We start from the raw sequence: 223,887 nt of genomic DNA, 5'->3' as shown, positions 1-223,887 counted from the left end.
TCAAGGTGCTACAACGATATTCGCTGTCAATTTGAAACGGATATTAAAGCTACTAAATGAAAATGAATAAGGAATAGAGACAGAAATAAGGCGCTCCCTGTTCAAAATCGAACAAGAAGTGCCTTATTTTTATCTGAGAAAGGTTCGCTTTTATGAAAACGTAAGTTTTTCAGTGCCCTCCTTTCTATTGGGTGTGCTTTTTTGTTTTTAAAGGATTTTACTAGAAGTGTGGAGAATAGATGATTAAAGGGGGAGAATGAATGTTTCCTAATTTAGAGACAGAAAGACTTATTTTAAGAGAATTAACGCAGGATGATGCGGAAAGTGTATTTAATTGCTTTTCTCATGAAGAAGTCACTCGCTATTATGGACAAGAGCCATTTATTGATTTACAGCAAGCAGAAAGTTTAGTGAAATTATTTTCAAAGAACTTTGCTGAAAAAAGAGGGATAAGGTGGGGGATTGAAAGAAAGGAAACAAAAGGTATAATCGGGACAATTGGTTATAACGCTTGGTCGCCTACCCATAGACGGGCAGAGATCGGTTATGAAATTCATCCTGATTATTGGAGAAAAGGATATACTCAAGAAGCGGTTACCGAAATTGTGTCGTATGGCTTTGAGCATATGGGTCTTACTCGTATAGGTGCTGTTGTATTTATAGAAAATGAAGCCTCGAATAAGCTGCTAACTAAAGTGGGCTTTCAACAGGAAGGAATTCTTCGAGATTATATGTATCAAAATGGTCAGGCGCATGATACATTTGTCTATTCCATATTAAAAAATAGATAAGTATGTTTTTTCTCGACAGAAAATTCTATTAACCATAGGAAATATAGTTAAGGCATTGTTATATACCTTTTATTGGTTAATAAATGATAACTAAGATATAGTTTTGCATTTGCTTTTTTCGGTTATAGTGCTAGTAAAGGCTAGGATTTTTATTAGTGGTGAAAAAGTAACAGTAAGGGGCTTTGTGAAATGGGAATACAATATAGCACAGCTTATTTTGAAAAGTTAGATTTACTTGAAATTCTATATGCGGGGCAGGCAGCATTAAAAGAAACGCTACCTACGCACAATGCCAGTAAAAATTATTTAGAACGCTTTGAACAAATAGAAGCAGCCATTGCTAAGCTAAATAAGGAAATTCGAATCCTTGAGCTAAACATCATCCAGTCTTTAGATATAGAATAGTTAAAAGTAAAAAAACTCATGCAATAAATAAAATGCGTGAGTTTTTTTGTTGCTTCAAACGATCTTAAACTTCTCCCTCCTTCATAAAGTTAAAACTTTCAAAAATCAGAACGGATACTTTGATAATAAGGATAACTTATGGAAATCGATAATTAACATTGATTTTACTTATATTACGAATGATTGTAAAATAATGTTAGCGAGGAAATCCATATTGATTGGTAAAAAAACAGAAAAGAGTGATGAAGATGGGCATTGATTTTCACAACAAAGACAATCAAACTACTTATACAACTCGACAGGCTGACCACTCGTGGATCGAAGCAATGAAAGAACTTGTCCCTAACATGAATACTTCGAAGGCTGCAGATATTGGTTGTGGCGGAGGCATTTATGCTAAAGCATTAGCAGATATGGATGTACCTGCTGTAATAGGTGTGGATTTTTCACAGGCTATGCTCGTTGGGGCAAAAGAAAATTGTAAAGACTATGATAATATTACTTTCAAGCAAGGAAATGCATTGGCTACAGGTTTAGACAATGACAGCTACCAGTTAATACTAGAAAGAGCTTTAATTCATCATATCCAAGATTTAAAAGCTTGTTTTCAAGAGGCATATAGAATTTTGGTGGATAAAGGGATATACATTATCCAAGACCGGACACCTGAAGATTGTTTATTAAAAGGTGATGACCACCATATTAGAGGCTATTTCTTTGAGCGTTTTCCAAAATTAAGAGAGCAAGAAATAAAACGCAGACATAGAAGTGAGCTAGTAATTGAGATACTTAAGGCAATTGGGTTTAGCGAGGTGCAAGAAGTAAAGCTATGGGAAACAAGAAATGTGTATGAACAAAAAGAGCAATTGTTAAAAGATTTACGGGAAAGAACAGGCAGAAGTATTTTGCACGAGTTAGACAATGAAGAATTAAATGAATTAGTGAATTATATGGATAAGTCGATTTCAACTGAGAGTTTTATAGTTGAAAAGGACAGATGGACCATTTGGAAAGCTGTAAAATAATTTATTTTTTTAAAGTGTGTTGTGAGGAGTTATCCGCTGGTTGAGTGGTTCAATCCGTCAGTAGGGCTCTGCTATCCGTCGATTCGATTAAAAGAAGCTCTCGTTCGCTTTCAACCGAGAGCTTTTAACTATTTATTTCCCTACTAATGCGAGAAGGTATTGATCTCGATCTGCTTCCTCTTGCATTTTATTATCGACTAACATTGCACCGTACCTCACATTTGTCATATCACGATCAACTAAAAATTGAACATTCACTTTTGAGGCTTTATTATTGACTGGACAGTCTCCTTTAAATTCTACAACATCCTGTCCTTTTTGAGTTTCAAAATACACCCAGTATGGATTTTGACAAGCGCTAGCAAATCCCGATTCTATTGTTTTACTACTATTTTCGAAAGAATAGTTTTTTACATATGTAATATAGTCATTATCCGTAATGTCCTTTTGTGGACCGTAAAAATACCAGAACACCCCTAAAATTCCGATTGGCACAATCCACAGTATATTCCTTTTGCTTAATTTCCCCATATTTGATGCCCCCTTTATTAAAATATTTTATCATCTTTATACTTATTTTTGCTAGCTTACTATAATATTTTCTAGTTTATGATGCAATGTTGTAAAAACGGATTTGGTAGAGAAATTGATTTTTTTCAGATTCATCTGCGGTTTATTGAAGAAAGGGGATTTTTTTGTAAATAAAAGAAACTATATGGCTTATGATGACGTCATGTATGAAAGGGTAAGCAAGTATTTAACTGGAAGCAGTGCATATTTGAAAAACGTTAATTTACTGAGAAATTAAAAGCAAGGAGATTTAAAAATGAATTATGGAATATTTCAATGGATTAATGATCTAGCTGGTCGCTATCCTTTGCTGGATAAAGGGATGATTTTCATCACTGATAGCGTTCCTTATATCGTTATCGTATTCATGTTATTTTTATGGTTTACAGCAAACAAAGAAAAAAGGACAGAAAAACAATATACAGCTTTTTACATTGTCTTTACATGTTTACTTGGATTGGGTCTAAACGCACTCATTCACCTATTCTACTATCATGCACGACCATTCATTACATATGATGTTCATCAGTTAGTACCACATGCTGATGATTCTTCGTTTGTAAGTGATCATTCAGTATTAGTATTCGCTCTAGCGTGGACGTTACTTTTACGAAAAGACTCGTGGAAGTATCCGGTATTAGTATGGGCCATCTTAGTAGGTATTTCACGTATCTTCGTCGGCGTACATTATCCAGCCGACGTGATTGGTGGAGCCCTTCTGTCATTTGGGGCAAGTTTAGTCATTATCAAGTTCTCCAAAGTATTGGAGCCGGTCGTACAAGTTCTATTCAATATTTATAACAAACTAACGAAACATATCCCTTTTTTAGCAAAGTTCGGTCATAAAGATCTAAGTCAGGGGAATTAATAAAGTATAGATGAAGAGTCGCATATTAATGCGGCTCTTTATTTTGTCAACAAAAGAATAAAAATAATGTGTATTCAAAAACAACAGTTAATTCACTCAGAGATAGCGTTTTCTCCTTGTAATATTTTGTCGTCACAATAGATCACAAATCAATAAAATCGGATAACTGATATAAGAAACGATCTCTGCTGCTACAGTTTTACATATTTCGATGGCTTGTATTGCTATATAGGTCTTTAGACATTTGACCATTTATGTATTTCCTGTATTATGTAAATATGGTTGAAAATGATAATCATTATCAGTAGTGTCGCGTAGTTATAAATTTACTATCATCCTATAAATTTTTAATGTTCTTTTAATTACTAGGATCATGTATCATTTGTCAGCAACACATTTGTTTCCATTTACTTCTTATTATCAGTCTTGCTAATTAGGAAGACAAATTTTTTTAACAATTGATGAGAACTATTATCATTTACTAGGTGGAAGATTCTGTGAAAGGATGGCTAATTACATGCAACAGATTGCTAAACAGATTGCAGAAAATGCAACGTTTCAGGCGTTTATGAATTGTTATATACGAGAAGTGAAAAGCGGACATTGGATCACAAAGGAGGAGTGGATAACAGAACAGCGACTAACTATCCTGATTACAGAGGGACATATGTTAGAGCTTGAGTTGCCGATACAAAACATCCGTATTGCATTTGGTGTGGAATACAAATCACTTGTTGGAAGACATAAATTTGGTGTTTCGTTGAAGTATTGTACGAATAAAAAACAATGGCTTGTCGAAGATAAATTAACGATACTCATCATGCTCATTCAAGAGCTACATTTAATGACTAAGGCGGATGGATGTCCTGGATTTTCTCCCCATTTTGATGAACTCATTCTGCGCATAATTGAAAGCTATCAAACAATGGCAAATTATATTGAAAACAGTTTGGAAGATAAGAAACAACATGGAGCAAACGTTACATTTATTGAAGCTGAGCAGTCTCTCTTATTTGGACATTGGCTTCATCCGACACCTAAAAGCAGACAAGGTATGGCAAATTGGCAACAAATGAGTTTTGCTCCAGAGCTACAAGGATCTTTCCAACTTCACTATTTTCGTGTGGACCCCAAAATTGTGAAAGAGTCCTCTGTATTAGAAAAAAGTGCGAGTGAACTCATTTATCAGTCTTTAACAAAATCACAACCTGATTTTGTTATGTCAGAGAAAGATTACCTCATTCCGATGCATCCGCTTCAAGCACAGTGGCTTTTACAGCAACAGTATGTAAAACAAGCGCTTGCTAAAGGATTGATAAAATACGAAGGTGCGCTTGGGGCATTGTATACAGCAACCTCTTCGATAAGAACAGTATATAGCCCAAATGAAGAGATGATGTATAAGTTTTCAATTCCTGTAAAAATAACGAATTCATTGAGGGTAAATAGAACGCATGAACTAAAAGCTGGAATAGTTATGGCTCGGTTAATGAATAAGATTAATTTCTCGCAAAATTATCCATATTTCCGGATGATTGATGACCCAGCCTATATGACTGTAGAGTTCCCAAATCAGACGGAATCAGGGTTTGAGGTTATTTTTCGCTCTAACGTATTTCCTAAAGGACATGATGAAGGAATCTGCATGATCGCTACTCTTGTGCAAGAGCCCTTACCAAATGAAAAATCAAAATTGTGTCAGCTCATTATGAAAATCTCACAATCAGAATTCCGCTCTTTAGAGAGTGTAAGTTTAGATTGGTTTAAAGTCTATTGGAAATGTGCAATTGAATCATTATTAAGATTATACGATGAGCATGGGATAGCTCTCGAAGCACACCAGCAAAATAGTCTGTTAAACATTTCTTCAGGTTATCCAACTACTTATTATTATCGTGATAACCAAGGTTATTACTTATCAAAAGCATATAAAGAAGTACTTCTTTCAATAGAGCCTTCTTTACATGAAACAGCTGAGCTATTTTACGAAGATGCCCTTATTCATGATAGATTTACATATTATTTGTTTATGAATCAATTGTTTCCCGTTATTTCCCGTTTTGGAGCAGATCAGCTAATCGATGAAAAAATTCTTTTGAAGTGGTCTACCGATCAACTCTACTTATTAGAAAAAGAATTCACAGGTTTCGGGAAGGCATTCGTTCGTAACATTCTAAAACAAGAAGAGCTTGCGTTTAAAGCAAATCTATTAACAAGGTTTCATGATGTAGATGAACTAGAAGCCGAACTTGAACAAGCGGTATACACGAAAATTCCAAATCCGTTCGTTCTTCAGTATGAGGAGGCAGAGTATGCAGCAGCTACAGCCTTTAGCTTCTAAACAAGGAGAGCTACGTGTAAGGCGGCAACTTGTAGAAGCAATGATTTTTGAAGGACTAATTAAATATGAAGAAACACGTTTAGATAAATGGACTTCAATTTTTACGCTTGTTGGTCAGAAGTGCACCTATCGTTGTGAAGGAAGAAGAATGGCATTTGATCGCATCCGAATACAGGGAGAGAGTATTTTTCTAGTAGGAAAAGATGAAACATTACTAGAAGCAACGCTTGAGGATCTAGTAGATGAATTACTTTCGGCTCGTAAAGATAAAGTACGATTACTGAAAGAACTTCATTTAACGAGTAAGCTATGTGAATGGAATGATCGCCATCTCCAAATGCCGATGTCGAGAAGAAATTCGAGCTATGAAGAATTAGAATCAGAAATCATTGAAGGACATCCATATCATCCTTGTTTTAAATCCAGAACTGGTTTTACGATCAACGACCATAAAGACTATGGCCCTGAGGCAAAGCAATCTTTTTCTCTTGAATGGGTTGCAGTGAGAAGAAGCTACGTCCGAATTTCTGTTCTTGAAGAGGAAGAGAACTTTTGGAAAAGAGAGCTAGGGCATTTGCTGTGGGAAGACCTTCTTGCAACGCTAGCGGTATTCGATGGAACATTTGAAGAATATACGTTTTTACCTGTTCATCCTTGGCAATGGCATAACATGAAGCAAGAACTAGCTAGATTAATGGAGCAAAAAGATCTAATACCTCTAAATGTGCAAGGAGATTACTATAGGACAACCCAATCAGTGCGAACATTATGGAATTTTTCAAATCCAAAAAAGGCGCAATTAAAATGCTCGATGAATATGGTGAATACCTCTTCATTACGAAAGTTACATGCTCATGCTGTTTGTGCCGCTCCTCATATTTCAGCATGGCTTAAACAGGTGATTCAATTAGACGCCTATTTACAAGAGGAAGCGTCTCTTGTTGTGCTGGAAGAATATGCAGGGATTATTTTTGAACCGAATGCAAACAAACATAGTAGCAAACTAGAAGGTCAGCTTGGCTCAATATGGCGAGAAAGTGTGCGCTCGTATATGAAGGATGAAGAGGAAGCGGTACCGTTTACGATACTAATGATGATGGAGATAGATGGGCGTCCATTTATTGATGATTGGCTTTGCCGATATGGAACGGAGGAATGGGTAAAACGCTTGATCGAAGTGAGTGTTATTCCTGTGTGGCACTTGCTTGTCGCCCACGGTATTGCTGTGGAGGCCCATGCGCAAAATATGATTTTATTACATCAAAATGGGTGGCCGACTCGGGTTGTACTGAGGGATTTCCATGACAGTATCGAATATATGGAAGAATTCATTGCAGACAGAAGCCTTGTTCCAGACTTTGAAACGATACACGATCGTTTTAAAGATGCACCTGTCGATCATTATTATTGGATGTCTTCTGTAGAGGCTTTACGAGAGTTAGCTATGGATACACTATTCGTGTTTCATTTAAGTGAACTATCTTATTTGCTAGAAGAGCAGTATGGATTTGCAGAAACACATTTTTGGAGTCAAGTTAAGGACGGAATACAGAAGCATTTTGAACGCTTTCCATCATTATGCTCAAGAAATGAACAGCTTCAACATACTAGCACACAAATTTATGTTGAATCTTTGCTAACAAAGAAACTTCAAAATCAAGAAGAAGGTAATTTTCGACATATCGTCAACAATGCGTTGGCGCAAGCGGATAAAAAGGGGAAATGATGATGTTTTATGTCAATGATCAATTTTATACAGTAGAAGATATCGAGAAGCAATTTGAACTATTTGAAAGCTTACCGCATCTAAGGGAGTGTAACAATCGCAGACTTGCTATTTGTACGGATGACACTTTCCAATATATGGCCCTTTGTTTATACATTCGCGAAAAAGGTGGATCAGTTGTCCCAATCCATCCAGCGACGCCAAAAGAGGGATCTGTACGGCTTGCTTCTTTAGCAGGTAGTCATCTTTTGATGTTCCAATCGATTGATACTTTCATCGAACTATCAAATCATTCCAATAACCAAGAAGGCGTATTAGTTCAAATGAGCTCAGGTACAACAGGAACTCCGAAATGTATTGAACGAACGTGGAGTGCAGTGGAAGAAGAAATTGAAAGTTATGTGGAGACTTTACCTGTCGATTCCTTGACAAATTCTGTTGTCGCTTGTCCAGTTACTCATTCTTATGGATTCATTTGTGGTGTTTTGGCTTGCATAAGAAGGGGAGCAATGCCAGTTATTATTACGAACAGTAATCCTAAATATATTTTGAAAAAGCTAAAAGAATATCCTAAGCACATACTCTATGCGGCTCCAGCGTTACTTTATACATTAAGTCGATTATTACCTATTGATCAACAATTTGATCGTGTGATGACGTCAGGAACTATGATGCCGCATAGCTGGTTGACATCATTAAGAGAGAAATCTCACCAAGTATTACAGCAGTATGGATGCTCTGAATCCGGGTGTGTTGCGATTCATCCTAATGTGAAAGATCCGAAACAAATGGGCTACCCCCTTCCTCATGTGAAGGTGACAGCTGGTGAAAAACAAACACCGAGCGAAATTATCATTGAATTGTCTACACAAACAATTTATACAAAAGATCTTGGCTATATAGAAGATAATGTTCTTTCTTTTCTTGCAAGAATGGATGACACGATTAATGTAGCAGGCTTAAATGTGTATCCGCAAGAAGTTGAAACCGTGTTAATGGATGACCCAAGAATAGTCGAAGCAGTCGTATATAAGAAACAAGACAACTTATCAGGAGAGCGAGTATGCGCACTATACGTGTCTACCGAACCGATAGATAATATGGAGCTTAGAGAATGGTGCCGGAAATATCTCGCTCCACATCAAATTCCGATGGAGTTTGTGTTTGTTCATGAAATTGAAAAGCTACCTAATGGAAAAGTAAGTAGAAAAAAACTTGGAGGCATACCAGTATGACGCGACAACAATTGATCAAGAGCATCTATGATATTTTGGATAATTCGTTAGAGTTGCAGACACTGTCTTCTTTTAATGAAGATGCCCGATTAAATGAGGATTTGTATATGGACTCCATTATGGTCCTTCAACTGATTCTTCATATAGAGTTGGATCTTGGCATTTCCATTCCTGATGAGGTTCTTGTTCCTAAAGATTTCAAAACAGTAGGAACACTAGCAAGCTTTTTAGAAAAACAGCAAAAGGTAGAATAATCGGAGGCTAAAAATGATAAAAGTTCATTGTTTTGTAAGCTGTGTTTGTGAGGTTATTAAGAGATCGGAAGGCGTCGATCATAGGCCTTACTATTTTGGGGTATGGGACGCAGATTTTGATGTGCTCGATAATGGAGTGCTAACATACCACTCTGATCAAATTGATCATCATTTCTTTCAAACATGGTATGAAATGCTCTATGGAATCAAGCTATACAAATGGTATGACGACAAGCAATCAAAACAAGAAAATATAAACAAACTGCTAAAGTTATTAGAGAATAAATCTCCACATCAACATGTGATGGTGATGCTGGATTTATCGATGCTTCCAGAGCGAGAGAATAAATTTCATCAACGTCCATTCCCTCATTATGTGATGCTAGAATCAACAGAAAATGAAGAAGATTGGTTTATGTATGACCCTGATTTTCGCTGGGAAGGGATTTTACCGAAAGAGAGAATTTTAGCTGCAATCCAAGAGCCAACTGTCGGAGGTGGTTATTACTTTAATTCTGAGACGATTATTGCGCCAACTACAGAGATGGTTGAAGCCTATTTTAATACATGTATAAAGCTGCATTGTAATCCGTTGACAGATGCAATTACCGAGATTATTAAAAAGTATATTGCAGGAAAAGAACAAGAAAATATGTCAAAACTTCCGACTGCATTAAAACAATTGCCGGTTATAGCGATCAGAAAATATGCGTATGAACATGCGTTTGCATTTTTTGGGGAAGCGCTTGGCCACGATGAGGAAAGCTTTGACACATGGTGTGATGATATTGAGCGTTTAGTGAATGGCTATACAACGATTCAGTATCGAGTGATGAAACTTGCGATGACGCAAGATTTATTATTAGCTAAAGATATTTTCTTGAAGTTAGAAGAACAAAATCTCCTTGAGTTCAAGATTAAGCAAGGGTTACAAGAATGTTTTCAAGCATGGTTAACATTACAGCACAAGAAAGAGGTCATATTATGAAACTATCTATCTGTACGATTTCGTTTCGACACCATCTACATTCGATTGATCAATTAGCTCACTTTGCAAAAACTCAAGGTTTTCAAGGAATCGAGCTCTGGGGTGCTCATGCAAAGAACTTGGCAGATGAACTTCATTATGGAGCAGATTGGCTAAGCTCCTACGGTTTGGAAACAAGTATGCTTAGTGATTATTTGCCATTAGAAGCACCAATTTCCGAGATGATGGCTGAAACAGAGAAGTTATCATCACTTGCAAAGCGCTGGGGAACGAATAAGATTCGTACATTTGTAGGAAAACATGGCAGTTCAGACACAAGTAAAAAAGAAAGGAAAGAACTTATTTCCAGGCTTAGAATGCTCTGTGATTATCTTGAGTCAAAAGGACAATATTTGCTTGTTGAAACTCATCCGAATACATTGACAGATAATCTACTTTCAACGATGCAGTTACTCGAAGAAACGAATCACTCAAGCCTACGAGTGAACTTTGACGTTTTGCATATATGGGAATCAGGGATAAATCCTATTGTCGCCACAAAGCAACTTCGTCCTTATATCTCACATTTTCACTTTAAAAATATTGCCTCACGTGCACAACTTGATGTTTTTTCTCCAAACAATGTTTATGCTGCAGCAGGGTCTAGAGAAGGGATAGTTCCATTGTTTGAAGGTGCAATTGATTATAAAGAATTTCTAGCAGAAGTACTTTCAATCGTGGAGGTAGAAGCGTCATTGGAATGGTTCGGATCGAATGTGAAGAGCGTATTAGCAAAAGATGTACAGGAGGTTAAGAAGGCGTTGCAGTTGGTACAAGTATAATATGTAAAAGCTAACTATCCGTTTTCGTAAATAGAGAGAGGCAGAGAAATCAGTAAATTTTTAAAGGGAAATCCGAAAAATCAGAAAAAGTGCGGGAAATCAGGAATTGATTTCTCGCACTTTTTAAAGTTTTGACTAGTTTTGTCCATTCCACCTCATCAGCAATAGATACTTTTACTGAAACGCCTTCAGCTTAGTGGACTTAATTATAACCAATTTACTTTACCAAAGCGTACTCATCAAATGACGAATAATTGAAAAACTAAAAATGCAAAAAGTCTTTTTCTGAAAAGTGGGTCAAACTATTGATATATCACCATTTCCAACGTTTATAAATTGGTTATTATTGATAATTTGTCTATTATATGTCAATTTTGTGATTTTGAAGTTTTTTAATTTTATTTATTTTGTGTCTTGCATTGACTCACATCCCTCGAAAAAATAAAATGAGAACATTGGGAAAATTTCCTAATTAAAGGGCGCTTCTGCAAAAGGATTTTCAGGGCTTGAAATAGAAAATGCCCTCTTGTATGATGCATGATTGTCAACTAGAAAATGACTCATCATCACATAAGGAGGACTCCATTAATACGAACCAAAAGATCAATCAAGTATCAGAAAAAACGCACGCCATTGGTTCAATGGGGTATACATTGTGTATCTAAAAACAATAACAAGCTCTGTTATATTTTGTTTATCACTACCTAATAGAAAGATATTGGAGGATTAAAATGAAAATTTTATTTATAACATCCGCACATAACAGCATGAGCCAACGCTTTTACGTTGAATTGACAGATAGAAAATATGAAGTGGATATTCATATCACCACAACAATAGATGCAATGATTCAAGCAATAGAAGTTTCAAAGCCAGATTTGATTATCTGTCCGTTCTTGAAGACCGCCATCCCAGAGGAAATTTGGAAGAAGTATGTATGTATTATTGTACACCCTGGTATTAAAGGGGATAGAGGACCTTCTTCTATTGATTGGGCGATCATGGGACAGGAGAGAGAATGGGGAGTTACACTACTTCAAGCAGAGCAGGAAATGGATGCAGGAGATATTTGGTCTACAAACAATTATTCGATGCGTGAAGTTAGTAAAAGCACGCTATACAGACATGAAGCAACACATGCAGCTGTAAAAGGATTACTTGATTTATTGGAGAAGTTTAAGGCGTATCAAAAGGGAGAGTATTTTCCTGAACCATTAGATTATAATAATTCAAATGTGAAAGGTACACTTTTACCAACAATGAAACAATCTGACCGTAGAATTCATTGGCTTAGTGATAATTCTGAAACTATTGCAAGAAAAATTCGTGCTGCTGATAGTAACCCTGGAGTTCTCGATACTATATTCGGTGGAGAGTACTATTTATTCGGTTGTCATGTAGATGACAGAATAGTTGGGAATAGTGGGGAAATTCTTGGCTATCGTGATGATGCAGTATGTGTAGGAACGATTGATGGGAGTGTTTGGATTAGTCACGTAAAGAAAAAAGGAGGGATAAAATTACCAGCATCCCTTGCTCTATCACATTTATTAAGGAATGTTCCTGAATTACCTATTAATCCTTTTGACGATATTGAAGGGAGAACATACAGAGAAATCTACTATAATGAAAAAAATCAAGTAGGATACTTGCATTTTGATTTTTATAATGGCGCTATGCACACCTCACACTGTAAGAAACTTCAACAAGCCATTATAGAAGCTAAAACAAAAAATAGTAAAGTATTAGTTTTAATGGGTGGGCATGATTTTTGGTCTAATGGTATTCACTTAAATACTATTGAATATGCTGAAAATCAAGGGGATGAATCGTGGGAAAATATTAATGCGATTGATGATATGATTCTTGAAATTCTAAATACACCAGACAAAATTGTTATGACTGCTATGCAAGGAAATGCTGGTGCGGGAGGGGTCATACTAGGTCTTACAGGTGATTTTATTTTTGCAAGAGAAGGTGTTGTTTTAAATCCTCATTATAAAAAAATGGGGAACCTATATGGTTCAGAATATTGGACGTATTTATTACCAAAACGCTTGGGGAAAGAGTTAGCTTTTGAAATTACTGAAACATGTCCTGCCTTAAGTACATTAAAAGCACAAGAAATCGGATTAATTGATGATTATTTTAAAGGTAATGTCCAAGAATTTAATGAAAAAATACAAAAAGTTGCTGAATATTGGGCATCTTCGTCTCTTTATGATGAAATTATTGCAAATAAACAAGCAGAACGAGAAAGAGATGAAAAAGAAAAGCCATTAGCAGAATATCGCCATGAAGAATTAGAACAAATGAAGATTAACTTTTATGGAGAAGATAAAAGTTACCATATTGCACGGAAAAAATTTGTCTATAAATTAGCTTGTGATCAGCCAAGCGTTCTTCTAAATGATAAAATAACGATTTGAAATAATTAGTGCTAATTCCCTTTCATCAGAATGGGGCGGACCAAACGCCCCGTTTTGAATGATGAGATATAATTGATAGAAAATAAAGGGGAAGATACACGATGGGAATTATGGCCAGTTACTTATCATTAAACAATGCTTTAGCGGATGAAATTGCCGACTTAAATAATTTCCATATCGTCAAGCGACTTGAGGAGCTTATGGAAAATCATAGCTGTCCCGTAAATGAAATGGATAAATTATGGGACGGATTGCATTGTTTGCTAACAGGGATCTCTGCCTCACAGCCAATCGAGAACCACCCATTAAGCGAGGCCATTGTCGGCGTTCACGTGCTGGATACTGAAGAATTTGTCAGCGTCATTGGTTCTGAAGAGCTTCCCCGGATTTTAGAAGCTCTTCATTCTATGGATAGGACTGTCTTGCAGCAACAATTCAAGCCAGCAATTTTTAGAGCCAAACAGATTTATCCGGATATTTGGGCGGACGATGAAGCCGTGGAGCTTTTCGCAGAACTTATAGCGGAACTCGATCAATTAATCCATTTTTATGAACAAAGCCTTGCCCGGGGGCATGACATATTAATCAGCATTTATTAAAACCGCATCAATCTTAAACTGTACCCTATCGAGAGATCTACTCGATAGGGTACAGTTGGAGATACGAAAGGGTTTATTATATATCCTACCAAAGCGGTACAAGATAGGGGGAAAATGGAGTTGCTACGCGGTGCTTATGAAGGTAAATTTCAAAAGCAGTATATAAAAAGAAAACCCGAACTATTAGGAAACATTAAATGCATTTCGTCATGTAGTTCGGGTTTTTCAACAGCTAAAAACTTTTTGTCCAGCCTCATTCAAATTTTTATCCTAAATAGCGATGATACAGTGTTTTCGCTTCTGCAATATCTTTTGTTCCGTGGATTAAAACTCGCCCGTCTTTAAAAATAACCAAACGGTGATCATCGACAGTATAAGATAACAGATAAGGGTTGCGCTGAACATTTCCGCCTTGCTGCAAAAAAACTTTTTCCAGTTTGGCTAAATCCTGTTCTTCTTGCGCGGAAGGCCGGATTTGAACAGAATCTCTTCCGCATAGTATAGCTGTTTTTGTTTGATTTTCAAAGGATAGGTAGGGATATGTCCGATTGTTCCCGCATGATGGGCAATCATCTTTTTTCATCTTATCCACTTTTATTGCACTATATTGGTTTTTCCAAAGATCAAAAGATAGTAATTTATTCCGCAATGCTGCTGTATCATCCACTAATATTTTTAAAGCTTCACTTATCTGATGGGCAGTAACCATTTGCACGGTAGGACCGATGATTCCCGCGGTATCGCACGTTAAACCTCCGATAGGAACTGTTTCCAATAAACATGAAAGACAAGGGTTTTTTTCAGGAATGATCGTATATGTAATACCATAGCTCCCCACACATGCGCCATAGATCCAGGGTACTGAGTATTTTTGCGAGACATCATTCATCATCATTCTTGTTTCAAAGTTATCGGTCGCATCAATCATGAGATCGGCCTGTTTTGCCCATTCTTCTAGCTCAAACACTGACGCATCCGCTACTATTGCTTCGACCGTTACAGTTGAATTGATGGCCTCCAGGCGTTTTTTTGCTGCAATCGCTTTAGGCATCCTGTTTTTTGCATCATCTTCAGCGTATAGCTGTTGACGCTGCAGGTTTGACCATTCCACATAATCTCGGTCCACAATCGTCAGTTTACCTATTCCCGCGCGGACTAGTGCTTCGGCATTTGTTGTTCCCAGCGCTCCAGCTCCAACAATCAATGCATGTTTAGCTGAAATTTTTTGCTGTCCGGATTCCCCAATCGGTGCAAATAATTGCTGTCGTGAATAGCGATCATTCATCCAATACTCATCCCTTCCAAAGGACTGCTCGCTGTGGCATAGCGTTTCTTCGGAATTCTACCAGCTTCAAAGCCAAGGCGTCCGGCCTCAATAGCAAGTTTCATAGCTTTTGCCATCTTGATAGGGTCTTTTGCGGCAGATACAGCTGTGTTTAATAAAATTCCATCAGCACCCAGTTCCATTGCCATTGCTGCATCAGCAGGAGAGCCGATACCAGCATCGACAATAACGGGCACCGTTGCTTGTTCAATGATAAAACTCAAGTTAAGCGGGTTAATGATTCCCCGTCCGGAACCAATCGGTGAGGCTCCTGGCATTACGGCATGGCAGCCTAATTCCTGTAGCTTTCTGGCTAAAACAACATCATCTGATGTGTACGGAAGAACAATAAACCCTTCCTTTATTAATTCTTCTGTTGCTTTTAACGTTTCAATAGGGTCAGGAAGCAATGTTTTGTCACATCCAATAACCTCTACTTTAATCATATCGCAAAGGCCGGATGCTTTCGCAAGCTTTGCAATGCGGACGGCCTCGACTGCGTTTTTGGCTCCTGCTGTATTTGGCAATAAAGTATATTTTTTAGTATCAAGCTTTTCTAAAAAATTTGGCTGGTTCGCTTCAAAGATATTCATTCTCCGAACGGCAAATGTCAGGACTTCTGCCTTCGATTCAGCAATAGCCTGCTTTTGGATATCAAAATTAGGGTATTTTCCTGTTCCAAGCAGCAAACGGGATTGAAATGAATAAGGACCTATTTTTAACATAATTATCCGCCTCCAACAAAATGTACAATTTCAATGCGATCCCGGTCAGAGAGCCGGGTTTCCAGATGATCAACTTTGTTTAGAATCTCTCCATTTACCTCAATTACAACTACTTTATCTAGCAGTTTGTAATATTCGAGCAGATCCGAAACGTACACAATTTCCTCTGACAACTTCAAATTTTCTCCATTTAGTATTACTTCCAAGATCTGTCCTCCTAACTAAGCAATATTTGAGATCGATCAATGCGAAACGCAGAAAGAAACTGCTCATCTTCCACTTGACCTGTAAGCAACTGGGCTGTGAGTTTGCCAGTAAGTGGGCTTAATAGAATTCCGTTTCGATAGTGTCCGGTAGCTACAAATAGCCCCTTAATATTAGGATGCTCGCCAATATAGGGAATCCCATCATCTGTCTGCGGCCTTAATCCTGCCCACACCCGTTCCCACGGGGCATCTTTCAGCTGGGGAATCAGCTTAACGGCTTGTTCAATCAAGGTAGAAATTCCTCCAGCCGTTACTTGTTTATCAAACGTATTTTCCACGACTGTGGCCCCAATGTAAATTTCGCCATTCCGCTTAGGAACAAAATAACAGCGTTTATCTGAAAAAATCGACCTGTGAACGATTGGCTTATTCGGCTTTACAGAAAAACATTCTCCTTTCACAGGATAAACGGTCATGTTGATCCCCGTATTTTTCATTAAATCGGCAGCCCAGGCGCCGGTAGCGACAACGACCTGTTCACAATAGACGGCTCCCGCTGATGTGTATACTCCTTTGACAACACCGTTTTCATAGATAAAAGAAAGGACCTCTGTATTTTCGCGGATTGCTGTACCAAAATGCTCTGCTGCTTTTGCGAAGGCAAGTGATAATTTTGCAGGCTGAACATGGCCGTCATTTGGAAGGAACATAGCACCGACAACAGTTGGTGCTAATGCAGGCTCCATTTCTCTTACTTGTGTTGCATCGAGCCATTGGATGCCGGAATCCCAGTTCTGCTGGAACAATACCTGACTTTTTAACTCTGAAGCTAATTCTTCCGTTTCTGCAATTTTTAACATGCCTTTATTCACAAATTCGATATCGATCCCCGTATATTCTAGTAATTCGTTGGTGATGGAGGGGAACATCGCCTGGCTTTTTAATGCCAATTGGAAAAATGGACCGTCGTGTTCAATTTCCGCTTGTGCTGCCAGCATACCTGCTGCTGCACTGGAGGCTTCGCAGGCCAAAGTTCCTTTTTCAAGAATGACGACTTTTTTTCCTAGTTTAGAAAGTTGATAGGCAATGGAAGAGCCATTAATTCCTCCCCCGATAATGGCAACATCAAATGTATTTTTCACTCAACACATCTCCATTTTAACTTCTTTTTGGTAGCCTTTTATTGCAGCTAATGGATCATCGGCGTTTAAAACGCCCGACAGCATAGCAATACCGTCGGCCCCGCTGTTTATCACCTGTTTAGTATTTTCAGGAGCAATACCGCCGATTGCAATAACAGGAATATCTAGTGAACCAGTAAGCTTTTTTAATTCCTCTAAACCCCTTGGTTCCAATCCTGGTTTTGATTGGGTAGAAAAAATATGACCATATATCACATAGTCGGCTCCCAAGCGTTGAACCTTTTTTCCTTCTTCGACCGAGTGAATGGAGCAACCAACCGTCAATTGTGGAAAGTTGGTTTTAATCATAGATGCATCCAAACTATGATAGGCTAGTTGGACTCCTTTGGCACCTGTAATAACGGCAACATCCACCCGGTCATTGATGATTATTTTGGATAACGGAACGCCAACTCGGGAAAGCAGGTTGACTGCTTCATATAATTCTTTTGCCGTCATTTGTTTTTCACGCAAATGGATAGCGTCGGCATATGGATGGATGTCTGCTAAGATTTCACTTAGTTGTTCCATTGGCATTTTTCCATTAGAAATGAGATGAATCGCTTTTGATAATAGGTTAATTGGGGTCACCTCTTTAAGACTTATCCGCCTTCCAAATGTAGGATGCAAAAAAGCCACTTTCTTTTTGGTAAAGAAAGTGGCTGGAGATGAAAAGGTCAAATTTCCGTATACCACTTCCCTACGCTGGTTAACCAAGTCAGGTTCATAGAGTCCCGAAGTCACACTTCAATCTCAGCCTTTACAAAGGCACCCCTAGCGGATAAGTTATTTATTTTATTCGATTTATTTTCAATATTAGCACTATTCATAAAGATGTCAATCATTAAGAACTAAAGTGAATAGATTACTAGGGGTTCCATTTAATGGGAAGTTTAGTCATGTTGAAGTTTTCTTTGATAAATTAGAAAGTATAGATTTCCAACAAGAAACTCGAAATTATTATTTTTTTTTAAAGGATTAGAAAAATTCGAGAAATTTTTGAAATGATATGGTTAGGATCAACTGAATTTTATCCTTCTTATGATGTACCAGAAACTTTGTATAAAGATACAATGTATAATAAATTTTACGAAAGAGAATGGAATGAAATAATACCGGAAAATCGTGAAGAACTTAATTTAATCAACGTTGATGAGTATTCTATGTTAATTGCTCTCATTAAATTAACTGATTCGGATCATCTTGATGTATTCTTCTTTATACTTGAGAAGAATATTGTATTTAGAGGAAATGGATTAGCATTTATCATTTATCGCGAACATAATCTTGATCTATTTGAAAAGATAGCTAATACCGAGAGACTCTCGCTGGATTAGGGTATGTATTAATTCAGATGTCACCATTATTTTTAGAGCTACTTAGAGCGATTGATAAGGTTGTTTAATAGAAAAAGACCACTCCGTGATGGGTGGTCATATTGTTTAAAAGGAGACCGACTTAACCGACTAAAACCGACCGAAGAAAGATTATTAAAGATTTTCTTTTACCTTTAATGATTTTTAAAGATAGTTAGCAAACAGCAAGATACTGATATATAAAGCTTTTGAGAATCAGTGATTTTATAAGAAAGGTCGGGTCATTCAACGATATGTTGAAAGTAGAATTGTTAGTTATTGTGGAAATTTAAAAGTAATCTTACGTTCTTTTTCATCCCAAATAAGGTGGGCATTAAAAGATTTCTCGCCTTTTTGAAATCCTTTTATCAAGTCTGTTTCACCAGCTGCCAAGAGTTTTTTTATATTCGATTGTGAAATAGTTTTTCTTAAAAGTTTCTTTGAAACCGAGAATTTACAATTAGCTGTTTTATAATTTGAACAGCCGTAAAAAGTGCCATGATCTATGATTGACCCTTCGCAAAGGATACATTTCCCAACAACTGTTTTTCTTTTATTATATTTTTTATTATACGGATTATTTGCAGTGATTTTATCGACTGCATTTTGATTAAATGCCCATTCCTTTTCACGCTTGTTAGCATCTGAAATCAATTTGTCAGCAAGCTTTTTTACTTGTTCCATAAATGCTGTAGGAGAAGCGTTGCCTTCACCTATTTCAGATAGTCGTTGCTCCCATTTGGCTGTCATGGAAGGGGACGTTAAGATACTTTCACCTAGTGCCTCAATGAGTAACATTCCTTTAGCCGTTGCGAAGACTTGGTTTTTCTTAACTTCGATATAGTTTCGATCTTTTAATGTACCAATAATTCCAGCGCGTGTAGCTTCAGTACCTAATCCTTCCGTTTTCGATAGGACCTTTTCTAATTCCGCATCTTCTAAATGTTTACCCGCTGTTTTCATTACGGTAATCAAATTTCCTTCAGAAAAACGATTTGGTGGCTGGGTTTCACCTTTTTTTACGTTCGCTTTCGCAACGATACCTTGCTCATTTTCATGTAATAGGGGGAGCAGTTCATCTTTGTCTGTAGGTGAGTTATCTTTAGAATGATAAATAACCTTACGCCAACCTTCTTCCATTAGCACTTTACCCTTAGAGATGAATTCTGCACGTTTATCAACAAGTGAATGAATCGTTGTGTAAGAAAATATGGCATTGTTGTAATGTGCTGCAATGACTTGTCTTGCAATTAAATCATAAATTTTTTCTTCTTCTGTACTTAGCTTTGCTACGTCTGGTATTTGCTCGGTAACAATAATTGCATGATGATCGGTTACTTTTTTTTCATTCACATATCTTTTATTATTCATAATTGAACTTGTCGGTGGCGGAAGAAGACTTTTGTATTTATCAATTTTACTTAAATGCTCTAGTATCTTTGGTAGTGTTTTTGCTTCTTCATTCGTTAAAAATTGTGAATCAGATCTTGGATAGGAAACAACGCCCTTTAAATAAAGTTTTTGCAAAATATCCAGCGTATTTTGTGGTGAGAATTTATAAGCTTTGTTTGCTGTAGCTTGTAATGCAGATAAGTTGAATAACAATGGAGGAGCATATTCCTTTGTTTCTCTTTTAATACTATTAATTTCTACTTTTTTATTGATACAGAAATTAGCAATAGCATTAGCTTGTCGTTCTTCTTGAACTCTTGAATTGTTATCTTTATGCCATTTCGCTTTTAACAATTTTCCATCAAAATTAAACTCTGTTTCCACTTCCCAAAATGGTTCTGATTTAAAATTCGCAATTTCATGCTCTCTCTTTACTATTAGTGCAAGTGTAGGTGTTTGTACACGACCAATTGAAAATACATCTTTCACGCCATTTCTTTTGAGGAGTACCGTGTATAATCTAGATGTATTAATGCCAATTAGCCAGTCTGCACATGAACGACTTAGTGCTTCAAAATAAATGTCGCGTGTCTTCTCTTCTGGTAGTAAATTTGCAAACCCATTTTTTACAGCGTTTTCTGTTAAAGATGATATCCAGAGACGTTTCATCGGTTTATTAACACCGCATACTCTTAAAATGGTACGGATAATCAATTCACCTTCACGTCCAGCATCACCACCAATAATGATTTCTTGAATGTCTGGTCTTTTTACTAAACTTTTAATCACATTAAATTGTTTATACTTTGACTTAGTCACTTTATATTCAAATCGATCTGGAATAATAGGTAAAGTTTCTAATGTCCATTTTTTCCATGTAGGATTATATTCTTCAGGGGCTTTCAGTTCACATAGATGTCCAATCGCCCATGTGATAAGTGCTCCACCTGGAAAGTATGTGTTTGGCTTAACTTCAAAAAAACCAGGTTTTTTTGTAAAAGAAAAGGGGGCAGCTAATTTTGCAGCCTGGTCTGGTTTTTCTGCAATTACTATTTTCATATGCTTTTCTCCTATTAATAATAATTACAACTTTATGTTTAATAATTATAAATGAATTTTAAGTATAACGGTTATATTAATAATTGTGTCCTATCTTTTATTAGGAAATCCAATTAGGTTGACTAATAATCTAGGCTTTTAGACATTTTAATTCAGTCAAAATAACAAACCATGTAACAACACCGCCTAAAGAAAAAACATTATTACGAGTAATGGAGACGTGTGGTAAAGGGATTGTAAATGAAGATAGTAATGAAATCATGGAGGCTATTTTAAGCGGTTATAGCATTGGTACCCCGGCTCTCGGGCAGAGACGATAAAGAAACTTATTACAGTCGGCTATTTAGCTATGGAAAATAAAAATTTAGTGTGTACGGAGCTTGGTAAAAACTTGGTAGAAAATTTTCTTGTAAAAGATTTATTTGATTTAGCGTTAACTGGTAGATTAGAAAAAACATTATCGGAAATTAAAAAGAAAGTTTACGAAGGAACAGTTCCTACATTTAATTGTTATTTTTCCGTCAAATAGTGTACTGTGAGGAATTTGTATAGTAAGTAAGATAAATCACTATCTAAATTTATTTATTTTTCTAATAATAATTAATGTTCAATGGTGCTATTTTACGGCTATTAAACGCTCGTTAATTAATATTTTTACTTTAATGTAATATATAATATAATTGCTATCTGGAAAATATTCTGATATTGTTCCTCTTATAACTTAATAAAATATTATTTTGTTGGTGCGAATGACTTGTTCGTTTGCTTAAAAGGGAAATCGGTGCAAATCCGATGCTGTCCCGCAACTGTAATGGAGAGTCTATACAATATGTCACTGTAGCGAGCTATGGGAAGGCGTATAGATAATGAACCTAAGCCAGGAGACCTGCCAATAAAAGCAACAAACTTACATAGAACCACGAGGATGGTTGTAGTGACTGGGAATCGACGCCTTTTATTTAACTATGACATCCTCTTGTAGATAAGGGGATTTTTTTATGCCCTTTGCTTTAAGAGAGGAGCGCGTTTTGAAGAATCCAACAACAAGAAAAATCAACCTACTTTTAGTCGTATTAACTGGTGTCGTTCTAATATCCATGACATCAGCGATAATGGTAGGCTCTGTGTCTATTACACCTAGTATTGTATGGCGCATTATTTTATCGCACATCCCGTTCAATCCACTTGGCATTACATTGGATTGGAGCCGTTCACAGGAAATCATCATATGGCAAATTCGTACTCCCCGCGTAGTACTTGCCATAATAGTCGGAGCGGGTCTTGCCATTTCGGGTGCTGCTATTCAAGCTTTAGTGCGCAATTCAATCGCGGACCCCTATATTTTGGGGGTATCTTCCGGTGCATCTGTCGGGGCTACATCTGTTATTTTACTTGGCACATTTTCATTTTTAGGTATGTATGCGCTATCATTTGCTGCTTTTATAGGTGCGACAATTGCAGTACTGATTGTGTTTTTCTTAGCACGAGTTGGGGGGCGAATTTCAGTTGTTCGATTATTATTAGCCGGAATTGCCGTGTCACTAGTTTTGTCAGCAATGACGAATTTTATGCTCATGATGACGAAGGAAGAGGGGGGCATAAAGGCAGTGATATATTGGATGATGGGAAGTTTGGCTGGAGCGAAATGGGTGAATATAATGATTCCGTTCGTAGTTTTAACGATCGTCTACATAATTTTACGTCTACATTCACGCCATTTGAATTTACTTTTACTTGGCGAAGAATCTGCTGTTACGCTGGGGGTTAATTTAGAGAAATTTCGATTGCTACTAATTTTAGTAATTTCCCTATTAACAGGTGTCCTTGTTGCTGTAAGTGGTGCAATTGGCTTTATTGGCCTGATTATTCCACATATCGTACGCATGATTGTCGGCTCAAATTATAAGTTTGTACTGCCAGTCAGTGCATTAATTGGTGCGATATTTTTAATATGGGCTGATGCAGTTGCGCGCATTGTGATTGCACCTGAGGAAATGCCGATTGGAATTATTACGGCTTTATGCGGATGCCCATTCTTTATATGGATGTTGCGGAGGCAAATGTATTCTTTCGGGGAGGAGAATTAAATGGTATACGTTGCAAAAAACGTTACTTTTGCCGTGCAGCAGGTGAAAATATTAAACAATGTTTCTGTACATATTCAAGAACGCGAGTTTGTGGGCATAATTGGCCCTAATGGCAGTGGGAAATCGACCCTATTAAAAAATATGTACCGTATGCTACAACCTCAAGAGGGAGAAGTATTTTTATTTAATGAAAATATTTACAAGCAATCTTCAAAGGTGATAGCAAAGCAACTAGCCGTCGTAGGGCAGGAAACACCAGTGCTATTTGAGTTCACTGTTAAGGATCTTGTGGCAATGGGACGTACACCGCATAAAAGGCTTATGGAAGTAGATACAAAAGAAGACCTAGCTATTGTTGAGGAATCGATGCAGCAAGCAGGGGTACTGCATTTAAGTGAACGTACTTTTAGTTCCTTATCTGGTGGTGAGAAAAAACGGGTCGTTGTTGCAAGGGCATTGGCGCAACAGGCTAAGGTCATGGTATTAGATGAGCCAACGAATCATTTAGATATTCAACATCAACTCCAGCTCATGGATTTAATACGGGGCTTGCCGATCACGGTCATTGCAGCCTTACATGATTTAAATATAGCAGCAACTTATTGCGATAAAATTTATGTTTTAAAGGACGGAGAAATTGCGGCATATGGAACTCCGGTTGATGTATTAACACCCTCATTGCTACAAAAGGTGTTTGGTGTACATGCGGAAGTTAGTGTACATCCTGTCACGAAAAAGCCGCATATTTATTATATATCTGAGCAATTTTTATAGTTAGTTAAGGGTTTTACATTTCTTTCTATATAGTATTTAGAAAAAAGGAGAAGTAGACATGAAGACATTAAAAAGCGTATGGCTTGTTCTTGCAATCGCAATGCTAAGTATGTTAACAGCTTGTGTTAACGAGGAAAAACAGGAGTCATCATCGCAAAGCGAACAAGTAGAACCAGCAAAAGCAGGAGCAACGGAAGTAACGATTGACAATAACGATACGACACAAGTCTATTCGGAAGCACCAAAAAAGGCAATTAGCTTAAATCAGCATGTGACAGAGATTATGCTAGCGTTAGGCTTAGAGGATTCAATGGTCGGAACAGCGTATTTAGATGATGCAATTTATCCACCGTTACAAGCAGCATATGAAAAAGTTCCAGTATTAGCTGAGCAATACCCAACAAAGGAACAAGTGATTGATGCAGGAGCAGATTTTTTATATGCAGGCTGGAAAAGCGGGTTTAGTGAGAAGGGTGTCGGAACATCAGAAGAACTAGAAGCACTTGGCATCCACACTTATTTACATACATCTTCAAGCATTAAAAATCCTAAGTTAGAGGATATTTTCGGGGATATCCGCAATATTTCTAAGATATTCCATGTGGAAGACCGTGGAGAAAAATTAATTGAGCAAATGACAAAAGATGTAGAGGACATTCGTACGAAGCTTCCGCAAGAGGAGGGTAATTTACGTATTCTTGTATTTGATAGTGGTGAGAAAGATGTTTTCACTGCTGCACAAAACTTCATGAATGAACTTGTGACAGTAGCAGGTGGAAAAAATATATTCGGCGATGTTGAGTCTGGCTGGACAACCGTTTCAAAAGAAGATGTAGTTGAGCGCAACCCTGAAGTTATCGTTGTAATTGACTATGGTTCAACTACTGCTGAAGAAAAAATTAATTTCCTAAAAAATGATCCGGCACTAAAAGAAACGGAAGCGGTAGTAAACGGACGTTTCGTTATTTTACCACTATCAGCAGCGTCTGAAGGTGTTCGTGCGGCTGAAGCAATTCGAATTTTGGCACAAGGATTTTATCCAGAAAGCTTTCAATAAAGAAGAGGAGCTAGCCATGTGCTAGCTTTTTTCATAGGAGGGTAAAAATGACTATAAATGCTTTTAGCCATAATATTCCTGAAAAAACATTTGCTAAGTTAAACAGAGAGGGTGAATTTACGCGTCTTGCTGTGAGTCCTGGCATTATCAACAAACATTATACACCAGCACAATTTCAAACAATCGCAGAGGTAGTCGGAGTGAGTGGTGCTATTAAATATTCTGCGTCCTACAGTATACTACTATCTGTACCGACAATAGAATTTACGGCGGCCAAAAGGAAGTTGGAAAAGGTGGGCTTATATATTGCAAAGCAAGGTCAGATTGTAGCTATGAAGGCTTGTGATTTTTGTGATGGCGATAAAATGGAGGCAGCACAGATTACAGAGGAGCTGTATCAGCAGCTTGAAGGCTTGGAAGTACCAAGCAGGATTCGCATTAATATGAATGGCTGTGCATCAGCTTGCTATAATGCCGTTTATGATGATATTGGGCTTGTATATCAGAAAGATAGTTTCGATGTGTATTTAGGGGCAGTTCCAATGGGGAAAAATGCACAGGCAGGGGAGCTATTTGTGAAAAAAGTGCCTGTACAGCATATTGAAAGTCTTTTACAGGAAATAATTAGGGTCTATAAAGAACTTGCTCGCCAAACAGAGCCCTTTTATAAATTTTACAAGAGAACAAAAGATGCAGACTATTGGCAAACGATAAAAAATCACCCAGGTAATCAACTACTATGAAAATAGTTCCGCGGATTCTAGTAGGATATGATGAGCTACATACAAACAATTCGTAAGTTGATTGAGAATGGCTAGCCGACGAAACGGTATTGGGGAATGATTAAAAAATGGTCTAAATTCGGTGCTCAATTTAAATGGTTCATCACCAAAAGTGGTGGATGACTTTTGTTAAAACTTCTACTATGTAAATAGTTGATTGGAGTGGAGACTGGGCGACTCCTCGGGGGTCAGCGATAGAGGAACGAAGGCTAAAAGCATCACATCCTGTGATAACGCCTTCGTGACCAACATCGTGTTGGCCCGAGACCCTGCAGCGTAGCGGATGTTTTCTGTGCGAAAGCGTAGCGACAGCAACACCAAAAGCGGCACATCGGACGCCCCCAGGAAGCTCTGCTCTGCGCGAAAGCGAAGCGTCAGCGGCAAAGCGCCCAGTCGGAACGGAAATCAACCACACGTTTTGCTGATGATCCAATTAAATGTGAAAAATTCAAATAAAGAGTATTTTAGCTAGAAGACGGAGTTTACTAATAATAAGGATAAAAATTACGAATTAAACAATATGAAGGTTATTTTAGCCTAATGTGTACTTCTAAAATGAAAGTAGGATAGCGTGTTCGATAGAGAACGTGCTATCCTATTTTTATGCGAAATAGATATTAATAGATAGTAAAGAAAATGACTATGTAAAGTCATTATTGATCGTTAGAAGATAAAACCCATAGCGAGAGGCGTAGCATAGTAGGTAGACGAAGTGACTATAAATTAATAAAAGGAGATATGTGATGACTATTATTAAAGAAATTGGAAGCTTATGTATTACTGATAGCGATGGCCACATTATTAACCATTCAGACTGGGATAAAATCAACCCAATTTTTCATCCTGTGATCTACGATGTGGTTAATACGTATTCCACTCACCTTCAAGATGACTTACATAGTGTATACATAAGAGGATCCATTCCAAAAGGGATAGGTATTGAAGGCGTAGCTGACTTAGACACAATAGCGGTTACAAAGCAAAACCCTAATAAACCACAGTTAAAGCGGTTAAAAGAAGTAGAACAACAATTAAATCAAAAACATACTTGTGTAGATGGTATTGAACTAAGTTTATACTGTGTAGAAGATATTTTAAATGCGTCATCTTTTTCAATCATTAGTTTCATACTCAAAACCCATGGAATATGTGTGTTTGGAGAAAACTTAATACCCCAATTACCAAGATATAGAGCTGACGAAGCTTTAGCAAATGACCACCTTATTCATTTACAAGGTCAAATTAAAAATGCCTGTGATGATCTTCAAGATAATTCTGATATAGAGGATATGAAAGATTGTTGCAAGTGGATTATGAAAATTTTAGTAAGAGCAGGACTTGCGCTTGTCATTACTAAAGCAAACACATATACAAGGGATTTATATCCTGCTTATAAATTGTTTTCGGAATATTTCCCTGAAAAGGAAAACGACATGAAAAAAGCGCTAGAATATGCCATAACACCCATAATAGATGCAAACCTATTGTTATCGTTTTTAAATGAATTTGGAACGTGGATGATTAGTGAAGCTGATAAATGGTTACAATTCTATAATCCCAATAGAGAATTAAACATGAAAATATAATCTAATGAATAACTTACGAAGTTCGAATTCACGTTAGTAGCTACAAATGAAATTAGCTTTGTTGATTCCATATACAGAAAAAGGTAATCACATCTTAGTCATGTTTAAAATGAGATTACCTTTTATTTTTAAGCATTTTAATTTTAGAGCAATCGTATAATGCAAATCATTCGAGATTGATAGTTTTTCTACTTTTGTTGCTCTACAATTGCGCTCAATCAAATATTTTTATTTATTGATTTGTCTTTAAATTCTTTCCGATATATTGGATAATTTTGCGAAGTTCAGTAGATGATGGGCGTCCAAATGGACTTGTTTGTTTTTGTTGATATAGCAGTTGTCCATTTTCATCAACTAAGAAATAAGCTGGTTCTCCATGCGTACCATGATCCTCATATGGAGCATTTTCTCCATGATAAAAAACATCATATGCTTTTACTGTTTTTAACTCTTTATCAGTTAAGACAGTAAAAGTAATGTTATGTTCATCAACCATTTTCTTTAAATTTTCTAACTGGTCCGTTGAGATTGTAATTAGGTGTACATTCTTGCCTTCAAAATAACTTTTGCTTTCTTCAAGCTCTTTTAAGTCATGAAGACAAACAGGGCACCATGATCCTCTGAAAAAGATAATGAGATGCCAACTTTTATGCTGGTCTTGATGAGATACAAAAGAGAATTCTTCGCCATTAACTGCTGGAAGAGTAAAATCGGGGACTTTATCACCCAAATTAAATGTAGACATACTTATCCTCCTAAAAATTGTGAATTCTTATTGAGCTCTGGTAGAGATTTGGAACACATTTATATTCTTTCCTTTTCTAAATTAGATATGTAAAATATAATCCCTAACTAAACTGAAAAAAAACGTTCCTTCCAACGCATTCCAAGCTGTAAATTTTTTTATATTCAGGCTTAGAAGAGTGAAAATGAATATTGTTATTTTGTCATTTCTTAGCATACTTTATTTCAAAGCAAAATCACTTATTTACATAACAAAAAGTGGTTTTACTTTTTTGTTGAACTTTTTGCAGGCCATATGGCAAACTGAATACGAAGATAAATCTGAACATGATCCATCTTTTACCTAAGGGCATAAGCGTCTTACGAATAAAATTATGTATTGAGTTACATACGACATGCCCACCAGTACACTAAATCTAGTTTTTAAATACTAAAGTTTGCACGCTAACATATAGGAGGTAGAAAATTGAGCAAAAAGAGATCAGTTGGGTTAGAGTTACGTACATTGTCGCTCTTAATGAGAAGACAATTGGATCAAACACTAATGGAAAAAGAAAACCTTACTGCCATGCACGGTTGGACGATTAGTTATCTTTACAAAAACCAAGATAAGGATGTCTTTCAAAAAGATTTTGAAAGAGATTTTTCTATTCGTAAATCAACAGCATCTAGAATACTAAAGGCTATGGAAAATAACGGTTTGATTACAAGGCAATCTGTGCCCTACGATTCAAGACTCAAAAAAATTGTCTTAACAGAAGATGCGCTGAAAATACATGACAGTATCATGACTCGTAGAGCGCTTCTTGAACAAAAATTACTAACAGGTATCCCGGAAGAGAAACTTGATGTGTTTTTTGAAGTAATGGATGCTATGAAAGAAAATATAGAATCTTGAAGAAGATGCTATTTTGTTGTTTTATGACTATATAGTTAGCATGCTAACTAAAATGAGGAGGACTGCAAATATGTTGAAAATATTTAAATACTTAAAACCGAAAGAATGGACGCTTATTGTTGCTAGTATTGTGTTCATTGTAGGGCAAGTTTATTTGGATTTGAAATTGCCGGATTATATGGCTAAAATTACGACTCTTGTACAAACAGAGGGCAGTAAAACGAGCGAGATATGGACAGCTGGAGGAAAAATGCTGTTATGTGCCCTTGGCAGTATGATATTGGCAGTCATTGTGGGCTATTTTGCGGCAAAGGTAGCAACGTCGCTGTCAAAGGAATTGCGAAAAGGCGTATTTGATAAAACTTTATCTTTCTCTATGGAAGAGATTAATGGTTTTTCAATCGCAAGTTTAATTACTCGTTCGACTAATGATATAACGCAAATACAGCAAACTGTTGCAATGGGTCTTCAAGTAATGATTAAGGCTCCTATCCTTGCAACATGGGCTATTTTGAAAATTACCGGGAAAAGCTGGGAGTGGTCAGTGGCAACGGGAGTAGCTGTCATTGTTTTACTTATTTTGATAGGCAACCTGATCATTTTTGTGCTACCGAAATTTAAAATCGTTCAAAAAATGACAGATAATCTAAACCGAGTAACAAGGGAAAGTTTGACTGGTATTCGTGTTGTTCATGCTTATAACGCACAACAATATCAGGAAGAGAAATTTGAAAAAGTAAATAAGGATTTAACGGATACAAATCTTTTCGTGAACCGACTTATGGCTCTTATGCAGCCGGGTATGGGTCTGATTATGTCAGGATTAACGCTATCTATCTACTGGATCGGTGCTCATTTGATTAATAATGCAGGGGGTATGGATCGAATCGGTTTGTTCAGTGATATGGTTGTATTTTCTTCCTATGCAATGCAGGTAGTTATGGCATTTATGCTGTTATCAATGACCTTTATTTTGCTACCGAGAGCAGCTGTATCTGCAGTACGTATTAATGAAGTACTCGATACACCTCAAACAATTATGGATGGGAAATTGCAATCGTCGCCTAAGGGTATCGAAGGTGAAATTGAACTGCGTAATGTTAGCTTTAAATATCCTAATGCAGAGGACTATGTTTTAGAAAATATTAGCTTTACAGCACATAAAGGCGAGACTGTCGCTTTAATCGGTTCAACGGGTAGTGGTAAGAGTACGCTGATTAATTTACTCCCAAGATTTTATGATGCTACTGAGGGTGAGGTATTAGTCGACGGCATTAATGTGAAAGAGTATGCACAAGAAACTCTTCATAATAAAATTGGTTACGTTTCTCAAAAAGTCGTTCTATTTTCAGGTACAGTAAAATCTAATGTTGCCTACGGAGGTAACGGTCAGACTCCATCAACAGATGAAGAGATCAAGAAAGCAGTGGAAATTGCTCAAGGGAAAGAATTTGTGGAGAAAATGGATGATGAATATGATGCAGCTATTGCCCAAGGTGGTACAAATCTTTCAGGGGGCCAAAAACAACGTCTTTCTATTGCCAGAGCAGTGAATCGAAATCCAGAAATCTTTATTTTCGATGATTCGTTCTCTGCTTTAGATTATAAAACAGACCGTCAACTTCGTTCTACTTTGAAAAAGGAAACGAAAGGTGTTACCACTTTAATTGTGGCGCAGCGAATTGGTACGATTAAAGATGCTGATAAAATCATTGTTCTTGATGAAGGTAAAATCGTTGGTATGGGGAAACATAGTGAATTATTGGAAACTTGTCAGACTTATCAGGAAATCGCCTATTCGCAGCTATCGAAGGAGGAGTTGGAAAATGAGTAATACACAAACAAATAAGCCCCGAAAAGGTCCCGGTGGTCCAGGTCATATGAAGGCTCCTGGAGAAAAGCCAAAGAATTTTAAAAAGCCTTGGGGAAAGTTGATTGCCTATTGTAAACCTTATTTACCAGCGATTATCTTGGCACTTGTCTTGGCAGTTGTAGGAACCATTTTCACGATCATTGGACCTAATAAGCTTAGTGAGATAACTGATACGATAATGGATGGCATTACTGGTGAGATTGATATTACGGCTATAGGGAATATTGGTTTGTTCCTTGCTATTTTGTATGGATTGAGTTTTATCTTCAATTATATTCAGGCGTTTATTATGGCTACGATTACGCAGAGAGTTTCCAAAAGGTTACGTAAAGATATTTCGAACAAAATCGATAGATTACCGTTGAAATACTTTGATTCTACAACTTATGGTGATGTATTAAGTCGTGTTACGAATGATGTAGATATGATTGGTCAGTCTCTAAATCAAAGTATTGGTTCGCTAGTGACAGCGGTCGTTATGTTCTTCGGATCATTAATTATGATGTTCTCTATTAATGTTACGATGGCACTTTCTGCCATTGGTGCAACTTTCGTTGGATTTGTATTAATGACTTTTATCATTTCCAAATCTCGAAAATACTTCATACGCCAGCAGCAAGATCTTGGTAGAATAAATGGCCATATTGAAGAAATTTACTCAGGGCATGATGTCATGAAGGTGTATAACGGTGAAAAAGTAGCGAAGAAAGAATTTAATGAAATCAATGAAAGTCTTTTTAATAGCGCTTGGCGTGCACAGTTTATGTCGGGCATGATGATGCCTCTCATGATCTTTATCGGAAATTTAGGATATGTTGTTGTTTGTGTAGTAGGGGCTGCACTTACAGTGAAAGGTTCCATTACATTTGGTGTGATCGTTTCGTTTATGGTGTATATCCGCCTATTTACACAGCCATTGTCTCAGTTAGCACAGGCAGCTACAAGCTTGCAGTCAACTGCAGCAGCAAGTGAACGTGTATTTGAGTTCTTAAATGAAGCGGAACTTGAAGACGAAAGTGAGAAAAAAGCCACTTTAGATGCCGAAGATGTTACAGGCAATGTGCAATTTAAAAACGTTAAATTTGGTTATACGAAAGAGAAACTGATTATTAAAGATTTCTCTGCCCAGATAAAAGCAGGTCAAAAAGTTGCCATTGTCGGACCTACTGGGGCTGGGAAAACAACGCTTGTTAATCTTCTCATGCGTTTCTATGAAGTAGATAGCGGGGAAATCATGATTGGAGACGTACCGACTACGTCGATTTCACGTAAAAATGTTCACGACTTATTCTGCATGGTGCTGCAAGATACTTGGTTATTCGAAGGTACCATTAAGGAAAATATCATTTATAACAAAGATCATGTAACCGATGAAGAAGTAGTTGCAGCATGTAAGGCAGTAGGTTTGCACCACTTTATTAGAACGCTGCCAAAAGGTTACGATACAGTTTTAAATGATCATACAAGTTTATCTGTAGGACAGAAACAGCTTATTACGATTGCAAGGGCAATGGTTAAAAAAGCACCTTTGCTTATCTTAGATGAAGCTACTAGCTCCGTTGACACGCGTACGGAAGCACTTATTCAAGAAGCGATGGATAAATTGATGGTAGGAAGAACATCATTTGTCATTGCACATAGACTTTCTACTATTAAAAACGCCGATTTGATCTTAGTGATGAAAGATGGAGATATTATTGAAAGTGGTAATCATGAAGAACTGCTTGCAGAAAAAGGATTCTATGCGGATCTATACAATAGTCAGTTTGAAGATGCTTCGTAAAAATGAATGTATATTTTCGCTTTTGGCTACTAGGGCATTGTAGCTTAAAAAGATGGATTGTTTATAATAAAGATTGATGAAAATCACCTCGTTTTTTAGAGGTGATTTTTTTGTTGGATATTTATGTTAAAATCTATTTAAAGTTTGTGAAGAACTGTAGGTAAACTACTGTGCATGGGGATCAAAACAATAGAAAGTGACCACAAGGGGGAATTTAAAATGAATAATAATTTTATTGAAAACATTCAATCCATTTATTCTGACCTTTCCATTGAAGACTTTTATCCTAATGAAATTGGACAGAATAATGATGTGTTAATTGTAAACAAATCTTTAGTTTTTAGATTTCCAAAATATAAAAATGGCATCATTCAATTAAGGAGAGAGACGGATATTTTGAAATATATTAAAGGGATCGTTTCTACTCCTATTCCGTATCCCATTTATCAGTCTTTAGAAGAGATAGAACCAGGTAAAGTCTTTACTGGCTATAAACTAATAAAGGGTGTTCCTTTGTGGAATGAAAGTTTAACAGGGGTAGAGAGTGTTGAATTGATGAAAGGGTTGGCAAAACAACTTGTTTCTTTTCTTGTAGAACTCCATTCTATTTCAGGAGAAAAAGCAAGTCGAGATTTGAAACTAAAGGTTCGTAATCCTAGTGAAGAGATGTATAACCTGTACGATAAAATTCAAAATACATTATTTCCTTTTATCAGACAAGACGCTCAAAAGGAAATATCACAATCTTTTGAAACGTTCCTAAAAGGGGAAGCATTCTCAAATTTAGATATAACACTTATACACGGAGATTTCGGAGCGTCTAACATCTTGTGGAATCCCGAAACAAGTATGATTTCAGGGATAATAGATTTTGGTGGTTCTGGTATAGGTGATCCAGCGTATGACTTTGCTGGAATACTCTCTAGCTATGGTGAGGAATTTTTTGATATGTGTATTCACCAATATCCTAACGGTATTGAAATAGCTGAGAGAGTTAAATTTTATAAAAGTACATTTGCTCTACAGGAAGCCTTGCACGGGATTGAGAATGATGATAGACAGGCTTTTGAAAGTGGAATAAAAGATTATAGATAGATTACTTGTTCAACGAAAGGGTGCAAGAGTTTATAATTAACCTGCGAAATCAAAGGCAATTTTTTCTTATTAAGCAAACGGAGCAGATTGATGGAAAAATCTGTGTTAATAAATATATAAATGAAAGTGTTGATGTTAAACTGGAATAAACAAAAATTCTGAGGTGATTATATGGGAAAATCTATACATTATACGATAGAACCCCCGAATGACTTTGAGCAATTACTAACCTTATATGAATGTTTAGGATGGAATTCACTTAAATTAACAACTAATGATTTGGAACAAATGTGCAGTCAAAGTTGGTATGCAATTTATGCTTATGATGAAAAACAATTGGTGGGTATGGGACGTGTTATTTCAGATGGTGTAATTACTGGAATAATATGTGGATTATGTGTTCTACCAAGCTATCAGTCTGAGGGAATTGGCAAAGAAATGGTGAATCGAATCATTCAACATTGTGAGCGAAATCGAGTAATTCCTCAATTAATGTGTGTTGAAAGTTTAGAAACCTACTATGAAACTTTTGGGTTTAAGAAGTTTTCCATTGGAATGACAAAAAGTATAAATCGTTAAATCTAATTGGTCACAACTAGAGCAATCGATTTTTCACTAACAGTGCAGGAAAGTGGAAAAAGGAAATTGATGAAAATTGAAGAGTATTACACATAAAAAGAGGTGGAAATTCGTGGAACAACTGCTTCAACATTTACAAAGAGTTGGCGTACATAATCTAAAAAGTGATAGTGTAATTATTTTGAATTTAAAGCAACGTCTTATTTAGGAATGACTGAAGTTGATAATACTCCAATGAGAAATATTATGGTTTCAAACGAATGCATTCAACATGAACATACAGTCATTTCTTTACAATACTCTATTTAGGAATGGGTTTATTAGCAAAGAATATTGTTCTGCACTACGGATGGCTAACGGGTAACCGATTTCTAGCATTGACTGGATCACATATTCATATAAAAGGAGAAAACGATAAGTTGAAACTACTCTGTAAAGCATGTAATTTAGAAATTTCTGAGCCATTATCGGAATTAAAAGACCTGAATTTGCTTAATGAAAACGATGGTCAGGATTATATTCCTAGAGGCTTTTATTTAATTCAAGAGGAAACAGCTTATGAAATATTAACAGGATCTATCATTATCAACATCAAGGATTTAATCAATTCAAACCAGCATTCAGACAGTAGTAGATTAAATGGTTGTTGTGGTCTTGACGGCTGTGATGGAATGAACAGGGTTTGCTTGCATGATCATGAAATAGGTACAGAATACTCTGATTGTTGGCGGTTTCATAAAGTTGTATTAAATCCAGAGCTAGTACAACTTATTTAAGATTTACACTTATACCTTATGCAGGCCTAAGCACAAAACAGATTCCGGACACAATTATACCGAGGCATAATTGCCGAGCGACAAGCTAAAGGTTGTGAAGTTATCATGCTAATGAGCATATACTTTAATAACGAAGATCGAAGGCGCCTGCAATATCTCTGGTGTTCCATTTTTAGTAGATTAAAAGATGGAGGCGAAAAATTGAATGTCCAATGATAACGAAGTTTTAGTAGATAAAGAAAAACGAAATGATTTAAAAGTGAAAGAAGAAAGGAAAGAAGGAGAACCAACTCCAGCCTTTAAAGGGGCTTCATGGGCAGCGTTATTAGTAGGTGTTGCGTCTTATCTTATAGGTTTGTTTAACGCAACTATGCAATTGAACGAAAAAGGATTTTACTTTGCGGTTTTAGTATTCGGACTTTATTCGGCGATATCTTTACAAAAAGCAGTTAGAGATAAAGATGAGGGAATACCAGTTACTAATATTTATTATGGTCTTAGTTGGTTCGCACTTATTGTATCTATAGCATTAATGGCCATCGGTTTATACAATGCAGGAAGTATTATTTTAAGCGAAAAAGGATTTTTTAGTATGGCATTTGTTCTTAGTTTATTTGCAGCTATAACGGTTCAAAAGAATATAAGAGATACACAAAGGGCAAGAGAAAAAGCTTGAGTTAAGTTCAAACCCTACTATGCTGTATGGGATTTCCGTGGCTCTCTGACGGTCTAATAGCGACTAAAATAAACAATTTTAGATCAAGCTGCCAAAGACATAGGCAGCTTTTCTTATTGAAAAGCAGGATTGTTGAAAAAGGCAAGCGAACTTATAAGTTAGTTAACTAAATCGTCTAAAGAGGATTGAGAAATGGAAAAAATAAATGAAATCATGGATTTACTCATGAATAAAGGTTTGATCAAAAATGATTGTTTAGAAGTGAAGAGGTTAAAAAGCGGCACGACGGATGGCATTATCTATACGATCCTATATAAAAATATGCCAACCTTTGTGATAAAGATAGACCATCCTAAAATAATATCTGCCACTGAGGAATTCCTGCTTGCCTATAAAAAGGTAAATTTGTTGCCGGATGTACTTTACACGGATCATAAAAAAGAATTTATTGTGTACGCTTATATACCCGGAGAAACACACTATAATCGAGGATCGAAATTGGAATGGATGAAAATTTTAACGAAAGAGTTATTTAATCATTATGAAAAGGTGGACAATGACATTCCTTGGGGAAGAGTAAATGGGATTCATCGAAGCTCCTGGTCAGACTTTAATCAGAGTAGTTTCGAGTCTTCTAAAATGAATATAGGTAAGCTCTTGCCGAGTGAGGACCATAAAAGAGTAGAGTTATTGGTAAATAAATTAAAAACCTATCATCAAGAGAAGAAGTATTACCTACACGGAGATACTGGTGTTCATAATTTTGTTTATTCTTGTAATCAGTTAAAAGGAGTTATTGACCCATCACCTTTAATCGGTCCCAAAATTTACGATTTTACCTATGCGTTTTGTTCTTCACCAGATAGTCTTGATTTACATACACTTTTATCATCGTTTTCCTTGTGGAACGGCAATACATCCTTGACGAAGGAACGACTGTTGAATGAAGTTGTTTTTCAATTATATACACGTATTGGCGTGTGTATAAAAGTTCATCCTCACGATCTTTATGGTTATTTGGAAGCCTGGGAGGAATGGAGGAAGTATCTTCCTTAGCACTTACAGTGACAAATGCTTGCGAATATGTGGGGGAAATTAAAAAAAGAAAAGCCAACGTTTTGAAGAAACATTATTCAAAACGTTGGCTTTTTATATCCAGTGAAATCAGGAATTGTTTTGATTGTATTGTCCAAATGATTTCTTCTCTTTTAGATAAACAAATGCTATTGTTGTTTGCAAATAAATAAACGGTTTATTAAATAATGAACAAAGAGAGGGTTTGTTTATGGATTTAGCTGATTTGACGATAGTGGAATTATCGAGGGAATATGTAGACACAGGTGATGCATATGAGTGTATATTTTGTAAAGAAATATTTGATCAAAATAGATGATCGTTTTTTTACGGCTAAAAAAGCTATACAACGCCATATCGAGAATGAACACATCTCTGTATTTGAAGCGTTACTTCAATTAAATAAGAAGGATACAGGGCTATCAGAAATCCAAACCGAATTGCTTAAGCTATTTGCAACAGGGGCACCAGATAAGGAAATTGTTATTAGCACTTCTGCAAATAGCATTTCAACAATTCGACAGCATCGATTTAAATTGAAAGAAAAAGAAAAACAAGCAAAAGTTTTTCTGGCAATTATGCAAAGTTTTCCAAGTAAAGAAAAACGAAAAATTATTTTACGGCAATACATTGTAACGAAGTTTGAGGTAGGGCGTAAATATAACGAAAAAGAAATAGTTTCATTTTTAAAGCCTATTCATAGTGATTACGTATCAATAAGAAGATACTTAATTGCATATGGTTTCTTAGATCGAAGTGATGATTGCATAACGTATTGGGTGAAAGAAGTTTAAAATGGATGGGCGTCGATACTTTTTAACGCCTTAATATTTCCATAAATCACATTAGTTGTTACTAATTTTTATTTTAACTATACTTACGTTGTAGTCCTATAGAAAGGGTGATTGGATGAGTAAGAACTTTATTATATTTGGAGCAAGCCAAGGATTAGGTGATGCATTTGTAAAGGGGTTACCAACAAAAGGGGATACAGTATGGGTGGTGTCTCGAACACGACCAAGTAGTTTAGATATAAATGATGGCGTCATTCGTAAATGGCTGACTATTGATTTATCTAGTCAACAACATATTCCTTCTTTAAAAGAAGCTTTACAAGGCGTTGCTATTGATGTATTAATTTACAATGTTGGAGTATGGGAAAAGCGTGGTTTTGAAGATGACTATACGTTTGATAAAGATGAGATTGGGGATATTGCAAACTTAATTAATATTAATTTAACTTCCACAATTACATATATTCAGGCGCTATTACCTAATGTAAGACAGGCGGAAAATGGAAAAATAATTTTAATAGGATCGACAGCAGGTTTAGATCATACGAATAATAGGCAAGTTTCCTTTGTGACATCTAAATTTGGCTTACGAGGCATTACAAATGCTTTACGCGAGCATGTGAGAGAAGATAAGATCGCTGTAACGTGTATTAATCCAGGAGAACTGGCTGCTGAAGTACCTTATGAAGAAGGGGTTGAAAAAGCCATTAAGTTGTATGAAGGTACACGTATTCCTGTACAAGATATTGTAGCCATTGTCCAATGTGTGATTAATTTATCACCAGTTTCATGTGTGAAGGAAATAAATATTCCTGCTATTTCAGATATGAATGTATAATTCAATATAAAAAAAGGCTCACATCTTGAACGATTCTGTTCAACATGTGAGCCGTTATCATTTTATTTTATTATCCCATTTCGATTCATTCGGAGTTCTTCTGTTCTGATTGAGTCCTGAATGATAGGTACGACATTTGATTGTAAATGAGTTGGAGCAAATTTCCTTGCCTACTGCAATAACAGCTTTCTAACTCCTTTGTCTATATTCTAGATGAGCAGAAATGTTTGTACTATAACATTCTAGCGTGTGGTGAATATTCTAATAAAATTAACCCGGTTAGATATCATTTTTTTCGGGAATTAGAACTTCTAATTCAAGAATATTACTATTAGTAAAAATGCCGCTTGACAGCTCCATTACATAGATAGGGGCATTTTTTTTGTCGATAATGGATAATATTTGTTCCTCAAATTCATCATCAGTTTCACCAATAATAAATATAGAAGTATATTTACCTTCATTCATGCTGAAATCAGCTTTATGTTCTGTTTTTATACACATATGATATTCATCTTCTTCAAAAACATAAATAATATCATTATAAAAAAATTGCGTTGATAATTGTAATTTTAAAAAATCCTTGGCTGATAAAGTTTCATTCGTTTTTAAAGTGATTATTTTTTGTAAGTGACTTTCTTTTAAGTATTTTGTTGAATTTACTTTTTTGTTTGTAATATTTACATAATGGTGATCAATTGCCTTTTTAATCTTTTGTAGTTTATTTATTTCGTCTGAAAGTTCTTTTGATTTTTCTCTTAATAAACTCAAATAATCATTTTTTTCATACGAAGTTAAAATGTCTTTAATTTGTGCGATTGAAAGATTTAAGTTTCTCAACATTAATATTTGAGCAAGTTGATAAATTTCCTTAAGAGAATATTTTCGATACCTATTATTATCCGTGAAGGATGGAAATAAGAGCCCTTTTCCTTCGTAATATCGTATTTGATGATGACTAATATCAAAAATTTTAGCCAATTGATTTATTGTAATTGTTTCATCCATAATATCCCTCTTCTCTAGATAAATATAAACTTTAGGGCTAGCCTAATGTCAAACAATAAACCTAGGATAAAACAGTAATCATTGATAATAAGAGGAATGGAAGAATTTGTAGGCATAAATTCCATGTGATAAAGCTAAAGGATTTGCGCTGTGTGGGTTATAGCATCATCCTACTAATGAATAATTGGGCAAATGAAATGAGAGGCGGGCAAAAAAAGTCGGTTTGACATTAGGTCAACCCTATAGTTTATATTGAATGATGTATTAAGCAGCGCATAACATAAGGAGGAACATTTATGACCGAACAGTTACAATCTAAACGGATTGAAGGGTTAGATTTTGCTCGAGCCTTGGCTATGTTTGGGATGCTTATAGTCAACTTTAAAATTATTATGGGAGCAACAGGGAGAGGGTCGGGTTGGCTTGTAGGGTTTACTGGACTTTTCGAAGGAAGAGCGTCTGCCACTTTTGTTATGCTGGCAGGTATCGGGGTTGCCTTAATGACAAGAAACGCTAGAAATGGCAGTGAGCTTTCTTCTATTAAAGAAAATAGGACGAAATTATGGAAACGATCCGCTTTTCTTTTTATTCTAGGTTTACTTTTATATGTTGCAGAATGGACTGGAGATATCCTCCATTATTATGGTATTTATATGCTGATTGCATCCTTTCTTATCGTAGCTTCTATAAAGCGTATGATCATCCTATCTAGTATTATTTTATTCACCTCGCAAGTCTTACAAGTGACAATGAATTATTTTAAAGGATGGAATCCCGATCAACCATTTATGGAGTATCTTGATTTTTGGACAATTGAAGGTTTTCTAAGAAATCTTTTGTACAATGGCTATCATCCGGTATTCCCTTGGAGCTGTTTCTTTTTGCTTGGAATGATTCTTGGCAGACTGAATTTATCGGAGAAAGCTATAAGAAACAAAATGTTGTTTATTTCTATATTTTCTCTCATAACTATAGAGGTACTTTCACAAGTTTTAATGCGCCTATCTCTAACGGTGTTGGATGTGAACAGTGCAGAATACTTGTTTCAAACAGGGCCAATTCCACCAAACATTTTATATATCTTATCAAATTCTGCTTCTACAATAATCGTCATCGTTGCTTCTATTTATATTGTAGAAAAGTTTGCTGGACAATGGTTGATATCACTTATTCAAACAGGACAATTAACATTAACCCACTATGTAAGCCATGTATTCATCGGTGTTGGTATATTGGCATTGTTAAATAGGTTAGAAAACCAAACGTTAGCATTTTCATTAGTATTTACACTATTGTTTTTCGTAGCGAGTATTTTATTTTCTGTTTTATGGCGCAAAAAATTTAAAAGAGGACCGATTGAGTGGGTGATGAGAAAAATGACAAATTAGTAGCGGAAGTGAATTTTTGTTACATATGGGGAGATTCGAAAGCGTTCCCGTAATAAGCAGGTTCTAGCGAGAAATATTCAATCTAATAACCAGTCATCGGATTCAGCGGCATAGCGCTGAATGTTATTCATGAATAAGCCTGCATGATAACCATCACAAACAGCGTGATGCATTTGTAAAGAAACAAGAAGATAAATACCATTTTCCTTATGCACAAATTTACCTGCAGCGATAATCGGTAAAAGGTAATTACCTTCATTAGTAATGTAATGTTAAGGTTAAACCAGTAAATGAACTCCATGGAATCATTGATAGGTGAAAAATATTTTCAGGAACAGGGGATTTCGGCAATAAACTTATATTACCTTTATATTTCTTTAAATCACTGTCGTAATTCTGATAGAACTTTTTAAAATTATCCGATGTTTTTGTCCAAATGCTTGAAAATGTCTCTGATTCCTTATTAAAAATCGTGTAACTTGGATTTAATTTTTCCCAGTAACCTAATTCTCCTTGGATATTAAAACACGTTCTAAAAGCAATATTTGTGTTTTTGAATGCACCGAACTGAATTCAACGATAAGGTGGAAATGATGTAATATCAAGAATTAGTGTTGCACCTATAGTTGCAATTCTAACAGCATTAATCACATTCCCGAAAGTAGTGATTGTAAATTGGTTAAAGACAGATGATGGTAAAGCATAGCTGTGTTTTAAAAAAGAGGAGAAAAGCGCTTTTCGTTTTTCTTCTTTTTTTGTCTGATTAAAATCATTTATACTCAGCTGGGCAACCCCGAAATTATAATTTTTTGAAGTGATCTAAGAGGCTTTCTACTTTAGCCTGCATAATTTGTTTTAATGATACAGGCTTCACTGAAATAACAGTTTGACCGTACCTTATAAAATAGTTAGCGATAAATTCCTCTTCTCCAGGATTATAAATTCCCTTCACGACTGTTTTATTATCAATTTCTAATGACATGGAAGGATAATGTTCTTTATAAAAAATATCCTTTGCTTCTGCTAAAATTTCTACCTCAAAGTCAATACTCTCCTCGGATTGATAAATTTCTAATGAACGATTAATAAGTTCATCTATAGAAAAGCGAGAGTTCATATCCTGTTCTTCAATAAAAGTGATTCTATCACATCTGAAAACTCTATATTTTGTTGTATTGAACTCTATTCCAGTAGCGTACCATTGACCAAACCTAGCGGAAATTTTGAAAAATTGAACATGGTAACTTTTTTGCTCGTTATTTTTCAAATAATGAATCTTACAGCTACTTTCATTAAGAATACTCTTTAAAATTTTATCTAAAAAACGGCTAATATTAGTATGCTGATTTACTTCAAATTGTAGAACTTTTTTCATTTTGTGAATTTGTTGTATTTGATTGTTAGATAGACAGTTTTCGAACTTTTCATTAAGTTTATAAACGCTTAAATGGAATGGGGTTGATTGATAAGATTCTAATGTCAGCATGGCAAAGTACAGAGCATATACTTCATCAATTGTAAAAATAATAGGGGATAACAGTCTATTTTTTAAGATACCATAACGCCCATGCCTACCATGCTCAGAAAAAATAGGCATACCCAATTGTTCTAATGAACTAATATCACGAAGAGCCGTACTTTTGGAAATATTGTATTTAGCCATTAGGTCACTTAAATTAAAGTACTCATGACTGTTCAAGTATCTAATCATGTCATTTAATCTTTCTGATTTTTTCATGTGAATCTCCTAATAATTTTGCCTTGGCGTAATGGCGTCAGGATTTTGAATTGTGCGAGCACAATTCATTCCCTTGAAAATCCTCCGTGACATTCGCCGGAGGCTTTATTTTCATTCAGTAGATGTTTGGACACCTGAAAAACGATTATATCCGCAATCATCGCAAATCTTCAGAGGTAGGAGTCTTTTACTGAATAAAGGTATCATGTTTTGACACCTTTATATCTTAAAATAAGGTCAAGGTAATATCAATTGATAAGATATTTCCTAAAATCAATATTTAGAGGGAGATTGATACTATGAGTACAACACTAGAAGTAGCCGTTTTCTTATCCATGAATGGCAAAGCTAAAGAAGCGGTTGATTTTTACAAAAAACATTTTAATGCGGAGGAATTGTTACTCGTTACCTATGAAGACATGGCAAAACGTGACAGCTCGCTGCAGATTACTGAGGAGAATAAACATTATATTACTCATTCCGTCTTAGCAATCGGGAAAACAAAGATAATGATGGCAGAGAATACAATGGATGTCACAGAAAAATATGTAGTAGGGAACAACACCTCATTGTGTATACAAAGTGCAGACTTAGAAGAAATCGAACATTTTTACAAGAGCTTGACGACAGATGAGAGAGTAAGAATTATTGTTCCGTTATCAAGTCATGTTTTTAGTAAAGCATATGGGATACTTGAGGACCCGTTTGGTATTCAAATACAATTAATGTTTGATGATCGATTACATTAAAAAATGGTGATTTGTAGCTCCTCCTTTTTCAAAGTACGTGCAAAAAGCTAGGATGTTGTCCTAGCTTTTTTAAGCTACATAAAAAAGCCACCAATGATGGTAGCTAATAAATTTATAGATCATATTGACTTGTAAATTTGAAAATCTCATCGACAGCTTTGTGATACCCACCTGATTTTTGGAAGGAGTCTTTAATATTTGCAACAGTAATATGGAAGGAAGGGGTGTTAAACACACGATCTGCAGCTTCATATAGTTGAGTTGCCGTCAAACTTTCCATTTGTAATTGAATACCTGCTCCGATATTGGTTACCTGCTGAGCGATTAAAGGCTGATCCGCACTAAGTGGGATGACGATTAGCGGAACCCCGTTATAGAGAGCTTCATTCGTACTGTTCATGCCGCCATGTGTGATAAATAATTTAGTGTATTTTAGCAATTCGGTTTGTGGAACATAAGGTTTTACAATGAAGTTGTCAGGAATCTCTCCCAATTCATCAAGTTGAGTTTGTCCTCCAATAGACATAACAACGGTATGCTCAGTTTTTCCAAATGCCTTAAAACAAAGTTTATAGAAATCAATAGCTTGATTTAAGACCGTACCGAGTGAAATGTAAATGGGGCTTTTTCCTTCGATTGCAGTAAGGTCAAAATCTTCTTGTGTCGATCGTGAAGAAATGGATGGGCCTACAAATTTATAGGATTGATCAAATGCTTCTCCGTTAAGTTGAAATTCCCTCGTTGTATAAACGATTGTAAGCGGTGCGGGATTACAAAAAACTTCATAAGGTGAATTGATTTCAACGCCATATTTTTCTTTAATTTTTGCTGTTAGTTGTTGAAAATCATCATTTAACTTTTTTAAAACTTCGGTTGGAACATTTTTTGAAAGATGTCCTAATGTTTTATCAAATGATTGTTTAGTTTCAGCAAAAGATGTACATGAATTGATTGCCGGAAGCTTAAGGATTTTGGCAAGTAAATGGCCACAACCAAACATAGAATCGTGGATGATGTAATCAAAATGTTCTCCTTTAATCTGTTCAAGGACGCTAGGTATAACGACATCTGCAGTAAGTAAAAGTCCGTTGACCCTTTCAAGTAAATGATTTCTTCCACCTGAAATAAAGGCTTTGATAAATTTTTGACCATCAAATGTGCGCACAGTCGCTCCCGTCTTCTCAATACGCTCTCGAAAAGCTTCTATTGTAAAGAACACGACCTCTTCTCCACGCGAAATTAACTCCTGCACAACGCCAATAGTTGGATTGATATGTCCTTCTGATCCACCGTTAATAAATAAAACACGTGCCAATTCTACCACTCCTTCGGTAAAGATATTTTTAAGATTTGTTAGAGAATGGATACTGTCACATATCATTGCTTAATTATGTTAAAGCAGAATAAGATCTATTAGCAAGTTTAAGCATTTATCTTTTTAGGTGGAAAGCCTAGAGTGAAAGGCGAAATGGTAAAAGGAGTGAAATAGTCACTTGCTTTTATACCTGTATTCGAATTTTACACTTGGATTAAAGTGTAGTAAAAATCAATTTAATTGAAGATGTTTTGTTAAAGTATCTTTGGTTTTGAAAAATATCGCAAAAAAAGTCAAAAATTATTAATTTTTATTCGTTATGATTATAAGTGAAGAGGAGGTGAAATACCGTTGAAAAATGATTGGCTAATTCAAAAAACAATAAATTGGATTGAATCACATTTACATGAGCAAATTTCCGCCAATGATATTGATGCAGTAAGCGGATTTTCAAGATATCATTTTCACAGAGTTTTTCAAACCTCTGTTGGCATGTCTGTCACGGAATATATTCGAATGAGGCGACTTGCAAATGCTGCAAGTATACTTCTTCATACGAATGAAAGAATTATTGATATCGCGTTCTATTATCAATTTGAGTCACAAGAATCCTTTACACGAGCATTCAAAAAACTATATGGTTTGCCACCAGGGCAATACAGAAAAGTAATGAGAGCTATGAGAAAAAACAAGGAGGAATCAATAATGGAAGAGAAAATTAAAGGCTGGTTTATGAGTGGGAGTCATCCTTATAATTATGAAATAGGAATAGATCAGGAAACTGTACATCAAGGAAAAGCATCGGGATATTTAAAATCAAAAACGGTTCGGGATCCAGATGAATTTGCAACAATGATGCAACAATTTAAGGCAAATGAATTTAGAAATAAAAGAGTTAAACTCTCGGGGTTTATTAAAACTGAAAATGTTAAACAATTTTCAGGACTTTGGATGCGAGTAGATAATGCATCGGAGGATATCCTGCAATTTGATAATATGAGTGATAGACCAATCATTGGTACAAATAGTTGGAATCGATATTCTATAGTTCTTGATGTACCAGAAAATAGTGCAATAATATCGTTCGGTATTTTACTGACAGGAAAAGGGGAAGTTTGGCTGGATGGTCTTAGTTTTGAGGTAGTTGATAACGATATCCCTACAACCCACATTCATTTTGAAAACCATCTTTTAGAGGAACCGACAAATTTATCATTTGAAGAATAAAGTTTTTTAGAAACCTGGAGCTGTTTCGACGGCTCTTATTTTTGTCATTATTAGAAAAAGAATTACTTCAATAAAGCTGTAAATATGGACTAATAAACCTCCATTGCTTGTCAGAGTATCATCTGGCATCTCTAATTCTCGAATGGTATTATATGGTTATGTAATTCAATAAAGATTTTGCATCAAAGGTAGGAGAGGAAAATGTACACAATTGGGCAAGTAGCTAATTTTTTAGGTGTATCTAGAGATACCTTGAAATTTTATGAGGAAAAGGAATTAGTAAAGCCAAAGCAAAATATGGAGAATGGATATAGAATTTATAATCATTTTGATATTTATGATATAACAACAGTTAATTTCTATAGAGAAATTGATATTGAAATTAAAAAAATTCAGGAATTAAGAAAAAGTAAGAGTATTGAGGGGATACAATTATTATTAGAAGAGAAAGAACAAGAGGTTTTACGGGAAATAGAATATAAAAAACTTCTATTAAAAAAGCTTCAAATAGTAAAAGAAGATTGTGAGAATATTAAACAATTTTTAGGACAATACATAGTTAAGGAAATGAAACCTTTAGAAATAAAGGGGGAAATAGAACATTTTACTGCATATGATGAATATGACACTTTAAAAAAGAATGCGGACAGTTTAAAAAAAGCAGTTACGCTCACATCTTTAAGAAGAGTCATCAACTTTAATGAAGAAGGTATTATAGAAGATAAGTTTATCATTGTAAGAAAATTGGAAGACTCGGATGAAAAAATAGACGGTGAAATCCTATCCCATCCAAAATGTATTTATACAATAATTGAAGATGGAAGATGGTCAACTGGCGGAAAAAATATTGATCAACACGTGGAAGCGAGTTTAAGAAAAATAGCAGTAGAAAAAGGGTATGAACTTTTGGGACAAGTTTATATAAACCTATTACTGACCACTTATGAAGATGGACTTGAACGGGTATTTTTAGAGATTTATGTACCTATCAAGTGAAACTTATTATTTCCCTCGCTTTGCTGAAGAGGCATACTTTGTTCAATTTTATTAAGGGAGAGCCCTTTATTTAGGGGTTCTTCCTTTTATTTGAATAAAATACTTGCGAATTTAAAAGTCATAGTGTACTATTTAACTAGTACACTATGACGCGAAGTGTATAGCCTGTTTTAAACCAAATCATTTATTGTAAAATGGTTCGATTATTGCAGACGAGGAAGTAGAGACGATTTCGTGAATGAAAGCGAATTATAAGAAAGGGTGCAATTAATGACAAGATGGATTAAGAAGGAGATAGATATGAAAAGATTTACTTTATTTTTATTCATGGCGTTCACGATTGTATTGATGTGTGCTTGTTCACACGAAACAATGCCTAACGAAGAAAACCATAAAGAAAGTATGGAAAAGCCCGGTAACAATGTACTTATAAAAATTCCTGACGATATTTTTGTTTCTAATAAAAAGAATGAAACGATTAGTGAAGAAGAAATGAAAGCCAGTATAAAAAAGTATATGGATTATAGTCATGTGTTAGACAAAGAAATGCAGATAATTGTTTATAAATATGAGGATGCTTCTAAATCTGATCAGGAAAAATTACATACTTTAGTAGCTGAAGGGGAAAAGAATGATGCGAATTTCAATGATTTTATTAGTAATAATAATATCCCTGATGATTATAAAGAACCTTCAAAGACAATCTATGAATTTGTTTCATCGATCAGAAAAACTTTAATACAATTTGAAGATGAAATTGTTGGGATGGTCGAAAATGGTAACCTTACAGATATATCAGATTTTGCTTCAGAGCATTTTACTAAAGCGAACGGAAGGCAGCAATTAAAAATCGAAAAATTTCTGGACGAGAAAAATATTAAAACTTCATATTTCGATGAATAGAAAGAATATATGTAATTACCCTTCAAGTCTATGAAGGGTTTTTTTTTATTCGCCGAATTTTGAGGCGTTAAGAGTGTTGACCTGTGAGTAACCCCTAGGTTTAAGCTAAAGGTATTCTTAAAACTTTTTACGAAAACTTAGTTTGAAACGGGGAATAGGCATGAATAGAGAAAAGAAACTAAAAAAACCAGTAGCAAGTTTTATTTTACTAACCAATATCATTTTTTTGCCACTTTTTTGTCTTGTAGGAGCCACAAGTGTGTTAGGATTTCCTAAATGGATTTTTGATGTAATGCTCTGTATATCAGCTTGGTCCTCAACCTTTGCTTTTGCCATATTGTTTAAAAAAATCTATCCTGGTCAAAGTTTTATGCAATTTGTTAAAGTTAAATTCAACAATAAGCTTAAGTTTTCGGTAATTCTTTCTGCGATGTTGATTCAAACATTTATATTTTTGATGATTGTATTTCTCGTATCGAAAAACAGTGAAGTAGACTCTGTTTTTACTGTTTCTTCATGGGGAATGCTGATCTATTTCTTTTTTAAAAACCTACTTTCTGGGCCGCTAGGTGAAGAACTAGGGTGGAGAGGATTCGCTCAAATGGAGCTTCAAAAGAAGCATTCGCCATTAAAAGCTTCGATTATCATTGGATTTTGGTGGGGGATGTGGCATCTTCCTATATGGTTTACTACAGGGTATATGGGCATGGATTTACTAAAATATATACTATTCTTTATGATTGCACTCATTTCCACTAAAATCGTCATGACAGCATTCTATAACTTAAATCAGAATTTAATCATTCCAATCATCATCCACCAATTATTTAATTTCTTTATTGGTTTAATAAATGGTAATTTACTGGAATTAATCATGTACAGCGCAATTCTTTATTCAGTAGTAGCGGTTTTACTCATCGTGATCAATCCAAAAAACGTATTGTATGGAAAAGAAGATACAAATATTGTTAATGGAAAGCATTACATGGTTTAGAGATAGAGAATTTAGTAATCGCCACAAATGATCATGAACTTTCGCTTCGACATTGAAGATAGAACGGTCATTACTGAATCCATTCAGAATCTTCATGGTGAGGATGGTTATTAAACTTTGTGCGTCCGAACCGATTTGCAGAGTAGCTTGGTTGTCATTTACATAAAAATGATAGCATTTTTGTTGATGAGGTAGGGCGTACATCACAGGAAAATGTTTATGCAGCGGGGGAGACAGCTAAATTAGGTCAGTCTTCATTAATAATTGCTGCTGCTGAAGGATATACAATGGCAGTTGTTTTTTAGTATAATTTTTAAAATTTTTGCTCAATTGTGGATATTAAAGGTTTTTAATGTGTGGTGAAAGGGAGAGAGTAGGGTCTAATCATAATTATAAGCATATTATAACTTCAAGATTTTTATTTTCACAAGGGAGGAAAAGAATTATGTCGATTGTTCATGTAACAACAAAGAAAGAATTAAGAGAACAATTAAAAACTAAAAAAATTGTGTTATTAAATTTTTGGGCTGAGTGGTGTGGCCCATGTAAAATGCTTGCAGGGGCTCTTAATCAACTCAGTGAAGAATTCAGTGGTAAGATAAAAATTATAAAGGTGAATGTAGAAAAAAGCCCAGATATTGCAGCAGAATATAAGGTAATGGGAATTCCTCATTCTCGTTTGATTATTCACAATAAATCATATGAACCCATCATTGGTTATGTGCCTTTTGAACAACTAAAGCAGATGATTGGTATTTGATGTATGGAATTTTGATTGGAGTATCGGCATAATAGATTTTTCTAGAGTTTATCCGAATTTCGGGATGGTGGAACTTATAACAAAGAAAGGCTGCCAATAAAAACGTTTTGGGATTAGAAACCGATGACGTATCAATATTTGTAGTGAGATGTTAGATTGAAGGTATCTTGAATCTGTTTAATTATTTACCAGTTCATGTTATAATGAATAGCTTAAGGTAATCAAGAAGTTCCTTATAACAGAACGGATGCTTAGAAAGCCTCCGCATGAGATAAAATATAGAGGTGTAAAAGATTGAATAAAAAATGGACGATTGACAAAATTAAAGAATTTATTGAGAATAATTCGGAAAGTAAGTTACTAACGACTGAATATCACGGTTTCTCTCAAAAATTACTATTAAAATGTGCATGTGGTAGCAACTTTGAAAAAACATTTACAAAATTTAAAAATAAAAATCAACGTAAATGTGATGTTTGCCAACCACCAAAAGAGTCACGCTAATTGTATAAATGATACGACATATTAGCTATACGCATTACTACAGATAAAAAAGAGCCCAATGTTACAGCTAAAAAGAATATTAAAAGTGAGTAGGAGAACAACCATGATAGAAATAAAAACATCTCCGTTAAGTGATGGAGAATTCAATAGAGGGGTATTTGCAACATGTGATATCAAAAAAGGAGAGCTTTTACACGAAGCACCTGTTATTTCTTATCCAAACGAACAGCACCAATACATTGAGCAAACTTTACTCGGTGATTATGCTTTTGAATATGGAATCGGTCAAACAGCTATCCTTCTTGGTTATGGAATGTTGTTTAACCATTCTTATGAACCTAATGCAACTTATGAGATTAATTTTAAAAATCGCACATTTGACTTCTTTGCTTACACAGATATAAAAGCTGGAGATGAAATTCTTATCAATTATAATGGCGATGTTGATGATAAAGAGCTACTATGGTTTGATCAAGAATAAAAAGGATTTAAAATAAATCAGGGCGTTAATCCAACAAGGATTGACGCTCTTTTTGTTGAGGTTATTGAATCTATTAACCCATCATGTATGTTTGCTGCTACAGGACATTGTGATTCAAAGGGTGTGCGGGCATTATTGTCCATGGGGTGTCGGAAATTCTATGGGAAAAAGGAGTTGTTCTTAAAAATTTAGTATAATGAGAGAGTAACTAGATAGAGGTTTTATGGGCGATTGGTCCTGTTTTCTTCGAGTCCTTGAAGAGAAAGGAGTTGATGCCAATGTTATCTTAAGTGAAAAGTGTTTAACACGTATAAGGATCTTTGAGACATAATCTAGTAGTAAGAAAATGGTGAATGAGAGTAGGATTTATATCTACCTTTAACCATTTTTATTTTGGAAATTGTTGTTCAACAATCGGGCCATTTAATTGAATAACACCTTTGGTTGCATATGCAGCTCTTTTTTCTAATTGGGTTAACGGGGCAGGTTAGTTGAATAGCGTTGTTTAACTTGTGTTCAAAAATCGGACCAGATTATTTTATCGAGGAATAACACAGTATAATAATTTTAGAAATAACTATTGGAAAATGAAAGCGCAAGAACATTTAGAAGGGAAATAAAAAGATGAATGACAAGATTATTTCAATCATTTCCACATATGAAAAAGATGGCGATTTTATGGGAGGGGTAAGTGAAGATACGATTCGAGAAGCAGCACAAATACTAAACATTACATTCCCGAAGAGTTATCATTGGTTTTTAAAACAGTATGGTAGCGGCGGACTTGATGGAATCGATATACATGGTTGTGAGAAAACTGCCGCGGATTCTTCAGTTGTTTACCACACACAATTGTATAGAGAAAAATATAACCTACCCGTACAATATATTGTTTTAGAAGATATCGATGGCTCTGTGAGATGCTTAGATACCAATCAAATGAACGATGGCGAGTGCCCTGTTGTCTTTTGGAGTCGTTTTTCAGAGGAACTGTATGCCATTACTTATGAAAACTTCAGCGATTATCTATTAGATTCTTTACAAGAATCTGTAGATAATTTGTATGATGAGGATTAATTGATTATAGAATACTAAGAATTGTGATTTAAGTAATGATTATATTTATAAGGTTCATAAAGTTTAATATTATTTTATTGTTTTTTCTCTACGAAAATTTACTAAGCTAACTGGGTGCTTTACTTGAAGATCATTGAGTTGCATATGCAGCTCTTTTTTATTGAACTAACGGTGCAGTTTAGTTGAATAACCATTAAAAAATAAAAACAGTGGGAAGTGTTCGTTTCCCACTGTTTATTACATTATTTAGTTGGTGTTTTTATTTCTTGTTTAGAAAATGTGAGTAATTTAATTTCACTAACAAATGTAGAGGCTAAAAGTAATGCACCACCAAGCATTTGAACCGATGTCATCTGTTCATGCAGTATCATTGCAGAAATCAGTATCGCTACAAAGGGATCTACATAACTTAGCATAGCAATACTTTGTCCTTTTAATTTTTCCATACCAGAGAAGAATAACCAAAATCCAATCCCTGTATTAACGATTCCTAAAATCAATATAAACGGAATGGAGGAACTGGATACTTCAAACAAACCAAAGCCTTCAGTAAGGAAAACGTATGGCATGAGCAGTAAAGCAGTTATTCCTAGCTGAATGATTGTCAGCTCTAACTTTCCCATATCTTTAACAAATTTATTTAATAGCAATAATGCAGCGTAAAACGCAGCTGCGATTAATCCATAGGAAAGTCCAAGAATATCATCTGTATTAGATGCACTTACGCCTTCACCAACAATTAAAACCAAACCAATGATAGCTACACCAATGCATACAATTTTTTTAATAGATAATTGTTCCTTAAGGACAAATGGAGAAAGAATCATCACAAACACAGGTGCAAAATAGTAGCCTAGCGTTGCGTTAGCAATTGTCGTATAGTCGTAGGATTGGTAAAGAAAAACCCAATTCCCACCTAATGCAATACCAGACAAAAACAAAATTAAAGCATTCAACTTCACGGAATTCCATGAAATTTTTTTCTTCATGATCAAGAATATAAATGTTAAAAATAAGCATCCTATGAAACTGCTTAGTAAAGCTCTTTCGCTCGAAGAAAGATCAATATATCGAACAACTAAACCAATTGTACCGAAAATGATCATTGATAATATAAACTGAATTTTAGATTTCATTGTTTACTCCTTCGAATCTACGAAACAGCTTATATTTCGCAGATTCTTAATCTGTTTTTAATATAAGCTTATTCAGCGCTGACTGGGCAGCTGGAGTAAACGGTGGTGGCGGTGATATTGAAAACGGCTTCCAGATGTAGAGATTTGAAATTGATAACGGCATGGTAATTTCCTCCAGTTTCAATATTTTTTTTATTATTCACTTATTATACTAAATAAATGCCGAGAAATATTTCTAAAGTAATTTAAATTGTACTAATTAGGGCAAGAGTTCCAAGTCCTTTTGTTATGCCTTCTGCTCTTGATTCCACGTTCATAAGCTGGAAAAAAGCTCTGAGAACCGACCTGAGAGCAATCTAGGCAACCAAGTGTATGTCTAACTGATATTCGAACTGTCTGAGCGCTGTTCTGAGGTACTTAACAATGCACATTAGCTTAATGATGTGCTACCACAATCTCAACATACCTTGCTTTATAAGCTTACACCTTTCAACTCTAACATTTGGAAATATGGTATGCTATTCCAAACAACTGATTATTAAGTTATTCAACTCCCATGAAAGAACTTAATCATCTTTCATTTTCTGTGGTGTAGCGCTGGTTTTTGCGCTACATGGATGGCTAACGGGGCAGAATAGTTGAATAGATTAAGTGTTTAAATCCTTTACGTAGTCATATATTCAATGTAAAAAAGGAAGTGTCTATAATGAAAAAGGGTAAAATCACTTTAATCGGAACCATTGTAATTTTATTCGTTGTAACCTTTGTACTGAAATTCAACTATATAAATGAAAGTCGAATAAATAAAAACAAATTTATAACTCGATCCATTAGTTATGGGTCGAGTTTTTTATTGTGAATATTTTAATGAATGTCAAAATTAAAAGGATATATAAATAACAATAATAATATAATTAAAAACAATATGTATTTATCGCAAAACGATAAAATTTGTGTTAAATTTATAATGTTATTAAATAAGTGAGGTGCTTAATATGAATGTTAAACGAGGTTCAACAACTTTCTTAAAGGTAATTATTTTTCTGGCTGGAATTGCAGTTCTTGCTTTATGTATATTTTTAGTACCCCATATGGCGAATTTCGCATCAAAATTGTATCCAAATATTTCTCCAATGAAATATCTCATTTTCATCGTGATGTATGGATCGGCTGTGTCTTTTTACTTTGCTCTCTATCAGGCTTTTAATCTTTTACGGTACATTGACGAGAACACAGCGTTCTCGGAATTATCTGTAAAGGCGTTAAAGAACATAAAGTGCTGTGCGATTATAATCAGTGGTTTGTATGTATTAGGTTTGCCACTCTTCCATTTTATAGCAAAGAAAGTTGACCCTCCTATTGGAATAATGGGACTCATCATCATTTTTGCTTCGTTGATTATCGCCGTTTTTGCTGCTATCCTCCAACGGCTTCTACAAGAAGCGATTAATATAAAATCAGAAAATGATTTGACGGTCTGAGGTGGATGGTATGACAATTATTATTAATATTGATGTGATGTTAGCAAAACGAAAAATGAGCGTAACGGAGCTTTCGGAAAGGGTTGGAATTACTATGGCGAATCTTTCTATTCTGAAAAATGGGAAAGCAAAAGCGGTTCGTTTTTCAACATTAGAAGCGATATGTAAGACTTTGGAATGTCAGCCAGGTGATATTTTGGAGTACAAAGGTGACGAAGACACTCAATAAAAACAGACAACAAATTTATTTAACCTCTTTGGGTCTTGCCCTTAAGAGGTTATTTTTGCTTTTCTAAAAAAATATGAAGAAGAACAATAGATTTCTTTTCTAGGAATTAAAAATCAACTAAAAGATATTAGCTTGTGAATAATTACACTTAAACTCCCATGAAAGAACTTAATCATCTTTCATTTTCTGTGGTGTAGCGCTGGTTTTTGCGCTACATGGATGGCTAACGGGGCAGGTTAATTGAATAGCGTTGTTTAACTTGTGTTCAACAATCGGGCCAGATTGTTTTATCGGAATAAAACAGTATAATAATTTTAGAAAAACTATTGAAAAGTGATAGTGCAAGAACATTTAGAAGGGAAATAAAAAGATGAATGACAAGATTATTTCAATCATTTCCACATATGAAAAAGATGGCGATTTTATGGGAGGGGTAAGTGAAGATACGATTCGAGAAGCTGCACAAATACTAAACATTACATTCCCGAAGAGTTATCATTGGTTTTTAAAACAGTATGGTAGCGGCGGACTTGCTGGAATATATACATATGGTTGTAAGGAACCTGCCGCGGATTCTTCCGTTGTTTACCACACGAAATTGTATAGGGAGAAGTATGACCTACCATTACAGTATATTGTTTTAGAAGATATCGATGGTTCTGTGAGATGCTTAGATACCAATCAAATGAAAGATGGCGAGTGCCCTGTTGTCTTTTGGAGTCGTTTTTCAAAGGAACTGTATGCCATTACTTATGAAAACTTCAGCGATTATCTATTAGATTATTTACAAGAATCTGTAGATAATTTTTATGATGAGGATTAATTGATTATAGAATACTAAGGATCGTGATTTAAGTAATGCTATTAAACTAAAGAGTGCTTTACTTGAAGATTATTGAGCTGTTTTAGACAGCTCTTTTTTTCTTATTGTACTAACGGTGCAGTTTAGTTGAATAGTGTTGTTTAACTTGTTGTTCAACAATCGGGCCATATTCTCGTGGAACGTTTTCATTCACTTTAAGGAAACATTTACCACCCATTTTCGTTCTCTATATTGAAATTATGAATAATTGTATTTAATAAAAAAAGGAAAGTTAAGGATTATAGAAAAACACTACGAGGTGAGTATATGAGTGGGGATTATGGTGAAGTTCCAATAAAGTGTACAGGCGTTGCAATTGTTTTATTAAAAAAGATTGAAAACGAGTATAAAGTACTGTTATTGAAAAGGTCTACATCTGTTTTACATAATGTTTGGTGTTATATTGGCGGAGGTATCGAGGAAGGAGAATTGGCTTGGGAATCTGCTGTAAGAGAGGTCAAAGAAGAAACTGGTATTACAAAGGTTTTATTATATACTACTAATAAATTTGATCAAATATATTCACCAAAAGAAAATTATATTTATGTTGCACCTGTATTTGTTGGATATGTTGAAGAACAACAAGAAGTCACATTAAATTACGAACACAGCGAATATAAATGGTTATCGTTTAAAGAGGCAATTGCCATGGTTTCATTACCCGGAAATGATGAAGTCTTAATGTCTATTGAAAAACATTTTGTCATGAGAAATCCTTCTGAATATTTGCGTATTGAAAACTAATGCACATTAGTATTATTACACGACATAAATAAAAATATATGGAGGTATAGTTATGTGGATAATATTAGGGATTATTGCAATAGTAGCAACTCTTATAAATCTTTATATGTATGTAGCAGGAAAGGATTATAAGCTTGCTATGGCGATAGGATTATCATTTACAGCATTAACACTTTGTTCAGTACACAGTCTTATATCTGGGTGGGTAAAAGTGGAAGATTGGGCAGCTTTACTGGATGTAGTACCTGGTATGGAAAAGGTAGTATGGTTTTTGACAATTAATTCCATTTTACTAAATATAACACCTATACTTTTAGAACTAAAAGGTAAGAGATAATTACTTATTGTCACATCATTTATATAATATGCAATTATTGTGTATGTCTGTTTGTATAACTAACGGGGAGCTTTACTTGAAGATCATTTAGTTGCATATGCAGCTCTTTTTTATTGAACTAACGGTGCAGGTTAGTTGAAGAAGGAGGATATTATAATTATTAAAAAGAGGCTTAATGGGAGGCGATATTACACTTGAATAAGACACAAGTAAAGATTTATTTCAGCTTGTTTGGAGATGACTTACCAATAGATGATGTAACAGAAAAGTTAGAAGTTACACCAACCGACACCTATAAAAAAGGCGATTTAATTCCAAACCGTTCGACAGTTATTAGAAAAGAGACAAGTTGGGATTTAGGAACAGGCTACCAATTTTCACTTGATGTAAATGACCAACTAAAACAAATGGTATGCTACAAAATAAGTCATCAATAATTAACGAAATAAAAGAGGCTTATTCCTTGGAGTGTAAATTCTTTATTGTAATTAAAATAGAAAGGGGAAATACCCCTGCTTTATATCTGGATAAAGACATCATAAAATTTGCTTCAAGTATTGAAGCTGAATTTGATGTAGATTTGTACGCTAATCCTTATGATGATTTTGGTGAATAAGAGTATTAACTTTATTGAACTAACGGTGTAGGATAGTGGAATAAGAAGTCCTTGTAGTAGTAAGTGAATGGTACAATAAATATAATTAATTTAAAGGGAGAAATTAAATGATAAAAATCGACGTAGATTTAGTATCAAAGTTAATAAATAGCCAATTTCCAGAGTGGTCTAATTTGGAAATTAAGCCTGTAAAAAAAAGTGGAAATGATAATAAAACCTTTCACTTAGGCAATAGTATGAGCGTTAGATTATCAAGTGATGAAGTTTATGTACCCCAAGTTGAAAAAGAACAGAAATGGTTACCCATTTTAGCCAAGTATCTTTCTACACCAATATCTGAACCATTAGCTAAAGGAGAACCAAGTGGGGATTACCCACATCCTTGGTCAGTCAACAAATGGCTTGATGGAGAGATAGTAACTATCGAAAATATAGATGATCCAAATCAATTTGCGAATGAATTGGGGGGATTTTTAGTTGAATTACAATCTATTGACGCCAGTGAAGGTCCCATAGCTGGGGAACATAATTTTTATAGAGGCGGTGATATTGTTGTATACGATGATGAGTGTAGAGATGCCATTAATAATAATGTAACTACTTTTAATAAACATATATTGGAGGAAATTTGGGAATTAGCATTGACTTCAAAGTGGGCTGGTGAACCAGTTTGGGTCCACGGTGACATAGCCCCAGGAAATATATTAATTAAAAATGGTAAATTACGTGCGGTTATTGATTTTGGGATATTGGGAGTAGGAGACCCTTCTTGCGATGCTGCAATGGCTTGGACATTTTTTGATGATAAAAGCAGAAAGACATTTAAGAATGCATTGAATTTTGATGAGGAAACTTGGAACAGAGCAAGAGGTTGGGCTTTATGGAAGGCTTTAATAACCTACGACTATAATAAACAATCTAACAAAGCAGTCGCAGATGAACAATGTAATATTATAAACGTAATCATTAATGATTACGAAACTGAAAGATAAGGCATTAAAATAGAATTTTTATTGCACTAACGGGGAGCTTTACTTGAAGATCATTGAGTTGCATATGCAGTATGCTTTTACAATAATTAAAGGATTTTCCGGTGTTGGACACTATATTGACAACTTAAACTATTTTTTGTTATGTTTTAAAAAGCAACTATGAATTTAATGAAGTTTCGTATAACTCCAATGATATGGTTTGGAGGTTTCTACCAGGAACCGTAATTCCTGATTACGAAGAAAGTACAAATCTTGTACTCCTTCGTAATCAGGAATTTTTTATTTCTGTATTTAATAAAAAATTGAAATCGAGACAGGGGGTCCAATAATGAAAATAAAAAATATAACCGTATTTTGTGGTTCAAGTGAGGGGAAAAATGCCTTTTATTTAGAAGCAGCTAATGAACTGGGAAGAGATTTAGCTTCACAAGACAGAACATTAATTTACGGAGGCGCTCAAGTAGGTTGTATGGGGGCTATAGCTAATTCAACTTTGGAAAATGGAGGGGATGTAATAGGAGTTATTCCTCAAAAATTAAAAGATATTGAAATTGCACACGAAGGACTTACAGAACTACATGTCGTAGCTACTATGCACGAAAGAAAAGCAAAAATGGCATCTCTATCGGATGGTTTCATTGCTCTTCCTGGAGGTGCAGGAACTTTAGAAGAGTGGTTTGAAGTTTTTACTTGGGCACAACTAAGTTATCATCAAAAACCATGCGGATTATTAAATGTTCATGGATTTTATGATCCGCTATTGTCCATGATAGATCATACAATTCAAGAAGGGTTTATGAAAGAAACATACAGGGATTTGATAATTGTAGATACCGACCCAAAGAAGCTGTTAGAAAAAATGGACGCTTATAAGTACTCTTATCAGGTGAAATGGTAATAAGCCAATTATAAATAGGGTTATCTAATTTTTATTTAACCTTCTTTAATGAAAATCACTCTTTATACTTCTATAATAAAAACATAGAGGAGGAATGAAATTTGAATATTTCAGTTTATTGTGGTGCAAGTCTAGGTAACAAGGATTTATACGAAGAGGCAGCTAGATCACTTGGAAAATGGATTGCCGAAAATGGTCATACTCTAGTATATGGCGGAGGAAAAGCAGGTCTAATGGGTGTGATTGCAGATGAAGTTTTATTACATAACGGTAAAGTAATCGGCATTATTCCAACATTTTTAATGGACCGAGAGCTAAGTCATCCTAATTTAACTCGTTTAGAAGTTGTTCATTCCATGTCTGAACGTAAAAATAAAATGATTGAATTAGGGAACTGCTATATTGCACTACCTGGGGGACCTGGAACTCTAGAAGAAATCTCCGAGGTAATTTCATGGGCAAGAATTGGACAACACCAAAATCCATGTATTTTATTCAATGTAGGTGGCTACTATGATAAATTAAAAGATTTTTATGATGATATGGTAACAAACGGTTTTTTAACTGAAGCAGATAAAAAAGCAATGAAGTTTTCCAACTCATTCATCGAAATCGAACAATATATCGCAAATTATACACCGCCAATGGTACGGACATATTAATTTAGAGATGGTGCAGTCTCATAAGTCGCTTTTTGACTAAAATCATATGAAATGGAAAAGGCAGAAACGCTGTAAAATCAACGTTTTTGCCTTTCGTTGTTTATTCATTTTTGCTTAAAAATTCTCTTTTTGGACAGCCCCTTTTCTAAAATATTATTGCTACTCAACTAAGGAGTATAGTTCGAGGTGGAAAAGAAACCCATTGTCTAATATGTCGTTACATATTTGAGAGGGGTGTGATTCTGATAAAAAAAGTAATGCTAATATTGCTATGTTTATTTTTAACTGGCTGTGCTGGGATGACTGATTATACAATCGATTTAGAAAACGGATATCGAATTGACCGACTATCAGCTCACCAGATCGCAATCTATGGTGATAAGCCTGTACAATCTGATGATGAAACAATTGTAAATTATTTGTATGTTCCAGCTAAAGTGACAGATGTTTGGTGGAACAAAGATTATATAGTTACTAAACAAATAGTATTAGTGGTTGATGAAAACGGTTATGAAAAGCCACCTGAAAAGCTTTCTAATAAAGAAATTTCATATTGGATTATTGATGTAAATAATCATCAAGTTTTTGGTCCATTTGATGAAAAAAAGTTAGAAGCTGAAACAGATAATTTGGGATTAACAGAAAAAATATCCCTAACATCAATTGAAAAATTGAAGTAGATTAATCTTTCGAAGGCGTCGGTCTTAGAAGTTTTAACCCTTTTTTGTTGAACTTATTGTGCTAACGGAGCAGGTTAGTTTAATAAGGTGTTTGTTCTATCATTAAACAATAAAGATAGATGAACAAAGAAAAGAAGTAATACAATTTAATATTAGTTTCGATGATCCGCAGCGTAAGATAAGAAAAAGCCATTCCCTCCACAAGCGGAGAGAATGACTTTCCTTCATAAATCGCAAAACTACTGATTATAGTTTTGCCCAACGTTCCTCTAACCAGTTCATAAATTCTACACCTTTGTCGCCTTCATACGCATCAAAGACATCTAAACGCATTCGTTTTAGTTTATCCGCAAAGTCTGCCACTGTATGGTCCTTCGGCAAGCTCTTTTTCACCCGCAGGAAAATTTTGTCTGTGCCTTTGATAATATCAAAACGTGCAGGTGATGGCTTCTCTACGTCCTCACCAAACGCCGCGAGTGCTTCATAGGCTGCTAATTGCACCTTGTTGACAGTATCATGCTGCATACGATTTTTTAATAAATCTATGATTTTGTCATGTTGATAAGCCGATAACATTTCGACTGCGTCTAAACGCTCTCGCCAGCTAGACGTATAATTGGCCTGTTTTTTTAATGTTTCATACTGCTCAGGTAATGCTGTTTCAAACTGTTTCAAGTAATTGCACCTCTTTTTTTAACTAGAGGAAAAATGAATTCTTCTTCCGCTTCTCTTATTATACGTTGTCTGGGTGAAAATAGCGATGAATCAATATATAGAAAATGGAAACTAACTACATTAAGGTGAACCGTATCATAAGTATGTACTATTCTTTATTAGATTTGCTTTTCTTATTAAACTAACTGGGTGCTGCTTTACTTGAAGATCATTGAGTTACATATGCAGCTCTTTTTTATTGAACTAACGGTGCAGGTTAGTTTAAGAGTGTTGTTTAACTCGTGTTCAATAATCGGGCCAGATTGTGGAATAATATCATTTTATTCAATGTTACAAAACGACATTCTGGGAAGTTAAGTGGGATGGCACTGTCAATATTGGACTTATGAATGATTTATTATGTGTTTTCTTTATGTGAAAATTGGATGAGGGGGGATTTAAGTGATTAACGAACTTTTAATTGATGAAATAAAAGTAGCTCAAAAATATACGAATTTTGTAATATTAATGCCTACATTACCTGAATCATATATCCTTAAAAATATTACGTTAAAAAAAGAAACAAATAAGCAACGTTCTTCAATTCGTTTTGAAATACATAGTAAAGGAAAAGCCCTTCGCATTAAACAATTTTTTTATGATTGGGCGATACCTGTAATTACAGCAGATACGAATTTAATACATCAAGGGAAGTCTTTTGAAATAGAAGGTGTAGTCGGTTTTATTGGTATCGATTACAAAGGTAATCAAGCGGCTTGTTTTTGTAGATGGTTCACTAATATTGAACTCTCTGTAATAGAGGGGACTTTTGATGAAAAAGAAATTTTAATGGTATTAGAAAGTTTAAAAGCAGTTGATAACGATTCAATTCGCATAATAGGTGAACAGTCTTTTACTACCTGTAGTTACACCGCTCGTTATAACAAATCCAAATGGGATACCGATGACGAAGTTTCTCGTGTAGCTTGGTACGAGGCTAACAAGAAAATACGAATTGAAGAAAGCCTAGGAATTAAGACTCCTAAAAATCATAATGAATTTTTTTTAGATTCAATAGGTTATAAAGAATATGAATCTGGTTCAGAGTATCATTTTTTATATCGTTCTCAAGAAGACTTTACAAACGGATTTTGGCTATGGATTGCCCCTAGAGAATTATCAGATTCGCTTCCTCAGTTTACAGGTCATAAAATTGGAACTAGGCAGAGTTGGAATATCAAAAAAGTAAGTGGATCGATTTTACACATCCCAGTTAATGAAATTATTTTGTGTCGACAAAATACCAAATATAAAAGCTGGATGGTACATTGGGAGAAAGATAACTATATTTATCACTTTTATTCTAGAGCTAGTATAAAAAATAATATTCGGGAGTTCCAATTATTTTTTTCGAAATTGTATTCTCAGTAAAGAAAAATTTTCTTAAAATAAATAACGTACCCATTCCGCTACTGAATAAAAACCTGTATATTAGACACTTTAAACTTGCATTTTTTAATCGTTCCTATACTTCAATTACAGGGGCTTTAGTTGAATAAGCTTCACTTTTCTTGTTCAACTCCCATGAAAGAACTTAATCATCTTTCATTTTCTGTGGTGAAGAGATTATTTTCGCGCTTCATGGAGGGCTAACGGGTGCTTTACTTGAAGAACATTAAGCTGTTTTAGACAGTTCTTTTTTCTTATTGTACTAACGGGGCGGTTAGTTGAAGAAGGTTAATTGGAAATCGTCGTCGAATTAATAATGATAAATTCGAAAGTTAAATGAAGGGAATTAAATTTATGAAAAAGCTAAATTGGCAAAGGGAACACCTTTGGGGAGGATGCATTTTGGCTTCAATAGCCCACGCTATTATGGTCGCTCACTATCCCGAATTGTCAAATGAACATTCCTGGGATGACATTAATTACAACGTTCAGGATAGTTCAGGTGCTCGTGGGACAATAACCTTCAATCCCAACTACGTTGTAGGTACCTTCCGAAACGAATTTAGTGAACGAGAGTATATAGATGCTTTGGATTATTTTAACGGTGCTCCCAAGGAAGTAAATCAGTTAGCTGTTAACGAAACCCTTCAATATTTGTTAGATGAACTTAATGGAGATACAGTCCCAGTCATTACTACTGCCTTTTGGGAAGGCGATGTTGGGACATATTCAAACGATAGTTTTGAGGACTTTATTGAAAACGGAGGTTTTCTTATCGAAAGTCAAACTAAAGATATTGAAACAGCAATAAATGAATGGAAAGAATACTACGATATGTCCGATTCTCAAATAAATTTGCTTTACTCCATCTTTGAGAGAAAAATAAGTAACCCTTCTGGTGAAATTATATTGAAGGATAGTGAAATAAAAATGATTCAATCAGACGATGAGGAAGGTCTTAACGAAAGCAGAATATCATTTGCAGAACTTGGCATCAAGTGGGAGATGTAGCACAGCCGTTATTGAACTAACGGTGCAGTTTAGTTCAATAAGAAATTTGATAAATTCCATTGTTTTTATGTCGCATTAGTGAAAAATTGAAGAATCCGCAATAGTGATTATTTAGCTACAGACTAAGATGCAATACAATCTAAGTGATAAGTCAATTTCTATCTAGAGAATTACTTCGATTTCATAAAAAAAGCAGTATTTGTATATGTATAAATGCAGCTATAAGTATGACGAATAGAATAAAACTGTTCAACACTTGGAATTAGAGAAAATTGAAATTGAAGGATAATAGACAATTAGAACATACGGCGCAACACAGATAACAAAAAACTTAGCAGAATAATTAATGAATTTCAGATTAAATGAGCCAATATCTAAGCACATCTCTTAGATATTGGCTCTGCAGAAGTGCACTTGCTATGGTCGGTTCCAAATAAATGTTGTAACAATATACGGCAAAAGTATGGCAATGACAAAAATGGATAAATTTCCAGATAATCCTATTACTTTCAATTTTCCTTTAGAATACAACAAAGCTAAGATAACCCCTATTATAGGTCCTGTAATTAATACGCTTCGCCATACTATACCTGGAACAAGATCGATATTAAAAATGGTTAGTCCATAAAAAAGTAAGTTAAAGATAAAAACATAAATTGATAAATGTTTCATAGCTAGGCTCCTTTTTGATTTCAGACTATTTATAATATACGTACAATAATGTCGTTAAGTTTCGATCTTGAACTTTTTATTTTCTTATTGTTAATACGAACTGTTAGGAATTTGAGATGTATTCCGAAAAAATGTGCAATAGAAGAAAAGGTTCTTCTTCAACTAAAGGGGCAGGTTAGTTCAATAAAGTTCAAAAAAAGTGGGGTTATATGTTAGTATAGTGATGGTATAAGGTTCTCAAATCATACAAAATCAGGGTGGAGATTGAATAGACGAAATGACTTAACTTCTTGTTATGAAACTAAAGGGAAGCTTTTGACAAAAAAACACTCAGATTACTTTTCCTTACGCTTTTCTTCAAAGCCCTCTTCACCTAATGATGTAAGTTTATAATATTTTCTTCTTCCGCCTAGTCCTTGTTCATCACCCCAGTAAGAAGAAATCCATTTGTTATTTTCTAATCTCTTTAATGACAAATAAAGTGTACCTTCTTTTAGTTCAAATTGGTCTTCACTTTTTTCACGAGTCAATTTTGCTATTTCATATCCATACATATCTTTGCTATGTAATAACGAGAGGATTAATGTATCAATATGCCCTTAAAACCTCTTTGTTAATTTCCAATTTTTACACCTCTTTATTTATTTATAATATACATTACCTAATAAAGCAAGGTATTAAATTATTTAAAAATCACCCTTTTTTTGAGGGTGATTTTTATTTGAAATATAAAATATCATTAATCGAAAATCGTTTGTTAAACCAAGTTGTTGAGCTGGAGTTAATTTCTCCTTTCCCTTTGTTTTCATTCCTAAATAAAAAGTTATAGTAGGTGCGAAGAATTGTAACAGCCATTTGAACATACTTCGGATTAAAGTTTGCATATAATTCTTTCCACCATCCCTTGCGGTTACTAGTGGTCTTTCTAGGATGGATAATCCGAATCATTTGCATAAAATTACTTGTCGGTCTATTACTGACTTTTAATAACATATTAGCGACATACTCATCAGAAAGAGAGTTAATATCGGTTGTGCTATCAACCGATAAATATCCTTTGTCCGATAGCGGCAGGGGATGTTCAATCGGGTTCTTTGCCCACATATTGTGTATAAAGGTTGTCCTTGCAATTCATTTTGTTGAACTAAAGGGAGCTTTATTTGAAGAATATTGAGCTGTTTAGACAGCTCTTATTTTTTACTCAACTAACGGAGCAGGTTAGTTTAGCAAAGATATAAAAATTGTATAAAGACCATTGAATTATGTTAAGATTGTATTTTTAAAAGGAGGCAGACAAATGAAACTAAACTTTCCCCATATGAAATTAGACTCTTTACCTAATTTAGATGTACCCATAAAAGAAATAACAAATTTAAACCTTTTTGATAATAAGTTAACAACGATTCCTTCAGAAATTTATAAAATGAACAGATTAAAAGTTTTGAATATATCAGTTAATAAGATTAGTAAAATGCCTGCTGAGATAGAGAATTTAACAGAACTTAGAATGCTGGATGCAGGGCATAATGAAATTGATGTTCTTCCTCCTGAAATTGGCTCCCTTAATAATATGGAGGATTATTTATATCTTCATAATAATAAATTACAATCCATTCCACCTGAAATCTCTAAGCTGGTCAAAGTGAAATATTTAAATCTAAGTGATAATCAATTAATAAAATTACCTGAAGAACTTGGACATTTGACCAATATTATAGAACTCCGTGTAATGAATAATCAATTAAAAAAGTTGCCGTACAGTATTAGTGGATTAAGTAACTTAAAGGAATTGCATTTAAAAAATAATCAAATCACAACTCTTCCAGTAAATTTAGGGGAATTGTCATTATTACGTGTTTTAGATATGGAAGACAATCAATTAAAAGATATTCCTCAATCGCTACATAAATGTTTAAGGTTGAGACGATTAAATTTGAGACATAATCAATTAACCACATTGCCTGAAGAGATTGGACAATTGAAAAATTTATTAGAAATTGATCTAAGAAGTAATCTTCTAACGGACTTACCAAAATCATTGCTGGAAATTGAGGGGTTAGAGCGTCTTGATCTTAGATGGAACCATCAATTAAACATACCAAAGTGGATAAGTGAATTGGAGGAAAAAGGGTGTATTGTTTATTTGTAATTGTGATTAAATGCACTTAAACTCCCATGAAAGAACTTAATCATCTTTCATTTTCTGTGGTGTAGCGCTGGTTTTTGCGCTACATGGATGGCTAACGGGTGCTTTACTTGAAGATCATTGAGTTGCGTATGCAGCTCTTTTTTCTTTATTGAATTAACGGGGCAGTGTAGTTTAAGTACAACCTTTCATAAAGTTACAAAAAAGCCGAACTCCACATTTGGAAATCGGCTTTTTTTCTATATATTAGCTTTTAGTTATAATCGAATTAATGGACTTCTTATGGCTAATTCAAATCTTTTAAATACCAGGCATCCATAGCAGAGTGTTCAGAACCTGGTAGGGGTTCTTGTAAAAGTGTAAATCCAAATTTTTCATATAAAATACATGCAGTTTTTAATTCATGCATTGTTTCTAAATAGCACTTTTCATAATGTTTAGAGGCAAATGACAAAGCTGTTTCCATTAATTTCTTGGAAAGCCCTAAACCTTGTGCTTTTGGACTTAAGTATAGCTTTTGTAATTCGCAAACTTTATCCTGTTCGCTGAACGGTGCTATACCAATTCCACCTACAACTTCCCCATCTAATTCTACTACCCAATAGTTCGCATGTTTTAAATTATTATAATATTGGTAAAGGTCGTTAAGTTGAGGATCAAAATAAGCTGATCCAGGAACCGCTAATCCAAGTGATTTTAATGAATCTTGTATAATTTCTTTTACTTTTGCAGTGTCTTCTTTTTTTATTTCTCGAATAATCATATACGATCTCCTTCAATTAGGTCTTAATAAGGATTGCCACAGGTTTTTGAAAATAGTATCCCTAAAACGTTGACTTTGTCCACATTTTAGGGATATATTTATATTAATATTAAATGTGGACTAAGTCAACTAAAGGAGAAAGTATGGATAAAGAAATTATTTATGATATCAGACAATTCAATCGTTTTTATACAAAGGTACTTGGTTTATTTAATAACCAAATTCTAGATACAGATTATTCATTAACCGAAGCACGAATACTATTTGAAATAAGCGAGAGAACTGAGTGTATTGCAAATAATCTCGTGCAAGAACTTAATATTGATAGAAGCTATTTGAGCAGAATTTTACGTAAATTTGAGAGGGAAGGATTAATAGAGAAAAAAAGCTCACCAATAGACAGTAGAAAAAATCTCCTATTTTTGACGAGAAAAGGGGAAGAACTACTAGATAAAATTAACAATCAGTCAGATGAACAAGTAAATCAATTGTTTAATGGACTAACTATTAGTGAGATCAATGAAATTCGTAATTCAATGATGCTAATAAAAGAAAAATTAGATAATAATAAACTTTGAAGATTATCTTGAAATCGAGTCTTCTGTTAAAGGGCGCGATTGTTAAGAAGCGTCGCTGTTCTTATTAAACTCCCATGAAAGAACTTAATCACCTTTCATTTTCTGTGGTGAAGAGATTATTTTCGCGCTTCATGGAGGGCTAACGGGGTGCTTTTCTTGAAGCTCATTGAGTTGCATAGGCAGCTCTTTTTTTCTTATTGTACTAACGGGGCAGGTTAACGCAAAAAGGTTTAAACTATTATGTTTAAGAAATATATATTATTGGCTTTGATATATTGTGGAGGTGGTCTAATTTGAAATTTTCATATGTAAATATTAAAAGTGGTAATGCAACCTGTGTTTTAGAGATTAACGAGCAAAAATTTGAGTTTTATCCTACTTTTCATTCAGATGCTCTCGGAGACTTTGTTTCATATTTAGCATCTATACATCCATTATGCAAATTAAGTTGGAAAGAGGGTGCTTTTCATAAAATCAATGGAGGTATTGAGTGGCAAACTGGTCCTTATTTATTGCGTTGGGAATTTAAGCGAGATTTTGAAGACCTAGAAATTATCATTACAGAAGTTCAAAATCCTTTTGTAGATAGAAAAATGAATCCTAATTTGCCTAAAACGATATTAAAGACGAAATGCAACTTTGATGAATTTGTACTATGTGTAGTAAAAGAATTGGACCGAATTATTAAACAAAGGGGAATTTTAGGATACCGTCAAGAATGGCAAACTTCCACATTTCCAGTCGATGGATTTCTTGCTTTGAAATATGCTTGTCTTTATAAAAAACCTTTTGAAATTACAAAGAAGGACAGTGGCACATCACTTGATGAGGAACTTAATTTGTTGAATAAAAATATTGATGAAATGTAGAGTTAGAAAAGTTTGTGAAGAATTGTTCTTAAACAAACGGGGGCAAGAGTTTTAGATCAAGCACCGAAGTCAAAGGTGCTTTTCTTATTGAGCTAACTGGCAGGATTGTTGAAGAAAGAATTGAGTATTTATAATAGTGATTTATTGAAGAATAAGGAAGTGGGATAACAATGAAATACATAATAAGATTAGCGAATGAAAACGACTTATCAGGTTTATGTGATATTAGAAATAATAAAGATTTATTCACGAATTATTTAAAGCAATTTGCAAAAAGGGAAGTATATTTGGCAATCGCTGAACAAGACTTACTTATATTGGGTTTTGGAGTTCTTAAATTAAAAGGCACTTTGCTTCCTAAATTAAGTGACCTATATGTAAAAGAGGATTATCGGGGTAATGGTATAGGTTCAGATTTGATTAAGTATAGAGAAAATATTGCAAAGAGTTTAGGTCATTCTGAGATATTTGTGAGTGTTGACCCAATAGAAAATCCCAGAATGATAAAGTTAATTAGCAAACATGGTTACGAACCTAGCTCCGACCCATATTTGAAAAATGCCATATTTTATAATGATGATGGTACGACCTATAATAAAGCCTACACAAGAATTGATTTAAAGAAGTTGTTGAACTAACGAGGCAGTTTACTTGAAAAAGGAAAAAATTACATATATAAATTAAGGCAATACATAGTTATTGGTCATCTCGTATGAGAGAATTGCATAGAACTATATGGGAAATATGGTATAATTGTAACTCGCAAAAATTGACCTGATACTATAAGAAATCACTATATTTCAAGAAGGAGACAATAATATGAGGATACCAGCTACCTAAGAATGTTGCGATTCATAGAGATAGGTTCGATTTTATTCAGCAATATCGTGGCGGTGGGTTTATGCTTATAGCCGGCTCTACATATTGGCTGTTGGCATTTGTTATTAACTTATGTTCTTAATGAAACTATATTGATCAAATTCTACATAAGTGAAGGTTTATTGGTTCCTTTTTTAGGAATCCTATTTTATAAATTGATGACAATGAAAGCAAATCCAAGCCAGTTTTCATCATTGGTCGGATATGCTTCAGGGATCATTGTTTGCTGTTTCCCAGTACTGTTATTGGTTAAATAATTAGCTCCGACAATGATATTGCCAGTCCTTTGTATTATTAACGCCACACATTTACTAATTCTTTGTTGGGTTCATCTAGAGTATCTATATTTCATTATGGTGATGGCAGGTGTGTTCCTCACTATGGCGTTCATTTATCTCATCCCAAGCGAATATACACACTTTATTTGTTTGATATGGGGTTTGATTTCCCTAATATTTGAAGTAATCATTCACATTAATTCAAAAACACCTCTCAAAGGTTATGATTTTCAAATTATAGATGAAAAAGTATCGTCTAATTTTAATGTATAACATCAAATAAAAAGCATTAGGAAAATTGATACCCTATGATTTGATAGGTAAAGTATTCTATGGAATGAAATTGGAACGGTGACGTTTCTCCAACAAGTGAAGACGTTTTTTACGAACGGTGCAGGTTGGTTGAAGAAAGGTCAAATTTATTTTAAGGTTATTTTTGGGAGGAGATAAGCAATGAGGGCACCTTATCAAGTTTTGGTATTTCCTTATATAATCACTGACAATTCTATTGAATATGCAATTTTTAAGAGAAGTGATTATGGATATTGGCAGGGATTAGCTGGTGGTGGAGAAGAGGGTGAGACTCCTATTGAATCTGCTAAACGAGAAGCATTTGAAGAGGCTGGTATTACAAGAGATTATCCATATATTGAATTAGATTCTATGTCTTCACTACCAGTAGAAGATGTAGTTGGGAACTTCCTTTGGGGAGAAGACGTTTATGTATTAAAAGAATTTTCTTTTGGTGTTAAAGTTCCTACAAAAGATATATCTTTATCAAAAGAGCACCTCAACTACAAATGGCTATGTTTTGAAGAGGCAGTAACGCTTTTGAAATGGGATAGCAATAAAACCGCGTTATGGGAATTGAACAAAAGGTTATTAAATCGTATTAACACCAAGCAAAAGTTTGTGAAAGAAAATACTTAAGCTAACGGGTGGTTTAGTCAAGTGGAGCAAAGTCTTTTAAGACATTGCTCCTATTACATTTAAAAGTACTTCTGATAATACCTTTTCATAGGTACCAATTTTTACTCCTTGGCCACCAGCTTCGATACTTGAAATCGTTTTTTGAGTAACTCCCGCTAGTTTTCCTAATTGTTTTTGAGTTGATTTTCGTTGAATTCGTTCTTTAAAAATTTGACGATTGTACTTCATTTAATTGCCAAGTTAGTTTCTAGTTATCGGTTTACTTTAAAATTCACTTCCGGGTATTTGGTCGTCAGCCCTTTAAGGGTGGAACCGTCGTCCTTCTGTTTTACATACTGATCAAAAAATGCCAGACTGAATTCGTTGATAATGCGATGAACTTCCTTTGGATTTTCACCTGGGCTCCGCAATAGAGGGGAGAACAAATGAAAATCAGTGAAGCTTCCATGATCCGTATGGGGAATGACCATTGACATACCACCACCAGCTAACCCACGTTCATTGCGAACCTTGTCTTTATAGGAATCTTCATCAGAATCTTCATCTATTTCTGCACTCATGAGCAGAAATGGTTTTCCAATCCCACCTTCAGGTAAAACTTCCCCATGCAATGTGCCATCCATATCGATGGCGGCTTTGACACGAGAGTCTTCTGCAAGTATTTGTGCTGCGGTAGCCCCACCGTAAGAGTGCCCAAACATCCCAATTCGCGAGGTATCAATCTTTCCTGTAAAGAAGCCGGTCTCATCGTTTTGATTAAGCTTCTCTAACTGGTCAAGTACAAAAGTGACATCGTCTTTCCATAATTTGATGTGGCGATCGCGTTCGTTAAAATCAGTTAAATTGTCGGTTTGTATGTAAGCAGTTCGACCATCTGGAAAAACGGTAGCTGCAGCATCAAATGGATGATCGATACCTAGAACAATATATCCTTGACTAGCCAACTCCTCAACTTCAAACGTGTTTTGATTACGAAAACCAGTATAACCATGAGAGAAAACTAAGATGGGATAGTGATTCTCTGAGTCTGATAGTTGTACATCCTTAAACGAATGCGATTTTACCAAGCCCAGGTGGCTGAATGCAAATGCTGGAATGGACAATGTTTTTTCCAATCCCTTGGAGAGCTCATTTATGTTACGAATATAAGGTTCTCGATCCCCCTTGCTTTTTTCAGCTGCAGGATACCAAATTTGCACCATCAGTTCGCGTCGATCGGATGGATTTTTCGAATATGGTTCATTTCTCTCATGATCAACCCAATGATATAGCTTCGTACCGACCTTATGTGGGCCAGTTGGTTCCTCAAATGAAAATACTGGCATAAGTAAGGGTAGCGCAACTGCTACAGACACATAGGTGCACAACAACAAAGTCTTAACTATGAACATACCCCAGCTTCTAAAGCCCTTTTTCCGCCCAGCTAATAAATAGCATAAAAACAAGATAACTGGGGATACATAAGCCGGAATCATTTGCCATCTAAAACCTTCTGCTAATAGCTGAACTGTAACCATTACAACGGCAACCAAAGTAGCTAATTTAGACCACTTTTTCGTTTCCCTGCCTACTAACAGTATCCAACTCAATAGACTAAAATTTACAACTATCAATACAACTTCCCAGAAATTCATTGGCCTATCTCCTTTGAATGCAATTTTCTTCTAATTAAAGAGGTAGTTTTCAGTCTAAGCAAAAGCAGATGAAACACCCATATAGTTGCACCAATTATGCTTAGTAATCGTTTCATCTGCTCTACTCCCTTTTTTTAAATCAAAAACTTAAAATGCCCAGCTACCTTTACGGAAAATTGGCTCTACAGTTCCATCTGGTAAAATACCGTCGATGTCCATCTCACTGCTGCCAATCATAAAGTCCTCATGTGTTACTGAAATATTGGCACCTAACGCTTCAAGCTGATCGTTTTCTAAATCTCTTCCACCTTCTAAGCAAGTTGGATAAGCTTTACCAATCGCTAAATGGTTCGATGCATTTTCATCAAACAATGTATTAAAATATAAAATCCCCGATGCTGAAATTGGCGATTCATGTGGTACAAGTGCTACCTCACCTAAATAGCACGAGCCTTCATCCACATTCAGAAGCTCCTGTAATAAATCATGTCCTACCTGTGCTTCAGCCTGAACAATTTTTCCTTCTTCGAATGTCAGTTTAAAGCCATCGATAATATTCCCTTGATAAACTAATGGTTTTGTATTGCTTACATAGCCATTTACACCTTGTTTCATCGGTAATGTATATACCTCTTCTGTCGGCATATTCGCCATAAAGATCGTATCATCTGACGTTTTACCACCTCCAGTAATCCATTTATGCTGTGGCGCTAATGCAATTGTTAAATCAGTACCTGGCGCTTTATAGTGAAGCTTCGCATATTTTTTATTGTTCAGTAGGGCCGCACGAGCTTCTAAATTTGTTACATGTTCACGCCAGTTTTTAACAACATTACCTTCACCGATATGAACAGTTTTAAAAATAGCCTCCCATAATGCAGGTACTTGTTCCTCAGCTGCTAAGTTTGGGAACACCTTCGATGCCCACTTTGGTGAGGGAACTGCTACCATCGACCAAGCGATTAAATCCTTCATTACTGCGTTGCGATTGTTTATCAGAGCAGCTCCTGATACCTTTTGATAGGTAGCTAGACGATCGGCTGAAATACCTGTAAATTTATCAGGGTCTCCAGCATCTATCATTAATAGTGCTCCTTTACGTTCAATCAGCTCATCACTCATTTTGACTATCCACTCTGGGAAACGATTAAATTCTTCATCTGAGGCATGCTCAAAGTAAGCACGATCCATCTCATCATCTGATAAGTTAACATGAACACGTCCTGCCCCAGCCTTATAAGCCTCTTTCACAACTAAACGGGCGAAATCCAATGCATCCACTGATGTATTGACTAATAAATATTGCCCTGGTTGAATATTGACACCGACTTTTACCAAAAGTTCTGCATATGCTTGTAATTTTTCTTCAAAAGTCATATTATTTACCTCGCTTCTGTTCATTTTTGATAGACAAACGTATCATTTGATATCAATATAAATCATTTTAAATAAATTATCAAGCCTTTGTTACTCATTTTTTCAAAAGTTTGGTAAAAACTGTGTATATCTAGGTTCTATAGTAAATAAAAAAAATCCATTTTGACAAGAGATTAATCAAAATGGATTCTTTTCTTTTTGAATGAATATTCCTTTTTATAAAAAGTTTGGTCAATTAAATGTGTCTTGTTCAACTAACCGCACAAAGATACAAAAACCCCTTCGAATCAACGAAAGGGGTAAAAATTATAATTATGTACATACACTTGAAGCTCCAATTAAATTTATTCTTCATATAACCATTCGAATTGTACAAAGATCTCGAGTTGGTTTCCAATATCAACATTTACCTTAAACAGAGCCTACACATAAAAAATGATGTCACTTAATGTGGTTATTGGTTTATTACAAAGAAAATAAAAAATTAAAAAACCTGCAAGATTCCATACCTCAAAAAAATGATGTGAAAAATGAAAAAGCCAGCATTATTGCTGGCTTTTGTCTTAGTAGGATAATGATGTGTCATAAAAATAATGAGTCTTGTTCAGCTAACGGGTAGCTTTACTTGAAAATCATTGAGTTGCATATGCAGCTCTTTTTTCTTTATTGAACTAACGATGCAGTTTAGTTGAAGAAAAAAATTATTAGCTTATTCAACAATCGGGCCATATTATTGAATAACATTCTTTTATGAAAGGTTACCAAAGGACGCTATGGGAACTTAAAGAGGCACTAAGCGAATCTTATTCACATAGTGCCTCGTAGCTTTATAGAAAGCTAATTTTTACAGTAAAATTAATTAGTAATAATATTTGTAAAAAATAATATAAAAAGTCACCAAATGACATTTTCAAGTGTGTAGTAAGTGAAGGGACGGTGATTAGCTTTGCAACAATCTATTTGTTCAACTGAAATAGCAATAGATTTAGAACGAATTGTTGATACATATGGCAATATGCTATTTCGGATATGTTTAGTTATTTTATGCAACGAATCCGATGCAGAAGATGCTGTGCAAGATACTTTTATAAAATATTTATCGAAGTCTCCTGCTTTTAACGATTCCGAACACGAAAAAGCTTGGTTGATTACAGTTGCGACAAATCGCTGTAAAAATATGCGAAGGTACAATATTATTCGTAGGCACTTAGATATAAATGATTTGCAGCTATATTGTAAAAATGAAGAAAATTATGGTTTACTTGACACCCTTATGAAATTGCCTCACAAACATAAAATTGTGTTACTACTCCATTATGTAGAAGGCTATAAAGTAGACGAAATAGCAAAAATACTAAACATTACAGCAGCAGCAGTTAAAAAGCGATTACAACGAGGTAGAGAGCTTATTAGCCAAAATTATCGAGAGGAGGACGAATGATGGATTTTCATAAAATAAAAGATGCTGTTAATTCGATGGAGATGTCTAAAGCGATGGAAAATCGATTGAAAATGAATTACCAAGATGCAAAGCGAGAAAAGTCGAGCCAAATCAATTTTCAAAAGTGGGGTTCTGTCGCAAGTGTGTTTGGAATTCTCATGTTTCTTCTTATCGGTTTGCCATTTATTAATAAGTATGGTGATTCTCAAACGGAAAATTTTACAATTACAGTTTATGCAGATGACAGTATAGGTCATGAACTTTTAAAAGCAAAAACTACCATTGATTTATCTACTATAGATCGAGTAGGTGTTTTAAATAGTATAAGTGGGGACGGTAGGAATTTAATTTTTACCGATATTATGCTCAATGTTTCTGGAGAAAATATTGACTTTATTCAATATGAAATAAATGAAGGAATTTTTATAGAAGATGTAACACTTACTAAGGAAGAGGTAAACAACAGGGATAAGCTATTACTAGAAAAAATTAATTATATAACCAATGAACCAAATTCAGAAATATTTCAAGCTATAAAAGAAATAGGCAATACCTTTACAGTCAAATATAATGAGCAGGAACAATTTAAATATTCATTAGCGATACCTCCTTATGATACGATTGAAGGTGACATACAAATTAACGTAACTGTAACTTATACAGATGGCACTTCTGAACAACAAGATATCATTATTAATCAAGAATCGGATTCTATTTCATTAATGCTTAAATGATATATTAATCAATTTTTCGAACCAATCCTCGTTGTTTTTCATGCTTTAAAAATTCAAAAAACGTCCCTAAATGAAAGTTTGGGAACACAGAAAACCAATCTTCAACAAAACCAGCTAATAGTTGTCAATGATTTTCATTAAAAATATCATGTTATACTAAATTTGTGTATACCAAATAACCGTCCAAATACTTGATTTGGAAAGTTCAGGTCTACTTAGTTAAATTGTTAAATCAAGCTAAGTCTTGGAAAGAAGTTTTGCTTTTTAAAAGTGCATAAATCCAATGTAAGAGTTTGTTTGCACAAGCTATTACAGCTACTCTAAATGGTTTTCCTTCTTCCCGTTTTTTATCATAAAACGCCCGTTATTTCTTATTACGAGGAAGGATTTCATCCGTTGTTTTCTGTTTTCGACAGTCACGAATAGCACATTTAACAGCCATATACAAAGCTTGCCGTAGTCTGCTAGAGCCTCTTTTGGTTATTCGGTTGTAAGTACCTTTGAATGTACCAGATTCAAAGACACTTGGATCAAGACCGGCAAATGCGACTAGTTTCTTAGGATGATTAAACCTTTCAATTTCCCCAATTTCAGATACAATCGTGGCAGCGATTTTTTCTCCGATACCGGGAATTGATCGGATAATCTTAGATTCTTCAATACTTTTTGATAAAGCATCTATCTCATTTTCAAGCATGGATAGATGTTTTTTATATTCAAAGAGCATATTAATATACATATCTAAGCTTAGGGCAAGACTAGAATATAAAGCCTTCTGAAAAGGGTTTTGAGCTGCTGCAGTCATTAGCTTTTCAGCCTGTTTGTTTGCCCATTGTAAAGAACAAGAATTACAGAATTCTTTTATTTTAGTTGCTAATACTTCATTATTGGCTTTCAATATATCCTCTGAAGTAGGAAATGCATGTAGTATTTTCAAAGAAACATCCGAATATAAGTCTCCAAAAACATTACTATATTCAGGAAAAACTTGATCTAAAACTGCCAGAAATTGTAGTTTAGTTTGTACAAACATGCCTGTAATATTATCGTGCTGTCTCGTAAGATTACGTAAGTTCGCAAGTTGGATACCACGTTTTTTATAAGGCTCTAAATCCTCCTTATAATACAGCTCGCACAGATGATTAGCATCAATGATATCTGTTTTTACCTTTCGTAAACTAGAACTTTTTGCTTTATAAGAGATGAGTGGGTTTACGATATTTATTAAATAGCCTTTGTCCTCAAAATATTGAACAATAGGTGTGTGATAATGGCCTGTTGATTCCATAACAAGAGGGGGACACCCTCCTGAAATATCTTCTAATTCTTTAATAAAATCTAATAAACTAGCTAACCCATCAAGATCATGTTTTACTTTGAAACTTTTCTTGTAGGGCTTTTTTCTTTCCAAGTAAGCTTGAACCTGACTTTCACCTTTTGCTACATCCAGACCGATGACTGGATTCATTATAATTCCTCCTTCAAAATGATAATTGCCGGTAACCCCTAAATCCTCTTTGTAGTGTCATAGCTTCGCTTGTTATACGAGATCATTGTCCCAACCAGCCTCAAACATGTTTCTACAAGTAGGGGGCGAACTGTTTTGCGGACGGGGTCTTAGCCCCACGGGCGCGAACGTTCTACCTCGGCTACCGTTATCATATATCGATATAAAAAATGGTCAACCAGAAATATTTTCTGGTTGACCTTATAATACGATCGGGCGCGATTGTTGAAGAAGCGTCCTTATTGAACTCCCATGAAAGAACTTAATCATCTTTCATTTTCTGTGGTGTAGCGCTGGTTTTTGCGCTACATGGATGGCTAACGGGGTGCTTTTGTCAAGTGGAGCAAAGTCTTTTAAGACTTTGCTCCTTTTACATTTAAAAGTACTTCTGATAATACTCTTTCCTTAGCCTCCCGCTTAATTGAGCGTAGATCCTAGTTGTTTCGCTTTTCTCATGCCCCATAAGACTTTGTATGACTTCTATGGGAGCGCCATTGTTCAACAAATGAGTTGCATAGCTGTATCTAAGTTGGTGTGGATGAATTTCTTTATTGATTTCAGCACGATTTGATATCCGCTTGATGATGTATCGCATTTGGGCTACACTCATTTTATGTGGCTGTCTTACTGTCACAAAGATGGCAGGATTATTGTCAGTACGGCTTTCAATATATCGTTTAAGCCATATGTCACAACGCGTATTAAAATAAACCTCCCTTTCCTTATCACCTTTTCCTCTAACGATTGCGGATTGATTGGACCAATTAATATGGTTCTTTTCTAACGTAACTATTTCTCCAATTCGGCAACCAGTAGAAAACATGAATTCGAAAATTACTTTTTCCATTACGGAATGACAGGATTCACGGAGGTGTTCAATCTCCCGTTCGGTTAAATACTTGGGTATCCGCTTTCCTACTTTCGGTTCTTTAATTTTGGAGGTTGATTCTTACTCAGGTATCCTTCTTCATGAGACCAACGAAAAAATGATTTCATAAAGCGAATACGGTGTGCAAGACTAGCTGGTTTTAAGTGCTTGCCGGATATAGCAAGATATTCCTTCAGTTGATTGGTGTCAAGCAAGTCCATCTCTATATCCTTAAAATAACCAATTAATAGCAAAGACTGTAACCGGTAGGCCTTCAGCGTTTGTGGCGAAAAGCCCTCTATTCGTTTATCCACTTCAAACAAAGTCCATGCTTTTGACAGTAACAATTCCACTCCCCCTAAAATAGTAATATAAAAGGGATTATTGCCAACTTAATAGAATTCTAGACATAAGGAGTGATTTTTCTAACGGGGCAGGATACTTTAAAAGGTATTCAAGGGTTTTTGGGTAAATTATCAAATAAGGGAGGGGATGTTTTGAATAAATATCTTAAAATCACGCTTGGCATTTTAGGTGTCATATTATTAGGAATTGGAATACTTGTAGTTGTCTTTATATTAGAAATGAAACCTGATAAAGATAAAGAAGAAGAAGTAAGAATTCAAGCTGAACAATATTTAGAAGATAATTTTAATGATAACTTCGAGATATATGACACTCTGTATGATAATATGGGGAACTTTGAATTTGAATATGCGGCTAAGGTCAGGGATAAGAAAACGAATACAGAGTTTTTAGTTTATTTTGATGCTGAAACAAATCAAATGGTGGACACTTACATGGCGGATAAATGGGCAAATGACTTAGAAAGTGAAATACGTCCTTTTATTAAAAAGAATTTTGGAGAAACAACTGATTTCTTCGTTTCCTTTACCAATAATAATATCGGGCAAGAATTAGGTATCGACCCTCTTAATCCTAAAAGTTATAAAGAGTTTGATGTTTCACCGATTATTCGTATTATAGTCACTCGCAAAAAGAGTGAAGATGACGAACAAATCTTAAATGAATTCATAGCTTTTCTAAAAAGCGAAGATAAATTACAACACGGTTCATTTGCTATGAGTTATATCGATGAAAGAGGTGTCATTTTAGATGATGAATGGAATAAAGATTTTTAATTAGATAATTTCTTCAATTAATGGGGTGTTTTATTTGAAGATCATTGAGCTGTTTAGACAGCTCTTTTTTCTTATTGTATTAACGGAGCAGGATAATTGAATAAAGAAGATTGAAAAGAAAGTAATCCACAAAAAAGGGAGGTATAAAAGGTGGACTTATTACTCTGGATAACTGTTGGTTTCATAATAATCGGATTTGTTGTTCTCACTTCTATGAAAAAAGGTATGGAAAGTAAGCTCGCTTTTATAAAAGTAAATATGGAAGACGAGGAAAGTTCAAAAAAGCTAAATCCATAATTTGGTGGATAGTGAGTACCACAGCTTGGGGAATAGTGAGTATAACTCTTATTGTTTGGTGGTTTCATAATCACTTTGGGTAACTGTTGGTTTCAAATGTACTTAAACAAACGGAGTGATATACTTCAAGAAGGGATTCCACAGAGATCCCATCCTTTTCTTTTTCAACTAACAGAGCATTTAGCTAAACAAGTTATAAAATGAAAAGAATAAAATAATTAAAAAAAGCATTCCGGTGAATGCTTTTTCAAAACAGCTTTGTCTGGTAATATGTCTTTCCGATATTGCCGGTATATCAGACACCCATTTTTCTACGTGTATTGCTTGTTTTTTTCGTTTGCTGGCTTTTCATTTTTTTTGTTGAAAGGTCGGCATTCTTTTTTCCTTTATTAGCAGAGGAATGGTTCTTTTTGTTTTCAAGCTGCTGTTTCACTGCCTCTTTCAGGCTGATTTTTTTTGGGGATACTTCAGATTGATTATTCTCGGTCATAGGAAATGCTCCTTTGAATATGATAGTTAGTCCAGTATAATCTATTTTCTATTATTTGTGAAGCTTTCCACTTTAAATTACAACAAGTAAAGACGCTTTTTACTAACGGTGCAGGTTTGTTGAAGCAGGTTTTAGGTTAGCTTTATAGAATTAGATTTAGAAGTATATTTTAAAGGTAGGAACAAAATAAGGAGACCAATTGTTAATCTTAGGTGATAAAGTTGTGGGAATTGAACATATTGGAAGCACTTCTATAAAGGGATTGGAAGCGAAACCAATAATTGATATTATCTTGAGCGTGCAAGATTTAGATGAAGTATCCAACTTTGTTATTCCTCTTAGTGAAATTGAATATGAATATGTTCATAAACCTGAGTTTAAAGATAGAAGATTTTTTAGGAAGGGATTATGGGGACAGGGTACTTGTCATCTGCATATCTGTGAAATTAACAGCAGTGAGTGGATTGAAAAATTATTGTTTCGAGATTATCTTAGGCTACACCCCCATGATGCTTCATTAAAAAAGAACTTGCCTCTACATATAAGTACGATAGAACAACATATACAAAGAAGAAAGAACCGTTGAGGGAATGGATTGTTTTGTAGAATGACTTCAAAAAGGAATTTTCGTATCTAGGTGTTGTGGTAGGTATAACAACAGGGCTATTTTCTGCAACACATTCTATAATATGGCTAAAGCCATGAAATAAAGCCATGAAATAAAGCCACTGGCAATGCTGGTATCTTTTTATTATAGTAATCGCCACTTTGTTAATACTAGAATTTAAATACAGGATATTGCAAAATAACAGAAACAATGGAGGTATGAAAGATGAAGATCCAAAGAATAGATCATGTGGGTGTAATCGTAAATGATCTCTCTGCTGCTAAAGAGTTTTTTCTCGATTTTGGACTTGAGGTGAAAGGGGAATGGGAAATGGAAGGAGAGTTAATGGGATATGCAGTTGGGCTTAATGACGCTAAAGTAGCGTGTGTAGGATTGGGAACGACAGACGGTCAGACATGGATAGAGCTAATCAAATTTTATACACCGTCAGATGAAAAAGATATTCAGCAACCCTTTGCAAATACACTAGGTATCCGACATATTGCATTTACTGTTGAAGATATTGAAGGTGTTGTTGCCAAATTGAAAAAGAAGGGTACGGATATTTTTAGTGAAATACAGCAATATGAAGAAAGTTACAAATTATGCTACGTTCGTGGTCCAGAGGGAATTATTTTGGAGTTGGCTGAGAAAATCAGCGTTGATTAAAAATCATTGAGTATATACGCTGCTCTTTTTCCTTTCTTGAACTACCAATACAATTTGTTCAATAAATGGATTGTTACGTAGGTTTATTATGTAGATGATATGTGTCGATGAAGAAAAGGCGGTAAATTTTAAGTGAAAGAATTTAGAGACTTAATTTCAACAAGAAAACCTGGAGTTGCAGATTTTGATATACAATCAGCAGAAGAAAAATTAGGTGCAGTTTTTCCTGAACAATACAAGGCACTTTTTAGATTAGTTAATAATGCCGAAATCGGCGAATGGACTCTTTTTCCTATCAAAGACCAAAAGAATCCTACAAAAACTTGGGATGATGTCGTAAGGCAAAATCAAAAATGTCTGGTGACCTAATAGCTATTGGTGATGATGGGACAGGGGATAACATATAGCCGAGGAATTGGGCCGATTCCAAGGCAAGTTGTACACTGAACGACCAAAAGTATTGCGAAATTTATCCAATTTAAGCAAGGTTGAGTTTATGAAAAACTACTATCTGCGTTATCGGTCATGGAATGTTTTGTATCATTATATACGCTCCGATGACTGTGAAATTCCGAAGCACCTGTGTAAAATGCTCATAGACTTAGATAACAATGCGGACGAAATATTTAGTCGAATTGAAAAGTTACCAATAGTGCTTTGCCATAGAGATTTTTGGGTGGCAAACGTATTCTATTCGGACAGTAAAATCGTACTTATCGATTGGGATACCGCCGGATGGGGTACATGGGCGAGGATATCGCGAGTTTAATAACTGATGAAGCGGACGGTTGTCATATGCTTGAATACTACCAAAAATGCATTCCGGCATATTACAGGGGTTTTTCGGAATATGCGGATATGTCCCATATATCCGATCATTGTATCTATGAACTAATTCTTGCTATGTTCGGATACAGGCTTGTGGAGTGGTATAAATTCGCTAAGTCGCCCGAAGATAAATCATTACACCTTAATACCTTGCAAAAAATCCATGAGATGAGAAATATGTAGACAAATATAACTATTGTATCATTATATGTAAAAAACTGAATGTATCTGTTTGATGTATCGTTTTAATATATGGAATTTAACAATTTTAAAATAAGAAAATAAATGAAATCAACTAATTATCCATTAATGAATAATTTGAGTTTTGTTTATTATTTCTCCTATCTATTTCTTAGAACTAAAGGTTACAAAACCCTTTAGTAGAATTAACATTGGTGAATATTTTGTGTACCCTATTTTAGGAATTACGGATATGATATTTGGAATGTTTTAGGTTGCGTGTGGAAATAGCTTGTCTTAGGAGAGGAGATAAAAAAATGATTGAATTACGAAAAATAACCAGGGATAACATAGATGAAGTAATAGCACTTGAAGTTGGAGAAAACCAGAAAGACTTTATAGAAACTACTAACCTCAGAAGCTTTGCAGATGCTCATATGTTGAACGCAGACGGGATACCAGCGACTCCTCTTGCCATTTATGTCGATGAAGTTGCGGTTGGATTTTTGATGTATATTTATGATGTGTTGGATCATGAATCATTTGAAAATGAAGTTTTTTACGGGAAGAAGAGCTATTTTATTTGGCATATTATGATTGATAAGAGTCACCAGGGGAAAGGGTATGGCAAACTTGCTTTTGAAAAAATGTTGATGGATATTGAAAATATGCCATATGGGGAAGCTGAATATGTAACCCTCTTTTATCATACAAGTAATGTCAAAGCTAAAACATTATACGCTTCATTTGGTTTTGTAGATACAGGCATCATTCAGGATAATTCGATGTTGGCGATTAAAAAACTAGATGGGAAAATAACAGAATCCTTTGTAGAATAGGATCTCGCGGAAAGAAATGTCGAAGAAAAAAACGATTTTTTTAACTCTGTCTTAGCAAAAATATAATATTTATACCGCAATCGGACGCGATTATTCATGATCTTTTGAGCGATTCATTTTTTATAAAAATCAAACTTGAATCTGCTGAGAAAGCATCCTGATGGCGGAAGGGGATTCCCAGCGTTGGAAACGAAAGAATATGTGGTTCGGTATTATTTTCGGTTTAGAAGGCGTGTTGATAGCCATCGCTGCTGGAATTTATGGATCTACCAATCATTTGGATTTGTTTGTCCCTGTTATGGCTCTTATTGTCGGTGCTCATTTCTTTCCCCTAGCGCACCTTTTCCAGGTAAAGATCTATTATATTACGGGTTCACTTCTTTGTCTGCTTTCGGTAATCGCGCTGTTTACTTTCCCTATAAAAGTTCCCTGGGGTAATTATTAAATTATGGTATGGTGGACATCTGTTGGTTTTGGCTCAGCTCTGATATTGTGGGGGACTGGGGTGGCGGTTTGGATTACTGGACATAGACTACTAAACAGGGCTGTGAATGGATCCGAAGAAGCTTAGGCATTTTTAATAAAACTAACAAACAGAGACCTAGGTAGTTGTCCAGGTCTCTGTTTTATGTAGCAGATTTTTTTAAAAATGATATTCAGCAAATTGCCACTTATGTCGTATCCCAAAAACTAAGTTATTCACATAATAGAATTTGACGTAAAAACGATTGTTTTTTAGCAACGCATCGATCTTTTATAATCAAACCTGCATCTTCTATCATGTCATCAATTGTTTCAATTGTAACGACAATAACCTTATCGGCAATCCGGCGAGCATGTTTTATAATATCAAATTGATCTTCTGGTGATGAATGCGTAAATAAGTTATAAGGTAAATCAATTATGGCGACATCATAGTGTTCCGTTACTTCTGAGATTGGACCTACTGTAACGTTGCCTGTTAACCCAAAATAAGCGATATTTTCGCGGGAACCCTTGCAAACATTGTAATATATATCTCGCCCTTCCATATTAATTCCCATGGAAAGGGCTTCAATTACTACTGTTCCAATACCACAACAAGGGTCGATCGCCCGAATATTTTGAGGCTGGGGAACTGCGATATTCGCAACAGCACGAGCTACTCTTGTACTAAGTGCTGTTGAATAACTGTTTGGTTTGTGTAAATGTTTAAGCCAAATGGATTCACTCTTCATATACTTTCCAAAATGCCATATCCCATCTACTAACATAAGAGCAAATACAATGTCAGGTTGATTTAGGTCTGGTTCTCCGTCAATACATAATCCTATCTCACGTTCGAACAATCGACGCTCTGATTGAGGGATTTTCTTCGTCTCACCTATATCCATACTATTTAAACAAATCACTTTAAAAGTTGCTTCATTTATGTTTATATCCTTCACCATTGTCATGATGTTTTCTACGCTATTATCTTCATATAGCACTTCAAGTCTCTCTTGTATAAAGGGGCTACGGCTTGGATCAATTTTAATATTGCTTATTAAATAGTTTGATTGGGAATCAAGGTTAAAAAATGAACGCATCTCCATTCTGCATAGATCGTACTCGTCAACATGATGGACATATGTGTATATAAATTTATTATTATTTTGCTCGTTGCTCAATTGATTACCATCCTTTTATATTGTTGTTCACTAGATTTTACTAACGTTCATAAAAACAAATGAAGTTACTTATTGTGTAATCGTATCATAGGCGTCTCTTTCAAGCTACTCGATACACAATTATGCCAAGGTTCAGTCGATTAGAGGGAATGGTGGGAATAGTCTGTAAAAAGAGGTGAAATAAAAAACAGGTCAGTTTAGTTATAGGAGGGTGGGTTAAAATGGTTGTAAAAGAAGATATTATACATAGAAAGGGAGCTAGAAAGGCTAGTGAAATCCCTAGTGATGTTTTAATGTTACTGAATCAAGGAAAAATAGAGAGTGTTAATTTAACGGAGTGGCAAGCTGTTCAGCATATTACTTTATTAAAAAATGTTCTACCATCCATTGGGCTAAAAGAAAAGTTAGAATATATACTAACTGAGGTAGAAAAGCAAAAAGTTGAAACGGGAATGAAGACCATACGTTTAATTGGAAGTTTGTTAGATACAGTCTTAATGGATGAGAGTGCAACAAAAAAAGAAGAGCTAATTACAATATGCGCTCATCACGTATCTGATAGTGTCCGATGTTGGGCGGCATTTATGAATAAAAAAAATGATTATTCTTTAGAGGAAAAGCTGTTGTATATCCAACCTTTCGCAGCAGATCATCATTTTGGTGTTCGGGAAATTGCATGGATGTCAATTAGGGAGGATCTTTCGGCAAATATTAAGAAAAGTGTAGATTTGTTAACAGAGTGGGCGAAAAGTGAAGATGAAAACATTCGTAGGTTCAGTTTAGAATCAATCCGTCCTCGCGGAGTATGGACAAAGCATATTGAAATTTTAAAGGAAGAACCGCAAATTGCACTTCCTATTCTAAATTTGCTTAAATCCGATTCAGCTAAGTATGTTCAAGATTCTGTCGGCAACTGGTTAAATGATGCTAGCAAAACTCAAACTGAGTGGGTAAAAAACCTATGTGATGAATGGCAAAAAGAATCTCCAACTAAGGCGACTGAGAGAATCATTAAAAAGGCTCAAAGAACAATTGTAAAAGGTTAGTGGGCTATTCAAAAACTATTATCGAGTTTTTTAAAGTTACTTGCATATTAGAGAATTATATACTGCTTTTAAAGATAAATGGCAAAGAAGTCTATTATAGCATTAAATAATCATCAAGCCGAACAAGCAACAAGTATTAATCTTGTTGCTTGTTCATTTTGTTTTGCTTGATTGCTAAATATAATGTGAAACTAATCGCACTTAACATTATCATAGAAAAAATAAGTGAAAACGTTGCTTTATAGTAAATAGAGGTAATCAATATGACAAGAGAACTCATAATGATGACAACACGTAATAATATATCTTTTTTTGCGCTTGGATTAAAAAAATCTTGAATAATAGCAAATAAATAAGACAAACCGAAAAATATCAAATACTCATAAACAAAAACAGGCTTTACATAATCGGGAATTCCAAAATAAATTATTTCAAATATAAAAATGAGTAACACTATATATTTTGAATATTTGTAAAAAAATTTACCAAAGTACCACCCCTTATCATTAAAATATTAACACATATTGTAAAAAAATAATGAAAGCATTTTAGTTTTCAATCATTAATTGTCTATAGGATAATGATTATGGCAAAATTTTAGAGGGAATACTCCAAGAAGGAAGTGCGAAAAATGAATTTAGAAATGGTAATGCAGGAGCTTGAGGCTCTTGGCAAGGAACGAACTAAAAAAATGTATATGTCCAATGGTGCGCATGAGCCACTTTTTGGTGTGGCAACAGGTGCAATGAAGCCAATAGCTAAGAAAATAAAAATAAATCAACCGTTAGCTGAAGAACTGTATGCTACAGGGAATTACGACGCAATGTACTTTGCAGGCATTATTGCAGATCCAAAGGCGATGTCTATGTCAGATTTTGATCGGTGGATGGATGCGGCATATTTTTATATGCTATCGGATTATGTGGTTGCAGTAACTTTAGCAGAAGCAGATATTGCACAAAAAGTTGCTGACAAATGGATCGCAAGCGGTGAAGAGCTGAGAATGTCAGCGGGCTGGAGTTGTTACTGTTGGCTTTTAGGGAATCGCTTAGACGATGAATTTTCCGAGAGTAAAATTGCCAACATGATTGAAATTGTGAAAAATACGATTCACGAATCGCCAGAACGAACGAAATCTGCTATGAATACTTTTCTATACACTGTTGGGCTTTCATATTTACCGCTCCATGAAAAGGCTGTCGAAATTGCAAAGGAAGTAGGTCCAGTAGAAGTTAGACGGGATAATAAAAAAAGTAGTATCCTACACGCTTATGAAAGTATTCAAAAGGACGTAGATAAAGGAAGACTTGGTTTCAAACGAAAATATGTAAGATGTTAAACAATAGCCGGTCCCAATCAATATTCGAATAAAGGAGATCTATACTTTTTAGAAGGCTTAGAACATCTGTATGTAAATACAGGAAGTTTATATCAAGGGTTTTATTAGAGGGAATAGATTACGAAAATATTAATAAGAATCGCCAGAGAGACGGATGGAACGATCGAAACGACGGAAAGAACGGCCAAAACGACGGATGGAATCTTCGAAATGACTTGACGCCAGTATTTAATGTGTGATAAAAATGATAGTATCAATTCGGAAAATTAATATTTGGGCAATGATAGGATTAAGTAGTGAAAATCTCCCTATTTCAGAGAACTGATGGTTGGTGCGAATCAGTATATAGATTATCATGAATTTCGACCTGGAGCATCTTTCATAAATCACAAATTGTGAGGAAGTGGAAGACGGTAGTGAATACCGTTATCAAATAAAGTGGTGAAGAAATTTTTTCACAACTAGGGTGGTACCGCGATATATATCGTCCCTACGTATTTACGTAGGGACGTTTTTTATTAAGGTCTTCCTCTTGTTGTATTTTCATAACTAGGGTGGTACCGCGATATTTAATCGTCCCTACGTAATTTACGTAGGGACGTTTTTTATTAAGGCTTTACTCTTGTTATATCTTCATAACTAGGGTGGTACCGCGATATTTAATCGTCCCTACGTATTTGCGTAGGGACGTTTTTTGTTAAGGTTTTATTCTTGTTGTATCTTCATAACTAGGGTAGTATCGTGATTTTTTTATTATCCCTACGTTTTCGTTGAGGCGATTTTTATTTGAAAGGACTCACGATAGACCAATATGAATAAGGACCGAATTGTAATAAAAAAGAAATAGAAAAAGAGAGGAGATTAAAAGATGGAATCACAGCAATGGACATCGAAATTAGGTTTCATTTTAGCAGCAGCAGGCTCGGCAATCGGTCTTGGCGCAATTTGGAAGTTCCCGTATATGGCCGGTATTGGAGGTGGCGGTGCGTTCTTCCTTATTTTCATCGGTTTTACTTTATTAATTGGTTTACCATTATTATTGGCGGAATTTGTAGTTGGAAGAAGTACGCAAAAAGAGGCTGTTGATGCATATAGAAATATTGCTCCTAAGACGCTATGGCCGTGGGTCGGTAAATTAGGAATTGTAACATGTTTCATATTGCTTTCATTCTACAGTGTTGTAGGAGGATGGATTTTACTATATTTATGGAATGCAATTACAGGTAGACTATGGGAAGGAAATGGCGCGTACGAAGCCACTTTTAATGAAATCATTTCCAATCCATTTTTAGCGGTTGGGTCACAGCTATTATTTATCCTTATTACTATTTTTATTGTTAGTAAAGGAGTGCAAAATGGTGTTGAAAAAGTAAATAAATATTTCATGCCAGCACTATTTGTTTTATTCTTTGTCTTAATTATTCGTGCTCTTACATTAGATGGAGCTGGAGAAGGGGTTCGCTTCTTCTTACAGCCTGATTTCTCAAATGTAACATCTGAAATTATTTTATATGCGATGGGGCAATCGTTCTTCTCGTTATCTGTCGGTGTTGGAGTAATGGTTACGTATAGCTCATACTTACCGAAAGAAGAAAGTTTACCGCGTTCCGCATTTTCTATCGTCGGTTTAACGCTTGTGATTACATTGCTTGCAGGGCTTGCTATTTTCCCTGTAGTTTTCGCATTTGGAATGGAACCATCACAAGGACCAGGTCTATTATTTATTGTCTTGCCAGCGATTTTCAGTAAAATGGCATTCGGAAAATTTTTCTTCATTATTTTCTTATTACTATTTTTCTTTGCAACTATAACATCAGCCATTTCCATGTTGGAAATTAGCGTGGCCTCTTTAACGACAAAAGGTAAAGGGAAACGTGAAAAAATGGCATTGATGGTCGGATTACTAATCTTTGTTGTAGGGATTCCATCGGCGCTATCATTTGGCGTATTAAGCGATGTGCAATTGTTTGGAAAAACAGTCTTTGATTTAGCAGACTTTGCAGTAAGTAATGTTCTTATGCCACTCGGTGTACTATTAGTGGCGATTTTCGTACCGTTTAAAATGAAGAAAGATGTGTTAATGCAAGAACTAGGTGTAAGTGAAAATAAAGGCTATAAATTATTTGTATTATGGTTATTCTTACTGCGCTATATAGCACCAATTGCAATTATTATCGTATTTTTAAATGTAATTGGATTGATTTAACATACAATACAAAAGGCCCTAGCATAACGTTATGTTAGGGCTTTTCGCTATAAAATGATCTGCTTTGTCATTCGTGTAGTTTTACAAAGTAAACGAAAATACCTCAAAAATATCAATTAAAGTTAATGTTAGCGTTATTTTTTTGTTTCTTCCCTTTCCAAGAAAAAAGTGATCGGGTCCCTCAAAATACTGCTCCGGTTCCTACGAAGTCAGCCCTCCATAGAATAAAAGCTGAAACCAACGCAAATCAAAGGCAATACCAACCTAAAACAGATAAAAAATCAAAAAAAGAATTACTTGACATCATTTGAAATAGCACAAACATCACAAGTTTTTCTGCATATCATAATGGGGAAAGCGTTTTCTTCAATTAATATAGAAGAAAGACACTACAATTTAACTTCTGTCAGTATTCATATGCCACCCTATAGTTTGTAGGAAGAATGTGGTTTAAGTCACTTTTCATCGGGTGTCGCAGAAAGAAGTTAGAGCCTCCGGCGTATTACGGAGTCGGTAAGGTGTTTTTTTTGTGCGTGCACAAACCGATTCCGAACACAATTATCCGAGGCATAGTTGATTCAAGTTTACTGAAAAACACTTGCTAATTTAAGTATGTACAAATGGTTCTTGCATGGTGTACTTTTCGTTATTTGGTTTTATTACGACACTAAGTGAGAGGGGCATGAAACCTTGATTGGCTAATTATCTTGGGATTGTCATGTCCGAAGAGCTTCGGCTTGTAGATGTTGTAATAAAGTCCCACATTCTGCTGTTGAATTGATACATCTTATCTTTATATAAGAAAATACTGCCACATTTATTTTCGAAAAGACGTGATTTGGTTTGTTATGCCAGATCTAACATTGAAAAATTCTGTAAATTTGATGATTTCAGCTAGTTCAGACGAATATTTGTACGATTATAGGAATTTTACGAAAAAAATTTGCAAAATCCTTAACTATTTCCTACGAAATCCGTATAATAAATCAAACAGTGTGAAAATTGTCCATTTTCTTTCGATTAATTGCGTGAATTTTTTAAATTGTATTGACGTGGGGAACGATAATTTGTACACTGTGTACATTCAATTGTTTTTTGGAGGAATACATTTAATTTAAAAAGTTAGGATTTGATGGTTATGATCGTATGTAAATTTGGTGGAACATCTGTAGCAAGCGCAGAGCAAATTCAAAAAGTGGCAAACATTGTAAAATCTAATCCGGCACGTAAAATCGTAGCCGTTTCTGCACCTGGGAAGCGTTCTGGTGACGACATAAAGGTAACTGACTTATTAATTAACCTAGCAATGGCAGCATTAAAAAATGAAGAAATTGAAGAAAAATTGCAAATCGTTGTCAATCGCTTTATGGCGATTGCGGATGGTTTGGAATTAGATCATACAATTTGTGACGTGATCGCTGAAGATTTACGTGAACGTGTACAAGGTGATAAATCGAATGAGGAATTATTTATCGATAGCATCAAAGCGGCGGGGGAAGACAATAACGCGAAGTTAATCGCTGTTTATTTTAATTCAATCGGTATGCCGGCACGCTACGTAAGTCCAAAAGAAGGTTTGATCGTCAATGATTTACCTGAACGAACGTATGCTTTACCAGAGGCTTATGCAAATCTAGCCCCCCTAAAATATACCAAGGAAATTATTGTATTCCCAGGTTTCTTTGGTTACACTAAAGCGGGCATACTGCGTACATTTGACCGTGGTGGCTCAGATATTACAGGCTCTATTTTGGCAGCTGCTGTTGAAGCAGAGCTATATGAAAACTTTACGGATGTGGACTGTGTGTTCTCCGCGAATCCGAAAGTTGTGAATGATCCAGTGGAAATTAAAGAAATTACGTATCGCGAAATGCGCGAATTATCCTATGCAGGCTTTTCTGTTTTCCATGATGAAGCGTTGATGCCTGTTTACAAGATTGGGGTGCCAGTTAACATAAAAAATACAAATAATCCATTAGCCCCGGGTACTCGTATTGTGCCAAGACGCTCTGTAACTGGACGTCCGGTTACAGGTATCTCGGCAGACAGTGGCTTTTCAACTTTATATGTGTCAAAATATTTGATGAATAGGGAAGTAGGCTTTGGCCGTAAGCTTCTACAAATTTTAGAAGATGAAAATATTTCATATGAACACACACCGTCTGGTTTGGACGATATTTCTGTCATTATGCGTTCAAATCAAATTACACTTGAAAATGAAGAAAGAATTCTAGCTCGTGTCAAAAATGAGTTGAATGCAGATGATGTGCAAATGCGTCATGGTTTTTCTATGATTGTTATTGTAGGCGAAGGCATGCGTAATAACACGGGTCTAGCGGCACGTGCTGCAACTGCAATTTCAAAAACAGGTGCAAATATAGAGATGATTAATCAAGGCTCATCTGAAGTTAGTCTAGTATTCGGTGTGCTACAAGAATATGAAAATCAGATTTTACAAGCACTTTATGGGGAATTTTTTGCACATGTGAGAGTATAAGGGAATAAAGTGTAACTTAATCAGTGGGGGTTCTTCAGCCCCACTGTACGGGCAGCTAATGTTCTACCTAACTTTTTGCTTTCGCTAAAATTTTGAATGGGAGTCCTGCACCTGCCGCTGTGCTTTCGGTACAGATCAATTACTGCCCGTAAATGTGGTGTAAACGCTAATCCTTAAACTGGATTAGTGTTTTCTTTTTGACGGGAATACGGTAAAATCAAGGGCGTACATTGATTGGAGGTCTTTCTGTTGAAAAAATTATCGATTGGTATGTTGCTATCAATGATTGGTATACTATTTGTTTGTTTAACGATCATGGATATTTTACCGTCCTCGACAAAAACAATGAAAATTGTTTATATCGGTATTGGCTGGGTGTTTATCATTGCGGGATCAATTATTCGTTTTAAAACTTTAAAACAAAGGCAATAACGGAATATTTCAAAATTGAATTGTGATAAAATGTGGATTTGTGATACAATTTCAAAAAAATAAATAATTCAAGTATTATGAAGTTGTGATGCTGTACGCAAATTCAAAAGGTTTATATTTGGGATAGGTTTTTAATTTAAGACTAAACAGTACAAATTCTTCTTTGTAAGAATTTGTTTTTTTATTTTTTGATATACATTGAATAGGAGGCGAGATAATGCCAGTACTACGTAAGGAAGATATTCATATTTCCGACCATTATGTTGCCATCCAAACAGATTCACCAATGAAGGTCGTATCCTCTGCAGTACATAATCCGGGCTTTGGCTTTTATACACATTTGATGAATCGTTCAGTGCCTTATACGTATGATGAACGCAAACCGCAGTTAGAATTACAACGGTTTTTGCAGTCTGAGGGCTTTCCGATTGACAATACAGTTGCGATGATGACGGCCGTCTATGCCCGATATGCAACAATTCGTGAGTTTACATATGAAGGAATTCAACTTGTCATTATGATTACGGCAGGTCTTGGTAATGCCGTCGATATTACACGTGCCTTTCATCGTCAGGAGCAGTATCATGCTGGGACTATTAATACGTGGGTACTGATAAATGGAAGATTGTCGGATGAAGCTTTATTTCAGGCAATGATTTCTACGACAGAGGCTAAGGTCAAAGCACTTATTGATGAGGGTATAACAGATCCAACAACGGGTACACAAGCTACAGGTACCTCAACGGATAGTTTGTTAATTGCTTCAACAGAAGAAGGCGACTACCATCAATATGCTGGACCGATTACGATGCTAGGAAAAGTCATTGGCCATGGTGTTTATGAAACGATGCGCGAGGCCATTCAAAAATATAAAAAAGACAAAGAGGAGAATCCTTTATGATGGCACTAGTGATTGCCTGTATCATTGGGCTTGTTTTTGATTTAATCTTGGGTGATCCTCCTAAAATGCCTCATCCAGTACGCTGGATTGGGAAGCTCATTCAATCTCAAACAGAATTATGGAATAAAGGAAGAATGAGAAAATTCCGTGGCATGGTCATGTCACTCGCTGTAGTAGGCACAACGATGTTTGTTGTAACGGCCATTATGCTATTAAGCTATCAAGTTAGCCCACTATTTGGCATATTGGTTGAGGGATTATTAATTGGGATTGGACTCGCACAGCGTAGCTTGAAGGAAGCGGCGATGGCAGTCTATGAACCGCTCGTCAAAGGCGATTTTGCTGAAGCTCGTGTAAAGCTTTCTTGGATTGTCGGACGTGACACGGAGAAGTTAGAAGAGGATGAGATTGTACGAGGTGTTGTGGAGACGGTCTCAGAAAATACGAGTGATGGTGTAACCGCACCACTATTTTATGCCTTTTTATTTGGTGCAATAGGGTTATGGGGCTATAAGGCCGTTAATACGTTAGACTCTATGATTGGCTATAAAAACGATAAATATGAAGATTTTGGTATGTTTGCTGCAAAGCTAGACGATGTACTAAATTTTATTCCAAGTCGATTAACAGGTCTACTGATGGTACTAGGTACAAAAAATGAAACGAATGTATCTCTCGGTAAGCGCTTAAAACGTTGGGCAAAGGATGCGAAAAAGCATCCAAGTCCTAATAGTGGTTATTTAGAAGCAGCTACAGCTGTTCAATTAGGGGTACAGCTTGGTGGAAAAAATACATATCAGGGTGTCGTTTCTTATCGAGCGATAATGGGCGAGAAATTAGTTCCATTAACAAAAGAGCATATTGCAACGTCTGTGATTCATATGCGTATCGCGACCTTGCTCTTTACGCTTGTTATGTTAACAGTGGAGGTGTTAATTTTTGCAATTACCTAATCACGGAGCAAATCCGCAAAATGTTTATCATCAGCTAGGACTTAATATGCCCGAAGAGGTGTATGATTTTAGCGAAAATGTTAATTCTGCAGGGCCACCCCTGTTTGTTGAGGCGCGTTGGCGGACATTTTATCCGCTCATTCAACGTTACCCAGATCCGGACGGTGAGCCGTTTTTATCAAAGGTGGCAGCTTTTCATGATGTTCAGAAAGATTCTGTATTACTAGGTAACGGTGCATCCGAGCTTTTTAGTGTTCTAGTTAGACGCTACGCCAATAAGCGTGTTATTATCGTACATCCAACTTTTTCAGAATATGAACGAACATTACGAGCAGTAGGCGCTGAAATTGTGCCTGTCATTGTAGAGGATATTGTCCACTACACATTGCCGATGGAACATCTGAAGCGTGAAATGGCGAACGCAGACGCATTATATATTTGTACACCGAACAATCCGACGGGGGTGCTTCCTAAGAAAGAGGAGCTTCTCGAATTAATCTCTCACGGTACAAAGGTCAATTGTGAGCTGGTCTTTGATGAGGCATTTATTGACTGGGTAGATGAAGCCTGTTCTTTGATCCAATATGTGGCGGAAAATCCTCATTTAATCATCGTTCGTTCGATGACCAAAATGTATGCAATTCCAGGATTACGCCTAGGCTATTTAGTGGCAAGCCCGATAGTTGTTGCTGATCTAAAGTCTATCCTACCGCATTGGAACTTAAATGCTTTTGCCCTTGTTATAGGCACAGGCTGTTTAGATGAACATGAATATTGTGAGCAAGCCATTGCCTATGCTAAAAATCAACGGGAATCGCTACAGAGCTATTTACAAGAACATGGTTGTCAGGTGACGAATAGTGTAACAAATTTTGTATGTTTTACATTACCAAAAAATCAGCAAGCAGATACATTTTTCACATACTGTTTATCAAAGGGCGTCGTCCTGCGCCATACAAAAAACTTTATGGGCTTAAATGGTGAATGGTTCCGAATTGGCATTAAAGATATTGCGGCTATGACGTATTTACAGAATTGTTTGGAGGCGTGGTTAGGTGGTGAAATGAATGCGGTTTTAAGTCGCCTTTCAGCGGATGTCCAATCATCAGTACCTGTCGCTACGCTTTCGAGACATCCACTGAAATAAATAGAGGAATTCAGTCTAAGAACGCCACGTCCTGTGGCAACGACTGAGTGACCAACTTCGTATTGGCCTAAAGCCTCCAGCGGGTGTCACGAAATCGAAAGGAGTGCTTAGGGGATGTTAGCCTAAAATCATCGCATCCATGCGATAACGGCTAACTGACCTGCATCGGCGCTGCTGCCGCTACGCTTTCGCGCAAAAGACATCTGCTGCTGCCGCTACGCTTCCGCGCAAAAGACATCTGCTGCTGCCGCGCAAAAAACATCTGCAGGCCCAAGCACAAAGCCGATTCCCGACACCAATTATGCCGGGTCACAATTGATTGCAAATTAGGGGTGAGAAAGTTGACAACTTTTTATTTAATAAGACATGGCGAAACGATGTGGAATAAAGAGCATCGACTACAGGGATGGTTAGATTCGCCATTATCCGAGGATGGTATTTTACAGGCAGAAAAACTTCGAGATTATATGAAAAAATGCTCTTTTGCAGCGGCATATAGTAGTTCAAGTGGCCGTGCTAAGGAAACGATGCATATTCTTCTAGATAATCGACAGCTTCCAATCTATTATGAGGATAATTTACGGGAAATTTTTTTAGGCGATTGGCAAGGAAAAACTATCGAGGACATTATGACTATACATCGCCTTGATTATGAATTATATACCGATTATCCAGGACAATTCGTCGCAACCCATACGGAAAGCTTTGGTACGGTAACAGAACGAGCCATGTTTACGTTATCGAAAATTGCAGAAAAATATCCCGAGAATAATGTTTTAATTGTGTCCCATGCTGTAACGATTAAATGCATCATTAACGCCATTTTAGGGCGAAGCATCAATCAGCTATGGGCAGAACCATTTATTAATGGTACAAGTGTCACGATTATTGAGAAAGTCGAGCAACAATGGCTCGTGAAAGATATCGGGAACATTCAACATTTACAACAGGAGGCTTAACGAATGCCACTAATTTTCATTACAGGGGGGGTACGTAGTGGTAAATCCCACTTTGCTGAAAAAGCGGCTGTTACTCACTATCAAACAGAGTTTAACCAAGCGCGACGACTTATTTATATTGCTTCTGGAGTAGCGTTGGACCATGAGATGGAGAAGCGCATAGTGCGTCATCAAGCAGATAGACGAGCACAAAATATTGAATGGTTGACGATAGAAGCACCTTATGACATAGCAAAAACATTGCATAAACTGACTGATGGAGATGTTGTGTTATGGGACTGTGTTACGACATGGCTGACAAATGCTTTTTACGAGGGTTTTGATACGGGAACTCCCTGTGTGGAACAACCTTGCTGTTTAGAGCAAAAGCTTGATGTTTTAAAAAAGGCGGTAGAGACGTTACTTGAGAAAAAGGTGACGTTTTTTATCGTCTCAAACGAATTATTCGATGAGCCTCCATATTCTAGCGAGGAAGTAGAATTATACCGACAAACCCTTGGGAGATTACATCAATGGTTCGTTTCTATAGCGGATGAGGCGTATGAAATAAATTATGGTGTCGTAAAGAAATGGAAATCATAAATGACGCTTTGAAAATAAAAAGAAGGAAGGCAAGACGATGAAAAATTTCTGGCATAGCATACAACTTGCGTTTCAATTTTTTACAGTTTTGCCGGTACATAAAGAAATTCCGTTAACAAAGGCAACTATTACCGGGATGTTCGCCTTTTTACCATGGATAGGGGCTCTCATGGGTACTACAGTGGCGGCGGTGATCTATAGTTTAACAGAATGGACGGCAAGCAGTGAGGTTTTGCTTACTTTTGTGATTGTCGGATTATTTGCCTTATTTACGGGTGGTTTGCATTTAGATGGTTTTATTGATATGGGGGATGCTTATTTTTCGTATCGAGATCGTGAAAAGCGGCTAGAAATTTTAGATGATCCACGTGTTGGCGCATTTGGAGTACTATCTGTGCTATTTCTAGTGCTTGGTAAATTTGTGATACTGCATGAGTTATTCGTACAGCATAAATTTGCACTATGGATGCCTGTATTTATTCCGTTATTAACTAGAATAGGCATGAGCTTTTATTTTATGTCGCTCAAATGCTCGAAAGAAAAGGGGCTTGCCTCCTTTTTTAAAACACATATTAAGCCGGGAATACTTATTAGCTTTATGCTTATCACATTAGTTGTGGCGTATAGTAGCTTGTTGTTTGTCATAGGCTTCTCAATTGTTCCACTAGTGTTGATGGCTGTATTAACGATTGCCTTTTTAGTCTTCCGTCAATTTACAGTGCGCAACTTTGGTGGCGTTTCTGGAGATTTACTCGGTGCATCAATTGAAGGAATGGAGGTTGTACTGTGGGTGACGTTGTTATTGTTTACTTGATGAGACATGCCCCAACGATGGAAAATTTGGAGAAGCGATATATCGGCTGGACAGATTCTTCATTAGCTGATGCATCTTTGCTGACTATAGTAGATTCAGATGTCACGAAGGTGTATGGTAGTGATTTGCTGCGCTGTAGGGAAACAGCTGCCCATTATTTTCCGCATGCAACATATGTGTCTGATAAAAGATTTCGTGAGTCGAACTTCGGTGCATTTGAAGGACGAACATATGAGGACTTGAAAACAGATAGTCGCTATTGTGCATGGTTAGATGACCCCGTACAGTCACCGCCGCCAAAGGGGGAAGGTCTTGATGCTTTTTGTGCGCGTGTCATTGAAGGGTTCACTGAGATACCAAAAGGTGAAGATGTTTATCATCTCGTTGTCCATGGTGGAGTTATTCGAGCACTTCTTGTAGAATTTGCACCGACTGAGCAAACTTTTTGGTCGTATCAAACACCGCATGATAAAATGTTTTCTTTAACGTTTACAAGAAAGGCTTGGGAGGAGGGAGCGAGATGCATGTCTTTATCGGAGGCGCCTATAGTGGAAAAACCGACTATGTCATGAAATTGCTTGCAGGTCAAAAAGTTGAGCTAGTAGATGGCAATCTACCTGATGTCAGCCCAGCCTGTGATGTACTAATTATTAAAAACATAGAGAAATGGCTCGTGACACAAGATCTTGAGGATGATGAACCTCTTGTCAAAACTATTTTGAAAAGACTAAAGACTCTTGAAGAAAATTGTGCAGTCTATATAATAGTGACCGATATGGGTCGTGGAGTTGTGCCAATGGAAAAACAGGCACGATTGTTGCGTGATACATGTGGGCGTTTGTACCAGGTATTATTCGCTGAAGCTGAACAAGTCGTACGCATTTGGTACGGTATCGGGGAACAAATCAAATAATATAGTTTTAAAAAAATTTATTAGGCCTTTCATTTGGGGATGAGATTTGCAGGACGTATGCTTTGTAAATAAGTTGATCGGAGTGAGGCTGGGCCTCCAGGAAGCTTTGCTCTGCGCGAAAGTGAAGCGTCAGCGACCAAGCGCCCAACCGGAACAGAAATCAACCCCACGATATGGTAATGAGCCATATTAATGATTTCTAATAAATTGATCCAACAACGGAATTTAAGGATGACATTTTGCTAAACGTATGTCATGCATATAAGTTGATTGGGGTGGAGGATGGGCGACTCCTCGGGGATCAGCGTTACAAATGAGACCCTGCAGCGAAGCGAAACGGCTCATCGAACGCCCCCAGGAAGCTTTGCTCTGCGTGAAAGTGAAGCGTTAGCGACCAAGCGCCCAACCGGAACGGAAATCAACCTACGTTATCATGACGAGCCAAATATAAAAGGAAAGAGGAAATGGGATGGATCGACAAAGATTAATGAAATTGACGCTCACTGCCATGGTAGCGGCAATTTGTGCAGTAGGTGCAGTCATTAAAATACCAACATTTATTTCAACTGCTGCGCTTGACTCTGCACCTGCATTGTTGAGCGTTGTATTTTTATCTCCAGTATTAGCAGGGGTTGCGGGAGTCATTGGGCATTTTATCTCAGCCTTAACTACTGGCTTTCCATATGGGCCACTACATATTATTATCGCAGTAGAAATGTTTATTGTTGTATGGGTCTTTGGGGTAATGCATAAAAAAGGAATGCATTTCTGGAAATGGCCTGTGGCACTTGTTTTCAATGGTGTTGTTGCACCTTTACCATTTTACTTTATCATTAGTCCTGCATTTTACTGGGCGTCACTGACTAGTCTTCCATTGGCAACACTCATAAATCTAGTGATTGTTGCCATTGCGATGCCAATTCTCTCTAAAGTGTTTATGCGTAAGGAAGGTCGAGTACATTGAGAAATGCAATAAAAATAGGTGGGTTGATTGCAACATCTGATAATGCCGCAGCTATTGGTGAAAAACCACAAGATGTTGTGTCTGCTCCAGACAAATTAACGGCATACTTAACGGCGCGTGTTACTTTTATAGAGCAGCTTGCTGCAAATGCTTTACCAAGCCATATTATACTCGCTAATTTTTCAGGGGATGCTGCATGGTCTCGTTACGTTGCAGGCATTCAGCAGGTTTTTGATGAGACGGGTCTTAATTGTCCGCAAATAGACGGTAGTACAGAGTCCAATATGCCGACTCTACAATCAGGTTTGTCTATAACGATGCTAGGTGAGCAGCAAAAACGCACAGCAACTAAGCATGAACAGCTTAGTTGGTACACCTATGGACTACCGCTTGTAGGCAATGAAATCCTTGCACAGCCTGAAGATGTGGCACAGCTCCAACCTATTTTTCAGGCGTGGAAAGAGGGAATAGTGCAGCAAGTATGGCCAGTTGGATCAAAAGGTCTACAAGCCGAATTTACCCGACTTTTTGGCGAGCAACAGGTTAAAAGTTCGTTAGATGTCGAGAAATCGGCTGGTCCATGTGCAGTAGTTTTGCTAGGAATTCAGCCAGAAAAAGAGCAGCTAGCACAAAAAAAATTTCCTAGAAATTTTGAAAAACTACGTAAAACTGCATTGTAATTGGGCTTGTTTCGAGAAAATGTAGCACTTTATAACTTGCAAGGGGCAAAACACCTATTGCAACAATAAACACAATATGTTAGATTTGTTTAGGAGTTAAAACACTATATATAGTATTTTGGACGAGCGGTACCAATATGGTTTAAAAGGGAATTCGGAAAAAGAGTCATCTTAGGCCGAAGCTGTCCCCGCAACTGTAAGTGCTGACAAATGATGAATTGGCCACTGTGAAGAACGGGAAGGCTATCGTTTGGAGGAAGCATGAGCCAGGAGACCTGCCGAGTTGTTCAAGACAGCAACACATTCTTCGGGGATTGAGAAGTGGAGGCGAGAGATTTGTTCACTTCTTTGTGTGCATGTCCTTCATTTCCATTTCCGATTTTACAGCGATCACGTAACCGATAAATGTTGCGTGATCGCTTTTTGTGTTGCTGGAGAAGGAAAGGGAGAGAATGTTACATGACAATTCAAATCGAGCAACAAATTGCTAAGCTCAAGAAAAACTACACAGAGGATGAACTCGAAAGTTTTGTAAGATTATCGGATCGATGGCTACGAAAAAACGACAATGCGACATTTGAAGCATGGGCAGATGCGATGATTTTACAAACGCTTAGCCTCATTGATGAGGAGGAGCCATACTGGACATTTGTCGCAGCTCAAATTTTTTTAGAAAAACTATATGATCAATTTGCAATGCGTCGTGGAGTTTCAGTGAAAGATGTTTATAAAGTTTTCCCAGAACATTTAGCACACTATACAGAAGCTGGATTGTATCATGAAAGTTTAACAACAAAATATAGTGAGCAGGAGCTTCAGGAACTCGCTTCTTATCTAGAATCAAGTCGAGATGAGTTGTTTACGTATATTGGTTTAAAAACATTAATGGACCGCTATGTAGTCCGTGATTACACGAAAATACCAGTGGAATTACCGCAGGAACGATGGATGGTCATTGCGATGACTCTGATGCAGGATGAAACAGAAAATCGTTTAGAAAAAGTCCGTGAATCTTATTGGGCAATGAGTAATTTATATATGACTGTTGCCACACCGACATTATCGAATGCAGGTAAAACACATGGACAGCTATCAAGTTGCTTTATCGATACAGTAGATGATAGTTTACAAAGCATTTATGACACGAATACAGATGTCGCAACATTATCGAAATACGGCGGCGGTATTGGTGTTTATATGGGTAAAATTCGTAGCCGAGGCTCATCTATTAAAGGTTTTAAAGGTGCATCAAGTGGCGTTTTACCATGGATTAAACAGCTTAATAATACGGCGGTTTCAGTCGATCAGCTTGGGCAACGACAAGGAGCTATTGCTGTCTATCTAGATGTTTGGCATAAAGACGTCTTTACGTTTTTAGATTTACGCTTAAACAATGGGGATGAACGTCTGCGTGCCCATGATATTTTCACAGGGCTATGCTTACCGGATATATTTATGGAAACTGTTGAGGCACGTGGGGAGTGGCACTTATTTGACCCACATGAAGTACGAGAGGTTATGGGCTACTCACTAGAGGATTTCTACGATGAGAAAAAGGGTGACGGTTCTTTCCGTACTAAATATGAGGAATGTATCGCGAATCCATTGTTAAGTCGTGAAGTCGTACCAGCTATAGATATTATGAAGCGTATTATGCGCTCACAGCTAGAAACAGGCGTGCCGTTTATGTTCTATCGTGATGAAGTAAATCGTATGAATCCGAATAAGCATGAAGGGATGATTTACAGTTCGAACCTGTGTACAGAAATCTTCCAAAATATGTCGGCTACTGAATTCGAATCTATTACACTAGAAGATGATGTCATCGTAACACGTCGCAAGCCTGGAGATTTCGTTGTATGTAACTTATCATCTATTAATTTAGGTAGAGCAGTACCGGCCGGTGTTCTAGAACGATTAATCCCAGTGCAAGTACGTATGTTAGATAACGTTATTGCGCTAAATACAATTCCAGTAAAACAAGCAGAGCGTACGAACCTACGCTACCGTGGTATTGGGCTTGGCACATTTGGCTGGCACCATTTATTAGCTCTGAAAGAAATTCAATGGGAGTCAGAGGAAGCTGTAGAATTTGCGGACAAGCTATATGAAGAAATTGCGTATTTAACGATTCGTGCTTCTAACGATTTGGCATGTGAAAAAGGAGCTTACCCATTATTTGATGGCTCAGATTGGCATACGGGTGCGTATTTTGACAAACGTGGCTATGACAGCGATAAATGGAACGCTTTACGCGCCGCGGTTGCTGAAAAAGGCATGCGTAACGGCTATGTAATGGCAGTTGCACCGAACTCTTCAACGTCCATTTTAGCGGGCAGTACGGCTACGATTGATCCAATTTTCCAAAAGAGTTATTCAGAGGAGAAGAAGGATTATAAAATTCCAGTAACAGTACCAGATTTATCACCTGTAACGACTTGGTATTATAAATCTGCTTATTTCATCGATCAAAATTGGACAATCAAGCAAAATGCTGCACGAGCACGTCATATCGACCAAGGCATTTCACTTAATTTATATGTTCAAAATACGATTAAGGCGAAAGATTTACTAGCATTGCATATGAATGCTTGGGCGAGCGGTGTAAAAACGACTTATTACGTGCGCTCAACGTCTGTAGAATTGCTAGAATGTGAGTCTTGCGCGAGCTAGGAGGAAGTAACAATGACAACTATTACAAAACGACAAATTATGGACAAGGATGCACCGAACCGTTCAACAGGAATTGTCAACGGGCGCTCTTCTAACATTTTAAACTGGGATGATGTGCGTTTTAGCTGGGCTTATCCTAAGTATAAAAAAATGCTCGGTAACTTCTGGACACCGTTCGAAATTAATATGAGCAATGATGTGAAGCAGTTTCCACAGCTATCAGCAGATGAACAGGAATCCTTTTTAAAAATTATTGGCTTACTAGCACTATTAGACAGTGTGCAAACTGATTTTGCAGGGAAAGTAGCGGATTATTTAACAGATTCAAGCTTAAATGCATTAATGATTATTTTAGCGCAACAAGAGGTTATTCATAATCACTCTTATTCTTATGTGTTATCAAGTATTGTGAACAAAGATGAGCAGGATCGTACGTTTGACTTTTGGCGTACAGAGCCGGTACTAGAGCGACGCAATGACTTCGTAATTAAAGGCTACCAAGCATTTTCCGAGGAACCATCTGTTGAAAATATGCTAGAAGCGATTGTCTATGATGTAATTTTAGAAGGGTTATTCTTCTATTCTGGCTTCGCGTTCTTCTATCATTTAGCACGCAATCAAAAAATGGTGGCCTCGTCAACGATGATCAATTATATTAACCGCGATGAGCAGCTACATGTGGATTTATTTGTGAAGATTTATCAGGAGCTATTAGAGGAATATCCTCAATACGATACACCTGAGAGGGCAGCTCGTGTACAAGAGATCTTCCGTGAAGCTGTTCAACTAGAAGTCGATTGGGCTAATGAAGTAATTGGCGATAAAGTTGATGGTCTAGATGTAGAAGATGTGCATGATTATGTACATTTCTATGCCAATATACGCTGCAATCAGCTTGGCGTGGAGCGCCCATTTGAAGGCTATCGCAAAAATCCTTTGAAATGGGTGAAAGCGTATGAGGATGTTGACTTAGGAAAAACAGATTTCTTCGAGCAGCGTTCTCGCCAGTATGTAAAGGTTAATGTAGAAGATAACGGCTTTGATGATTTGTAATGCTAAGTCCACCTCCATGTTGGAAAAACATGGAGGTGGATTTTTTTGTGAGAAAAGGGGGAGACGCTTACGTAAAAGAAAAAAATTGCTCGGGTCAAATAAACGAGTTCCCTTTAGGGGGACAAAAGTATTGAAAATCGCACAGATAAAAAAGAGCACGAATTGCGCTCTATTTAGCTGTTAATATTTAACTACCGTCATTGAGAAAAAAGCTACATACCCCAAAATTGCTAGGATTTGTAAAATGATCCCTATTATACTACAAATTAAACCTGCAGTTGCTAATCCTCTACCACTTGCATTGGTTGTATTAATTTCTTTTACAGCTTTACTTGAAAATATTATTCCTATAATGCCTAAGATTAAACCAATAAAAGGTATTAGCAATGATAGAATTCCAACCGTTAAAGAAATTACAGAACTATTGTTTGTTTGATTTTTTTCAGACATTCGTGATCCACCCTCTTTTGAGAATTTAACCATTTTTATTTATCGTTAATATTATCGTACCAATCTATTTCGCACTAAAAATCATCATTAAATGTTATCGGTACACCTTTCCCATCCTTTTCGGCGTGAATGTGTAAATGTGGTTCACTTGTATTATTCGAGTTTCCTACTTTTCCGAGTATTTGGCCAGTTGTTACCTACATGGCTTATCACAGTTATTCAAAAAAATTTTCTTCGAAAAATGGTGAAATACCAGCTTCCCTTAAAAAGTATTTGTATTCAGTAGGGGCTTGTAAAAGTAATTTATTGGGAAGTAATACTTCATCTCTCAATCGTTGAACGAGATGAGCATCTAATTCTGGAAACCATTTTTCATACGGTACTTTTCTTTCTTCTTCAATAGAAATAAAAAATTTAATAATATATGTAAACATCACAGGGAAATCTCGTTTTATATGTTGATGATGAGCAACGAAGGCTTCGATGTAATTATTCAATTCATGAAATGGTTCATTTGGATCATATCCACCTAAATATTTTCGGTCATGTTGTGGAATAAAAGTAAAGCCACTGAGAGCATGCCATGCACCGAGCATTACTGTAAAAGCGGCAAGGGCACATCGCCGTGTTTCTAAATCTCGATCATTAAAAAAACGATAATATTCATCATATTCAAAGCCACTACTAGTATAAAAACCGCCAATACCGAAATTTTCAAGACCCTCTGTAATTTTTTCTACGATAGATTTTGTAGAAGGCTCTGTTTGCAATGGTTTTTTTTTCTAGACTGATAATTTCATCGCTACTAGAATCTAATCGATTACCTAAATAAGTAATTGTTCGATAGTACTTTAATATATCTTGATTAGTTGTCGTATAAGCAAGGTTGTTAATTAAGAAACCCATTGCTTCAGCATGCTCTCCTAAGTTATATAATGCCATTGTATAAAATATTTCCATTTGCTCTTTTTTAGGAAATTTACGCATTGCTTCTTGGTATAGTTTTTTAGCTTCTGAAAAGCGTTCGTGCGTTCGATAAATGCTTCCTAATTTGATGAATGCATCCTCTAGTTCGTCATCTGTTAAGCCTAATTCAATCGCTTTTTCATAAAATGGCATTGCCTTTGTTTCTTCAGCCAAAATATCAAAGCTTCGTGCACATTGATAATGGAGGGAAGGATTGAGTGGATCAATTGATAATAATGTCAAAAACATTTCTTTCGATTTTTGTAGTTTTCCTTGTCTTCGTAGTTGTAATGCTTTATGTATAGTGTTTTCCATGATTCATCCTCGTTTCAGCTTTAATTTAAGGGCTCATATCAAAAGTTAGAGATAATTTTATTGCGGTGGGCCACTGGACGCCCTTAGGAAAGCGCTCAGTCGGAACGGAATTCAACCCCAATTATTACTTATAATTATTATAATGGAAAAATGGGAAAATACACCCTTTATTTCTAAATAGAGGGTTATTCGCATGATATTGACCGTGTCTCGAATATTACGAGACACGAAAAATTAATTACCACTTGAGAATGATTTTCAGTTATAATTAAGGTGTTAAAGAGAAGAACGGAGACGAAAGAATGCAGGCAATTAAACAGTTAGGAGGGTTTTTAGGACCCTATAAATTTTTTACCTTGATCGCGCCATTATTAATGGTATTAGAGGTAACGATGGATTTACTACAGCCGACTATTATGCAGCATATGATCGATACAGGTATTGCTAATAGCGACAATCCATATGTGCTGAAAATGTTCATTTGGATGCTAATGAGTGCGGTATTTGGACTTGTTGGAGGGATAGGTTGCTCCTATTATAGTTCAAAGGCAGCGATCCATTTTGCATCGGATGTTCGTCAATCACTGTATGAAAAAATGATGACGTATTCGGCAAAGGAGCGTGACGCTTTTACAACAGGGAAGCTCATTACGATTTTAACGAGTGATGTGGAAAGTGTTCAGCGTGCGTTTATGATGACATTGCGTATTTTTGTACGTGGTCCTCTATTATTTATTGGAGCGGTCATTATTGTTTTTGTGACAGCACGCGAGCTATTTTCTATACTTCTTATTATTGTACCGATATTAATTATTGCGATGTACTTTTTCACAAAGTACTCAGGTGTCCTATACCGAAGAGTGCAGGAAGCGATTGATGGTGTTAATACGAAGCTTCAGGAAAATTTAGCAGGGATTCGTGTTGTGAAGGCGTTCCGTCGTGAAACGCAACAGATTGAACAATTTAGCGGGCTAAATGATACGCTGACGAAGCGCTTTATTTCAGCAGAGCAAATTGTTGGTGTACTTGTGCCGTTTACAATGTTTGTTGTCAATCTAGGCATTGTAGCAGCACTTTGGCTTGGTGCAATTAAAGTAGAAGCTGGTACATTACAGGTTGGGGTCATCCTCGCATTTATTAACTATTTAACGATTATTTTAAATGGTTTGATGACTTCTAGCATGGTGCTAATGCAAATTGCACGAGCTATTCCTTCAGGAGAGCGTATCATGGATGTTATAAATAAAGAAGTAGCAGTAAAGGAAGCAGAAAATCCACTTACCTCGCCAATTCAAGGGGCGATTGACTTTCACAATGTGAGCTATCGTTATTATGAATCGGCGGAGGATGTGCTGAAAAATATTACATTTTCAGTAAAACCGGGGCAAACGGTAGGTCTTATCGGCAAAACAGGTAGTGGAAAATCAACATTAGTGAAACTATTACCACGTTTATTTGACCCGACTGGTGGAGAAATATATTTGGATGGAAAGCCGCTAAATGATTATGCAATATCAACTTTACGTAAACATATCGGCTTTACCTCTCAAAAAGCATTACTGTTCTCAGGTGCAATTGACAATAATATTCGTCTTGGTAAAGCGGATGCAACGTCAGAGGAATTACAGCAAGCTCTTGATGCAGCATGTGCCACTGAATTTGTGGACCGGCTTGATAAAGGAGTAGCATATGAACTTTCACAGGGGGCAACCAATCTCTCTGGCGGTCAAAAGCAGCGATTAGCGTTAACGCGTGCACTCGTAAGACAACCAGCTATTTTAGTGTTGGACGATACAACATCTGCTCTTGATAGCGCCTCTGAAAAACATGTCCAGCAAGCTATTGGCAATCAATATAAAGATACAACGACGTTTATCGTAGCGTCTAAAATTGCTTCTATTCAACAGGCGGACCTAATTCTTGTAGTAGAGGACGGCGAAATTGTAGGTCAAGGGACACATCAACAGTTATTGCAAAATAATAAACCATACCAAGCAATTTACGCTTCACAGCAAAAGGCTGGTGTACAACAATGAGTAAAAGTCAACCAAAGCAAATGAATTTTGGACGTGGACCACGTATGGCTGGTCCAACTGAAAAGGCGAAAAATCAAAAAGCAACGATTAATCATGTATGGCAATATTTGAAGCAACAAAAAATAGGACTTTTTTTCTCTATCTTTTTTGTAGTAGCTTCTACATTTTTAAGTTTAGCAGGGCCGTACTTAATCGGACATATCGTTGATGAATATATTATGAAAAAGGACATTGCTGGTACGATTCGTCTAGGTGTTGTGCTAGCAGTTATCTATACTGCAGCGTCTATTTTTACGTGGCTACAAACATATGTCATGATTCATGTGGCGATGAAAACAATTCGGACATTGCGACTAGAACTATTTAAAAAGCTACAAACATTAACACTGAGATTTTTCGATCAGCGAGCACTCGGTGATTTAATGAGCCGTGTAACAAATGATATCGATAATTTAAATACGGCACTTGCACAAAGTGTGACACAAATCGTATCGTCGGTGCTAACGGTAATTGGTGTTAGTATTGCTATGTTCTCTCTAAGTTGGCAGCTAGCAATCGTAACACTGATTATTATTCCCCTAATTGTTTTTACGACGAAGCAGATTATTAAACGTAGTAGTAAAAACTATGCGGCACGTCAACGTGATTTAGGGAAGCTGAACGGTTATATTGAGGAAATGATTACGGGGGCGGAGGTTGTGACGCTTTTTGGAACAGAACAACAAACGATTGAAACGTTCCATAAACAGAACGAAGATCTCCGTAACTCGGCGCAACGAGCAGAAATTACTTCTGGTTTACTAGGCCCAATTAATAACTTTATGAATAACTTAGGTTTAGCTGTTGTTATTGGCACAGGAGCATTTTTATCGGTAAAGGGTATCGTTTCGGTTGGGGTTATTGCCGCATTTGTCACGTATACACGTCAATTTTTCCGTCCACTGAATCAGCTATCTAACCTTTTGAACACATTCCAGTCAGCGATTGCTGGGGCGGAACGAGTCTTCGGAATTTTAGATGAACCATCGGAAGTAGCTGATAAAAAACATGCCCTTGATTGTCAAAGCTTAAAAGGGGATGTGTCATTTCAACATGTATCCTTCAGCTATGTGCCAGAGAAGCCAGTACTGAAAAATATTAGCTTCCGAGCCAAGGCGGGTGAAACGATTGCACTTGTCGGTCCAACCGGATCAGGGAAAACAACGATTATCAATTTGTTAACTCGTTTTTATGATGTCGATGCAGGGGAAATTTTGATTGATGGTCATAATATCGAGGATTACAAAATGGCAACGATCCGTCAACGAGTGGGTGTTGTCTTGCAGGATACGTATTTATTTTCTGGAACGATTCGTGAAAATATTCGTTTCGGTAAACTTGATGCTACAGATGAAGAGGTGGAAGAAGCGGCGAAAATCGCGAATGCCCATAATTTTATTAAATATTTACCGGCACAATATGATACACCTGTACAAGCAGGTGGGGCAAACTTAAGTCAAGGTCAACGACAATTATTGGCTATTGCCCGGGAAATTTTAGAAAATTCGGATATTTTGATTTTGGATGAAGCTACATCCAGTGTGGATACGCAAACAGAGGTCGATATCCAAAAAGGTCTCCAGCATTTAATGCAGGGACGCACAAGCTTTGTTATTGCGCACCGTCTAAAAACAATCGAAAATGCTGACCAAATTCTTGTTATTCAACAAGGTGAAATTGTTGAGCAGGGCAATCACGAGCAGCTCATGCAAAAACAAGGTATCTATAGTAATCTCCAGCAAAAACTTTTGCTTGAGCAAGTAGAATAACATATAGAAGGCTGTCTATTAAGTGTGTAAAAACTTATTAGACAGTTTTTTTATTTTCTGCCAAAAATTAATTAGATATTTATTTTTATTGTTTATTCTTACAGTATCAACTGAAAGGGGAATTATATGAGAAAAATAGTTAAGAAAATAGCTATCTACTTTATTGCAGTTATACTTATTGGACTAGTGGCGATATTCAGCTATGATCGATATCAGCTTAGTAAGGAATCCAAACTTTTAGATACTAACGGAACACTTGTTGAGGTCGATCATCAAAAAATCAATGTTTACACTGAGGGGGATGGTCAGGATACTTATGTGTTTATGGCAGGCTCAGGAGTTGCGGCACCGATTTATGAAATGAAAGGGCTGTACAGTAAATTTTCTCAAGAACAGAAGATTGCTGTTATTGATAGAGCGGGATATGGGTATAGCGATGTCTCAAGTGACGAACGAGATATTGATACAATTTTAGCACAGACGAGAGAAGCGCTTCTGAAAAGTGGAAATAAGCCTCCTTATATATTAGTACCACATTCCATCTCGGGGGTTGAAGCGATATATTGGGCACAAAAATATCCTGAAGAAATTAAGGGGATTATTGCTCTTGATATAGGTTTGCCAAGTCAATATGCGGAGCATAAAATGGGAGTAATCGATTTATGGACTGTTAAGGGGATGAATTTACTAACGAAATTAGGCGTACATCGATTAACACCTTCGCAAGTGTATAATCCAGAAGTAATGAAGCAACCATTTTTATCGGAGGAAGAAAAAGAAATATATAAGGCACTATCCTATAAACAAGTTTTTAATGATGATATGAAAAATGAGCTACTGCATGTGTACGAAAATAGTTTAAAATCAGAAGCGCTTCCGAAACCAAAAGACACACCGATATTATTAATAGATGCTATTGCTGAACAAAATAAAGATTCAAAATTTACGAAGTACCACAGCCAGAAATATGCGGAATTTGCCGAGCAAATTAACATTTCGGAAGTGAGAGAATTAAGTGGTACTCATAGTATTTATTTATACAAACCTGATGAAATTTATAATCTTGCTATAAAATTTATGAAGAAAAAAGTTGGCAATACAGAAAGGCCGAGGTAATGAAAGGATTTACGATTTTAATAGTAGAAGACGACCAAATGATTGGCGATTTGATGCAAAAAATACTACAACGTGAAGGTTACGACGTTGTATGGAAAACTGATGGACGAGAAATTATGAACCTTATCCATCAAATCGATTTAGTCGTAATGGACATTATGCTTCCAGGGGAAGATGGTTACCAGCTGACAAAGAACATTAAAAGTTTAGGCTTAAATATTCCCATTATTTTTCTTTCAGCTCGTAATGATATAGAGAGCAAGCTTCAAGGGTTAACCGTTGGAGAAGACTATATGACAAAACCATTTGATCCGAGAGAGCTCCTTTTAAGAATGCAGAAAATGCTAGAGCAGCAATATGGAACATTCGCGCAAATTCAGCATCTATTGATTGATTTAGAGCATCGTAAATTATTTAAAAATAATATACATGATGAAATTTCATTAACAGCAATCGAGCGTAAAATTTTCTTTTATTTATTTGACAACAAGAATCGGGTGTTAACGAAGGATCATTTTTTTGACTATTTATGGCCGCTTGAAGATCGAAATCAAAATATAATCAATGTCCATATCAAAAAGATCAGAACGAAAATTCATGATTCATCAGGTACCATCCTACAAAATATTTACGGAGAAGGGTATCGATTAAATACCTACTTAAAGAAATGACATTAAAAACAAAGTATCGATTATTATTATTTACTGCTATAGTCAGTGTTCCAATCGTCTTATTAGGGATTAGTGTGTCGATGTCTATTATTTATGAATTCGCTTTTAAAACTAGAAATAAAGGCACTCCATTCCATGAATCTTTCGCCTATCCAACGATGCTGATTGTGTTCTTCCTATCATTATGTTTGCTAGCATTTTTATTTTCGAAATCGATCAATACATTACTAACGAAAATTAATATGTTAAACAAAACGATCCGTGACTTAGCGAGTAATGAAAGAATCCTAAGTACATTAGAGGTTGGCAGTGAGGATGAAATTGGACAGTTAATTCAGTCAGTTAATATACTAATTGAGCGAACTACTTATCGGGAATTAGAGCTTAAACAACAGCAGGAGCTACAAAAAGAACTATTACAAAAGCTTAGACACGATATTAATACCCCGTTAACAGCTATTCGTTTACAATTATTTTATCTAGAAGATACCTTTAAGGAGCAACCTAAATTGGTGGAATCCTTGAATGAGCAAATACATTATATCGCTAGCTTAACGAATGAATTTAATTTGCAATCCTTAGACACAATGGAGAATTCTTATATCGTGACGGAGGAAGTGCAACTCACGACCTTGTTAGAAACGATGATAAAAAAGTGGAGCTATTTATATAGAATGCATAACATTGAATTAATATATCATCCAGTAGATACCCATTTAACATGGACGAGTAATGAACTATGGCTACAACGAATGTTCGATAATGTGTTCCAAAACACTTTGAAACATTCAAAAGCTACAAAGCTCGAGATAACAATAAAAGATAATAAGATTTTCATGATGGATAACGGTATTGGCTTTGCACAAAATTGTGTAAGTGAAGGTCTTGGTTTGAAGATCATTGATGATATCGCTAGAATGCTTCAAGTAAGCTATTCACTCCATTCAGACGAAGAAGGGACATTATTTTGTTTTTCTATTTCAACCTAAAAACATGGCTTTTTCACTTGCCGCGTTTTTTTTATTACATCGAAAAAAGCTAGGTGTTACTGCACAACAATTGGACAGCTGTTTCGGCAGTCCAATTGTTGTTTTTAAATAAAAAACAGGGAATCGAAACCGTTAAAGAACCATATAAAGCTATAAAAGGAGGAAAGATTATATGAACAAAAATTCCCCTGCAAGTGTAAGTATGGTTTACATGATGACGAATAATGAAGTCATGAATCAAGTCATTGCCTTTTACAGGGACACAAATGGAATGCTCGTCTTTGTGGGTGCCTATCCAACTAATGGTAGAGGTACTGGCATAAGGAAAGTCTCGGCGGCAACCCCAAACAACGGTGTCGATCCCCTTACGTCACAAGGAGCATTAACCTTATCCCGTGATGGTCGTTTTCTTCTTGCAGTGAACGCAGGCAGTCATAGTATTAGCAGTTTTATCATTAGTGACAGCGGTGTGCCCGTTCTCGTGGACGTGAAGCCATCGGGAGGTGCTCAGCCTAATAGTGTAGATGTGTTTGGTAATCTTGTCTATGTTGCTAATGTAGGGAATGCCGCAAACAATTATGCATCGAACATCAAAGGGTTTCGCATAGATGAACACGGGCGCCTTACTCCTATTGCTGACTCCTCACGTTCTCTCAGCACTTTCAATGCCGAGCCCGCTCAGGTTCTTTTCACACATGATGGTAGTAAGCTCCTAGTAACTGAGTATACTTCAAACCGTCTTAGTGTTTTCAACGTAAATCAAAATGGTACGGTTACAGAACCAATCGTTAATGATTCTTATGGTGACGGTCCATTGGGTGCCTATTTTCTATCCTCTGAAATCCTCTTAGTTACTGAAGCAAGTTCAAATGCCCTGTCATCCTATTCAATGAGCAACGACGGGATTCTTCAAGTGATCAGTGGCTCTGTACCAAACGGATATAAAACAGCATGCTGGGTAATCACGACAAGAGATGAACGTTTTGCATTCATAACTAATACTTTAAGTGGCACTATTTCCACTTACCGGATCTATCCCAATGGTGCCCTGTCAGTGGCAGGGCAGATTACTAGTACACCGATAGGAACAACTCCAGGACTGCCAATGGATGTTGGTGTGAGTAAAGATGGACGGCATTTTTACACCCTTAACGGAAATCAGGGAACGGTCTCCGTATTTGCGATTCAAGAGGGTGGAAGTCTAGTTAGATTGCAGGTTGCTGCTTGGACTCAACCCCCTTATTTTGGATCACAAGGATTAGCTGTTCTTTGATTTTGTTGAGAAGTGGGTGATAAAAATAAAAAGTTGGGCGATAAACCTAAAAATTAGAGCGACAAATCTTAGAATTGTTCCGATAAATCCTAAAATTGTTCCGACAATTCATAAAATCATTCCGATAAATTGATTTAGACCCTATTGAACAAACTAGCTTTGCTCAATAGGGTCTTCCAACAACGATTCAATCACATGTTTTAATTGAAAAATACAAGATTGTTGACTCTCGCTCTTCTTGTAAATAAAGACAGTCTCTATCACTTTATTTAACTTCGGCAAATCATAATAGTGAATGTTGGAATAGTTATAAAGGTCAATTAGTTTTGTATTTAACACAGCAATCGTATTGTCTATTTGTAGGAAATCAAGGATACTACTGACCGATTTTATTTCCTTCATCGTAAATGGAACTTGATTCTTTTTTAACCACTGTGCCATCGCCCGTGTATACATACAGCCTCTACTTAACACAAGGAGTGTGACAGACGAACGTTTCTCAAAATCAATAATATGTGAATCGTTCGAAATGACTTCAAATGTTTCTGTTGCAATCATGTCATAATTTACATCAGAGTAGTGTTTAATAGGATTACTCGTCAGTGCACAATCCATTTCAGCATGATGTATTTTTTCATTTAAGGAAGTGCTAGATTCCACAGTGAAATCGATATCTAAAGAAATATTATTTGTCTGCAAGGCATTCATAATGGATGCGCCATAAATTTTAATCGTTGTATGGGAAGTGCCCAGGCTAATTTTGGTCTTCGTTTGCGCTGAACCAATCACTTGTAAAAAGTCATCGTACTCCTGTGTCATAAGTTTTAGAAATTTTAAATATTGTGTTCCTACATTTGTAATCTTCAGCCCCTGCGGTGTACGATTAAACACCTCCTGACCAATTTCCGCCTCCATTTTCTTTACTTTAGAGGTTAAGGCAGATTGCGTATAATTTGTAATTTCAGCGGATTTACTAAGATTTTGCCTCTCTAAAATTTCGATCTTTAATGCTATTTCTTCTATGTTCATGTTGTATGTCACACACCTATAAAATTTTTTGATAGCTACTATCATTTTCCTCCATTTTACGCATTCAATGAGCAAGCGTAAACTCAAATACGTAAAGTCAATGAATCAGTGAAATAGCATTGGAGGGAATTTTATGAATACATATTATAAATGGATCATTGTATTAGTAGCTACACTGTCACAAACTGCGGCAACTTTTGTAACTTATGGCATGGGGCCAATTGCCACATTTTATCAAATTGAATGGGGTTTATCATCGTTTCAAACTGGTTTTATCGTTTCTGCTGTTAATATTGGGCCAATTTTTTCGATGATTTTGTTCGGCTATTTAATGGATAAACGAGGGGAAAAACAAATTATAGGGTGGGGATCTATTTTACTAGGATTTTCAGCGCTACTTCTCATGTTGGTCAATAATTATGCAGTGTTGTTATTTTTATTATTAATTGTAGGCGTATGGTACGGAAGTGCACAAACAGGGGGCAGCACCGCAATTGTGAAATGGTTTCCAGACAAACATCGCGGGCTAGCAATTGGCATTCGACAAACAGGCATCCCAATCGGTGGAGCCTTAGCATCAGCCATTCTCACATATATGTACTATCACCATAGCCTAACATCGGTGCATCTTGTGCAAGGCATAGTAGCTATTGCTGGGGGACTGCTTTTTTTACTGATTTATCAGGAGCCTAAAAATCGAGTAGCAGTAGCTGCAACCTCTGTCACTTTTAAAGAGAAGCTCGAAGCTATTAAAAATAATAAAGATTTATATCCAATCTATATTGTTGGAATTGTGATGATGACCTTACAAATGATACTCGTTGCCCATTTTATGAGTTATTTACATGAAGAAGGAGGTTATTCCTTAACAGCGGCGGGGCAATATTTAAGCCTTGTATTAATCGGTGGAATGATTGGAAGAGTAGCCATTGCGTGGATTAGTGACCAATTTTTTGCGCAGAAGCGGGAATTTTTATTAATGATCGTAATGACTAGTGCAGTTATTCTTATCGTCCTATTGCCGCTTATGCTACATGCGAAATTGTTGATGCTATTAGGTTGTTTCTTATTGGGCTTCGTAGCACTTGGCTGGTATTCATTGTTTATCGCCTGTGTGACAGAGCAATCGAATCCACATTATGTTGGTCTAACTGTGAGTGCAGCCTTGACGTTGAATCAGTTTTTTATTGTGATCGCTCCTTCATTATATGGTTTAATGGTAACGACATTTTCAAGCTATCAAGTAGCGTTGGATATTGTTGCATTAGTTGTCGCTCTTGGTGCAATGAATTTATATAGGACGACCAAAAATATGAAGAGTTCAAAAACGGCCAATCAAATTCAATGAATGACTTAAATTATTCGGTTCACATTCAGTTCACAAATTTGTTGTATTATCCGTTTATAGACAATTAATAAAATCTATAAAAGTTATTTTCATCTGTTTCAAGAAAAATGAAACGATGGAAATAAGCGAAGGAGGAAATACAATGAATAGAACGAAACGCTCGCTAGCGAATAGTGAGTGGGCCATTGAAGCACATGGTCTCATGAAACATTTTGGAGAAAATCGTGCTGTTGATGGTGTCGATCTAAACGTACGTGCTGGCACTATCTATGGTGTACTTGGTCCTAACGGAGCAGGAAAGACTACTACTATCAGAATGCTTGCAACCCTACTACGAGCAGATGCTGGGACGGCACGAATATTCGGTTATGACATAGTGAAAGAGCCTCACATTGTACGTCAATTAATTGGAGTCACTGGTCAGTATGCTTCGGTTGACGAGTCACTTAGTGCAACGGAAAATTTGATTATCTTCTCTCGTTTGTTAGGATTGGGACGTACAGAGGCCCGGAATAAAGCAGCTGAATTACTGGAAGAGTTCGGTTTATCAGAAGCCGCTAAACGTCCATTGAAAAATTTCTCTGGCGGTATGCGCCGTCGCTTGGACTTGGCTGCGAGTTTGATCGCACAGCCACCATTGATTTTCTTAGATGAGCCGACTACAGGCTTAGACCCACGAACACGTAATCAAATGTGGGACACGATCCGTCGATTAGTAGATACAGGATCAACCGTCCTATTAACGACACAGTATTTGCAAGAGGTTGATGAACTGGCAGATCGACTTGCCGTTATTGATCATGGCCGAGTAGTTGCGGAGGGAACAGTCGATGAGCTAAAAGCATCTGTAGGTACATCATCTTTACATTTGAATATTCGAAATCACCAGGAGATCATAGTGGCTCGTGAAACCATTGAACAAATACTTAAAGTAAAAACAACAGTTACACAGGACATTGGGAAGATTACGGCCCCGATGGCAAATGTTGACGCTGTTACTGATTTACTAATCGCACTTCGTCAAAAAGGAATTCAGCTTGACGAGTTTAGTGTACAAAAACCGACCTTAGATGAAGTGTTTTTGACCATTACTGGTGAAAATGTCCCCCAAGAACTCAAGGGCTCTGAGCAAGTAGAGGGGGAAAGAGTATGAAAAGTCAATTGCTAAAGAAGCCGAGCTTCAATCAATCTTTAAGAAATTCGTTAACGATGGCTTATCGAGGCGTATTAAAAATTCGACGTACACCAGAGCAATTATTTGATGTAACGCTTCAACCGATTATTTTCACCCTCATGTTCACCTATATTTTTGGGGGAGCCATTTCGGGTAATGTGCAAAACTATTTGCCAGTCATCATTCCAGGAATTCTCGTGCAAACGGTCATCACTACTTCAATTGTTACAGGAGTCCAATTGCGGGAAGATATGGATAAAGGGGTGTTTGATCGATTTAAATCATTACCGATTGCACGTATTGCTCCACTGGCAGGGGCTCTATTGGCAGATACGATTCGTTATACTATTGCAACTGTGCTTACTTTTACTATGGGATATATCATGGGGTATCGACCAGAAGGGGGATTGGGCCACGTTGTACTTGCGGGGCTTTTAGTTATTGTCTGTGCCTGGGCTATTAGCTGGATCTTTGCCTTCTTTGGTGTCATTGCACGTACAGCTTCGAGTGTACAAGGGATTTCCATGCTAGTACTGTTTCCACTGACATTTCTTTCTAATGCTTTTGTTCCAGCAGAGACTTTGCCAAATTTCCTACAGTGGTTTGTGAAAATTAATCCGATTTCACATCTCGTCACAGCCGTCAGAGAACTTACAAATTCGGGAGCTATAGGTTGGGATTTGTCAGCTTCACTTATTGGGGCTGCAATTGTTGTCATCATTTTTGCGCCACTAACCGTCCGTGCTTATATGCGTAGAACATAAGAAATGTCCTTAAAGAGTGTGTTTTAAACAAGCAATTGTCAAAACACGCTTTTTATGTTGGATTGTTGCGGAAAAGCATAGCAAAACCTAAAAACAAAGAATTAAAGTTGTAACTGTTATTTATTCCTATAATAGGATAAAGTTATAGAAAAAGCGCGATTTCAGCAAACGGAGGAATGCGATGATGGATCAAGAAAAAAGTTCGATTTGGATTGATGCAAGTATTGCAACAGTTTGGCGGGCTGTCACAGAAGAACAGCTGCTGACGCAATGGTATGCCCCTGATTCAACTTGGGAAATCCCCGAATTAGAGGTAGGAGAAGAGATGATATTCTCGATAATGCCGAATGAACAAAATCAGCTTGCGGAAAAATTACCGATGGTGTTAACGATTAAAAATGTAACGCCAAATCGAGAGTTTTCGTTTTACTTAGGTATAGAAGAAACACTGATCGCTATTGTCTTAGAGGAAGAAAAAAATGGCACCACGGTCACTTTTAATACGAAGGGCTACGAGGCTTCTCTCGCTAACTTACAAGCTTTAGTGGAGGGAAATGATAACTTTTAACATGTAAGTTTCATGGAGAAATTTGATTTTTCCATGAAACTTTTTCATTGTTCATCAGTCTAACTGTAAATGTTTTTTTGTAAAAGCAAAGGGGGCGAGCAAATGTTAAAAGAACAAAAGGACGCTCACTTATCTAGAGCCATGACAATGTACGGGGATTATTTATTACGCGTATGCTTTACATATGTTAAAGATTGGACAGTGGCTGAAGATTTGGTACAAGACACATTTGTTAAATACTATGAAAAAATGGAGCAATTTCGTGAAGAAGCTTCCATCAAAACATATTTATATCGAATTGCGATTAACAATTGTCACAGTTATCTTTCAAGCTGGCGTTATAAAAAAATACAAGTCATTGATTATTGGAGCAAATTCAAGAGCCTTTCCAATAATCCTGAAAAAGAAGTATTGATGGAAGAGACGGATGCATTGCTAGTGGCATCGATTGAGAAACTTCCGACGAAATACAAAGATGTACTACTACTATTTCACTTTGCAGATTTTTCCTTAAAGGACGTTGCAGAATTACTAAAGCTACCAGAAAATACGGTCAAAACACGATTAAGGCGAGCGCGTCAAATGGTAGGCATCACGCTATTGGAGGAGGGGTTCGAATATGGATCGGATTCGTAATGCCATCAACGAAATGTATAAGGAAGGTAACTTCTCGCATGAAAATCATGAAAAAACGTTTCAAAAAATCAATCAAAAAACGAAGAGACGAACACCGTTAATGCCAATTATCCTAACAGCAGTCGTATCAGCTTGTCTGATCATTGGCTTAAAGATGATGCTTTTTCAACATGATATCCAATCAACGACGTCGGCAATTATCGATTCAAATCTTTATCCAGAAAAGTCTGGAAAGGTGAAAGACTATAGCGCCTTAACACGACCATGGATGGTAGTAGGATTAGTGAGTTCTGTGTTCTTATTTATTTTTGCGATAGTAGCATTTATGAAAAAATGGTTTTGGCGAGTATTACTATGTATCATCATCATAATTGCCATTTTGGGGAATATGTCTGAACGAATTGGGTACCGCATTTACGTACAGAATGAAGCAGAAATTCGAAATACTGTAAAACTTGGACCTTTTCATCCGGATACTGTTAAAATGAATGATACAATAACGATACAACAGTATAGAATTGGTTATTTTTCGGAGAATCGCTTTCAAGGTATAGCAATTTTCAAGCATGATGGCAAAGGCTATGCATTGGATCATTATATACAGAGCGAAGTAGATACCATGGTTTCTATTTATTTGAAAGACATTCACTATCTTGTTATTCCATTACTTAACCATCATAACATTGAAAAAGTAATAGTAGACACTGGGACCGAGCGAATTGAGAAAGCAGTTGATTCGAATGATGCGCAATTAATGTCAGTGCCTCTAAATTCAGAAATAGCTACTTCTCAATTGGTGATACATGCATTGGATCATGAAGGAAATACTTCTATTCTCTATAATGATTCACGTATTTTCACCTATTAACAGCTACCCTGTATGAATATGATGTTTTCATACGGGGTTTTTGACATATCCATGGAAGGGGAGCTCACTACGTCTTAGGTCTTAGAAGATTTTAAAGCGGAGGGTCGTATTTATAAATGAAAATTCCTATATAATGAATTTATTGGAATATTATATAGCGGGAGGAAATTACATTGAAAAAATTTATGGGACTTGGTTTGGTAATAGGGGCCTCATTAATTGCGCTATCGGGGTGCAACTCAGTCATACCAGGTAAAACCAAAGATGAAACGATCTTAGTAGAAAAGGATAAAGCAGAAAAGTTAGATGTTGAATTACAACTTGGAATTGGAGAAATAACAGTAGAAAAAGGTGCTAAGGATTGGATTGAAGGTACTGCTCAATACAATATTGATAAACTTGCTCCAAAAGTAAAATATGACCTACGTGGCAAGACAGGAAAAATATCGATTGATCATAAAGGCTCAACTAACGTGCGTTTAGGGAAAATAAAAAATATATGGGATATTAAACTAAATGAAGATATTCCAATGGATCTCTCAATCGAAGCGGGAGCGTCGGATGCAGAAATAGATCTACAAGGGTTGCAGCTTGAAAAATTAGATATTAACACGGGTGTTGGCGATCTTAAAGTAAATTTAGGTGGCGATTGGAAAAAAAGCTTCGAAACGAATATTGAAACAGGTGTTGGGAACACTACTGTCACTTTACCGTCAAAGGTTGGGGTAAAGCTTACGACAGAAAAAGGCATCGGCACATCAAGTATTGATGGCCTCATTTCTAAAGGAGAAGGGGTTTATGTAAATGAAGCGTATGACAAAGCAGATGTAAAAATAGAGGTCAATTCAGAAATCGGATTAGGCGACGTTACTTTCAAATTGGATAAATAAGGAAAAGTTTAGTAGGCTACTTTAAGTGAGTAGTCTACTTTTTTTGTAGAAACATAGGTGACGGCTAGATGACAAAAGTAATGGATAGAACGCTAGTGTACGATAGAAGAATCAAAGTCGTGGATAGAAGAGTCAAATACGTGGATAAAAGAATCAAAGTAATGGAAAAAAGAGCCAAAATCAGCGATGTTTCGAGTTCTATCAGCGGTTCTCGCTCTCATATCAGCAATAAAAACAGCAAAATCACTGATAAACCACCTACAATCGCTGATAAAAAGCTTGTTAGCAGCGAAACTCTATGGTTTAGCGGCGTTCTTTGCTTAGTTGGCGGTGCAATTCTAGGGTTTAGTGGCGTTCTTTGCGTGGTTGGCGGCGAAACTCAAAGTTTTAGCGGCGAATTCCAACGTAAGCTGTAAAAATTTAGGGAAATTAAAATCGGGGTTGAAAAACTTTGTATAGAATTTTACACAATATTAAGGACTGACTGATGTTCCGTTTTCTATCAGCGATGTTCCGCGTTCAATCAGCGATTATGGCTCTCTTATCAGCGATGTTCCGCGTTCAATCAGCGATTATGGCTCTTTTATCAGCGATGTTCCGTGTTCTATCAGCGGTTCTCGCTCTCTTGGATAGAAGTTTATAAAAAGAGTTTTTTCAAAGTGAAACCTTTTGATTGGGTTAATTACTCTAAGTATTGAAAGGAGGAAACAGCATGGAACATGACTTATCGATCGTTAAACAGGCTATTACAGGAAATAAGGAATCGTTTGAGCAGCTACTCATTTTAGAGGAAGAAAAATTATTTTATACCGCGCTTTCTTATGTTAGCCAAAAAGAGGATGCATTGGACGCTATTCAAGAAGCAGCATGTAAAGCCTATCTAACCGTGCATCAACTAAAGCATCCGGAATTTTTCTCCACATGGCTGTTTCGGATTTTAATACATGAATGCTATCGTTTGCTTAAAAAAGGGCAGAAAATCATTCCTTATGAAGAAAGTGAATTATTAAGTCGTTTACAGGAGCAAGAAAATGTTATGGCGAATCCAATCGATTTATCGGATGCTATACAGCTTTTGAATCATTCTCAGCAAATGGCCATCATTTTATTTTATTATCATGATTTACCGATTAAAGAAATATCAGAAGTAATGGAAAAGCCAGTTAGCACTATTAAAACGTATTTGCATCGTGGAAAAAAACAACTAAAACGAGAATTAGAAAGGAGTGCAACGTTTAATGAAAAAGCCATTTAATGAAAACCGTACCCTTCCGGAATTCCCAAGGGATGACGTACGAGCAGCGATTGCCAATGGCATAAAACAAGCAGAGGAGCAAAAAAATATGACTCAAACACCTGTACAAATTAAAAGAAAAAGCAAACGAAAACCATTATTATATGTAGCAAGTACGGCAGCCGCATTTAGTATTATGGTAGGTTCTGCCGCGTATGTATCACCAACTTTCGCAAGCACATTATCACAGCTACCAATTGTCGGGTCGGTATTCAGTAACTCAGGTTTACCTGGGCTAAAACAAGCTAGTGAACAAGGATTAACAAGCACTATTGGAGAAAATCATTCAATTAATGGTATTTCTGTAACGATAGACGAAGTTCTTTATGATGAATCTAATATTACGGTAGGATTTACAGTTAATTCTGAAAAGGAATTAAGTAAGGATTACTTTGGGGCAGGACTGGACTTTACTATTAATGGTAAAAACCCTGAAGTGGCATCTGGAAGCTTTAATGAAAAGGTAATAAGCCCAACGGTTCATACAGGTCTTGCAAGATTTGCTGTGATGGGAAAGATGCCGGATTCCTTTGAAATGGGCTTAATGTTAGAAGGGAAAGAAGGGGAGAAATGGGAATTTACAGTTCCTGTTAAAAAGATTACGAATATTATTGATGTACCAGTTAATCATCAGCAGCAAGCAGAGGGCATTCAACTGGATGTGTCCAAAATTTCATTAAGCCCATCAGGTATAGCACTTGACTATAAAGCTACTGAAAAGGGGACAATTGATAATCCACAAGTAGGTGCATCGTTTATAGAATTCCGTATTACCGATCAGAATGGCCAGGAGATTACTTCGCATTCTGGTGGAGGTGAAGGTCATTTCGATAATGGTGTATGGAACTTTAGCAGCATCAAGTCTTTTGACCCGATTTCAAACGATGTTCAAAAATTAACGATTACTCCATATTTAATGCTTCCTTCAGACGGGGGCGGTGTACAAATGGATAAGGATGGCGTAGAAACAAAAATACCATTCGATAAGTCATCACTAAAAGAAGTAAAGTTCCAACCATTCGCAGTAGAAATACCTAAGCCAAATAAATAAACATTCAGGCGTCAAATACAACCTTTGTATTTGGCGCTTATTTTATGTTAGTTTATAGAAAGCAACTGATGAAGGAGCGAACGGATTGAAGATTTATACATACACACAACCAGCGGCCATTGAGTCAACAGAATCAGTAGCCATTTTAAATGAAGCGGGGGAAGTCTCGTCGACTGTTCAACGTGTTTATTCGAATGGACTGAAAAAGGCATTTGACCGCACGATGGACTATCGCTATTTTGTACGTTTTGATGTTAGTGATGTCGCTGGACAGCCTCTTTTCACATGTAAGAAGATGTCGCGTCGTGGTCGAGTGCATTTTATAGGGAAGGATTTCGTCACAGGCAAAGAGTATATGATTGCCTATGATGGCTGGCAAATTATGATCCCTGATTTAATTATCACGGATGGCGACCAACAAATAAAACTGAACAAGGAAATGGAGGACTGGTCTATATTTTCTCTAGAGGATCAACCAATTGCACGCTGGCAGGCTGTCTTTTGCGAGACTCATTTCGAGATTATGCTTCAAATTGAAGATAACAGCCCAATACAGCATGAAGCATTTTTTATTGCGATCGGACAAGCAGTACTGTTTGTAGGAGCGTAAGATGTCGATAAATTTGAAAAAGTGTCTGATAAACTGAAAAATTTGAGCGATAAATGAAAAACAGACCCTCTGCTACATAAGAGGGTCTGCTTTCATTTAAATATCAAGCATTTCATTCGCTAATTTTTTACGACTTATCCAGTAACCTTGTAGTGTAAAGACAGTAAGTGTCGCGACTAAAAAGACGATACTCGTAACACCTAATGTAACGAAGTCATAAGATCCTCCGTCAATCGTAAACATTAATTTTGTAAACAGAAGTCCAAGAAATGTCCCAACAGCCAGTCCATAAAGTACAAAGGATAACACTTGCGTCAAAATCAGCTTGATTATTCCTCGCGGTGAAAGACCTATAAGCCGCTGAATTGCATAATCGGCACGTTTTGAGTAAATGGAGTGAAGCAGTGTTTGTAATACGCCGAGACAAGTAGCAGAAATTAAAATAACAAAGACTCCAACAAAAAGGCTCCAGCGCTGGAAGGTCATTTCATCATTTTGTTTGATAAATGTCTCTTTATCAGTAATTTTTAAAGCTGGCCAACGCTCTTGTAAGTATGAAAGATCAGCTAATGCCTGCTCAGTATCATCTGCTTCCACCATTATGTTTGTAATGATAGTTGGATCAGAAGATACTATAAAAGAAGACCAATCCACAAATAAATCTATATATTTATTATAAGAATCAAGAGCTACATCAATTACTAGCAATTCACCAATTGGCACATTTTGTTGAAGTGTTTCATCAAATGTCCCTGCCATTATACGATCACCAACTGCTAATTGATGTTTTCTAGCAAATCTTTCTGTAATGATCACTCCATCTTTCAAATCTCCTTTAACAGCATCAAGCTTTTTTAATTGGACGTATTTTTCAACATCAACGGCCTCGAAGTTACTACCTTCTTCCCAGCCATTTTCGCCTTCAAGCGCGATCCAAGGTGCTTCACTTCGTGCATAGGCATAGGCCACACTCGGCAATGCCTCAATTTCATTTATTAGATCCGGTGTAATGGTTGGGTCATTTAATTCATTATCAATTTTAATCGATGTTTCATATTGTGAGTTAATATACTCATAGGAGCTTTGCTGAGCAGATTTAAATAAAGAGCTACCAAATATTAAAATGACCATTAACCCGATAATACTAAGTATAATCGGCATATTTCTTCGTACTTGTGGCATAAGCTGCTGACACGCTAAGTATGCTTCTTTGCCGAGCATAGTACGAATAGGCTTTAATGTAATTTTGAATAGTGCTGTAAAGAGGTATGGCATTATATAAAGGAAAATTCCACTAACAAGTAATGTACCAATTAATATCATTAGTGCACCTTTGCCACTATTTTTACCGACTTGATAAGCATTCAAAAACAAGAATAGTGATATGAACGCAACGCCACTCACAACAATCGTTTTCCATTTTGTCCATCGTAAACTTAAATTTTCATTCTCTGTTGCGATTTGTAAAGGTAATAGACTTGAGCTTTTATGAACTTGCCATTGTGTGATTAACTGTAGCAATAAAAAACTTACAATAGCAATCACCAACACAAAGATCATCGGTAAATCAGTTTTTGAATCCGGCATTTTCATCAAGGTAATGAGCTGTGGTAGCCAACTTTTTATTACCAATAAACTGACCGCTGTCCCCAGCAATACGCCGAAGCCAATGATTGTAGATAATTGCAATTGTACAATGCGTCCTACTTGCTTTGTGGAGGCGCCAAGTGCACGAAATACCATAAGCTGTTCTTTAATTTTGTAAAATAATAGCTGGAATGTTGATAGCAGTAAAACACTTGAAATAAGTAGTATAAAGAATGAAAGTACTACCATAAAAATGATTAATGCTTGTAAATTTCTCTTGAATTCATCGTAGTCACTCATAACATCTACACGTAAAGTTTCATCAAGCTGTTTCAATTCCGTACCCACTAAGGTAGCCACATTATCTTCCGTTTTAATGAGTGCAAACATACCAGCTGTTTGTGCATTACTATTATTCATCCAAGTTTTCAACTCATCATTTTGTATAAGGATAAAATTAGGACTATCTGTGCCTTTAAGGGGTGGAAGGATTTCTAGTATCGTAAAGCTACTTATATTTGCTTCAACAGAGTTTCCAACCGTTTTATTGAAAGTAACGTTTAGCGTATCGCCGACCTCTTTGTGAAAAAGACGTGCCACATTTTCAGCAATCACAACTTCGTTCGGACCAAGATCGACATTAAAATGATAGCGGCTTTTCACTAAGTCATCATTTTCCACACCAACTGTATAAAATGATGTATTTTTCTCATTTTCAACATATGTTTGAGCAAGTGACACACTCGAAACTTTTGTAACACCAGTCATTGCTTCGAAACTTTCAATTTGCTGTGAAGTTAACAACCTATTTTGATCGGGGTTATAGCCGACCATTAAATCCATTTCGCCAAATTGTGCTTGTATGTCTTCTTTCATTTGACTATGGGCATTCCATATGTAAACACTCATTGTCATGACAAGGCAAATGGAAATGGTGATAATACTAATACTCGTTAATACATTGGCCCACGCTGCACGAAATAGCTTCAGAGCAATAGTACGCATCGTAAACATTACACATCACCTCTAGTAATAAGCTTGAACTTTGCTAAAATACAATCTAAATCCTCTGCCGTTTGCTTATTTTGATAGGAGTCCACAATGGCACCATCATGGAAGAATAATACGCGATTTGCATAAGTAGCCACATAAGGGTCATGTGTCACGAGTAACATGGTTTGATTCATATTTTTTTGCAAGTCTACTAACAGCTCTAAAATTTCATCGGTCGTATTCACATCCAATGCACCAGTCGGCTCATCTGCCAGTAATATTGGTGGATTTGCAATGATGGCGCGGGCTATAGCAACCCGTTGCTTTTGACCACCAGAAAGCTCATTTGGTCGATGCTTTGCCCAGGCGGCAATATTTAGCTTCTCCATCATTTGCTGAACACGGACTTTGATCTCTTTACTTGGCACATCATTGAGGATAAGGGGGAGCGCAATATTATCTTCAACTGATAAATCCTTTAACAAATGGAATGATTGAAAGATAAAACCGATATTCTCTTTACGAAATTTCGATGCTTTTGGCTCTTGATAAATATCATGCGCTTCCTTTCCAAATAAAAATAACGCTCCTTCAGTCGGTTCATCGATGGCACTAATCATATTGAGCAGTGTACTTTTACCAGAACCGCTCGTCCCCATAATGGCCACCATTTCACCTTCATAAATCGTACAATGGATATTTTTTAATGCATTGACCGTATGATGCTTTTGTTGAAAGATTTTTGACATCCCTTCAATACGTAACACTTCTGTTAAACGTCCTTCGGGGATTGGAATCGCATTAATAACTCCTTTCAACGGATTGAACCCATTCATCAATATATGCCCCCTTTAATTGTTGTCGTAAAGCTTGTAAGCCTCTGCGAATATGAGTTTTTACAGTGCCCTCAGGACATTGTAAAATCACTGCAATATCCTTTACCGAGTAGTCCTGATAAAAACGTAATAGTAAAACCGTTTTGTATTTTTCCTCTAGCTTGCAGAGAGAATGCCATAAATCAAGTTCTTCTTCGATATAGGTAGGTGATGTACTTTTAAGATCCTCTAATGTATGTGGTTCTACAAGCTGTACCGAGTTTTTCTTGGCAAGATAGGTTTTACAGCAATTGATAATAATGCGCGTTAACCAGGTAGAAAAATATTGAGGGTCCTTTAATTGAGGTAAGCCCTCATATGCACGGATAATGGACTGTTGAAAAACTTCTACGGCGTCATTTTCATTTTGGACATAAACATAAGCCATTCGATATAACTTATGTTGCTCCTGCTCAATAAGCTGATAAAAAGCTTGCTCATCTCCGTTTTGTGCTAACTGTACTAGTGATTCTTGCAGTGTAGTAATGAAAAACGCCTCCTTCTGACTATTAGACTTGGCAAACTATCATTTCGATTCAACTTTTTTTATTTTATGGGAATTTGGTGGGTCATTCCCAAAAACAGGAGATTACATTAGTTATAGACTTTACAATGTATATTAGTTGATCTTCGTTCCGACGGATAAACCTTTTATAACGCCTTCGTGACCAACACCGTGTTTGTCCAAGACCCTGGAGCGAAACGGAAGTTTTCTGTGCAAAAGCGAAATGCTAACGTAACAAAGTTTTATCTGTGCGAATGCGCTCAGTAGGAATGCAAATCAACCCTATGTTATGGTGCTGTTCCAATTAAATGGGTAAAGTCCAATTTATGGTGAAAAATTAATTTATTGCTATAATACCATTAATAGAGTGGTGGTTATGGAGGATTATAGAAAGTAAACTAAAATAACCAATAAGTTTGTTTGAAGGAGGATATAAAGATGAAGAAAAAGCCTATTTATGTGGAGGTGGATATACGAACACCCATCAATGAGGCTTGGAAATATACTCAAAACCCTAAGCTGCATGAGCAATGGGATTTACGTTTTACTTCTATTACATATATCGATAAAAAATCTCCTGAAGAACCTCAGCACTTTACCTATGAAACGAAGGTGATGCCGGGCATATCAGTTAGTGGCTGGGGTGAGAGTAAAGGAGAGCATCATAAAAAAGATGGCACGAAAACATCTTCGTTACATTTTGGCACACCCAAAAAAATATCTCCAATTGCACAGGGGAAAGGGTACTGGAAATACATTCCTAACGACAAGGGGCTCACATTTTTAACGCAGTATGATTATGATGTTCGCTACGGGAAACTAGGGAAATTATTTGATGCTGTGTTTCGTCCCGTAATGGGCTGGGCTACAGCTCTTAGTTTCGATGTTTTAAAAAGATGGCTTGAAAAAGGAGAAAATCCTTTTTCTCAGTATCGTCGCTTCTTTTTAACAATGCTTATCAGTGTGCTTTTTTGTTTTGTGTGGTTGTACCACGGTCTTGTACCGAAAATTATCGTACAACATCCTACTGAGGTGATGATGATTGAGGAATTACTAGGCGGGGATTATAGTCAGTTGAATGGATCGGGCGTTGAGCAGAGCGGATCTGCAATCGAGCCGAGCGGAAATGTTGCAGCGAACAAATCTACAACATTGCAAAAACTAGCAGGATCACCTAAGAGTAACACTAGCCAAATCCTAAACTGGATTGGACTTGCAGAGATCATCTTTGCACTTTGTTGGTTATTGCCTCGAGGAAAGCGTTTATTGTTTGGCGTGCAAATATTGCTATTTCCATTTTTAACATTGGGTGCCGTTCTAGCAGATAAAACGATTGCTTCTGCTCCATTTAATCCTGTAACACTTAATGTAGCATTGTGGGTATTGTCCATTATCGGGTTGATTTTAAGTAAAGATATGCCGAGTGCCAAAAGCTGTAAACGAAAGCGAGGAGGAACAGCATGACGATTTATCAAACTTTATTAGGTGAGGACTTTACTCGACTCCATCCAATGCTACAGAAGCGTTATATGTTACCTGTAGATCAGCCTTTTTATGCTACTGGCGTGATGCATAAAATTCAATCTGGTGCAAAGTGGCTGCGTCCTTTTTATGCGATAGCTACCAAAACTAGATTCCTGTTTCCAGAATCAGGTGACGATGTTCCATTCTCAATTTGTAATACTTGTCGAGTATTACCAAATGGGGAACTTGAAGTGTTATGGGAGCGTACTTTCCATTTTTCAAACAGCACTAGACATTTTGATGCGAGAATGACGATTGATCCAATCCGAAAAATAGTGAAAGATTACTTAGGATCACCAGCTCTTTTTTATTCAGATTTGCATTTTGCGGTGACAGGTGAGGGGAAATTGGTCATTCGCTCCGGAGTCCAACGATTTGTAGTTTCCAAAATAGAATGTTCAATACCCAAAATATTAGAGGGGCGTGTTATCGTCGAGGAAGGATTTGATGACAAAAGGAATGTGTTTACGATTCATGTGTCCATTCATAATCCAATAATAGGGAGGCTGATGATGTATGCTGGTGAATTTACGCAACAATCTAAGTAGTCCTGTCCTGCTATTAGGGCTTATGCTGTCGGTCGTTTGTTATTTGTTTAGCCCGCAGCCTGAATATATGTTGCTACTCACAGTTGCACAGCTGATCTTTGTTCCAGCGATGGTGAAAATGGTCATTTCCTTTAACAAAGCCGGCGATGCTATTATTGTCGCGATGATGCTTGCTATTACGTTGTTACATTGGTGGTCTGAAGGTTGGATAGCAATCGTTCTCGTACTTATTTATGTTCTTTATACGGCGTTTATAGCTATACAAGGTGTGAAGCGATTTTTACAGCGAGGCTTTACAAACATGGCGGAGATATCAATTGACGTGGGGCTTATTTATATATTGATCGGTGGACTATGGTTTTTTGCTTTTATCGCAAACATCGATACAGGTTTTTCATCGTTAATAACATGGTTAACAGCCATCCATTTTCATTATTCAGCTTGTTTATTAACTATTTCTATAGGTCTTTTTGGGCGAATACATAAGAGTAGATGGTACAATGCAGTCGTTGTTATATTATTGACAGGTCCACTTCTTGTTGCAATAGGTATAACGTTCTCTACAATAATAGAAATTATTTCAGTGACACTTTATATCGCGGCGATTTACAGTTTATTTTTCCTTGCTTTAAAAACGAAACTTCCTCGTGGACAAGGTTTACTATTACGCATTTCTTATGGGTCACTATGTATCACGATAATATGGTCATTTATGTATGCATTTGGCTATGTAGGGATACCAGAAATGCTAAAATTTCATGGATTTATGAATGGTATTTTCTTCGGTAGTGTAGGGGTACTAGCTTGGGCTATAGCTATTCCCGAAACTAAATTTCAACCATTCCATTTTCCAGTAAGCCAAATTAGGGGGAAATTGCGAGAACGAAAAGACCCGCACCCTGGTTTAGTCGATGCGCTTAGTGACTTTGTGGATACGACAAAGCTGCCACCCATCATTCCACATTTTTATGAAGAAACAAATCAGTATCGTTTAATGGCATCTGTAAGGTGGAAAATCTGGTTTAAACCGTTTGCTTTGATTTATCAAGGCTTAAGTCGCTTCATGCAACAGCTGAATTTACCCTTCTCCAGTAAGCAAATTGAGATGACAGGAAAGGTTGTTAAAGTTGATGAGCTATACGATGGACGTCCATCTTCACGTGCCTGGATTCGTAAAATAGACAAACAAACAACCTTTGTCGCAATCTATTCAAAGCATACAACAGGACAAACCACCTATATGAATATTGCACTTCCACTGCCTTTTTCAACAATGATTGGCGTGTTACATTTATATGATGAGAATGGTGCTTTATATTTAACGAGTAATCTCGATGGGGATGCTGGGATTTATTTAGCCATCAATCATTTTTTATTTCAACTACCTTTACAGGAGCATTTTAAGATAAAGGCAGAAGATGAAACAACACTAACGGCTGTGCACAAAATGCGTATTTTCGGTCTACCTTTTTTAGAAATTAACTATCAAATAACAAGAAAATAGAGTCTTATTGAAGGAATCTGCCTATCTTTACTAGAAGGTCATATAGACACAATAATAAAGGGGTGATTCGTTGCGATTAACGAAAGGGATTTCAGGTTTTGATGCAGACCATCTCATTGAACAGGATATGCGATCTTTCCAGTCGATGGTTTATCATTTAGTTACAAGTGAACAACGAGCAAAAGCTCTACAATTTATTGATCAGCCTCATTTTATTTATATGCAAGCGGTGATTCAACTGGAAGATGAGCGTTTGACGATCATTCATCATAGGCTGACGCCTTATATTGCATTTGCAAAGTTTGATGAAGAGTTAAGCTTTCAATTTTTAACAAAAGCTCAATTGCACAAATATTTTCCGATGCGTAAATGCCTTACTGCCGATACACTAAACACATTGTTGATGGAGGATAAGGAGTTGCACAGTTTATCGGAGGTAGAATGGAAATACATTTCACACTTTGATAGTAAAACAATCGGAGATGTTATGTTTAATTATTGGGATTAATATTTAAATAGAAGGAACAGTCTACTTTTGAGGCTGTTCCTTTTGCGTGTCAAAAGTCCTGTTGTGTAATTTTTTATTTAGTCCATCTGTCCGAAAATTATGGAAATTATTATCTGCTAAAAATTACATGAAAATCAACTAGTTATTTCATTTAATCTAGTTAAAATTCCAAATCAATCCAAACTTGGCTCAAGAGTGTTAAATTACTAATGGTGTGCAAATTATGACAATGCACATTAGATTGCATTTGGAAAGTAAGGAGCATTTGAAATGAATTTTAAGTCAATTAGTAAAAGAATCGTTTTTTCCTTTAGCATTGTAGTAGCAGTAGTGATTTTATACATTGGTTACAATTTTTATGCAGTCAACCAAAGCAACAGCGCAACGGAACAAATTATTGATGAAGAAATGCAATTACTAATTACAGATTATGAGGAAGCTCAGACGATAGGGCTAAGAATTGCAGCAGCTAGAGGTTATGTACTTTCTGGTGATGAAAAGTATAAGAAAATTTTTGAAGATAATGTAAAGCGTGCGGATGAGAATGAGAAACAACGTTTAGTAATATCAGAGACAGGTGATTTCAACAAATTTGCGGAAATGGCTAAAGAATGGAGCAGTTATATTGAAAAAGAAGTATTTACTGTTTATGATCAAGGCCAAATTGAACAAGCGACGAAAAATTTAGCAACTATGAGTAATAAGGCGACGGAAATACGTGAAGGCTTTGAGGGGTTAGCAGAGCATCGTAAGCAATCGATTAATGCGACTGGTGCAGACATTGTCAGTGCAGGGGAGACTAAGCAGCTTACAGGTATAATCGTCGGTATTGTGATTGTTATCGTGTCCATCGTGATTGCATTATTAAGTGCTCGAATCATTTCTAGACCAATCATCGCTGTGACAAATCGTATGCAACGAATTACTGAAGGTGATTTAAGTGAGCCTGCACTTGTGGTGAATTCCAAAGATGAAGTAGGGAGGCTTACAGAAGCAACTAATACGATGTCCAATATTTTGAACCGTTTATTAAAGCAAATTCAAACAGTGTCTAATGATGTAGCTGCGCATAGTGAAGAGCTTATGCAATCAGCGACAGAGGTGAAAACGGCTACGGCACAAATTGTTGACACAGTCACTGAAATCGCGAGTGGTACAGAAGTGCAGGCAAGTAATGCATCAGATGTAGCTACAACAATGACAGAATTCACCTTAAAGATAACAGATGTCAATAATAGCAGTACGGATGTTCAGCAGTATTCCCAAAATGTTATGGCTTTAACGAAAGATGGCCAAGATTTAATGGACGCATCTACTGAGCAAATGACATCCATTCATCATATTGTGAAGGATGCAGTTCATAAGGTGGACGAACTAAGTAGACAAACTCAGGACATTTCAAAAATCGTGGCAGTGATACAGGGTATTGCTGCACAAACGAATTTACTGGCACTTAATGCAGCGATCGAAGCGGCTCGAGCTGGAGAAAATGGTAAAGGATTTGCGGTCGTTGCAGATGAGGTTCGTAAACTTGCTGAACAAGTAGCAGTCTCGGTTGACGATATCACAGGCATCGTACAAAAAATTCAACAAGATTCAAACACGGTGACATCCTCATTGGAAAATGGCTACGAAGAGGTTGAAAAAGGCACAACTCAAATTGCCTCCACAAATGAAACATTCAGCCAGATTGCAGAAGCTGTTTACTCAATGTCAGCAAACATTGACAGCATGACGACAAAGCTAGAAGACGTAGTACAAAGCACTGTCAATATTAATAAATCAGTGGACGAAATTGCCGCTGTCTCGGAGCAATCCGCTGCAGGCATACAGCAAACTTCTGCAACAATCGAACAAGCAGCCAGCTCTATGGATGAAATCAATAATAGATCAGCCAATTTAGCACAAATGGCAGAGAGTTTAAACGACCTTGTTAGGAAATTTAAATTGTAATTATGTCTATTGTAATTCTGGACTTGCATTTATTACGGAATCATAAGTAGCTGCACCGAAAATTTAAAATCAGTTAAACCAGCAATGACGAGAAAATTGTTTAATTGCTGGTTTTTTAGTTTGCTTTAGAAGGATGAAATAGAAAATATATGTATTATCTACCCTCTATAAAAGAATCGATTGTAAATTATTTGTACAAAATTGAATAATAGGAAGTTCAATGGGGATATAAATAAAAGAAAACCGACATAGGAGTGTAGAGATGGCGACACTTGTTGTAAAGAGAAGTATTATGCACCGATACCAAAGTATTGGGCAGGCGATTCAAGAGGCAGAGCCGGGGGATTTGATTGAAATCCGGGATGGAATATATGAAGAAAGCTTCGAAATTTCCAAAAGGCTGACACTTTATGGAGTGGGGAATGTGACCATTAAAGGTGGCGTGTTTATCCGCTATCAGACACTTGTAAATATGCGAAACCTGCGTTTTACTCAAGGGCAGGGTATTTATGTAAAGGGAGATTTACAGCTAGAAAACTGTGTCATTGAGCAACAAATGGTGCAGACACAAGTGACCGTAAGTTTCGGTAGTTTAATGATGAAAAATGTCGATATTTTAGCAAGCCCAATCAATCATTTTGGTTTAAGTATTGATAATGGCTCAAGCGTTATTCTAGTGGATACAACGATCCAGCATCATGTTAAAGCTCAAATTAATGTGCAAAATAGTGAAATCGCATTAACTAATTGTATGCTGTTAGAAGGGCAAACGAATGGCATTTATGCAATGCGTGATGTAAAAATGGAGCTTGTGGATTGTGAAATTCATGGACATAAAAAGGCACAAATTGTAGCAGCCTTCAGTTCAATTTCAATGACCAATACACTTATTCACCAAGGGAAAGATGTAGGGGTGCAAGTTTTTGATAGCTCGAAACTAACGATGGATGGCTGTGAAATCAAGCATCATCAAGACACGCAACTGGTTGTTCATCAAAGTGAATTGATGGTGACAGATTCTATCTTTTCTGATGGAGTAGGAAACGGGCTATATGTTGGTGAGAAATCTAGGGCGATCATGTATGATTGTAAGATCCAGCGTCATGTGAAGTCTCAGTTGTTAATTGAAAATAGTAAAGCGGAGTTTCGTACATGTAGGATAAATAAGGGAAGGGCGACAGGCGTTACGATTGTCAACGAAGCCGATGTATCGATGACAGAGTGTGATCTCCAAGAACACCCACAATTTCACTTTATTATTGACTCAAGCGGGTTAAAGCTCAATCAGTGTAAGATCCAATTTGGGCAGGCAGGTGGTATTTATGGCAATGATCACGCCAAAATTACGCTGCAGAATACAATAATTCAAGAGCTTGAAAGTCATCATATTTATATAAATAATGCTCGACTCTTTACAGATAATTGTACGTTTGACCACATTAGCGGAAATGCGATTACTTGTATTGATGCTATTTTTGAAGTTACGAATAGTGAATTTAGCAACTGTTATGAAGGTAAATATGCAATAGTTTGGTCTGATAAGTCAATCGGGCGTATTGAGCATTGTACGATTGATAAAGCAGATCGCCCATTTTTAGCGATGTCCAATCAATCTTTACTTGAGATGGTGTATACAGATCTAACGGCTGTAAAAATACCGGCTGTTGTACAGGGGAAGAGCCAATTATTTATCGAAGGGTATACTAACAAGACAATATGGAAGACTGATACAACGTCGAGAATAGTTAATTTGCCAGTCAATACTAGTGACAAGACAAAGAATGTTATATTCAATCAAACAAAAATAGCTGGTATCCAAAAATTGGATGAAAAATTACAAATACCAGTTGAAAATTTACAAAAATTTAACATTAATGCCCCGGATAATAATATTAACAAAACAGTGTAAATTAACCGAATACAAAAGAAGGATAAGTAGTTTCGATTATTTTGAAATTACTTTTTTTGTGAGCTAAAAGCAATGTGTAACGACAGATGATGTATAATAAAGATAAAAATGTATTAAAAAAATGAGCATTTTATTTGTTGTCCTTATTCATTCAAACATGCTTTCGTATTTAGACTTATAAGCCGTGCTGTAGAATACTAAAATTCGACAAATGGGATTGATATTTTTATAATAGAATTAATAAATATCAAAAATCGTTACACATCCTTCACTGAAAATTATTATTGAATAATAATGTTTTTTTGTAGAAGTTGGAATTTTATTAAAATAAAGTAAAATTTGGATTAATTAAGTCCATGTGTTATCCTATAATTAGTGAAAATAGGTCATGGAATGGTTGTATTAGTTCGCTGTTTGAGAAAAGTGAATAATGATTATAAAATAATAAATGATTAAATTGGAGGTGAAAAAAGTATGTTTGGGCTTTCGAAAGAAGAAATTATGTTATTGCTTGAGAAGGTAGGATTAGAAGAAAAACAAAAAAAAGCAATTGCGAACATTATGTATCTTAACAATGAGCGAATAGAGCAACAACTTGCATTTATTATTCACCTAGTAATGGACGAGCGCGAAAGAAACATTTCAGCCAATACATATTTAAATTAATAAATAGTACATATAATAGCCAAAATAAAAGGACTTTTAAGGTTTGTGTTCCTGTTATAGATCCTTTATATATCGAACAAATATTAATCACAAGTGTGTAAAAAAGCACTTGTGATTTTTTTCTTTTTTGCAATATTAACTGTCTATATACTCGCAGATAACAAAAATAACGAATAAGGTTATTCCGTAGGGGGATCACCTCATTTTTATAATTCCTTCGTAAAACAAATAATGCGGTTCGCTTCGGTGAAACCTAATTTAAGATGGACTGCTAGACTTTCGAGATTTTGCATTTCACAATCACTAGCGAATTCTAGACATCCTTTATGTTTAGCCCAATGCTCACAACTCTCAATCAGAAGCTTTGCAAAGCCTTTCTGCCGATAGTGTTCTTTTACGAAGAGTCCTTCTAAATAGCCGACTGGGCTTGAGTGGGTACCTTCAACATAATCTGTTCGGAGTTGACATTGTGCAAAACCGACTGCTTTATCATCCACATATGCCAGGAAAATCGTAGCGTTTTCAGCATTTATTAGTTGCGCCATTTCTTCGTTTAATTCATCTAACGTATGATTTGGCCAGAGTTGAAGTGCTAAAAATGATGCTGTTTGAACATCTTCTCTAGTGGCTTGTTTAATCATATTGAGTCTCCTTTGTTTAAAATGGTAAAAATTGAAACTTTTTGCTTTTTAAGAACGTAAAAATATAAAAATACAGGGAGGTAAATATTTTGAAGCACGCGTTAATGGTACTCGATATTCAAAATGATTACCTTAGTAATCAAGCCCGAATGCCTGTGGCAAAGCATCAAATTGAGCCCATTTTAAAAGGCATTAATGACCTGATAAAAAGAGCTGAAAGATCAAATGTCCCTATCCTCTATATTAGGAATGAATTTGAGCGAAAGCAAGTACTTTCCAACCTTTTACGAAAATTCACTGCATTAAAAGGGAGTAAAGGTGCGGAAATGGATAAACGATTATTAAAAGCTGAGGGGGTGTATTTTTCAAAAAATAAAGCGGATGCATTTAGTAATCCTAGCTTAATGAAGTATTTAAACAATAATGGCATCCACGAATTAATAGTAATGGGCGCTTTTATAGAAGGCTGTGTAACTGCAACAGTGGAAGGGGCTCTAGCTAGAAATTTTGCTGTAACTGTTGTGGGGGATGCAGTCGCGGGTGCTACTGATCAAAGTAAGGAAGCAGCCTTAATTAGGTTAGCTACACAAGACATCTTAATCCTTAGCTCGGAACAAATTTTTGAAAGTGAAAATGACAAAGGGGAAATTTGAAATGACACTTTTCCAACGATTAATTGTACAAGCTAACAACCCAAGAGGATTCATAGGCTCAATGATGCTACGAATTTTGAATAAGGGGCATAGTAGTATGAATACTTGGCTAATGAAACAGGAAGCCATAAATGTTGGTGATCTTGTATTAATTGTTGGCTGTGGAGGTGGAAAAACACTTCAATCCTTATCGAATATTAATCCAAGTGGTAAAATCTATAGTATGGATGTGCAAATGGAAAAGTGATCGTGACCAAAGCAAGTGTTTCAAGCATTTCGTACACAGATTAGTTTTTTGATACGATTACAGCGTTCCAAACGCATTATTTTTTGCTACACATAGCAACTGTTGTGAAGGATGTATTTAGAGTATTGAAGGACGATGGGAAGAATCATAATTTCGGAGCTCTATAAAATTAATTATCATATGAAAGCCTATAAAACAAAACCTGAAATCAAGTAGCTGTTTGAAAGTATTGGGTTTTAAACCGTTACTATAAAGGAAAATACACAAAATGGCTGGCTTTGTATAATAGGGATAAATGAATACATAAAATGGAGGATATATAAATGAAAAGATGTGAATGGGTCAAGTTAGATGAACCTTTATATGTTGAGTATCATGACAAAGAATGGGGTATTCCCGTCTATGATGATCAGCATTTATTTGAGATGCTCTGTTTAGAGGGGGCACAAGCTGGACTTAGCTGGTGGACAATTCTACAAAAAAGAGAGGGCTACCGGGCAGCTTTCGATCAATTTGATGCTTCGAAAATCATACGCTATACGGATGACAAGCTACAGGAGCTTCGTCAGGATTCTCGCATCGTACGTAATAAGCTTAAAATTGCTAGTGTTGTGACGAATGCTCAAGCCTTTCTACGGATACAAGAGAAATATGGCTCCTTCTCTAAGTATATTTGGGGATTTGTGGATCATCAGCCGATTAGCAATGAATGGTCGTCCATTGCTGATGTACCTGCTACAACAGAAATTAGTGAACGAATGAGCAAGCAATTAAAAAAAGACGGCTTTAAATTTGTTGGAAGTACGATTTGCTATTCATTTATGCAGGCAACAGGAATGGTTAATGATCATGTCGTAGATTGTATTTGTCGAAGTGAGGGATCAGCTAATGGAAATTGATGATATTAAGGCACAGCTAGTGAGACAGGCAACAATTTTTGAAACAGGTGGGTTTAGACCTACATATGACTTGCTAGAAAGCTGGATTGGCTATGTTGGATGGTCTTTACCTGAGGAACAGAGGCCACAAGGGTTTCAGCCACTAGCGACCTTATTTTTAAAGGACCTTTCTTTTGTGCCTGCGTCCCTAAAGCATATTGAATTGCTAGTATTATTTATCAATGATGAAATATTTGATCACCTCATAGAAGATGATCTTAGCCGTTTTTTTGAAATAAGAGCATATACCTCAATAGAAGGGTTAATCCAGCAAAATTGGCAGCATGACCGTATTCGCGCTTTTCCGCTTATTCCAAAACATATTGATAATGATTATCCAACATGGGATGGAGGTGGGATTCCATCTGATGTGGAGGATGAAATTTTAAGGTTAGAGCACGAGGAGGATTTTGAATACTTCGATGATATTGTAGAGGAAATATACGCTATTCATAAAATAGGTGGCTATCCAGCGTTTTGTCAAAGTGGTCATGATTACGGTGAGGACTTTCCCTTTGTATTACAGATTGCCTCAGACGAGAAGGCACATTTCAATATCGTCGATAATGGAAATTTCTATTTCTTTTTTAATCCAAAACTACATGAATGGCGTGTTCATTGCGATTTTTATTAGCAGTGAAATTTATAAGATAGATGTTACAAACAAACGTCTATTGATGACATGATTAGGAGGAATAATGATGAGGAGGCAAACTTCTGAAATTAGCAAAGTAAAGAAGGTGAGGAAAATGGAAAACAAAACAGTTATTAAGAGCGGAATTAGTTTTGGCTCCGTATTAGCCATTACTATTTCCTGGAGTGTAAATCATTCCATTATATGGGCAATCATCCATGGTTGTTTAAGTTGGTTGTATGTAATTTATTACGCACTAATAAGATAAAAATGTTTTAATGTGAAATCCAATGATAAAAGCGGGATGAATGTGGAACCTGACACTGTGCAATTGTTTAACGATACATTGAATTGTATACATACAATAGAGAATGTGTGCTTTGTTCATAACTTTTGAGCATTTAGCATAAATAACTAAGTGCTCGTTTTTCGATGAAAAGCTCATATTAAGAAAGATTACTAACATCTTTCCATGTATCGTAGAAGAAAGGTTGATAGGATGACACATCAAGTGACCGCCACAAGCAATATTGATTTTAATGCTACAGGTGTTGATGAAATATTACAAAATGTAGCTTTTATATTATCTACTTTCGTAATATCTTGCCCTTTTTACAGAGATTATGGTTTAAGACTAGACACGCTTCCACCTTTCCAGCTTGTCAAAAGACGTAACACCGCACGTCTTTTGGAAAGCATTCAACGTTTCGTGCCACGAGCTATAGTAATAGATGTTGATTATGTTGGGGATGCATATGTAGGAAAATTAGAACCTGTTGTGAAAGTAATCGTAAACGAATAAACGATTAAGGTAAATATTGTCCCCTTGCTAGGCTATCTAAATGTTAGTCTGGCAAATATTATGGGGATTATTAAACAAATATTTCATATTGGGCCAGTGAGACTCATTCATTATTTAATATGATAAGCGTATTCTATTAAAAAGATGAAATGGAGAGAACATATGAGAGGATTAATAAAAGGCCTTTTTATTTTATTTTCCTTGATGTTAGTAACTGCAGCATTGCTAAAATATAATCAACCTTCATATGAAAGACCCATTCAAAAAAATCCCGATACAAATTATAGTGAAGAAATTGGTGAAAAATTACAAAGCACGAATTTTACACAAAAAATTATAGTAGCGTTACGAGCAGCAGGCTATTTTCCAGATAGTACAATCGGCTACTTAATTGAAACTCCGAGCAATCAACTAATAACGATACAATTACATAATTTAGATAAACTCGAAAAGAGTACAGAAAGCGAAATCCAAAATATCGTCAATAGTATCGCGGAAACTAATGATCTTCAGCTATTTATCGTTAATATCAGACTTACTGATGTTCATTAACAACGCTTAAGGATAAGAGACCTCTAAATCGTTACAGAACATTTGTATGCTATAATCAAGAAAAGAGGTGATCATAGTGAGAATTTTAGTTTTAGGTGCCACTGGACGCGTTGGTAGCCATATAGTTTCCCTAGCGTTACGAGATAAACATAGCGTTACAGCTTTAGTTCGTCACCCAAATAAGCTAAAAATAAGTGATGAAAATTTACATATTGTACAAGGAAATGTTTTAGAAAAACAAGATATAGCAAAGGTCATGGCGAATGTAGATATTGTAATTAGTGCATTAAACACTGATGGTACAAATACATTAACTGAAAGTATGCCGCTAATTCTTGATGCAATGGAAAAAGAGCATGTGAAAAGAATGATAACTGTCGGAACAGCTAGTATTCTACAAAGTCGATTGACACCAAGTATTTTACGTTATCAATCGAGCGAATCAAAAAGAAAAACAACCTTTGCGGCAGAGGAGCATCATAAAGCCTATCATTTATTGAAAAACTCTAATACTGATTGGACAATCGTCTGTCCGACATACTTACCGGATGGTGAATATACGGGCACTTATCGTATCGAACGAGACTTTTTACCGGATGGTGGGATAGAAATATCTGTAGCAGATACCGCAGAGTTTGCCTATCTACAAATTCAGAGTAAAGAATATGTGAAATCGCGTGTAGGTATTGCGTATTAGATTTTCAAACAAATACGTAATTAATTATAAGAAGAGACAAAAAGAGACTGAAAAAACATATTTTAAAGGTTGGTAGAACTTTGTTCAGCTTTAGGGGGGCGTTAATCGAAAAGGGTTAACGCTTTTTTGGTTGTTCAGGAAATTAAAAAAATATGCAAGTGTGTAATGTAGGGAAGAAGTAAGAATCAATTAGATTTTGGTTTTGGTGAACAGGTAACCTATATAACAGGACCTGCATTGGAAAGTCTTGAAAAACTAGTACAAAGAAATGAGCGATTCGACTTTTTCTTTATCGATGCTGATAAGGATAATTATGAAAACTATTTAAATTACTGTGTACAGCTAGCAAATCCCGATGCAATCATAGTTACTGACAATGTGCTTGCTGCAGGAAGTGTGGCAGATCCAAATGCCAAACCAAAACGATATACGGAAATAATGAAGAAATTCAATGAAGCAGTAGCGAACCACCCTCAATTAGAGTCGATTATTATTCCAATTGGTGATGGTATGACACTTTCACAAGTGAAGAAATAAGGGTCGTTTTAATACGAGGAGGCACTGACGGTTTGCATGTTAGTGCTTTTTTGCTTAGCCTACAAGTATAAACCAATTAAATATCCACCCGGCAGCCTCCTAAGATTCCTACTATAATTAAGACAAGTCCATGCTTTTACAGATGATCAACATTTTTTAAAACAATGCCCATTTAAACGACAATAATTCCACAAAACATTTGAATAAATGATAAACCTCGCATTAGCCCAACGGAAAGTTTCTACGTCTAAAAAACTGTTTTGCTTAAAATAACCTTAAAAAAATGAATAATATTAATAATTACTTGAATTTTATTTAATTATTATTTAACATTATTAAAAAGGAGGGGTGATATGAACCGTGATGAAGTACCATCTTGGATTTTATCTTTAGATAAAGAATCTGTTGAATTTATAAGAAAATTTATAATAAATTCTGGGTCTTTAAAGAATATATCTAAAATTTATGGTGTCTCATATCCGACTGTAAGGACTAAATTAGATACTTTAATTAAAAAAATTGAACTGAATAGCAATACGGAAGACCTGGAGTTTGTAAATATGATTAAAAATTTGGTTATTGATGAACGGTTGAGTTTAGAGACGGCAAAAATGATTATTGATAAATATAAAAGCGAAAGGAATGATGAATAATGGATCCAAATTATAAATGGTTGATAGCCATTTTAATAGCCATTGTAATAATAGGAGTTCAATCTTTTTTATCTAGAAGAGCCAACGTTTACTTTGGAGCAATTGTACCTATTCTGTATTTAGTTTTTATTTTTGGATGGTGGATAACTAGAACGGGAAATGTCAATACATCTTCACTCATTAAAGTTGCAGTTGCTGGTACTTTGTTTTTATTAGGAACTTGGGCTAAAGGAAGGGAATCTCTAAAAAATAAAAGAAAGAAAGAATTGGATAAAATGAAGTTACATGATATTCATTAATAAATTTTTAGGGAATATTTTGAATCAAACTTTTTTAAAGGTATGCTTTTATTTGAAACAAATGGATAGACAAGCTTTAAAGGTGTGGCTACCAAATATCTTGATAATTAACTAGCTTGGTTCTTTTTTGTCGATCGTCGTAGTAATAAAAACACCAAAGAGAAATGACAGATACCTATGATAGTTTAAGTCTTTCAAAATTCAGTATCTAAATTATCTAATTCAAATCTAAGCACAAATTCAAAATGGCATTATTATTAAAAAGTTTAGGGAACCATTTAGGTATCCCTAAATTTTTTAATATGAAAATCAATATTAAAATTTAACATAGCCTATGAATAAAGTAGCGGGATGGCCTCTGCTAATTACGTTAAGACTAGATGAAGTATTGGATAATGGCGACCTGAACTGTCTGTTGGTTCTTCACTAACAATAGTAAAACCGTTTTTCAAATAAAACATCTTTGCGCTTTCATTGTCTTTGTTGACATCAACAGACCTTATATTAAAATCTCTAATGAGTTGTTGTATTAATTGTTTTCCATAACCTTTTCCAATCTCAGCAGGTTCTAAAAATAGCATTTCTAAGTGCTGATTATTCGTCCCAGAAAAACCTATCAATTCATTTTCCACATACCAAAGTCTCACATCAAGATGTGGGAAATACATAGGAATTTCCTGTTTAATGTCTTCCTTATCTTTTAAACTTAAAAAATCGTGGGTTTTGGTAACGGATCTATCCCAAAGATTTATAATAGTTTCATAGTCATTAGTTGTGGCTTGTCTATTTTTCATAATGTTCTCTCCTTTTTCTCTTCATTATCACGCTCCTTTCTATTTTTTATTGGAAGATTTTAATGATGTAGCACCAATCATAATAAATTTTCATTTTCTATGATCCTCTCGATTTAGGGAATTTGTTCTTCTTATAATTTAGATGTTACAAAATAATAAAAGGGCCACATTAGTGACCCTTAGTATCAAATCAGGAGGTATAAGGCAAAATAAGCTTTACATTATTATATATATGATGTAGAAGAAATTAAGGCTAGTTTTGTGCCTGTGACATAGTTTCATTTTTTATCACAAAATCCTAGCATTAACTAATTTTAGTTCCGTTTGGTACAGGCTGATCAGGAGCTAATAAAATCACATCTCCTTCTACAGGAACGCCGCCAATTACTAAAACTTCAGATTTAAAGCCTGCCACACGACGGGGAGGGAAATTAACGATCGCTACTACTTGCGTATTCATAATTCCTTCTGGCGTATAGCGTTTTGTAATTTGAGCAGAGGATTGCTTAATGCCAAGATCTTCTCCAAAATCAATTTTCATTTTAATAGCAGGAACCCTTGCTTGTGTAAGTTCTTCGGCTTGGATAACAGTACCAATTCTAATATCAAGATTCACAAAATCTTCTATAGTTGCCATGAAAAATACTCCTTACTTTTCAATTTGTATAAAGTCTTGTAAATTCTTTTCGATCAAAGTATTTATTTTTTCTAAAGTAGTTGGATAAATGTTTTCGAATATTGCATATAGCGATTCAAATGATGCATGGAGCTCTTTGTTATGATTTAATTCATCGCGAGTGATTGTAAAATTTTCTAATAAAGTAGGGTGATTATGTTGTTTCAGCTCCCGTTCAATTTTCTCCAGGAGTAAAAGAAAAGATTCATCATCCTCCACCAATAAAATTCGATAAGAGATTTACTAATATGGTTATAATAAACATAAAACATAAATAATGCTCTTTGGCCTTCCGTAAGTTCTTCATAAAAACGTTCTTTTACACCGATATTAGTTTCTTCGGACATTCTTATCTTATAGATTTGAATGAGTGCTTCGAAACACCTTTGACTTAGATTGGAGCTGTTAAACTCGAAATCCTCTTCTTTCACCGTTATTATCAAAATAATCACACTCCTTCCAAATAATATAACATTTTTAGGATTAGAATGTGTAGCGTTATTTACATTCAATTTGGATTGTTATTGGTTTTATATACAATTAAAAGAACAAAAATAAAAGCATTTTTTAGTTTAAACCTCAAATAATAATGATTAGAAATAATTATTTGCAGGAGGTGAAAACTTGAGGAAATACTATCTGCTGATTACATTATGCTTTTTCTGGTTATTTTTATTTTTTGTTAATGAAAAATCTTTTGCAGATAAGGGAAGGAAGTATTATGAAGAGGCAGGACAAATTTTGTGGGATATTAATACGGATGAGAAAGTGATCGCCTTAACCTTTGATGATGGTCCTCATAAAAAGTACACACCTGACATTTTAGATATATTAGACAAGTACAATGCAAAGGCCACATTCTTTATTGTGGGTGAAAATGCAGAAAAAAATCCAGGGCTTGCTTTACGTATACATGAAGAAGGTCACGAACTAGCCATTCACACATATACGCATCCTTTTAGAACGAATGTTTCCAATTTGATGAAAGAAATAAAACAAACACATGCAACAATTTATGGTATTACAGGTTATGTCCCTGTTTTATTTAGACCCGTTGAAGGCCAATACACGGATTCCATGATTGATGCAATATCAAAAGAAGGGTATAAAGTTGTCATGTGGTCATGGCATTTAGATACATTTGATTGGAAAAATCCTGGAGAAAAGAAAATTGTCAATACTGTTTTAAAAGGTGCTAAGCCTGGAAGTGTCGTGTTATTTCATGATGGCGGTGGAAATCGTGAGCAAACTGTGAAAGCATTAGAAAAAATCTTGCCAGAGCTTGAAGAGCAGGGATATAAATTTGTAACGATATCTGAACTACTCGAGATTCAAAAATTAAGTAATAAGGAAGGAAAATAAATATAGGCAGGGCTCATTTTTTTATGTAATCTGGGCCTTGCTTTTTTGTATTTGAACCCTGTGTATTTATATCCGAAGGAATAATGTAAAATAAGGATGTTTATGGTTATTTTAGTCTTTAATTGTGAAAAAGAATGTTTTAGGGATCTACAACAAGGAAAGAGGGTATCAATTATGAATGATTACATTAAAACGATGAGACAAATGATCGGGCAGGAAACTCTATTGACTATTGGCTGTGGAGCAATAATTGAAGATGATAGGGGGCGTATTCTTTTACAAAAAAGGACTGACGGTGATATTTGGGGAATCCCAGGAGGTATCTTGGAAATCGGAGAAACTTTTGAAGAGACTGTTAAAAGGGAAGTTTTTGAAGAAACAAATCTTATCCTGAACAATATTACATTGTTTGGATTATATTCTGGTAAAAATGGTTTTGCAGAGTACTCAAATGGAGATAAAGTTTTTAGTGTTCAAATAATTTTTTACTCAAGCGATTATAAAGGTACTTTACAAATCAATGATGAAAGTAGCGAACTGTACTTTTTATCGAGAGATGAAATACCTTTAAATCTTAATCCTCACCAATCCTCATTTATTAAGGATTGGAGAAATAGTATACCTATACCAGTAATAAAATGAAAAAGGATACATATGTTTTACAGCAATCTAACAGCTTTGTTCCTACTGCAAGCGGAGACTCAGAAAATTATATTGCATAGTTTAATTCTTTTTTTAACTCACATCAATGTATTCCGTCCCGCTTATCACTTTTTTTACCTCCAACTCGAGATTTAGAAAGTTTTATTATGGAAAAAGATATTTGTGGTCGTTAGATAGCATTTTTAAGACAGCTTGGCATGGGGAATCCTTTTAACAGGCATTAGTGCTGGTTCAATTTGTTGGTTCGAGGAAGGAATAACAGATTCATTTGGAGGAGAATTAGAGCCGATAACATCTGAATCTTGAATAAGCTTATTTTTTGAAGTTGTCATTTTAGAAGAAAAACCATCCATACCTATTCTTAGTGTGTATAATATAAAAAAACTAAGAAATGATTACAAAAAAATGAAACAGAAAATGGTAATCAAACGTAAAATAACGTAGGGGGGATATGGGGTGAAATATGTATTAATTGGTGTTTTCTTATCACTTTGCGGTGTTTTGATATCGATGATGTTATGGGGAATGGAAAAAATTTATTTAGTTTCAGGCACGGTTGGCTGTATCTTCATTGTCATTTCAATGATTTTTTCAGGGTCTATGGTTAGTGGGGATCGGATGAGGGCAAATATTGCTACCGAAACAACAGAACATCGTGATGAACGCAATAAAATTACTTTAAATTCCTTATACATTGCCTTACCAAATATTATTGTAGCGGTTTTATTATATTATTTAAGTAAATGATAAATAAAAGGTCACTCGGACAAAAGTGACCTTTTTGTTTTAACTGTAGTATGTTAGGCTGGTTAGTTATCCTTCTATTACTAGGTATTTGAAATTTAGCAACAGAGTTTATGGAAATGATTAATTGTGACAATGATAAATAGCATTAACTTTTTTCGTTATTCATCTGATTAACGAAAGTATTGGGAAAATTAATAGACGAATGTTGCGCCAACAATAATTAAAAGAATGAATAGAACGACTATTAATGCGAATGCTGAACCATGTCCTCTGCCATGGCCATAACCATAGTATCCGCCGCAGCCACCGCCGCCATAGCTACCGCCGCCATAGCCACCGCCGCCGAAGCCACCACCGCCGAAGCCACCACCGCCGAAGCCACCGCCATAGCCTCCGTAACAACAGTTACCATAATTTCCACCGTAATATCCCATGAAATATCCCTCCCTTCTACAATCTATAATATGTCTTGGTGTAGAAAGGAGGGGAGGTATTCATCTTGGTTTTACTCAGTTTGAATTAAAAATCCGAAAAATTAATGATGATGAATTACTGAATTTTAAAATGGGATAGCTATGAATATTGTTCCTCAAAATTTTGGAAATTCTTAGGGAATAAAATATGTAAGCAACATTTTTATAGAATAATAAATTTGAAACTATTACAAATGTCAATCGTATAAATAAGGAAGGCTCTAGGAGGTGATTGTACTATGTCGTTTATTGGATTGGCTATTCTAATTTTTTCAATTGTCTGCTATTTACCTTTCTTTATCTGGCTTTCTGCTAGGTATCTAAATAATGGTGATCAATCAAAAAGAAAAAATAATTATTGGTTATTGTTGATGTTAACTGGATTATTAAATTCTTTGAATACTTTCTTGTTTAAGATTCAAGATACATATTTTTTAGCAGTAACAGTCATTTTCATTTTATTATTTAGCCTTTACATGTTTTCCACTGTTCGTAGAGATAAAAGAAAAGAATCGTTTAGATAAAAGTGGTGGAATAACTAACGAAATGGTTTAGAATGCTACAATGTGTCTAAACATGTTCCCTTGAATATGGGCCTTGTCTAAATATTCAAGGGAATATTTTTATAATTTCTATATGTTTTAAAGTGGATCATCACCAAAACGTGTGGTTGATTTCCGTTCCGACTGGGCGCTTTCCTAGGGGCGTCCGATGAGCCGCTTTTGGTGTTGCTGTCGCTACGCTTTCGCACAGTCAAAACATTTGTAGCTGACGCTTCGCTTTCGCTACAGAAAACATTTGGTGCTGCCGCTACGTTAACACTACGCTTTCGCACAGAAAACATCCGCTGCGCTGCAGGGTCTCGGGCCAACACGATGTTGGTCACGAAGGCGTTATCACAGGATGTGATGTTTTTAGCCTTCGTTCCTCTATTGCTGATCCCCGAGGAGTCGCCCAGTCTCCACTCCAATCAACTATTTACATAGTAGACGTTTTAACAAAAGTCATCCATAACTTTTGGTAATGAACCTTTATAGTGGTTTATTAATTATTTGTTTCCAGACCAAAGTGGCTACTGTTCCTAGACATATACAAACGGCATATATAATAGCACTAATGAGACCCCAAAATTCTAGTCCAAAAGGTAATAGTAAAGTAGTGATACCTACTATGTATGAGAAAACACCAAATAGCTTAGCTAGTTTATCTTTATCACCAATAAAACAATCTTCTTGGTAACCCGCAATAAGCCACAGTTTCTTTTTAATATGGATCAGATAACCCATAAAAATAATAATTAAAGCAAGAACAAAACAAGTAATATATCCAGCAATCATTTTTCGTCACCTCACTTATGTTAGTTCTAATAAATATACGAATATAATAAGAAAAAGGTTTTCCAAATTATTACTTAAAAAGCCACAGAGTTTTTGTTCGAACTTATGTCGGGAAGTACATTGAAGAAAATTCTAACATATAAAATCTAAGATAACTCATCGGATCATGCTTATATATTTATCAGTATAATTATGAAAAAAATTAGGGAATTCACATAACAATAAACGATAAATAAATAAGGGCCACTCGAACCAAAGTGACCCTAAACCACAAACTAGGAGGTGCAAAGCTAAGTTAGCTTTACACTACTATTAATATGACTTAGTAGCTATGTTTGTATAGTGAAATGCCTGAGAATAAAATTAAAAAAATAATAATCTATAGGTGAAGTTTCAAAATTTTGTATCAATCACTTTTTCTACATGATTTAGAGGCTAAATAAGTAATTAGTATAGCTGGTAAAATAAAGTACTATTAGAAGTTTCCGATGTATGAAACTATAGTCAAATGCACCTCATAAATAGGAAGGTTTATTCCTTAACGCTGCTTGTAATATTAAGTGTATTAACTCATGGTCATTAATTAAATAAGGTATTTCTTCCGGCTCAACCCAAATACGCGAAATTGTTTCATGTTCTCGAAGGAATGGTAGGCATTCTTGAATTTCCATGCTATAAAACATTTGATATCCGATTAAAGGGTACTTACTATTAGCATTGAATAAGAGGTTCTCTTCGTGACTGACTTCAATTGCTCCCAAATAGTTGATCGGCCCCTTAACATAACCTTCTTTCAAATGCCTCTCTATGAAATGCTTCTTCAGGTGTTTCTCCTTTTTCAATATGTCCTCCGGGAAAGTTAAATCCTCTCCCGTCTACATGAACTAACAAAACATTCCCTTGATAAAAACAAACACCATGTACACTTGCTATTATGCTGAAATCGTCAATTCTATGATTTTGAAATCATGTCAGTTTTAGATGATGCCCGTTCCAGTTCACATAAATTTGGTTGTTCATATGGTACCTCCCTTATTACGCAATAATATAATCAATATATTTCCATTTTAGTTAATTAAAAGATTAAAGAATTCATTAGTAGTGATGAGAACATTCAATATGTAATGGGGGCTTTTGAATTTATTTCGGACTCCCATATACAAATTAAAGGCCAATCGTTCATGTACAAAAAAGGCGATACTCTGCAATACCAAAGAATTGAAGGTAACGGTATATTGTTATTGGATGGCAATTGGTTAGATATATCTTCTCTTAATGGCACACTTCTTGGGTGTTAAAGAAATGTAAGAACTCCGAATACTTTAAAACCTGTTATCCCATTATGGATAGCAAGTTTTTCAATTTAAATTTGTTCGTTAGATTTTAGTTTATGATTCTTCATACAAGGAATGAAGGGGGATGTATGTTCTGTGTAGAATATAGGTATAAAAGGGGGAGATTAGTTTGATAGATTTTCAATATATTGTGAATAAAGATCGTGATCCATCGAGAAGGGAGTTATGGGGGAACCATAGGATTGGAGTAAAGGGTTTATTTGAAGAAATACATAGTGTAGAAGGGAAAGTAAACAGAATAGGAATTATTGGTGCAGGCAACTGCGATGATTTAGATTTAGAGTACATATCGACAATTTGTAATGAAATTCATCTTTTCGATGTAGATGTGACAAGCATGGAGCAAGCTACTCAGAATCTCTCAAAAGATATTGTAGAGAAACTAAGACTAGTCCAAATCGATATAACTACAATTGATACATTTGTACCGGAGGTGCCTGGTTATTTATATGCGTTATTTGATTACGGGCTTACGATAGAAGCATTAGCTGAAACTAATAGATGGGTTGTAATAGAAGGTACAACATCTATACCAACATTTTATTCGCGGACTGAAGATAAGAGTTCATTTGTGGATTTAATTAAGGTCAATAAGGGGTTTCAAGCGTTTAAAGAACGTACAAAATCAAAAGTACTTGAGATAGGTGGCGCCCCCATTATAAATTTAGCTCAAGGATCTATGGCGTTACTATTAGCCAGTGGAGCAGTTAACGGTACAATTGGTCAAGGAGACACTTTACACGCTGTACAGGGCATGGAAGTTGTTACTAAGGTTGTCTCAGAGGAAGAAACAGAGAATACATTAATTACAAAAACACGTACTAAAAGGGAAGTATCTGTAAAAGTTATTACCCCAAGTGGTATTGTTAAAAAGTTTATGTAATTTAAATAGAGCGTATTTATGTGAGTTATTTAAAAGGATAAAATAAAGTAGGTACTATCTTCAGCTACTTGACATGGAGCCTCTGCGGGCATAAGTTCCAAGCCAAGAAGCCAGCCCAAATTTACTGGCTTGGGACTGCAAAGGCTATCGTGCCCGCCACTCCAAGTAAAGTAGTGATTAAGTATCTCTATATCCAATGCCATATATAGAAAACACCGGTTTAGCAACGTTTATCGTTTGTTGCATTTAATATTGCAATTTAGGTGGATTTTTCGAAATTACAAAGATGAAGTAGATAAGTCATTTACAAATTCCATTAAAGCTCTACTAATATGAGGCTCAAGCTCTATTAATAAGTGATTGGCGCCTGCTACTTCAATATATTCCGCATTAGGTAAATATTTCAAAATGCTTTTACTATAATAATTAGGAAACATAGCATCATATTCTCCATGTATCAAATGTGTTATCTTATTCGATAATATAGATAAGTCTTTTTCAATATTAATATCAAGCAAAGCTTTCATTAGAGAAAGCAAATGCTCTTGACTAAAAAACTCTAAACGCTTCTGTATAGCATTTCCTCTAAAGTGTGACCACTCTTTAGATTTTGGGCCTAATAATAGGCTGCTATTTATATCCCAAAATCTTTCAATTTGACCCTTTTCTACCAACTTAATAAAGTTATTCCACAAACTTTCTAAAGCGTTATCAATATATGTAATAGGTGAGACTAGAATCAACTTATAAACCTTATTTGGATTTTTCATGCTATATTGCATAGCTATAGAAGCTCCTTGGCTATGTCCTACGAGTATAATTTTAGTGAATTTTTCATATTCTAGTAAGTAATTAATTAATTCGTCTAATTGATCAGTATAGGATTCAAACGAGGCCTGCTTCCATAAAGATGCATTATTTCCATGGCCAATACAATCATAAGTGACAAGATTGACGTGACCTTTAAACTTAGTCGAGACATCCTCCCAACAAATACTAGATTCAGAAAAGCCATGCACAAAGAGTATGCAACAATCGCTCCTACCTGTTCGGAAAATATTTGCAGTTGAATACAATTTAGAATATTGAATTTTTGAATACATTCCATAATCCTCCTACTTATCCCTATATTTATTATATAAGATATTAACTTTTATTAACAATAGAATCAACTTTAAACGTGTAATTCATAATTTTTACACGCTTCTTTTAATAGTATTATTTCCTAAAAACATTAGTATATTTATCAAATAATGTAATATTTTCATGGTTAGAACTTACGATTCTAACTATTAAGATTAACTTTTATTCTTAAAGTATGTAGTTTTTTACCAAAAGCACTTAATATAATGGATAATACCCTGCATTAAAATACAATTTATTCAAAATATAAAAATAAAAGTAAATTGAAACTTTATTTGACTTTTACCTAAAAAGTACAGTAGAATAATTTAGTGTAAAAACATGTAAATTTTTCCTTTTAATAAAATTCATTTTATGTATTTGAAAAAGTTTTATTAAAGAGGCCTTCTTACAGGCTTAGTAAACTTTACATATTATTTAGGAGGTCAGTTTATTGTGAAAAGCATAGCTACTATTGAAAGAGAAATTAGTACTGTTGAAAGCGAAAAATCCATGTCATATATAGATATATATGGATCAAGTGTAGATGAATTAGTAAAAGAAGCGATTTCTCATATCTTAAATAATGGTACGGAAATTCGTGTACGTGCTGGTGATGCATTACAAGCTTATGGTGTAAATTATATATTGACTAATCCAAAAGATAGATTACACTCATTACGTGCTGGAGCAAATCGTTATTTATGTAGAGAATTAGTAGCTTATTTTAAAGGTTGTCTAACTGCGGAAGATGGCCTAGGAAAAGCATCTAAGTTTTGGATGACTCTTGTAGATGAAGATGGAAAAATAAACTCTAACTATGGATATTACGTATTTCACGAAGAGGTAGAGGGATTTAGAAATCAATATGAATGGATTATTAAGAGATTGTTAGACAATAAGGATAGCAGACGGGCTATAATTAATATTAATCAGAACTATCACAAATCCGAGACTAAAGATTTTCCATGTACTGTAGCAATTCAATTTTTCATTAAAAATAATTATTTACATTGTGAGGTTATGTCAAGAAGCACGGATGTTGTAACTGGTTTGCCTTATGACATGGGCTTTTTCTCTTTTATTCATGAATTACTATGCCAAGATTTAAGAGAACGAAAGTATGCTGATCTAGAGCTGGGTAATACAGTAATGAAAACCTCATTTACTCAAATTTATGAAAAAACACGCAGTAAAGCATTAGAAGTTATTAATGGAGCAAAAAATGATGTTGATAAAATGCCTGAAATTTCAAATGCTAAAGTTGTTCTAAATGATATTTACAGCGATATTCAAGATTCAGAAACTATAAAATGGATAAATAAAGAGGCGAAATTTGAACAATGAAAATTGTATTGACATCTAAAAACGAAGCTAAAATAAAAGCAGTAACTAATGTTTTTTCACAAGTTTTTAATAATAATATCGAAATTATACCAATTTCAGTAGATTCTGGTATTTCGGAAACTCCAATTAATGATGAGGAAGCTCTACAAGGGTGTAGAACAAGAATAGATAACGTGAAATTAGACGATTTTGACTACATCGTATCGATGGAAGGGTTAATTCAAGAATTTAGTTATGGTTCTTTTGTGTATGGAATCGTTGTTATTTGGGACGCGGCAAATAAACAGGAAGCAATTGGATGTAGTGCCAAAGTTAAAATTCCGGAGAAACTGGCTAAATCTATTAAACCTGAACAGAAATTAAGCGATTTAGTCGAAAAATCTTATTCATCAGAGAAAGTGAAGGAACTCTCATTAATAGGTACAAATGGTGTCATCACCAATAAACTATTTACTAGGGTTGATGAATTTGATGGGGCGCTAAGAAGTGCTTTAGGTTACCTAATTAATAAAGAGAATTACTCCTAACTATTAAAAATAGAATTGCCTAGTCTAATTAATACATTAAACTGCTCAAAACGTGGTTTCTAATATAGCCTATAAGGATCCTTTAAAAAAATACACAATACAAGATATAGTCTGCATTGTATTGTGTATTTTTACTGCTTAAGTATATTTGAGAAGAGTGTGAAAAAATGAAGTATATTATTTTTGATTTAGATGAGACCATCTTCAATCATACAAATGGTGAAAAAAATGGTTTAAAAGATATACATATTAAATATTTTGAAGTATATGGGATTAGCTATGAGAACTTTCATCATAACTTTTCAGAATTCAACAAGCTTTCTTGGGAGAATTTCGAGAATGGAATTCAAAATATAGAGGCCACTTTATCTAATAGATTTAAGTTACTCTGTGAATTTTACGAAATAGAAATTGATTTACTAAACTTACTAAAAGATTATACTGCTTCTTATATTAGAAATTGTATACCATACATCGGAGCTAAAGCATTACTTAATGAATTATTAAATATGGGGTTTGTACTAGGGGTATGCAGCAACGGTCTAGAAAGAATTCAATTTGATAAAATGAAATATCATAACATTGAAAAATATTTTTCATTTTTTCAATTCGGAAGTGAGTTTCCATCCTGTAAACCTAACCAATATTTTTTTACTCACATGTTGAATGATTTAAAAGTAGAACCTCAAGAAATTCTATTAATAGGGGATTCTTTAACAAATGATATCATTCCAGCAGAAAAATCGGGTATGAAAACGCTCCATATTAATGAAGAATATTTAATTGGGGGTGAATTACAATGCACATTAATTTTGAACAAATTAGAGGAAATGATAGTTTTATCCTAAAAAACGCAACGTATTATTCAAGTGATCATCGTTTCTGTAAAGGCGATATTGCTATTTCTAATAACAAAATCAAAGAAATTTTGCCTTCAAATTCATCAAATGGTACTAATGTTGTTGATACTCAGAATTTAGTAATATTTCCAGGTTTAATAAATTCACATTTGCATCCAAGTAAAGAACTCTATGGAGGGTTAGAACCATTTAGCAGTATAAGTGAAATTCTCGATACAGTTCACAAAAATAACCATCTTGAAACGAAAGAATTACAGAGATTATCTTCTTCATATTCAATTTTAAATTCCGTAAATCAAGGTATTACTACTCTGGGTATATTTACAAGTAGAGCAGAAATAGATGCCGAAGAGGCTAAAAAATTCAACATCAGGGCTGTTATTCATTTTGCACAAAATGACCAGTGGGTTGGAAAAGAGTCGAGCCCTACTGCTTCTTCAATTGATAATATTATAAATCGCTATTTAGACTGTGTAGATAACTACGAATCGGATTTAATAAAAGTTCATCCAGCAACAGCATCAGAACTTACTGCAACTTCCGATTTAATGAAAAAACTTCACGCAATGGCAAAGGAGCAAGGGAAAAGATTTGCTATGCATATTAGTGAAGGAAGTAGTCAGGTCGATCAATGTATAAGTTATTATGGAAAGTCCGGAATACAGATATTGGATGAGATGGATTTATTAGATGATTCTACATTATTAGTTCACGCTGCTAGTCTCTCAAACGAAGATACTGCTATCTTATCTAATAAAAATTTGAATTTTATACACTGTCCTGTAAGTAACAGTTTTGTAGGAGCAGGACGTTTTCCATTTAAATCTCTCCTACATAATAATGTCGGATTGGGTACTGATGCTGCAATGGTGAATCCTTTTAATAATCTTCCTTATGAAGCAGCATTTTCACTTTATTTTCATGGCGAATCAAACTTAGACGAGAAAGTCCATCCTAATAATATTATCGAAGCAATTACTACTAAAGGGGCTTTAGCTTTAGGAATAGATAATTTAGGCAGCATAGAAGAAGGTATGATTGCTGATTTGTGTTTCTTTAATCAAGATAATATATTTGTAGATTCTCAAGAACCAAGTTTACTGTTTTTAGACACTTATCTTAAAAATAAACCAGTACACGTTATGGTTAATGGAGAATTTATCATTCTTAATCAAAAGTTTTTAAATTTTGAATTTGAGCAGGTAAGAAAAGAATTTTTTGTAAATAAAAGATTGGAGAGATAACTGGTGAAAAAAGTAGCATTTCTTTTTTCTGGACGTGGAACTTTACTTAAAACTGTAGAGGATTGTTTAGAGAGCTTATCAATTGAGTCTGAGGTTACACTTGTTATTACTAACAATTCTGAGATTGACCCAAAACAGCTTGGTATACAAAAAGAGGCAGATTTTTATTGTTTAGATCATAAAAATTATGCAACTAGAAATGAGCATGAAAAAGAAATAGCTTCGTTGCTTGATAAATACCAGATTGATTTAATTGTACTTGGTGGATATCGCAGAATATTTAGTAGCGATTTTATTGATAGTTATAGTTATAAAACGATTAATACGCACCCTTCACTATTACCTGCATTTGTTGGTGATAAAGCCCAATTGAATGCTATCAAAACAGGGGTAAGAATTACAGGAGCAACAGTACATTTTATCAATAATGAAGTAGATCAGGGGCCTATAATTACACAGGCAGCAGTTCAAGTAAAGCCCTACTATTCAGAGCAAGACTTAAAGGAAGCTATTATTAATGTCGAGAAAAAGGCATTAGCTCGAGCTGTAAAACTATTTATAGAAAATAAACTACAAATAGAAGATAATGTGGTGCATGTACCTGCAGGATACGAAGAAGAATTATTTGTATAAACTCTTAAATGTTAATGCTATAAAAGAAACAACTAAAATACTTTGAATATTTGAGGTGGCTATAAGCTTAACTGAAAAGAAGAATTCTATTTGAATTCTTCTTTTTTATAAACAAGTAGTATTTGGATTTGAATAAAAGTTATCCTTAATTTAAGGAGTGGGAAATAATGACAAAGTATATTTTTGTAACTGGCGGGGTAGTGTCTTCTCTAGGAAAGGGTATTACAGCAGCTTCCTTAGGGCGTTTATTAAAAAATAGAGGTTTAAAAGTGACTATTCAAAAATTTGATCCATATCTTAATATTGATCCTGGAACAATGAGTCCATTTCAACATGGGGAAGTCTTTGTTACAAACGATGGATCGGAAACAGATTTAGATTTAGGACATTATGAACGTTTTATTGATATCGAACTAAATGAATATAGTAATGTGACAACTGGGAAGGTATATTCTAGAGTATTAAAGAATGAACGACGAGGAAAGTACTTAGGAGGAACAGTTCAAGTTATTCCTCATATAACTAATGAAATCAAAAAACATGTATTCTATGCAGGTGAAAAGACTAATGCAGATGTAGTGATTACGGAGATTGGAGGAACGGTGGGAGATATCGAATCTCTTCCTTTTCTTGAAGCAATTCGTCAAATAAAAAGTGATGTAGGGCAAGATAATGTATTCTATATTCATTGTACTCTTATTCTATATTTGAATGCGGCTGGTGAAATAAAAACTAAACCAACTCAGCATAGTGTAAAGGAGTTACGTAGTTTAGGAATCCAACCTAATATTGTTGTGCTTCGTACAGAAATGCCAATATCTCAAGAAATAAAGGATAAAATTTCATTATTTTGTGATATCTCTTCGAATGCAGTGATTGAAGCTTACGATGTTGATACGTTATATGCAGTTCCATTATCATTCCAGGAACAAAATATGGATGAAATTATTTGTAAGCATTTAAAGTTAAATTATCCAAAAGCTGACATGAAAAAATGGGGGGAGTTAGTTAAAAAAATTCGTAGTCTATCCAATGAAGTAGAAATCACTTTGGTCGGAAAATACGTGGAATTAAAAGATGCTTATATATCTATTGTAGAGGCGCTTCGCCATGCAGGATATACATACAATACAGAAATAAAGTTAAATTGGGTTAATGCAGAATACCTAACAATAAATAATGTAGAAGAGCTTATTGGTAAAACAGGGGGAATCCTCGTTCCTGGGGGATTTGGAGAAAGAGGTATTAAGGGTAAAATGGTAGCTATTCAATACGCTCGTGAAAGTAAAATTCCTTTTTTAGGTATTTGTCTGGGAATGCAACTTGCTTCAATTGAATTTGCAAGAAATGTTTTAAATATTAAAGATGCAAATTCTTTTGAGATTGATTCACATACAACAAATGCAATTATTGATGTATTACCAGAGCAAAAGAGTATAGAAGATTTAGGAGGAACTCTCCGTCTAGGGGCACATCCATGTATTATTGAGCCAGAAACCAAAGCTTATATTGCATACAATAAAGCCATTGTTTATGAACGCCATCGTCATCGTTATGAATTTAATAATCAATATCGTCAATTAATGGAGGATGCAGGTATGGTCTTTTCAGGTACAAGTCCAGATGGCCGCTTAGTAGAAATTATTGAATTAAAACAACACCCTTGGTTTGTTGCAACTCAGTTTCATCCTGAATTTACTTCTCGACCTGACAAACCGAATCCTCTATTTGAAAATTTTGTAGGGCAAGCTATTGAATTATCTAAGAAAGGGTATAAAGCACAAGAAACAAGAGAGTATCTTCAGGTATAATTTATGGAAAGTGAATTATAAATATTGGATTTGAGAATATTTTGGACACTAAAAAGTGAAATCTTAATTAAGCTGTATTCCTAATTCGATCTTCAATGGTTTGTGGGGTTTTATTGGCCAAGCTGTTGTGAATTCTTTATCACATTTATAAATGGTAACTTCTGATAAAGCCATATTCGCCGCTTAATTCTGAATTACCCGAGTGATAAAGAGAGTTTGTCTACGCAGCAACAACAGAAGGCACGCCACTTGAACAAATCAAAAGTGAGCTACAAGTGGCATAGGGTACCTGTCATTGGTTTATATATGGTGAAATTTTCATTAAAAAGTACTCATTTAAAGAACATATTTAAATAATAACATCTTAGTAGGGGAGGACAATGCGTGAGAGGGAAAATTATGATGTCACTAATGCTGGTAACATCTTTAGCTGCTATGGAAGGAACCATTGTTAGTACGGCGACACCTAGTATTACCAGTGATTTATCTGGATTTGAAGCAGTGAGTTGGGTATTTTCTATTTACCTTTTAACTGCAGCTGTATCTACTCCTATTTATGGAAAACTAGCAGACTTATTAGGGCGAAAAAGAGTTTTATTATGCGGAGTTATAATATTTTTACTTGGAGCTGTTTTGTGTGGGTTTGCAACCAGTATGTTTCAATTAATTTTATTTCGGGCTGTTCAAGGCTTGGGTGCAGGAGCAGTACTGCCAATTACAATGACCATTATCGGAGATCTATATGTTGAACAACAGGAGAGAGTTAAAGCTCAGGGCTGGATTAGTGCTGTGTTTGGTATTTCAGGTGTTATAGGACCACTTTTTGGTGGTATCCTAGTGGATACTCTTTCTTGGCGCTACATCTTTTTTTTAAACTTGCCATTTGGGTTAATATCTATTTTTATGCTACTCCGTTATTATAAGGAAAATATAAAGAAACAGAAGCATCATATTGATTACATTGGGGCAATTACATTTTCTTGCAGTATAGTTCCTTTATTGTATGCACTATTGACAGGGAGTAATACTCAACACTGGGGAAACCCTTTAATTATAAGTTTATTAGGTATTTCAATTTCATTATTTATTGTTTTTCTTTATATAGAGAAGAATTCTCCTGAACCATTGGTTCCACTAAATCTTTTTTCGCATCGTGATATAAACGTAGTAAATGTTATAACACTTTTTATGGGAACGATGTTAATTAGCATTTTAGTATACTTGCCTATATGGAGCCAAGAAATATTAAATAAAAGTGCTACCACTGCAGGATTTATGCTAATGCCTATGCCTGTAATTTGGGCAGTTGGTTCATTTCTTGCAGGTTATATAGTAAAAAAAATAAAACCGATATATATTGTAATAATAGGAACCATTATTATGTTTCTCGCTGCTTCTTTATTATTTGTTATAAGACCAATGTCTCCAGAATTTTTAATCTATATGGCAATAGGACTAATGGGATTAGGAATGGGACTTATAACTCCTATTATAATAATTATCATTCAAGACCGAGTTTCTAAGAACAAACGAGGAACAGCTGTATCATTAAATACTTTTATTAATACCTTTAGCCAAGCGCTAGGAGCTGCAGTATTTGGCATGATATTTAATGTAAGTACAAATGCTCATAACGATGAAAAAGCAGTTCAAGTATTCAAGTATAAGCAGACTGAAATAAATTCATTGAACACTTTGCAAGATAATTTATTTTCAGGCATACATGCCGTTTTTTCGACTACACTAATTTTAGCTATATTAACATTTTTTATATCTTGGATATTAATTAAGAAGAAACCTCATTATCAAAAAGATGTTAAATTGCAACAATAGCTGTTCCTTAAGAGTACTACTATAAGGCTAATAGGCATGAGAATTTACCGTAACAGTTAGGCTGACGAAAGCCTACCCGATGGGGTGGTGTAAATTGTAGTTAGCTTCCAGGCTACTATGTAAGAGTAGAATGTCCTGTCAATGCGAATATGTGGCTTCCTCAAGAACGTAAGAGGTTAATAGTAATTGGTACTAAAAGACCCTTTACTAACTTAGATTACCCAGATAATAAGCCAATAAGGATGCGGGACATTATTGATAGAGGTACAGAAGTATATACACCAGCATATGTACAAAAACGCTTAGATGGTCACTACAGGGATAAGCCTATTATTACAGATTTAGATGGAATAGCACCTACTTGTGTAGCGCATTATGGGAAAGATCGTTCAACTCGTTTAATTAATGACGGTAAGACAACTCGACCATATTCTGTACGTGAATGGGCAAGGCTTCAAGGCTTTCCAGATTGGTTTATATTTGATGGAACCGATAACGATGCATATAAAATGTTTGGAAATGCTGTGCCTGTAAATATGGGTAGATGGGTCGGGAAACAACTCATAAAGTACTTTGCATGCTATAGAATAAGCGCTAGGGCAGTAGGAATTAATATTGCAAATCAAATACAAGATTGTTCAGTATAAAGAAATTTGGTAAAATAAAAGCAAATACATAATTTACCGGGAAGAACCCGCTTCATAAAACCATTTTGTCATGGTGTTTTAAACATGGCTATTGATGGTATTTGAAGCGGGTTCTTTTTTATTCTTCAAATAAGTAGAAAAATGAAAGGAATGTATAATCAAGAAATAACAAACGTTTTTTGCCAACAAAGAATTAGTGGCGTTTAATCAAGGTAAGTACAAAAACAATTGGAGGAGAATACAAATGAAATACCTACATTAATCATCACTTGCAGTCATTTTATCAGGATGTAATTTGCTTGAATACGAGGTAGTCAATTGGTGTATATTAATTTTTAACTCTGTTTGGACGCAACAGTGTCATAATTCATTAAAAACAATTATTGAAGCGGAATCTAAGCGTTAATGAATTTAGCTTGTAAAACTAAACAAAAATACAAAAAGCGTCACATTTAACTAGGTGTGGCTTTTTCTTATGCATTTACTAGCTATGAATAGAAGAGATGGGGGCAATCTTAATGCCATCTAATTAAGGTGCAGCCAAATTGTCATCAACTTTACGCAATGAAAGAGGTGGTACTATGCAAATAACAGATGGTACATGGATATTTGATTCGGAAACGATCGATGAAGCGGCAAAAAAATTACAACGAGATGAGCAGGAGAGGGAGATGTTAAATGCTTTTGCTCGGTATGCTTACCTTCGTTACAAGCAGATTAGAGATTGTGTAAACCCTCGAAAATGTAAATACATGAGAATTGATCAAGTGCGTGAACAATTAAAATCACCAGCCAAAGTACAAAAAATTAGTAGTTTATTCAATATTTCAGAAGAAGAAGTGCATTACATTGTAGATTTTGTGAAAAAGTATTTGAAGTATGTTAAATAAAACAAAGTCTCTCGGTCAAAAATTTCAACCGGGAGATATTTATTTTACATAGACCATCAGTTCATCATCTAAGCGCCAGAGTAAAATTCCTTATGTAGTTCATTAACTCTGGCGAATTTTTCTGTTGGATCGATGATGAGTGTCATCTGTAAATAATTCTAGAAAATTCATTGCGTGCTTTGCTAAATATCGATCTTTTGACCAAACAATATTCGCTTTTGATTGGATATTGCAATTAGAAAATTTAATAATTCGAATACCATGAATTGGGAATTTATCGAGACTGTTTTTTGGTAAAATGGTTACCCCAAAACCTTCGTTTACAGCACAAGAGTTGCTAAATAATCCAAAAATCGAAGAAGCATACTTCAGTAAACTACAGACGACGCAAAAAAGATAATATGCAAGTATAAGATAGCTTCATGATCCCTTCTTGTTGTTACAAGTGAGGGATTTTAAAAAAGATGTGAGCAACCTATTTAACGCAGGTTACTCACATCTTCCTCTTATTCGATGAAATTTTCATTTTTACGATAAACCATCGCCTCCATTGTTGCGCATAATTCATCGTTGCTCCAAACATGGATCTGATACCAAGCTAAACGGCGTGTTTTTTTAACCTCTTCTGCGATAGCTGTTAGTTGGTGATCTGCCAAACCTGTGCTCATGTAATGTATGGTATTCGTTACACCGACAGCTGTTTTGCCGTTAGAATTACTAGCGGCCGCAAAGGCGTAGTCAGCTAATGGAAAAATAATACCTCCATGTACAGTTCCGTGTGTATTGAGCATATGAAGTGTTGGGGAAAGTGTCACTTTTGCAAAGCCTGCTTTTAATTCTACTAATTCCATCCCTAAATAATTTGCAAATGGTTCCTTTGATAAAGCTTCGAAAATATCATCATAATATTTCTCATGTTGTTGAGCCTCAGTTAATGTCAAAGTGAATCCCCCTTTGTTTATCAACTACCATTTGTGTATATGTAAAATAGACGGAAATCATTCATACAAATTAACAACGATTGAGATTAAAGTGAAATATAAAATCAATTTAACCTAATATTGTGAAAGTAAACGGTATTAACGTAGTTTTATAGAATTATTTTCTGTTTACGATTAATTGGTGTATTTATTTAATTATACCTTATCAATAGTAGGTTTAAAGAGGATATTTGCAAATAGCTTTTTGTGTTTGTGGACAAACAGTATTTAAGCTAAAACATTCTAAAACGGCTAATTAAGCAACTTTAATCAGAAATAATAAAATATATTGACAATTCAGACAAATAAGTTTATCTTAATCTTAGTTACTAAACTAGTACTACCGTAATTAATTTGTTATATAAGGGGAATTGTAATAGCTAAAGGGGGTTAGGAAATGTATCATCCAGAAATAGAAGCAACTTCAAGGGGAGAAATGGCAAAGATTCAGTTGGAGCGCTTAAAAGCAACAGTAGAAAAAGTGTATAACAATACACCTTTCTATAAGGAATTGTTTGATCAGCTTGGCGTTAAACCAGCTGATATTCAAAGCTTAGAAGATATTCGCAAATTGCCATTTACTAAAAAAGTAAATTTACGTGAGCAATATCCATTTAAACTTTTTGCAGTACCGATGGATGATGTAGTTCGCATTCATGGTTCTTCAGGAACTAGTGGAAAACCAACAATTGTTGGTTATACAAAAAATGATATCGATATGTGGTCGGGACTTTTAGCTCGCGCTATTGTTACCGCAGGGGGACGCAAATCAGATATCTTTCATAATGCTTATGGCTATGGTCTATTTACTGGAGGGATGGGTTTACACTACGGAGCCGAAACTTTAGGCGCAGCAGTTGTACCGGTCTCAGGTGGGAATACTGATCGTCAAATTACATTAATTGATGATTTTAAACCAAGAGGCATCGCAGGGACACCTTCTTATATTTTAACGATCGCTGAAAAGATGGAGGAAATGGGAATAGATCCAGCGACGAACGGGATTGAATATGGGATTTTTGGTGCAGAGCCTTGGTCAGAGGAAATGCGCCGTGCCATAGAAGATAAATTAGCAATTCGCGCAATGGATATTTATGGTTTAAGTGAAGTGCTAGGTCCCGGTGTATCAATCGAGTGCTATGAGGCGCAAGATGGTTTACATATAGCTGAAGATCATTTCTTCGTAGAAGTGATTGATCCAGATACATTAGAACCTGTAGCTGATGGAGAAGATGGAGAACTGGTTATTACTAGTTTAACGAAGGAAGCGCTTCCAATTATTCGTTATCGTACGGGTGATATTACTTCGATTACACGTGAAAAATGTAAATGTGGACGTACAACAATGCGGATGTCACGTGTTAAGGGTCGTACAGATGACATGTTAATTATTCGTGGAGTCAATGTTTTTCCATCTGAAATCGAGCGTGAGTTATTGCAAATAGAAGGGTTGGCACCACACTATCAAATCCATTTATTAAAAAAAGGAAATATGGATGCGATCGAACTACATGTTGAGTTAACACCAAAATTATATGAAAAAGTAGGAGGTGACCTCAGTCATCCGCTTATACAATTACTGACAAAGGAGATTAAGCATGATTTAAAAAATGCCTGCTTAATTTCCGTTAGTCTAGTCATTGAAAATAGTGGTGCTATTCCACGCTCTGAAGGAAAGGCAATTCGTGTCATTGATAGAAGAATGGAACAGAAGGAGGTTCTTCAATGATTGATACTGAGCAAATAAAAGATGTGACCATTATAGGTGGAGGGCCTGTTGGTATGTTTGCTGCCTTCTATGGTGGTATGCGAGGCATGAGCGTCAAAATTCTCGAAAGTCTTCCTCAGTTGGGCGGTCAGTTAGCTGCTCTTTATCCAGAGAAATATATTTATGATATAGCGGGTTTTCCAAAAATTCGCGCACAAGATCTTATCAATAATTTAAAAGAACAAATGAAGACTTTCCCGGTGGATGTTTGTACGAATGAATCTGTACAAACTATCGAAAAAGATGAAAACGGTATTTTTAAAATTGTTACTACGAAGAGCGCGCATTATTCTCGCACAATATTGATCACTGCTGGAAACGGTGCGTTTAACGTTCGGAAGCTTGAATTAGATAGGGACGACAAGTTTGCACAATGTAATTTACATTACTTCATTAATGATCTTAATGCTTTTAAAGATCGCAACGTGATGGTGTTTGGTGGTGGCGATTCAGCAGTCGACTGGGCGATGATGCTAGAACCAATTGCTAAAAAGGTTTCTATTGTCCATAGACGGGATAAGTTTCGTGCGCATGAACATAGTGTAGAAAATTTATTGCAATCTACTGTCGAGGTCATTACACCTTTTGTACCCGAAGAACTCGTAGGGGAAGAGCGCATCACACATGTTAAATTAAAGCATGCGAAAGACGAAACCATCCAACCAATCTATGGTGTCGATGATATTATCGTGAACTTTGGCTTTGTTTCGTCGTTAGGGGCCATTAAAGACTGGGGCTTGGAAATTAGGAAAAACGCCATCGTCGTTAATTCACGTATGGAAACTAACATTCCAGGTATTTATGCGGCAGGTGATATTTGCACATATGATGGGAAAGTTAAGCTAATTGTGAGTGGGTTTGGAGAGGCACCTACTGCTATTAGTAACGCAAAAGTATATATTGATCCAACATCTAAAGTGCAACCGTTGCATAGTACGAGTCTAATGGAGGAAAAAAAGAAACAACTTACCTAATGCTGTAGGTTGTGAAAGGAAAGAGTGTATGGCGAAATTCACTAGAGTAGATCAAGATACATGTATTGCTTGTGGCGCATGTGGCGCATCAGCTCCGGATATTTTTGATTATAATGACGAAGGAATCGCCTTTGTTATTTTAGATAATAACAAAGGATGCAAAGAAGTGCCGATAGATTTATATGATGATTTAGAGGATGCAATGGAAGGTTGTCCAACAGAATCAATTAAAGTAGCAAACGATAATAAAGTCTTGTTGGAAGTGTGATTTTTTTTACCCTCTAACATAACATGATAGTGACGGTTATCGTAAAATGGTTATACAAGGAGGTTTTTTACTATGAGTGTCGTTACACAAGTATCGGAACAACAATTACAAGAGCAATTTGAGGAGCGGATTGCTGCAGGTGAAAAGATTGAAGTAGTTGATTGGATGCCGGAAGAGTATCGTTTGGCACTAATCAAATTAATTTCGATGCATGGTATTAGTGAAATTATGGGTGCTCTTCCTGAGAAAGAATGGGTTCCAAAAGCTCCGACATTATACCGAAAGCTAGGGATTATGGCAAAGGTTCAAGATGAGATGGGACATGGTCAATTATTATTACGCGTAGCAGAAGATTTGCTAAAACCATATGGTAAAGATCGCGGCGATATAATGATTGATTTATTCGAAGGGCGTCTTAAGTTCCATAATGTATTCCATATGGAAACAAAATCATGGGCAGATGCGGGTTTAATTGGCTGGCTTGTAGATGGTTCTGCCATTATCTCACAAACAAACATGTTAGGTTCTTCGTATGGTCCTTATGCACGTGCTTTACAACGTATTTGTGCAGAAGAAGTATTCCATGCACAACACGGTGAAGCCATTATTATGGCGTTGGCAGAAGGTACACCTGAACAGCGTGCACTTGTGCAAGATGCGTTAAATCGTTGGTGGGAATCACTATTATTTTTCTTTGGTCCAGCTTCAAAAGATACAACAGGTTCTAGTAAACAAGATTTAACGATAAAATATAAGATTCGTGTCTTAACGAATGAAGAATTACGTCAAAGCTTCTTAACAAAATACGTTCCTCGTATTCAATCAATAGGTTTGACTGTGCCAGACCCAACTTTGCACTTTGATGAAGCGCAAAATAAATGGATTTACCAAGAGCCAAACTGGGAATATTTCAAAAAAATCCAACGCAACGAAGGTCCATGTTCTCAAAAACGCTTAGCACTTCGTCGTTCATCCTATGAAAATAACGCTTGGGTACGTGAAGCATTAACGGCGCTAGTAAATTAACGCTATAGAGAGGGGGATCATCGTGGAAAAACAATCTTTCTATCAAGAATTCGAAGTATTTAGTAAACGAACACCAACATCACATTTCCAGCATCAATTTAGTCTTTTAGCACCGAACGGAGAAATGGCGTTAGTTATGGCACAGGAAAACTTTATGCGTCGTGAGCCTGTGGTAGACATTTGGGTTGTCAATCGTAAACATTTACACGGCTTAACTCAAGATAATAAACAAGCGCTGCAACGACTAGACAATAAAGATTACCGTACAACAAAAGGCTATGGCTATTTAAAGAAAAAATGGCGTCACTATGAACAAGTTATGCTGGACGAAAAAGAAATTCTATCTTGGGGTGGGGGAGGGAAGAAAGATGACTAACGAAGTAAAACCTGAATATAAAAAGGCCGTCCTTGCAGTACTTTATCAATTAGCGGATGATGATTACTTATTTTCGTATCGTGGCTCTGAGTGGCTTGGGTTGGCGCCACATATTGAGGAAGATGTAGCATTCTCATCTATCACACAAGATACAATGGGACACGCTAACTTATATTACACGCTTTTAGCAGAGCTTGGCGAAGGCGCTGCAGATTCATTAGCGCAGCTCCGACCAAAAGAGGAGCGGTTTAACAGTCTTCTTGTAGAACGCCCGAACGGGGAAGGGTACTACAAAGATGCGCCGAATTATGATTGGGGCTACGCTGTAGCACGTAATTTTGTCTATACAACGGTGAAAAAAGCGAAGATTGATGCACTCAAAGCGAGCAGCTATACACCCCTCAAAGAAGTGGCTGTGAAAATTAGTACGGAACTTTATTATCACCAGATGCACTGGACAACGTGGTTTACGCAATTATGTACAGCAACAGAAGAATCACGTTCACGTATGATGAAAGCATTACAAGAGGTAATAAAAGATAGTGGGGATTTATTGTCATTGGGCAGCACAGCCGCGCATATAACTGCATATGAATTGATCGAATCAGAAGCGGTCATAAAAGAACGATGGTTGGCCATTGTAACGCCCACTTTTGAAGCTGTAGAAATCGCAATACCTGTATTACCAGAACCGATTATCAATGGTCGCAACGGACAACATACAGATGATTTAACTTCGGCTATTGAAACAATGTCAGAGGTATATCGATCTGATTTGGTAGCAAGCTGGTAACGATCTATTGCAAAAAAAAGGAGGATCACGATGACAACTACGGGTCTGCACGAAGCGCACATCTATGAAGTACTCGAGGCAGTGAAGGACCCTGAAATAGATACGGTCAGTATTATTGACCTTGGCATGATTGAGCGTGTGCAAGTGAATGATGGTCATATCCGTATTGAAGTGCTCCCAACATTTTCAGGATGTCCTGCATTGACAATTATTCAACAAAATATAAAAAAAACAGTCGAACAATTAGAAGGCGTTCGGGAAGTGAGTGTCGTGTTTATGAATCATCCTACCTGGACTTCTGATCGTGTAACAGAGAAGGGACGTCAAGGACTAAAGAAATTTGGTATTGCGCCACCACCTCGTTTTTTAACAGAAGACGGCTCTTGGCATGTAGATTGCCCGTACTGTGGCTCTACCTATGTCACGCTTGAAAATATTTTTGGCCCAACAGCTTGTCGCAGTATTTTATATTGCAAAAGCTGTAAAAATCCATTTGAAGCAATGAAAATAATTTCTACTTCCATGTAGACAAAGGAGCGTATTTTAAGATGGCAAAATTAATCGCGTTATATAAACATCCTGTTGATAAAGTGGCATTTGATGAGCATTACGAAAAGGTTCATACACCGATTACTGCGAAAATACCAGGTTTACGTGAAATGAAAGTAACAAAATTTAATTCAACGCCGATGGGTACGGAAACACCCTATTACTTAATGTGTGAAATGACATATGATAGCGCAGAAGATTTAAAAAATGGACTACGGTCACCAGAAGGGAAAGCATCTGGCAAAGATTTAATGAGCTTTGCGAGCGATATCGTTACATTAATCATCGGTGAAGATGCATAATGACAGCATTCGAATTTATTGAAGTAACGATTGACAGTGGGATAGGGTTTATTCACTTAAACCGTCCCCGCCAATATAATTCATTAAATCGTGCGATGGTACGAGAAATTGTGCAGGCGATGGAATTGTTCGATCGTGACGAAGGCGTACGGATCATCGTTTTAGCAGGAAATGGAAAAGCTTTTTCATCCGGTGCAGATATTGATGAAATGGCGGCAGACAATACAGTTCGTTTAGAGCTATTAAATCAATTCGCTGATTGGGATCGCTTAGGGCAAATTAAAAAGCCTATTATCGGTAGTGTTAAAGGATTCGTTTTCGGAGGTGGCTTTGAATTAGCCCTTTGTTGTGATGTATTAATCGCCGCAGAGGGCACAGAATTTAGCTTCCCTGAAATAAACCTTGGCGTTATGCCTGGTGCGGGTGGTACACAGCGCTTAACAAAATTAGTAGGGCGAACGAAAGCATTAGAATGGATTTGGAGCGCGGCAAGGATTACTGCTGATGAAGCGCTCACATATGGCATCATCAATAAGGTTGTGCAACCAGAGATATTAATAGAAGAAACACTTAAAACAGCGACGATGCTCGCACAAAAACCTGCCCTCGCTTTACGTCTTATTAAAGAAGCTGTCAACAAAGCTGTGGATTACTCGCTCTACGAAGGGATGCAGTTTGAACGGAAAAATTTCTATTTATTATTCTCTTCAGAAGATCAAAAAGAAGGCATGCAAGCATTTGTTGAAAAACGTCAACCGAACTTTAAGGGGAGATAATTATGTTTGAAACTATACAATACGAACTGAAAGAATCCGTAGCCTATATTTCATTAAATCGTCCCGACACATTAAATGCATTTACTGCACAGATGAATCATGAAATTCGTACTGCCGTCAAACAAGCATCATTAGATGATGAGGTGCGTTGTATTGTACTTCGTGGTGAAGGACGCGCATTTTGTTCAGGTCAAGATCTTTCAGCTATTGGTGAAGATTTGAAGCTTGGTGATATATTAACAGATTACTATGGTCCGATGGTTAAACAGTTACATAGCTGTGAAAAACCAATTATTGCGGCTGTCAACGGTGCAGCTGCAGGTGCTGGCTTTAGTTTAGCGCTTGCTGCCGACTTTCGAGTAATGTCGAAAAAGTCTTTCTTTATGAATGCCTTTATCCATGTAGGGTTAATTCCTGATTCTGGTAATTTATACTACTTAAAACGATTAGTTGGCGATGCTAAAGCACTTGAAATTTCTGTGCTCGGTCAACGTATTAAAGCAGAGGAAGCCAAACAATTAGGTTTAACAACTGCTGTCTATAACGATGAAACATTTGAAGATGACGTTCATTCATTTGCGCAACAGATTGTCCAGTTACCGACAAAAGCAATCGGCCTTATTAAACGTAATATTAAGGCAGCAGAACACTTAAAGTTCGAAGACTTCCTTGTTTACGAAGCACAAAGCCAAAGTATTGCCGGAGCGACAGATGATCATCAAGAAGGTATGAAAGCATTTGCGGAAAAAAGACAGCCTCAATTTAATGGACAATAAAAAGGAGTGAATGATAATGACACAACAAGTACAAGAGAAAGTAATAGGGAAACGCGATTTTTATCATTTAATTATTAACGGTGAAAAGGTAGAGAGCAGTAATGGTGAGACATTCCAAACGATTAATCCTGCGACAGGTGAAGTCGTAGCAACTGTTGCAAAAGCTTCACAGGAAGATGCAGAGCGTGCAGTGCAAGCAGCTCGCCAAGCATTTGATTTCGGAAAGTGGAAGCAATATCCTGTTAATCGTCGTGCACAAGTTCTCCATAAGATTGCTGCTATTATGCGCTCTCGCTTTAATGAAATCGTAGAGCTTGAGATGCTTGATACAGGGAAATCTCTTGGTACTGCGCAAGGCCAAGTAAACCAAGCAATAGAAGATTTCGAATTTTACGCAGGTGCGATTGTAGGTCATCGTGGAGCCGTAAATAATATGCCAGGTCAATTTCATAATTACACAGAAAAAGAGCCTGTAGGAGTATGTGCACAAATTGTTCCTTGGAATTACCCACTTATGATGGCTGCTTGGAAAATTGCCCCAGCCATTGCTGTTGGTTGTTCCGTTATTGTGAAACCAGCTTCTTTAACGCCATTAACAGCGATCGTGTTAGGTGAAATTTGCTTAGAAGCAGGTGTGCCAGCAGGAGTTGTCAATATCATTCCTGGTTCAGGTAAAGATGTAGGGAATTACTTAGTGGAGCATCAGCAAGTCGATAAAGTGGCCTTCACAGGTTCCACACCAGTCGGTAAAGGAATTATGGAAAAAGCTTCTCAAACATTAAAGCGTGTTACATTAGAGCTAGGCGGGAAATCACCAAATCTAGTGTTTGAAGATGCTGATATTGATGCGGCGGTAGATGGTTCACTGTACGGCATTTTCTATAACTCAGGGCAATCTTGCGAGGCACGTTCACGCTTATACGTGCACAAAGACGTTTATGATGAGTTTTTAGAGAAATTTGTTGCTAAAACAAAAGCAATTAAACTAGGTGATCCGTTCGATAAAGGTACTCACATGGGGGCAATTATCGACCAAGATCAATTAAATACGATCGATGGCTATGTGAAATCTGCCGTTGAAGAGGGCGCAACCATTGTAACAGGTGGCAAAGTGGCGGCTGTAGAGGGCTTTGAAAATGGTTTCTGGTATGAACCAACTATTATTACAGACGTAACGCAATCCATGAAAGTTGTGCGTGAAGAAATATTTGGTCCAGTAGTTGTTGTTATGCCATTTAGCGATGAAAAAGAAGCGATTCGATTAGCAAATGATTCAGAGTTTGGTTTAGGCTCAGCAGTTTGGTCTAAAGATGGGGCACGTGCTACTCGTGTTGCGAATCAAATCCAAGCAGGAATCGTAATGGTCAATTGCCCATTCTCCGCAATGCCAGGTACCCCGTTTGGCGGGTATAAACAATCTGGTTTCGGACGTGAGCTATGCATCGAAACATTAGATTTATATACGGAGACGAAAAGTATCATTTCATATTATGGTAGCCGCCCACTAAATCCACTAGGCGTCTAACCACCACCAAAACCATATGCGATGAGATATTTTCACTCGTCGTATGTGGTTTTCACAATAAGGAGGTTGCTTTCATGAAAAAAATTATTGTCATCGGGTCAGGGGTTATGGGGCGCGGCATTGCCTATGTTAGCGCAATCAGTGGCTTTGATACAGCTATTATAGACATTAACGAACAGGCATTACAAAATGCGCAAAATGACATTACATCCATTTTCGAAAAATCTGTTGTACGCGGAAAATTAACAGCGCAACAAGTACAAGAAGCATCATTACGTCTGACTTATGTGACAGATTTAGCTACTGTCGCAAATGAAGCAGACTTAATCATTGAAGCCGTACCAGAAAAAAGGGGCATTAAACGAGCTGTCTTCGAGCAGATGGAACAGTTTGCTTCACCCCACTGTTTATTTGCCACAAATACTTCAACGATGAGTCCAACAGAAATCGCTTCTTATGCAAAACGACCTGAACAAACGATTGCGATGCACTTTTTTAATCCTGTGCATAAAATGGAGCTCGTGGAGATTATTAAAGGTTTAGAAACTAGTGATGAAACAGTCAAAACCATTTGCGATATTGCTGAACAAATGGGCAAACAAACGGTCGTCATCAATGAATTCCCAGGTTTTGTTACAAGCCGTATTAGTGCACTCGTTGGGAATGAAGCATTTTATATGTTACAGGAAGGCTTAGGTAGTCCTGAAGACATCGATAAAGCTATTAAACTGGGCTTAAATTATCCGATGGGACCGTTCGAATTGGTCGATTTAGTCGGTCTTGATGTACGTCTGAATAATTTACGATATTTACATGAAAAGCTCGGTGAAAAATACCGCCCAGCACCACTGCTCGAACAATATGTACAAGCTGGACGTCTAGGCCGAAAGAGTGGGAAAGGGGTATATGACTATAGCGAGCAAAAAGAGGTGGTGAAAAAATGACTGAAGTCGTAATTGTAGATGCTGTTCGTACACCAATTGGTCGTTATAAAGGTGCATTAAAAACTGTTCGGCCGGATGACTTAGCTGCGACTGTCATAAAGGCGCTTATCGAGCGTAACCCAAAAGTGCCAGTCCAACAAATTGAGGATATTATTTTCGGAAATGCCAACCAAGCAGGAGAAGATAATCGAAACGTCGCCCGTATGGCTGCATTACTTGCTGAGCTACCAATAGAGGTCGGGGGAACTACTATTAATCGCCTTTGTGGTTCAGGCATGGATGCTATACATTTTGCAGCTCGAGCTATTAAGAGTGGTGAGGGCGATATTTTTATCGCCGGTGGTACGGAAAGTATGACACGTGCACCGTTTGTCATGGGGAAACCGGAAGTGGATTATCCGAGGGGCGATCAAAAGATGTTTGATACAACGATCGGCTGGCGTTTTACGAACCCAAAATTGCAAAGCATGTATGGAGTGGATACAATGCCCCAAACTGCTGAGAACGTAGCCAAACGTTTTAATATAAGTCGCCAAGAACAAGATGCTTTTGCATTTGAAAGCCAACAACGTGCGAAAAAAGCGCTTGCCACAAAGCGTTTCGCTGAAGAAATCGTGCCTGTGTACGTGAAAGATAGAAAAGGACATGAAATTATCGTGGATACTGATGAACATCCACGCCCCGATACATCCTTAGAAGCACTTGCTAAACTAAGACCTATTTTTGAAAATGGGACTGTGACAGCTGGTAATGCTTCTGGTGTGAATGATGGTGCCTCGGCATTATTATTAATGAGTGCTGAAAAAGCAAAAGAGTTAGGTATAACACCATTAGCACGATATATAACAGGTGCTGTTACAGGCTTAGAGCCTGCTGTTATGGGTTTAGGTCCTATTTATTCTTCAAAAAAAGCATTACAACGTGCAGGCCTAACAACAAATGACATTGGTTTATATGAAATAAATGAAGCGTTTGCTTCTCAAGCAATAGAATCCATTAAGCAGCTTGAACTGAATCCAGCACAAGTTAATGTCAACGGAGGCGCTATTGCATTTGGTCATCCACTAGGTGCAAGCGGTGCCCGAATAGTGACTACATTGCTTTACGAAATGAAAAAACAAAAAGTACAATATGGCCTTGCTTCCATGTGTATTGGTGTCGGGCAAGGAATTGCGACGATTATTGAAAATATTGAATGATATTAAAGTGTCCAATTAAATGAAAGTATGATTTTTTGCGACACGAAGGGGGTGATTTCCGTTCCGGCTGGGCGCTTTGTTGCTGCCGCTACGTTAGCACTACGCTTTCGCACAGAGCAAAGCTTCCTAGGGGCGTCCGATGAGCCGCTTCACTCGCGGTGCTCGCTCCAGGGTCTCATCTGTGACGCTGATCCCCAAGGAGTCGCCCAGCCTCCACTCCAATCACCCATATCACCTAACATGTATTTTCTGGCATGTCATAATATTTAAACGAATATGCAACAACAGGTGTTTTCTGTGCGAAAGCGAAGCGGCAGCAACAAATGTTTTCTGTAGCGAAAGCAAAGCGGCAGCTACAAATCGAGTAGCCCATAGCGGAAATCAGCCTCTTCGAATTAATGGTTAATCAATACACTTTTTAATATTAACATAAAAGTTTTCAACAACATGAAACGGCACAATCGATGTGCCGTTTTTTTTGAAACAATCGAATAGAAAAGGAGAGTTTGCAAATGAAAAGTATTTCATTTAGAATAGAAAATTATATTGCATATGTAACAATTAATCGCCCAGAGGTGTTAAATTGTTTCAATTATGATACTTTATCTCAACTGCAACAAGTAGTAGATGAATTACATATAGATGAGGATGTCCGCGCTGTCATTTTTACAGGTGCTGGCGAAAAGGCATTTAGTGCGGGGGCTGATTTAAAAGAGCGAAAAACATTAACAACGCAAGAAGTACGTCGAAACGTACGAGCAATTCGAGACGTGTTTAATAGTATAGCAAATTTACCACAACCAACTATTGCAGCAGTGAATGGGCATGCATTAGGTGGTGGATTTGAATGGTTATTGGCATGTGATTTTGCGATTGCAGTTAACGAGGCACTACTCGGACTAACTGAAACAAGCTGGGCAATAATTCCTGGTGCAGGTGGTACGCAGCGATTACCACGATTAATCGGTGAAATGAAGGCAAAAGAAATGATTTTAACAGCCACGAAAATTACCGCTACAGAGGCAGAAGCTCTAGGCATCATTTTAAAAGCAGTGCCACAGGAGGCGTTGTTGGACGAATGTGAATCACTCGCAATGCGAATTATGCAAAATGGCCCTGTCGCTGTTCGTCAAGCAAAATATGCTATTACGCAAGGAATGAATACCGATCTACAAACGGGTCTTGCGATCGAATCAAAAGCATATGAGTTAGTCATTCCGACAGAAGATCGTCTCGAAGCTTTACAGGCGTTCAGTGAGAAACGGCAACCTGTATTTCAGGGAAAATGAGTTAGAAAGTAGAGGGAGAGAATGGGTGCAAATACACAGTCTATGATTTTTACGCTCTATGGCGATTATATTATGCGTTACGGTTCAAAAATTTGGATCGGTAGTTTGATTCGTTTATTAAAAGAATTCGGTCACACAGAGCAAAATGTACGCGTATCTGTATCTAGAATGGTTAAACAAGGATGGCTGCAATCAGAAAAACGGGGGAATCGTAGTTTTTATTTTTTAACAAAACGCGGTGAAATACGAATGCAAGAGGCGGCAAATCGTATTTTCAAGTTAAAACCGACTCAGTGGGATGGGAAATGGAGACTATTAATGTACTCTATTCCAGAAGATAAGCGACAAATTCGAGATGAATTACGTAAAGAGCTCTTATGGAGTGGATTTGGGTCCTTTTCGAATGGTTGTTGGATATCCCCGAATAATTTAGAAGAAGAAGTTAAACTCCTCATTCAAAAATATGATATTGCGAATCATGTAGACTTTTTTACAGCTGAATACATTGGCCCTCATGATCATGAAGCACTAATCGAAAAAAGCTGGTCGTTGGCTGAGATTGAGGCGCGTTATGAGCAGTTTATGGATCAATATAGTAAGCAATATATTATTCATCAAAGTGCAATCTCTAGACAAGAAATGTCGGATGCTGAGTGTTTTGTAGAGCGTACAAATCTTGTTCATGAATACCGTAAATTTTTATTTATCGATCCAGGACTGCCACAAGAATTATTACCGCCTATGTGGAGTGGAAATCATGCTGCACTATTATTCCAAGAATATTATAATTTATTGGAAGGCCCATCATGCCGTTTCTTTGAAGAAATATTCCATGCAGATAATTAAGAATGAAAAAAGAGCTTGTCCATATTTATGGATAAGCTTTTTCTATGTTAAAATATAGTTTTTTCAGCAAACGAGGAGTTGATTTTCCGTTCCGGCTGGGCGCTTTGTAGCTGCCGCTTTGCTTTCGCTACAGAAAACATTTGTTGCTGCCGCTTCGCTTTCGCACAGAAAAAACATTTGTAGCTGTCGCTTCGTCACACTGCGCTTTCGCACAGAAAACATTGTTGCTGCCGCTTTGCTTTCGCACGGAGCAAAGCCTCTTAGGGGCGTCTGATGAGCCTCTTCGCCGCAGGGTTTCGGGCCAACACGATGTTGGTCACGAAGGCGTAATCACAGGACGTGATGATTTTAGCCTTCGTTCCCTATTGTTGATCCCCAAGGAGTCGCCAAGCCTTCACTCCAATCAACCACTGATCTTTCGCATGAATCTTCAGGCATGTTCCTCTAATTTATAGTGAAATAAAGAAACTTCGGCAACTCATAGTGTTCACTTTTGAAATAAGCCCATAGTAAAGGGAAAGCCTGGGGCGGAAATCACTCTTATGAAAGCGCGACAATCTTTACAAATATTTTCCCGACTATTTTTTTCAACACTACGAGAACGTATTCATTTAGAGGATCATGATAGAAGATGTTATTTTGGCAGCATATTGTCCATTTTGAGAAACGGTTGCTTCCACATAGCATGTTTTTCGGCCTTGCTTGACAATTGTTGATTCAACCGTAGCCGTTCCGGTGTGAAGTGGTCGTAAAAATGCTGTTTGCAAATTGATCGACGCAAACCCTTGATTACTTTCTAATATTGAAGCCATCGAATAGGCCATCGTAATATCTGCTGCAGAAGTGATAAATCCTCCCATGACGACTTGATGCCCATTTAAAAAGCGTTCATCGATGTTCCAAGTGCAAACGGCTTTACCGGCAATAGCCGTTTTTACATGAATACCTAATGTTTTATCACATGCTGGTGGTTCAATTTCTCCATCAATCACTCGCTTTAAGTCGATCATAGTTGTCATAATTGAACACCCCTAACTGAGTCTTGGAATGTATTCAATAATGTCCGATTTAAACATTGCCGAGCATCATCCATCATAGTCTCGATAAGAGTCATAACGGTCGGTAAGTCTTGAATAATCCCTGCGATTTGACCGCTATTCATAAAACCGCCTTGTTCATTTCCTTCCATAGCACCTTTTATATGATAGGTTTCGGAAGTACGTTCTTGATAGTCAGCAAGTGTTATACCTCTTGCTTCATCAGCGAGAAGCGAAAAGGTGAAAGGGGAACATAACACACGGCGAACTTGTCCAACCGAACGTCCTAGAATGACCGTTTCCACATCAGTTGCATCAATTAGTCTTTGTTTATAAGTCTGATGTACCGGCATTTCCTGTGTAGCAATAAAGCGAGTTCCCATCTGAACACCAGCCGCTCCAAGCATTAACGCAGCTGCTAATCCGCGACCATCACCAACACCACCTGCTGCTACAACAGGTACAGAAACCGCATCGACTACTTGAGGGATTAGCGTAAAGGTTGTCAATTCTAAATCGGAGTTAATTCCAGCAGCTTCATAACCCTCAGCAACAATCACGTCTGCTCCGCCTCGCTCGGCCTTAATAGCATGTTTAACAGAGGCTACAACAGCGATAACTCGAATATGATGTGTATGCAATTTCTCTATATATAAAGTTGGATTACCTGCCGATAAAGAAACGACCGGTACTTTATGTGTAATAGCTAATTGCAATAATTCCTTTGTATAAGGATTAACATTGATTGGCACATTGAGGGCAAATGGTTTTTGCGTTAGTTGCTTCGTTGCAACTATGCGTTCTTCAACTTCGGTCGGTGTCATTGTTCCACAGCCGATTGTCCCTAAGCCACCTGCATTCGATACAGCTGCCACGAGTTTAGGACTACTGATATTACCCATTCCCCCTTGGATAATAGGGTATTTTATTGCTAATACAGAACATAATTGATTCAAATATAGCACCTCCGTTTAAAATATGTTATACTAAATTTTAGCAAAATATTCCGATGATTGAAAGGGTGATTTTTATGGAGATTACATACGCTTTAAAGAAGCCAAATGTTCATGAATCAGTATTTCAGGCGCCAGGCACGTATATTATTGGAGATGTTACGGTTGGTGAACAATCGTCTATTTGGTTTAACGCTGTACTACGCGGAGATGAAGATCGTATTACCATCGGAAAACGTTGTAGTATCCAAGATAATTCAACCATTCATTTATATGAAGGGGCTCCAGTTATTGTAGAAGATGAAGTAACAGTAGGTCATCAAGTTGTTTTACATGGTTGTAAAATTGGTCGCCGCTCGATTGTTGGTATGGGTTCTGTTATTTTAGATCATGCTGAAATTGGGGAAGAATGCATTATTGGGGCAAACACACTTATTACACAAGGCTCAAAAATCCCACCTCGTTCATTAGTCGTTGGTTCACCAGGGAAAGTCGTACGTCAGCTACAAGATAAAGACATCGAGTTAATCCAGTTATCAATCGACACATACGTCCAAAAGGGAAAAGAATTTAAAGAAATAGTAGAAGGTTAATTTGCTTGTCAGGATTGAGCTCAATGTCGTGTCAAACTTAATTAATCCTTTTCATGCTCTTTGTGTTTGTTTGTTGGATATGTTAAAAAAGGATAATATTGTGAAAGTTTTTATTAGGTTATCATTTCTCATCTTTCCACACTATATAGTATTATTATGTTTAGAATTAAGGAGTGTGAGAGTATGAGATTTATTAAATTCCTTCTGATCATTGTAATTTTCATTGGTGTTATTGGTTATGGGGTTTATCATTATGGTATGAAGTATGCATCCGATAAGGTTGTTGATACTATTTCAACAGAATTAGAGCAAAGCGGACAAATGGATGAAATTAAAAATACGATTGAACGTGACCCTCAACTAAAATCATTTATGGAAGAGGCTAAAACTGCAGACAGCAGCAAATTGCCGTTTACAACAAAAGAAGAGGCTACAAAAGTAATTATTCAAAAAGTTGGGATTTCGGAGCTTAATAATATAAGAGTAAAAGTACAAAATGGTTCAATGACGAAAGAACAGGTCATTCAAGAAATGGAAGGTAAATTAACAGATGAAGAAATAACGGCCCTAAAAGTAGTTATTTATAAAGAGTTATATAAATAAAACGTTGAAAAAGACCATAAAAAGGGAAAAACAGGACGTGCTATTGTAGCATGTCCTGTTTTTTTTGCCTTATTAAGCTAAGAAGTTAAAGCCTCTGGCGGATGCCACGTAATGATGCCGAGGAATAATAGACTCTAAATATTTGTCCCTTCTTTTGTGTCAAATCAGATATAAGTTAATGAATGACTCAAAGTACTTATAAAACAAAAGGTGGGACATTATGGCAATATTTAGGGTTCATAACAAGGAGAATTATGTTGTATTAGACAAAGGGTTTCTGAAAGACACTCGCTTCAGCTGAAAAGCAAAAGGTTTGCTTGCTTACATGTTGTCATTGCCAGATGATTGGTCATTTTGTATTTGTGATTTAGCCACTCATAGCAAATGCAGTCGTGAATCTACTGCTAACATTATTAAGGAGTTATCGGCTATGTTCACAAAGTGCAGGGAAGAACAACATGGGGAAATTTAGAAAGGTTGAACTCTCGGTGTTCGAAACGCTACAAGTTGAACCGTTTAATGAAAATCCGGTGACGGAATACCCGTTCACAGAAAAACCACCAATACTATAATTAGAGCCATTCTTCAAAAGAGAACATTCCAAAACCACAAACCGCATTCCAATTTTATGAGCAAAATGGCTTTGGTTGTCTAGCCGCTCATGTCACGTACAAAATCGGTCATTGGAGTAATGAAATGTCAGAAGACCTTGTAATCCGTGCTAGGTAGCAAGCAATAGAGAACAATGTGCTTCGTTGGAATTACGTTGAAAAGATTTTGCAAGTTTGGACTACTAAGAAGTTTACAACAATTGAGGAAGTAGAAGCGGATAAACTTCGATTTGTAGCTCGAAAACAACAACAGCGTACTTATAATCCAATCTACAAGTGCAAAAAGAGGTTGTCCCTAATTGGTTTCATCAACGCAATGGAAATTTCAGTGATTTAGAAGATGGGCAAGTTATTGATTTTGAAGCTGAATGACAAAAAGTAGAAACATTTATGAATCTAATTGAGAGTGCAAGGTGAATAATGCAAGTTGCAACAGTCCTCCTCCAACTTGTGCAGCTAATGCACGGCTGGAGACTTAATTGGACTGAAAGCAACTCTAATAACCTAAACATCAATCGAAGAGTTTCAAGTAAAGAATGACATGAATAATGCGGAAATCCCCATAACTATCAAAAAATCCAAAATCAACCAAAATAACAATTGAAATTTTTGAACGGTCATGCTAATTTTAAAATATGAATATAAATAATAATACGAACAATCAAAAAAAACTTACTTTTATTGAAGCTGCTAGGCAAACGCAAATTGTGGAATGCGCAATCGAAACAATTGCCAGTTTAGGATTTGCACAAGCATCCTTAGCGCAAATTGCCAAACGTGCAGGCATCAGTACGGGAGTAATATCCTACCATTTCAAAAACAAAGAAACGTTGATTCGGCATGTCATTGAAAAGGTCTATACTTCTGGCGATTCTTATATGCGACCGCTTATACAATCTGCCACTAGCGCAAGGGATATGCTAAGCGTATACCTTGAAAGCAACATTGCCTTTATGTCTACACATAAGACATATATGTTAGCTCTATTAGAAATTTGGTCTGGAATTCGTCTTAAGGAAGGAAAGGAGTCGTTTGTTTTTAATCTTCAGGAGGCTGCTATTTACGATTTAGAGCAAATTTTGCAATATGGACAAAAGAACGGAGAATTTCGAACATTTTCTTCCAGAGTAATGGCTATAACAATTAGGCAGGCGATTGATGCAGTGCCGCCGCAAATTATGATGAATCCCGAACTGGATCTTGATGCTTATGCACAAGAATTAATCACTTTATTTAAATTGGCAACCGATAAGAGCGAAACTTTGTGAGCACAATCAGAAGGTAATTTAAGGAGGGAAATGTTATGACAGACGGGGATTCGGCCCTTCAACTGCACGGACTGAGCAAACAATTTGGAGAGAACACTGTTGTTAATAGTGTCAACCTGACTGTGCCTAGCGGTTCATTTTTCGGTTTGGTAGGTCCGAACGGTGCAGGAAAAACGACTCTATTATCTATGGCAGTAGGATTGCTACGCCCAGACAGTGGAGCGTCTAGAATATTTGGTGTTGATGTTTGGTCAAATCCTTTACATGCAAAGACGTTAATCGGAGTTCTGCCAGATGGCATGTCATTGCCAGAAAGGTTAACCGGGCGTGAACTTTTGACTTATATGGGATTATTGCGGGGACTTGATGCAAAGACTGTTGCCCAGCGTACAGAAGAATTGCTTGATATTTTGGAATTCCGTGATGATGAGCGTACGCTTGTTATAAACTATTCCACTGGAATGAGAAAGAAGATTGGTCTTGCCACGGCCCTTCTACATTCTCCAAAGCTTCTTGTGCTTGACGAGCCGTTCGAGGCGGTTGATCCCATCTCTGCGTCAACAATTAGAACGATCTTGCAGAGTTTTGTTGCCACTGGCGGTTCTGTCATCTTATCTAGCCATGTCATGGCGTTAGTTGAGCAGTTGTGTGATCATGTTGCTGTTATTGCGAAGGGGAAAGTGGCTGCTACAGGTCCGTTGGATCTTGTGCGTAATGGTGAAAGTCTGGAAGAGGCTTTCGTTCAGTTAGTTGGGAAGCGCCCTGAAGAAGGAAAGAGATTATCATGGTTAATGTAATGATTCGAATGAAAATTTCCTTGCTTCGCCACTCGATGAGCGGGGGACGAGCGACTCTCATGATGAGCGGCGGGGTTATCGGTCTATTGCTGGCAGTTAGTACGATTCTGCTTAGTGTACTATATAATCATGAAGCATCAGCAGATCTTATTTGTATCGCTTTTGGCTTTTGGATGATTGGTTGGATCATAGGGCCTATGTTAGTTGGCGGAGAAGGGGTATTAAAAACGGAATACTTCACCTTGCTGCCTATCGCCCAACGAAGATTGGCTTTAGGGTTGCTCGGTACCTCTTTCATCGGTATTGGACCAATCGTTAGCTTAGTCGCTTGTTTCTCTCTCATCATTTATGCAGCAAGACTTGGATTTTGGTCTGTTATCGTTGCCATACCTGCGATGTTGTTGCAACTTGTAATTTTCATGCTGTTGTCCAAAGTGGTGATGGGGGCGATTGGGGAGGCATCGAAATCTCGATTAGGTTTGGAATTCGGGGCATTGATCATAGGAGCCGTTATAGCTTTTCTTAACGTCGGTTGGTATTTACTTCCCTCGGTTAGCGTGTTCGTAGAGGAACCGTCCCTAGCAATTTCCTTAGCGGCTCGAATATTGCCATCAGGTTGGGCTATGGTAGCGATTGAAGCTGTAAATCGATCCCATTATTTTTTAGCTGTAGGTGTTCTCTGTGGTTTGGCTTTATTGTGTGGATTACTATTGATTACATGGGCAAGACTGCTATCAGGAAGCACAAAAAATGAGGCTCGTATAAATCGTTATAGCAGAAATAAATCATTGTTCCTTACTTGGGCCAACATTCTAACGCCAAAAACTTCAAAAATCGGGGTGGTCGTTCTTAAGGAACTGAAAACTTGGATGCGTGATCCGCAGCGAGGGCGATTGTTGCGGATGGGGCTGTGGACGGGATTATTCTATGGCTTATTTGTATCGTTGAGCGGTGTTACTTTATTAATGCCCTGGGTCGGCATAGTCCTTGTGATGTTCACTTGCATGTTCTCGAACAATCTTTATGGGTTTGATGGCAGTGCTCTTTGGATGACTATTACTACACCGGGTGCAGAACGGAACGATGTGCGGGGCAGGCAAATTGCATGGATAATGGTTGTAGCACCCGTATCGATCGTAATATCTCTCCTATTCCTTTATTTCAGTAAGTTGGACTGGGCATGGGCATGGGTTTTGGCTTTGCTTCCATTACTATTGGGTGGAGGGGCGGGACTAATGTTGTTCCTCTCAGTTTACAAGCTCGTACCTGTGACGGACCCTCATCGGCGTGGACGCGGTACAATTGTCTCTGGTGATGACATGAACGCAGGGAAATTATTTATAACCAATTTATTGTTGTTGATATTGCTGTTTTTTGCTTCGATACCTACATTAGTCAGTTTGACCTTAGGGACGTTGTTACATCAAAACTTGCTAAGATGGATCGGTGTACCTGTGGGATTGTGTACCGGCTTACTCATCGCTTGGTATTTTGGGCGCTTGGCATATCGTCGTTTGGAAGCTCTTGGTCCAGATATACTCTCTATCATGCAGAGTGGTGGAATAGCTCAAGCCGTGGATAACAAAGTAGCTCAAACAAGCGACACATTTTCTAATCTATCTGCAGGAAAGTCCATTTTGGTAGGTCTACTCGTTATGATGGGGATTATCTTCACATTACCACAGGGGATTGTGCCCATTGTTCTAAAGCTTTTAGGCGTAAAGGTACGAAGTTGGTTTATTGCTCTATATCTTCCAGACAACGTCCAATTACTTATATGCATTTTCTTTGTTCTAGCTGGTGTAAGTGCTTTGATTATAACTAGAATAATAATTCGTAAACATAAGAATATGCAGAGGTAAAATACAATGATTATTGATGTATTGGTAAATCCCATTGCGCTTTTACAGTAATGCCGTATTTCATTAGAGTAAAGGGGGATTCGTTTTTTGGGGGAGATTACGTAGCATACTTTGTTCGTCTGTTGTTGGCAGGACACTTTTCATTCTTATAAAGAGAGATGAGCTGGGCAAGTTATTGATTTTAAAGCAGAACGGCAAAAAATCTTGGATATTGACAGAGATTACTGAAGGTGAGAGGTGAATGATTACCCAAGTTCATAGTAGTTTTGAATATGACAATTTTGTCAGCTAACTGTCATATTCCGAAATTTAAGGTAGTGGAGATTTTATCTATACTCTTATGTAACGAGACTATTTCGTTATAAAAGAGGAGGCATAAGAAATGAAGATTATGAAATTTTTAGCAATTACTATTTTATTCACTACTTTCTTAGTTGGTTGTGGTGACAAAGGTGCTATGATAGAAAAAGACTACTATGTTCAAATTAACGAGGAATTACAAACTCCAAATAGCAATGGTCATTTCGTATACGCACTAGAGGGCTATGATAAGGATGGAAATGAAAAGGTTGTAAGTTTTTTTGCAGAAAAACCTTTTAAAAAAGGAACGATTGTCCGTGTCCCTAGAAGCTTAGAAGGATATACTGGTGACCCAAAAGTAATAAATGTGGATGACTTACCGGAAAATGTTAAGGGGAAATTTAATCAGAGCTAGTTCCAAATCAAATCGCTATAAATAAATAGGCGCGATTTATTACTTTAAGCTGACTTCGAAAGATTGTTGCTGTGAAAACTAAAAGGCAGATTTAATCTACAAAACGTGTAGAATAAATTCTGCCTTTCTGTTTTGTTATTTCGTGAATTAGAAAAAATTTCTAAAGTCACCCATTTCTTTAAGTATAGTTCTTCACAATGTTATATAGAGATTCGTTGGGATATATCAGTATAGAAACGGGATAATTCGCCAAGTCTTGGACTGATATTGTTTATATTGTTCACCAAATAGTGTAACAAGAATTCTCTCTTCAATTTTTATACGATACGAATACGCGAGGAAAAATAAAATGATATTTATGATAAAGGCAATGAACGAAGATGAAGAAATAGCGAATCCTAAAAAGGTCAAAAAAGACCCTAAATAATAGGGTGGCGAATATATTTATATAGACCGTCTTGAATTAACTTATGTTCCCCCTGCATTCCGACATTCCTACTGTAAAATCTCCCTAAGATTTTCATTGAAGAATATCTGATCCATACACCAATTAGCCCGACAATAACACCAAAAAACAGCAATGAATTAATCTTATTTATTGTAAAGAAATAAATAATCTCCGGAATGGTTACCATCAAGGCTAAAACAACTCCGATAAAAAAACTAGAACCACGATTTCGTTTTTCTTCTTTAACAGGTGAACTTCTATAAAATTCTAATAATAAGTAAAGAAAAATTGGTAAATATGCTATGAAAAACATAATCATTTTCCTTTCAATAAAAGTATCTTATGATTCACTCATTCATTTTTATCAATTAGGTCGCGCAATTTGGAGATCCCTTCAGCGATAACTAATTGCTTTTCCTTGTCGATGCCTTGATTTTTGCAAGTAATGGCTCATATAAATGCTTATTCAACTAATCTGCTCCGCTAATTGGATAGCAACAATCTTTACGAAAATAGCCTAAAAATAAGAAATTGGGCTTTTAGTAGGAAATTAGCGATCGATTGATAAATCCAATCTTTCTTGGCTAATGATTCCAATAACTTAAAAACTAATCAAAAATCGTATCTTTATGAGGATTTCTTAAGAATTCGAAAAGCGTTTTAATTTGACTTTCTGTATTTCTCCCTAAAGAAAGCTTTGGTAAATTATCTTCATGATAAAAGTGTACTCCTTTTGTTTCCAAACCATTACTTGCTTGCCCACCAATAATCTCACATTGAATAAACAATTTATAATAATGATATGGTTGAGGTGGATGAGGGTGCTTATTCATATCCAATAAAGCAAGTAATTTCGTAGGAACTACATCGTATCCTGCTTCCTCTTTAATTTCTTTGACAATGTTTTCGCTAGGCGACAAACCTATATCGCAGAAACCACCTGGCAAAGACCATCTATCATCAATTTTTTCTCTTACCAGTAGTATTTTATTATTAGTAAATACTGCTCCTCGAACATCTATTTTGGGTGTTTGATAACCCGTTTCATTCGTAAATAAATCCTTGATTTTTTGCATTTCTAATCCAGTGTATTCTAGCATTATCTGGGCACTTAAAATTCTTAATTCTTCATAGCGTTCAATATCGTAAACGTCTTTTGAAAAAGTTAATCCTGCCTGGGATATTGCTTGTATCTTCTTCGCCCATTCTAACCATTTATAACTCATGACGACTACCTATATTAAGAAAATCAACAAAATGTTTAACGCTGCTAAAAAAAGAATGAGGCTCTATTTTAAATTCAAAAGTTTGATAATCCTGCAACCACTGAACTCCTACGGTATATACATTTGCTTCAATTCCTGCTTGTATATCAGCATCACTATCTCCAACATACATAGCCTCATTATTTCGTACACTCAATAATGATAAAGCCTTGATTATTCCTTCTGGATGAGGTTTTGGCTGAATAACATCATCGCCAGTTACTATGACATCAAAAAGGTGATCCATTTGAAGAGCTTTTAATGAAATGTCTAAACTTCTTCTTGCTTTTCCGGTAACAATGCCTAATTTAATACCATAGTCTTTTAAATGTTTGATCATTTTATCAATTTCTACATTATGGTTAACCAAGTAAGAATGGTTCTCTAAATACTTTTGATAATACAATTCAATAGCTTGCTCTTTATTTGAATTAATTAGATTTTCTCTAATAATTCCTGTTTCTGAAGGACCGAACATTGCTTTTATTTCTTCAGAAGAAAGGTCTTTATTGTCAAATTCTTTGAAGACATTCTGAAAGGCGTAATAACAAATTGGTAATGTGTTTGCTAAAGTTCCATCGAAGTCAAAAATAATAGCTTTCATAACACCAATCCCTTCATTTTTTTGTTTTTATTCCAATATTATCAAATGATTAATTCGAAAGGTTCATCACCAAAAGTTGCGAATGACTTTTGTTAAAACTTCTATATGTAAATAGTTGATTGGAGTGGAGACTGGGCGACTCCTCGGGGATCAGCGCTAGAGGAACGAAGGCTAAAAGCATCACATCCTGTGATAACGCCTTCGTGACCAACATCGTGTTGGCCCGAGACCCTGCAGCGTAGCGGATGTTTTCTGTGCGAAAGCGTAGTGTTAACGTAGCGGCAGCACCAAATGTTTTCTGTAGCGAAAGCGAAGCGTCAGCTACAAATGTTTTGACTGTGCGAAAGCGTAGCGACAGCAACACCAAAAGCGGCTCATCGGACGCCCCCAGGAAGCTTTGCTCTGTGCGAAAGCGAAGCGGCAGCAACAAATGTTTTCTGTAGCGAAAGCGAAGCGTCAGCTACAAAGCGCCCAGTCGGAACGGAAATCAACCACACGTTTTGGTGATGATCCATTCGAAAGGGATAAATATATAAATTTTCCTAATAAAAACTTCGAAAAAAAGAATGGGGCGTAGGAAGGAAAATACATATTGATTTTATTTGTTTTTGAAAAATTAGGCTGCTCAAGGTGTAGATCAAAGTAATATTAAAATTGAAGAAGTAAACAAAAATTATAAATATAGAGGATATGATATAGCAGTGACATTTAAAAATGAACCGTCTATGTATACGAATATTTTTATCACGCAAAACTAAAGAGATTGATTTAATTGTACTAGACGATGGAAGAATGTATGAAATATCCTCCGATTTGATGTAAGTTAACAATGGTACATGAATAATATTAAATTATTGAGAGGACTCAACTAACAAAGAAAGTATTAGGAGAATACCAAAAGTAGAGAGTTCTTAGACGGAAAAGGGGTAGCATTGAGAACTTATCCTTTAATTGTGAAATAAAGTAAATATGGAAGAGGGGCTATTTTATGTTGAAATTTATCGGCTCGGGTAGTGCATTTAATACGAAATTAGGCAATACTTCAGCTTATTATAAAATAGGAAACCAAATGTTGTTAATTGATTGTGGTAGCAATATTTTTCATCGCATTAAGGAACATAATTTACTGGAAGGTATTGAGCACATCCATGTATTAATCACTCATACTCATGCGGACCATGTAGGAAGCCTTGCTGATTTTATTTTTTATAGTTATTATTGTCATGGTGAAATGGCAAAATCTAATGTATGTGTTTATTCCGTTTATGATGTAAAAATTGAAGAATTGTTGGCCATTAATGGCATTATTCCAGGCGTGCAATGTTTAATAAAAAAATGTCAATCGGATACACCGTACTCACTTCATTTCTGTAAAGTGCTTTTCGAAAAATCTAGTCATGTTAAAGAAATACCTTCTTATTCAATTGAATTATCTATAGATGACAAACTTATCTATTATACTGGAGATACAAATAGCCTAAAATCATCTTTACTAAATCCAATGGCATACGATTATGTTTATGTTGATACTTGTAAAGCTGATTATGAGGGCAATGTGCACTTGTCCTTACGAAAATTGAGTGAGTTAGTGAGACCTAATGTACGTTCAAAATATTGGTGTATGCATTTAGATGAAGGCTTTGACCGTCAAGAAGCTGAAACGTTAGGGTTCAATGTTGTAGTGAACGAATTGTAAGGACGTTCGCCATTAGGAAAGTACTTTATTTGTCGCTTGATGATAAAATTGAAATAGTATCTGAAAGGGGGAGAGAAGAATGGGTTTCTTTATTGTATTTATCGGATTCATTATTTTGGTAGGTGTCATTAGCTTAATAAAAAAGGAATTCTCTAATCATGATCGTTCAATAGGAAGTCATTCCAACCATGCAAGTAGTCATATAGATTATAGTTCAACAAATTCATTCGTATCCATTGAAGATTCAAATACAGACAATTGCTCGGACAGTGTGTCTAGTTATAGTGATACATCTAGTTGCAGTGATAGTGGTGCGTCGTCCGATTAGCACCCCGATATTTTCTAAAATAATAATATTAAAAGCTGTAGCGTTTGACACTACTACAGCTCAGAATTGGTCTTGCCCTTTTAATGGCTTAGCCATCAACAGCATTATACCACATAGAATGAAAAATCACAGTTCAAATGAGACTTTATTTCAGTGAATTGAATATATCGTTGAATAGATGACACAAATGAGTTTTAACTTCTCTCAGCAAATGTTTTTGTAGAAGCGTCAGCTACATTCCTCTCCCAACTTACAGGTGGGAGAGGATGAAGGCGATTTTACGTTACTTTTCAGCGGAAGTCCAACGTCAGTTGAAATAGGCCAAATCCTTTGGCAATTTATATGTGCTGCTGACGCTACGCTTTCGCTTGTTGGTCTTAAGCTTCTGGCCGATTCCGGACGCAATTATATAGCTATTCATTAATTGTTTCAGCAAATGTTTTTCGACCAGGATTAACTTTATTTACGATAACATTTACTTTACTAAGTGAATCTACTGTCAATGGAATTTTGCCATCTTTCTGTATTTTTTTCCATGTTTTTACTTTTTTTCGATATAGGTGCTCTGATAAGCGGAAAACATCAACATCTAATTCTATACCTGCTTCATAAGATTTTTTTATATCTTTTTTTACTTCCTTAATAATACCTTCCCTTATTTGGTCGGTGTTTACTTTTCCTTTGAAACCATTAATGATTGCATTTAATTTTATTTCCGCTTCAAATGTTACTTCATTGTTTTTTACAATTGGTTTAATTTTTGTACTTAATTTTTCTAAATCAACTGTTAAGAATTCTTTTTCTTTATTGTTTAATTTAATGGTTACGTCTCCTCGAGTTTTTTCATGGTACATCCATTGGATACCTCTTGCATCCCCATCATTTATATAGCCTTTAAATCCATCCTTTGAAACTACTCCGAAACCAGATAAAGCAGTTTCCTCTGTTGGTTTATTAGTCGTTTCCCAGTTTTTATTAATTGTTACAAGTGGAACATTCACTTCATGACTCGGTTCATTTAAGCTGATAATTAATTTTCGTAAATCAACAGGCTCTACATATGTTTGTAGCTCTTTTGTATGCATTGGATTGCTTAGTTTTGATGCGGTTAGGGATTTATTTAATATTGGTGTGATTAAAAGAATATCTTTAATAGGGTCCTTCGTAACATATGTCAATATTTGGTATCTTGTTTCCCGATGCCTTAAAAAACTGTCAATAACAGGAATGGAGTTCTCGTCTTTTAAGGCATCCTCAGAGAAAAGAATAAAAGTCATATGTCCCCAGAAAACTTTTTGATCGATGGAGCGATATAATTTAAAAAAGGCATCTTCCATCGTTTTACCTTTAGCAAATCCAATTTCTGACGGTGCTGCTTGAGGAGTAGGCCCTTCAGATTTAGCTACATTCGCAAAATTTATGATTTGCATATATATTTCATATTGACCATCTTTATAATCGATACCAATTCCATCAATATAGTACATCCTTTGTGGTTCTTTAACATCCCAACATCCGGCGAGTAATAGTACAGCTGTTAAACTTACTATTAACATAAAAATTTTTTTCATTTTTGATCCCTACTTTTAGAAATTCTGTGCAATCTTGTGGAGTAAAGGGGTTTTGTTTATAGTTTGGACAAAAAATGAGAGGATTATAAGCAGTGAAAAACTTAGAATAGGTTAAGCCATCTAAACAAATGACCAGGACTCTTTATATAATGAGTCCTGGCTTATTTCTTAAAGCGAAGCGAGATGAAGAAAGTCCCCCTGATCACTTTATATTCCTGTATTATCACGAAGCTCTATAATAGTTCCTTCAGGTGCTTTTAACTTACAAAGCTGGCCATTTTCAACCTGATAAATAATTTCATCATTTTTACGAATAAAATGAACATTCATATCCTTCAACCGTTCTACTTCTTGACTAAGATTGTCAACCCATAAACAGAAATGTACAATGCCTAGAGCATTTGAATTGCATGTATCAAGTTTTTTATTATACTTTCCCGTTTGGAGTTCAATATAAAATGCTCCAAGTTTTAACCAAGTATTAAAATGTCTATCGTGGAAATTTGGTGACTCCTGTGCTACTTCAAATCCTAATACTTCGCTGTAAAAAGTTAAAGATTCATTATATGTATTCGTTTGTATGCAAATGTGGTGCACATATTTTTCAGCCATAAAGTTTTTCTCCTTTTATTTTATAGTCATATTTTAATATAAATTACATAGCTAGTGAAATGACATCTAATTATCTTTAAAGACAACTATACAACGCTTTCCTTAGAGCAAGTTCTCTTGGTTCATTAGCCATGCCAAATCCATGTTTATTCATAGCGTAGGCATATCCTAATCCCTCGTCTGGATCAGCAAAGCAGAACGAACCTCCAGCTCCAGGATGTCCAAAAGAGCTTTCACTTCGACCGAATTGCATTTTAGGGAAGTGTTTCCAAAAGCCTAAAGAGTATGCTATGTCTATACAATTTACATGGTCGTAATAGCCTTCATTTGGAGGCGTGGCGCCAATACTTAATTCATTCATTGTTAAAGAGCTTATTCCGAGTATCTTCGCACGGCTTGCAAATGCACCATAAATTTTTGCCATCCCTCTTACTTGTCCAACTCCGTTACCTGAAGGAAATTCAATAGAATAGGACGATGATTAAAATTATCATTTGCAACAAATTTTTTAGGATCAACTAAACTCCGAGCTACTAGTGACTTGGAATTTAAAAAACCAAGTAACATTTTTGGCGGTAATTTGGTCATGCCCTTAAGTAACTGAATAGGGTGATTTATGCCTTCTATAGTTGTAATGCTGTCTTCCGGAATTTCAGCAGGTAGTCCAATATAAAATTCTGCATTTAGCGGTTCAGCTATTTCTTCTTTGAAAAAATCTTTTAGGGTACGATGTTTTGGGTCAGTTCTTTTAATGAGCTCTGCAATTAATGTTCCAATTGTCCATGCATGATACCCATGAAATTTTCCAACTTCCCAATCGGGTTTACTTGCAGCAAGGGACTGTGATAACCGTGAAGTATCTAGGTCTTCTAAATTATCAATTTTTAATCTATCTAGAGCTGACAAACCAGCTTGATGTGCCAGGAGCTGCCTAACTGTAATTTTCTCTTTGCCATTCTGAGCGAATTCGGGCCAATATGTACAAACTGTCTTTTCATAATTAATATAACCTCTTGAATGCGCTAGACTTAAAGCTAATGCAGCAAATCCTTTTGTAGCTGAAAATACTTGAACTAATGTGTTTTGCTCCCATATAGCACAAGTTTTGCGATCTCGATATCCTCCCCATAAATCAACAACGGGCTCGTTATTTATATAGACAGCAAACGCTGCTCCAACTTCTCCTCTGTTTGTAAAATTTTTAATAAATTCTTCCTTCACTAATTCAAAACCGGGTGCAACAAAACCATGAATTGGAATATTACTTCTTTTTCTCATATTGCTTGTCTCCTTCTGAATAAGCCATCTCTTTACAAAAAAGAATAAATTAAATAAAATTAAATTAACAGATATACGACTAAAAATCAACAAATAGTCAAATAAAGAGGTGGCATAACGATGGCAAGAATTTCAACTGAACAGAGGAAACAAATACATGAAACACTTCTCAACCAGAGTAAAGAGTTATTTATTCAGTATGGTTTTTCAAAAACAAGTATTGATGACATAGTAAATGCATGTGGGATTGCAAAAGGTTCTTTTTATTCTTATTACCCTTCAAAAGAAGAATTATTTTATGCTGTGTTACGAAGAGAAGAAGAAATAAAAAATAAAATCATTGTTGAGGTAATGAATGAATCCTTACCACCAAAAGAACTATTAATTAGATTTTTTGAAATTTCTTTTAAAGCAATAGAAGAAAATGCATTTTTACAAAATCTTTATCAAAGAGGGGAGTACGAGAAAATAATGAAGAGACTCCCGAAAGAACTTATCGAAGATCATGCCAAAGAAGATGTAGAAAGTTATTTAGACTTTGTGAAATTTTTACAGGGGAAAGGAGTTACTGAAGAAGATCCTGAAATTCTAATCGGCCTTTTTCGAATAATTATGTTGCTACCTTTACATCGAGAAGAAATTGGTGAACAAACTTTTTTAAAGACTATAAAAAAATTGATTGCATGTTTATCAAACGATTTAACAACATAATGAAAAGTGCAATCAAATGATACTTGAATAGCTTATTACCGAGGAAATAGCATTTAGCATATATTCTTACAAGTATAATTTACGCCAAAAAGGGTAATTTATATATCGGAGGTGATAACTTTGACAAAAGAAAAGCGTAATAAAAGTGAAGAGGACCAAGTAGAATTTGGAGCAGATTTAAGCCCTGACGATTTAGATGTGCGTGAAGAAAATGATCTAACGAATGAACAAATGAACAATACAAATGAACAACAACACAATGAAAACACTTCCTCAAAACGTAATAAATAATAAGGAATACACATAAAAATTTCCTACCACAATCTTTGGGTTGTGGTAATTTGAATTTATTCTTTTACATAAGAAAGAATAAACTAATATATCCTAAGGTTTTCATGTAAACTATTTGAGAGAGGAGAAATAGCATGACGACAAAATTTAAAATTGAAGTTCCGCTTATGCCAAATGATTTGGCTCAAGGAACTTTTGAAGACATTTTTTATGATGAAGAACCTTATTTATCGAATCAATTGATTACGAATATAAGTAGAGAGAATGATAATATTGAACGTTTATTTTTATCTAAAGTTATGTTTCAAAAAGTATCTTTGATTAACGCGAATTTCAATAAAATTGATATGACTGATGTCATCTTTGAAAACTGTGACTTATCTAACTCAAAATTCAACGAAGGAATTATTCATCGAGTTACATTTAAAAACTGCAAGCTGTTAGGTGTTGATTTCTCGGAGGCCAATTTAGGGAACGTTTCTTTTAAAAGTTGTAACATGAATTTGTGTAACTTTGGGGTAGCGAGACTAAAACAAAGTTGTTTTGAGCAGTCATCATTACGTGGGACAAGCTATTACGACTGCCAATTTAAGAAAGTGAAATTTGAACATTGTAATATAGATGACGTTGATTTTAGCGACACGCCTCTAAACAATGTAGATATCAGTACATGCACATTTGAACGATTAAATGTAACGTTAAAAAATTTAAGTGGCTGTGTGGTGTCCACTGAACAAGCAATTGGTTTTGCTGAACTGCTAGGTTTAAAGGTTAAACGATAATATCCCACTATTAAGAAAAATAGGTGTTTTGAAGAGGTTATGATAGATAGGGGAGAAAGTTTTGAATCAAAAGGTAGTATGGGAGAATGAAGAACAGTTTGGTTGTGAGCATTTAAGCATTATTAAAGAAGAAAAAAACTTCTCAGCGAAAGGGACAATTATATATGTAGAAGGGGATGAATCTAATGCTCATATTGTAGAATACAAAGTTGATCTAGACTCCAATTGGTTTACTAAAAAATTGACAATAATTGTTGATGAACACAATAGTTTGAAATTAACGTCTGATGGAAAGGGCAACTGGTTTGAAAATGATGGACAGCTAATTGCTAAGCTAAAAGGTGCAATTGATATTGATATATCTGCAACGCCATTTTCAAATTCACTTCCTATCAATAGAATGAATTGGGTCCTTAATCAAGAGGAACATTTTGAAATGGTATACATATCGATTCCATCCCTTGAGGTAAAAAAAGTTCCCCAATCCTATAAATATTTAATTAACAATGGTAAATTGAGATATTTTAAATACCGTTCTTATGATTATGAAACAATTATATGTGTAGACGAACAGGGTTTGGTTATAGACTATCCGAATGTATTTAGAAGAATATGGTGATCTAAAGGGAATAGGGAATAACTTGTCTCCTTCGAATGACATTTAACTGTTGAGATGGCTATGTTTTTTCTTTCAGCTGTGAATGAGCATAAAACTATTTGACTAGACCTGTTTATAAAAAAATAAGACCAAGATTTCCGTCTTGGTCTATTTTATTGTTCTATTATTTTGAAAAAATGTTTATTTACTAGTGAGCAACTTGTCCGCCATCTGCAACATAAACATAACCGTTACAGAAGCTTGCTGCGTCTGAAGAAAGGAATACAACGACTTCAGCAATTTCTTCTGGTTTAGCAGCTCGCCCCATTGGAACGTTGGAAACCACCTCATTCCATACCTCAGGATTATCTTTCCACATTTGAGTCATTGGTGTTTCTGTTAAACCAGGTGCGATAGCGTTTACTCGGATACCGTCTCTAGCGTGGTCAATTGCAGCTGCTTTTGTTAAACCAGTTACGGCATGTTTTGCTGTTACGTATGGTGCCATATTTGGATCGGCAATGACACCAGCTACCGAAGCTGTGTTTACAATTGTACCACCGCCATTAGCAACCATATATTCAAGTTCATGTTTCACCGCAAAGAATACACCTTTAACGTCAACTGCCATTACTTTATCAAAAGTATCTTCTTCAATATCTACGAATTTTGCTGGTTTATTTAAAATGCCTGCATTGTTGAATGCGTGATGTAATCCACCAAATTTTTCTACTGTCTTTTCAACAAGTGATTTCAATTGCTCTGGACTTGTTACATCTGTTTTAAAGAAAACAGCTTCTCCGCCTGCTTGTTGAATTAGTTCTACAGTTCCTTGTGCACGGTCATCAACATCGCCAATAGCAACTTTCGCGCCACGACGTGCAAAAGCTATTGCTGTAGCACGTCCAATACCAGTAGCCGCTCCAGTGATTAAGACAACTCGACCTTCAAAATCTTTAACATTCATATTATTGCCTCCCCATATGTGTAGGTTTTTCTTTTCATGTGTAGTATAGCTTTCAGTAAAATGCTTATTCAATATTTTTGAATGAATGAGCTTATTCCTTTATAGTAATAAGCATAAGAAGGTGACTAATAATGCAATTAACTCAATTAGAGTATTTTATAGTAGTAGCCCGCTTGGAGCATATGTCGAAAGCTGCGTTGGAGCTAGAGGTTTCGCAATCTTCATTAAGCAAAACGATCGCTCGTTTAGAGGATGATATTGGAGTACCACTCTTTGATCGAAGAGGGAAATCTATTCGTTTGAATGAATATGGACGCATTTTTTATGAGAAGGTGGAAAAGGCTTTAGATGATTTACAAGAGGCGAAATCAGAAATTCAAGAACTGGCGAATATACGAGAAGATAGTATAGCGATTAATGTGATGAATTCAAAACTACTGCCAAAATTATTTTATGATTTTTATAAAAAGCGTCCAAATGTTAAAATCCGACAATATGTATTGCCAGATAAATTAGCTCTACAAAAAATAATTAGTGGCGAAATTGATTTAATGATCGTTATTAATCCGATTAAAGATGACAGAATAGAGTGGGTTCCATTATTTACTGAAGAAGTCTTTTTAGTAGTGCCGAAAAATCATCCACTAGCTGCTAAAGAAAGTGTTTCACTGATTGAGACTAAGGATGAACTGTTTATTTTGTCAGAAACAGGACAAAATTTTCGCACAACAGAAAATCAATTATTTGAAAAAGCGGGCTTTACTCCGCAAATTGCCTTTGAAGGTGAAGATTTATCGATTATTTTACAATTGGTGAACGAAGGAAAGGGAATCTCTTTTATTTTTAACTATTCATTTTTAGATCAGTATTTAGACAACGTGAAAATATTGAAAATTTCAAATCCTGACTGCTTTCAAACAGTAGGGATTGCTTGGAATAAAAAAAGAAAAAGTTCATTTGTCGTAAATAGTTTTCGTGATTTTGCTATTTCATTTTTGATAAACAGTACAATATAGATGTGTGAAAGGTACCTGAAGTGAGGCTAATTGCACGTTTGTTTTTGAGTTAAATAAAAAGGGTCACTCACAGGCTAGTGACCCAAAAAACTATATGGAACTAATAAACTTCTGGGTTTTTTTACCTTAATTGAAGATACCTCTGGCAATTAATATAGCCGAGACGTTATAGACGCTAAAGCTAGAGAAGCTAGACAAACTAGTACCACATCATGAATAAGGAATGAAATTGAACCATTGATAATAACACCACACAAGGATACAGAGGTGTTACAGAATAATTTCTAAACAAATCGTCCTTTGCAATAGATAGAATATTGTGAAACTTATTTGAACTTAAGACGTAGTAATAGATAGGGAGGAGGGATTAACTTGAAAAAATACTTATTATTTGCAGGGGTTTTTACGTTGGCTTCTGTAGTATTGCAAGTACTATCAGGCATGCTATTAACAATGTTTTATACGCCTAGCATACGATGGGAAGAAGCTTCGACTTTACCTTCACAAGTGTTGTTTGGAAATACAAGCTTCATTCCGCCACTTATTATTTCTTTAATAGCGTTAGTAATTGCTTTTGGTTGTACCAAGCTAATCAATAAAAAGGTTATTCACTAATAAAAAGGAAGGGGTCTCTTCCCTTCTTTTTTGAATGAAATCATGCAAGTCCTTAATTAATTATTATAAACTAAGCAGCTTTGCTTGCCTTTTACATAGCAGTGAAGGGCTTTTTTTATGCGTTGTGTGAGCATTCAAGGCGAGCAGCAGACGAGTTACAGTGTACATAATGAACTTAGAATACGCGCATTTCGCTGAACAATTGCTTAAAAAAACCAAAATTCTAATAACAAAAATGATAGAGCATTGTTGCAATATATATGGTATAACGTTCTATATTTTAGTATAATATTCTATATTTTTAACAGAAATGAGTTTCCTTTATTAGGATAAAGGACTGAAGGAAGGTATTATATTGTTATATTTAGGATTGATCATGATTGCTTGTTTATTTTTATATTTACACAGAGCATCATTTTCATTGGTGCCTGATTCAAAGTTACAATTACCAATTAAAAGAATGGATAAGTTAATTGTGTTTGCTCCTTTTGTTACAGTAGTCGTGTTTTCTATTCTTTTTTTAACGGTACTGAAGGGACAATTAGCTGATAGAATATCGCATGCTTTAATCGTTTTTAGTCTTTGGATTTTTTTCACCTATTTCATAAAAACTTTATTTGGTTATTGGAAAAATAAAAATATATTATTAGTTTCTTTAGTCGGAATACCTTTGACGCTATATTTTATTTTCCAATTGACTCCGTTAGACAATTATACACAGTTAGTTTTTCTGAAAATAGGGAATGTATCATTTATTGTAGGTCTCGTATTAATCGTTTTATTTTATTCGAATTATTTACATAAAAGGAAAGTTAGAATTGGCGAAGGATAATTAAAGAATAAGGCGATTTTAATTTATTCGCCATTAGAAAATAGAAGCGTATTCGGGAAAAATCGAATACGCTTTATGCTTTATTAATTGTAATTAGTTTTATGTTCAAGAATTTTCTAGCGATGGTTAATTAGTTAGTACCAAAAAAGCTATAATACTCAATCCATATAAGCCCATAAATCCGAGACTCATTTTTGATAATTTAGTGCTAATAGAAAAAGCTTTTTGTAATCCTTCTTTAAAAAGATGCACAATGAAAATAGATACTGCTAAGAAAAACGATACGATTGCAATGATTAACGCAATTTGTTCCATGAAAATAACCTCCTGTGATGATCTATATTGTAGAATAATAAGTATATTAATCAAACCGACAAGCAATAATACATTGCTCATTCGAATACCAAAAACTTCTCGTTCATTTATTTCAATTTTCCAAGCATCAACTATACCTCTGAGTAAATCAATCGTCAAAAAGAATGTCCAATCTTTTTGTTCTAATAGATCAAATAATTCATCGCCATATCGTTTTCTCCAACTTCTTGGATACAAATAAATTAACCACTTCATATAAGCCCAAGCCTTTTTGCGCCAAGTGTAGTTATTGCTTGGATGTCTTTAATTTGGTTGCTTAAATATTCACGTCCGGCATCTGTTAACCTGTAAGGTTTTTTACGATCATCTGATGCAAGCACTTGAATATAACCTGCTTTTTCTAAACGTGTAATTGCTCCGTATAAAGTTCCAGCACCTAACTTAATACAATAATTTTTTTCAATATCCTCCATAATTGCATAGCCATGACAATCTTTTTCTGCCAGACTAATCAAAATAAACAGTGAAGGCTCTGAAAATCTATCTTTTTGCATACAATACCTCCTTTTAAAAGTTTATTACGTTTGGCGATATAACGTATAACGTAATATTAACTGTTATTTACAATTTATGCAATAATGAGGCTCGTCACCAAAAGTTGTGGATGACGTTTTTAAAAACATATGCACTGTACTGTATATTGGCTGATTGGAGTGGAGGCTGGACGCCCCCTAGAAAGCGCCCAGTCCTTCTAAATACATGTCATTGATGTTACTGTGAGTATTTCAGTAAAAAAACTGGTATCCTTCCTAGTCTTGGAGAAATAACTGAAGGCTAGGACGATGTTGTTTGGGACATTGATCGTTGGGAGAATGACGGAGGTAGAAGTGTTGGTACATGACTTGGCTGTGGCCGTTGAATGAAAAAAATTTTTGCATTGAGGGGGAGGCAAGTCTGTCTCCCTTAAAAATATTTGTACGGACAAGAATCAAATGAAAATTTTTCTATTGTCTTCCACAATCTTCTGTGGAGGGCTTTTTTAGCTTGCTCTCTGCTTTTCCATTTGGTTCACCTTCAGTTTTTTTAAATTAATAAACTTGTAAGGAATAGGTAAGAAAAAAGAGAAAATCGATTCGTACAATTAAAGTACAAAATGAAAGGGACTGATCTAAATGATACTAATTAGAGGAACCGATCTAATGACTAAAAATTTTACCGAAGGAGATAGTACATTACTTAAACAAAAGTTATGTGAGATCTGTGCTCAGAGTTGGAAAACGAAAGGTTACAAATTAACTAGCATCGCTTCTCTTACTTATGAAGTTGGAATATCAACGGAATCTTTTTACAGACTTTACAAAACAAAAGAAGAGTTGTTTCTTGAAGAACTGTCAATGATGCAAAATCAATTGAAAGAACAATGGAACTCAATAGTACAAACTAACTCAGGTATTGAAGGTTTTAAAATAGCTATGAAATGGCTTTTTGAAGAGTATGTTAAACATCCTACGTTATATAATTTCAACAATCCAGATTATCATTTATTTTTAAATAAGCTTCCTAAAGATGAAATTGAAAGTCTCAGGAAAAATGATAAGAACTTTTTTGATGAAGTCTTAGAGCGTTCAAATTTAAATTTGAGAATTCCTAAAGAAAAAGCATATGGGATCTTAAGTACATTATTATATTCTGCAGCGATGAAAAACGATTTAGTTTATAACAAATGCGATATATTCAACTTTCTACTTGAAAGTTCGATATATCAAATTTTTACAATATCGTCTTCTTTAGCAAACAAAAATGCTAATAAAGAGCCATGGTGTCAACTAGCATAAACAAAAATTAAAATTGGGGGAAATCAATATTGGCTAATTTAACATTTGATATCTTGCAACAAAATAATACTATAGGAATATTCAGTTACATATCAATTGGACTTGCACTTGTGGTGTTTATTATTGGATTGTTTTGTATGTTAAAAAAGAAAAAATACGGAATATACGTATTCTTTTCCAGTTTCTTGTTATTAATTAATCCAGCTTTTGATATTTTCTTAAATTAATTCTAACGGAGGTAAATAAAAATGATTAAAAAATTAGATGAAACGTTGACAAGAGTAAACAAGTTAGCTGGAGTGAATATAAAAATTCCAAAAGCCACGAAATCAAAACTGAAATATAGTAGGTATTTAACAACTGCCGTAGGAGTAGGAGGATTAACGTTAGGAATTATTGGTTCATCAAAGTCGTTATTAGTTCTAGGAACAATAGGTATTGTAAGTTCTATTGCAACAACGAATGAATTAAGAATACTGAACGGAACCCGGTCAGGGGAATAATAAAAATGTATTAAACGGCTTGAGCTTTGAAATCTAAAGGGCTTAGGTCGTTTAATCGTTTCTGGTAGCGGTAGTGATTAAAAAAATGTGTATAGTCATCAATCAGAATATGGCTGCTCGCCGTAGGTATCGCCTATAAGCAAACACTAATCATGAAAAATGTCCTTTCTAAATATTTTTTGGATTAATTACTACAATGGAAAATACAATAATGGATGCAGTTATGGCACTATCTGGATTTCTTTAATGTTGGATAGAGTCACGCACACTCATTTGCGGGCTAGTTCTTTACAATTGTTGGGGCAAGTCTTGCTCCTACAAGGGCAAGGGGAGAAGACAAATTGGACATGGTGCTGAATAAGCACCTACAGTAACAGGAAATACATTTGGTTCTTCATCAGATGGAAAAGAAACTTCGAAAAAAGATGGTAACGGTAATAGCATTTTGATAAACTTGGAAAACAAAGTGAAAAATCCTCTCGTGGTTTGTCTGGACAACAATTACAATACGTGAGTTTTCGCTTTTTTTTTTATAGTAAAATGTAAAATTATTGAATTAAAGAAAATCAACCACATGTTTTGGTGGAGAGCCAATAATAAGTTATTTAAAAGAGAGAAAAAGCCTAGTTTTTTTTGCCATTAACTTTTCCTTGTCAAAACACAAACATAATCATACAAGGAAAAGGTCTAATTTTCTGTAAGAATTTAGGCTTAAAGCATTACCCGAAATTAAGCATAGTGGCGTTAATTATACGTGATAAGGAATAGGAGTTGAAAGTTACGTTGTTCATGACTCGGAGTTTGGAAGGATGAAAAATCATTTGGGACTCTAAAAATTATTATGGAAATATAAGTAATTTAAAGCTTATAATTGGAATAGGTGATAAAAAGTGAATAAACATAATAAAAAGATAATCAATATCGCTGATAATCGTAGTCTATATACAAAATATCAACGTACCAGTGCTCCGAGTGTCATCTTTATAGCTGGATTAGGCGATAACTTTGAGACATGGAAAAAGGTTCAAGACCTAATATCGGATGTTACGTCAACTTTGTCCTACACGAGAGCAAGTATTGGTAGAAGTTCAGTCGCAGCTGTCCCGCAGACTTGTCATGATTTGGTCGAAGAGCTTTCAGAATTGTTGCGAGAACTTGATGTAAAGAAGCCATATATACTAGTAGGGCATTCTTTTGGTGGTTTGATTGCAAGATTGTATGCCAGTCTTTATCCACTCGACATCTGCGGCATGATTTTGGTTGACGCTGCACCGGAATTTAAAGAACTTGCTTATGAACAGGTTTTGCCGGAAAATTTGGTTGCAGGAAATAGAGAATATTTAAAAAACCCTTCGTTGAATAGTGAAAATATTGATAAAATGCAGAGCTATAAGCAAATAGTTGATCATACAAGACAAATTGACCTTCCTCTCACAATTATTGCAAGAGGTTTACTTGATAGTGGAGAAGAGGGATGGCCATCTCAAAAGATATTGGAAATTGAACAAAATCTCCAAGCAGAATTCCAAAAGCTGTCAACGTCAAGCAAGTTTCGAATTGCTAGTCATAGTGGACATTATATACATCATGATGAGCCAGAGATTGTGATTGAGGAGATTATACTTATGTTAAAGGAAATCGAAAAATTACTTAATTGAAAAAAGATGAGTGATCTTTTTTTGGAATCTTTGATGGGGAATTTCTTGGATGCTTAAAGTATTATCTTCTTTTAGCTTCATTTTAGTATTATTAGTAGGTTGCGATAGTGAAAAGAAGTTCACGTTAAATGATATACAAAAAGTTAAGTTAGAGCTAATTGAAAAGGAAACTCTAAAAGAAGGACTATCATATTCCATAAAATTGATAAATGATAGTGATTACGTTTCTTTCATGATGAAGGAAGGGGGAAAATGCTTATAAAGGTAATGAATATAAGGTTGAAGCTAAAGGAAACAAATTAGATATTCAACCAGGGGAAAAGGTTACTTTAAATGTCTTTATGCCGTTTGAAGGTATGGGGGATAAATCTTTGTTAGGGATTGATAATCCTATTATCCAATTAAAAGGTTTTATGGAAGTAGTCGACGATAAACATCAGTTTACTTCTGGAGGGGGCTTGATCAAGGATTGAAGCCAATTTTTATATAGTGGTATTGCGCAGGGAGGTCATCGGGCAGATGACATTAGTTGACCTGTTAAAACAGGTACGTTTCCTCAAGCCAGAGCGATTAAAAATCACATAAATGGCAAATCCTATACCTTCCTAAAATTTAAAAACTAAGATAGCTTAAATGCTGTCTTGGTTTTTACTTCTTATTTAATTAAAAACACTTACTTTCATTAAAGGCAGATGACGGTTAGGAAACACAGTAGATGGAGTAAAGCCAATATTCTTCGCGCCCATTTTTAAATAAAAACCTTCCGCGTTAGGTTCACTATCAAGAGTAAACTCGCTTATTCCTAACTCCTTCGCTTTAGTTAATAAATGGTCCCATATCATTCTCCCTAATCCTTTACCGATATAATCAGGGTCTATGAATAAAGCATCTAATTTCTGTTCATTAATAGTAAAGCTATAAAATGCTACTATTTTATTGTCACTTTCCATTACGTAAACTGGATTTTCTTCTATGTACTCTTTTGTTACAGTTAAATCATCTTTACACTGTTGTAGAAAATCTTCTGTATATCCCCAATAGGCTTTTGACTTATAAGCCAAATTGCTTAATAGATGACAATCTAGAACTTTTGCACTTCTAATTAACATTATAATTCCTCCAATTCATCATTTTTATGGAAACATTGAACTTATAGCCCGTTTTATTCATTTATTACCATAATGTTAAAGTTGTAAATATTAAGAGTAAAGCGACTTATAGACAATTAAGGAGCTTCGGTAAAGAGAAAATTAGTAATTGCATATGGGCGAAGTGAAAATGTGAAAGACTTAGTTCAGTATAATTATTGATTTTTTCGGGGTTTTATAAAGTATGAAATGAACATTACAGAAAGCCCTATAGAAATGTATAGTAGTGCAACAGATTTATTTGAAATTAATGAACTGTATCCGAAGGAACCAGATAATCTGCTCCACCCGTGTGAAAATAAAATGATGCCTAAAATTAATAGGATATACCCAAGTGTCGAATGTGTTTTCATCGGCATAGCAACTCCTAATATTTAGATTAATAACTTATAAAAGGATAACATAATTAGTAGATATTAGAAAATATGGATTGCATCAATTATTGCACGATATGAGGGAAGAAACTATAAAAAGGGTCACTTGGGATAGGAGTGACCCTTAGTAACAAGATTCGGAGGTGTAAGGCTAAATTAGCTTTACATTACTATTAATATGACAAAATAGTTTTTTTGTATAGTTCATAGCCTGTAAAATAGATTTTTAAAAAATTATAGGGTTAGGTGGAACGCACAGACACACCAATTCGATTTAGTGCTAAAAAATATCTTCTGATATAAGGGGCTCGAATTTGATTAAATTTTATTCCAAATAATCATAAATTGTGCTGCTTCGGATTCAAGTGCAATTAGATGGTCCTCAGTAGAGGGTTCATCTGAAATTAACCTACCTTTTTGGACATTTAAAATTGCCGGCTTTATATCAGGAGAATGCTCAATGGTGAAATCGGATTGTTTTAATAGTGTCAAAGATGAGCGGCATTTATTTTTATCAATTCGTTCGTCTTTCCCTTTGAAATATAACTTGATTAAGTGTGGAACACCATCAATCTTTAATCCTAGTTCTGGCGATGAACGGACAGTTAAATATTCGCTATACCAATTGGATTTGCCTGGGTCAAACCATTCAATTTCTTTATTTTTAATAAATTTTAAATGTGCTTTGACTGTTTCCAGGTAATTTTTTTGTTTAGCTTGAGCAACTTTGTTAGCTACAGAAAGCAGGTAATCGTTACTAAATTCGTTCTCATGAAATTTTCGGATACCATCCCGTAACGGTTTCCAGTAATCAAAAGCGGGATTGTATTCATCTTGATATTTTATTTGTCTAACCATTGAAGTTTTACCTGTAACGCCTTTGAAAGTAAAGTCTGTAAATTGTGTAAGACCGATAGAAACTTTTTTTGAAGACACTAATAACAACTCCTTTATTTGTCAATATTCCGCGAAATACTTTAGATAATTTTCAGGAGGTTGTAACATGAATCAATTACAAACATTCGGCCATGACAACGGCGTGTATTAACGACTAACAAGCATTGCAAGGCAATCTACGAAGCTATCGGAGCAAGGGAAACAAATGTGGTTTTGAAAAATTATGATGTAGCCATTAAAAGAGCATACGATATTATTCAAAGTTTAGAACATAGAAGTGGATAGTATTATTAATGGACTGCAACAGGTAGAGGTGCCAAATGTTCAAAAAAGTTGCCGTTGCATGAACGCTTGGTATTAGCGGATAAGTGATGATTCAGAGACTGAAACGGTTAGTGAATGATCTTTATATGTCAGATGATGGCGGGGATCAAAAACATAAAGGATTTTGTGTAATAGGTGAGTCACTCATTATAGTTATTGGTATATCAGTAATTATGGCATGCTGGTAATTAAAAAGCTGCCTAACAGTTACCTGTTAAACAGCACATGGATATTGTTAATATAAAACAAAAAACGGGAAAAATCAACAAATTTTTTAGACGTTTTTGAAATAAATTGCTCTTGTAAAGTAGTTTGCAAATGGTTGGTTATAGGTCATCACTTTTTGATTATTAAATAGATTTGTTCGAAGGAATGATATTGGTTTTTGGAAATGATATAAAGGGTCACTTGGGATAGGAGTGACCCTTAGTAAGATCCGGAGGTGTAAGGCTGAATTAGCTTTACATTGCTATTTGTAAAGTTAATAGCCTGAGAAATAGTAAAAAATAAAAAGCTGTAGCGTGGTCACAGGCTACAGTTCTGTATGGGTTTTACCACTTATTATAAGTTTTAGTTGTGTGAGCAATTAGTAAGCATATGAGGCTTTCCAGTACAACGATATTTAGAGTCGGATACAAAATTTTGAATCAGGTGTGAAAGTAGTCGAAAGGCTGCTTCTTTTTAGTTTTTCGAAAAGAATGGATACTTCAACTAGCGATGAAGTTTAGTTGAAGTAGAAGGATTTATTGGAAGTTTATAGAAGTAATAAGGAAAAATAAATTATTTGTGGGAGGGATAAATTGAAAGTTATAGACAAAATGGAGATGTTTGATTTTACAACATTAGAAATGAATGATGAAGAAAAAGAATTTGCCTCTGCTTTAACATTCATTACAGAAGGAAAAGAATGTTTGGCTACAGAAATTTTAAAGAATTTGTATTGTGAGTCTCATGATCTTTCATTGCGAAGTAGTTGTGCCAAGATTTTATTTGAGCTATATTTTACGAAATCCGAATGGAAACAATTAGAGATACTCGGCCTTCTTGATGATCAAAGCATTGATCAAAGCAATCGTTTAATTGCGAAAGCTTGCAGCAAGTCTGAACAAACAGCGTTCTCCTTCTTAAACGATGAAATACGTATTCCAATGAAACTAAGCATCTCTGGCTCTCCAACGGTTGATGTAATGATTAATGGAAGTAAGAAAAGCTTTTGGTTAGATACTGGAGCAGGGATGACGGTCATCTCAAATGCTTTAGTAAGTGACTGTAACATTAACATTGTGAAAGAACAAGAATTGGAGGTTGGAAATTCAACAAACCAAAATTTTAGTGCCGATTTGGCCATCATCGACTCAATTATCATACAGGGTCTAACGATTTTTAATCAGCCTACATTGGTGTTGGCGAATGATTTATTAATGATTAAAAACCCTAAAACGGAAGAAGTAATGCAGGTAGACGGTATCATCGGATGGGATATCATACAACATATTTTACTGGAAATCGACTATGGACGAAAACAGGTAATAATTCAGAAACCGCAACGAAAAGATGGTGTGGAGAACAACCTTTTCTTCTGTGGGTATCCGATTTTGAAAGTGAAAGGTCAGAATCAAGTTCCGTTGTATTTCGGTTTGGACACAGGTGCAAATAAATCCCATTTTGGACAGCCACTCCTATCGAAAATTGTTGATCTTAAAATGGCAAAAAGAATGATACATTCTGGAGGCTTCGGTGATGTAAAAGAAAGAGAATTAGACAGTATAGAAAGTTTAATTGTTAATTTGAATGACAATCAATCGATCAGCTTACACAACGTGAGAGAGATGTTGACAGGCCTTGCTACTTTTTTCAAGCTAGATGGTGTTTTTGGTAGTGATATTGCTAAGGATGGGCGTATGGTGATTGATTATACGAATAGAAAGTTTGAGCTTGTATTTAACTAATGATGCTTCCAAGAGTCAAGCAATTATTACGATGTACTTAATCTTGGTATAAGGTTTTATTAGCATAACTTTATAGGAGGTAATAGTTCATGCCCTTATTCAAATACGGAGTGCTAAAAGGTAAAGTTGTTAACGTTAGACCTGTGGATTCATATGATAAGACGCCTCATTACGAAGTGCATATTCGAGCAACAAAGAAGGATAAAAGTGAGGAGAATTATAGGATTGCGATCAATGTTGCCTCTAAGGTAAAGCCTTCAGAAGTCCTATATTTTGTTAGTGAAGATTTTAACTCTAAACAAATAACTATTATTCCAAATTACGAAGAAGGATTTACAGAAGTTACTAATGAAAATCGTGAAATTGCATTAGATTATATTCGTGGTGGCTTATTTGATCCCCCAAAAATGATTCCTCTCCCTGCAACAAAAAATGGTCCAGACAATGACTTGAATGAAAAAGTTAATAAATATATGCAAGAGGCTATGGCTAAAAAAGCGACAGTTTATGCTTACGGAGAAAAATTTAAAACTGAAGATGAAAAAGATAAATATTTCGGTTTTTCTCCAGGTAGAGGCATTCATGATATTCATATGAATCAAGGAAATAGTAGGGATTTTAGAAAAGACGATGGGATATGGCAAGATGGTGGTGTATTCATTCATTTTGAAGAAGAAAATAGATGGGTTGGTATATTCCTCGCATTCCAATCGCAGTCTTGGTGTACAGATGACAATGGACATGCAACTAAGCCAGTTAGTGTATGCAACCATACAAATAGAAAATCAGTCATAGAAATGTAAAAAATCTAATTGAGTATAAACGGTATTACATCATTTTAGGTTACTTAATAGAATAGAAACATTGATATATCAATGTTTGTAGAGGATAAATGAAGCTGATTTTGCAATTGAGCAAGCAAACAGCAACATTTATCCTATTTTTGTTCCTAAATTTAGTTTTTTGAGAAGTAAACAGATAAATTTTAAGAATATCGAATTAACTCTAATGAACATAAACTACTTATAGAATCATGAAATCGTCACTGAACGAATATGCTAAAGGCTTATACAAGAATTTCATTTCGAATAAAAAGGCATTAATATTATAATGTGGAAAAATGGAAATCAGTATGCAACAAAACGTTCATTTTATTGAAAACACAAGGAGGTCAAGATAAATGAAAATTACCATGCGATATGGGGTTGACGCTCCATTTTGGGTTGCCAATTTAATTATTATCGGGCTAATATTTACGTTATCGGGTGTGTTTGGTTCAGCCAATGGATTTGTATTGAGCTATGGTTTGATTTGTCTTGTGACGGGCCTTTGGATGTTTACATACTCAACAACAATCAAAATCGCACACAGAGAAGTGATTTTGAGTCTTGCACAAGCTAAATCAGGTGATGAACTTCTTGATGTGGGTACAGGTCGTGGACTTTTAGCTATTTCCGCATCTCAAAGGGGTTGTAAGGTGACAGCCGCTGATGTTTGGTCAAAATGGGATTTGGGAGGGAATGGGAAAGCTAAATTACGAGCTAATATGATTGCTGAAAGTGTGGCAGAAATCGACATCGTAGATGCTGACGCCCGGGAACTTCCATTTTCGGATGGTAGTTTCGATGTTGTTGTCTCAAACTTCGTAGTCCATAACATTAAAAGTGTAGAAGGAAGAAGGAAGGCAATTCTTGAAATGTGGCGAGTTTTAAGGCCAAATGGTCGATTAGTCATTTCTGATTTCAGTAAAACTGCTGAATACATTCATATATTGAATTCAGTCTCCAATCGCGTTGAAATAAAGCAATTTTTTTATACATTTCCGTTTTCTAAAGCTGTTGTTGTGCAAAAGATTTAAGAAATCAATATACAGAAAAGATGATTATCAGTTTTCTTTTAACGAGTTGGATATTAAGTTGGTTTAAGTTTGACGAATTGTTTATTCAAGCGCTTAAGGAAATATTTAATAAAAAGGTGACGATTGCTAGTTATTATTTTATATTTTTTAGTATTGGGGCAATTGGAGACTTAGTCTTATTTTTTAACGGAAATTATATTACCAATTTACTCAGCTAACGATCAGATTGCGGAATAATGACACATTAAAAGCACAGAACTCTCTGTGCTTTTTAACCTTCAATCTCATAATAATGAAGAGAATTCTATTAATGTTTTGAGGATTGATCATCAAGTAGGGCAATGAATTTAAGATATTCACCTTAACAGAATTACAAACTTTATCTCTCGCAAGCAATACCATCTTTGTCACGATCTTTCGAAGCATTTGCTTTATATAGTTCAGCTGATACAAAAGGTGCGTATTTTGTTTTTCCACCTTTATTTTTTACATTGGCATCTTTAGCAACGCCACCTTTGTAGTCCTTATTTAACTCTTTACAATTTTTGTATGTTTTCGCTGCAGCCTCTGTTGGTGTTGGGATACTCATTGTTCCGCCGATTAATAATGCACCTGCGATAATTGAAGTAGCTAATTTTTTCATAAATGTTCCTCCTAAAATTATTTTTATTGTTTGATAATGAAATACATACTAACAATAGTGATTTAAGTGGATTTTCCTTTGTTATTGTTAATTGATGTCAAACAATAGGATTAATGACCTTGAGTAAATAATACTATTATATTAGTGATAAAACAATCCATTATTGTTTTATATTTACAAAATGGTTGCGGTGAAATACATAAATATGTTTCTTTTAAAGCAATTTTTTTAACTCGATTAATATAAATGATTTAATCATTACCATAGCGTTATTCTTTAAATAGAAGGAAATCATCTCTCTTTATCGAGAAAGTAGATGAAAGGCGGTGTATTTAAATTGAGTGTAATAAGAAATGACACAGTTTTTACAACCAATCTAAAAGAAGCCTATGAATTTGAACCACATTACTATCCCTTACTAAAGGTGTAGATAATGTTGAAGTAGAACAAAATAGCGATTATTGCTACGTGAAATTTACTATGGAGTGTATTGATGGATTAGGTGAACAAAGTTGGAATATAGTAGAGCGTTTTGATTTTGAAAGTTTAGTTTTTACGGTATGTATTCGGACGTTGTACGAGAGATTTTAACTGAGTAGGATTAAACATAATGACTTCCGCAGATGAGTGTGGAGGGCTTTTATTATATAACAGATGTTATAGCTAACTGGCGAAAGCATTCGTGACATAAGAATACTTTTACCATTAGCAATCCCTTTATAAGATTAAAGTGATTGCTATCCGCTCTGGTAAAACTCTTAATATTTCGAATTGTTTGAAAACAATTCGATAAAATGTATAATTATTTAAAGGGGAGGTAATAAATACCGTATAAATTGTTTTGGTGTCGTTCGTTTTCAAATAAATTAAAATTATCATTCGAGGTTAAACAAGTAGGAAATGTTCAATCTTCATAACAATGTTCCACCTCTATGATACTACCTCTACTTGGAATTCTAAACTAGAAAACAATACTGTTATACCTTTTTTGCCAAAACATTCTATGCAGTATCTTCATTTTGCTTGCAGATAATTCTTTCAAAACAATCTAGGGATGCGGAAGGAGATATGTGATGGAAAAAAACTCAAATCTATGGAAAATTGTATTTGTAGCTAGTTTTATAGGTTTAACAGTTGATGGTATGGATATCCAAATGTTGTCATTGGTTATGCCGAGCCTAATGGACGAATTCGTCTTAGATACGAAGGCTGCTGGTTGGATCAGTACATTCTCGCTATTAGGGATGTCACTTGGTGGAATTCTGGGCGGTTGGTTATCTGATCGCTTTGGCCGTGTTAAAATGATGACCTATATGATGATATTATTCTCAGTTGGAACGGCTCTCTTAGCTTTTGTACAAACATATGAACAATTTATTATTGTTCGTTTCATATCAGCAATTGGTATGGGAGCTGAATATTCATTAGCCACAATGTTAATGGCTGAATATGTAAAAGTTAAAAATAGAGCAACTATTATGGGCGTATTAGGTTCTTCCTATTCATTAGGATATTTAGTCGCGGTTTTATTAGCGGGCGCGATTCTACCTGAATATGGTTGGAGACCATTATTCTTACTATCAATCTTCCCGGTTGTTGTGGCGATTTATATTCGAGTAAAAGTACCTGAACCTACTGGCTGGAGATTGGCTAAAAAACAAGATAAGACATCAAAAGTAAAGAAATCAAATGAATGGCTTGCGTTGTTTAGGGATAAGAAAGTTTTTACAATCTTTCTATTTTGGATATTAACTTCTTCCTTATTGCAATTCGGATATTACGGAGTAGGTACTTGGTTACCGACGTATATAGTTAAAGAATTAGGCTTTAATTTCAAAGAAATGACAGGATATTTAATTGGAACATATACAGCATCGATTTTTGGTAAAGCACTTGCTGGTTGGGTTGCCAATGTAATTGGTCGTCGTTGGGTTTTCGTAATAGCAGGATTATCTACAGCGGTCATGCTTCCAGTCATATATTTTTATCAATCACCAGGAAACATCATTGTTTTAATGACTGTTCTAGGTTTCGTATATGGAGCGCCGTATGGTGTAAATGCTACTTATTTAAGTGAAAGCTTCCCGACTCCTTTTAGAGGAACCGCTGTAGGTGCGGCTTATAATACGGGAAGAATCGGTGCAGCTATAGCTCCAATCCTTATTGGAATTATCGCTACTTCACAATCCATAGGATTTGGACTAGCTGTGTTAGGTATTTCTTATGCATTCATGGGGTTAATTCCTGCACTATTCATTAAAGAGAAAATGTATGATACTTTTGAAAACGATACTAAAGGAGAAATGTTAGAAAAAGAGGGGGAGGTAGGGGAAGAAGAAGTTCTAGCAAAAGAGGTTCTAGTGCAAAACCCCACTGCCGCCAATGTTAACAAGGGATAAATTAAATAGATACAGTCATTTCCACAACCTCTTTTTTATTGTATGATAAATAAAAGATGGAATTTAAGAGGGGTGGGATATTATGCTAAAAATTTTGCAAATTGTTTTTGCAATCATAGGAATATCTCTCTCAGCTTATGAACTTATCACACGTGATTACCAGCTGAATTACCTAATGATATTCTTCTTAGGTTTATTTGTTCTAACTTTAGGAATTAAAGAATTTCAAAGAAAAAGAAAAGCTTATGGTTGGTTAATGATTGCGCTATTTTTATTTTCAGTATATGTGTCAATTCAAAGTTTCATATGGATCTAAATAAAGGAGTGGTGTCCACTCACTATAATTCAGTCAAACTACTATAAACTAAAATACAATTTGCTTTGCGAGATAACGTAGTGTAGCCACGGTTTCACAGATGAGCTAACTAAAAAATTAAATATTTTACCGCATCAGACGAGCCTTACATCTAGCACCGTAAGGCTTTTTATTATGGAGTCATTATGTGACAAATGTTACCTTTTAATCTATATTATAAATAGATTGGAGGTAGCATTGTTTGGATAAGGGAAAATTAATATTAGATATTCTAGAAGGATTAATTAATCAGGAAGAGCCTAAATTTTATGATTTTGAAATAGAAAAACAAACATTCGGAGAAATCGTTGAAACGATCCAAGAAAAAGGGTTCATTTCTGGTGCGAGCATTTATCGTGAATGTCTAGAGAATAAAGTAATTTCGGTTTCCTTGTATAACGCCAAGGTTGAATTGAAAGGATTAAATTACATAGAAAATAATATTATGAGTCACATCTAACTGTAGTGAACCCCAAAAGATAGATTTTTAGTTTAACTTTTGGGGTGAAGTACAATTGAGTGAATATTTTTTATTTACTGGTACAACTACTGTTACTTTTTCACCAATAAATCTGTTATCTTTTGAAGCACTATCAAAAACAAATTTTAATTCTTTGACACCTTCTAAACCTTCTTTTCCTAAATTAAAAATAACTTCGCCTTTTTGTATTACTTTGCCAATAAATTCGGACTCAAAATGAGAAATTTCAACAATTGAATTGATTTGACGTTTTGTATCAGTAATCATGTTCGCTGAATTTGGATGGAAACTTAAAGTATCATCAGATAAATTTTCTCCTGTTATAGATAGGATAAGTACATTTGTTTCAGCATCTGTTTCAATCATTTTTGGATCACGTGCAACTAGTTTAGCTGTTTTTATTCCATCAATTGAAAATTCAACATCAGCACTTTTGTATTTTTCAGTTGGTGCTTCATATAAATCAGTGATTGTATATGTACCTGCAAAATCATCTTTCACTACTTCACCAGCATTCGCTTCTGTTAAATTATCTGCTTTATTGGCTTTACTTTCTTTGTTTATTTCAATGTCAGTAGAACCTGTTACAGCTTTTTCTAGTGAAGCCGCATACTTAGCAAATTCGTTATCTTCCATATCACCATTCATTTGTAATAAGAACTTTCCACTTTGATGGGTGTGAGAATAAAACATAGGACTTGAATTTCCTAATTCATCATAATAACTCTTTGCTTTTTTTAGATTTTCTTCATTATCGAATAAAAATATTCGACCACCTGAATCAGCACCAAGAGAAGGAATTAAAATTCGTTTACCTTCTTTTCGAATGTTTCCAAATTCATCATTTGGTAAATCCGAAATTTCTCCTAGGTCTAAACCATCATCTTTAAAATGTTTAATTACATCATCTGTTGTTTTAGCCAGTACTTTTTGATGCTCTTCAGTTTTAGCACCATTCTCTTTTGGCTTATCGTCCTTTGATGAATCGCTTTCACATCCAGCTAATCCTAAACTTAATACGAATGCTGCACTAAAAATTAATTTTTTCTTCATTAAAAATCCTCCCTTTATATTACCATTCTAGGAAATTTGGAGGGAGAAGTACATAGACAAATTGAAAACTGTAATTGGGTGTGTGACAAGCATCGAATGGTGCAGAAAAAATTATATAAAATCCTTCGTCATGCAAACCAGACTTTTCCAAAATGAGGTAACTCTTTGTTAAGTCAGTATATTTTTGCTTGCTCTTCTTTGAAATACCATAGCCTATAGGGAATTGGGGAACTCTAATCTCATACATCTATGTGATTCACTGGAATCTTGCCATATCCATTCTGCGATTTCTTCGCTATGCATCACTAAATTTTCATTTATAGCCTTTATTGCTATATCTCGATTATAAAAACACGTGATATCAGTAAATGTAATTCTTAATTTTCTTTCAAGTTCTTCATCCGTCAATTTACAAAACATTACTTCATTGTTTGATATCATTTTTTCTCTCCCTTATAAAGAATATGTTAATTTAACTCCTCGATAAATTTATGTATATATATTTCATTTTAATGGAACCTTTTTGTTGAGTACATAATATTTTAATACTTGCCAAAATATATAAGTTCGCGAAAACATTAATAAAGTTATTCATAACGACTATTACAAACTGTGGGATAATAACATTCATTTTTTGGTGTGTAACGAGATCAATCAAACGAACCTCCGTTACAAAAAAAGCCACCAAAATCACGAAAAAGTCACATTTCCCCCGAAAACCCATGAAATCGGGCAAAAGGCAAGTCTTTGTACATTCGTGAGAAACCTTGCTATAATAACCTTTGCGAATACATATGAAAGAGGGTAAAAGCATGAACGCTTACGATGAATATATGAAACAGGTAGTGAAACCGATGCGTGAGGAGTTAGTGGGGGCCGGATTTACGGAGCTTACGACGGCTGATGCGGTGAATGAGTTTATGGCGGAGGCGAAGGGGACTTCGTTGGTTGTGATTAACTCGGTTTGTGGTTGTGCGGCTGGGTTGGCGCGTCCGGCTGCTCGTGAGGCAGTGGAGGCGGTGAAGCCTGATCATCTTGTGACTGTTTTTGCAGGTCAGGATCCTGAAGCGACTGTTGCGATGCGTAGCTTTTTTGAGGATGTGCCACCAAGTTCACCGTCGATGGCGATTTTAAAAGATGGGCAATTGGCATACTTTATTCCACGTGAACAAATTGAAGGGTTCCCTGTGGAGCAAATCGTTTCACATTTAACCGGTGTTTTAGAGCAAACATGCGAGAAGTAAAAACGATTGTTACAACAGCGGGCAGACCAGACGATTTATCGTTGGGGCTCGCTGCTTTTGCGTGTAAACAATTAGATGTATCGTTTGAGCCGAGAAAAAAGCGTTCTGTTCGGAAGATCTCTCAGGAATTGCATGCACATGTAATAGTTGCTGGGAAAAATCGTTTTGAGTATTATGCTTTTGGAGCAAATGAGCCATTTTTCTTTCATCCAAATTCAGCGGCGTTTCGCTTAAAGCGTGTAGCTCGTGGGGAAGCGGAGCCGTTTTTGGAAGCGGCACAGCTTAAAAAAGGAGATTCAGTGCTTGATTGTACATTGGGACTTGCTGCGGATGCAATGCTGGCGGCTTTTACAGTTGGCAAAGCGGGGCGAGTCGTTGGACTAGAAGCGAATCCTAATGTGGCCTTTATAGTTGAGCAAGGAATAAAATCCTATGATACGACTGAGTTGCCGTTAACTGCATGTATGCGTCAAATTGAAGTGGTGCAGGTTGAAGCAGTTAACTATTTGAAAACTTTGCCGGACAATACTTTTGATGTCGTGTATATGGATCCGATGTTTGAAGAGATTATTGAAAAAGCCAATAATTTTGAAGCATTACGCTTAGCTGGGGAACATGTGACATTAACGGATGAATGGGTAAGTGAGGCGAAACGAGTAGCAAGAAAACGGGTAGTATTAAAGGCTCATTTTCGCTCAGAATGGTTTGCCAAATATCAATTTTTACAATTAACAAGAACAGCTGCGAAGTTTCACTATGGTGTTATAATTGTTGATTAAAGTAAATATTGAGTGTTTTCTAGAGGCTTATTCATATTGAACTAGCCTCTATTTTTTATCTATAATTCTAAATATGATAATATGCACCACCAAGGTAATTCGAAATAAAGTATTTACTTTTTAAAAACTCTGTAGTATAATATAAACCGTGCTATTTTAGGTGGCATATTTACGTAATCTGGAATTCTGCTTTTTGTTTTTGAAGATACTTATTCACACTGGCGCATGCTTTGGGGCTGCAAGGACGCAAAAGAAGGTTGGGTTTGCGTTGCTTAAGTTAGAAAGCACACAGTGGAATTTTACCGCGGTGATGAAACTAAATGTTTCAATATAATATTCCCCAGATGATTGGGTTGAGACTTTACAATTTACGAAAAATGTTGCCTATTAAATACTAAAGGGGTGGCTTCGCAAAAGCGAGGCTGCCCCTTGCCTAATTTACGGATAGAAAAGCTGAAGTGACGGAAAGAACCATCGAAAAGACATATAGAAGAGCCTAACAGTAGACCGATTATGTCTACTTTTTTATGTAATAAATTTCTAGTTGTCGCATCCTATATAGTTCTTTTTTATAATTTTTTCAGATGAATATTTCAATATACAATGTAAAAATGGCTAAATTGATTTGCAAACCATTTATCATGTTCAAAAGCATTGCGGTCTGCTAATATGTGATGTTATGGATAGGGTGTGAAATCTTTATTCTCTGAATATTCCTGCTTATGGAGATGTATTAGACATCCAAAAGTAGGGGTGACTATGAATCAATAAAGTCGTTTTTGACTCAGTCTCCTCGTTCAGACATTACACCAACATTTAAAGAAATATTTCATAAAGATATAGAAATTGTTGAAAGAGGAGCATTAACTTCCTTAAACGAGTTTAATTATCCAGTTAGAAGTACGCTTAAAAGTAGTAAGAGGTTTCAGATAATATCAAAGTTACCAGATGATTATTGCAACTTTGAAGCAGCAGCCCGTTATCTTAAAGATTACAGAGTGGATCAAATTATTTTAGATTGTATGGGATGAATGAAGAGCGTAGGCAGTTAGTTAGAAAAGAGAATGGTATTTTAACAATTTTGCCAACAATACTTATAAATCAAAGAATATGAAAAGTATTCCCAGACTGTAGGCTATAGATAAATTTTAGTCTACAGTCTCTTTTATTTTGCCGAAAATTAATTGTATGAGTGAAGATTCGTCAAGTAGCTCAAAAAGTTTGGGACTGTGAGCGGAAGAATTGGCTATCAAAGTAGAAAAGTCCGCAAGCTCGCGGACTTTCTTTGTAAAAAGGAATTGTATTAGTTCGTGAAGCATAAAGATGATAAGTAACCTAACATTAATAAAAGACCAATACCCATTGCGATTTCCATGTTTTGTACCTCCTTTTAAAAAAACGACACATTTAACCCGCATACTGTCAACAAATACCCGATTTGTTTGGGACAACAGGATGATGGTCATACAAACGTTTTCACAAGATGTGAAGTTTTTACTTTATACATAAATATTGTACAATGAATTATAGAAATATGAAACCTTTTATAGGCTTATGCGTATATATAAGTAATAGAATTACCAATTTGTACATAAAGAGAAGGTGTTAATTAATGAAGAAATGGGTTCAAAAAAGTATCGTCATTATGGTTGCGTTTTTAACTTTTGGATTAATTACGCCAACACATGAGATATGGGAAGCATTTGATCAAAATCCATCAAATCGTGCTTCTATCGGACCATCACCTGGGACAAGCACTGCAGAAGCAGCTGCTCTTCCGATAGAAACAGAAATACAAGAAGAACCGGTCGACTATAGTGGATTGCTCGTTGACGCGGCGAAAGAGCAATCCTATAAAAAATTCGGCACAAAAATCGGCCCGAAAATTAGCAATGAATTTGATTCCATTATCTTCCCGAAGATGGAGGAAGCCATTGCGATGACTGTAGCTAGCTTAGACGATTCATCATTAGCATCGTTAACAATTTCTGAAAAGCCTAGTGGCAACTATGGAGAAAAAATTTTCAATATTAGTAGCAATGAAACAGGGATGGATTTAATTCGCTTCCATGTCCGCACAGAAAAAAGACCACAGGAAGGTTATTATTACAACTTCCACTACCATAGTGCCGAGGACGACTTTATGGCACATAACAATTTAGGGGATATTTACTGGGAGAAAAACACACCCCCGAAATGGTTATCCTAAAAAATTACGGAACACTCGTTTAAAATGCGGGTGTTTTTTTGTCGGGAAACGTTGATATAACAACGTTTATAATGATTTGCTGAGTTTTTATATTTACAAGTTATATGGGTAGGGGAGAGAGAAAAAACGTGAGTGCCCCAAAAAGTGCCCCAATTTCATCGTTTTTTGATTTCCTCAGATTCTTCAAATGAACTCAAATTGATAATTTCATCCATAAGATTTGAAACGTGCACCTCATCTTTTTCAAATGAATGTGCATAAACTTTATAATTTTATAATCCAGTAAAATACTTTTGATGTTTTCATTCATCGGAAATTTTCGATAACTGTTTTTAGTCTTTGGCGTCCGAGCCCCGTAACGATCCTTAGTTTTATTTATGTGAATGAAATTATTTTCAAAATCAATATCAGTTTCCCACTGTAAAGCCCTCAATTCGCCAACACGCATACCTGTTAAAAATAGTAGGCTCAAACAAGCATAATGAGTAATTTTATATTTAGTGCGTGTTATTTCTAATACATTTGTTATTTCATTTACGGAAAGTGCATTTCGCTTAATACTTTCTGTTGCTCTACTTAAATTAGGGGTAGAAAACTTTTTTCTATCTATAATTTCATTTTTTATAGCAAATGTGAAAATGGCGTTCAAGCGTCTGAAAATAGACATAAGAGTTCCTTCTTTAAAACCTTTTATAATCAATGGATCTACAGTATCTAGAATTACTGAATTGCCTAAAATTTTAGAGCAACATGGTATAGCGTCAGAGGATGTTATCCGAGTTGAGTATAGTGCTAGCGATGTAGATACCATTGATGTACTTGTTCAACTGAATAACAAAGAAGCTATTGAAAAGTTAGGTGCATGTGGTAAAGAGGACAAGATAGGCTATGATGACGCCTACTGGACAAAGTATAGATTCATTAAATACGGCATTTCATTTATCTGTTTGCAACGTGAAGGCGAGGCGATAGCGTGAGAGCACTTGCAGAAGTTGAGAATCCGATGGTATTAGGAACAATCGAGCCAATAAATAACGTACCAACATTTCAATATGTAGAAATGAAAAGAGATTTTCGAGATGTCTATGGAAGTTTAATCGTATTCAACGATGATTACATGGAGTTTTCGAACGGTGATATTGGCGAGTTTTCTCGTCCTCCCTCTACAGCTCTAACGGTCGGCTCATATTTACACGCTGCCTTTGAAAGTAACGAGGCATTCACTGAATTTAAAGAACTAAATCACCACACCATTTACAACAATCGTGGCAACAAATATAAGGACTACGAAAAAGCTGATGACATGATTGAAACCATTAAAAATGACGAGTTTTGTATGTTCGCTCTACAAAGTGAAAAAGAGGTCATCTATACAGGTGAATTATTCGGTGTAGAGTGGAAAATCAAAGTCGACAACATCAATCATGAACGTGGATTTTTCAGTGATATAAAAAGCACTCAGGAGTTTCGGCAGCGCTACTGGAGCGAGAAATATAATACATGGGTTTCATGTGTACAAGCCTTTGATTATGTGCTGCAGATGTGGGTGTATCGAGAAATAATCTTTCAAAATACAGGTCGTTACTATGATCCATACATTGTGGCAGTAACTAAAGAATCGCCACCTGATAAAGCAGTTTTACGCTTCGATTTTGGACGTTTTGATTTCGAGAAGGAATATGTTCAAACGATGTTACCAAGCATGGTAGAAGCGAAGCTAGGACATAAAAATCCACATCGATGTGATAAGTGCGAATACTGTAGGGCTACAAAGAAGTTAGAAGATGCTTTCGAAATCGAGTATCTACTAGATTAGGTGGTGAAAATGGATGAATAATGTAACTCACAAAGTTCTTCTTAAGGGTAAACTTGTCATTTCCTGCGCTTACCCGGGAAATTATTTCTTATTTCCTAACCTGATTGTTAATAAGTCTGTGATAACAATTCGAATATAAGGAGGGGTCAGGGCAAATGGCTAAATACAGATACGTCTACACAACTTTTTGGAACGATCCTCGTGTGGTTGAGGAAATGACAGCAGAGGATAAATACTTCTTCTTGTATTTGCTGACAAATGAAAGTACGACTCAAATTGGCATCTATCAAATTACCAAAAAGCAAATAGCTTTCGATATGGGAAAGTGCTGGTGCATTACTACAACGCTTCAGAGACCATCATAAGCTAATTAAATACAATGAGGACACTCGTGAAATAGCTATTAAAAACTGGGGGAAATACAATCTGAATCGCGGGGGCAAACCGATTCTTGACTGTGTGAAATCAGAACTAAGAGAAGTAAAAGATACTTCATTAATTCGATGGGTAGGCGAAGGAATCTCAAATGATTCTGTACGCATCGCCTACGAGTCGTACTACGATACGTCACACGATACGTATAACGTTACGTCAGAAAATGAAGAATCCAGTAATGATGCGGGTTCTTACGATACGTCAACGATACGTGGACAAAAAGAAAAACAAACAGAAAAAGAAAAACAAAAAGAAAATAAAAAAGAAAAACAAACAAAAGACAATGAAGGTTGTCAGTCAGTTTCTTCTCAAACTGATTTTGCTAGATTAGTTGAATTTACAAATCACATTATCACACCAGTTCTTCCAACCATTGCAGAACACCTTGGTTACATCTTAGATGACTATAAAGATGTGGATTTAATCTTAGCAGCATTACAAAACGCAGTATTTAACAACGCTCGCAACAAAATTAAATATGCAGAAGGAACGTTAATCAATTGGCGTAAGGAAATGATAAAAACTTACCAGCAATTACAGACTAAAGAAGAAAGAGAGAAAAACAACAAGCGACAACAATCTAACCAATCCTATCAGAAGCCTAAAGGTCGTACAGAGGTAGTTCCCGAGTGGTTTGCTAATCGTAATAACAAAGAAGAACAACCAATACCAGCTACTGAATCTACCAACACGATAGATTTTGAGGCTGAGAGACAAAAGGTTTTAGAAAATCTCGAAAGAATGAGAAAAAGGAGTGAAGCGAATGGCTGAGAAGGTGGATGTTATGCGAGATAACATGATAGAGGAGGTAACAGACCGTATAAACCAATTAACCACGCTAGACAAGCAAACGGCTATTGATAAATACACGTTGCTGGTAGAACGGCATTAGGTTGTTTTATCAGCAGGATCCTAAGGATGTGGAAATATGAACACTTTAACATTTGAAATACCAGGGGTCATACAGCCGCAAGAACGACCTCGATTTAGTAGACGTGGTAAGAAGGTGGTCACACATGATGCACCGAAGAGTAAGGACTTCAAAGACTTTGTAAAGCTTGTAGCATATCAATATAAGCCGTCAGAATTGATTACAGCGCCAATTAAACTAAAAGCTGATATTTATCTCATGCCACCAAAGAAATACCACACAGGGCCAAAGAAAAAGCTTATAGCGAGTGGTGAATTACGACCAACGACAAAGCCCGACCTCGATAACTTGATTAAGGGCATCAAGGACGGTTGCAACAAAATCATTTGGCATGATGACTCTCAGATTGTTGATATGACAGTGAGGAAGTTTTATTCAGAGCAGCCGAGGGCAGAGGTGACGATTGAATGGGGAGCTTAACGGTACGCAAGGAAGTTAAACAGCGTAGAGCAAGGCTCATTAATCAACAGGACCACATAGCTTTTCTAGAGTGCCGAGGATGCCCGAAACGTAAAGCATATGATCCTAGCAAGAAATGCAGAAGATGCAAGACTTATAGGCAACTACGGAGTATTGGGAAAGAGCTTGAGCAGATTAGTCGTTTACGTAGGTGGAGGAAGTGAATATTTGAATGATATTGTTCGGTAAAATTAATGTTCTTTTTTGGGTTTTACAAAGAATGAAATGAAAATAACAAAAACGCCCATAGAAATGTATATTAGTGCAACAGATTTATTTGGAATAGATGAATTGTATTCGAAGGTACCTGATACTCTGCTCCATCCGCGTGAAAATAAAAAGGTGCCTAAGAAAAATATAATCCATCCCATTGTAGACATTGTTTTCATTGCATAACAACTCCTGATATATAAGTTAATAACTTATATAAGGATAACATAATTAGGTAATATTTGAAAATATGGATTTATTCAATTGCTGCACAATATGAGCAAATTGATGACGGGAAAGTGTAGTGCAATAGCAGCTTGGGGCAATGCAACAGGTTGCTATCCCAAAATGAAAAAGAGCCATCTCCTTAAAAAGAAATGGCTAAAAAGTAATCAAAGGATGAAGACAAAACGTCAAGCGAATATGCTTAACACTACTATAAATATATTGTGATTTTAGTTTTGTATAGTTGAATAACCTGGAAATTTAATAAAAAAGCCGCAGCGTGATCAGACGCTACAGCTCGAATTGGTTTATGCCCTTTGACGGTGCTTAACAAAATTATTATACCACACCGTAGGAGGGCAAACCTATGGAATTACTAACGCAAGACAAGCTAGACGCAATGATTACAGACTACCACTGGATGGTTAACGCCATCAAAGAAATGCGAGCAGAAATGGTTGCCGGGGCAAAAACGGCACAGTACGGTATCGAGGCTACACTACCGAAGGCAGTAGGCAGTAGGCAGTAGGCGGTGTAGGTGATCCAATTATGCAAGAGGCTATTAGACGTTCGAAAAATATTAAACGTGTTGCAGAGTACGAGAAGAAGCTTTTAGAGGTTCAGAAGCTTATAGATAATGTTACTGGTGATAGAGAGGTGCAGGGCTGAACAGGATGCTAGACGGCAAATCTCAACGTTGGATAGGTCAATACATGGCTTTATCAGCAACAAGCATTAAACGAATTAAGGATAACATTGTAAAACAGATGATAGCGTGATGTGGGGCCTTGGCTCCTACGAATTTATTGCCACAATCTTTGGATTGTGGCAATAAATAAGCTTTCTATTTAGGTATCTGTTAAACCTTCACGCAAATTAATAATCAATACTAATCATGGTTTATATTGTTCGTCCTCAAAT

The 223,887-nt window shown here is 35.8% G+C and carries 233 protein-coding genes, 10 pseudogenes, 4 riboswitches and 1 other annotated feature; of the genes and pseudogenes, 184 read left to right on the top strand and 59 right to left on the bottom strand.

Annotation, left to right across the window (positions count from 1 at the left end; all coding sequences use genetic code 11):
- Window positions 1–260 precede the first annotated feature (260 nt).
- The 3 genes from ACIQZA_RS12820 (at window position 261) to ACIQZA_RS12810 (ending at window position 2,221) form a co-directional block, all read left to right on the top strand.
- Complete coding sequence (locus ACIQZA_RS12820; protein WP_400941128.1) at window positions 261–791, top strand: GNAT family N-acetyltransferase; 531 nt, start codon at window positions 261–263, stop codon at window positions 789–791.
- A gap of 189 nt (window positions 792–980) precedes the next feature.
- Window positions 981–1,196, top strand: coding sequence for a hypothetical protein (locus tag ACIQZA_RS12815; protein ID WP_400941131.1), 216 nt, complete (start codon window positions 981–983; stop codon window positions 1,194–1,196).
- A gap of 248 nt (window positions 1,197–1,444) precedes the next feature.
- The gene (locus ACIQZA_RS12810; protein WP_400941134.1) at window positions 1,445–2,221 is read left to right on the top strand and encodes a class I SAM-dependent methyltransferase; all 777 of its coding nucleotides are present in this window, start codon (window positions 1,445–1,447) and stop codon (window positions 2,219–2,221) included.
- 132 nt (window positions 2,222–2,353) lie between these two features.
- Here the strand turns inward: ACIQZA_RS12810 and ACIQZA_RS12805 are convergent, their stop codons facing one another.
- Window positions 2,354–2,752 (bottom strand): glucosamine 6-phosphate synthetase, encoded by a 399-nt coding sequence (locus ACIQZA_RS12805; RefSeq protein ID WP_400941136.1) that lies wholly within the window; start codon window positions 2,750–2,752, stop codon window positions 2,354–2,356.
- 295 nt (window positions 2,753–3,047) lie between these two features.
- On the opposite strand from ACIQZA_RS12805, the gene ACIQZA_RS12800 reads away from it, so the two are divergent.
- From ACIQZA_RS12800 to ACIQZA_RS12760, 9 genes are all read left to right on the top strand, one after another.
- The gene (locus tag ACIQZA_RS12800) at window positions 3,048–3,659 is read left to right on the top strand and encodes an undecaprenyl-diphosphatase (RefSeq protein ID WP_142507732.1); all 612 of its coding nucleotides are present in this window, start codon (window positions 3,048–3,050) and stop codon (window positions 3,657–3,659) included.
- 517 nt (window positions 3,660–4,176) lie between these two features.
- Window positions 4,177–6,000: an IucA/IucC family protein gene (locus tag ACIQZA_RS12795; RefSeq protein ID WP_402884039.1), complete on the top strand. Its 1,824-nt coding sequence runs from the start codon at window positions 4,177–4,179 to the stop codon at window positions 5,998–6,000.
- Window positions 5,972–7,726, top strand: coding sequence for an IucA/IucC family protein (locus tag ACIQZA_RS12790; protein WP_400941142.1), 1,755 nt, complete (start codon window positions 5,972–5,974; stop codon window positions 7,724–7,726). The genes ACIQZA_RS12795 and ACIQZA_RS12790 overlap by 29 nt, the downstream gene beginning before the upstream one ends.
- Window positions 7,723–8,961, top strand: coding sequence for an AMP-binding protein (locus tag ACIQZA_RS12785; RefSeq protein WP_400941145.1), 1,239 nt, complete (start codon window positions 7,723–7,725; stop codon window positions 8,959–8,961). The genes ACIQZA_RS12790 and ACIQZA_RS12785 overlap by 4 nt, the downstream gene beginning before the upstream one ends.
- Window positions 8,958–9,215 (top strand): petrobactin biosynthesis protein AsbD, encoded by a 258-nt coding sequence (gene asbD / locus ACIQZA_RS12780; protein WP_402884041.1) that lies wholly within the window; start codon window positions 8,958–8,960, stop codon window positions 9,213–9,215. The genes ACIQZA_RS12785 and asbD overlap by 4 nt, the downstream gene beginning before the upstream one ends.
- A gap of 13 nt (window positions 9,216–9,228) precedes the next feature.
- Complete coding sequence (locus ACIQZA_RS12775; RefSeq protein WP_402884042.1) at window positions 9,229–10,203, top strand: DUF6005 family protein; 975 nt, start codon at window positions 9,229–9,231, stop codon at window positions 10,201–10,203.
- Window positions 10,200–11,024 carry a sugar phosphate isomerase/epimerase family protein gene (locus ACIQZA_RS12770; RefSeq protein WP_402884044.1) on the top strand — a complete coding sequence of 275 codons (825 nt, stop codon included), beginning with the start codon at window positions 10,200–10,202 and terminating at the stop codon, window positions 11,022–11,024. Before ACIQZA_RS12775 ends, ACIQZA_RS12770 begins: the two co-directional genes overlap by 4 nt.
- Before the next feature lie 731 nt (window positions 11,025–11,755).
- On the top strand, window positions 11,756–13,453 hold the full coding sequence (locus ACIQZA_RS12765; protein ID WP_402884045.1) for a hydrogenase maturation protein: 1,698 nt from the start codon (window positions 11,756–11,758) through the stop codon (window positions 13,451–13,453).
- A 101-nt stretch (window positions 13,454–13,554) separates the two neighbouring features.
- Window positions 13,555–14,052, top strand: a complete 498-nt coding sequence (locus tag ACIQZA_RS12760; protein ID WP_400941157.1) for a YfbM family protein — start codon at window positions 13,555–13,557, stop codon at window positions 14,050–14,052.
- Between the two features lie 265 nt (window positions 14,053–14,317).
- Here ACIQZA_RS12760 and ACIQZA_RS12755 read toward each other — a convergent pair whose 3' ends face one another.
- The 5 genes from ACIQZA_RS12755 to tenI all read right to left on the bottom strand — a co-directional run bounded on the left by ACIQZA_RS12755 (window position 14,318) and on the right by tenI (window position 18,169).
- Window positions 14,318–15,337, bottom strand: coding sequence for a thiazole biosynthesis adenylyltransferase ThiF (locus ACIQZA_RS12755; protein WP_400941159.1), 1,020 nt, complete (start codon window positions 15,335–15,337; stop codon window positions 14,318–14,320).
- Window positions 15,334–16,101, bottom strand: coding sequence for a thiazole synthase (locus tag ACIQZA_RS12750; RefSeq protein ID WP_402884046.1), 768 nt, complete (start codon window positions 16,099–16,101; stop codon window positions 15,334–15,336). Before ACIQZA_RS12750 ends, ACIQZA_RS12755 begins: the two co-directional genes overlap by 4 nt.
- A 2-nt stretch (window positions 16,102–16,103) precedes the next feature.
- Window positions 16,104–16,307 (bottom strand): sulfur carrier protein ThiS, encoded by a 204-nt coding sequence (gene thiS / locus ACIQZA_RS12745; protein ID WP_402884048.1) that lies wholly within the window; start codon window positions 16,305–16,307, stop codon window positions 16,104–16,106.
- A gap of 11 nt (window positions 16,308–16,318) precedes the next feature.
- A complete protein-coding gene (gene thiO, locus ACIQZA_RS12740) occupies window positions 16,319–17,449 on the bottom strand; it encodes a glycine oxidase ThiO (RefSeq protein ID WP_402884050.1) in 1,131 nt (376 codons plus the stop codon).
- Window positions 17,450–18,169 carry a thiazole tautomerase TenI gene (tenI, locus tag ACIQZA_RS12735; protein WP_402884052.1) on the bottom strand — a complete coding sequence of 240 codons (720 nt, stop codon included), beginning with the start codon at window positions 18,167–18,169 and terminating at the stop codon, window positions 17,450–17,452.
- Window positions 18,169–18,274: riboswitch (TPP riboswitch) on the bottom strand. It overlaps the preceding gene by 1 nt.
- 218 nt (window positions 18,275–18,492) lie before the next feature.
- Here tenI and ACIQZA_RS12730 point away from each other — a divergent pair.
- The gene (locus ACIQZA_RS12730) at window positions 18,493–18,825 is read left to right on the top strand and encodes a hypothetical protein (RefSeq protein WP_402884054.1); all 333 of its coding nucleotides are present in this window, start codon (window positions 18,493–18,495) and stop codon (window positions 18,823–18,825) included.
- Window positions 18,826–19,119: 294 nt separating this feature from the next.
- Here ACIQZA_RS12730 and ACIQZA_RS12725 read toward each other — a convergent pair whose 3' ends face one another.
- Entirely contained in the window at window positions 19,120–21,294 is a 2,175-nt protein-coding gene (locus ACIQZA_RS12725) for a DNA topoisomerase III (RefSeq protein WP_402884055.1), read from the bottom strand.
- Between the two features lie 349 nt (window positions 21,295–21,643).
- Between ACIQZA_RS12725 and ACIQZA_RS12720 the strand changes: the two genes are divergently transcribed.
- The 6 genes from ACIQZA_RS12720 (at window position 21,644) to ACIQZA_RS12695 (ending at window position 27,580) form a co-directional block, all read left to right on the top strand.
- Window positions 21,644–21,823, top strand: coding sequence for a hypothetical protein (locus ACIQZA_RS12720; protein ID WP_402884057.1), 180 nt, complete (start codon window positions 21,644–21,646; stop codon window positions 21,821–21,823).
- Window positions 21,824–22,018: 195 nt separating this feature from the next.
- A riboswitch (cobalamin riboswitch) is annotated at window positions 22,019–22,202 on the top strand.
- Window positions 22,203–22,391: 189 nt separating this feature from the next.
- Complete coding sequence (locus tag ACIQZA_RS12715; protein ID WP_400941270.1) at window positions 22,392–23,381, top strand: FecCD family ABC transporter permease; 990 nt, start codon at window positions 22,392–22,394, stop codon at window positions 23,379–23,381.
- Complete coding sequence (locus tag ACIQZA_RS12710) at window positions 23,382–24,155, top strand: ABC transporter ATP-binding protein (protein ID WP_400941176.1); 774 nt, start codon at window positions 23,382–23,384, stop codon at window positions 24,153–24,155.
- Between the two features lie 58 nt (window positions 24,156–24,213).
- Complete coding sequence (locus ACIQZA_RS12705) at window positions 24,214–25,212, top strand: ABC transporter substrate-binding protein (RefSeq protein ID WP_400941178.1); 999 nt, start codon at window positions 24,214–24,216, stop codon at window positions 25,210–25,212.
- Window positions 25,213–25,259: 47 nt separating this feature from the next.
- Window positions 25,260–25,955, top strand: coding sequence for a precorrin-3B methylase (locus tag ACIQZA_RS12700; protein WP_400941181.1), 696 nt, complete (start codon window positions 25,260–25,262; stop codon window positions 25,953–25,955).
- 782 nt (window positions 25,956–26,737) lie between these two features.
- Window positions 26,738–27,580, top strand: coding sequence for a nucleotidyltransferase (locus tag ACIQZA_RS12695; protein WP_402884058.1), 843 nt, complete (start codon window positions 26,738–26,740; stop codon window positions 27,578–27,580).
- Window positions 27,581–27,812: 232 nt separating this feature from the next.
- Here ACIQZA_RS12695 and ACIQZA_RS12690 read toward each other — a convergent pair whose 3' ends face one another.
- A complete protein-coding gene (locus ACIQZA_RS12690) occupies window positions 27,813–28,325 on the bottom strand; it encodes a peroxiredoxin family protein (RefSeq protein ID WP_402884060.1) in 513 nt (170 codons plus the stop codon).
- Window positions 28,326–28,790: 465 nt separating this feature from the next.
- Between ACIQZA_RS12690 and ACIQZA_RS12685 the strand changes: the two genes are divergently transcribed.
- The 11 genes from ACIQZA_RS12685 (at window position 28,791) to ACIQZA_RS12635 (ending at window position 38,710) form a co-directional block, all read left to right on the top strand.
- Window positions 28,791–29,222: a MarR family winged helix-turn-helix transcriptional regulator gene (locus tag ACIQZA_RS12685; protein WP_142507667.1), complete on the top strand. Its 432-nt coding sequence runs from the start codon at window positions 28,791–28,793 to the stop codon at window positions 29,220–29,222.
- A 70-nt stretch (window positions 29,223–29,292) separates the two neighbouring features.
- Complete coding sequence (locus ACIQZA_RS12680) at window positions 29,293–31,056, top strand: ABC transporter ATP-binding protein (RefSeq protein WP_402884061.1); 1,764 nt, start codon at window positions 29,293–29,295, stop codon at window positions 31,054–31,056.
- Window positions 31,049–32,878 carry an ABC transporter ATP-binding protein gene (locus ACIQZA_RS12675; RefSeq protein ID WP_402884063.1) on the top strand — a complete coding sequence of 610 codons (1,830 nt, stop codon included), beginning with the start codon at window positions 31,049–31,051 and terminating at the stop codon, window positions 32,876–32,878. The genes ACIQZA_RS12680 and ACIQZA_RS12675 overlap by 8 nt, the downstream gene beginning before the upstream one ends.
- Before the next feature lie 219 nt (window positions 32,879–33,097).
- Window positions 33,098–33,973, top strand: coding sequence for a phosphotransferase family protein (locus tag ACIQZA_RS12670; RefSeq protein ID WP_402884065.1), 876 nt, complete (start codon window positions 33,098–33,100; stop codon window positions 33,971–33,973).
- 171 nt (window positions 33,974–34,144) lie between these two features.
- A complete protein-coding gene (locus tag ACIQZA_RS12665) occupies window positions 34,145–34,552 on the top strand; it encodes a GNAT family N-acetyltransferase (protein ID WP_402884066.1) in 408 nt (135 codons plus the stop codon).
- A gap of 419 nt (window positions 34,553–34,971) precedes the next feature.
- Window positions 34,972–35,328: a hypothetical protein gene (locus tag ACIQZA_RS12660; protein WP_402884068.1), complete on the top strand. Its 357-nt coding sequence runs from the start codon at window positions 34,972–34,974 to the stop codon at window positions 35,326–35,328.
- 205 nt (window positions 35,329–35,533) lie between these two features.
- Entirely contained in the window at window positions 35,534–36,004 is a 471-nt protein-coding gene (gene yiaA, locus ACIQZA_RS12655; protein ID WP_400941198.1) for an inner membrane protein YiaA, read from the top strand.
- A gap of 192 nt (window positions 36,005–36,196) precedes the next feature.
- Entirely contained in the window at window positions 36,197–37,060 is an 864-nt protein-coding gene (locus ACIQZA_RS12650; RefSeq protein WP_402884070.1) for a hypothetical protein, read from the top strand.
- On the top strand, window positions 37,039–37,251 hold the full coding sequence (locus ACIQZA_RS12645; RefSeq protein ID WP_402884072.1) for a hypothetical protein: 213 nt from the start codon (window positions 37,039–37,041) through the stop codon (window positions 37,249–37,251). The genes ACIQZA_RS12650 and ACIQZA_RS12645 overlap by 22 nt, the downstream gene beginning before the upstream one ends.
- 102 nt (window positions 37,252–37,353) lie before the next feature.
- A complete protein-coding gene (locus ACIQZA_RS12640; RefSeq protein ID WP_402884074.1) occupies window positions 37,354–37,872 on the top strand; it encodes a DUF2087 domain-containing protein in 519 nt (172 codons plus the stop codon).
- A gap of 115 nt (window positions 37,873–37,987) precedes the next feature.
- Window positions 37,988–38,710, top strand: a complete 723-nt coding sequence (locus tag ACIQZA_RS12635; protein ID WP_402884076.1) for an SDR family NAD(P)-dependent oxidoreductase — start codon at window positions 37,988–37,990, stop codon at window positions 38,708–38,710.
- Between the two features lie 279 nt (window positions 38,711–38,989).
- Here the strand turns inward: ACIQZA_RS12635 and ACIQZA_RS12630 are convergent, their stop codons facing one another.
- Window positions 38,990–39,718: a helix-turn-helix domain-containing protein gene (locus ACIQZA_RS12630; protein WP_402884078.1), complete on the bottom strand. Its 729-nt coding sequence runs from the start codon at window positions 39,716–39,718 to the stop codon at window positions 38,990–38,992.
- A gap of 296 nt (window positions 39,719–40,014) precedes the next feature.
- Here ACIQZA_RS12630 and ACIQZA_RS12625 point away from each other — a divergent pair, with 296 nt between their 5' ends.
- Window positions 40,015–41,106: a DUF418 domain-containing protein gene (locus ACIQZA_RS12625; RefSeq protein ID WP_402884080.1), complete on the top strand. Its 1,092-nt coding sequence runs from the start codon at window positions 40,015–40,017 to the stop codon at window positions 41,104–41,106.
- 77 nt (window positions 41,107–41,183) lie between these two features.
- Here the strand turns inward: ACIQZA_RS12625 and ACIQZA_RS12620 are convergent.
- Both ACIQZA_RS12620 and ACIQZA_RS12615 read right to left on the bottom strand, forming a co-directional pair.
- A pseudogene (locus tag ACIQZA_RS12620) lies at window positions 41,184–41,658 on the bottom strand (CatA-like O-acetyltransferase); the annotation flags it as partial.
- Between the two features lie 247 nt (window positions 41,659–41,905).
- Window positions 41,906–42,844 (bottom strand): helix-turn-helix transcriptional regulator, encoded by a 939-nt coding sequence (locus ACIQZA_RS12615; protein ID WP_402884081.1) that lies wholly within the window; start codon window positions 42,842–42,844, stop codon window positions 41,906–41,908.
- 299 nt (window positions 42,845–43,143) lie between these two features.
- On the opposite strand from ACIQZA_RS12615, the gene ACIQZA_RS12610 reads away from it, so the two are divergent.
- The gene (locus ACIQZA_RS12610) at window positions 43,144–43,593 is read left to right on the top strand and encodes a VOC family protein (protein ID WP_402884083.1); all 450 of its coding nucleotides are present in this window, start codon (window positions 43,144–43,146) and stop codon (window positions 43,591–43,593) included.
- Window positions 43,594–43,705: 112 nt separating this feature from the next.
- On the opposite strand, the gene ACIQZA_RS12605 is transcribed toward ACIQZA_RS12610, so the two are convergent.
- A complete protein-coding gene (locus ACIQZA_RS12605) occupies window positions 43,706–44,908 on the bottom strand; it encodes a macrolide family glycosyltransferase (RefSeq protein WP_402884084.1) in 1,203 nt (400 codons plus the stop codon).
- A gap of 351 nt (window positions 44,909–45,259) precedes the next feature.
- Between ACIQZA_RS12605 and ACIQZA_RS12600 the strand changes: the two genes are divergently transcribed.
- From ACIQZA_RS12600 to ACIQZA_RS12565, 8 genes are all read left to right on the top strand, one after another.
- On the top strand, window positions 45,260–46,135 hold the full coding sequence (locus ACIQZA_RS12600; protein ID WP_402884086.1) for a helix-turn-helix transcriptional regulator: 876 nt from the start codon (window positions 45,260–45,262) through the stop codon (window positions 46,133–46,135).
- Between the two features lie 201 nt (window positions 46,136–46,336).
- Window positions 46,337–47,131 (top strand): MerR family transcriptional regulator, encoded by a 795-nt coding sequence (locus tag ACIQZA_RS12595; RefSeq protein WP_402884088.1) that lies wholly within the window; start codon window positions 46,337–46,339, stop codon window positions 47,129–47,131.
- 270 nt (window positions 47,132–47,401) lie between these two features.
- Window positions 47,402–48,034, top strand: coding sequence for an NDxxF motif lipoprotein (locus ACIQZA_RS12590; protein ID WP_400941233.1), 633 nt, complete (start codon window positions 47,402–47,404; stop codon window positions 48,032–48,034).
- A gap of 160 nt (window positions 48,035–48,194) precedes the next feature.
- Entirely contained in the window at window positions 48,195–49,028 is an 834-nt protein-coding gene (locus tag ACIQZA_RS12585; protein ID WP_400941236.1) for a CPBP family intramembrane glutamic endopeptidase, read from the top strand.
- A 445-nt stretch (window positions 49,029–49,473) separates the two neighbouring features.
- Entirely contained in the window at window positions 49,474–49,788 is a 315-nt protein-coding gene (locus ACIQZA_RS12580; RefSeq protein ID WP_142507645.1) for a thioredoxin family protein, read from the top strand.
- A gap of 294 nt (window positions 49,789–50,082) precedes the next feature.
- Window positions 50,083–50,292, top strand: a complete 210-nt coding sequence (locus ACIQZA_RS12575; RefSeq protein WP_400941242.1) for a hypothetical protein — start codon at window positions 50,083–50,085, stop codon at window positions 50,290–50,292.
- 103 nt (window positions 50,293–50,395) lie between these two features.
- Window positions 50,396–50,773 carry an SET domain-containing protein gene (locus tag ACIQZA_RS12570; RefSeq protein WP_400941244.1) on the top strand — a complete coding sequence of 126 codons (378 nt, stop codon included), beginning with the start codon at window positions 50,396–50,398 and terminating at the stop codon, window positions 50,771–50,773.
- 624 nt (window positions 50,774–51,397) lie between these two features.
- On the top strand, window positions 51,398–51,850 hold the full coding sequence (locus tag ACIQZA_RS12565) for an SMI1/KNR4 family protein (RefSeq protein ID WP_400941246.1): 453 nt from the start codon (window positions 51,398–51,400) through the stop codon (window positions 51,848–51,850).
- Between the two features lie 242 nt (window positions 51,851–52,092).
- On the opposite strand, the gene ACIQZA_RS12560 is transcribed toward ACIQZA_RS12565, so the two are convergent.
- On the bottom strand, window positions 52,093–52,986 hold the full coding sequence (locus tag ACIQZA_RS12560; protein ID WP_400941249.1) for a DMT family transporter: 894 nt from the start codon (window positions 52,984–52,986) through the stop codon (window positions 52,093–52,095).
- A gap of 995 nt (window positions 52,987–53,981) precedes the next feature.
- Here ACIQZA_RS12560 and ACIQZA_RS12555 point away from each other — a divergent pair.
- The 10 genes and pseudogenes from ACIQZA_RS12555 to ACIQZA_RS12510 all read left to right on the top strand — a co-directional run bounded on the left by ACIQZA_RS12555 (window position 53,982) and on the right by ACIQZA_RS12510 (window position 60,487).
- Window positions 53,982–54,467 carry a DUF2975 domain-containing protein gene (locus tag ACIQZA_RS12555; RefSeq protein ID WP_400941251.1) on the top strand — a complete coding sequence of 162 codons (486 nt, stop codon included), beginning with the start codon at window positions 53,982–53,984 and terminating at the stop codon, window positions 54,465–54,467.
- Window positions 54,468–54,477: 10 nt separating this feature from the next.
- Entirely contained in the window at window positions 54,478–54,696 is a 219-nt protein-coding gene (locus tag ACIQZA_RS12550) for a helix-turn-helix domain-containing protein (protein ID WP_400941254.1), read from the top strand.
- A gap of 370 nt (window positions 54,697–55,066) precedes the next feature.
- Window positions 55,067–55,519, top strand: coding sequence for an SMI1/KNR4 family protein (locus ACIQZA_RS12545; protein WP_400941256.1), 453 nt, complete (start codon window positions 55,067–55,069; stop codon window positions 55,517–55,519).
- 306 nt (window positions 55,520–55,825) lie between these two features.
- Complete coding sequence (locus ACIQZA_RS12540; RefSeq protein WP_402884090.1) at window positions 55,826–56,302, top strand: NUDIX hydrolase; 477 nt, start codon at window positions 55,826–55,828, stop codon at window positions 56,300–56,302.
- Between the two features lie 52 nt (window positions 56,303–56,354).
- Window positions 56,355–56,639: a hypothetical protein gene (locus tag ACIQZA_RS12535; RefSeq protein WP_402884091.1), complete on the top strand. Its 285-nt coding sequence runs from the start codon at window positions 56,355–56,357 to the stop codon at window positions 56,637–56,639.
- A 194-nt stretch (window positions 56,640–56,833) separates the two neighbouring features.
- Window positions 56,834–57,255 (top strand): annotated as a pseudogene (locus ACIQZA_RS12530) (DUF4279 domain-containing protein).
- A gap of 107 nt (window positions 57,256–57,362) precedes the next feature.
- Window positions 57,363–58,247, top strand: coding sequence for an aminoglycoside phosphotransferase family protein (locus ACIQZA_RS12525; RefSeq protein ID WP_402884093.1), 885 nt, complete (start codon window positions 57,363–57,365; stop codon window positions 58,245–58,247).
- Window positions 58,248–58,403: 156 nt separating this feature from the next.
- A riboswitch (purine riboswitch) is annotated at window positions 58,404–58,502 on the top strand.
- Between the two features lie 79 nt (window positions 58,503–58,581).
- The gene (locus ACIQZA_RS12520; protein ID WP_400941272.1) at window positions 58,582–59,145 is read left to right on the top strand and encodes an LOG family protein; all 564 of its coding nucleotides are present in this window, start codon (window positions 58,582–58,584) and stop codon (window positions 59,143–59,145) included.
- Window positions 59,146–59,246: 101 nt separating this feature from the next.
- Window positions 59,247–59,807, top strand: coding sequence for an LOG family protein (locus ACIQZA_RS12515; RefSeq protein ID WP_142507639.1), 561 nt, complete (start codon window positions 59,247–59,249; stop codon window positions 59,805–59,807).
- A gap of 236 nt (window positions 59,808–60,043) precedes the next feature.
- Window positions 60,044–60,487, top strand: a complete 444-nt coding sequence (locus ACIQZA_RS12510; protein ID WP_402884094.1) for a DUF3997 domain-containing protein — start codon at window positions 60,044–60,046, stop codon at window positions 60,485–60,487.
- Window positions 60,488–60,733: 246 nt separating this feature from the next.
- On the opposite strand, the gene ACIQZA_RS12505 is transcribed toward ACIQZA_RS12510, so the two are convergent.
- Entirely contained in the window at window positions 60,734–61,162 is a 429-nt protein-coding gene (locus ACIQZA_RS12505) for a HEAT repeat domain-containing protein (RefSeq protein WP_370048166.1), read from the bottom strand.
- A 441-nt stretch (window positions 61,163–61,603) separates the two neighbouring features.
- On the opposite strand from ACIQZA_RS12505, the gene ACIQZA_RS12500 reads away from it, so the two are divergent.
- Together ACIQZA_RS12500 and ACIQZA_RS12495 are read left to right on the top strand one after the other, a co-directional pair.
- Window positions 61,604–62,572 (top strand): hypothetical protein, encoded by a 969-nt coding sequence (locus tag ACIQZA_RS12500; protein ID WP_402884095.1) that lies wholly within the window; start codon window positions 61,604–61,606, stop codon window positions 62,570–62,572.
- A 372-nt stretch (window positions 62,573–62,944) separates the two neighbouring features.
- Window positions 62,945–63,601 (top strand): hypothetical protein, encoded by a 657-nt coding sequence (locus tag ACIQZA_RS12495; protein WP_402884096.1) that lies wholly within the window; start codon window positions 62,945–62,947, stop codon window positions 63,599–63,601.
- Between the two features lie 417 nt (window positions 63,602–64,018).
- Here the strand turns inward: ACIQZA_RS12495 and ACIQZA_RS12490 are convergent, their stop codons facing one another.
- The 3 genes and pseudogenes from ACIQZA_RS12490 to ACIQZA_RS12480 form a co-directional block, all read right to left on the bottom strand.
- Window positions 64,019–64,273: a hypothetical protein gene (locus ACIQZA_RS12490; RefSeq protein ID WP_402884098.1), complete on the bottom strand. Its 255-nt coding sequence runs from the start codon at window positions 64,271–64,273 to the stop codon at window positions 64,019–64,021.
- A 335-nt stretch (window positions 64,274–64,608) separates the two neighbouring features.
- Window positions 64,609–64,897, bottom strand: a pseudogene (locus tag ACIQZA_RS12485) (PadR family transcriptional regulator).
- A gap of 62 nt (window positions 64,898–64,959) precedes the next feature.
- Window positions 64,960–65,157 carry a hypothetical protein gene (locus ACIQZA_RS12480; RefSeq protein WP_402884099.1) on the bottom strand — a complete coding sequence of 66 codons (198 nt, stop codon included), beginning with the start codon at window positions 65,155–65,157 and terminating at the stop codon, window positions 64,960–64,962.
- A 413-nt stretch (window positions 65,158–65,570) separates the two neighbouring features.
- Between ACIQZA_RS12480 and ACIQZA_RS12475 the strand changes: the two genes are divergently transcribed.
- Complete coding sequence (locus ACIQZA_RS12475; RefSeq protein ID WP_402884100.1) at window positions 65,571–66,422, top strand: leucine-rich repeat domain-containing protein; 852 nt, start codon at window positions 65,571–65,573, stop codon at window positions 66,420–66,422.
- 283 nt (window positions 66,423–66,705) lie between these two features.
- Here ACIQZA_RS12475 and ACIQZA_RS12470 read toward each other — a convergent pair whose 3' ends face one another.
- Window positions 66,706–67,182 carry a GNAT family N-acetyltransferase gene (locus ACIQZA_RS12470; protein ID WP_402884102.1) on the bottom strand — a complete coding sequence of 159 codons (477 nt, stop codon included), beginning with the start codon at window positions 67,180–67,182 and terminating at the stop codon, window positions 66,706–66,708.
- A gap of 143 nt (window positions 67,183–67,325) precedes the next feature.
- Between ACIQZA_RS12470 and ACIQZA_RS12465 the strand changes: the two genes are divergently transcribed.
- The 4 genes from ACIQZA_RS12465 (at window position 67,326) to ACIQZA_RS12450 (ending at window position 70,716) form a co-directional block, all read left to right on the top strand.
- The gene (locus ACIQZA_RS12465; protein WP_400934020.1) at window positions 67,326–67,760 is read left to right on the top strand and encodes a MarR family winged helix-turn-helix transcriptional regulator; all 435 of its coding nucleotides are present in this window, start codon (window positions 67,326–67,328) and stop codon (window positions 67,758–67,760) included.
- 293 nt (window positions 67,761–68,053) lie between these two features.
- Window positions 68,054–68,629: a hypothetical protein gene (locus ACIQZA_RS12460; protein WP_400934019.1), complete on the top strand. Its 576-nt coding sequence runs from the start codon at window positions 68,054–68,056 to the stop codon at window positions 68,627–68,629.
- 170 nt (window positions 68,630–68,799) lie between these two features.
- Window positions 68,800–69,267, top strand: coding sequence for a GNAT family N-acetyltransferase (locus ACIQZA_RS12455; protein ID WP_402884104.1), 468 nt, complete (start codon window positions 68,800–68,802; stop codon window positions 69,265–69,267).
- Between the two features lie 972 nt (window positions 69,268–70,239).
- Window positions 70,240–70,716, top strand: coding sequence for an NUDIX hydrolase (locus ACIQZA_RS12450; RefSeq protein WP_400934014.1), 477 nt, complete (start codon window positions 70,240–70,242; stop codon window positions 70,714–70,716).
- 36 nt (window positions 70,717–70,752) lie between these two features.
- On the opposite strand, the gene ACIQZA_RS12445 is transcribed toward ACIQZA_RS12450, so the two are convergent.
- From ACIQZA_RS12445 to ACIQZA_RS12435, 3 genes are all read right to left on the bottom strand, one after another.
- Window positions 70,753–70,944 carry a helix-turn-helix domain-containing protein gene (locus ACIQZA_RS12445; protein WP_402884106.1) on the bottom strand — a complete coding sequence of 64 codons (192 nt, stop codon included), beginning with the start codon at window positions 70,942–70,944 and terminating at the stop codon, window positions 70,753–70,755.
- A gap of 23 nt (window positions 70,945–70,967) precedes the next feature.
- Window positions 70,968–72,350, bottom strand: a complete 1,383-nt coding sequence (locus tag ACIQZA_RS12440) for an alpha/beta hydrolase family protein (RefSeq protein WP_402884107.1) — start codon at window positions 72,348–72,350, stop codon at window positions 70,968–70,970.
- A 147-nt stretch (window positions 72,351–72,497) separates the two neighbouring features.
- A complete protein-coding gene (locus ACIQZA_RS12435; RefSeq protein WP_403009903.1) occupies window positions 72,498–73,727 on the bottom strand; it encodes an aminopeptidase in 1,230 nt (409 codons plus the stop codon).
- Between the two features lie 946 nt (window positions 73,728–74,673).
- Here ACIQZA_RS12435 and ACIQZA_RS12430 point away from each other — a divergent pair.
- Window positions 74,674–75,168: an RNA polymerase sigma factor gene (locus tag ACIQZA_RS12430; RefSeq protein WP_400934004.1), complete on the top strand. Its 495-nt coding sequence runs from the start codon at window positions 74,674–74,676 to the stop codon at window positions 75,166–75,168.
- A complete protein-coding gene (locus ACIQZA_RS12425; protein ID WP_400934003.1) occupies window positions 75,165–75,902 on the top strand; it encodes a hypothetical protein in 738 nt (245 codons plus the stop codon). The genes ACIQZA_RS12430 and ACIQZA_RS12425 overlap by 4 nt, the downstream gene beginning before the upstream one ends.
- 232 nt (window positions 75,903–76,134) lie before the next feature.
- Here ACIQZA_RS12425 and ACIQZA_RS12420 read toward each other — a convergent pair.
- Both ACIQZA_RS12420 and ACIQZA_RS12415 read right to left on the bottom strand, forming a co-directional pair.
- Window positions 76,135–77,370, bottom strand: a pseudogene (locus ACIQZA_RS12420) (IS110 family RNA-guided transposase).
- Window positions 77,371–77,785: 415 nt separating this feature from the next.
- Window positions 77,786–78,624 (bottom strand): annotated as a pseudogene (locus tag ACIQZA_RS12415) (tyrosine-type recombinase/integrase).
- Window positions 78,625–78,774: 150 nt separating this feature from the next.
- Here ACIQZA_RS12415 and ACIQZA_RS12410 point away from each other — a divergent pair.
- Together ACIQZA_RS12410 and ACIQZA_RS12405 are read left to right on the top strand one after the other, a co-directional pair.
- Entirely contained in the window at window positions 78,775–79,419 is a 645-nt protein-coding gene (locus ACIQZA_RS12410) for a hypothetical protein (protein WP_402882827.1), read from the top strand.
- Window positions 79,420–79,569: 150 nt separating this feature from the next.
- Window positions 79,570–79,799: pseudogene (locus tag ACIQZA_RS12405) on the top strand (hypothetical protein).
- Window positions 79,800–80,011: 212 nt separating this feature from the next.
- On the opposite strand, the gene ACIQZA_RS12400 reads toward ACIQZA_RS12405, so the two are convergent.
- Entirely contained in the window at window positions 80,012–80,206 is a 195-nt protein-coding gene (locus tag ACIQZA_RS12400; protein ID WP_142511121.1) for a hypothetical protein, read from the bottom strand.
- 223 nt (window positions 80,207–80,429) lie between these two features.
- Here ACIQZA_RS12400 and ACIQZA_RS12395 point away from each other — a divergent pair, with 223 nt between their 5' ends.
- The 6 genes and pseudogenes from ACIQZA_RS12395 to ACIQZA_RS12370 all read left to right on the top strand — a co-directional run bounded on the left by ACIQZA_RS12395 (window position 80,430) and on the right by ACIQZA_RS12370 (window position 83,774).
- The gene (locus ACIQZA_RS12395) at window positions 80,430–80,792 is read left to right on the top strand and encodes a GrpB family protein (RefSeq protein ID WP_400933995.1); all 363 of its coding nucleotides are present in this window, start codon (window positions 80,430–80,432) and stop codon (window positions 80,790–80,792) included.
- A gap of 246 nt (window positions 80,793–81,038) precedes the next feature.
- Complete coding sequence (locus tag ACIQZA_RS12390; protein ID WP_400933993.1) at window positions 81,039–81,482, top strand: VOC family protein; 444 nt, start codon at window positions 81,039–81,041, stop codon at window positions 81,480–81,482.
- A 132-nt stretch (window positions 81,483–81,614) separates the two neighbouring features.
- Window positions 81,615–81,886: pseudogene (locus ACIQZA_RS12385) on the top strand (SMI1/KNR4 family protein); the annotation flags it as partial.
- A gap of 92 nt (window positions 81,887–81,978) precedes the next feature.
- Window positions 81,979–82,251, top strand: coding sequence for a phosphotransferase (locus ACIQZA_RS12380; RefSeq protein WP_402882824.1), 273 nt, complete (start codon window positions 81,979–81,981; stop codon window positions 82,249–82,251).
- Between the two features lie 556 nt (window positions 82,252–82,807).
- Window positions 82,808–83,329, top strand: coding sequence for a GNAT family N-acetyltransferase (locus ACIQZA_RS12375; RefSeq protein WP_400933988.1), 522 nt, complete (start codon window positions 82,808–82,810; stop codon window positions 83,327–83,329).
- A gap of 160 nt (window positions 83,330–83,489) precedes the next feature.
- On the top strand, window positions 83,490–83,774 hold the full coding sequence (locus tag ACIQZA_RS12370; RefSeq protein WP_402882821.1) for a DUF7010 family protein: 285 nt from the start codon (window positions 83,490–83,492) through the stop codon (window positions 83,772–83,774).
- Window positions 83,775–84,024: 250 nt separating this feature from the next.
- Here the strand turns inward: ACIQZA_RS12370 and ACIQZA_RS12365 are convergent, their stop codons facing one another.
- The gene (locus ACIQZA_RS12365) at window positions 84,025–84,978 is read right to left on the bottom strand and encodes a TRM11 family SAM-dependent methyltransferase (protein WP_402882819.1); all 954 of its coding nucleotides are present in this window, start codon (window positions 84,976–84,978) and stop codon (window positions 84,025–84,027) included.
- Between the two features lie 221 nt (window positions 84,979–85,199).
- Between ACIQZA_RS12365 and ACIQZA_RS12360 the strand changes: the two genes are divergently transcribed.
- The 17 genes from ACIQZA_RS12360 (at window position 85,200) to ACIQZA_RS12280 (ending at window position 104,137) form a co-directional block, all read left to right on the top strand.
- Window positions 85,200–86,024, top strand: coding sequence for a DNA alkylation repair protein (locus ACIQZA_RS12360; RefSeq protein ID WP_402882817.1), 825 nt, complete (start codon window positions 85,200–85,202; stop codon window positions 86,022–86,024).
- Window positions 86,025–86,655: 631 nt separating this feature from the next.
- On the top strand, window positions 86,656–87,363 hold the full coding sequence (locus ACIQZA_RS12355) for a DNA alkylation repair protein (RefSeq protein WP_402882814.1): 708 nt from the start codon (window positions 86,656–86,658) through the stop codon (window positions 87,361–87,363).
- A gap of 271 nt (window positions 87,364–87,634) precedes the next feature.
- Window positions 87,635–87,858: a binding site (T-box leader), on the top strand.
- Window positions 87,859–88,231: 373 nt separating this feature from the next.
- A complete protein-coding gene (locus ACIQZA_RS12350) occupies window positions 88,232–89,569 on the top strand; it encodes a sodium-dependent transporter (RefSeq protein ID WP_402882812.1) in 1,338 nt (445 codons plus the stop codon).
- Between the two features lie 1,138 nt (window positions 89,570–90,707).
- Window positions 90,708–92,066: an aspartate kinase gene (locus ACIQZA_RS12345; protein ID WP_402882809.1), complete on the top strand. Its 1,359-nt coding sequence runs from the start codon at window positions 90,708–90,710 to the stop codon at window positions 92,064–92,066.
- Between the two features lie 249 nt (window positions 92,067–92,315).
- On the top strand, window positions 92,316–92,498 hold the full coding sequence (locus ACIQZA_RS12340; RefSeq protein WP_132358490.1) for a hypothetical protein: 183 nt from the start codon (window positions 92,316–92,318) through the stop codon (window positions 92,496–92,498).
- A gap of 217 nt (window positions 92,499–92,715) precedes the next feature.
- On the top strand, window positions 92,716–93,399 hold the full coding sequence (locus tag ACIQZA_RS12335) for an adenosylcobinamide amidohydrolase (RefSeq protein ID WP_400933974.1): 684 nt from the start codon (window positions 92,716–92,718) through the stop codon (window positions 93,397–93,399).
- Entirely contained in the window at window positions 93,396–94,352 is a 957-nt protein-coding gene (gene cbiB / locus ACIQZA_RS12330; protein WP_402882805.1) for an adenosylcobinamide-phosphate synthase CbiB, read from the top strand. Before ACIQZA_RS12335 ends, cbiB begins: the two co-directional genes overlap by 4 nt.
- The gene (locus ACIQZA_RS12325) at window positions 94,339–95,499 is read left to right on the top strand and encodes a pyridoxal phosphate-dependent aminotransferase (protein ID WP_402882803.1); all 1,161 of its coding nucleotides are present in this window, start codon (window positions 94,339–94,341) and stop codon (window positions 95,497–95,499) included. The genes cbiB and ACIQZA_RS12325 overlap by 14 nt, the downstream gene beginning before the upstream one ends.
- A 341-nt stretch (window positions 95,500–95,840) precedes the next feature.
- Window positions 95,841–96,458 carry a histidine phosphatase family protein gene (locus tag ACIQZA_RS12320; RefSeq protein ID WP_402882801.1) on the top strand — a complete coding sequence of 206 codons (618 nt, stop codon included), beginning with the start codon at window positions 95,841–95,843 and terminating at the stop codon, window positions 96,456–96,458.
- 3 nt (window positions 96,459–96,461) lie between these two features.
- Entirely contained in the window at window positions 96,462–97,040 is a 579-nt protein-coding gene (locus tag ACIQZA_RS12315; RefSeq protein WP_402882799.1) for a bifunctional adenosylcobinamide kinase/adenosylcobinamide-phosphate guanylyltransferase, read from the top strand.
- 37 nt (window positions 97,041–97,077) lie between these two features.
- Window positions 97,078–97,854: an adenosylcobinamide-GDP ribazoletransferase gene (cobS, locus tag ACIQZA_RS12310; RefSeq protein WP_400933960.1), complete on the top strand. Its 777-nt coding sequence runs from the start codon at window positions 97,078–97,080 to the stop codon at window positions 97,852–97,854.
- Window positions 97,827–98,426: a histidine phosphatase family protein gene (locus ACIQZA_RS12305; RefSeq protein ID WP_400933959.1), complete on the top strand. Its 600-nt coding sequence runs from the start codon at window positions 97,827–97,829 to the stop codon at window positions 98,424–98,426. Before cobS ends, ACIQZA_RS12305 begins: the two co-directional genes overlap by 28 nt.
- Window positions 98,375–98,767, top strand: a complete 393-nt coding sequence (locus tag ACIQZA_RS12300; RefSeq protein ID WP_400933956.1) for a bifunctional adenosylcobinamide kinase/adenosylcobinamide-phosphate guanylyltransferase — start codon at window positions 98,375–98,377, stop codon at window positions 98,765–98,767. Before ACIQZA_RS12305 ends, ACIQZA_RS12300 begins: the two co-directional genes overlap by 52 nt.
- 469 nt (window positions 98,768–99,236) lie before the next feature.
- A complete protein-coding gene (locus ACIQZA_RS12295) occupies window positions 99,237–99,731 on the top strand; it encodes an ECF transporter S component (protein ID WP_400933953.1) in 495 nt (164 codons plus the stop codon).
- Window positions 99,728–100,411, top strand: a complete 684-nt coding sequence (locus ACIQZA_RS12290; protein ID WP_402882794.1) for a hypothetical protein — start codon at window positions 99,728–99,730, stop codon at window positions 100,409–100,411. The genes ACIQZA_RS12295 and ACIQZA_RS12290 overlap by 4 nt, the downstream gene beginning before the upstream one ends.
- 110 nt (window positions 100,412–100,521) lie before the next feature.
- Window positions 100,522–100,709, top strand: a riboswitch (cobalamin riboswitch).
- A 161-nt stretch (window positions 100,710–100,870) separates the two neighbouring features.
- A complete protein-coding gene (locus ACIQZA_RS12285) occupies window positions 100,871–103,084 on the top strand; it encodes a ribonucleoside-diphosphate reductase subunit alpha (protein WP_402882792.1) in 2,214 nt (737 codons plus the stop codon).
- A gap of 12 nt (window positions 103,085–103,096) precedes the next feature.
- Window positions 103,097–104,137, top strand: a complete 1,041-nt coding sequence (locus ACIQZA_RS12280) for a ribonucleotide-diphosphate reductase subunit beta (protein WP_402882790.1) — start codon at window positions 103,097–103,099, stop codon at window positions 104,135–104,137.
- A 180-nt stretch (window positions 104,138–104,317) separates the two neighbouring features.
- Here ACIQZA_RS12280 and ACIQZA_RS12275 read toward each other — a convergent pair whose 3' ends face one another.
- The 3 genes from ACIQZA_RS12275 to ACIQZA_RS12265 all read right to left on the bottom strand — a co-directional run bounded on the left by ACIQZA_RS12275 (window position 104,318) and on the right by ACIQZA_RS12265 (window position 105,868).
- Window positions 104,318–104,587 (bottom strand): DUF4190 domain-containing protein, encoded by a 270-nt coding sequence (locus ACIQZA_RS12275; protein ID WP_402882788.1) that lies wholly within the window; start codon window positions 104,585–104,587, stop codon window positions 104,318–104,320.
- 215 nt (window positions 104,588–104,802) lie between these two features.
- The gene (locus ACIQZA_RS12270; RefSeq protein ID WP_402882786.1) at window positions 104,803–105,357 is read right to left on the bottom strand and encodes a hypothetical protein; all 555 of its coding nucleotides are present in this window, start codon (window positions 105,355–105,357) and stop codon (window positions 104,803–104,805) included.
- Window positions 105,302–105,868 carry a tetratricopeptide repeat protein gene (locus tag ACIQZA_RS12265; RefSeq protein ID WP_402882784.1) on the bottom strand — a complete coding sequence of 189 codons (567 nt, stop codon included), beginning with the start codon at window positions 105,866–105,868 and terminating at the stop codon, window positions 105,302–105,304. Before ACIQZA_RS12265 ends, ACIQZA_RS12270 begins: the two co-directional genes overlap by 56 nt.
- Window positions 105,869–106,170: 302 nt before the next feature.
- Between ACIQZA_RS12265 and ACIQZA_RS12260 the strand changes: the two genes are divergently transcribed.
- The 6 genes from ACIQZA_RS12260 (at window position 106,171) to ACIQZA_RS12235 (ending at window position 113,761) form a co-directional block, all read left to right on the top strand.
- Window positions 106,171–107,904, top strand: coding sequence for an ABC transporter ATP-binding protein (locus tag ACIQZA_RS12260; protein WP_402882782.1), 1,734 nt, complete (start codon window positions 106,171–106,173; stop codon window positions 107,902–107,904).
- Window positions 107,901–109,712, top strand: coding sequence for an ABC transporter ATP-binding protein (locus ACIQZA_RS12255; RefSeq protein WP_402882779.1), 1,812 nt, complete (start codon window positions 107,901–107,903; stop codon window positions 109,710–109,712). Before ACIQZA_RS12260 ends, ACIQZA_RS12255 begins: the two co-directional genes overlap by 4 nt.
- Window positions 109,713–109,838: 126 nt before the next feature.
- On the top strand, window positions 109,839–110,828 hold the full coding sequence (locus ACIQZA_RS12250; protein ID WP_402882777.1) for an alpha/beta hydrolase: 990 nt from the start codon (window positions 109,839–109,841) through the stop codon (window positions 110,826–110,828).
- Window positions 110,828–111,499: a response regulator transcription factor gene (locus ACIQZA_RS12245; RefSeq protein WP_402882774.1), complete on the top strand. Its 672-nt coding sequence runs from the start codon at window positions 110,828–110,830 to the stop codon at window positions 111,497–111,499. The genes ACIQZA_RS12250 and ACIQZA_RS12245 overlap by 1 nt, the downstream gene beginning before the upstream one ends.
- A complete protein-coding gene (locus ACIQZA_RS12240) occupies window positions 111,496–112,488 on the top strand; it encodes a sensor histidine kinase (RefSeq protein WP_402882772.1) in 993 nt (330 codons plus the stop codon). Before ACIQZA_RS12245 ends, ACIQZA_RS12240 begins: the two co-directional genes overlap by 4 nt.
- A 172-nt stretch (window positions 112,489–112,660) precedes the next feature.
- Window positions 112,661–113,761, top strand: coding sequence for a lactonase family protein (locus ACIQZA_RS12235; RefSeq protein ID WP_402882770.1), 1,101 nt, complete (start codon window positions 112,661–112,663; stop codon window positions 113,759–113,761).
- A 153-nt stretch (window positions 113,762–113,914) separates the two neighbouring features.
- Here ACIQZA_RS12235 and ACIQZA_RS12230 read toward each other — a convergent pair whose 3' ends face one another.
- On the bottom strand, window positions 113,915–114,790 hold the full coding sequence (locus tag ACIQZA_RS12230; RefSeq protein WP_402882767.1) for a LysR family transcriptional regulator: 876 nt from the start codon (window positions 114,788–114,790) through the stop codon (window positions 113,915–113,917).
- A gap of 133 nt (window positions 114,791–114,923) precedes the next feature.
- Between ACIQZA_RS12230 and ACIQZA_RS12225 the strand changes: the two genes are divergently transcribed.
- The 12 genes from ACIQZA_RS12225 (at window position 114,924) to ACIQZA_RS12170 (ending at window position 123,993) form a co-directional block, all read left to right on the top strand.
- Window positions 114,924–116,138 (top strand): MFS transporter, encoded by a 1,215-nt coding sequence (locus tag ACIQZA_RS12225; protein ID WP_402882764.1) that lies wholly within the window; start codon window positions 114,924–114,926, stop codon window positions 116,136–116,138.
- Window positions 116,139–116,280: 142 nt separating this feature from the next.
- A complete protein-coding gene (locus tag ACIQZA_RS12220) occupies window positions 116,281–117,291 on the top strand; it encodes an ATP-binding cassette domain-containing protein (RefSeq protein WP_402882762.1) in 1,011 nt (336 codons plus the stop codon).
- Window positions 117,288–118,076 carry an ABC transporter permease gene (locus ACIQZA_RS12215; protein ID WP_400933913.1) on the top strand — a complete coding sequence of 263 codons (789 nt, stop codon included), beginning with the start codon at window positions 117,288–117,290 and terminating at the stop codon, window positions 118,074–118,076. The genes ACIQZA_RS12220 and ACIQZA_RS12215 overlap by 4 nt, the downstream gene beginning before the upstream one ends.
- Window positions 118,077–118,257: 181 nt before the next feature.
- Complete coding sequence (locus tag ACIQZA_RS12210) at window positions 118,258–118,644, top strand: SRPBCC family protein (RefSeq protein ID WP_400933911.1); 387 nt, start codon at window positions 118,258–118,260, stop codon at window positions 118,642–118,644.
- Window positions 118,645–118,746: 102 nt separating this feature from the next.
- Window positions 118,747–119,280 (top strand): sigma-70 family RNA polymerase sigma factor, encoded by a 534-nt coding sequence (locus tag ACIQZA_RS12205; protein ID WP_400933909.1) that lies wholly within the window; start codon window positions 118,747–118,749, stop codon window positions 119,278–119,280.
- A complete protein-coding gene (locus tag ACIQZA_RS12200) occupies window positions 119,264–120,148 on the top strand; it encodes a hypothetical protein (RefSeq protein WP_402882760.1) in 885 nt (294 codons plus the stop codon). The genes ACIQZA_RS12205 and ACIQZA_RS12200 overlap by 17 nt, the downstream gene beginning before the upstream one ends.
- Window positions 120,149–120,321: 173 nt before the next feature.
- Window positions 120,322–121,038, top strand: coding sequence for a toast rack family protein (locus ACIQZA_RS12195; RefSeq protein WP_400933903.1), 717 nt, complete (start codon window positions 120,322–120,324; stop codon window positions 121,036–121,038).
- A gap of 68 nt (window positions 121,039–121,106) precedes the next feature.
- The gene (locus tag ACIQZA_RS12190; RefSeq protein WP_402882758.1) at window positions 121,107–121,454 is read left to right on the top strand and encodes a hypothetical protein; all 348 of its coding nucleotides are present in this window, start codon (window positions 121,107–121,109) and stop codon (window positions 121,452–121,454) included.
- Window positions 121,455–121,525: 71 nt separating this feature from the next.
- A complete protein-coding gene (locus ACIQZA_RS12185; RefSeq protein WP_402882755.1) occupies window positions 121,526–121,681 on the top strand; it encodes a hypothetical protein in 156 nt (51 codons plus the stop codon).
- Between the two features lie 69 nt (window positions 121,682–121,750).
- Complete coding sequence (locus tag ACIQZA_RS12180; protein WP_402882752.1) at window positions 121,751–122,293, top strand: sigma-70 family RNA polymerase sigma factor; 543 nt, start codon at window positions 121,751–121,753, stop codon at window positions 122,291–122,293.
- The gene (locus ACIQZA_RS12175; RefSeq protein ID WP_402882750.1) at window positions 122,277–123,383 is read left to right on the top strand and encodes a DUF4179 domain-containing protein; all 1,107 of its coding nucleotides are present in this window, start codon (window positions 122,277–122,279) and stop codon (window positions 123,381–123,383) included. The genes ACIQZA_RS12180 and ACIQZA_RS12175 overlap by 17 nt, the downstream gene beginning before the upstream one ends.
- A gap of 85 nt (window positions 123,384–123,468) precedes the next feature.
- Entirely contained in the window at window positions 123,469–123,993 is a 525-nt protein-coding gene (locus ACIQZA_RS12170) for a tubby C-terminal domain-like protein (protein ID WP_402882749.1), read from the top strand.
- 96 nt (window positions 123,994–124,089) lie between these two features.
- On the opposite strand, the gene ACIQZA_RS12165 is transcribed toward ACIQZA_RS12170, so the two are convergent.
- Genes ACIQZA_RS12165 through ACIQZA_RS12155 form a run of 3 tightly spaced genes read right to left on the bottom strand, consistent with a single transcriptional unit; the run spans window position 124,090 to window position 127,866 of the window.
- Window positions 124,090–126,594: an ABC transporter permease gene (locus tag ACIQZA_RS12165; protein ID WP_402882747.1), complete on the bottom strand. Its 2,505-nt coding sequence runs from the start codon at window positions 126,592–126,594 to the stop codon at window positions 124,090–124,092.
- Entirely contained in the window at window positions 126,594–127,322 is a 729-nt protein-coding gene (locus tag ACIQZA_RS12160) for an ABC transporter ATP-binding protein (protein ID WP_402882835.1), read from the bottom strand. The genes ACIQZA_RS12165 and ACIQZA_RS12160 overlap by 1 nt, the downstream gene beginning before the upstream one ends.
- A gap of 52 nt (window positions 127,323–127,374) precedes the next feature.
- On the bottom strand, window positions 127,375–127,866 hold the full coding sequence (locus ACIQZA_RS12155; RefSeq protein WP_402882833.1) for a sigma-70 family RNA polymerase sigma factor: 492 nt from the start codon (window positions 127,864–127,866) through the stop codon (window positions 127,375–127,377).
- A gap of 525 nt (window positions 127,867–128,391) precedes the next feature.
- Between ACIQZA_RS12155 and ACIQZA_RS12150 the strand changes: the two genes are divergently transcribed.
- The 7 genes from ACIQZA_RS12150 to ACIQZA_RS12120 all read left to right on the top strand — a co-directional run bounded on the left by ACIQZA_RS12150 (window position 128,392) and on the right by ACIQZA_RS12120 (window position 136,565).
- Window positions 128,392–129,417 carry a DoxX-like family protein gene (locus tag ACIQZA_RS12150; protein WP_402882746.1) on the top strand — a complete coding sequence of 342 codons (1,026 nt, stop codon included), beginning with the start codon at window positions 128,392–128,394 and terminating at the stop codon, window positions 129,415–129,417.
- Window positions 129,414–130,025, top strand: coding sequence for a DUF4166 domain-containing protein (locus ACIQZA_RS12145; protein ID WP_142510226.1), 612 nt, complete (start codon window positions 129,414–129,416; stop codon window positions 130,023–130,025). Before ACIQZA_RS12150 ends, ACIQZA_RS12145 begins: the two co-directional genes overlap by 4 nt.
- Window positions 129,994–131,529, top strand: coding sequence for a YndJ family protein (locus ACIQZA_RS12140; protein WP_402882744.1), 1,536 nt, complete (start codon window positions 129,994–129,996; stop codon window positions 131,527–131,529). Before ACIQZA_RS12145 ends, ACIQZA_RS12140 begins: the two co-directional genes overlap by 32 nt.
- 70 nt (window positions 131,530–131,599) lie before the next feature.
- The gene (locus ACIQZA_RS12135) at window positions 131,600–132,037 is read left to right on the top strand and encodes a hypothetical protein (RefSeq protein ID WP_402882742.1); all 438 of its coding nucleotides are present in this window, start codon (window positions 131,600–131,602) and stop codon (window positions 132,035–132,037) included.
- A gap of 270 nt (window positions 132,038–132,307) precedes the next feature.
- Window positions 132,308–133,990, top strand: a complete 1,683-nt coding sequence (locus ACIQZA_RS12130) for a methyl-accepting chemotaxis protein (protein ID WP_402882740.1) — start codon at window positions 132,308–132,310, stop codon at window positions 133,988–133,990.
- Between the two features lie 262 nt (window positions 133,991–134,252).
- Window positions 134,253–135,899 (top strand): right-handed parallel beta-helix repeat-containing protein, encoded by a 1,647-nt coding sequence (locus tag ACIQZA_RS12125; protein WP_402882737.1) that lies wholly within the window; start codon window positions 134,253–134,255, stop codon window positions 135,897–135,899.
- A gap of 474 nt (window positions 135,900–136,373) precedes the next feature.
- Window positions 136,374–136,565, top strand: a complete 192-nt coding sequence (locus tag ACIQZA_RS12120; RefSeq protein WP_132358405.1) for a hypothetical protein — start codon at window positions 136,374–136,376, stop codon at window positions 136,563–136,565.
- A gap of 206 nt (window positions 136,566–136,771) precedes the next feature.
- Here the strand turns inward: ACIQZA_RS12120 and aac(6') are convergent, their stop codons facing one another.
- Window positions 136,772–137,206, bottom strand: coding sequence for an aminoglycoside 6'-N-acetyltransferase (gene aac(6') / locus ACIQZA_RS12115; RefSeq protein WP_402882735.1), 435 nt, complete (start codon window positions 137,204–137,206; stop codon window positions 136,772–136,774).
- Window positions 137,207–137,295: 89 nt separating this feature from the next.
- On the opposite strand from aac(6'), the gene ACIQZA_RS12110 reads away from it, so the two are divergent.
- The 10 genes and pseudogenes from ACIQZA_RS12110 to ACIQZA_RS12065 all read left to right on the top strand — a co-directional run bounded on the left by ACIQZA_RS12110 (window position 137,296) and on the right by ACIQZA_RS12065 (window position 143,218).
- On the top strand, window positions 137,296–137,859 hold the full coding sequence (locus tag ACIQZA_RS12110; protein ID WP_402882732.1) for a cysteine hydrolase family protein: 564 nt from the start codon (window positions 137,296–137,298) through the stop codon (window positions 137,857–137,859).
- A 1-nt stretch (window position 137,860) separates the two neighbouring features.
- Window positions 137,861–138,106 (top strand): hypothetical protein, encoded by a 246-nt coding sequence (locus tag ACIQZA_RS12105; RefSeq protein WP_402882730.1) that lies wholly within the window; start codon window positions 137,861–137,863, stop codon window positions 138,104–138,106.
- 323 nt (window positions 138,107–138,429) lie between these two features.
- Window positions 138,430–139,005: a DNA-3-methyladenine glycosylase I gene (locus ACIQZA_RS12100; protein ID WP_402882727.1), complete on the top strand. Its 576-nt coding sequence runs from the start codon at window positions 138,430–138,432 to the stop codon at window positions 139,003–139,005.
- Window positions 138,995–139,678, top strand: coding sequence for a DUF1963 domain-containing protein (locus ACIQZA_RS12095; protein WP_402882724.1), 684 nt, complete (start codon window positions 138,995–138,997; stop codon window positions 139,676–139,678). The genes ACIQZA_RS12100 and ACIQZA_RS12095 overlap by 11 nt, the downstream gene beginning before the upstream one ends.
- A 511-nt stretch (window positions 139,679–140,189) precedes the next feature.
- Complete coding sequence (locus ACIQZA_RS12090) at window positions 140,190–140,480, top strand: hypothetical protein (RefSeq protein WP_255505263.1); 291 nt, start codon at window positions 140,190–140,192, stop codon at window positions 140,478–140,480.
- A gap of 162 nt (window positions 140,481–140,642) precedes the next feature.
- On the top strand, window positions 140,643–141,032 hold the full coding sequence (locus ACIQZA_RS12085) for a hypothetical protein (RefSeq protein ID WP_142510216.1): 390 nt from the start codon (window positions 140,643–140,645) through the stop codon (window positions 141,030–141,032).
- Window positions 141,033–141,108: 76 nt separating this feature from the next.
- Window positions 141,109–141,729 (top strand): NAD(P)-dependent oxidoreductase, encoded by a 621-nt coding sequence (locus tag ACIQZA_RS12080; RefSeq protein ID WP_402882721.1) that lies wholly within the window; start codon window positions 141,109–141,111, stop codon window positions 141,727–141,729.
- 198 nt (window positions 141,730–141,927) lie between these two features.
- Window positions 141,928–142,266, top strand: a pseudogene (locus ACIQZA_RS12075) (O-methyltransferase); the annotation flags it as partial.
- Window positions 142,267–142,619: 353 nt separating this feature from the next.
- A complete protein-coding gene (locus ACIQZA_RS12070; protein WP_400933851.1) occupies window positions 142,620–142,919 on the top strand; it encodes a DUF2089 family protein in 300 nt (99 codons plus the stop codon).
- The gene (locus tag ACIQZA_RS12065) at window positions 142,919–143,218 is read left to right on the top strand and encodes a hypothetical protein (RefSeq protein WP_402882718.1); all 300 of its coding nucleotides are present in this window, start codon (window positions 142,919–142,921) and stop codon (window positions 143,216–143,218) included. The genes ACIQZA_RS12070 and ACIQZA_RS12065 overlap by 1 nt, the downstream gene beginning before the upstream one ends.
- Window positions 143,219–143,583: 365 nt before the next feature.
- On the opposite strand, the gene ACIQZA_RS12060 is transcribed toward ACIQZA_RS12065, so the two are convergent.
- Both ACIQZA_RS12060 and csaA read right to left on the bottom strand, forming a co-directional pair.
- Window positions 143,584–144,012 (bottom strand): GNAT family N-acetyltransferase, encoded by a 429-nt coding sequence (locus ACIQZA_RS12060; protein WP_400933845.1) that lies wholly within the window; start codon window positions 144,010–144,012, stop codon window positions 143,584–143,586.
- A gap of 304 nt (window positions 144,013–144,316) precedes the next feature.
- Window positions 144,317–144,649 (bottom strand): chaperone CsaA, encoded by a 333-nt coding sequence (gene csaA / locus ACIQZA_RS12055; protein WP_142510206.1) that lies wholly within the window; start codon window positions 144,647–144,649, stop codon window positions 144,317–144,319.
- Window positions 144,650–145,312: 663 nt separating this feature from the next.
- Here csaA and ACIQZA_RS12050 point away from each other — a divergent pair.
- The 4 genes and pseudogenes from ACIQZA_RS12050 (at window position 145,313) to ACIQZA_RS12035 (ending at window position 147,460) form a co-directional block, all read left to right on the top strand.
- Window positions 145,313–146,050, top strand: a complete 738-nt coding sequence (locus tag ACIQZA_RS12050) for a polysaccharide deacetylase family protein (RefSeq protein WP_402882715.1) — start codon at window positions 145,313–145,315, stop codon at window positions 146,048–146,050.
- Between the two features lie 174 nt (window positions 146,051–146,224).
- Window positions 146,225–146,692 (top strand): NUDIX hydrolase, encoded by a 468-nt coding sequence (locus ACIQZA_RS12045; protein ID WP_402882713.1) that lies wholly within the window; start codon window positions 146,225–146,227, stop codon window positions 146,690–146,692.
- Window positions 146,689–147,004 (top strand): annotated as a pseudogene (locus ACIQZA_RS12040) (Type 1 glutamine amidotransferase-like domain-containing protein); the annotation flags it as partial. The gene ACIQZA_RS12045 and the pseudogene ACIQZA_RS12040, both read left to right, overlap by 4 nt.
- 165 nt (window positions 147,005–147,169) lie before the next feature.
- Window positions 147,170–147,460, top strand: coding sequence for a DUF5316 domain-containing protein (locus ACIQZA_RS12035; RefSeq protein WP_142510202.1), 291 nt, complete (start codon window positions 147,170–147,172; stop codon window positions 147,458–147,460).
- Window positions 147,461–147,651: 191 nt separating this feature from the next.
- On the opposite strand, the gene ACIQZA_RS12030 is transcribed toward ACIQZA_RS12035, so the two are convergent.
- On the bottom strand, window positions 147,652–147,894 hold the full coding sequence (locus ACIQZA_RS12030; protein ID WP_402882710.1) for a YjcZ family sporulation protein: 243 nt from the start codon (window positions 147,892–147,894) through the stop codon (window positions 147,652–147,654).
- 278 nt (window positions 147,895–148,172) lie between these two features.
- Between ACIQZA_RS12030 and ACIQZA_RS12025 the strand changes: the two genes are divergently transcribed.
- Window positions 148,173–148,457, top strand: a complete 285-nt coding sequence (locus ACIQZA_RS12025) for a hypothetical protein (protein ID WP_402882707.1) — start codon at window positions 148,173–148,175, stop codon at window positions 148,455–148,457.
- A 507-nt stretch (window positions 148,458–148,964) separates the two neighbouring features.
- On the opposite strand, the gene ACIQZA_RS12020 is transcribed toward ACIQZA_RS12025, so the two are convergent.
- The gene (locus ACIQZA_RS12020) at window positions 148,965–149,270 is read right to left on the bottom strand and encodes a DUF3784 domain-containing protein (RefSeq protein ID WP_400933827.1); all 306 of its coding nucleotides are present in this window, start codon (window positions 149,268–149,270) and stop codon (window positions 148,965–148,967) included.
- Between the two features lie 515 nt (window positions 149,271–149,785).
- Entirely contained in the window at window positions 149,786–150,112 is a 327-nt protein-coding gene (locus tag ACIQZA_RS12015; RefSeq protein WP_402882837.1) for a hypothetical protein, read from the bottom strand.
- Between the two features lie 622 nt (window positions 150,113–150,734).
- Here ACIQZA_RS12015 and ACIQZA_RS12010 point away from each other — a divergent pair.
- Entirely contained in the window at window positions 150,735–151,508 is a 774-nt protein-coding gene (locus ACIQZA_RS12010; RefSeq protein ID WP_400933819.1) for a hypothetical protein, read from the top strand.
- A gap of 278 nt (window positions 151,509–151,786) precedes the next feature.
- On the opposite strand, the gene ACIQZA_RS12005 is transcribed toward ACIQZA_RS12010, so the two are convergent.
- Window positions 151,787–152,611, bottom strand: coding sequence for an alpha/beta fold hydrolase (locus tag ACIQZA_RS12005; protein WP_402882704.1), 825 nt, complete (start codon window positions 152,609–152,611; stop codon window positions 151,787–151,789).
- Window positions 152,612–153,086: 475 nt separating this feature from the next.
- Between ACIQZA_RS12005 and ACIQZA_RS12000 the strand changes: the two genes are divergently transcribed.
- The 9 genes from ACIQZA_RS12000 (at window position 153,087) to ACIQZA_RS11960 (ending at window position 162,422) form a co-directional block, all read left to right on the top strand.
- On the top strand, window positions 153,087–153,977 hold the full coding sequence (locus tag ACIQZA_RS12000) for a thymidylate synthase (RefSeq protein WP_400933813.1): 891 nt from the start codon (window positions 153,087–153,089) through the stop codon (window positions 153,975–153,977).
- Complete coding sequence (locus ACIQZA_RS11995) at window positions 153,974–154,504, top strand: inosine/xanthosine triphosphatase (RefSeq protein ID WP_400933810.1); 531 nt, start codon at window positions 153,974–153,976, stop codon at window positions 154,502–154,504. Before ACIQZA_RS12000 ends, ACIQZA_RS11995 begins: the two co-directional genes overlap by 4 nt.
- Window positions 154,505–154,671: 167 nt before the next feature.
- Window positions 154,672–155,352, top strand: a complete 681-nt coding sequence (locus ACIQZA_RS11990; RefSeq protein ID WP_402882701.1) for an HAD family hydrolase — start codon at window positions 154,672–154,674, stop codon at window positions 155,350–155,352.
- Window positions 155,304–156,608, top strand: a complete 1,305-nt coding sequence (locus ACIQZA_RS11985; protein WP_400933805.1) for an amidohydrolase family protein — start codon at window positions 155,304–155,306, stop codon at window positions 156,606–156,608. Before ACIQZA_RS11990 ends, ACIQZA_RS11985 begins: the two co-directional genes overlap by 49 nt.
- Before the next feature lie 3 nt (window positions 156,609–156,611).
- Window positions 156,612–157,241, top strand: a complete 630-nt coding sequence (purN, locus tag ACIQZA_RS11980) for a phosphoribosylglycinamide formyltransferase (protein ID WP_400933802.1) — start codon at window positions 156,612–156,614, stop codon at window positions 157,239–157,241.
- A gap of 167 nt (window positions 157,242–157,408) precedes the next feature.
- On the top strand, window positions 157,409–159,052 hold the full coding sequence (locus ACIQZA_RS11975; RefSeq protein WP_402882698.1) for a CTP synthase: 1,644 nt from the start codon (window positions 157,409–157,411) through the stop codon (window positions 159,050–159,052).
- Between the two features lie 384 nt (window positions 159,053–159,436).
- The gene (locus ACIQZA_RS11970) at window positions 159,437–160,885 is read left to right on the top strand and encodes an MDR family MFS transporter (RefSeq protein ID WP_400933796.1); all 1,449 of its coding nucleotides are present in this window, start codon (window positions 159,437–159,439) and stop codon (window positions 160,883–160,885) included.
- Window positions 160,886–161,127: 242 nt separating this feature from the next.
- On the top strand, window positions 161,128–161,532 hold the full coding sequence (locus ACIQZA_RS11965; protein WP_400933793.1) for a DNA cytosine methyltransferase: 405 nt from the start codon (window positions 161,128–161,130) through the stop codon (window positions 161,530–161,532).
- A 581-nt stretch (window positions 161,533–162,113) separates the two neighbouring features.
- Window positions 162,114–162,422 carry a hypothetical protein gene (locus ACIQZA_RS11960; RefSeq protein WP_403009900.1) on the top strand — a complete coding sequence of 103 codons (309 nt, stop codon included), beginning with the start codon at window positions 162,114–162,116 and terminating at the stop codon, window positions 162,420–162,422.
- Between the two features lie 506 nt (window positions 162,423–162,928).
- Here ACIQZA_RS11960 and ACIQZA_RS11955 read toward each other — a convergent pair.
- Window positions 162,929–163,363 (bottom strand): PaaI family thioesterase, encoded by a 435-nt coding sequence (locus ACIQZA_RS11955; protein WP_402882695.1) that lies wholly within the window; start codon window positions 163,361–163,363, stop codon window positions 162,929–162,931.
- A 436-nt stretch (window positions 163,364–163,799) separates the two neighbouring features.
- On the opposite strand from ACIQZA_RS11955, the gene ACIQZA_RS11950 reads away from it, so the two are divergent.
- The 15 genes from ACIQZA_RS11950 (at window position 163,800) to paaX (ending at window position 176,813) form a co-directional block, all read left to right on the top strand.
- Entirely contained in the window at window positions 163,800–165,131 is a 1,332-nt protein-coding gene (locus ACIQZA_RS11950; protein WP_402882692.1) for a phenylacetate--CoA ligase family protein, read from the top strand.
- Window positions 165,128–166,144: an NAD(P)/FAD-dependent oxidoreductase gene (locus ACIQZA_RS11945; protein ID WP_402882689.1), complete on the top strand. Its 1,017-nt coding sequence runs from the start codon at window positions 165,128–165,130 to the stop codon at window positions 166,142–166,144. The genes ACIQZA_RS11950 and ACIQZA_RS11945 overlap by 4 nt, the downstream gene beginning before the upstream one ends.
- A gap of 28 nt (window positions 166,145–166,172) precedes the next feature.
- Window positions 166,173–166,412 (top strand): ferredoxin, encoded by a 240-nt coding sequence (locus ACIQZA_RS11940; protein ID WP_400933777.1) that lies wholly within the window; start codon window positions 166,173–166,175, stop codon window positions 166,410–166,412.
- A gap of 72 nt (window positions 166,413–166,484) precedes the next feature.
- On the top strand, window positions 166,485–167,438 hold the full coding sequence (paaA, locus tag ACIQZA_RS11935) for a 1,2-phenylacetyl-CoA epoxidase subunit PaaA (RefSeq protein WP_400933774.1): 954 nt from the start codon (window positions 166,485–166,487) through the stop codon (window positions 167,436–167,438).
- Window positions 167,439–167,460: 22 nt separating this feature from the next.
- A complete protein-coding gene (gene paaB / locus ACIQZA_RS11930) occupies window positions 167,461–167,814 on the top strand; it encodes a 1,2-phenylacetyl-CoA epoxidase subunit PaaB (RefSeq protein ID WP_132358347.1) in 354 nt (117 codons plus the stop codon).
- Window positions 167,807–168,607 (top strand): 1,2-phenylacetyl-CoA epoxidase subunit PaaC, encoded by an 801-nt coding sequence (gene paaC, locus ACIQZA_RS11925; RefSeq protein WP_402882687.1) that lies wholly within the window; start codon window positions 167,807–167,809, stop codon window positions 168,605–168,607. Before paaB ends, paaC begins: the two co-directional genes overlap by 8 nt.
- A 30-nt stretch (window positions 168,608–168,637) precedes the next feature.
- Entirely contained in the window at window positions 168,638–169,135 is a 498-nt protein-coding gene (gene paaD, locus ACIQZA_RS11920) for a 1,2-phenylacetyl-CoA epoxidase subunit PaaD (protein ID WP_402882685.1), read from the top strand.
- A gap of 20 nt (window positions 169,136–169,155) precedes the next feature.
- Entirely contained in the window at window positions 169,156–169,458 is a 303-nt protein-coding gene (locus ACIQZA_RS11915; RefSeq protein WP_132358341.1) for an EthD family reductase, read from the top strand.
- Window positions 169,458–170,234 (top strand): enoyl-CoA hydratase/isomerase family protein, encoded by a 777-nt coding sequence (locus tag ACIQZA_RS11910; RefSeq protein WP_132358339.1) that lies wholly within the window; start codon window positions 169,458–169,460, stop codon window positions 170,232–170,234. Before ACIQZA_RS11915 ends, ACIQZA_RS11910 begins: the two co-directional genes overlap by 1 nt.
- 2 nt (window positions 170,235–170,236) lie before the next feature.
- Window positions 170,237–171,010 (top strand): enoyl-CoA hydratase-related protein, encoded by a 774-nt coding sequence (locus ACIQZA_RS11905; RefSeq protein ID WP_402882682.1) that lies wholly within the window; start codon window positions 170,237–170,239, stop codon window positions 171,008–171,010.
- Window positions 171,011–171,026: 16 nt separating this feature from the next.
- Entirely contained in the window at window positions 171,027–172,535 is a 1,509-nt protein-coding gene (locus ACIQZA_RS11900; protein ID WP_402882681.1) for an aldehyde dehydrogenase family protein, read from the top strand.
- 74 nt (window positions 172,536–172,609) lie between these two features.
- Window positions 172,610–173,479, top strand: coding sequence for a 3-hydroxyacyl-CoA dehydrogenase (locus tag ACIQZA_RS11895; RefSeq protein WP_402882680.1), 870 nt, complete (start codon window positions 172,610–172,612; stop codon window positions 173,477–173,479).
- Complete coding sequence (locus tag ACIQZA_RS11890) at window positions 173,476–174,678, top strand: acetyl-CoA C-acyltransferase (protein WP_402882677.1); 1,203 nt, start codon at window positions 173,476–173,478, stop codon at window positions 174,676–174,678. Before ACIQZA_RS11895 ends, ACIQZA_RS11890 begins: the two co-directional genes overlap by 4 nt.
- A 512-nt stretch (window positions 174,679–175,190) precedes the next feature.
- The gene (locus ACIQZA_RS11885) at window positions 175,191–175,967 is read left to right on the top strand and encodes an enoyl-CoA hydratase-related protein (RefSeq protein ID WP_400933751.1); all 777 of its coding nucleotides are present in this window, start codon (window positions 175,191–175,193) and stop codon (window positions 175,965–175,967) included.
- Window positions 175,968–175,988: 21 nt separating this feature from the next.
- A complete protein-coding gene (paaX, locus tag ACIQZA_RS11880; RefSeq protein ID WP_400933748.1) occupies window positions 175,989–176,813 on the top strand; it encodes a phenylacetic acid degradation operon negative regulatory protein PaaX in 825 nt (274 codons plus the stop codon).
- Between the two features lie 611 nt (window positions 176,814–177,424).
- On the opposite strand, the gene ACIQZA_RS11875 is transcribed toward paaX, so the two are convergent.
- Both ACIQZA_RS11875 and ACIQZA_RS11870 read right to left on the bottom strand, forming a co-directional pair.
- The gene (locus ACIQZA_RS11875; protein ID WP_402882674.1) at window positions 177,425–177,832 is read right to left on the bottom strand and encodes a PaaI family thioesterase; all 408 of its coding nucleotides are present in this window, start codon (window positions 177,830–177,832) and stop codon (window positions 177,425–177,427) included.
- Entirely contained in the window at window positions 177,829–178,806 is a 978-nt protein-coding gene (locus tag ACIQZA_RS11870) for an NAD(P)H-dependent flavin oxidoreductase (RefSeq protein WP_400933742.1), read from the bottom strand. The genes ACIQZA_RS11875 and ACIQZA_RS11870 overlap by 4 nt, the downstream gene beginning before the upstream one ends.
- 74 nt (window positions 178,807–178,880) lie before the next feature.
- Between ACIQZA_RS11870 and ACIQZA_RS11865 the strand changes: the two genes are divergently transcribed.
- The 7 genes from ACIQZA_RS11865 (at window position 178,881) to ACIQZA_RS11835 (ending at window position 185,252) form a co-directional block, all read left to right on the top strand.
- Window positions 178,881–179,396, top strand: a complete 516-nt coding sequence (locus tag ACIQZA_RS11865; protein WP_323655468.1) for a gamma carbonic anhydrase family protein — start codon at window positions 178,881–178,883, stop codon at window positions 179,394–179,396.
- A 183-nt stretch (window positions 179,397–179,579) separates the two neighbouring features.
- A complete protein-coding gene (locus tag ACIQZA_RS11860) occupies window positions 179,580–179,999 on the top strand; it encodes a hypothetical protein (RefSeq protein ID WP_132358317.1) in 420 nt (139 codons plus the stop codon).
- Between the two features lie 747 nt (window positions 180,000–180,746).
- Window positions 180,747–180,947, top strand: a complete 201-nt coding sequence (locus tag ACIQZA_RS11855) for a DnaD domain protein (RefSeq protein WP_402882671.1) — start codon at window positions 180,747–180,749, stop codon at window positions 180,945–180,947.
- 298 nt (window positions 180,948–181,245) lie between these two features.
- Entirely contained in the window at window positions 181,246–181,878 is a 633-nt protein-coding gene (locus ACIQZA_RS11850; protein ID WP_402882668.1) for a TetR/AcrR family transcriptional regulator, read from the top strand.
- A gap of 35 nt (window positions 181,879–181,913) precedes the next feature.
- Window positions 181,914–182,675, top strand: coding sequence for an ABC transporter ATP-binding protein (locus ACIQZA_RS11845; RefSeq protein WP_142510178.1), 762 nt, complete (start codon window positions 181,914–181,916; stop codon window positions 182,673–182,675).
- Window positions 182,663–184,537, top strand: coding sequence for a hypothetical protein (locus ACIQZA_RS11840; protein WP_402882666.1), 1,875 nt, complete (start codon window positions 182,663–182,665; stop codon window positions 184,535–184,537). Before ACIQZA_RS11845 ends, ACIQZA_RS11840 begins: the two co-directional genes overlap by 13 nt.
- A gap of 382 nt (window positions 184,538–184,919) precedes the next feature.
- Window positions 184,920–185,252: a DUF1093 domain-containing protein gene (locus tag ACIQZA_RS11835; protein ID WP_142510176.1), complete on the top strand. Its 333-nt coding sequence runs from the start codon at window positions 184,920–184,922 to the stop codon at window positions 185,250–185,252.
- A 225-nt stretch (window positions 185,253–185,477) separates the two neighbouring features.
- Here the strand turns inward: ACIQZA_RS11835 and ACIQZA_RS11830 are convergent, their stop codons facing one another.
- The 4 genes from ACIQZA_RS11830 to ACIQZA_RS11815 form a co-directional block, all read right to left on the bottom strand.
- Window positions 185,478–185,663, bottom strand: coding sequence for a methyltransferase family protein (locus ACIQZA_RS11830; RefSeq protein ID WP_402882664.1), 186 nt, complete (start codon window positions 185,661–185,663; stop codon window positions 185,478–185,480).
- An 8-nt stretch (window positions 185,664–185,671) separates the two neighbouring features.
- Entirely contained in the window at window positions 185,672–186,013 is a 342-nt protein-coding gene (locus ACIQZA_RS11825; RefSeq protein WP_402882662.1) for an isoprenylcysteine carboxylmethyltransferase family protein, read from the bottom strand.
- A 295-nt stretch (window positions 186,014–186,308) separates the two neighbouring features.
- Window positions 186,309–186,926 carry an NUDIX hydrolase gene (locus tag ACIQZA_RS11820; protein ID WP_402882659.1) on the bottom strand — a complete coding sequence of 206 codons (618 nt, stop codon included), beginning with the start codon at window positions 186,924–186,926 and terminating at the stop codon, window positions 186,309–186,311.
- Entirely contained in the window at window positions 186,916–187,569 is a 654-nt protein-coding gene (locus ACIQZA_RS11815) for an HAD family hydrolase (protein WP_400933735.1), read from the bottom strand. The genes ACIQZA_RS11820 and ACIQZA_RS11815 overlap by 11 nt, the downstream gene beginning before the upstream one ends.
- A gap of 988 nt (window positions 187,570–188,557) precedes the next feature.
- Here ACIQZA_RS11815 and ACIQZA_RS11810 point away from each other — a divergent pair.
- A complete protein-coding gene (locus tag ACIQZA_RS11810; RefSeq protein WP_402882657.1) occupies window positions 188,558–189,265 on the top strand; it encodes an MBL fold metallo-hydrolase in 708 nt (235 codons plus the stop codon).
- A 79-nt stretch (window positions 189,266–189,344) separates the two neighbouring features.
- A complete protein-coding gene (locus ACIQZA_RS11805) occupies window positions 189,345–189,593 on the top strand; it encodes a hypothetical protein (protein ID WP_400933731.1) in 249 nt (82 codons plus the stop codon).
- Between the two features lie 413 nt (window positions 189,594–190,006).
- On the opposite strand, the gene ACIQZA_RS11800 is transcribed toward ACIQZA_RS11805, so the two are convergent.
- The 4 genes from ACIQZA_RS11800 to ACIQZA_RS11785 form a co-directional block, all read right to left on the bottom strand.
- Entirely contained in the window at window positions 190,007–191,164 is a 1,158-nt protein-coding gene (locus ACIQZA_RS11800) for a Ger(x)C family spore germination protein (RefSeq protein WP_402882654.1), read from the bottom strand.
- 207 nt (window positions 191,165–191,371) lie between these two features.
- On the bottom strand, window positions 191,372–191,776 hold the full coding sequence (locus ACIQZA_RS11795; protein ID WP_400933725.1) for a VOC family protein: 405 nt from the start codon (window positions 191,774–191,776) through the stop codon (window positions 191,372–191,374).
- 76 nt (window positions 191,777–191,852) lie between these two features.
- Window positions 191,853–192,200: a serine hydrolase gene (locus ACIQZA_RS11790; RefSeq protein WP_400933723.1), complete on the bottom strand. Its 348-nt coding sequence runs from the start codon at window positions 192,198–192,200 to the stop codon at window positions 191,853–191,855.
- Between the two features lie 5 nt (window positions 192,201–192,205).
- A complete protein-coding gene (locus ACIQZA_RS11785; RefSeq protein ID WP_402882652.1) occupies window positions 192,206–193,054 on the bottom strand; it encodes a serine hydrolase domain-containing protein in 849 nt (282 codons plus the stop codon).
- A 120-nt stretch (window positions 193,055–193,174) separates the two neighbouring features.
- Here ACIQZA_RS11785 and ACIQZA_RS11780 point away from each other — a divergent pair, with 120 nt between their 5' ends.
- The 4 genes from ACIQZA_RS11780 to ACIQZA_RS11765 all read left to right on the top strand — a co-directional run bounded on the left by ACIQZA_RS11780 (window position 193,175) and on the right by ACIQZA_RS11765 (window position 195,457).
- Window positions 193,175–193,765 carry a TetR/AcrR family transcriptional regulator gene (locus tag ACIQZA_RS11780; protein WP_402882650.1) on the top strand — a complete coding sequence of 197 codons (591 nt, stop codon included), beginning with the start codon at window positions 193,175–193,177 and terminating at the stop codon, window positions 193,763–193,765.
- 111 nt (window positions 193,766–193,876) lie between these two features.
- Window positions 193,877–194,056, top strand: coding sequence for a hypothetical protein (locus ACIQZA_RS11775; protein WP_400933717.1), 180 nt, complete (start codon window positions 193,877–193,879; stop codon window positions 194,054–194,056).
- A 134-nt stretch (window positions 194,057–194,190) separates the two neighbouring features.
- Window positions 194,191–194,838, top strand: coding sequence for a pentapeptide repeat-containing protein (locus ACIQZA_RS11770; protein ID WP_402882648.1), 648 nt, complete (start codon window positions 194,191–194,193; stop codon window positions 194,836–194,838).
- A 61-nt stretch (window positions 194,839–194,899) separates the two neighbouring features.
- Entirely contained in the window at window positions 194,900–195,457 is a 558-nt protein-coding gene (locus ACIQZA_RS11765) for a putative glycolipid-binding domain-containing protein (RefSeq protein ID WP_402882645.1), read from the top strand.
- 187 nt (window positions 195,458–195,644) lie between these two features.
- Here the strand turns inward: ACIQZA_RS11765 and ACIQZA_RS11760 are convergent, their stop codons facing one another.
- Window positions 195,645–196,403: an SDR family NAD(P)-dependent oxidoreductase gene (locus ACIQZA_RS11760; RefSeq protein WP_142510165.1), complete on the bottom strand. Its 759-nt coding sequence runs from the start codon at window positions 196,401–196,403 to the stop codon at window positions 195,645–195,647.
- 131 nt (window positions 196,404–196,534) lie between these two features.
- On the opposite strand from ACIQZA_RS11760, the gene ACIQZA_RS11755 reads away from it, so the two are divergent.
- The 3 genes from ACIQZA_RS11755 to ACIQZA_RS11745 all read left to right on the top strand — a co-directional run bounded on the left by ACIQZA_RS11755 (window position 196,535) and on the right by ACIQZA_RS11745 (window position 198,866).
- Window positions 196,535–197,419: a LysR family transcriptional regulator gene (locus ACIQZA_RS11755; RefSeq protein ID WP_132358281.1), complete on the top strand. Its 885-nt coding sequence runs from the start codon at window positions 196,535–196,537 to the stop codon at window positions 197,417–197,419.
- Between the two features lie 372 nt (window positions 197,420–197,791).
- Complete coding sequence (locus ACIQZA_RS11750; protein ID WP_402882643.1) at window positions 197,792–198,034, top strand: hypothetical protein; 243 nt, start codon at window positions 197,792–197,794, stop codon at window positions 198,032–198,034.
- A 355-nt stretch (window positions 198,035–198,389) separates the two neighbouring features.
- A complete protein-coding gene (locus ACIQZA_RS11745; RefSeq protein WP_402882641.1) occupies window positions 198,390–198,866 on the top strand; it encodes a hypothetical protein in 477 nt (158 codons plus the stop codon).
- Window positions 198,867–198,992: 126 nt separating this feature from the next.
- Here the strand turns inward: ACIQZA_RS11745 and ACIQZA_RS11740 are convergent, their stop codons facing one another.
- Window positions 198,993–199,436 (bottom strand): hypothetical protein, encoded by a 444-nt coding sequence (locus ACIQZA_RS11740; RefSeq protein WP_142510161.1) that lies wholly within the window; start codon window positions 199,434–199,436, stop codon window positions 198,993–198,995.
- Window positions 199,433–199,735, bottom strand: coding sequence for a PadR family transcriptional regulator (locus tag ACIQZA_RS11735; protein WP_400933705.1), 303 nt, complete (start codon window positions 199,733–199,735; stop codon window positions 199,433–199,435). The genes ACIQZA_RS11740 and ACIQZA_RS11735 overlap by 4 nt, the downstream gene beginning before the upstream one ends.
- A gap of 645 nt (window positions 199,736–200,380) precedes the next feature.
- Here ACIQZA_RS11735 and ACIQZA_RS11730 point away from each other — a divergent pair.
- The 4 genes from ACIQZA_RS11730 to ACIQZA_RS11710 all read left to right on the top strand — a co-directional run bounded on the left by ACIQZA_RS11730 (window position 200,381) and on the right by ACIQZA_RS11710 (window position 203,177).
- Window positions 200,381–201,016 (top strand): TetR/AcrR family transcriptional regulator, encoded by a 636-nt coding sequence (locus ACIQZA_RS11730; RefSeq protein ID WP_402882639.1) that lies wholly within the window; start codon window positions 200,381–200,383, stop codon window positions 201,014–201,016.
- Window positions 201,017–201,045: 29 nt separating this feature from the next.
- On the top strand, window positions 201,046–201,243 hold the full coding sequence (locus ACIQZA_RS11725) for a hypothetical protein (RefSeq protein WP_400933703.1): 198 nt from the start codon (window positions 201,046–201,048) through the stop codon (window positions 201,241–201,243).
- A gap of 21 nt (window positions 201,244–201,264) precedes the next feature.
- The gene (locus ACIQZA_RS11720) at window positions 201,265–201,519 is read left to right on the top strand and encodes a hypothetical protein (protein WP_400933702.1); all 255 of its coding nucleotides are present in this window, start codon (window positions 201,265–201,267) and stop codon (window positions 201,517–201,519) included.
- 890 nt (window positions 201,520–202,409) lie between these two features.
- A complete protein-coding gene (locus ACIQZA_RS11710) occupies window positions 202,410–203,177 on the top strand; it encodes an alpha/beta fold hydrolase (protein ID WP_402882636.1) in 768 nt (255 codons plus the stop codon).
- A 659-nt stretch (window positions 203,178–203,836) separates the two neighbouring features.
- Here ACIQZA_RS11710 and ACIQZA_RS11705 read toward each other — a convergent pair.
- Entirely contained in the window at window positions 203,837–204,286 is a 450-nt protein-coding gene (locus ACIQZA_RS11705) for a GNAT family N-acetyltransferase (RefSeq protein ID WP_400933699.1), read from the bottom strand.
- A gap of 731 nt (window positions 204,287–205,017) precedes the next feature.
- Entirely contained in the window at window positions 205,018–205,635 is a 618-nt protein-coding gene (locus ACIQZA_RS11700) for a hypothetical protein (protein WP_402882633.1), read from the bottom strand.
- Between the two features lie 1,085 nt (window positions 205,636–206,720).
- Here ACIQZA_RS11700 and ACIQZA_RS11695 point away from each other — a divergent pair.
- The 3 genes from ACIQZA_RS11695 to ACIQZA_RS11685 all read left to right on the top strand — a co-directional run bounded on the left by ACIQZA_RS11695 (window position 206,721) and on the right by ACIQZA_RS11685 (window position 209,727).
- Window positions 206,721–207,869 (top strand): retropepsin-like aspartic protease, encoded by a 1,149-nt coding sequence (locus tag ACIQZA_RS11695; RefSeq protein WP_402882631.1) that lies wholly within the window; start codon window positions 206,721–206,723, stop codon window positions 207,867–207,869.
- 89 nt (window positions 207,870–207,958) lie between these two features.
- Window positions 207,959–208,672 carry a DUF2278 family protein gene (locus ACIQZA_RS11690; RefSeq protein WP_402882629.1) on the top strand — a complete coding sequence of 238 codons (714 nt, stop codon included), beginning with the start codon at window positions 207,959–207,961 and terminating at the stop codon, window positions 208,670–208,672.
- Between the two features lie 377 nt (window positions 208,673–209,049).
- The gene (locus ACIQZA_RS11685) at window positions 209,050–209,727 is read left to right on the top strand and encodes a class I SAM-dependent methyltransferase (RefSeq protein WP_402882626.1); all 678 of its coding nucleotides are present in this window, start codon (window positions 209,050–209,052) and stop codon (window positions 209,725–209,727) included.
- A 379-nt stretch (window positions 209,728–210,106) separates the two neighbouring features.
- On the opposite strand, the gene ACIQZA_RS11680 is transcribed toward ACIQZA_RS11685, so the two are convergent.
- Window positions 210,107–210,316, bottom strand: a complete 210-nt coding sequence (locus ACIQZA_RS11680) for an excalibur calcium-binding domain-containing protein (protein WP_400934053.1) — start codon at window positions 210,314–210,316, stop codon at window positions 210,107–210,109.
- 1,127 nt (window positions 210,317–211,443) lie between these two features.
- Between ACIQZA_RS11680 and ACIQZA_RS11675 the strand changes: the two genes are divergently transcribed.
- The 3 genes from ACIQZA_RS11675 to ACIQZA_RS11665 all read left to right on the top strand — a co-directional run bounded on the left by ACIQZA_RS11675 (window position 211,444) and on the right by ACIQZA_RS11665 (window position 213,584).
- Window positions 211,444–212,769, top strand: coding sequence for an MFS transporter (locus ACIQZA_RS11675; protein ID WP_402882625.1), 1,326 nt, complete (start codon window positions 211,444–211,446; stop codon window positions 212,767–212,769).
- Between the two features lie 82 nt (window positions 212,770–212,851).
- The gene (locus ACIQZA_RS11670) at window positions 212,852–213,085 is read left to right on the top strand and encodes a DUF3953 domain-containing protein (RefSeq protein WP_400933684.1); all 234 of its coding nucleotides are present in this window, start codon (window positions 212,852–212,854) and stop codon (window positions 213,083–213,085) included.
- A gap of 241 nt (window positions 213,086–213,326) precedes the next feature.
- Window positions 213,327–213,584 carry a YjcQ family protein gene (locus tag ACIQZA_RS11665; protein WP_402882623.1) on the top strand — a complete coding sequence of 86 codons (258 nt, stop codon included), beginning with the start codon at window positions 213,327–213,329 and terminating at the stop codon, window positions 213,582–213,584.
- A gap of 27 nt (window positions 213,585–213,611) precedes the next feature.
- Here the strand turns inward: ACIQZA_RS11665 and ACIQZA_RS11660 are convergent, their stop codons facing one another.
- Window positions 213,612–214,658, bottom strand: coding sequence for a hypothetical protein (locus tag ACIQZA_RS11660; protein WP_402882620.1), 1,047 nt, complete (start codon window positions 214,656–214,658; stop codon window positions 213,612–213,614).
- 812 nt (window positions 214,659–215,470) lie between these two features.
- Between ACIQZA_RS11660 and ACIQZA_RS11655 the strand changes: the two genes are divergently transcribed.
- The 3 genes from ACIQZA_RS11655 (at window position 215,471) to ACIQZA_RS11645 (ending at window position 218,890) form a co-directional block, all read left to right on the top strand.
- Entirely contained in the window at window positions 215,471–215,902 is a 432-nt protein-coding gene (locus tag ACIQZA_RS11655) for a BrxA/BrxB family bacilliredoxin (protein WP_142511069.1), read from the top strand.
- Complete coding sequence (locus ACIQZA_RS11650) at window positions 215,890–216,681, top strand: class I SAM-dependent methyltransferase (RefSeq protein WP_402882618.1); 792 nt, start codon at window positions 215,890–215,892, stop codon at window positions 216,679–216,681. The genes ACIQZA_RS11655 and ACIQZA_RS11650 overlap by 13 nt, the downstream gene beginning before the upstream one ends.
- A 1,612-nt stretch (window positions 216,682–218,293) precedes the next feature.
- Entirely contained in the window at window positions 218,294–218,890 is a 597-nt protein-coding gene (locus tag ACIQZA_RS11645; protein ID WP_402882616.1) for a YpjP family protein, read from the top strand.
- Window positions 218,891–219,083: 193 nt separating this feature from the next.
- On the opposite strand, the gene ACIQZA_RS11640 is transcribed toward ACIQZA_RS11645, so the two are convergent.
- Complete coding sequence (locus tag ACIQZA_RS11640) at window positions 219,084–219,557, bottom strand: tyrosine-type recombinase/integrase (RefSeq protein WP_402882614.1); 474 nt, start codon at window positions 219,555–219,557, stop codon at window positions 219,084–219,086.
- Window positions 219,558–219,618: 61 nt separating this feature from the next.
- Here ACIQZA_RS11640 and ACIQZA_RS11635 point away from each other — a divergent pair, with 61 nt between their 5' ends.
- From ACIQZA_RS11635 to ACIQZA_RS11615, 5 genes and pseudogenes are all read left to right on the top strand, one after another.
- The gene (locus tag ACIQZA_RS11635) at window positions 219,619–219,867 is read left to right on the top strand and encodes a hypothetical protein (RefSeq protein WP_402882612.1); all 249 of its coding nucleotides are present in this window, start codon (window positions 219,619–219,621) and stop codon (window positions 219,865–219,867) included.
- Window positions 219,864–220,706, top strand: coding sequence for a PD-(D/E)XK nuclease-like domain-containing protein (locus tag ACIQZA_RS11630; protein WP_402882611.1), 843 nt, complete (start codon window positions 219,864–219,866; stop codon window positions 220,704–220,706). The genes ACIQZA_RS11635 and ACIQZA_RS11630 overlap by 4 nt, the downstream gene beginning before the upstream one ends.
- A 155-nt stretch (window positions 220,707–220,861) precedes the next feature.
- Window positions 220,862–221,211 (top strand): annotated as a pseudogene (locus ACIQZA_RS25545) (replication protein); the annotation flags it as partial.
- Complete coding sequence (locus ACIQZA_RS11620; RefSeq protein ID WP_483869825.1) at window positions 221,205–221,912, top strand: DnaD domain-containing protein; 708 nt, start codon at window positions 221,205–221,207, stop codon at window positions 221,910–221,912. The pseudogene ACIQZA_RS25545 and the gene ACIQZA_RS11620, both read left to right, overlap by 7 nt.
- 157 nt (window positions 221,913–222,069) lie before the next feature.
- A complete protein-coding gene (locus ACIQZA_RS11615) occupies window positions 222,070–222,492 on the top strand; it encodes a RusA family crossover junction endodeoxyribonuclease (protein ID WP_402882604.1) in 423 nt (140 codons plus the stop codon).
- A gap of 230 nt (window positions 222,493–222,722) precedes the next feature.
- On the opposite strand, the gene ACIQZA_RS11610 is transcribed toward ACIQZA_RS11615, so the two are convergent.
- Window positions 222,723–222,920 (bottom strand): hypothetical protein, encoded by a 198-nt coding sequence (locus tag ACIQZA_RS11610; protein WP_402882601.1) that lies wholly within the window; start codon window positions 222,918–222,920, stop codon window positions 222,723–222,725.
- Window positions 222,921–223,333: 413 nt separating this feature from the next.
- Here ACIQZA_RS11610 and ACIQZA_RS11605 point away from each other — a divergent pair, with 413 nt between their 5' ends.
- Window positions 223,334–223,495: a hypothetical protein gene (locus ACIQZA_RS11605; RefSeq protein WP_402882598.1), complete on the top strand. Its 162-nt coding sequence runs from the start codon at window positions 223,334–223,336 to the stop codon at window positions 223,493–223,495.
- Window positions 223,496–223,887: the final 392 nt, after the last annotated feature.

It is taken from the genome of Lysinibacillus sp. NPDC096382, from assembly GCF_044762845.1.
Classification (GTDB): Bacteria; Bacillota; Bacilli; order Bacillales_A; family Planococcaceae; genus Lysinibacillus.
Note: the sequence above shows the minus strand (reverse complement) of the source record. Positions and strands in the feature narration are given on the sequence as shown.

Excerpts from the sequence above, each read along its gene's own strand:
- ACIQZA_RS12820 (WP_400941128.1), top strand. The coding sequence starts at position 261 with ATGTTTCCTAATTTAGAGACAGAAAGACTTATTTTAAGAGAATTAACG.
- ACIQZA_RS12815 (WP_400941131.1), top strand. The coding sequence starts at position 981 with ATGGGAATACAATATAGCACAGCTTATTTTGAAAAGTTAGATTTACTT.
- ACIQZA_RS12810 (WP_400941134.1), top strand. The coding sequence starts at position 1,445 with ATGGGCATTGATTTTCACAACAAAGACAATCAAACTACTTATACAACT.
- ACIQZA_RS12805 (WP_400941136.1), bottom strand. The coding sequence starts at position 2,752 with ATGGGGAAATTAAGCAAAAGGAATATACTGTGGATTGTGCCAATCGGA.
- ACIQZA_RS12800 (WP_142507732.1), top strand. The coding sequence starts at position 3,048 with ATGAATTATGGAATATTTCAATGGATTAATGATCTAGCTGGTCGCTAT.
- ACIQZA_RS12795 (WP_402884039.1), top strand. The coding sequence starts at position 4,177 with ATGCAACAGATTGCTAAACAGATTGCAGAAAATGCAACGTTTCAGGCG.
- ACIQZA_RS12790 (WP_400941142.1), top strand. The coding sequence starts at position 5,972 with ATGCAGCAGCTACAGCCTTTAGCTTCTAAACAAGGAGAGCTACGTGTA.
- ACIQZA_RS12785 (WP_400941145.1), top strand. The coding sequence starts at position 7,723 with ATGATGATGTTTTATGTCAATGATCAATTTTATACAGTAGAAGATATC.
- asbD (WP_402884041.1), top strand. The coding sequence starts at position 8,958 with ATGACGCGACAACAATTGATCAAGAGCATCTATGATATTTTGGATAAT.
- ACIQZA_RS12775 (WP_402884042.1), top strand. The coding sequence starts at position 9,229 with ATGATAAAAGTTCATTGTTTTGTAAGCTGTGTTTGTGAGGTTATTAAG.
- ACIQZA_RS12770 (WP_402884044.1), top strand. The coding sequence starts at position 10,200 with ATGAAACTATCTATCTGTACGATTTCGTTTCGACACCATCTACATTCG.
- ACIQZA_RS12765 (WP_402884045.1), top strand. The coding sequence starts at position 11,756 with ATGAAAATTTTATTTATAACATCCGCACATAACAGCATGAGCCAACGC.
- ACIQZA_RS12760 (WP_400941157.1), top strand. The coding sequence starts at position 13,555 with ATGGGAATTATGGCCAGTTACTTATCATTAAACAATGCTTTAGCGGAT.
- ACIQZA_RS12755 (WP_400941159.1), bottom strand. The coding sequence starts at position 15,337 with ATGAATGATCGCTATTCACGACAGCAATTATTTGCACCGATTGGGGAA.
- ACIQZA_RS12750 (WP_402884046.1), bottom strand. The coding sequence starts at position 16,101 with ATGTTAAAAATAGGTCCTTATTCATTTCAATCCCGTTTGCTGCTTGGA.
- ACIQZA_RS12730 (WP_402884054.1), top strand. The coding sequence starts at position 18,493 with ATGATATGGTTAGGATCAACTGAATTTTATCCTTCTTATGATGTACCA.
- ACIQZA_RS12725 (WP_402884055.1), bottom strand. The coding sequence starts at position 21,294 with ATGAAAATAGTAATTGCAGAAAAACCAGACCAGGCTGCAAAATTAGCT.
- ACIQZA_RS12720 (WP_402884057.1), top strand. The coding sequence starts at position 21,644 with ATGGAAAATAAAAATTTAGTGTGTACGGAGCTTGGTAAAAACTTGGTA.
- ACIQZA_RS12715 (WP_400941270.1), top strand. The coding sequence starts at position 22,392 with ATGACATCAGCGATAATGGTAGGCTCTGTGTCTATTACACCTAGTATT.
- ACIQZA_RS12710 (WP_400941176.1), top strand. The coding sequence starts at position 23,382 with ATGGTATACGTTGCAAAAAACGTTACTTTTGCCGTGCAGCAGGTGAAA.
- ACIQZA_RS12705 (WP_400941178.1), top strand. The coding sequence starts at position 24,214 with ATGAAGACATTAAAAAGCGTATGGCTTGTTCTTGCAATCGCAATGCTA.
- ACIQZA_RS12700 (WP_400941181.1), top strand. The coding sequence starts at position 25,260 with ATGACTATAAATGCTTTTAGCCATAATATTCCTGAAAAAACATTTGCT.
- ACIQZA_RS12695 (WP_402884058.1), top strand. The coding sequence starts at position 26,738 with ATGACTATTATTAAAGAAATTGGAAGCTTATGTATTACTGATAGCGAT.
- ACIQZA_RS12690 (WP_402884060.1), bottom strand. The coding sequence starts at position 28,325 with ATGTCTACATTTAATTTGGGTGATAAAGTCCCCGATTTTACTCTTCCA.
- ACIQZA_RS12680 (WP_402884061.1), top strand. The coding sequence starts at position 29,293 with ATGTTGAAAATATTTAAATACTTAAAACCGAAAGAATGGACGCTTATT.
- ACIQZA_RS12675 (WP_402884063.1), top strand. The coding sequence starts at position 31,049 with ATGAGTAATACACAAACAAATAAGCCCCGAAAAGGTCCCGGTGGTCCA.
- ACIQZA_RS12670 (WP_402884065.1), top strand. The coding sequence starts at position 33,098 with ATGAATAATAATTTTATTGAAAACATTCAATCCATTTATTCTGACCTT.
- ACIQZA_RS12665 (WP_402884066.1), top strand. The coding sequence starts at position 34,145 with ATGGGAAAATCTATACATTATACGATAGAACCCCCGAATGACTTTGAG.
- yiaA (WP_400941198.1), top strand. The coding sequence starts at position 35,534 with ATGTCCAATGATAACGAAGTTTTAGTAGATAAAGAAAAACGAAATGAT.
- ACIQZA_RS12650 (WP_402884070.1), top strand. The coding sequence starts at position 36,197 with ATGGAAAAAATAAATGAAATCATGGATTTACTCATGAATAAAGGTTTG.
- ACIQZA_RS12645 (WP_402884072.1), top strand. The coding sequence starts at position 37,039 with ATGGAGGAAGTATCTTCCTTAGCACTTACAGTGACAAATGCTTGCGAA.
- ACIQZA_RS12640 (WP_402884074.1), top strand. The coding sequence starts at position 37,354 with ATGAGTGTATATTTTGTAAAGAAATATTTGATCAAAATAGATGATCGT.
- ACIQZA_RS12635 (WP_402884076.1), top strand. The coding sequence starts at position 37,988 with ATGAGTAAGAACTTTATTATATTTGGAGCAAGCCAAGGATTAGGTGAT.
- ACIQZA_RS12630 (WP_402884078.1), bottom strand. The coding sequence starts at position 39,718 with ATGGATGAAACAATTACAATAAATCAATTGGCTAAAATTTTTGATATT.
- ACIQZA_RS12625 (WP_402884080.1), top strand. The coding sequence starts at position 40,015 with ATGACCGAACAGTTACAATCTAAACGGATTGAAGGGTTAGATTTTGCT.
- ACIQZA_RS12615 (WP_402884081.1), bottom strand. The coding sequence starts at position 42,844 with ATGAAAAAATCAGAAAGATTAAATGACATGATTAGATACTTGAACAGT.
- ACIQZA_RS12610 (WP_402884083.1), top strand. The coding sequence starts at position 43,144 with ATGAGTACAACACTAGAAGTAGCCGTTTTCTTATCCATGAATGGCAAA.
- ACIQZA_RS12595 (WP_402884088.1), top strand. The coding sequence starts at position 46,337 with ATGTACACAATTGGGCAAGTAGCTAATTTTTTAGGTGTATCTAGAGAT.
- ACIQZA_RS12590 (WP_400941233.1), top strand. The coding sequence starts at position 47,402 with ATGACAAGATGGATTAAGAAGGAGATAGATATGAAAAGATTTACTTTA.
- ACIQZA_RS12585 (WP_400941236.1), top strand. The coding sequence starts at position 48,195 with ATGAATAGAGAAAAGAAACTAAAAAAACCAGTAGCAAGTTTTATTTTA.
- ACIQZA_RS12580 (WP_142507645.1), top strand. The coding sequence starts at position 49,474 with ATGTCGATTGTTCATGTAACAACAAAGAAAGAATTAAGAGAACAATTA.
- ACIQZA_RS12570 (WP_400941244.1), top strand. The coding sequence starts at position 50,396 with ATGATAGAAATAAAAACATCTCCGTTAAGTGATGGAGAATTCAATAGA.
- ACIQZA_RS12565 (WP_400941246.1), top strand. The coding sequence starts at position 51,398 with ATGAATGACAAGATTATTTCAATCATTTCCACATATGAAAAAGATGGC.
- ACIQZA_RS12560 (WP_400941249.1), bottom strand. The coding sequence starts at position 52,986 with ATGAAATCTAAAATTCAGTTTATATTATCAATGATCATTTTCGGTACA.
- ACIQZA_RS12555 (WP_400941251.1), top strand. The coding sequence starts at position 53,982 with ATGAATGTTAAACGAGGTTCAACAACTTTCTTAAAGGTAATTATTTTT.
- ACIQZA_RS12550 (WP_400941254.1), top strand. The coding sequence starts at position 54,478 with ATGACAATTATTATTAATATTGATGTGATGTTAGCAAAACGAAAAATG.
- ACIQZA_RS12545 (WP_400941256.1), top strand. The coding sequence starts at position 55,067 with ATGAATGACAAGATTATTTCAATCATTTCCACATATGAAAAAGATGGC.
- ACIQZA_RS12540 (WP_402884090.1), top strand. The coding sequence starts at position 55,826 with ATGAGTGGGGATTATGGTGAAGTTCCAATAAAGTGTACAGGCGTTGCA.
- ACIQZA_RS12535 (WP_402884091.1), top strand. The coding sequence starts at position 56,355 with ATGTGGATAATATTAGGGATTATTGCAATAGTAGCAACTCTTATAAAT.
- ACIQZA_RS12525 (WP_402884093.1), top strand. The coding sequence starts at position 57,363 with ATGATAAAAATCGACGTAGATTTAGTATCAAAGTTAATAAATAGCCAA.
- ACIQZA_RS12495 (WP_402884096.1), top strand. The coding sequence starts at position 62,945 with ATGAAAAAGCTAAATTGGCAAAGGGAACACCTTTGGGGAGGATGCATT.
- ACIQZA_RS12490 (WP_402884098.1), bottom strand. The coding sequence starts at position 64,273 with ATGAAACATTTATCAATTTATGTTTTTATCTTTAACTTACTTTTTTAT.
- ACIQZA_RS12480 (WP_402884099.1), bottom strand. The coding sequence starts at position 65,157 with ATGCAAACTTTAATCCGAAGTATGTTCAAATGGCTGTTACAATTCTTC.
- ACIQZA_RS12475 (WP_402884100.1), top strand. The coding sequence starts at position 65,571 with ATGAAACTAAACTTTCCCCATATGAAATTAGACTCTTTACCTAATTTA.
- ACIQZA_RS12470 (WP_402884102.1), bottom strand. The coding sequence starts at position 67,182 with ATGATTATTCGAGAAATAAAAAAAGAAGACACTGCAAAAGTAAAAGAA.
- ACIQZA_RS12465 (WP_400934020.1), top strand. The coding sequence starts at position 67,326 with ATGGATAAAGAAATTATTTATGATATCAGACAATTCAATCGTTTTTAT.
- ACIQZA_RS12455 (WP_402884104.1), top strand. The coding sequence starts at position 68,800 with ATGAAATACATAATAAGATTAGCGAATGAAAACGACTTATCAGGTTTA.
- ACIQZA_RS12450 (WP_400934014.1), top strand. The coding sequence starts at position 70,240 with ATGAGGGCACCTTATCAAGTTTTGGTATTTCCTTATATAATCACTGAC.
- ACIQZA_RS12445 (WP_402884106.1), bottom strand. The coding sequence starts at position 70,944 with ATGAAGTACAATCGTCAAATTTTTAAAGAACGAATTCAACGAAAATCA.
- ACIQZA_RS12440 (WP_402884107.1), bottom strand. The coding sequence starts at position 72,350 with ATGAATTTCTGGGAAGTTGTATTGATAGTTGTAAATTTTAGTCTATTG.
- ACIQZA_RS12435 (WP_403009903.1), bottom strand. The coding sequence starts at position 73,727 with ATGACTTTTGAAGAAAAATTACAAGCATATGCAGAACTTTTGGTAAAA.
- ACIQZA_RS12425 (WP_400934003.1), top strand. The coding sequence starts at position 75,165 with ATGATGGATTTTCATAAAATAAAAGATGCTGTTAATTCGATGGAGATG.
- ACIQZA_RS12400 (WP_142511121.1), bottom strand. The coding sequence starts at position 80,206 with ATGACCGAGAATAATCAATCTGAAGTATCCCCAAAAAAAATCAGCCTG.
- ACIQZA_RS12390 (WP_400933993.1), top strand. The coding sequence starts at position 81,039 with ATGAAGATCCAAAGAATAGATCATGTGGGTGTAATCGTAAATGATCTC.
- ACIQZA_RS12380 (WP_402882824.1), top strand. The coding sequence starts at position 81,979 with ATGAAAAACTACTATCTGCGTTATCGGTCATGGAATGTTTTGTATCAT.
- ACIQZA_RS12375 (WP_400933988.1), top strand. The coding sequence starts at position 82,808 with ATGATTGAATTACGAAAAATAACCAGGGATAACATAGATGAAGTAATA.
- ACIQZA_RS12370 (WP_402882821.1), top strand. The coding sequence starts at position 83,490 with ATGGCGGAAGGGGATTCCCAGCGTTGGAAACGAAAGAATATGTGGTTC.
- ACIQZA_RS12360 (WP_402882817.1), top strand. The coding sequence starts at position 85,200 with ATGGTTGTAAAAGAAGATATTATACATAGAAAGGGAGCTAGAAAGGCT.
- ACIQZA_RS12355 (WP_402882814.1), top strand. The coding sequence starts at position 86,656 with ATGAATTTAGAAATGGTAATGCAGGAGCTTGAGGCTCTTGGCAAGGAA.
- ACIQZA_RS12350 (WP_402882812.1), top strand. The coding sequence starts at position 88,232 with ATGGAATCACAGCAATGGACATCGAAATTAGGTTTCATTTTAGCAGCA.
- ACIQZA_RS12345 (WP_402882809.1), top strand. The coding sequence starts at position 90,708 with ATGATCGTATGTAAATTTGGTGGAACATCTGTAGCAAGCGCAGAGCAA.
- ACIQZA_RS12335 (WP_400933974.1), top strand. The coding sequence starts at position 92,716 with ATGCCAGTACTACGTAAGGAAGATATTCATATTTCCGACCATTATGTT.
- cbiB (WP_402882805.1), top strand. The coding sequence starts at position 93,396 with ATGATGGCACTAGTGATTGCCTGTATCATTGGGCTTGTTTTTGATTTA.
- ACIQZA_RS12315 (WP_402882799.1), top strand. The coding sequence starts at position 96,462 with ATGCCACTAATTTTCATTACAGGGGGGGTACGTAGTGGTAAATCCCAC.
- cobS (WP_400933960.1), top strand. The coding sequence starts at position 97,078 with ATGAAAAATTTCTGGCATAGCATACAACTTGCGTTTCAATTTTTTACA.
- ACIQZA_RS12300 (WP_400933956.1), top strand. The coding sequence starts at position 98,375 with ATGCATGTCTTTATCGGAGGCGCCTATAGTGGAAAAACCGACTATGTC.
- ACIQZA_RS12295 (WP_400933953.1), top strand. The coding sequence starts at position 99,237 with ATGGATCGACAAAGATTAATGAAATTGACGCTCACTGCCATGGTAGCG.
- ACIQZA_RS12285 (WP_402882792.1), top strand. The coding sequence starts at position 100,871 with ATGACAATTCAAATCGAGCAACAAATTGCTAAGCTCAAGAAAAACTAC.
- ACIQZA_RS12280 (WP_402882790.1), top strand. The coding sequence starts at position 103,097 with ATGACAACTATTACAAAACGACAAATTATGGACAAGGATGCACCGAAC.
- ACIQZA_RS12275 (WP_402882788.1), bottom strand. The coding sequence starts at position 104,587 with ATGTCTGAAAAAAATCAAACAAACAATAGTTCTGTAATTTCTTTAACG.
- ACIQZA_RS12265 (WP_402882784.1), bottom strand. The coding sequence starts at position 105,868 with ATGGAAAACACTATACATAAAGCATTACAACTACGAAGACAAGGAAAA.
- ACIQZA_RS12260 (WP_402882782.1), top strand. The coding sequence starts at position 106,171 with ATGCAGGCAATTAAACAGTTAGGAGGGTTTTTAGGACCCTATAAATTT.
- ACIQZA_RS12255 (WP_402882779.1), top strand. The coding sequence starts at position 107,901 with ATGAGTAAAAGTCAACCAAAGCAAATGAATTTTGGACGTGGACCACGT.
- ACIQZA_RS12250 (WP_402882777.1), top strand. The coding sequence starts at position 109,839 with ATGAGAAAAATAGTTAAGAAAATAGCTATCTACTTTATTGCAGTTATA.
- ACIQZA_RS12245 (WP_402882774.1), top strand. The coding sequence starts at position 110,828 with ATGAAAGGATTTACGATTTTAATAGTAGAAGACGACCAAATGATTGGC.
- ACIQZA_RS12240 (WP_402882772.1), top strand. The coding sequence starts at position 111,496 with ATGACATTAAAAACAAAGTATCGATTATTATTATTTACTGCTATAGTC.
- ACIQZA_RS12235 (WP_402882770.1), top strand. The coding sequence starts at position 112,661 with ATGAACAAAAATTCCCCTGCAAGTGTAAGTATGGTTTACATGATGACG.
- ACIQZA_RS12230 (WP_402882767.1), bottom strand. The coding sequence starts at position 114,790 with ATGAACATAGAAGAAATAGCATTAAAGATCGAAATTTTAGAGAGGCAA.
- ACIQZA_RS12225 (WP_402882764.1), top strand. The coding sequence starts at position 114,924 with ATGAATACATATTATAAATGGATCATTGTATTAGTAGCTACACTGTCA.
- ACIQZA_RS12220 (WP_402882762.1), top strand. The coding sequence starts at position 116,281 with ATGAATAGAACGAAACGCTCGCTAGCGAATAGTGAGTGGGCCATTGAA.
- ACIQZA_RS12215 (WP_400933913.1), top strand. The coding sequence starts at position 117,288 with ATGAAAAGTCAATTGCTAAAGAAGCCGAGCTTCAATCAATCTTTAAGA.
- ACIQZA_RS12210 (WP_400933911.1), top strand. The coding sequence starts at position 118,258 with ATGATGGATCAAGAAAAAAGTTCGATTTGGATTGATGCAAGTATTGCA.
- ACIQZA_RS12205 (WP_400933909.1), top strand. The coding sequence starts at position 118,747 with ATGTTAAAAGAACAAAAGGACGCTCACTTATCTAGAGCCATGACAATG.
- ACIQZA_RS12200 (WP_402882760.1), top strand. The coding sequence starts at position 119,264 with ATGGATCGGATTCGTAATGCCATCAACGAAATGTATAAGGAAGGTAAC.
- ACIQZA_RS12190 (WP_402882758.1), top strand. The coding sequence starts at position 121,107 with ATGACAAAAGTAATGGATAGAACGCTAGTGTACGATAGAAGAATCAAA.
- ACIQZA_RS12185 (WP_402882755.1), top strand. The coding sequence starts at position 121,526 with ATGTTCCGTTTTCTATCAGCGATGTTCCGCGTTCAATCAGCGATTATG.
- ACIQZA_RS12180 (WP_402882752.1), top strand. The coding sequence starts at position 121,751 with ATGGAACATGACTTATCGATCGTTAAACAGGCTATTACAGGAAATAAG.
- ACIQZA_RS12175 (WP_402882750.1), top strand. The coding sequence starts at position 122,277 with ATGAAAAAGCCATTTAATGAAAACCGTACCCTTCCGGAATTCCCAAGG.
- ACIQZA_RS12165 (WP_402882747.1), bottom strand. The coding sequence starts at position 126,594 with ATGTTTACGATGCGTACTATTGCTCTGAAGCTATTTCGTGCAGCGTGG.
- ACIQZA_RS12160 (WP_402882835.1), bottom strand. The coding sequence starts at position 127,322 with ATGTCAAAAATCTTTCAACAAAAGCATCATACGGTCAATGCATTAAAA.
- ACIQZA_RS12150 (WP_402882746.1), top strand. The coding sequence starts at position 128,392 with ATGAAGAAAAAGCCTATTTATGTGGAGGTGGATATACGAACACCCATC.
- ACIQZA_RS12145 (WP_142510226.1), top strand. The coding sequence starts at position 129,414 with ATGACGATTTATCAAACTTTATTAGGTGAGGACTTTACTCGACTCCAT.
- ACIQZA_RS12140 (WP_402882744.1), top strand. The coding sequence starts at position 129,994 with ATGCTGGTGAATTTACGCAACAATCTAAGTAGTCCTGTCCTGCTATTA.
- ACIQZA_RS12130 (WP_402882740.1), top strand. The coding sequence starts at position 132,308 with ATGAATTTTAAGTCAATTAGTAAAAGAATCGTTTTTTCCTTTAGCATT.
- ACIQZA_RS12125 (WP_402882737.1), top strand. The coding sequence starts at position 134,253 with ATGGCGACACTTGTTGTAAAGAGAAGTATTATGCACCGATACCAAAGT.
- ACIQZA_RS12120 (WP_132358405.1), top strand. The coding sequence starts at position 136,374 with ATGTTTGGGCTTTCGAAAGAAGAAATTATGTTATTGCTTGAGAAGGTA.
- ACIQZA_RS12105 (WP_402882730.1), top strand. The coding sequence starts at position 137,861 with ATGACACTTTTCCAACGATTAATTGTACAAGCTAACAACCCAAGAGGA.
- ACIQZA_RS12100 (WP_402882727.1), top strand. The coding sequence starts at position 138,430 with ATGAAAAGATGTGAATGGGTCAAGTTAGATGAACCTTTATATGTTGAG.
- ACIQZA_RS12095 (WP_402882724.1), top strand. The coding sequence starts at position 138,995 with ATGGAAATTGATGATATTAAGGCACAGCTAGTGAGACAGGCAACAATT.
- ACIQZA_RS12085 (WP_142510216.1), top strand. The coding sequence starts at position 140,643 with ATGAGAGGATTAATAAAAGGCCTTTTTATTTTATTTTCCTTGATGTTA.
- ACIQZA_RS12070 (WP_400933851.1), top strand. The coding sequence starts at position 142,620 with ATGAACCGTGATGAAGTACCATCTTGGATTTTATCTTTAGATAAAGAA.
- ACIQZA_RS12065 (WP_402882718.1), top strand. The coding sequence starts at position 142,919 with ATGGATCCAAATTATAAATGGTTGATAGCCATTTTAATAGCCATTGTA.
- ACIQZA_RS12060 (WP_400933845.1), bottom strand. The coding sequence starts at position 144,012 with ATGAAAAATAGACAAGCCACAACTAATGACTATGAAACTATTATAAAT.
- csaA (WP_142510206.1), bottom strand. The coding sequence starts at position 144,649 with ATGGCAACTATAGAAGATTTTGTGAATCTTGATATTAGAATTGGTACT.
- ACIQZA_RS12045 (WP_402882713.1), top strand. The coding sequence starts at position 146,225 with ATGAATGATTACATTAAAACGATGAGACAAATGATCGGGCAGGAAACT.
- ACIQZA_RS12030 (WP_402882710.1), bottom strand. The coding sequence starts at position 147,894 with ATGGGATATTACGGTGGAAATTATGGTAACTGTTGTTACGGAGGCTAT.
- ACIQZA_RS12025 (WP_402882707.1), top strand. The coding sequence starts at position 148,173 with ATGTCGTTTATTGGATTGGCTATTCTAATTTTTTCAATTGTCTGCTAT.
- ACIQZA_RS12020 (WP_400933827.1), bottom strand. The coding sequence starts at position 149,270 with ATGATTGCTGGATATATTACTTGTTTTGTTCTTGCTTTAATTATTATT.
- ACIQZA_RS12005 (WP_402882704.1), bottom strand. The coding sequence starts at position 152,611 with ATGTATTCAAAAATTCAATATTCTAAATTGTATTCAACTGCAAATATT.
- ACIQZA_RS11995 (WP_400933810.1), top strand. The coding sequence starts at position 153,974 with ATGAAAATTGTATTGACATCTAAAAACGAAGCTAAAATAAAAGCAGTA.
- ACIQZA_RS11990 (WP_402882701.1), top strand. The coding sequence starts at position 154,672 with ATGAAGTATATTATTTTTGATTTAGATGAGACCATCTTCAATCATACA.
- ACIQZA_RS11985 (WP_400933805.1), top strand. The coding sequence starts at position 155,304 with ATGCACATTAATTTTGAACAAATTAGAGGAAATGATAGTTTTATCCTA.
- ACIQZA_RS11975 (WP_402882698.1), top strand. The coding sequence starts at position 157,409 with ATGACAAAGTATATTTTTGTAACTGGCGGGGTAGTGTCTTCTCTAGGA.
- ACIQZA_RS11965 (WP_400933793.1), top strand. The coding sequence starts at position 161,128 with ATGCGGGACATTATTGATAGAGGTACAGAAGTATATACACCAGCATAT.
- ACIQZA_RS11960 (WP_403009900.1), top strand. The coding sequence starts at position 162,114 with ATGCAAATAACAGATGGTACATGGATATTTGATTCGGAAACGATCGAT.
- ACIQZA_RS11950 (WP_402882692.1), top strand. The coding sequence starts at position 163,800 with ATGTATCATCCAGAAATAGAAGCAACTTCAAGGGGAGAAATGGCAAAG.
- ACIQZA_RS11945 (WP_402882689.1), top strand. The coding sequence starts at position 165,128 with ATGATTGATACTGAGCAAATAAAAGATGTGACCATTATAGGTGGAGGG.
- ACIQZA_RS11940 (WP_400933777.1), top strand. The coding sequence starts at position 166,173 with ATGGCGAAATTCACTAGAGTAGATCAAGATACATGTATTGCTTGTGGC.
- paaA (WP_400933774.1), top strand. The coding sequence starts at position 166,485 with ATGAGTGTCGTTACACAAGTATCGGAACAACAATTACAAGAGCAATTT.
- paaC (WP_402882687.1), top strand. The coding sequence starts at position 167,807 with ATGACTAACGAAGTAAAACCTGAATATAAAAAGGCCGTCCTTGCAGTA.
- paaD (WP_402882685.1), top strand. The coding sequence starts at position 168,638 with ATGACAACTACGGGTCTGCACGAAGCGCACATCTATGAAGTACTCGAG.
- ACIQZA_RS11915 (WP_132358341.1), top strand. The coding sequence starts at position 169,156 with ATGGCAAAATTAATCGCGTTATATAAACATCCTGTTGATAAAGTGGCA.
- ACIQZA_RS11910 (WP_132358339.1), top strand. The coding sequence starts at position 169,458 with ATGACAGCATTCGAATTTATTGAAGTAACGATTGACAGTGGGATAGGG.
- ACIQZA_RS11905 (WP_402882682.1), top strand. The coding sequence starts at position 170,237 with ATGTTTGAAACTATACAATACGAACTGAAAGAATCCGTAGCCTATATT.
- ACIQZA_RS11900 (WP_402882681.1), top strand. The coding sequence starts at position 171,027 with ATGACACAACAAGTACAAGAGAAAGTAATAGGGAAACGCGATTTTTAT.
- ACIQZA_RS11895 (WP_402882680.1), top strand. The coding sequence starts at position 172,610 with ATGAAAAAAATTATTGTCATCGGGTCAGGGGTTATGGGGCGCGGCATT.
- ACIQZA_RS11890 (WP_402882677.1), top strand. The coding sequence starts at position 173,476 with ATGACTGAAGTCGTAATTGTAGATGCTGTTCGTACACCAATTGGTCGT.
- ACIQZA_RS11885 (WP_400933751.1), top strand. The coding sequence starts at position 175,191 with ATGAAAAGTATTTCATTTAGAATAGAAAATTATATTGCATATGTAACA.
- paaX (WP_400933748.1), top strand. The coding sequence starts at position 175,989 with ATGGGTGCAAATACACAGTCTATGATTTTTACGCTCTATGGCGATTAT.
- ACIQZA_RS11875 (WP_402882674.1), bottom strand. The coding sequence starts at position 177,832 with ATGACAACTATGATCGACTTAAAGCGAGTGATTGATGGAGAAATTGAA.
- ACIQZA_RS11865 (WP_323655468.1), top strand. The coding sequence starts at position 178,881 with ATGGAGATTACATACGCTTTAAAGAAGCCAAATGTTCATGAATCAGTA.
- ACIQZA_RS11860 (WP_132358317.1), top strand. The coding sequence starts at position 179,580 with ATGAGATTTATTAAATTCCTTCTGATCATTGTAATTTTCATTGGTGTT.
- ACIQZA_RS11850 (WP_402882668.1), top strand. The coding sequence starts at position 181,246 with ATGAATATAAATAATAATACGAACAATCAAAAAAAACTTACTTTTATT.
- ACIQZA_RS11845 (WP_142510178.1), top strand. The coding sequence starts at position 181,914 with ATGACAGACGGGGATTCGGCCCTTCAACTGCACGGACTGAGCAAACAA.
- ACIQZA_RS11840 (WP_402882666.1), top strand. The coding sequence starts at position 182,663 with ATGGTTAATGTAATGATTCGAATGAAAATTTCCTTGCTTCGCCACTCG.
- ACIQZA_RS11835 (WP_142510176.1), top strand. The coding sequence starts at position 184,920 with ATGAAGATTATGAAATTTTTAGCAATTACTATTTTATTCACTACTTTC.
- ACIQZA_RS11825 (WP_402882662.1), bottom strand. The coding sequence starts at position 186,013 with ATGTTTTTCATAGCATATTTACCAATTTTTCTTTACTTATTATTAGAA.
- ACIQZA_RS11820 (WP_402882659.1), bottom strand. The coding sequence starts at position 186,926 with ATGAGTTATAAATGGTTAGAATGGGCGAAGAAGATACAAGCAATATCC.
- ACIQZA_RS11815 (WP_400933735.1), bottom strand. The coding sequence starts at position 187,569 with ATGAAAGCTATTATTTTTGACTTCGATGGAACTTTAGCAAACACATTA.
- ACIQZA_RS11810 (WP_402882657.1), top strand. The coding sequence starts at position 188,558 with ATGTTGAAATTTATCGGCTCGGGTAGTGCATTTAATACGAAATTAGGC.
- ACIQZA_RS11805 (WP_400933731.1), top strand. The coding sequence starts at position 189,345 with ATGGGTTTCTTTATTGTATTTATCGGATTCATTATTTTGGTAGGTGTC.
- ACIQZA_RS11800 (WP_402882654.1), bottom strand. The coding sequence starts at position 191,164 with ATGAAAAAAATTTTTATGTTAATAGTAAGTTTAACAGCTGTACTATTA.
- ACIQZA_RS11795 (WP_400933725.1), bottom strand. The coding sequence starts at position 191,776 with ATGGCTGAAAAATATGTGCACCACATTTGCATACAAACGAATACATAT.
- ACIQZA_RS11790 (WP_400933723.1), bottom strand. The coding sequence starts at position 192,200 with ATGGCAAAAATTTATGGTGCATTTGCAAGCCGTGCGAAGATACTCGGA.
- ACIQZA_RS11785 (WP_402882652.1), bottom strand. The coding sequence starts at position 193,054 with ATGAGAAAAAGAAGTAATATTCCAATTCATGGTTTTGTTGCACCCGGT.
- ACIQZA_RS11780 (WP_402882650.1), top strand. The coding sequence starts at position 193,175 with ATGGCAAGAATTTCAACTGAACAGAGGAAACAAATACATGAAACACTT.
- ACIQZA_RS11770 (WP_402882648.1), top strand. The coding sequence starts at position 194,191 with ATGACGACAAAATTTAAAATTGAAGTTCCGCTTATGCCAAATGATTTG.
- ACIQZA_RS11760 (WP_142510165.1), bottom strand. The coding sequence starts at position 196,403 with ATGAATGTTAAAGATTTTGAAGGTCGAGTTGTCTTAATCACTGGAGCG.
- ACIQZA_RS11755 (WP_132358281.1), top strand. The coding sequence starts at position 196,535 with ATGCAATTAACTCAATTAGAGTATTTTATAGTAGTAGCCCGCTTGGAG.
- ACIQZA_RS11740 (WP_142510161.1), bottom strand. The coding sequence starts at position 199,436 with ATGAAGTGGTTAATTTATTTGTATCCAAGAAGTTGGAGAAAACGATAT.
- ACIQZA_RS11735 (WP_400933705.1), bottom strand. The coding sequence starts at position 199,735 with ATGCAAAAAGATAGATTTTCAGAGCCTTCACTGTTTATTTTGATTAGT.
- ACIQZA_RS11730 (WP_402882639.1), top strand. The coding sequence starts at position 200,381 with ATGACTAAAAATTTTACCGAAGGAGATAGTACATTACTTAAACAAAAG.
- ACIQZA_RS11720 (WP_400933702.1), top strand. The coding sequence starts at position 201,265 with ATGATTAAAAAATTAGATGAAACGTTGACAAGAGTAAACAAGTTAGCT.
- ACIQZA_RS11705 (WP_400933699.1), bottom strand. The coding sequence starts at position 204,286 with ATGTTAATTAGAAGTGCAAAAGTTCTAGATTGTCATCTATTAAGCAAT.
- ACIQZA_RS11690 (WP_402882629.1), top strand. The coding sequence starts at position 207,959 with ATGCCCTTATTCAAATACGGAGTGCTAAAAGGTAAAGTTGTTAACGTT.
- ACIQZA_RS11685 (WP_402882626.1), top strand. The coding sequence starts at position 209,050 with ATGAAAATTACCATGCGATATGGGGTTGACGCTCCATTTTGGGTTGCC.
- ACIQZA_RS11680 (WP_400934053.1), bottom strand. The coding sequence starts at position 210,316 with ATGAGTATCCCAACACCAACAGAGGCTGCAGCGAAAACATACAAAAAT.
- ACIQZA_RS11675 (WP_402882625.1), top strand. The coding sequence starts at position 211,444 with ATGGAAAAAAACTCAAATCTATGGAAAATTGTATTTGTAGCTAGTTTT.
- ACIQZA_RS11670 (WP_400933684.1), top strand. The coding sequence starts at position 212,852 with ATGCTAAAAATTTTGCAAATTGTTTTTGCAATCATAGGAATATCTCTC.
- ACIQZA_RS11660 (WP_402882620.1), bottom strand. The coding sequence starts at position 214,658 with ATGAAGAAAAAATTAATTTTTAGTGCAGCATTCGTATTAAGTTTAGGA.
- ACIQZA_RS11655 (WP_142511069.1), top strand. The coding sequence starts at position 215,471 with ATGAACGCTTACGATGAATATATGAAACAGGTAGTGAAACCGATGCGT.
- ACIQZA_RS11650 (WP_402882618.1), top strand. The coding sequence starts at position 215,890 with ATGCGAGAAGTAAAAACGATTGTTACAACAGCGGGCAGACCAGACGAT.
- ACIQZA_RS11645 (WP_402882616.1), top strand. The coding sequence starts at position 218,294 with ATGAAGAAATGGGTTCAAAAAAGTATCGTCATTATGGTTGCGTTTTTA.
- ACIQZA_RS11640 (WP_402882614.1), bottom strand. The coding sequence starts at position 219,557 with ATGTCTATTTTCAGACGCTTGAACGCCATTTTCACATTTGCTATAAAA.
- ACIQZA_RS11615 (WP_402882604.1), top strand. The coding sequence starts at position 222,070 with ATGAACACTTTAACATTTGAAATACCAGGGGTCATACAGCCGCAAGAA.
- ACIQZA_RS11610 (WP_402882601.1), bottom strand. The coding sequence starts at position 222,920 with ATGAAAACAATGTCTACAATGGGATGGATTATATTTTTCTTAGGCACC.
- ACIQZA_RS11605 (WP_402882598.1), top strand. The coding sequence starts at position 223,334 with ATGGAATTACTAACGCAAGACAAGCTAGACGCAATGATTACAGACTAC.